This is a genomic window from Streptomyces sp. IMTB 2501, from assembly GCF_001953885.1.
Taxonomy (GTDB): domain Bacteria; phylum Actinomycetota; class Actinomycetes; order Streptomycetales; family Streptomycetaceae; genus Streptomyces.
In genome coordinates this window covers 1-226,908 of sequence record NZ_MQUS01000007.1, presented here as the reverse complement: position 1 = coordinate 226,908, position 226,908 = coordinate 1, and the positions used below count along the sequence as shown (strand labels likewise).

201 protein-coding genes, 3 tRNA genes, 8 pseudogenes and 1 riboswitch (1 of these 213 only partly in view) are annotated in these 226,908 nt (G+C 71.6%); of the genes and pseudogenes, 117 read left to right on the top strand and 95 right to left on the bottom strand.

Features of this window, described 5'->3' with window-relative positions; translation table 11 throughout:
* From AV521_RS14915 to AV521_RS14895, 5 genes and pseudogenes are all read right to left on the bottom strand, one after another.
* A protein-coding gene (locus AV521_RS14915) for a glycoside hydrolase family 16 protein (RefSeq protein WP_076088410.1) crosses the window boundary here: on the bottom strand, positions 1–457 show its 5' end (the start). 956 nt of this gene lie to the left of the window's left edge; only the first 457 of its 1,413 coding nucleotides appear in the window; its start codon is at positions 455–457; the stop codon falls past the left edge of the window.
* A 178-nt stretch (positions 458–635) separates the two neighbouring features.
* Positions 636–1,879: pseudogene (locus tag AV521_RS14910) on the bottom strand (Ig-like domain-containing protein).
* 213 nt (positions 1,880–2,092) lie between these two features.
* Positions 2,093–2,857: an IclR family transcriptional regulator gene (locus AV521_RS14905; RefSeq protein WP_079249258.1), complete on the bottom strand. Its 765-nt coding sequence runs from the start codon at positions 2,855–2,857 to the stop codon at positions 2,093–2,095.
* A 387-nt stretch (positions 2,858–3,244) separates the two neighbouring features.
* Positions 3,245–5,086: a LamG-like jellyroll fold domain-containing protein gene (locus tag AV521_RS14900; protein ID WP_076088406.1), complete on the bottom strand. Its 1,842-nt coding sequence runs from the start codon at positions 5,084–5,086 to the stop codon at positions 3,245–3,247.
* 219 nt (positions 5,087–5,305) lie between these two features.
* Positions 5,306–5,815: pseudogene (locus AV521_RS14895) on the bottom strand (DUF4981 domain-containing protein); the annotation flags it as partial.
* A gap of 130 nt (positions 5,816–5,945) precedes the next feature.
* Between AV521_RS14895 and AV521_RS14890 the strand changes: the two are divergent.
* Positions 5,946–7,283 (top strand): 6-phospho-beta-glucosidase, encoded by a 1,338-nt coding sequence (locus tag AV521_RS14890; RefSeq protein ID WP_076088402.1) that lies wholly within the window; start codon positions 5,946–5,948, stop codon positions 7,281–7,283.
* Between the two features lie 57 nt (positions 7,284–7,340).
* Positions 7,341–10,385 (top strand): glycoside hydrolase family 38 C-terminal domain-containing protein, encoded by a 3,045-nt coding sequence (locus tag AV521_RS14885; RefSeq protein WP_076088400.1) that lies wholly within the window; start codon positions 7,341–7,343, stop codon positions 10,383–10,385.
* 584 nt (positions 10,386–10,969) lie between these two features.
* Here AV521_RS14885 and AV521_RS14875 read toward each other — a convergent pair.
* Positions 10,970–12,085, bottom strand: coding sequence for an ATP-grasp domain-containing protein (locus tag AV521_RS14875; RefSeq protein ID WP_076088396.1), 1,116 nt, complete (start codon positions 12,083–12,085; stop codon positions 10,970–10,972).
* Between the two features lie 308 nt (positions 12,086–12,393).
* Between AV521_RS14875 and AV521_RS14870 the strand changes: the two genes are divergently transcribed.
* Both AV521_RS14870 and AV521_RS14865 read left to right on the top strand, forming a co-directional pair.
* Positions 12,394–13,299 carry a metallophosphoesterase gene (locus AV521_RS14870; protein WP_076088658.1) on the top strand — a complete coding sequence of 302 codons (906 nt, stop codon included), beginning with the start codon at positions 12,394–12,396 and terminating at the stop codon, positions 13,297–13,299.
* Positions 13,247–13,921, top strand: coding sequence for a 4'-phosphopantetheinyl transferase (locus tag AV521_RS14865; RefSeq protein WP_076088394.1), 675 nt, complete (start codon positions 13,247–13,249; stop codon positions 13,919–13,921). Before AV521_RS14870 ends, AV521_RS14865 begins: the two co-directional genes overlap by 53 nt.
* Positions 13,922–13,962: 41 nt before the next feature.
* On the opposite strand, the gene AV521_RS14860 is transcribed toward AV521_RS14865, so the two are convergent.
* From AV521_RS14860 to AV521_RS14850, 3 genes are all read right to left on the bottom strand, one after another.
* Positions 13,963–14,190 (bottom strand): hypothetical protein, encoded by a 228-nt coding sequence (locus AV521_RS14860; protein WP_076088392.1) that lies wholly within the window; start codon positions 14,188–14,190, stop codon positions 13,963–13,965.
* A 195-nt stretch (positions 14,191–14,385) separates the two neighbouring features.
* Positions 14,386–14,925, bottom strand: a complete 540-nt coding sequence (locus tag AV521_RS14855) for a toxin-antitoxin system, toxin component (protein WP_076088656.1) — start codon at positions 14,923–14,925, stop codon at positions 14,386–14,388.
* 32 nt (positions 14,926–14,957) lie between these two features.
* On the bottom strand, positions 14,958–15,614 hold the full coding sequence (locus tag AV521_RS14850; protein WP_076088390.1) for a helix-turn-helix transcriptional regulator: 657 nt from the start codon (positions 15,612–15,614) through the stop codon (positions 14,958–14,960).
* 246 nt (positions 15,615–15,860) lie between these two features.
* On the opposite strand from AV521_RS14850, the gene AV521_RS14845 reads away from it, so the two are divergent.
* The 7 genes from AV521_RS14845 (at position 15,861) to AV521_RS14815 (ending at position 24,883) form a co-directional block, all read left to right on the top strand.
* Positions 15,861–16,541, top strand: a complete 681-nt coding sequence (locus tag AV521_RS14845) for a hypothetical protein (RefSeq protein WP_076088388.1) — start codon at positions 15,861–15,863, stop codon at positions 16,539–16,541.
* Positions 16,542–16,672: 131 nt separating this feature from the next.
* Positions 16,673–17,695 carry a LacI family DNA-binding transcriptional regulator gene (locus tag AV521_RS14840; protein WP_179023102.1) on the top strand — a complete coding sequence of 341 codons (1,023 nt, stop codon included), beginning with the start codon at positions 16,673–16,675 and terminating at the stop codon, positions 17,693–17,695.
* A gap of 129 nt (positions 17,696–17,824) precedes the next feature.
* Positions 17,825–19,177, top strand: coding sequence for an ABC transporter substrate-binding protein (locus AV521_RS14835; RefSeq protein WP_076088384.1), 1,353 nt, complete (start codon positions 17,825–17,827; stop codon positions 19,175–19,177).
* A gap of 5 nt (positions 19,178–19,182) precedes the next feature.
* Positions 19,183–20,139, top strand: a complete 957-nt coding sequence (locus AV521_RS14830) for a carbohydrate ABC transporter permease (protein WP_076088382.1) — start codon at positions 19,183–19,185, stop codon at positions 20,137–20,139.
* Positions 20,136–21,011 (top strand): carbohydrate ABC transporter permease, encoded by an 876-nt coding sequence (locus AV521_RS14825; RefSeq protein WP_076088380.1) that lies wholly within the window; start codon positions 20,136–20,138, stop codon positions 21,009–21,011. Before AV521_RS14830 ends, AV521_RS14825 begins: the two co-directional genes overlap by 4 nt.
* Before the next feature lie 34 nt (positions 21,012–21,045).
* The gene (locus AV521_RS14820) at positions 21,046–22,653 is read left to right on the top strand and encodes a glycoside hydrolase family 13 protein (RefSeq protein ID WP_076088378.1); all 1,608 of its coding nucleotides are present in this window, start codon (positions 21,046–21,048) and stop codon (positions 22,651–22,653) included.
* 52 nt (positions 22,654–22,705) lie between these two features.
* Complete coding sequence (locus AV521_RS14815; RefSeq protein WP_076088376.1) at positions 22,706–24,883, top strand: discoidin domain-containing protein; 2,178 nt, start codon at positions 22,706–22,708, stop codon at positions 24,881–24,883.
* Positions 24,884–24,895: 12 nt separating this feature from the next.
* On the opposite strand, the gene AV521_RS14810 is transcribed toward AV521_RS14815, so the two are convergent.
* From AV521_RS14810 to AV521_RS14805, 3 genes are read right to left on the bottom strand one after another with little or no spacing between them, the layout of a single operon-like run.
* Positions 24,896–25,852, bottom strand: coding sequence for a PDR/VanB family oxidoreductase (locus AV521_RS14810; protein ID WP_179023099.1), 957 nt, complete (start codon positions 25,850–25,852; stop codon positions 24,896–24,898).
* Positions 25,849–26,019, bottom strand: a complete 171-nt coding sequence (locus AV521_RS47660; RefSeq protein ID WP_107480917.1) for a hypothetical protein — start codon at positions 26,017–26,019, stop codon at positions 25,849–25,851. The genes AV521_RS14810 and AV521_RS47660 overlap by 4 nt, the downstream gene beginning before the upstream one ends.
* Complete coding sequence (locus AV521_RS14805; RefSeq protein WP_076088372.1) at positions 26,016–27,080, bottom strand: aromatic ring-hydroxylating dioxygenase subunit alpha; 1,065 nt, start codon at positions 27,078–27,080, stop codon at positions 26,016–26,018. The genes AV521_RS47660 and AV521_RS14805 overlap by 4 nt, the downstream gene beginning before the upstream one ends.
* A 256-nt stretch (positions 27,081–27,336) precedes the next feature.
* Here AV521_RS14805 and AV521_RS14800 point away from each other — a divergent pair, with 256 nt between their 5' ends.
* Both AV521_RS14800 and AV521_RS14795 read left to right on the top strand, forming a co-directional pair.
* Positions 27,337–29,385 carry a phosphocholine-specific phospholipase C gene (locus tag AV521_RS14800; RefSeq protein WP_076088370.1) on the top strand — a complete coding sequence of 683 codons (2,049 nt, stop codon included), beginning with the start codon at positions 27,337–27,339 and terminating at the stop codon, positions 29,383–29,385.
* Between the two features lie 66 nt (positions 29,386–29,451).
* Positions 29,452–30,300 (top strand): phospholipid scramblase-related protein, encoded by an 849-nt coding sequence (locus AV521_RS14795; RefSeq protein WP_076088368.1) that lies wholly within the window; start codon positions 29,452–29,454, stop codon positions 30,298–30,300.
* 87 nt (positions 30,301–30,387) lie between these two features.
* On the opposite strand, the gene AV521_RS14790 is transcribed toward AV521_RS14795, so the two are convergent.
* Together AV521_RS14790 and AV521_RS14785 are read right to left on the bottom strand one after the other, a co-directional pair.
* Positions 30,388–31,401, bottom strand: coding sequence for a hypothetical protein (locus AV521_RS14790; protein WP_076088366.1), 1,014 nt, complete (start codon positions 31,399–31,401; stop codon positions 30,388–30,390).
* Complete coding sequence (locus AV521_RS14785) at positions 31,398–32,201, bottom strand: phosphatase PAP2 family protein (RefSeq protein WP_076088364.1); 804 nt, start codon at positions 32,199–32,201, stop codon at positions 31,398–31,400. Before AV521_RS14785 ends, AV521_RS14790 begins: the two co-directional genes overlap by 4 nt.
* A gap of 242 nt (positions 32,202–32,443) precedes the next feature.
* Here AV521_RS14785 and AV521_RS14780 point away from each other — a divergent pair, with 242 nt between their 5' ends.
* Positions 32,444–33,067 (top strand): TetR/AcrR family transcriptional regulator, encoded by a 624-nt coding sequence (locus AV521_RS14780; protein WP_076088362.1) that lies wholly within the window; start codon positions 32,444–32,446, stop codon positions 33,065–33,067.
* A 155-nt stretch (positions 33,068–33,222) separates the two neighbouring features.
* On the opposite strand, the gene AV521_RS14775 is transcribed toward AV521_RS14780, so the two are convergent.
* Together AV521_RS14775 and AV521_RS52250 are read right to left on the bottom strand one after the other, a co-directional pair.
* Positions 33,223–34,329 (bottom strand): DUF2510 domain-containing protein, encoded by a 1,107-nt coding sequence (locus AV521_RS14775; protein WP_076088654.1) that lies wholly within the window; start codon positions 34,327–34,329, stop codon positions 33,223–33,225.
* A 171-nt stretch (positions 34,330–34,500) separates the two neighbouring features.
* Positions 34,501–35,551: pseudogene (locus tag AV521_RS52250) on the bottom strand (anhydro-N-acetylmuramic acid kinase); the annotation flags it as partial.
* Positions 35,552–36,221: 670 nt separating this feature from the next.
* Here AV521_RS52250 and AV521_RS14760 point away from each other — a divergent pair.
* Positions 36,222–38,906 (top strand): AAA family ATPase, encoded by a 2,685-nt coding sequence (locus AV521_RS14760; protein WP_076088360.1) that lies wholly within the window; start codon positions 36,222–36,224, stop codon positions 38,904–38,906.
* Between the two features lie 71 nt (positions 38,907–38,977).
* Here the strand turns inward: AV521_RS14760 and pcaD are convergent, their stop codons facing one another.
* The 7 genes from pcaD to AV521_RS14725 are packed head-to-tail and all read right to left on the bottom strand — an operon-like array spanning position 38,978 to position 45,046.
* On the bottom strand, positions 38,978–40,123 hold the full coding sequence (gene pcaD / locus AV521_RS14755; RefSeq protein ID WP_076088358.1) for a 3-oxoadipate enol-lactonase: 1,146 nt from the start codon (positions 40,121–40,123) through the stop codon (positions 38,978–38,980).
* A complete protein-coding gene (gene pcaB / locus AV521_RS14750) occupies positions 40,120–41,469 on the bottom strand; it encodes a 3-carboxy-cis,cis-muconate cycloisomerase (RefSeq protein ID WP_076088356.1) in 1,350 nt (449 codons plus the stop codon). Before pcaB ends, pcaD begins: the two co-directional genes overlap by 4 nt.
* Entirely contained in the window at positions 41,466–42,068 is a 603-nt protein-coding gene (gene pcaG / locus AV521_RS14745; protein ID WP_076088354.1) for a protocatechuate 3,4-dioxygenase subunit alpha, read from the bottom strand. Before pcaG ends, pcaB begins: the two co-directional genes overlap by 4 nt.
* Positions 42,069–42,073: 5 nt before the next feature.
* Positions 42,074–42,847, bottom strand: a complete 774-nt coding sequence (gene pcaH, locus AV521_RS14740) for a protocatechuate 3,4-dioxygenase subunit beta (protein WP_076088352.1) — start codon at positions 42,845–42,847, stop codon at positions 42,074–42,076.
* Positions 42,844–43,650 (bottom strand): hypothetical protein, encoded by an 807-nt coding sequence (locus AV521_RS14735; protein ID WP_076088350.1) that lies wholly within the window; start codon positions 43,648–43,650, stop codon positions 42,844–42,846. The genes pcaH and AV521_RS14735 overlap by 4 nt, the downstream gene beginning before the upstream one ends.
* Positions 43,647–44,291 (bottom strand): CoA transferase subunit B, encoded by a 645-nt coding sequence (locus tag AV521_RS14730; RefSeq protein ID WP_076088348.1) that lies wholly within the window; start codon positions 44,289–44,291, stop codon positions 43,647–43,649. The genes AV521_RS14735 and AV521_RS14730 overlap by 4 nt, the downstream gene beginning before the upstream one ends.
* Positions 44,291–45,046, bottom strand: a complete 756-nt coding sequence (locus AV521_RS14725) for a CoA transferase subunit A (protein ID WP_076088346.1) — start codon at positions 45,044–45,046, stop codon at positions 44,291–44,293. The genes AV521_RS14730 and AV521_RS14725 overlap by 1 nt, the downstream gene beginning before the upstream one ends.
* Positions 45,047–45,242: 196 nt before the next feature.
* Here AV521_RS14725 and AV521_RS14720 point away from each other — a divergent pair, with 196 nt between their 5' ends.
* Entirely contained in the window at positions 45,243–45,707 is a 465-nt protein-coding gene (locus AV521_RS14720; protein ID WP_023545349.1) for a MarR family winged helix-turn-helix transcriptional regulator, read from the top strand.
* Between the two features lie 9 nt (positions 45,708–45,716).
* Here AV521_RS14720 and AV521_RS14715 read toward each other — a convergent pair whose 3' ends face one another.
* Positions 45,717–46,706 (bottom strand): DUF3048 domain-containing protein, encoded by a 990-nt coding sequence (locus tag AV521_RS14715; protein ID WP_076088652.1) that lies wholly within the window; start codon positions 46,704–46,706, stop codon positions 45,717–45,719.
* Positions 46,707–47,108: 402 nt separating this feature from the next.
* A complete protein-coding gene (locus AV521_RS14710; RefSeq protein WP_076088344.1) occupies positions 47,109–48,185 on the bottom strand; it encodes an ATP-dependent DNA ligase in 1,077 nt (358 codons plus the stop codon).
* A gap of 93 nt (positions 48,186–48,278) precedes the next feature.
* On the opposite strand from AV521_RS14710, the gene ligD reads away from it, so the two are divergent.
* The gene (gene ligD, locus AV521_RS14705; protein WP_179023095.1) at positions 48,279–49,298 is read left to right on the top strand and encodes a non-homologous end-joining DNA ligase; all 1,020 of its coding nucleotides are present in this window, start codon (positions 48,279–48,281) and stop codon (positions 49,296–49,298) included.
* 303 nt (positions 49,299–49,601) lie between these two features.
* Positions 49,602–50,696: a LacI family DNA-binding transcriptional regulator gene (locus tag AV521_RS14700; RefSeq protein ID WP_076088342.1), complete on the top strand. Its 1,095-nt coding sequence runs from the start codon at positions 49,602–49,604 to the stop codon at positions 50,694–50,696.
* Between the two features lie 149 nt (positions 50,697–50,845).
* On the opposite strand, the gene AV521_RS14695 is transcribed toward AV521_RS14700, so the two are convergent.
* On the bottom strand, positions 50,846–51,640 hold the full coding sequence (locus AV521_RS14695) for a VOC family protein (protein WP_076088340.1): 795 nt from the start codon (positions 51,638–51,640) through the stop codon (positions 50,846–50,848).
* Between the two features lie 272 nt (positions 51,641–51,912).
* Between AV521_RS14695 and AV521_RS14690 the strand changes: the two genes are divergently transcribed.
* Complete coding sequence (locus AV521_RS14690) at positions 51,913–52,158, top strand: WhiB family transcriptional regulator (RefSeq protein ID WP_076088648.1); 246 nt, start codon at positions 51,913–51,915, stop codon at positions 52,156–52,158.
* 76 nt (positions 52,159–52,234) lie between these two features.
* Here the strand turns inward: AV521_RS14690 and AV521_RS14685 are convergent, their stop codons facing one another.
* The 4 genes from AV521_RS14685 to AV521_RS14670 all read right to left on the bottom strand — a co-directional run bounded on the left by AV521_RS14685 (position 52,235) and on the right by AV521_RS14670 (position 56,896).
* Entirely contained in the window at positions 52,235–53,209 is a 975-nt protein-coding gene (locus tag AV521_RS14685) for an acyl-ACP desaturase (protein ID WP_076088338.1), read from the bottom strand.
* Between the two features lie 249 nt (positions 53,210–53,458).
* Positions 53,459–54,235, bottom strand: coding sequence for a dimethylargininase (gene ddaH, locus AV521_RS14680; protein WP_076088336.1), 777 nt, complete (start codon positions 54,233–54,235; stop codon positions 53,459–53,461).
* Positions 54,236–54,515: 280 nt separating this feature from the next.
* Positions 54,516–56,132: an ABC-F family ATP-binding cassette domain-containing protein gene (locus tag AV521_RS14675; protein WP_076088334.1), complete on the bottom strand. Its 1,617-nt coding sequence runs from the start codon at positions 56,130–56,132 to the stop codon at positions 54,516–54,518.
* Positions 56,133–56,479: 347 nt separating this feature from the next.
* The gene (locus tag AV521_RS14670) at positions 56,480–56,896 is read right to left on the bottom strand and encodes an SsgA family sporulation/cell division regulator (RefSeq protein ID WP_076088332.1); all 417 of its coding nucleotides are present in this window, start codon (positions 56,894–56,896) and stop codon (positions 56,480–56,482) included.
* Positions 56,897–57,141: 245 nt separating this feature from the next.
* On the opposite strand from AV521_RS14670, the gene AV521_RS14665 reads away from it, so the two are divergent.
* Together AV521_RS14665 and AV521_RS14660 are read left to right on the top strand one after the other, a co-directional pair.
* Positions 57,142–58,209: an oxidoreductase gene (locus AV521_RS14665; RefSeq protein WP_179023093.1), complete on the top strand. Its 1,068-nt coding sequence runs from the start codon at positions 57,142–57,144 to the stop codon at positions 58,207–58,209.
* 60 nt (positions 58,210–58,269) lie between these two features.
* A complete protein-coding gene (locus tag AV521_RS14660) occupies positions 58,270–58,602 on the top strand; it encodes a plasmid stabilization protein (protein WP_076088330.1) in 333 nt (110 codons plus the stop codon).
* A 10-nt stretch (positions 58,603–58,612) separates the two neighbouring features.
* Here AV521_RS14660 and AV521_RS14655 read toward each other — a convergent pair whose 3' ends face one another.
* Positions 58,613–58,909, bottom strand: a complete 297-nt coding sequence (locus tag AV521_RS14655; protein ID WP_076088328.1) for a YciI family protein — start codon at positions 58,907–58,909, stop codon at positions 58,613–58,615.
* Positions 58,910–58,970: 61 nt separating this feature from the next.
* On the opposite strand from AV521_RS14655, the gene AV521_RS14650 reads away from it, so the two are divergent.
* Positions 58,971–59,747 (top strand): endonuclease V, encoded by a 777-nt coding sequence (locus AV521_RS14650; protein WP_076088644.1) that lies wholly within the window; start codon positions 58,971–58,973, stop codon positions 59,745–59,747.
* Here AV521_RS14650 and AV521_RS14645 read toward each other — a convergent pair.
* Complete coding sequence (locus tag AV521_RS14645; protein WP_076088326.1) at positions 59,696–59,884, bottom strand: hypothetical protein; 189 nt, start codon at positions 59,882–59,884, stop codon at positions 59,696–59,698. The two genes, AV521_RS14650 and AV521_RS14645, sit on opposite strands and share 52 nt — an antisense overlap.
* Before the next feature lie 122 nt (positions 59,885–60,006).
* Positions 60,007–61,206, bottom strand: a complete 1,200-nt coding sequence (locus tag AV521_RS14640; RefSeq protein WP_076088324.1) for a trans-acting enoyl reductase family protein — start codon at positions 61,204–61,206, stop codon at positions 60,007–60,009.
* 304 nt (positions 61,207–61,510) lie between these two features.
* Here AV521_RS14640 and AV521_RS14635 point away from each other — a divergent pair, with 304 nt between their 5' ends.
* The 3 genes from AV521_RS14635 to AV521_RS14625 are packed head-to-tail and all read left to right on the top strand — an operon-like array spanning position 61,511 to position 66,157.
* Positions 61,511–62,668, top strand: a complete 1,158-nt coding sequence (locus tag AV521_RS14635; RefSeq protein WP_076088322.1) for a CaiB/BaiF CoA-transferase family protein — start codon at positions 61,511–61,513, stop codon at positions 62,666–62,668.
* A 43-nt stretch (positions 62,669–62,711) separates the two neighbouring features.
* Positions 62,712–63,926: an acetyl-CoA C-acetyltransferase gene (locus AV521_RS14630; RefSeq protein ID WP_076088320.1), complete on the top strand. Its 1,215-nt coding sequence runs from the start codon at positions 62,712–62,714 to the stop codon at positions 63,924–63,926.
* A 41-nt stretch (positions 63,927–63,967) separates the two neighbouring features.
* Positions 63,968–66,157 carry a 3-hydroxyacyl-CoA dehydrogenase NAD-binding domain-containing protein gene (locus AV521_RS14625; RefSeq protein ID WP_076088317.1) on the top strand — a complete coding sequence of 730 codons (2,190 nt, stop codon included), beginning with the start codon at positions 63,968–63,970 and terminating at the stop codon, positions 66,155–66,157.
* Here the strand turns inward: AV521_RS14625 and AV521_RS14620 are convergent.
* Positions 66,147–66,896: a MerR family transcriptional regulator gene (locus AV521_RS14620; RefSeq protein ID WP_076088315.1), complete on the bottom strand. Its 750-nt coding sequence runs from the start codon at positions 66,894–66,896 to the stop codon at positions 66,147–66,149. The two genes, AV521_RS14625 and AV521_RS14620, sit on opposite strands and share 11 nt — an antisense overlap.
* A 234-nt stretch (positions 66,897–67,130) precedes the next feature.
* On the opposite strand from AV521_RS14620, the gene AV521_RS14610 reads away from it, so the two are divergent.
* From AV521_RS14610 to AV521_RS14605, 3 genes are read left to right on the top strand one after another with little or no spacing between them, the layout of a single operon-like run.
* Complete coding sequence (locus tag AV521_RS14610; RefSeq protein ID WP_076088313.1) at positions 67,131–68,594, top strand: amino acid permease; 1,464 nt, start codon at positions 67,131–67,133, stop codon at positions 68,592–68,594.
* A gap of 52 nt (positions 68,595–68,646) precedes the next feature.
* Positions 68,647–68,781: a hypothetical protein gene (locus tag AV521_RS50765; RefSeq protein WP_256725553.1), complete on the top strand. Its 135-nt coding sequence runs from the start codon at positions 68,647–68,649 to the stop codon at positions 68,779–68,781.
* Between the two features lie 28 nt (positions 68,782–68,809).
* Complete coding sequence (locus AV521_RS14605) at positions 68,810–69,727, top strand: PfkB family carbohydrate kinase (RefSeq protein WP_076088311.1); 918 nt, start codon at positions 68,810–68,812, stop codon at positions 69,725–69,727.
* A gap of 40 nt (positions 69,728–69,767) precedes the next feature.
* Here AV521_RS14605 and AV521_RS14600 read toward each other — a convergent pair whose 3' ends face one another.
* Complete coding sequence (locus AV521_RS14600; protein ID WP_076088309.1) at positions 69,768–71,282, bottom strand: M1 family metallopeptidase; 1,515 nt, start codon at positions 71,280–71,282, stop codon at positions 69,768–69,770.
* A 186-nt stretch (positions 71,283–71,468) separates the two neighbouring features.
* On the opposite strand from AV521_RS14600, the gene AV521_RS14595 reads away from it, so the two are divergent.
* Positions 71,469–73,445, top strand: a complete 1,977-nt coding sequence (locus tag AV521_RS14595) for a Xaa-Pro dipeptidyl-peptidase (RefSeq protein ID WP_076088307.1) — start codon at positions 71,469–71,471, stop codon at positions 73,443–73,445.
* A gap of 83 nt (positions 73,446–73,528) precedes the next feature.
* On the opposite strand, the gene AV521_RS14590 is transcribed toward AV521_RS14595, so the two are convergent.
* Positions 73,529–74,443: an FAD-dependent oxidoreductase gene (locus AV521_RS14590; RefSeq protein WP_076088642.1), complete on the bottom strand. Its 915-nt coding sequence runs from the start codon at positions 74,441–74,443 to the stop codon at positions 73,529–73,531.
* Between the two features lie 101 nt (positions 74,444–74,544).
* Between AV521_RS14590 and AV521_RS14585 the strand changes: the two genes are divergently transcribed.
* Positions 74,545–75,570, top strand: coding sequence for an oxidoreductase (locus tag AV521_RS14585; protein WP_076088305.1), 1,026 nt, complete (start codon positions 74,545–74,547; stop codon positions 75,568–75,570).
* A gap of 72 nt (positions 75,571–75,642) precedes the next feature.
* Complete coding sequence (locus tag AV521_RS14580) at positions 75,643–77,283, top strand: ABC-F family ATP-binding cassette domain-containing protein (RefSeq protein WP_076088303.1); 1,641 nt, start codon at positions 75,643–75,645, stop codon at positions 77,281–77,283.
* A gap of 97 nt (positions 77,284–77,380) precedes the next feature.
* On the opposite strand, the gene AV521_RS14575 is transcribed toward AV521_RS14580, so the two are convergent.
* Both AV521_RS14575 and AV521_RS14565 read right to left on the bottom strand, forming a co-directional pair.
* A complete protein-coding gene (locus AV521_RS14575) occupies positions 77,381–77,953 on the bottom strand; it encodes a DinB family protein (RefSeq protein ID WP_076088301.1) in 573 nt (190 codons plus the stop codon).
* A gap of 283 nt (positions 77,954–78,236) precedes the next feature.
* Positions 78,237–80,639 carry a Tex family protein gene (locus tag AV521_RS14565; protein ID WP_076088297.1) on the bottom strand — a complete coding sequence of 801 codons (2,403 nt, stop codon included), beginning with the start codon at positions 80,637–80,639 and terminating at the stop codon, positions 78,237–78,239.
* A 222-nt stretch (positions 80,640–80,861) separates the two neighbouring features.
* Between AV521_RS14565 and AV521_RS14560 the strand changes: the two genes are divergently transcribed.
* Together AV521_RS14560 and AV521_RS14555 are read left to right on the top strand one after the other, a co-directional pair.
* Positions 80,862–81,821 carry a GlxA family transcriptional regulator gene (locus AV521_RS14560; protein ID WP_076088295.1) on the top strand — a complete coding sequence of 320 codons (960 nt, stop codon included), beginning with the start codon at positions 80,862–80,864 and terminating at the stop codon, positions 81,819–81,821.
* Between the two features lie 38 nt (positions 81,822–81,859).
* A complete protein-coding gene (locus tag AV521_RS14555; protein ID WP_076088640.1) occupies positions 81,860–82,495 on the top strand; it encodes a DJ-1/PfpI family protein in 636 nt (211 codons plus the stop codon).
* Here AV521_RS14555 and AV521_RS14550 read toward each other — a convergent pair.
* Positions 82,482–83,255, bottom strand: coding sequence for an enoyl-CoA hydratase/isomerase family protein (locus tag AV521_RS14550; RefSeq protein WP_076088293.1), 774 nt, complete (start codon positions 83,253–83,255; stop codon positions 82,482–82,484). The two genes, AV521_RS14555 and AV521_RS14550, sit on opposite strands and share 14 nt — an antisense overlap.
* A 155-nt stretch (positions 83,256–83,410) precedes the next feature.
* On the opposite strand from AV521_RS14550, the gene AV521_RS14545 reads away from it, so the two are divergent.
* Entirely contained in the window at positions 83,411–84,010 is a 600-nt protein-coding gene (locus AV521_RS14545; protein WP_076088291.1) for an HdeD family acid-resistance protein, read from the top strand.
* A 176-nt stretch (positions 84,011–84,186) separates the two neighbouring features.
* Positions 84,187–84,681: an ATP-binding protein gene (locus tag AV521_RS14540; RefSeq protein WP_076088638.1), complete on the top strand. Its 495-nt coding sequence runs from the start codon at positions 84,187–84,189 to the stop codon at positions 84,679–84,681.
* Between the two features lie 93 nt (positions 84,682–84,774).
* On the opposite strand, the gene idi is transcribed toward AV521_RS14540, so the two are convergent.
* The 3 genes from idi to galE all read right to left on the bottom strand — a co-directional run bounded on the left by idi (position 84,775) and on the right by galE (position 87,643).
* Entirely contained in the window at positions 84,775–85,368 is a 594-nt protein-coding gene (gene idi / locus AV521_RS14535; protein WP_076088289.1) for an isopentenyl-diphosphate Delta-isomerase, read from the bottom strand.
* 175 nt (positions 85,369–85,543) lie between these two features.
* Positions 85,544–86,485 (bottom strand): cation diffusion facilitator family transporter, encoded by a 942-nt coding sequence (locus tag AV521_RS14530; protein ID WP_076088287.1) that lies wholly within the window; start codon positions 86,483–86,485, stop codon positions 85,544–85,546.
* Positions 86,486–86,671: 186 nt separating this feature from the next.
* Positions 86,672–87,643 (bottom strand): UDP-glucose 4-epimerase GalE, encoded by a 972-nt coding sequence (gene galE / locus AV521_RS14525; RefSeq protein WP_076088285.1) that lies wholly within the window; start codon positions 87,641–87,643, stop codon positions 86,672–86,674.
* 262 nt (positions 87,644–87,905) lie between these two features.
* Here galE and AV521_RS14520 point away from each other — a divergent pair, with 262 nt between their 5' ends.
* From AV521_RS14520 to AV521_RS14440, 18 genes are all read left to right on the top strand, one after another.
* Complete coding sequence (locus AV521_RS14520) at positions 87,906–89,705, top strand: DUF5941 domain-containing protein (protein ID WP_076088283.1); 1,800 nt, start codon at positions 87,906–87,908, stop codon at positions 89,703–89,705.
* Positions 89,702–90,454 (top strand): sugar phosphate nucleotidyltransferase, encoded by a 753-nt coding sequence (locus tag AV521_RS14515; protein ID WP_076088281.1) that lies wholly within the window; start codon positions 89,702–89,704, stop codon positions 90,452–90,454. The genes AV521_RS14520 and AV521_RS14515 overlap by 4 nt, the downstream gene beginning before the upstream one ends.
* Positions 90,442–91,503, top strand: a complete 1,062-nt coding sequence (locus AV521_RS14510) for an iron-containing alcohol dehydrogenase family protein (protein WP_076088279.1) — start codon at positions 90,442–90,444, stop codon at positions 91,501–91,503. The genes AV521_RS14515 and AV521_RS14510 overlap by 13 nt, the downstream gene beginning before the upstream one ends.
* Positions 91,481–92,260, top strand: a complete 780-nt coding sequence (locus AV521_RS14505) for a CDP-alcohol phosphatidyltransferase family protein (protein WP_076088277.1) — start codon at positions 91,481–91,483, stop codon at positions 92,258–92,260. Before AV521_RS14510 ends, AV521_RS14505 begins: the two co-directional genes overlap by 23 nt.
* Positions 92,261–92,265: 5 nt before the next feature.
* On the top strand, positions 92,266–93,138 hold the full coding sequence (locus AV521_RS14500) for a glycosyltransferase family 2 protein (protein ID WP_076088275.1): 873 nt from the start codon (positions 92,266–92,268) through the stop codon (positions 93,136–93,138).
* 59 nt (positions 93,139–93,197) lie between these two features.
* Complete coding sequence (locus tag AV521_RS14495) at positions 93,198–94,127, top strand: ABC transporter permease (protein WP_076088273.1); 930 nt, start codon at positions 93,198–93,200, stop codon at positions 94,125–94,127.
* Positions 94,120–94,929: an ABC transporter ATP-binding protein gene (locus AV521_RS14490; RefSeq protein WP_076088271.1), complete on the top strand. Its 810-nt coding sequence runs from the start codon at positions 94,120–94,122 to the stop codon at positions 94,927–94,929. Before AV521_RS14495 ends, AV521_RS14490 begins: the two co-directional genes overlap by 8 nt.
* 360 nt (positions 94,930–95,289) lie before the next feature.
* The gene (gene hpnC, locus AV521_RS14485) at positions 95,290–96,186 is read left to right on the top strand and encodes a squalene synthase HpnC (RefSeq protein ID WP_076088269.1); all 897 of its coding nucleotides are present in this window, start codon (positions 95,290–95,292) and stop codon (positions 96,184–96,186) included.
* Positions 96,183–97,145 carry a presqualene diphosphate synthase HpnD gene (hpnD, locus tag AV521_RS14480; RefSeq protein WP_076088267.1) on the top strand — a complete coding sequence of 321 codons (963 nt, stop codon included), beginning with the start codon at positions 96,183–96,185 and terminating at the stop codon, positions 97,143–97,145. Before hpnC ends, hpnD begins: the two co-directional genes overlap by 4 nt.
* The gene (locus tag AV521_RS52675; protein WP_371917038.1) at positions 97,145–97,273 is read left to right on the top strand and encodes a DUF6380 family protein; all 129 of its coding nucleotides are present in this window, start codon (positions 97,145–97,147) and stop codon (positions 97,271–97,273) included. The genes hpnD and AV521_RS52675 overlap by 1 nt, the downstream gene beginning before the upstream one ends.
* Entirely contained in the window at positions 97,270–98,703 is a 1,434-nt protein-coding gene (gene hpnE / locus AV521_RS14475) for a hydroxysqualene dehydroxylase HpnE (RefSeq protein ID WP_076088265.1), read from the top strand. Before AV521_RS52675 ends, hpnE begins: the two co-directional genes overlap by 4 nt.
* Positions 98,703–99,836, top strand: a complete 1,134-nt coding sequence (locus AV521_RS14470; RefSeq protein WP_076088263.1) for a polyprenyl synthetase family protein — start codon at positions 98,703–98,705, stop codon at positions 99,834–99,836. The genes hpnE and AV521_RS14470 overlap by 1 nt, the downstream gene beginning before the upstream one ends.
* A gap of 114 nt (positions 99,837–99,950) precedes the next feature.
* A complete protein-coding gene (shc, locus tag AV521_RS14465; RefSeq protein ID WP_076088261.1) occupies positions 99,951–101,975 on the top strand; it encodes a squalene--hopene cyclase in 2,025 nt (674 codons plus the stop codon).
* A 1-nt stretch (position 101,976) separates the two neighbouring features.
* On the top strand, positions 101,977–102,618 hold the full coding sequence (locus AV521_RS14460) for a 1-hydroxy-2-methyl-2-butenyl 4-diphosphate reductase (protein ID WP_076088259.1): 642 nt from the start codon (positions 101,977–101,979) through the stop codon (positions 102,616–102,618).
* 5 nt (positions 102,619–102,623) lie between these two features.
* Entirely contained in the window at positions 102,624–103,646 is a 1,023-nt protein-coding gene (gene hpnH / locus AV521_RS14455) for an adenosyl-hopene transferase HpnH (RefSeq protein WP_076088257.1), read from the top strand.
* Between the two features lie 4 nt (positions 103,647–103,650).
* Positions 103,651–104,778, top strand: coding sequence for a flavodoxin-dependent (E)-4-hydroxy-3-methylbut-2-enyl-diphosphate synthase (gene ispG, locus AV521_RS14450; protein WP_076088255.1), 1,128 nt, complete (start codon positions 103,651–103,653; stop codon positions 104,776–104,778).
* Positions 104,779–104,812: 34 nt separating this feature from the next.
* Positions 104,813–106,711, top strand: coding sequence for a 1-deoxy-D-xylulose-5-phosphate synthase (gene dxs / locus AV521_RS14445; RefSeq protein ID WP_076088253.1), 1,899 nt, complete (start codon positions 104,813–104,815; stop codon positions 106,709–106,711).
* Positions 106,708–108,093: an aspartate aminotransferase family protein gene (locus AV521_RS14440; protein ID WP_076088251.1), complete on the top strand. Its 1,386-nt coding sequence runs from the start codon at positions 106,708–106,710 to the stop codon at positions 108,091–108,093. Before dxs ends, AV521_RS14440 begins: the two co-directional genes overlap by 4 nt.
* Positions 108,094–108,102: 9 nt before the next feature.
* Here AV521_RS14440 and AV521_RS14435 read toward each other — a convergent pair whose 3' ends face one another.
* The gene (locus tag AV521_RS14435) at positions 108,103–108,330 is read right to left on the bottom strand and encodes a hypothetical protein (RefSeq protein WP_107480916.1); all 228 of its coding nucleotides are present in this window, start codon (positions 108,328–108,330) and stop codon (positions 108,103–108,105) included.
* A 141-nt stretch (positions 108,331–108,471) separates the two neighbouring features.
* Here AV521_RS14435 and AV521_RS14430 point away from each other — a divergent pair, with 141 nt between their 5' ends.
* Together AV521_RS14430 and AV521_RS14425 are read left to right on the top strand one after the other, a co-directional pair.
* Positions 108,472–109,095 (top strand): helix-turn-helix domain-containing protein, encoded by a 624-nt coding sequence (locus AV521_RS14430; protein ID WP_076088249.1) that lies wholly within the window; start codon positions 108,472–108,474, stop codon positions 109,093–109,095.
* Positions 109,092–109,214: a DUF6126 family protein gene (locus AV521_RS14425; RefSeq protein WP_023545289.1), complete on the top strand. Its 123-nt coding sequence runs from the start codon at positions 109,092–109,094 to the stop codon at positions 109,212–109,214. The genes AV521_RS14430 and AV521_RS14425 overlap by 4 nt, the downstream gene beginning before the upstream one ends.
* Positions 109,215–109,305: 91 nt before the next feature.
* Here AV521_RS14425 and AV521_RS14420 read toward each other — a convergent pair whose 3' ends face one another.
* Positions 109,306–110,103 carry a tyrosine-protein phosphatase gene (locus AV521_RS14420; RefSeq protein ID WP_076088247.1) on the bottom strand — a complete coding sequence of 266 codons (798 nt, stop codon included), beginning with the start codon at positions 110,101–110,103 and terminating at the stop codon, positions 109,306–109,308.
* Between the two features lie 172 nt (positions 110,104–110,275).
* Between AV521_RS14420 and AV521_RS14415 the strand changes: the two genes are divergently transcribed.
* Together AV521_RS14415 and AV521_RS14410 are read left to right on the top strand one after the other, a co-directional pair.
* Positions 110,276–112,351 (top strand): alpha-galactosidase, encoded by a 2,076-nt coding sequence (locus tag AV521_RS14415; protein WP_076088245.1) that lies wholly within the window; start codon positions 110,276–110,278, stop codon positions 112,349–112,351.
* A 163-nt stretch (positions 112,352–112,514) separates the two neighbouring features.
* The gene (locus AV521_RS14410; protein WP_076088243.1) at positions 112,515–113,300 is read left to right on the top strand and encodes an SGNH/GDSL hydrolase family protein; all 786 of its coding nucleotides are present in this window, start codon (positions 112,515–112,517) and stop codon (positions 113,298–113,300) included.
* Positions 113,301–113,520: 220 nt separating this feature from the next.
* Here the strand turns inward: AV521_RS14410 and AV521_RS14405 are convergent, their stop codons facing one another.
* The 3 genes from AV521_RS14405 to AV521_RS52670 all read right to left on the bottom strand — a co-directional run bounded on the left by AV521_RS14405 (position 113,521) and on the right by AV521_RS52670 (position 115,752).
* Positions 113,521–114,135 (bottom strand): TetR/AcrR family transcriptional regulator, encoded by a 615-nt coding sequence (locus AV521_RS14405; protein WP_256725551.1) that lies wholly within the window; start codon positions 114,133–114,135, stop codon positions 113,521–113,523.
* Positions 114,136–114,316: 181 nt separating this feature from the next.
* Positions 114,317–115,501, bottom strand: a complete 1,185-nt coding sequence (locus AV521_RS14400) for a glutamate dehydrogenase (protein ID WP_076088239.1) — start codon at positions 115,499–115,501, stop codon at positions 114,317–114,319.
* The gene (locus AV521_RS52670) at positions 115,498–115,752 is read right to left on the bottom strand and encodes a thiamine pyrophosphate-dependent enzyme (protein WP_371917037.1); all 255 of its coding nucleotides are present in this window, start codon (positions 115,750–115,752) and stop codon (positions 115,498–115,500) included. Before AV521_RS52670 ends, AV521_RS14400 begins: the two co-directional genes overlap by 4 nt.
* 541 nt (positions 115,753–116,293) lie before the next feature.
* Between AV521_RS52670 and AV521_RS14390 the strand changes: the two genes are divergently transcribed.
* The 13 genes and pseudogenes from AV521_RS14390 to AV521_RS52665 form a co-directional block, all read left to right on the top strand.
* Positions 116,294–117,451, top strand: a complete 1,158-nt coding sequence (locus AV521_RS14390; RefSeq protein ID WP_371917036.1) for an MBL fold metallo-hydrolase — start codon at positions 116,294–116,296, stop codon at positions 117,449–117,451.
* Between the two features lie 834 nt (positions 117,452–118,285).
* The gene (locus AV521_RS14380) at positions 118,286–120,745 is read left to right on the top strand and encodes an ATP-binding protein (protein ID WP_079249250.1); all 2,460 of its coding nucleotides are present in this window, start codon (positions 118,286–118,288) and stop codon (positions 120,743–120,745) included.
* A gap of 84 nt (positions 120,746–120,829) precedes the next feature.
* Positions 120,830–121,264, top strand: a complete 435-nt coding sequence (locus AV521_RS14375) for a roadblock/LC7 domain-containing protein (RefSeq protein WP_076088235.1) — start codon at positions 120,830–120,832, stop codon at positions 121,262–121,264.
* Between the two features lie 2 nt (positions 121,265–121,266).
* On the top strand, positions 121,267–121,638 hold the full coding sequence (locus AV521_RS14370) for a DUF742 domain-containing protein (protein ID WP_076088233.1): 372 nt from the start codon (positions 121,267–121,269) through the stop codon (positions 121,636–121,638).
* The gene (locus tag AV521_RS14365) at positions 121,616–122,215 is read left to right on the top strand and encodes an ATP/GTP-binding protein (protein WP_023545279.1); all 600 of its coding nucleotides are present in this window, start codon (positions 121,616–121,618) and stop codon (positions 122,213–122,215) included. The genes AV521_RS14370 and AV521_RS14365 overlap by 23 nt, the downstream gene beginning before the upstream one ends.
* 61 nt (positions 122,216–122,276) lie before the next feature.
* The gene (locus AV521_RS14360) at positions 122,277–122,849 is read left to right on the top strand and encodes a GAF domain-containing protein (protein WP_076088231.1); all 573 of its coding nucleotides are present in this window, start codon (positions 122,277–122,279) and stop codon (positions 122,847–122,849) included.
* Positions 122,850–123,038: 189 nt separating this feature from the next.
* Complete coding sequence (gene tdh, locus AV521_RS14355; protein WP_076088229.1) at positions 123,039–124,067, top strand: L-threonine 3-dehydrogenase; 1,029 nt, start codon at positions 123,039–123,041, stop codon at positions 124,065–124,067.
* Between the two features lie 55 nt (positions 124,068–124,122).
* Complete coding sequence (locus tag AV521_RS14350; RefSeq protein WP_076088227.1) at positions 124,123–125,322, top strand: glycine C-acetyltransferase; 1,200 nt, start codon at positions 124,123–124,125, stop codon at positions 125,320–125,322.
* Positions 125,323–125,353: 31 nt separating this feature from the next.
* Positions 125,354–126,259, top strand: coding sequence for a LysR family transcriptional regulator (locus tag AV521_RS14345; RefSeq protein ID WP_076088225.1), 906 nt, complete (start codon positions 125,354–125,356; stop codon positions 126,257–126,259).
* Positions 126,260–126,305: 46 nt separating this feature from the next.
* Positions 126,306–126,875 (top strand): helix-turn-helix domain-containing protein, encoded by a 570-nt coding sequence (locus AV521_RS14340; protein WP_076088223.1) that lies wholly within the window; start codon positions 126,306–126,308, stop codon positions 126,873–126,875.
* Positions 126,872–127,438 carry an N-acetyltransferase gene (locus tag AV521_RS14335; RefSeq protein ID WP_076088221.1) on the top strand — a complete coding sequence of 189 codons (567 nt, stop codon included), beginning with the start codon at positions 126,872–126,874 and terminating at the stop codon, positions 127,436–127,438. The genes AV521_RS14340 and AV521_RS14335 overlap by 4 nt, the downstream gene beginning before the upstream one ends.
* A gap of 30 nt (positions 127,439–127,468) precedes the next feature.
* Positions 127,469–127,828: an MmcQ/YjbR family DNA-binding protein gene (locus AV521_RS14330; protein WP_076088219.1), complete on the top strand. Its 360-nt coding sequence runs from the start codon at positions 127,469–127,471 to the stop codon at positions 127,826–127,828.
* A gap of 165 nt (positions 127,829–127,993) precedes the next feature.
* Positions 127,994–128,590 (top strand): annotated as a pseudogene (locus tag AV521_RS52665) (MFS transporter); the annotation flags it as partial.
* 24 nt (positions 128,591–128,614) lie between these two features.
* Here the strand turns inward: AV521_RS52665 and AV521_RS46545 are convergent.
* Both AV521_RS46545 and AV521_RS50745 read right to left on the bottom strand, forming a co-directional pair.
* Positions 128,615–129,143 (bottom strand): annotated as a pseudogene (locus AV521_RS46545) (transketolase); the annotation flags it as partial.
* Positions 129,089–129,445, bottom strand: a pseudogene (locus AV521_RS50745) (transketolase); the annotation flags it as partial. The pseudogenes AV521_RS50745 and AV521_RS46545, both read right to left, overlap by 55 nt.
* Positions 129,446–129,561: 116 nt before the next feature.
* Here AV521_RS50745 and AV521_RS14310 point away from each other — a divergent pair.
* The 4 genes from AV521_RS14310 (at position 129,562) to AV521_RS14300 (ending at position 132,606) form a co-directional block, all read left to right on the top strand.
* A tRNA-Pro gene (locus tag AV521_RS14310) sits at positions 129,562–129,635 on the top strand.
* A gap of 161 nt (positions 129,636–129,796) precedes the next feature.
* Positions 129,797–130,876: a caspase family protein gene (locus AV521_RS48655; RefSeq protein ID WP_143658608.1), complete on the top strand. Its 1,080-nt coding sequence runs from the start codon at positions 129,797–129,799 to the stop codon at positions 130,874–130,876.
* Between the two features lie 439 nt (positions 130,877–131,315).
* The gene (locus tag AV521_RS48650; protein ID WP_143658607.1) at positions 131,316–131,684 is read left to right on the top strand and encodes a hypothetical protein; all 369 of its coding nucleotides are present in this window, start codon (positions 131,316–131,318) and stop codon (positions 131,682–131,684) included.
* Positions 131,685–131,832: 148 nt separating this feature from the next.
* Positions 131,833–132,606, top strand: a complete 774-nt coding sequence (locus tag AV521_RS14300) for a hypothetical protein (RefSeq protein ID WP_143658606.1) — start codon at positions 131,833–131,835, stop codon at positions 132,604–132,606.
* 202 nt (positions 132,607–132,808) lie between these two features.
* On the opposite strand, the gene AV521_RS14295 is transcribed toward AV521_RS14300, so the two are convergent.
* Together AV521_RS14295 and AV521_RS14290 are read right to left on the bottom strand one after the other, a co-directional pair.
* Positions 132,809–134,929 (bottom strand): CHAT domain-containing protein, encoded by a 2,121-nt coding sequence (locus AV521_RS14295; protein WP_076088210.1) that lies wholly within the window; start codon positions 134,927–134,929, stop codon positions 132,809–132,811.
* A 29-nt stretch (positions 134,930–134,958) separates the two neighbouring features.
* Complete coding sequence (locus AV521_RS14290) at positions 134,959–135,471, bottom strand: hypothetical protein (RefSeq protein ID WP_076088209.1); 513 nt, start codon at positions 135,469–135,471, stop codon at positions 134,959–134,961.
* A 104-nt stretch (positions 135,472–135,575) separates the two neighbouring features.
* On the opposite strand from AV521_RS14290, the gene AV521_RS14285 reads away from it, so the two are divergent.
* Positions 135,576–135,953 carry a CU044_2847 family protein gene (locus AV521_RS14285; RefSeq protein ID WP_143658605.1) on the top strand — a complete coding sequence of 126 codons (378 nt, stop codon included), beginning with the start codon at positions 135,576–135,578 and terminating at the stop codon, positions 135,951–135,953.
* 435 nt (positions 135,954–136,388) lie between these two features.
* Here AV521_RS14285 and AV521_RS14280 read toward each other — a convergent pair whose 3' ends face one another.
* On the bottom strand, positions 136,389–136,796 hold the full coding sequence (locus tag AV521_RS14280) for a hypothetical protein (protein ID WP_076088206.1): 408 nt from the start codon (positions 136,794–136,796) through the stop codon (positions 136,389–136,391).
* 139 nt (positions 136,797–136,935) lie between these two features.
* Here AV521_RS14280 and AV521_RS14275 point away from each other — a divergent pair, with 139 nt between their 5' ends.
* Positions 136,936–139,029, top strand: coding sequence for a tetratricopeptide repeat protein (locus AV521_RS14275; RefSeq protein ID WP_079249248.1), 2,094 nt, complete (start codon positions 136,936–136,938; stop codon positions 139,027–139,029).
* Here the strand turns inward: AV521_RS14275 and AV521_RS14270 are convergent.
* The 6 genes from AV521_RS14270 to AV521_RS14245 all read right to left on the bottom strand — a co-directional run bounded on the left by AV521_RS14270 (position 139,017) and on the right by AV521_RS14245 (position 145,786).
* Positions 139,017–140,675, bottom strand: a complete 1,659-nt coding sequence (locus AV521_RS14270; protein ID WP_256725548.1) for a translation initiation factor 2 — start codon at positions 140,673–140,675, stop codon at positions 139,017–139,019. The genes AV521_RS14275 and AV521_RS14270 overlap by 13 nt on opposite strands.
* Positions 140,676–140,816: 141 nt before the next feature.
* Positions 140,817–141,614, bottom strand: a complete 798-nt coding sequence (locus AV521_RS14265; protein ID WP_076088628.1) for a hypothetical protein — start codon at positions 141,612–141,614, stop codon at positions 140,817–140,819.
* A 183-nt stretch (positions 141,615–141,797) separates the two neighbouring features.
* Positions 141,798–142,325, bottom strand: coding sequence for an NUDIX hydrolase family protein (locus tag AV521_RS14260; protein WP_076088202.1), 528 nt, complete (start codon positions 142,323–142,325; stop codon positions 141,798–141,800).
* A gap of 16 nt (positions 142,326–142,341) precedes the next feature.
* Positions 142,342–143,517 (bottom strand): amidohydrolase family protein, encoded by a 1,176-nt coding sequence (locus AV521_RS14255; protein WP_076088200.1) that lies wholly within the window; start codon positions 143,515–143,517, stop codon positions 142,342–142,344.
* A gap of 2 nt (positions 143,518–143,519) precedes the next feature.
* Positions 143,520–144,923, bottom strand: coding sequence for a glutamine synthetase family protein (locus tag AV521_RS14250; protein ID WP_076088198.1), 1,404 nt, complete (start codon positions 144,921–144,923; stop codon positions 143,520–143,522).
* Between the two features lie 50 nt (positions 144,924–144,973).
* Complete coding sequence (locus AV521_RS14245) at positions 144,974–145,786, bottom strand: SAM-dependent methyltransferase (RefSeq protein WP_076088196.1); 813 nt, start codon at positions 145,784–145,786, stop codon at positions 144,974–144,976.
* 162 nt (positions 145,787–145,948) lie between these two features.
* Here AV521_RS14245 and AV521_RS14240 point away from each other — a divergent pair, with 162 nt between their 5' ends.
* On the top strand, positions 145,949–146,803 hold the full coding sequence (locus AV521_RS14240; protein ID WP_076088194.1) for a Cof-type HAD-IIB family hydrolase: 855 nt from the start codon (positions 145,949–145,951) through the stop codon (positions 146,801–146,803).
* Positions 146,804–146,886: 83 nt separating this feature from the next.
* Here AV521_RS14240 and AV521_RS14235 read toward each other — a convergent pair whose 3' ends face one another.
* The gene (locus AV521_RS14235) at positions 146,887–147,684 is read right to left on the bottom strand and encodes an SAM-dependent methyltransferase (RefSeq protein WP_076088626.1); all 798 of its coding nucleotides are present in this window, start codon (positions 147,682–147,684) and stop codon (positions 146,887–146,889) included.
* A 140-nt stretch (positions 147,685–147,824) separates the two neighbouring features.
* Entirely contained in the window at positions 147,825–148,634 is an 810-nt protein-coding gene (locus AV521_RS14230) for an alpha/beta hydrolase (protein ID WP_076088192.1), read from the bottom strand.
* 161 nt (positions 148,635–148,795) lie between these two features.
* On the opposite strand from AV521_RS14230, the gene AV521_RS14225 reads away from it, so the two are divergent.
* From AV521_RS14225 to AV521_RS14215, 3 genes are all read left to right on the top strand, one after another.
* Complete coding sequence (locus AV521_RS14225) at positions 148,796–149,983, top strand: thiolase family protein (RefSeq protein WP_076088190.1); 1,188 nt, start codon at positions 148,796–148,798, stop codon at positions 149,981–149,983.
* Between the two features lie 67 nt (positions 149,984–150,050).
* Positions 150,051–151,562: a long-chain fatty acid--CoA ligase gene (locus AV521_RS14220; RefSeq protein ID WP_076088188.1), complete on the top strand. Its 1,512-nt coding sequence runs from the start codon at positions 150,051–150,053 to the stop codon at positions 151,560–151,562.
* Positions 151,563–151,649: 87 nt separating this feature from the next.
* The gene (locus AV521_RS14215) at positions 151,650–152,420 is read left to right on the top strand and encodes a sulfite exporter TauE/SafE family protein (RefSeq protein ID WP_076088186.1); all 771 of its coding nucleotides are present in this window, start codon (positions 151,650–151,652) and stop codon (positions 152,418–152,420) included.
* 62 nt (positions 152,421–152,482) lie between these two features.
* On the opposite strand, the gene AV521_RS14210 is transcribed toward AV521_RS14215, so the two are convergent.
* A complete protein-coding gene (locus AV521_RS14210; protein ID WP_179023088.1) occupies positions 152,483–153,268 on the bottom strand; it encodes an HAD-IIA family hydrolase in 786 nt (261 codons plus the stop codon).
* A gap of 61 nt (positions 153,269–153,329) precedes the next feature.
* Between AV521_RS14210 and AV521_RS14205 the strand changes: the two genes are divergently transcribed.
* Positions 153,330–154,076: a cobalt-precorrin-6A reductase gene (locus AV521_RS14205; protein ID WP_076088184.1), complete on the top strand. Its 747-nt coding sequence runs from the start codon at positions 153,330–153,332 to the stop codon at positions 154,074–154,076.
* A 70-nt stretch (positions 154,077–154,146) separates the two neighbouring features.
* Here the strand turns inward: AV521_RS14205 and AV521_RS50740 are convergent, their stop codons facing one another.
* From AV521_RS50740 to AV521_RS14185, 4 genes and pseudogenes are all read right to left on the bottom strand, one after another.
* Complete coding sequence (locus tag AV521_RS50740; protein WP_256725547.1) at positions 154,147–154,290, bottom strand: hypothetical protein; 144 nt, start codon at positions 154,288–154,290, stop codon at positions 154,147–154,149.
* 239 nt (positions 154,291–154,529) lie between these two features.
* Positions 154,530–154,775 (bottom strand): annotated as a pseudogene (locus AV521_RS14195) (MFS transporter); the annotation flags it as partial.
* Positions 154,776–154,967: 192 nt separating this feature from the next.
* Positions 154,968–155,741, bottom strand: a complete 774-nt coding sequence (gene cobF, locus AV521_RS14190; protein ID WP_107480912.1) for a precorrin-6A synthase (deacetylating) — start codon at positions 155,739–155,741, stop codon at positions 154,968–154,970.
* Between the two features lie 68 nt (positions 155,742–155,809).
* Complete coding sequence (locus tag AV521_RS14185) at positions 155,810–156,325, bottom strand: DUF309 domain-containing protein (RefSeq protein WP_076088180.1); 516 nt, start codon at positions 156,323–156,325, stop codon at positions 155,810–155,812.
* Positions 156,326–156,430: 105 nt separating this feature from the next.
* Between AV521_RS14185 and AV521_RS14180 the strand changes: the two genes are divergently transcribed.
* Positions 156,431–156,504, top strand: a tRNA-Pro gene (locus tag AV521_RS14180).
* A gap of 153 nt (positions 156,505–156,657) precedes the next feature.
* Positions 156,658–157,662, top strand: coding sequence for a zinc-binding dehydrogenase (locus tag AV521_RS14175; RefSeq protein WP_076088179.1), 1,005 nt, complete (start codon positions 156,658–156,660; stop codon positions 157,660–157,662).
* A 16-nt stretch (positions 157,663–157,678) separates the two neighbouring features.
* Here the strand turns inward: AV521_RS14175 and AV521_RS14170 are convergent, their stop codons facing one another.
* The 4 genes from AV521_RS14170 to AV521_RS14155 all read right to left on the bottom strand — a co-directional run bounded on the left by AV521_RS14170 (position 157,679) and on the right by AV521_RS14155 (position 161,989).
* Complete coding sequence (locus tag AV521_RS14170; protein WP_076088177.1) at positions 157,679–158,566, bottom strand: carbohydrate ABC transporter permease; 888 nt, start codon at positions 158,564–158,566, stop codon at positions 157,679–157,681.
* Positions 158,563–159,543, bottom strand: a complete 981-nt coding sequence (locus tag AV521_RS14165; protein WP_076088175.1) for a carbohydrate ABC transporter permease — start codon at positions 159,541–159,543, stop codon at positions 158,563–158,565. The genes AV521_RS14170 and AV521_RS14165 overlap by 4 nt, the downstream gene beginning before the upstream one ends.
* 8 nt (positions 159,544–159,551) lie before the next feature.
* Complete coding sequence (locus tag AV521_RS14160) at positions 159,552–160,865, bottom strand: ABC transporter substrate-binding protein (protein WP_076088174.1); 1,314 nt, start codon at positions 160,863–160,865, stop codon at positions 159,552–159,554.
* Between the two features lie 332 nt (positions 160,866–161,197).
* On the bottom strand, positions 161,198–161,989 hold the full coding sequence (locus AV521_RS14155; protein WP_076088173.1) for a GntR family transcriptional regulator: 792 nt from the start codon (positions 161,987–161,989) through the stop codon (positions 161,198–161,200).
* 179 nt (positions 161,990–162,168) lie between these two features.
* Between AV521_RS14155 and AV521_RS14150 the strand changes: the two genes are divergently transcribed.
* The 5 genes from AV521_RS14150 to AV521_RS14130 all read left to right on the top strand — a co-directional run bounded on the left by AV521_RS14150 (position 162,169) and on the right by AV521_RS14130 (position 166,466).
* Complete coding sequence (locus AV521_RS14150; protein ID WP_076088171.1) at positions 162,169–163,188, top strand: sugar ABC transporter substrate-binding protein; 1,020 nt, start codon at positions 162,169–162,171, stop codon at positions 163,186–163,188.
* Positions 163,188–164,264, top strand: coding sequence for an ABC transporter permease (locus tag AV521_RS14145; RefSeq protein WP_076088169.1), 1,077 nt, complete (start codon positions 163,188–163,190; stop codon positions 164,262–164,264). The genes AV521_RS14150 and AV521_RS14145 overlap by 1 nt, the downstream gene beginning before the upstream one ends.
* Positions 164,265–164,268: 4 nt before the next feature.
* The gene (locus AV521_RS14140) at positions 164,269–165,180 is read left to right on the top strand and encodes an ATP-binding cassette domain-containing protein (RefSeq protein ID WP_076088168.1); all 912 of its coding nucleotides are present in this window, start codon (positions 164,269–164,271) and stop codon (positions 165,178–165,180) included.
* A gap of 2 nt (positions 165,181–165,182) precedes the next feature.
* Positions 165,183–166,091, top strand: coding sequence for a sugar phosphate isomerase/epimerase (locus AV521_RS14135; protein ID WP_076088166.1), 909 nt, complete (start codon positions 165,183–165,185; stop codon positions 166,089–166,091).
* A 180-nt stretch (positions 166,092–166,271) separates the two neighbouring features.
* On the top strand, positions 166,272–166,466 hold the full coding sequence (locus tag AV521_RS14130; protein ID WP_076088165.1) for a hypothetical protein: 195 nt from the start codon (positions 166,272–166,274) through the stop codon (positions 166,464–166,466).
* 100 nt (positions 166,467–166,566) lie between these two features.
* Here AV521_RS14130 and AV521_RS14125 read toward each other — a convergent pair whose 3' ends face one another.
* The 3 genes and pseudogenes from AV521_RS14125 to AV521_RS14115 all read right to left on the bottom strand — a co-directional run bounded on the left by AV521_RS14125 (position 166,567) and on the right by AV521_RS14115 (position 169,623).
* On the bottom strand, positions 166,567–167,571 hold the full coding sequence (locus tag AV521_RS14125) for a Gfo/Idh/MocA family oxidoreductase (RefSeq protein ID WP_076088163.1): 1,005 nt from the start codon (positions 167,569–167,571) through the stop codon (positions 166,567–166,569).
* 77 nt (positions 167,572–167,648) lie between these two features.
* Positions 167,649–168,437 carry an SDR family oxidoreductase gene (locus tag AV521_RS14120; RefSeq protein WP_076088162.1) on the bottom strand — a complete coding sequence of 263 codons (789 nt, stop codon included), beginning with the start codon at positions 168,435–168,437 and terminating at the stop codon, positions 167,649–167,651.
* An 18-nt stretch (positions 168,438–168,455) separates the two neighbouring features.
* Positions 168,456–169,623: pseudogene (locus tag AV521_RS14115) on the bottom strand (phytanoyl-CoA dioxygenase family protein).
* A 183-nt stretch (positions 169,624–169,806) separates the two neighbouring features.
* Here AV521_RS14115 and AV521_RS14110 point away from each other — a divergent pair.
* Positions 169,807–170,838, top strand: coding sequence for a LacI family DNA-binding transcriptional regulator (locus AV521_RS14110; RefSeq protein WP_076088160.1), 1,032 nt, complete (start codon positions 169,807–169,809; stop codon positions 170,836–170,838).
* Positions 170,839–170,847: 9 nt separating this feature from the next.
* Complete coding sequence (locus AV521_RS14105) at positions 170,848–171,435, top strand: poly-gamma-glutamate hydrolase family protein (protein WP_076088158.1); 588 nt, start codon at positions 170,848–170,850, stop codon at positions 171,433–171,435.
* Positions 171,436–171,585: 150 nt separating this feature from the next.
* On the opposite strand, the gene AV521_RS14100 is transcribed toward AV521_RS14105, so the two are convergent.
* Positions 171,586–172,746 carry a Gfo/Idh/MocA family protein gene (locus AV521_RS14100; RefSeq protein WP_076088156.1) on the bottom strand — a complete coding sequence of 387 codons (1,161 nt, stop codon included), beginning with the start codon at positions 172,744–172,746 and terminating at the stop codon, positions 171,586–171,588.
* Positions 172,747–172,865: 119 nt separating this feature from the next.
* Here AV521_RS14100 and AV521_RS14095 point away from each other — a divergent pair, with 119 nt between their 5' ends.
* Positions 172,866–173,864 carry a LacI family DNA-binding transcriptional regulator gene (locus AV521_RS14095; RefSeq protein ID WP_076088153.1) on the top strand — a complete coding sequence of 333 codons (999 nt, stop codon included), beginning with the start codon at positions 172,866–172,868 and terminating at the stop codon, positions 173,862–173,864.
* Positions 173,865–173,877: 13 nt separating this feature from the next.
* Here the strand turns inward: AV521_RS14095 and AV521_RS14090 are convergent, their stop codons facing one another.
* Entirely contained in the window at positions 173,878–174,222 is a 345-nt protein-coding gene (locus AV521_RS14090) for a cupin domain-containing protein (RefSeq protein ID WP_076088151.1), read from the bottom strand.
* Between the two features lie 130 nt (positions 174,223–174,352).
* Between AV521_RS14090 and AV521_RS14085 the strand changes: the two genes are divergently transcribed.
* Positions 174,353–174,868 (top strand): hypothetical protein, encoded by a 516-nt coding sequence (locus AV521_RS14085; RefSeq protein ID WP_076088149.1) that lies wholly within the window; start codon positions 174,353–174,355, stop codon positions 174,866–174,868.
* Positions 174,869–174,916: 48 nt separating this feature from the next.
* Here AV521_RS14085 and AV521_RS14080 read toward each other — a convergent pair whose 3' ends face one another.
* A complete protein-coding gene (locus tag AV521_RS14080) occupies positions 174,917–175,495 on the bottom strand; it encodes a TetR/AcrR family transcriptional regulator (RefSeq protein ID WP_076088147.1) in 579 nt (192 codons plus the stop codon).
* Between the two features lie 135 nt (positions 175,496–175,630).
* Between AV521_RS14080 and AV521_RS14075 the strand changes: the two genes are divergently transcribed.
* Entirely contained in the window at positions 175,631–177,058 is a 1,428-nt protein-coding gene (locus AV521_RS14075; protein WP_076088145.1) for an MFS transporter, read from the top strand.
* Positions 177,059–177,103: 45 nt separating this feature from the next.
* Positions 177,104–177,177 (top strand) — tRNA-Pro (locus AV521_RS14070).
* Between the two features lie 104 nt (positions 177,178–177,281).
* Here the strand turns inward: AV521_RS14070 and AV521_RS14065 are convergent.
* Positions 177,282–178,076, bottom strand: coding sequence for an MBL fold metallo-hydrolase (locus tag AV521_RS14065; protein ID WP_076088144.1), 795 nt, complete (start codon positions 178,074–178,076; stop codon positions 177,282–177,284).
* Positions 178,077–178,162: 86 nt separating this feature from the next.
* Here AV521_RS14065 and AV521_RS14060 point away from each other — a divergent pair, with 86 nt between their 5' ends.
* The 3 genes from AV521_RS14060 (at position 178,163) to AV521_RS14055 (ending at position 180,602) form a co-directional block, all read left to right on the top strand.
* A complete protein-coding gene (locus tag AV521_RS14060) occupies positions 178,163–178,756 on the top strand; it encodes an ABATE domain-containing protein (RefSeq protein ID WP_076088142.1) in 594 nt (197 codons plus the stop codon).
* On the top strand, positions 178,753–178,914 hold the full coding sequence (locus AV521_RS49275) for a hypothetical protein (protein WP_179023086.1): 162 nt from the start codon (positions 178,753–178,755) through the stop codon (positions 178,912–178,914). The genes AV521_RS14060 and AV521_RS49275 overlap by 4 nt, the downstream gene beginning before the upstream one ends.
* A 248-nt stretch (positions 178,915–179,162) precedes the next feature.
* Complete coding sequence (locus AV521_RS14055) at positions 179,163–180,602, top strand: polysaccharide deacetylase family protein (RefSeq protein WP_143658604.1); 1,440 nt, start codon at positions 179,163–179,165, stop codon at positions 180,600–180,602.
* 54 nt (positions 180,603–180,656) lie between these two features.
* Here the strand turns inward: AV521_RS14055 and AV521_RS14050 are convergent, their stop codons facing one another.
* From AV521_RS14050 to AV521_RS14010, 9 genes are all read right to left on the bottom strand, one after another.
* Positions 180,657–181,754, bottom strand: coding sequence for an MASE1 domain-containing protein (locus AV521_RS14050; protein WP_079249247.1), 1,098 nt, complete (start codon positions 181,752–181,754; stop codon positions 180,657–180,659).
* Positions 181,755–181,844: 90 nt separating this feature from the next.
* The gene (locus AV521_RS14045) at positions 181,845–183,179 is read right to left on the bottom strand and encodes a PP2C family protein-serine/threonine phosphatase (protein WP_079249246.1); all 1,335 of its coding nucleotides are present in this window, start codon (positions 183,177–183,179) and stop codon (positions 181,845–181,847) included.
* A 194-nt stretch (positions 183,180–183,373) separates the two neighbouring features.
* The gene (locus tag AV521_RS14040; protein WP_076088137.1) at positions 183,374–184,801 is read right to left on the bottom strand and encodes an amino acid permease; all 1,428 of its coding nucleotides are present in this window, start codon (positions 184,799–184,801) and stop codon (positions 183,374–183,376) included.
* Between the two features lie 159 nt (positions 184,802–184,960).
* Positions 184,961–185,662 (bottom strand): GntR family transcriptional regulator, encoded by a 702-nt coding sequence (locus AV521_RS14035; RefSeq protein WP_076088622.1) that lies wholly within the window; start codon positions 185,660–185,662, stop codon positions 184,961–184,963.
* A gap of 22 nt (positions 185,663–185,684) precedes the next feature.
* Complete coding sequence (locus AV521_RS14030) at positions 185,685–186,686, bottom strand: proline racemase family protein (RefSeq protein ID WP_076088135.1); 1,002 nt, start codon at positions 186,684–186,686, stop codon at positions 185,685–185,687.
* Positions 186,687–186,708: 22 nt separating this feature from the next.
* Positions 186,709–187,605 (bottom strand): dihydrodipicolinate synthase family protein, encoded by an 897-nt coding sequence (locus tag AV521_RS14025; RefSeq protein WP_076088133.1) that lies wholly within the window; start codon positions 187,603–187,605, stop codon positions 186,709–186,711.
* A gap of 100 nt (positions 187,606–187,705) precedes the next feature.
* Entirely contained in the window at positions 187,706–189,103 is a 1,398-nt protein-coding gene (locus AV521_RS14020) for an NAD(P)/FAD-dependent oxidoreductase (RefSeq protein WP_076088131.1), read from the bottom strand.
* Positions 189,096–189,398 carry a (2Fe-2S)-binding protein gene (locus AV521_RS14015; RefSeq protein WP_076088129.1) on the bottom strand — a complete coding sequence of 101 codons (303 nt, stop codon included), beginning with the start codon at positions 189,396–189,398 and terminating at the stop codon, positions 189,096–189,098. Before AV521_RS14015 ends, AV521_RS14020 begins: the two co-directional genes overlap by 8 nt.
* Positions 189,395–190,555, bottom strand: a complete 1,161-nt coding sequence (locus tag AV521_RS14010; RefSeq protein WP_076088127.1) for an FAD-binding oxidoreductase — start codon at positions 190,553–190,555, stop codon at positions 189,395–189,397. Before AV521_RS14010 ends, AV521_RS14015 begins: the two co-directional genes overlap by 4 nt.
* A gap of 200 nt (positions 190,556–190,755) precedes the next feature.
* On the opposite strand from AV521_RS14010, the gene AV521_RS50735 reads away from it, so the two are divergent.
* From AV521_RS50735 to AV521_RS13975, 10 genes are all read left to right on the top strand, one after another.
* Positions 190,756–190,878 (top strand): putative leader peptide, encoded by a 123-nt coding sequence (locus AV521_RS50735; protein WP_256725546.1) that lies wholly within the window; start codon positions 190,756–190,758, stop codon positions 190,876–190,878.
* A 76-nt stretch (positions 190,879–190,954) separates the two neighbouring features.
* Positions 190,955–191,842, top strand: a complete 888-nt coding sequence (locus tag AV521_RS14005) for a glutathione S-transferase C-terminal domain-containing protein (protein WP_076088125.1) — start codon at positions 190,955–190,957, stop codon at positions 191,840–191,842.
* A 77-nt stretch (positions 191,843–191,919) separates the two neighbouring features.
* A riboswitch (SAM riboswitch) is annotated at positions 191,920–192,031 on the top strand.
* 33 nt (positions 192,032–192,064) lie between these two features.
* Positions 192,065–192,211 (top strand): hypothetical protein, encoded by a 147-nt coding sequence (locus AV521_RS49270; RefSeq protein ID WP_179023084.1) that lies wholly within the window; start codon positions 192,065–192,067, stop codon positions 192,209–192,211.
* 171 nt (positions 192,212–192,382) lie between these two features.
* Positions 192,383–193,363 (top strand): amino acid ABC transporter permease, encoded by a 981-nt coding sequence (locus AV521_RS14000; protein ID WP_076088123.1) that lies wholly within the window; start codon positions 192,383–192,385, stop codon positions 193,361–193,363.
* Complete coding sequence (locus tag AV521_RS13995) at positions 193,360–194,145, top strand: amino acid ABC transporter ATP-binding protein (RefSeq protein ID WP_076088121.1); 786 nt, start codon at positions 193,360–193,362, stop codon at positions 194,143–194,145. Before AV521_RS14000 ends, AV521_RS13995 begins: the two co-directional genes overlap by 4 nt.
* 47 nt (positions 194,146–194,192) lie before the next feature.
* On the top strand, positions 194,193–195,218 hold the full coding sequence (locus AV521_RS13990) for a transporter substrate-binding domain-containing protein (RefSeq protein ID WP_076088120.1): 1,026 nt from the start codon (positions 194,193–194,195) through the stop codon (positions 195,216–195,218).
* Between the two features lie 74 nt (positions 195,219–195,292).
* The gene (locus AV521_RS13985; RefSeq protein WP_076088118.1) at positions 195,293–196,111 is read left to right on the top strand and encodes a GNAT family N-acetyltransferase; all 819 of its coding nucleotides are present in this window, start codon (positions 195,293–195,295) and stop codon (positions 196,109–196,111) included.
* Between the two features lie 15 nt (positions 196,112–196,126).
* On the top strand, positions 196,127–196,303 hold the full coding sequence (locus tag AV521_RS52660; RefSeq protein WP_371917035.1) for a putative leader peptide: 177 nt from the start codon (positions 196,127–196,129) through the stop codon (positions 196,301–196,303).
* Positions 196,304–196,411: 108 nt separating this feature from the next.
* On the top strand, positions 196,412–197,620 hold the full coding sequence (locus AV521_RS13980) for an LLM class flavin-dependent oxidoreductase (protein ID WP_076088117.1): 1,209 nt from the start codon (positions 196,412–196,414) through the stop codon (positions 197,618–197,620).
* 26 nt (positions 197,621–197,646) lie between these two features.
* Positions 197,647–199,029, top strand: coding sequence for an NtaA/DmoA family FMN-dependent monooxygenase (locus tag AV521_RS13975; protein ID WP_076088115.1), 1,383 nt, complete (start codon positions 197,647–197,649; stop codon positions 199,027–199,029).
* 121 nt (positions 199,030–199,150) lie between these two features.
* Here AV521_RS13975 and AV521_RS13970 read toward each other — a convergent pair whose 3' ends face one another.
* Positions 199,151–200,245: a M12 family metallopeptidase gene (locus tag AV521_RS13970; protein ID WP_076088113.1), complete on the bottom strand. Its 1,095-nt coding sequence runs from the start codon at positions 200,243–200,245 to the stop codon at positions 199,151–199,153.
* A 94-nt stretch (positions 200,246–200,339) separates the two neighbouring features.
* On the opposite strand from AV521_RS13970, the gene AV521_RS13965 reads away from it, so the two are divergent.
* Complete coding sequence (locus tag AV521_RS13965) at positions 200,340–202,067, top strand: helix-turn-helix transcriptional regulator (RefSeq protein WP_076088111.1); 1,728 nt, start codon at positions 200,340–200,342, stop codon at positions 202,065–202,067.
* A gap of 2 nt (positions 202,068–202,069) precedes the next feature.
* On the opposite strand, the gene AV521_RS13960 is transcribed toward AV521_RS13965, so the two are convergent.
* On the bottom strand, positions 202,070–204,682 hold the full coding sequence (locus tag AV521_RS13960) for a CHAT domain-containing protein (protein ID WP_107480911.1): 2,613 nt from the start codon (positions 204,680–204,682) through the stop codon (positions 202,070–202,072).
* Between the two features lie 77 nt (positions 204,683–204,759).
* Here AV521_RS13960 and AV521_RS13955 point away from each other — a divergent pair, with 77 nt between their 5' ends.
* The 3 genes from AV521_RS13955 to AV521_RS13945 are packed head-to-tail and all read left to right on the top strand — an operon-like array spanning position 204,760 to position 207,301.
* A complete protein-coding gene (locus AV521_RS13955; protein WP_076088108.1) occupies positions 204,760–206,190 on the top strand; it encodes a S8/S53 family peptidase in 1,431 nt (476 codons plus the stop codon).
* Complete coding sequence (locus AV521_RS13950) at positions 206,187–206,825, top strand: RNA polymerase sigma factor (protein ID WP_179023082.1); 639 nt, start codon at positions 206,187–206,189, stop codon at positions 206,823–206,825. Before AV521_RS13955 ends, AV521_RS13950 begins: the two co-directional genes overlap by 4 nt.
* Entirely contained in the window at positions 206,822–207,301 is a 480-nt protein-coding gene (locus AV521_RS13945) for a hypothetical protein (RefSeq protein ID WP_076088106.1), read from the top strand. The genes AV521_RS13950 and AV521_RS13945 overlap by 4 nt, the downstream gene beginning before the upstream one ends.
* Before the next feature lie 31 nt (positions 207,302–207,332).
* Here AV521_RS13945 and AV521_RS13940 read toward each other — a convergent pair whose 3' ends face one another.
* The 3 genes from AV521_RS13940 to AV521_RS13930 all read right to left on the bottom strand — a co-directional run bounded on the left by AV521_RS13940 (position 207,333) and on the right by AV521_RS13930 (position 211,965).
* Positions 207,333–208,568 (bottom strand): cytochrome P450, encoded by a 1,236-nt coding sequence (locus AV521_RS13940; protein ID WP_076088105.1) that lies wholly within the window; start codon positions 208,566–208,568, stop codon positions 207,333–207,335.
* 210 nt (positions 208,569–208,778) lie between these two features.
* Positions 208,779–209,600 carry an N-formylglutamate amidohydrolase gene (locus AV521_RS13935; protein ID WP_256725545.1) on the bottom strand — a complete coding sequence of 274 codons (822 nt, stop codon included), beginning with the start codon at positions 209,598–209,600 and terminating at the stop codon, positions 208,779–208,781.
* Between the two features lie 145 nt (positions 209,601–209,745).
* Complete coding sequence (locus tag AV521_RS13930) at positions 209,746–211,965, bottom strand: NADP-dependent isocitrate dehydrogenase (RefSeq protein ID WP_076088103.1); 2,220 nt, start codon at positions 211,963–211,965, stop codon at positions 209,746–209,748.
* Between the two features lie 216 nt (positions 211,966–212,181).
* Between AV521_RS13930 and AV521_RS13925 the strand changes: the two genes are divergently transcribed.
* Positions 212,182–213,729, top strand: coding sequence for a M1 family metallopeptidase (locus AV521_RS13925; protein ID WP_076088101.1), 1,548 nt, complete (start codon positions 212,182–212,184; stop codon positions 213,727–213,729).
* Positions 213,730–213,787: 58 nt separating this feature from the next.
* Here AV521_RS13925 and AV521_RS13920 read toward each other — a convergent pair whose 3' ends face one another.
* The 3 genes from AV521_RS13920 to AV521_RS13910 all read right to left on the bottom strand — a co-directional run bounded on the left by AV521_RS13920 (position 213,788) and on the right by AV521_RS13910 (position 217,662).
* On the bottom strand, positions 213,788–214,873 hold the full coding sequence (locus tag AV521_RS13920; protein WP_076088099.1) for a mechanosensitive ion channel family protein: 1,086 nt from the start codon (positions 214,871–214,873) through the stop codon (positions 213,788–213,790).
* 181 nt (positions 214,874–215,054) lie between these two features.
* Entirely contained in the window at positions 215,055–216,587 is a 1,533-nt protein-coding gene (locus AV521_RS13915; RefSeq protein WP_076088097.1) for an amino acid permease, read from the bottom strand.
* Between the two features lie 88 nt (positions 216,588–216,675).
* Complete coding sequence (locus tag AV521_RS13910) at positions 216,676–217,662, bottom strand: hypothetical protein (RefSeq protein ID WP_179023080.1); 987 nt, start codon at positions 217,660–217,662, stop codon at positions 216,676–216,678.
* 321 nt (positions 217,663–217,983) lie between these two features.
* Between AV521_RS13910 and AV521_RS13905 the strand changes: the two genes are divergently transcribed.
* The 4 genes from AV521_RS13905 (at position 217,984) to AV521_RS49265 (ending at position 222,687) form a co-directional block, all read left to right on the top strand.
* Positions 217,984–219,414: an FGGY family carbohydrate kinase gene (locus AV521_RS13905; protein WP_076088093.1), complete on the top strand. Its 1,431-nt coding sequence runs from the start codon at positions 217,984–217,986 to the stop codon at positions 219,412–219,414.
* A complete protein-coding gene (locus AV521_RS13900; protein WP_076088091.1) occupies positions 219,411–220,820 on the top strand; it encodes an FAD-dependent oxidoreductase in 1,410 nt (469 codons plus the stop codon). Before AV521_RS13905 ends, AV521_RS13900 begins: the two co-directional genes overlap by 4 nt.
* 47 nt (positions 220,821–220,867) lie before the next feature.
* Positions 220,868–222,121, top strand: a complete 1,254-nt coding sequence (locus AV521_RS13895) for an NAD(P)/FAD-dependent oxidoreductase (protein ID WP_076088089.1) — start codon at positions 220,868–220,870, stop codon at positions 222,119–222,121.
* 389 nt (positions 222,122–222,510) lie between these two features.
* Positions 222,511–222,687 carry a hypothetical protein gene (locus AV521_RS49265; protein WP_179023078.1) on the top strand — a complete coding sequence of 59 codons (177 nt, stop codon included), beginning with the start codon at positions 222,511–222,513 and terminating at the stop codon, positions 222,685–222,687.
* A 42-nt stretch (positions 222,688–222,729) separates the two neighbouring features.
* Here AV521_RS49265 and AV521_RS13890 read toward each other — a convergent pair whose 3' ends face one another.
* Both AV521_RS13890 and AV521_RS13885 read right to left on the bottom strand, forming a co-directional pair.
* Positions 222,730–223,494 carry a crotonase/enoyl-CoA hydratase family protein gene (locus tag AV521_RS13890; protein WP_076088087.1) on the bottom strand — a complete coding sequence of 255 codons (765 nt, stop codon included), beginning with the start codon at positions 223,492–223,494 and terminating at the stop codon, positions 222,730–222,732.
* Positions 223,495–223,542: 48 nt separating this feature from the next.
* Positions 223,543–224,517 carry a lysylphosphatidylglycerol synthase domain-containing protein gene (locus AV521_RS13885; protein ID WP_076088085.1) on the bottom strand — a complete coding sequence of 325 codons (975 nt, stop codon included), beginning with the start codon at positions 224,515–224,517 and terminating at the stop codon, positions 223,543–223,545.
* 207 nt (positions 224,518–224,724) lie between these two features.
* On the opposite strand from AV521_RS13885, the gene AV521_RS13880 reads away from it, so the two are divergent.
* Positions 224,725–226,635, top strand: coding sequence for an ABC transporter ATP-binding protein (locus tag AV521_RS13880; RefSeq protein WP_076088083.1), 1,911 nt, complete (start codon positions 224,725–224,727; stop codon positions 226,633–226,635).
* Positions 226,636–226,908: the final 273 nt, after the last annotated feature.

The window sequence follows — 226,908 nt, the reverse complement described above, 5'->3', positions numbered from 1 at the left end:
TCTGGATCCGGGCCTCCACGCGCAGCTTGCCGCCCGCCGGGGGCTGGAAGTCGGTGCGGGTGGTCTCGATCCGCCCGGACGTCCAGTTGCCGGAGGCGTCGCGACGGGGGGTGATGAGCAGGTTGCCGTTGCCGTCGAGTGCGACGTTGTTCGTGCTGGACGTCATCGACTCGACCTCGCCGGTGCCCCAGTTCGCGGCCCCGCCAGGATACGAAGTCCCGGTGTCGTACTGCCAGTTGGAGGTGTTGACGCCGGACCCCGCAGCGCCGTTGAAGTCGTCCAGGAAGACCTGGGTCCAGCCGGACGGCGCGCCGGGTGCGGAGGCGCTGGCGGGGAGGGTGGCGGTCGTGGCGGCCGCGGCCGCCAGGCCGAGGGTGGCGAGTACGGCGACGAGAGCGCGACGGAATGAGCGCCGCCGTCTGTGATCCGCAGGGGGTATGCCGGAGGTTTCGCTCATGGGGGTGCCTCTCGGGTACGGAGTGGGGTGCGCGGGTGGGCGTTCGAGAGCGCCAGGACTGTCTGAGAGCGCTCTCAAAGTGGGCCCAATGTGCTCTCCGTGCCTGCGGCCGTCAAGAGTCAAAGCAAAGAATCTCCTTGTTTCCCAAGGGAGTTCACTCCGTGAAGCCGGCCGAGTACTAGATCGCGCTGCCCGCCTTCCAGTCGGTCCACGAGAGGTTCCATCCGTTCAGCCCGTTGGCCGGGTCGACGGTCTTCTCGCCCGAGTTCTTCACGATCACCACGTCGCCGAGCATCGAGCTGTCGTAGAAACTGGAGCCGGCCACCGGACTGCCGCTCGCGCCCTTGGTGTCGTGCAGGCCGGCACAGCCGTGGCTGGTGTTCTCGTGCCCGAACACCGCGGTGGATGCCCAGTAGTTGCCGTGCACGAAGGTGTCGGAGGTGGTCAGTCGCTGAGCGTGGGGCACGTCCGGGATGTCGTACTCGTCACCCAGGCCGACCGTGGTGGACTCCATCCGGGTCTGCTCGAACCGCTCGCTGATCACCATGATCCCGGACCAGGTGGCGTGGGAGGAGTCGCCGCCGGTGACGGGGTAGGTGGCGACGGTCTTGCCGGAGCGCCGTACCGTCATTGTCTTCGTCGCGAGGTCGACCGTGCCAGTCTGCTCGCGGCCGATGTGCAAACTGACATCCTTGCGCTGAACACCGAATACGCCGTCCGCGCCCTCGACGTCCTTCAGCCGCGGACTGAGGGTGATCTTCGTGCCGGGCGCCCAGTACGTCTGCGGCCGGAAGTCCAGCCGGGTGTCGCCGAACCAGTGCCCGACCACCTCCACGGCCGCTCCGCCGTCACCGTGATCGCCTTCTGCGCCGCGGCCCGGTCGGTGACGGCGTGGGTGAGGTTGATCGACACCGGCATGCCGACGCCGGAGGTCGAGTCGGCCTCCGGAGTGTAATGGCCGACGAAGGTGGCGCCGGGCGCCTTGGTGGTGAAGGACGTGACGTGTGCGGCGACCGCCCCCCGCGCCTTGGCGGTGACCGTGTACTTCGTACCGGAATACGGGTTGCGGGAGGAAGTCCACTTCGTGCGGGCCGCGTTGAAGGTGCCCGCGAGCGTCGTGCCGTCGTTCCCCGTCACCTGCACCGACGCGAGCGTGCCGGAGCTGACGGTGACCTCGACCGGGCTGGTGAAGCCGGCCTTCCGCGTGCCGTCCGCGGGCGTGACGGTGATGGTCACCGGCTTCCCGGTGGCCGTGGACGCCGTCGCCCCCTTGCCGTCGGCGGTGGTGGAGGCGCCCGCCGTGGAACTGCACCCTGCCAGGGCCGCGGCGGCGGGTGCCGCGCCGAGAGCGGCGAGCAGGCCGCGCCGGGACCATCCGCGCGGCTGCCGTCCGGACCGGTTCGACATGTGCGCCACTCCCACGACACGCCTTTCTGAGTCATCCGTCGCTGTTCGGGCATCCTGCGCCAGTTGTCTGGGCCGGTCCTTTGAATCCGGCGGGCGCTTCCTGAGATTCCCGTGGGGACGTACACCGGACTCCTGCGAGGACGTCCGGGCGGCGTCGTCCGGCGGAGACCGCTGCCGCACCATGGACGCGATCACCGTTCGCGACGGTCTCGTCCGGGAGGCGCGGGTCTACTTCGGCGGCGAGGTGTGCACCGGGCGCCAGCCCAGGGCCCGGGAGATGCCCCGGGCCGCCAGCCGTATCGCCGGGGTCAGCGCCGGTACCTGGGCGGTCTCCTGGGGCACCACCACCGACACCGCCGCGACCACGTCTCCGTCCGGTCCGCGCACCGGTGCCGCCACCGACAGGGCGTCCAGCGTCACCTGACGTTCACTCACCGCGACGCCCGAGCGGCGTACTTCGGCGAGCGCCCGCCGCAGCCGCGCCGGGTCGCTGATCGTGTACGGGGTGAAGGCAGGCAGCGGTCCGGCGCAGTACTCCTCCTGCGCGACCGGGGTGTCGTGGGCGAGCAGGGCGAGGCCGACGCCGGTGGCGTGCAGCGGCCAGCGCCCGCCGACCCGGATATGCACACCCACCGCCGAACGGCCCGACAGCCACTCGATGTAGACGACCTCCGCCCCGTCACGCACCGCCAACTGCACGTTCTCGTGCGTAGCTTCGTACAGGTCCTCCAGATACGGCAGCGCCAGCTGCCTCAGGCCCAGGCCGCGCGGGGCGAGCGCGGCGACCTCCCACAGCCGCAGCCCCACGTGGTACACCCCGGACGCGTCGCGTTCCAGCGCGCCCCACGCGGTCAGGGCGGCCGCCAGCCGGTGCGCGGTGGTCAGGCTGAGCCCGGCCCGGCGGCTGATGTCCGTCAGCGACAGGGCCGGGTGCTCGTGGTCGAACGCGGCGAGCACGGCCAGCAGCCGGTCGGCCGCGGACCGCTCGCTCACACGCACCTCGCCCTGTCGCCGTACGTCCCGGCCCGGATCGTAGCCGACCACCGCCGAGGACGAAGGGGGCGCTTCACCGGCCTCCGGACACCGGCCCCGAGACAGCCCCTGCCGTGCCAGGTGACCGGGAGGTACCGCTCCATGCTCTGGAATGTCAGCCGGTGCGGGTTCTCGACGCACCCTGCGGGTCGAGGCCGGCCGGGGACACGGACGGGTCGGCCCAGGTGGGCAGCTGCTGCTCGGCATGGTGTTTCGAGTGCCCTGGGGCCTGTCCGGCGGATCAGGTCGCAGGACATCGCCGGCGCCTCATCGGCGCTGGTGAGCGGGGGGTGCGTGCGGGCCCCGTGTCTGCGACACGATCCGCCGGACGGGCCCCGGGGGAGGGCGTCAGCGGGTCATGAAGGAGGAGACGGGCAGGGCCCGGGCGACGATCCGGACGTCACCGAGCCGGCCGTGCAGGACCTGGTCGATCTTGTCCGCGTACTCGTAGCCGCCCAGCAGCCAGGGCCGCCCGGACGAGGCGATGCCGATCGCGGCGGCGTGTGGGTTGCGGGCCACGGGGCAGCCCTGGACGTACATCGTCGTGTGCCGTCCGTCGTTGACCACGGCCAGGTGCCACCAGGTCTCGCGGGCGGTCTCGTCGCCCCAGTTGGTGGCGAGCTGCCGCTGGTTGAGCGGGTGGACCGCCCACTGCGGGCCCGGGCCGTCGGAGAGGGACAGGGTGGCGAGCGGCTCGTCCGGGTCGTCGGTGACCGTGCCGACGGAGCCGTTGCGGCCGGTGCGGCCGATCAGGCCGGACCAGGCGTTGTGCGTGGCGTCCCAGTCAGCGGGCAGCCAGTAGAACACCTCGATGGTGTAACCACCCTTGAAGGACGCCGAGTTGAGCGGCGCACCATCGACCGTCTTCAGGTACGCGCCCTTCAGCGGGGACTTGTGGCCTTGAAACTCCAGGCTGCCGTGGCCCGGTTGGTCGGGGTGGTGGTCCGCCGACCAGCCGAGTTCACCGCCGCCCACCGAGACCATGGTGAGGTCGTTGCCGTGGCCGGACAGGTCGCGGACCGTGCCGGATACGGGCGCCTCGAAGCGCCAGTAGGCGACCGTGCCCGGGATCAGCATCCGCGTCGCCGGCCGCGCCGGGCGAGCCGGCACCGGGTCGAAGCCGGAGAAGCGGGCGGCGAAGTCGATGCCGACCGAGAAGCGGTCGGCGTCCCCGCTCAGCTCGATCTCCTGCCGCTCCAGCTCGTTGAGCCCCTTCCCCGCCCGGCCGAGGATCCACGGCGAGACCGTCTCCACGTCGATGACGTCCCGGTCCAGGTCGAAGTGGTAGAGGCGGATCATGGCCGCACCGCCGAAGTAGCGGTTCTGGTAGTTCGTCAGATGCAGATGGACGTCGTGGCCCGCCGCGTTCTTGCGGACCGCCCGGCCGGCGGGCCAGAAGTGGCCGTTGAGGGTGAGGAAGATCTGGTCGTGGTCGGCGATCAGCCGGTCCCACAGCTGCTGCCCGTAGTCCGACAACGCGTCGTCCCCGGCGACCAGTTCGTGCGTGGTGAGGACGACCGGCGTCTTCGGGTGCCGGGCCAGGACGTCCTTCGCCCAGGCGTACCCCTGCGCCGACAGCCGCCAGTCCAGCGCGAGCACCATCCACTCCCGGCCGGCGGCCCTGAACAGGTGGCACGTGTTGTAGCCGTCGGCGGAGGCGCCGCCGAACGTCGGCTTGTCCCGGAAGCGCTGCGGCCCGAAGGTGTCCAGGTACGGCGTCGAGCCGCGCTGGTCGTCCGTCGACGACTTGATGTCGTGATTGCCGGCCAGCACGCTGTAGCCCACACCGCGCCGGTCGAGGATCCCGAACGCCTCGCCGATCGCCGCGCATTCCTCCTCGGCGCCGTTCTGGGTGAGGTCGCCCAGGTGGCTCAGAAAGACGATGTTGTCGTCCTCGCCGTGCTCCAGGAGATAGCGCAACGACGCCTCCAGCGGCGCCGGGTAGATGCTCGGGCCGTCGAACAGGTACTGGGTGTCGGGCATCACCGCGAGCGTGAACCGTCGGCTGTCCGCGTCCGGCCGCCGGCCGCTCCGCCCGGTGCCCTCCCCGACGGCCGCCTCCGCGACCGACGGCAGCGCGACACCGGCTGTGGCGGCGGCGCCCAGCAGCGCGGTGGCCCTGAGGAAACCGCGTCTTCCGGCACCGGCCTGCGCGGCCTCGGCCTGGGGGTGCTCATGCGACGTACACACGTGTGCTCCGTGAAGGTGAGGTGAGGGGAAAGACGGACGCTGAGGAGGGCTTACGGGGCTACGGGGTCACAGAACGCGCAGGGTCCGGCTCCGGCGGTGGACATCCGGCGCCCTGCGGTATTCGGGGAAGGCATCGGGGTCGTACGACTGCGCGCCCGGCGCTCCCTGTGTCGCTTCGGCGCGACGACGAAGGACCGGGACCTGCTGCCGGGGCCCGTCGGGCTCGACCACGGGCCGGGCCGGGACGTCCCTCCGCAGCCGGATCCGCGGCGCGCACACCTCCGTACCGCGCGGTGTCCACGGCTCGTCCCAGGCCGTCACCAGCCGCAGGGTCAGCCACATGGCACCGCCGTCCGCCGGCAGCGCGAACGGCAGGGGTGCGGCCGCCGTCTCGCCCGGCCGCAGATCGGGCAGCACGGCCGTAGCGGTCAGGGTACGGCCGTGGGCCGGGGCCAGCTCCCAGGCCGCCGTCAGCCAGGCGAGGCCCCGGGCGGGCTGCCGGTTGGTGACGACGATGCCCTCGTGCCGGTGGCACCGGATCCGGACCACGTCCTCACCGCCGCATGCCCAGCGGCAGCCGGCCGCGCTGACACCGTTGTCGTACAGCCCGGCACTCGCTCGCCCGGCCGGTCTCCCGTCGCTCACGCGCTGCAGCATCGCGCCACCCCAGAACTCCCGGATGAAGCCGCCCTGAAGGCCCGGGGTGGACTCGATGTCCGCCCAGTGGTCCGGCGAGCGTGGGGACGGCGGCCGGCCGCTCCGGCACCATGAAGACCAACGAAGATCAACGGCGGTCGAAGAACCCCGCGAAAGCCGGTGCCGAGGTGGTCGCGGTGGGAGTTCCGGGAAGGGTGCAGACGTGAAGCTGACGATTCTGGGCGGCGGCGGATTCCGGGTGCCGCTCGTGTACGGTGCGCTGCTGGCCGACCATGCCGAAGGGCGGGTCACGGAGGTCGTCCTCCATGACCTGGACGACCGTCGGCTGTATGCGGTAGGCCGTGTACTGGGCGAACAGGCCGCCGGCATCCCCGACGCGCCCCGGGTGACCGCCACCACCGACCTCGACGAGGCCCTCGCCGGCGCCGACTTCGTCTTCTCCGCGATCCGCGTCGGCGGCCTGGAAGGCCGGGCGGACGACGAACGGGTGGCGCTCGCCGAGGGCGTGCTCGGCCAGGAGACCGTCGGCGCGGGTGGCATCGCCTACGGTCTGCGTACCGTCCCCGTCGCCGTCGACATCGCCCGGCGCGTCGCCCGCCTCGCCCCCGACGCCTGGGTCATCAACTTCACCAACCCGGCCGGCCTGGTCACCGAGGCGATGTCCCGGCACCTCGGCGACCGCGTCATCGGCATCTGCGACTCGCCCGTCGGCCTCGGCCGCCGTCTCGCCCGTGTCCTCGGCGCCGACCCGAAGCAGGCCTTCGTCGACTACGTCGGTCTCAACCACCTCGGCTGGGTGCGCGGCCTGCGGGTCGCCGGACGCGACGAACTCCCGCGCCTGCTGGCCGACCCCGCCCTGCTGGGCTCCTTCGAGGAGGGAAGGCTGTTCGGCGTCGACTGGCTGCAGTCGCTCGGCGCGATCCCCAACGAGTACCTGCACTACTACTACTTCAACCGGGAAGCCGTCCACACCTACCAGGAGGCCGAACAGACCCGGGGTGTCTTCCTGCGCGACCAGCAGGCCCGGTTCTACGCCGAGGCGCTGCGCACGGACCGGTCCGCACTCCGGGCGTGGGACCGCACCCGCGCCGAACGCGAGGCCACCTACATGGCCGAGAACCGGGAGAGCGCCGGCGCGGGCGAGCGCGAAGCCGACGATCTGTCCGGCGGCTACGAGAAGGTCGCGCTCGCGCTGATGCGGGCCATCGCCCGCGACGAGCGGACCACGCTGATCCTCAACGTGCGCAACGGCAACACGCTGTCCGCGCTCGACGGCGACGCGGTGATCGAGGTCCCCTGCCTGGTCGACGCGGGCGGCGCGCACCCGCTGGCCGTCGCCCCCTTGCCCGGTCATGCCACCGGGCTGGTCTGCTCGGTCAAGGCCGTCGAGCGGGAGGTGCTCGCCGCCGCCGAGTCCGGCTCCCGGCACACGGCCGTGAAGGCCTTCGCCCTGCACCCGTTGGTCGACTCGGTCACTGTGGCCCGCAGGCTGGTCGAGGGCTACACCCAGGTCCATCCTGGCCTGGCGTACCTTGAGTGAGCAGTATCAGCAAGCGCTTTCCGCCCCTTTGCTCGCCTCTCCCTCCTGGAGACCGCCATGCACGACGAACGCCGCCGGATCGAGGAGCGTGTCGCACGCCTCCACACCCAGCGCATCAAGCCCGCGACCTACGCGTCCGGCGTCCCCATGGAGGTGGCGGCCTGGCAGGCCCCTGGGGAACCGGTGTCTTTCGAGGAGGCCGCGGCCGCCCCGTACGCACCGTTCGCCATGGACACCCTGTGGGGCCCGCCCTGGGGGACGACCTGGTTCCGGATGTCCGGCAGGGTGCCCGCCGAGTGGGCGGGCAGGCGGGTGGAGGCGGTCATCGACCTCGGCTTCGCCGGCGACTGGCCCGGCAACCAGGCCGAGGCTCTCGTCCACCGCACCGACGGCACCCCGCTGAAGGCGGTCAATCCGCTCAACCAGTACGTGCCGGTCGCCCACCCGGCGGTGGGCGGTGAAGAGGTCGAGTATCTGGTGGAGGCGGCCTCCAACCCGGACGTCCTCGCGAACGGCTTCGCCGGACCGACCCCGCTCGGTGATGTACGGACGGCGGGCGACCGTCGTCTGTACACGTTCCGCAGGGCTGATCTCGCCGTCCTCGACGAGCAGGTCTGGCACCTCGACCTCGACCTCCAGGTGCTGCGCGAACTCATGGCGGAACTCGGCGAGCACGAGCCGCGCCGGCACGAGATCGCGCACGCCCTCGACCGGGCCATGGACCTGCTCGACCTGGACGACATCTCCGCCTCGGCCCCCGCTGTGCGCGACGCCCTGCGCCCGGTACTCGCCAAGCCCGCCCACGCCAGCGCACACCTCGTCTCCGGCGTCGGCCACGCGCACATCGACACGGCCTGGCTCTGGCCGATCCGCGAGACCAAGCGCAAGACGTCCCGGACCTTCTCCAACGTCACCGCGCTCGCGGACGAGTACGAGGAGTTCGTCTTCGCCTGCTCCCAGGCCCAGCAGTACGAGTGGGTGCGCGACAACCACCCCCACGTCTGGGAGCGGATCAAGAAGTCGGTGGTGAAGGGCCAGTGGGCGCCGGTCGGCGGCATGTGGGTGGAGGCCGACGGCAATCTGCCCGGCGGCGAGGCCCTCGCCCGCCAACTGGTGCACGGCAAACGGTTCTTCATGGAGCACTTCGGAATCGAGACCCGGGGTGTCTGGCTGCCGGACTCCTTCGGCTACACCGCGGCCTACCCACAGCTGGCGAAGCTCGCCGGCAACGAGTGGTTCCTCACCCAGAAGATCTCCTGGAACCAGACCAACGCCTTCCCCCACCACACCTTCTGGTGGGAGGGCATCGACGGCACCCGCATCTTCACCCACTTCCCGCCCATCGACACCTACAACGCCCGCTTCAGCGGCGAGGAGATGGCCGGCGCGGTCCGCAACTACGCCGAGAAGGGCGGCGCCACCCGCTCCCTCGCCCCCTTCGGCTGGGGCGACGGCGGAGGCGGCCCCACCCGCGAGATCATGGAACGCGCCCGCCGGCTGCGGAACCTGGAGGGCTCGGCGAAGGTCGAGATCGAACACCCCGACGCGTTCTTCGCCAAGGCCCGCGCCGAGTACCCGGACGCCCCGGTCTGGGCCGGCGAGCTGTACCTGGAGCTGCACCGCGCCACCTACACCACCCAGGCCCGCACCAAGCAGGGCAACCGGCGTTCCGAACACCTGCTGCGCGAGGCCGAGTTGTGGGCCACCACGGCCGCCCTCCACGCGCCGGGCTACAGCTACCCGTACGAGAGGCTGGACCGGCTGTGGAAGACGGTCCTGCTGCACCAGTTCCACGACATCCTTCCCGGCTCCTCCATCGCCTGGGTGCACCGCGAGGCCGAGGCCGAATACGCACGCGTGGCAGGGGAGTTGCGTGACCTCACCGGCGAGGCGATCGCCGCGCTGGGCAGCGGCGGGCCCCGGGTGTTCAACACCAGCCCCCGGGACCGCGCCGAGGTGGTCCGCACCCCTGAGGGCGCACCGGTGTACGTGCAGGTGCCCGCGAACGGCTCCGCGCCCCTCACACCCGCCGCAGCCCCGCACCCGGTCACGGTCAGCGGACGCACCCTGGAGAACGGAATCGTCCGTGTGCAGGTGGCGGACGACGGAACACTGTCGTCTGTATACGATCTGCGATCCGATCGCGAAGTCCTCGCCGGCCAGGGCAATCTGCTTCGCCTCCACACGGACCTGCCCAACTGCTGGGACGCCTGGGACATCGACAAGCACTACCGGAACCGCTACACCGACCTGCTGGAACCCGGCTCGGTCACCGTGGCCGAGGAGCACCCGCTCGTCGGCGCGATCCAGGTGATCCGCTCCTTCGGCAAGGGCTCCCGGATCACCCAGACGATCACCGTCCGCGCCGGCAGCGCGCGGATCGACGTCGAGACGGACATCGACTGGCACGAGACGGAGAAGATCCTCAAGGCGGGATTCCCCGTCGACCTGCGCGCCCCGCACTCCAGTGCCGAGATCCAGTTCGGCCACGTCCAGCGGCCCACCCACACCAACACCACCTGGGAGGCGGCCCGTTTCGAGGTCTCCGGCCACCGCTGGGTGCACATCGCCGAACCCGGCTACGGAGTCGCCGTCATCAACGACTCCACCTACGGCCACGACATCACCCGCACCGTCCGCGACGACGGGGGTACGACCACCACGGTCCGCCTCAGCCTGGTCCGCGCCCCTCGCGTCCCCGACCCCGAGGCCGACCAGGGCCGGCACCGCTTCACCTACGCCCTGCTGCCCGGCGCGAGCATCGACGACGCGGTCGCCGAGGGCTATGCCCTCAACCTCCCGCTCCGCGTGGCCGATTCGGCGGGCGAGCCCGAGCCGGTCGTCTCCGTCGAGGGGGAGGGCGTGACCGTGGAGGCCGTCAAGCTGGCCGACGACGGTTCCGAGGACGTGGTGGTACGGCTCTACGAGTCCCGGGGCGGCCGGGCCCATGGCGTGCTGCGCACCGGCTTCCCTTCGACCGGCGCCCAGGTCACCGACCTGCTGGAGCGGCCGCTGGGCGAGGTGCGGGCGGACGCGAGCGGCGGCGTCCCGCTCACGCTGCGGCCCTTCCAGATCCTGACCCTGCGCCTGCGGCGGGCCTAGGCGACAAGGCCACCTGGAGTTCGCCCGCCATTCCTGGGATGCCGAGGGCGCACCGCGAGAGGGGTGTCACCGCGCGAGACCCACGAACACCGTCCCGCCCGCTCCCCGCCTGGTGGAATCGCCCCGTGGCCCGGCGAGACACGCCGGGTCGGCCGGTCGCCCCCCGTGACCGCGACCGACCGACCCGTTCCCCCGTGGCATCCCCCGTGGATTCCCCCGTTCGGTCCCCCGTTGGCCCCCCGTGGGTTCTCCGGTGCCGTTATGGAGAGCACCGGAGCCGCGCTCTGATACACCCCGGATCCACCCCGACGAAAAAAATCTCTCCCGGAACGCGCACGGTGAGGATCGCCGCTCTGCCCAGGGGCGCGGGGAACTGCGCGAGCAACCACAGACGGACCAGCGCCCGCCGCACGACCTGGTGCCCCGACAGGCGGCGTTCGCCCCGTCGCGGCGCTCGGCACGCCCTCTCGCCGAACCGGCGAAAGCCCACGTACGCCCAGCCCATGGGGTACGGCCTCCGGCCGGCACACCGAGAGCACGCACCGGACGCCGTTCTTTGACGGGCAGACGTTGCCTGCCGGGCACTAGAGCGGCAGGACCTCCACCGCCGAAGCCGCCTGCACAGGCGCCGTCGGAACGCTGATCTCCGCCTCCCGCTGCCGGGGAACCCCCGCGGGCACGGGCAACAGGGACCGCGGCCCCGACACCACCGTGTAGTCCTGCCCCAGGAACGGCGGCTCGATCACCCCCGGATCCTCACCCAGCGCCAACTGCACGGCCGCCCACGGCACGTTCACCCCGCACAGTGACAGCTGGTGCAAGCCCCCGGAGGGCCTCGTGTTGACGTCGAGCAGCACCGGCCGGTCCCCGAGCATCCGGAACTGGATGTTGGACAGGTGATGCAGCCCGAAGCCCTCCGCGATCAGCCGGGCCGGCTCCAGCCACCGCTCGTCCAGGGTGAAGCCGCGCCGCCGGCCGTTCTTGGTGCGGCCCACCGCGAGCCGCACATGGTTGTCCGGGCCGGTCAGGCAGTCGACCGACACCTCGGGCTGCTCCAGGCGCGGCATCACCAGCCAGTCCACCGGCTCCCCGGCTCGCCGCAGCGCCTCGACGACCAGATCCAGCTGGACGTACGGGCTCGGGAACCCGTCGAGGCCGGCCAGCGAGAACGGGGAACGGGTGATCACCCGGAAGCCGACCCCGCCGGCACCGGCGGCCGGCTTGAAGCACGCCTTGTGCCCAGCCGCCTCCAACTCCTCAACAGCGGCGAGGAGTTCGTCCGTCGTGCGCACCCGCCACCACGGCGGCACCGGGACACCGACCGAGCGGACCGCCTCGTACGCGGTCGCCTTGTCCTCGAACACGGCCACCGCCTCGGCGGTCGGAGCCAGCAGCGCCGTACCGGCCGCCGCGAACTCCGCGCGGTGCGCCACGAGCGACGCCTGGTGCAGCCGGGGCACGAACACGTCGATGCCGCGCCGGGCGCACTGGTCCAGGGCGTACTCGACGTACGCGGCCGGGGACAGATCCTCCGGCTCCAGATCGGCGGTGTCGGCGGCGGCCAGCACGGGGGAGTCGGGGTCCCCGTGCGTGGCATGGATCTCCACGGCGCGATCGCTGGGATTTCTGCGCAGCTGATCCATGAAGAACACGTTCTCCGCGTACGTGCGGTTGAGCCAGACGCGTACGCGAGAGAGCATGCAGGCCGCCTTTCACGGTTTTCGGGCAGGGCTCGGCGGCCCGTGCCCGGGCAGGAGGAAGGAAGGGACACCAAACAACCCCTGCGAAAGGGAGGTTGGGGTGTCGGTGTCGGGGCGATCATACGGCTTTCAAGAGCCCGCGCGTGCAACGCGGATGTTACGGATTCCGGGCGGCTGTCCAGACGGCTCCTGAAGCCTTCGGACGGCTGTGCCCGGCCGGAACGTGACGCGCCGCCAGTCGCCACTTGTCGGGTGTCCGGGAATGTGTTCTTGTGGTCCCGGCGGAGGATCATCGGAAGGGGCGCGGGGTGGAGTCTGGGGCCGGGGCCGGGCAGCTGCTGGCCATCAGCGACCTGCACATCAGCTATCCGGAGAACCGTGCCCTGGTCGAGGAGATGCGGCCCACGAGCGACGAGGACTGGCTGCTCGTGGCCGGTGACATCGCCGAGACGGTCGCCGACATCCGCTGGGCCCTCGAAAAGCTCGCGGCCCGATTCCGCAAGGTCGTGTGGGCCCCGGGCAACCACGAGCTGTGGACCCATCCGAAGGATCCCGTCACCCTGCGTGGCGTCGCCCGCTACGACCACCTGGTCGAGCTCTGCCGCGAGCTGGGCGTCGTCACCCCCGAGGACCCCTACCCGGTGTGGCAGGGCCCGGGCGGCCCGGTCGCCGTCGCCCCGCTGTTCCTGCTGTACGACTACTCGTACCTGCCGCCCGGCTGTGCCACCAAGGCCGAGGGCCTGGCCTACGCGGAGAGCACGGGCATCGTCTGCAACGACGAGTACCTGCTGCACCCCGACCCCTACCCGAGCCGCGACGCCTGGTGCCGGGCACGGGTCGCCGAGACCCAGCGCAGGCTCGCCGAACTGCCCGCGGACCTGCCCGTCGTACCCGTCAACCACTATCCGCTGCACCGGCATCCCACCGAGGTGCTGTGGTACCCCGAGTTCGCCATGTGGTGCGGCACCCTGCTGACCGCCGACTGGCACCGGCGCTTCCCGGTCGCCACGATGGTCTACGGCCATCTGCACATCCCGCGCACCACCTGGCACGACGGAGTCCGCTTCGAAGAGGTCTCCGTAGGCTATCCCCGAGAATGGCGCAAGCGTCCGGACCCGCCGGGCAGGCTGCGCCGCATCCTGCCGATGGAGGTCGAACCCGGTGATCGAGGAGCTGCTCCCGGAGTCGGTCGTGGTCGTGGAGACACACGGTGACGACCCGCTGTGGGACGCGCCGCTCTACCCCGAGGAGGCGGCGATCGTCGAGCGGGCGGTGGACAAGCGCCGCCGTGAGTTCGCCGCCGTGCGTGGCTGCGCCCGGCGCGCCATGGAGAAGCTCGGCGTGCCGGCGCAGCCGGTGGTCACCGGCGAGCGGGGCGCACCGAGCTGGCCGGACGGCCTGATCGGCAGCATGACCCACTGCGACGACTTCTGCGCCGCCGCCCTGGCCCGCGCCGGCGATCCGGTCTCCCTCGGCATCGACGCCGAACCGCACGGCCCTCTCCCGGAAGGAGTCGGTCCCTCCGTCTTCCTGCCCGCCGAGGCCGAGCGGCTCGCCCGGCTCTCCCGTGAGCGGCCGGCCGTGCACTGGGACCGGATCCTGTTCAGCGCCAAGGAGTCCGTCTACAAGGCGTGGTTCCCCCTCACCCGTGCGTGGCTGGACTTCTCCGAGGCCGACATCACCCTCCACCCGAGCCCCGGTGACGAGCCGCACGGCACCCTGCGCGCCGAACTCCTCGTCCCCGGGCCGCGGGTCGGCGACCGCCGGCTCCAGGCCTTCGACGGCCGGTGGATCGTACGCGACGGACTGGTCGCCACCGCCGTGGTCGTCCCGTAGCCCTGACGTCCCGGCCGGGGCGGCTCGCGGCTCCGGCCCGGTCAGGCCGGCGGGCACCAGTCGCGCAGCAGACGGAAGAACTCCGCCTCGTTGCCCGCGAGACCCGCCTGCGCCAGAGCCTGCTCCGCCTCGGCCAGTACGGCGGGTGGCACCATGAAGGGCCGGCCGCCGTCCGGTGGGCCGTCGAAGGCGGCGCGGACGGTGTGCAGGAGCCGCAGATAGGCCTGTACGGCGGTGCGCTCACGGTCGGTCAGTACGGCGGTGGGCATCGGTCGGCTCTCCCCGAGTAGGCGTCACGGTCACGCGCGCTGCGGCGCACCCTCCAGCTTGCCGCCCACCACTGACAACGCCCTTCGGGTCCGCACCGGATCGCCCGCTCAGCGGAGGCGAAACCTCCTGATGAGGGCCTTGGGAGCGGCCGGGACGAAGGCAGATCCGCCGCGCGCGTGCGCGCCCCCCTCGGGTCAGCCCTGTGCCCCCGGATACCCCAGGGACGCCTCGATCCGGCCGGCCACGTCGTCGCGGAGCACCGGGCCCCGCAGGGCCGAACCGGCCAGCCAGGTGCGGCACTTGCTGGCCAGCAGCAGGCCGAACGTCTCGGCCGCGCGCTCCTCGGCGAGGTCGAAGCGGGTCCGGGCCGCGACCCGCTGCACCGTGGCCTGCAGCGCGTCCTGGTCGGTGTCGTCGTGCAACAGCCGCGTGGCGACCCCGATGCCGTCGACATGGTGTCCGCGGTGGTCGGCCTGCATGTGCCACAGCTCGTGACCGAGGATCACCAACTGATGGTCGGGCGCGGTGCGTTCCTCCACCACGACGAGGTCGCGGTCGCTCAGGTCCAGCCACAGCCCGCTCGCCGTACCCGGTGGGAAGGCGGCCGCGCGGAAGTGCACCGGGCGGCCGCGGCGGCGGCCCATCGTGTCGCACAGCGCGCGGTACAGCTCCCGCGGTGGTGCCGGTGCGGACAGCCTCAGCCCGCCCACCAGCTCGTTGCACAGCCGGCGCATGTCCCTGCCGATGCCCACAGTCCTCCCCCGGCTCACGACTCGGGCCGCTTGACGCTCTCCAGGAGCATGTCGAGCCATTCGGCGACCTTGTCCCGGTGCTGGTCGGTGGGCAACTGCGCGGCCCGCCACGCTATACCGCGCACCCCGTGGTCCTGCAGCAGCCGTTCCAGCGGATCCTGGTCGGCCCCGGCGGCGGCCCGCTCCCGGTCGGCGAGCTTCTGCAGCAGCTCCTGCTCGGTGCGCTGCAGCGCGCCCGCCAGCGCCTCGGGGTCCTCCGCGGTCAGGAACCCGGCGTGCACCCGGAAGAAGCGCTGCAGCGCGTCGCAGTGCTCCATGGTGGGCCGCCGGTCGCCGTTGATGAGCGCGCCGGCCTGCTGCCGGGACATCCCCGCGCCGTCGGCGATCTCCTGCTGGGTGTACTTGCGGCCGTTGGGTTTCAGCCGGGTACGCCGCAGCAGACCCAGGCGCTGCAGAAAGCGCGCCTGGACGTCCGGTTCGCCCGCCGGCCGGCCGGCGAGCAGGGCCTTTGCCACCGCCTCCGGGACACCACAGGCCACGGAGAGCCGCCCCACGTCGAAGACCTCGGCCTGCGCCACGCCGAGCCGGTCGGCGAGCGCGGCGACGCGGGCGACGACGGCCGGCAGCTGGGCGGTCGCCGTGGCGCCCGGATCCTCGTAGCCATCCGTCACCGACAGAACTCCTACGTCTCTCAAGGGCTTCAGATGCGTCCGTGCTTCACATTCTCACGGGCGATCGCCGTGAACTTCCCGGAGAGTAGCGGGTGCCTCGAACTCACATCCAGGTGTCGCCACAACTGTGGCGAATTTCAGCCGTCAACGGGCATGAAATGCCACGATAGTTGACACGGACTCGTCGTGAGCCGCAGGATCGCAGGGCCGCGTGAAGGCCGCAGAGGCAAGAGGGGTGACCTCCCGATGGCACATCAGGCAGGAGGGCAGCGGCCGGCACCGCGGCCCGTCCCCGAGACCTGCGAGAGCCAGGCGTACCTCCAGGACTACGCCGTCCTGCTGGACGCCCTCGCCTGTCCGTCGCTGGTCGTCGACCACCGCTGGGACGTGGTCATGGCCAACGGCGCGTTCGAGACACTTTTCCGCGGGGTGCGCCCGCAGGCGACGGCCATGCCCGGGGACAACTTCCTGCGGTTCGTCCTGTTCCACCCGGACGCGGGCGACGTCCTCGGCGAGTACGAGCAGGGCTGGTGCCTGCCGATGCTCGCCCACCTCAGGTCCGCCCTGGAGACGTACGGTCACGACCACGAACTCCAGGCGATCCGCCGCGACATCGCCCAGGACCCGCTCATGGAGGCCGCCTACCGGCAGGGCCTGCCGCACTGGATCCGGGCCGTCGGCGAGAGGGCGACCCGGCTCGACGGCGCCGTCCGGCTGCTGTTCCACCCCGACCCGCGCCGTGGTCCCACCGAGTGCCGCATCGTCGAGGAGACGCCCGAGATCCTGCTGGAACTGGGCTACCGGCGCCTGTCGCTGGTCCTGCGCGAGAACCGCCGCCCCGCCGCGCCCGTAGGCCGCCGGCGCCGGCCTCGGGTGCCGCGGGGCACATCGGGGCACCTCACGGTCGTCCGGGCCCCCCAGGACTGACCCGGCACCGCCGGCGTTCAGGTCGCCGGCGGCGCCGGGTCGGAGAAGCACCCCGCTCACTCCGAAGCCACAGGCTCACGCGCGCACCGCTTGCGTAAGTTACTTGCATAATTTGCGCTACGCTTGCGTGCATGACGCGACGACTTGCGGAAGTGGCGAAGAAGGTCGGGGTCAGCGAGGCCACGGTCAGCCGGGTCCTCAACGGCAAGCCCGGGGTCTCCGACGCCACCCGGCAGGCGGTGCTGACGGCCCTCGACGTCCTTGGCTACGAGCGCCCCACCCAGCTGCGCGGGGAACGCGCCCGGCTCGTCGGCCTGGTCCTGCCGGAGCTGCAGAACCCCATCTTCCCGGCGTTCGCCGAGGTCATCGGCGGCGCGCTCGCCCAGCTCGGGCTCACCCCGGTGCTGTGCACACAGACCAGGGGCGGCGTCTCGGAGGCGGACTACGTCGAGCTGCTGCTGCAACAGCAGGTCTCCGGCGTGGTGTTCGCCGGCGGCCTGTACGCGCAGGCGGACGCCCCGCACGAGCACTACCGGCTGCTCGCCGAGCGCAACATCCCCGTCGTGCTGGTCAACGCGGCCATCGAGGACCTCGGCTTCCCGGGTGTGTCCTGCGACGACGCCGTCGCCGTCGAGCAGGCGTGGCGGCATCTGGCCTCCCTCGGCCATGAGCGCATCGGGCTCGTCCTCGGCCCCGGCGACCATGTGCCCTCGGCGCGCAAGCTGGCCGCCGCGCAGGCGATCGCCGGCGACCTGCCGGAGGAGTTCGTCGCCCGGGCGATCTTCTCCATCGAGGGCGGTCACGCGGCCGCGTCCCGGCTGATCGACCGGGGTGTCACCGGCATCATCTGCGCCAGCGACCCCCTGGCGCTCGGCGCGATCAGGGCCGCGCGCCGCAAGGGATACGACGTCCCGGGCCGGATCTCCGTCGTCGGCTACGACGACTCGGCGTTCATGAACTGCACCGAACCCCCGCTGACCACCGTCCGCCAGCCCATCGAGGCCATGGGCCGCGCGGCCGTCGAGCTGCTGAACGCGCAGATCGGCGGCACCGCCGTACCCACCGAGGAGCTTCTCTTCGAGCCCGAGCTGGTGGTGCGCGGATCCACCGCGCAAGCCCCGCGCGACGGAGGGCGAGAGGGGCAGCGCGGCTGAGAGCGGGAAGATCCGGCTGTCTGTCGAACAATTGCAGATTCTGCGCGACATCTTGCGTCCTGATGTCGGTGGTGCTTGAGTGTGCGGCGCCCACCGCTCCTGCCATGAGTGCCATCAGGGGGTCCACCGATGAGAAGCACCGGGTTCCGCCGTACCTTCGCCGCGATCGGCGTCTGTTCCTCGCTCGCTCTGGCCGCCACCGCGTGCGGCTCGGGCGGCGACGGCCCGGCGAGCGGCAAGACGCGCATCACCGTCAACTGCGAGCCGCCCAGGAGCGCCAAGGTCGACCGCACGTTCTTCGAGGAGGACACCGCCTCCTTCGCGAAGCAGAACCCGGACATCGACGTCGTCGCGCACGACGCCTTCCCCTGTCAGGACCCGAAGACCTTCGACGCCAAGCTCGCCGGAGGTCAGATGGAAGACGTCTTCTACACGTACTTCACCGACGCCAGGCACGTCGTGGACATCAGCCAGGCGGCCGATCTCACGCCGTACCTGAAGGAGCTGAAGTCCTACGACTCCGTTCAGAAGCAGCTGCGGGACATCTACACCGTGGACGGAAAGGTCTACGGTGTACCGCGTACCGGATACAGCATGGGGCTGATCTACAACCGCAAGCTGTTCCAGAAGGCCGGACTCGACCCCGACAAGCCACCCGGCACCTGGGACGAGGTCCGCGCCGACGCGAAGAAGATCGCCGCCCTCGGCAACGGCACCGTCGGCTACGCCGACTACAGCGCCCAGAACCAGGGCGGCTGGCACTTCACCGCCGAGCTCTACTCCCAGGGCGGCGACGTCGTCGGCGCGGACGGCAAGAAGGCCGCCATCGACACCCCCGAGGGCCACGCCGTCCTGCGGAACCTGCACGACATGCGGTGGACCGACAACTCCATGGGCAGCAAGCAGCTCCTCGTCATCAACGACGCGCAGCAGATGATGGGTTCGGGCAGGCTGGGCATGTATCTCGCCGCTCCTGACAACATCCCGATCCTGGTCAAGGAGAAGGGCGCGAACTACGACGACATCGCCATCGGCCCCATGCCCGGTGGCAGGGCCACCCTCATCGGCGGCGACGGCTACATGTTCAACAAGCACGACACGCCCGCCCAGATCCGGGCCGGCCTGAAGTGGCTCGGCCACATGTTCCTCACCCCCGGATCGGGCTTCCTCGGCGACTACGCACGCGCCAAGAAGAACGACGCCCCCGTGGGCCTGCCCGAGCCGCGCCTGTTCACCGGCGCCGCCGACGCCAAGGACCAGCAGGCCAAGAAGGCCAACGCCAATGTCCCGGTGGAGAACTACCAGGCCTTCCTCGACGGCAACCAGCGGCTGACGATGAAGATCGAGCCGCCGGACGCCCAGCAGATCTACTCGGTCCTCGACAGCGTCGTCTCCGCCGTTCTCACCCAGAAGGACGCCGACCCGGACCAGCTCCTCAAGGACGCGTCCGGCAAGATCGACAGCATCCTGGCGCGGAGCTGACCGCGATGACGAAGACGGCCGAGCGGCAGCCCGTGACGAAGGCCGCCGCCCACCCGGTCCCGGCGCCGCCCCCGGTAGGGAGCCGGAGGCGGCGCCGCCTGATCGACCAGGCCCGCGCCTACGCCTTCCTCCTCGGCGGCCTCGTCTGCTTCGCCCTGTTCTCCTGGTACCCGGCGATCCGCGCGGTCGTCATCGCCTTCCAGAAGTACACGCCCGGCTCGGATCCCCAGTGGGTCGGCACCGCCAACTTCACCCGCGTCCTGCACGACCCCGAGTTCGGCGCGGCCTGGCGCAACACCCTCACCTTCACCCTGCTGGCCCTGCTCTTCGGCTTCGCGATCCCCTTCCTGCTCGCCCTCGTCCTGGGCGAACTCCGGCACGCCAAGGCGTTCTTCCGGGTCGTGGTCTACCTGCCGGTGATGATCCCGCCGGTGGTCAGCGCCCTGCTGTGGAAGTGGTTCTACGACCCCGGAAACGGCCTCGCCAACGAGACGTTGCGCTTACTGCACCTGCCGACGTCCAACTGGTCCAACGGCACCGACACCGCGCTCATCTCCCTGGTGATCGTGGCCACCTGGGCCAACATGGGCGGCACCGTCCTGATCTACCTCGCCGCCCTGCAGTCCGTCCCCGGCGAGCTGTACGAGGCCGCCGAACTGGACGGCGCGAACCTGCTCCAGCGCATCAGGCACGTCACGGTCCCGCAGACCCGGTTCGTGATCCTGATGCTGATGCTCCTGCAGATCATCGCCACCATGCAGGTGTTCACCGAGCCGTTCGTCATCACCGGCGGCGGTCCGGAGAACGCCACGGTGACCGTCCTCTACCTCATCTACAAGTACGCCTTCCTCTACAACGACTTCGGCGGCGCCTGCGCCCTCAGCGTCATGCTCCTGGTCCTGCTCGGCGCGTTCTCCGCCCTCTATCTGCGGCTCACCCGCACCGAGGGGGACACCGCATGAGCACCCGCACCCTGATCTCACCGGCCACTCTCGCCCGCCCGCGCGGCAGGGCGATCTACTGGACGGTGTTCACGGCCGTCGTCGTCCTCTTCGCGCTCGCCTTCCTCTTCCCGGTCTACTGGATGGTGACCGGTGCGATGAAGTCCCCCGACGAGGTGGCCCGGACCCCGCCCACTCTCCTCCCGCACCACTGGCACCTCGGCGGTTACACCGGCGCCTGGGACCTGATGCAGCTCCCGCAGCACCTGTGGAACACCGTCGTACAGGCCGCCGGAGCCTGGGCGTTCCAGCTGGTGTTCTGCACGGCCGCCGCCTACGCCCTGTCCAAGCTGCGGCCGGCGTTCGACAAGGTGATCCTCGGCGGCATCCTGGCCACCCTGATGGTCCCTGCACAGGCCCTGGTCGTACCGAAGTACCTGACGGCCGCCGACCTCCCGCTGATCCACACCAGCCTGCTCAACGACCCCCTCGGCATCTGGCTGCCCGCGGTCGCCAACGCCTTCAACCTGTACCTGCTGAAGCGGTTCTTCGACCAGCTGCCGCGCGATGTGCTGGAGGCAGCCGAGATCGACGGCGCCGGCAAGCTGCGCATCCTGTGGTCGGTGGTGCTGCCCATGTCCCGGCCGGTCCTCGGCGTGGTGTCGATCTTCGCGCTGGTCGCCGTCTGGCAGGACTTCCTGTGGCCGCTGATGGTCTTCTCCGACACCGACAAGCAGCCGATCAGCGTGGCCCTGGTCCAGCTGTCGCAGAACATCCAGCTCACCGTGCTCATCGCCGCGATGGTGATCGCCAGCATCCCGATGGTGGCGCTGTTCCTCGTCTTCCAGCGGCACATCATCGCCGGCATCAGCGCGGGCAGCACCAAGGGCTGACGCCACCGCACCGCCTCACAGAAAGGGAAGCTCCGTGGGACAGTCCATCCCTGCCCCGAAGGACCGTGACTGGTGGCGCACCGCCGTCATCTACCAGGTCTACGTCCGCAGCTTCGCGGACGGCGACGGCGACGGCACCGGCGATCTCGCGGGCGTCCGTGCCCGGCTGCCGTATCTCGCCGAACTCGGCGTGGACGCCCTGTGGTTCAGCCCCTGGTACCTGTCACCGATGAAGGACGGCGGCTACGACGTCGCCGACTACCGTGCCATCGACCCGGCCTTCGGCACCCTCGCCGAGGCCGAGAAACTCATCGCCGAGGCGCGCGAGCTGGGCATCCGGACCATCGTCGACATCGTGCCCAACCATGTCTCCGACCAGCATCCGTGGTTCCGGGCCGCGCTCGCCGCCGGGCCCGGCAGCCCCGAGCGCGCGCTGTTCCACTTCCGGCCCGGGCGCGGCGCGTGCGGCGAACTCCCGCCCAACGACTGGCCGTCCCAGTTCGTCGGCTCCACCGAACCGGTCTGGACGCGCCTCGCCGACGGCGACTGGTACCTCCACCTGTTCACACCCGAGCAGCCGGACCTCGACTGGGCCCACCCGGCGGTGCGCCAGGAGCACGAGGAGATCCTGCGCTTCTGGTTCGAACGCGGTGTCGCCGGCGTGCGCATCGACTCCGCGGCCCTGCTGGCCAAGGACCCGGACCTGCCCGACCTCGCCGCGCACCCCGAGCCGCACCCGTTCGTCGACCGCGACGAACTCCACGACATCTACCGCTCCTGGCGCACCCTCGCCGATGCCTACGACGGTGTCTTCGTCGGCGAGGTCTGGCTCCCCGACACCGAACGCTTCGCCCGTTATCTGCGCCCCGACGAACTCCACACCGCCTTCAACTTCTCCTTCCTGTCCTGCCCCTGGGACGCCGCCCGGCTGCGTGCCGCTGTCGACACCACCCTCGCCGAGCACGCCCCCGTCGGTGCCCCGGCCACCTGGGTGCTCTGCAACCACGACGTCACCCGCACGGTCACCCGCTACGGCCGCGCGGACACCGGCTTCGACTTCGCCGCCAAGGCCTTCGGCACCCCGACCGACCTGGCACTCGGCACCCGGCGGGCACGGGCCGCCGCCCTGCTGTCGCTGGCGCTGCCCGGCGCGGTGTACCTGTACCAGGGGGAGGAGCTGGGGGTGCCGGAGGCCGAGATCCCGGTCGACCGCATACAGGATCCGATGTACTTCCGGTCGCATGGAGTCGACCCCGGCCGGGACGGATGCCGGGTACCGCTGCCGTGGGCCGCCGATATGCCGTATGCGGGATTCGGTTCACAACGGGAGCCGTGGCTGCCGCAGCCGGCCGACTGGACGTCGTACGCAGTCGACCGGCAACAGAATGACCCGGACTCCATGCTCACCCTCTACCGCCAGGCCATCGCCGCCCGCCCCCTCTTCGGCGGCGGCCCGCTGACCTGGCTGCCTGCCCACGAAGGCGTCCTCGCCTTCACCCGCGCCGAGGGCATGACCTGCATGGTCAACCTCGCGCCCACCCCCGCCGAGCTTCCCGGACACTCCCAACTCCTCCTCGTGAGCGGCTCGTTGGACGACAAGGGCCGGCTGCCGCAGGACACGGCGGTCTGGCTGCGGAGCTGAGCCGCCGACGCGCCGCGTCATCCCCGCACCCCCACCCCGAAGGGACCAGCACATGCAGAGCACCACGGTGAGATCTGTCAGGAGCATGCCATCCATGGGGGTCGCGGTGGCCCTCGCCGCCGGCATGCTCGTCGCCGTCGCGCCCACCGCCCACGCGGCCGCCGGCGCCGGCCTCCCCTTCACCTCGGTGGAGGCGGAGTCGGCGACCACCACCGGCACCAGGATCGGCCCTGACTACACCCAGGGCACGCTCGCCTCCGAGGCCTCCGGACGGCAGGCCGTGCGCCTCACCTCCGGCCAGCGCGTCGAGTTCACGGCGCCCCAGGCCGCCAACGCGGTGAACGTCTCCTACAGTGTCCCCGACGGTCAGTCCGGCACGCTCGACGTGTACGTCAACGGGGTCAAGCTCGCGAAAACGCTGACCGTCACCTCCAAGTACTCCTACATCGACACCGGCTGGATCCCCGGAGCCAAGCAGCATCACTTCTTCGACGACGCGCGCCTGATGCTCGGCCAGAACATCCAGGCGGGCGACAAGGTCGCCTTCGAGTCGACCGGCACCGAGGTCACCGTCGACGTGGCCGACTTCGAGCAGGTCGCGGCCGCCGTCTCCCAGCCGGCCGGCTCGGTGTCCGTCCTGTCCAAGGGCGCCGACCCCACCGGGGCCGGCGACTCCACCCAGGCCTTCCGTGACGCCATCGCCGCCGCCCAGGGCGGTACGGTGTGGATCCCGCCCGGCGACTACCGCATCACCTCCTCCCTGAACGGCGTGCAGAACGTCACCCTCCAGGGCGCCGGCAGCTGGTACTCGGTCGTGCACACCTCCCGCTTCATCGACCAGTCCAGCTCCTCGGGGAACGTCCACATCAAGGACTTCGCCGTCATGGGCGAGGTCACCGAGCGCGTCGACTCCAACCCTGACAACTTCGTCAACGGCTCGCTCGGCCCCAACTCGTCCGTCTCCGGCATGTGGATCCAGCACATGAAGTGCGGCATGTGGCTGATGGGCAACGACGACAACCTGGTCGTGGAGAACAACCGCATCCTCGACACCACCGCCGACGGCATCAACCTCAACGGCACCGCCAAGGGCGTCGTGGTCCGCAACAACTTCCTGCGCAACCAGGGCGACGACGCCCTCGCCATGTGGTCGCTGTACTCCCCGGACACGGACTCCAGCTTCGAGAACAACACGATCTCGCAGCCCAACCTGGCCAACGGCATCGCGATCTACGGTGGCACCGACCTCTCGGTGAAGAACAACCTGATCTCCGACACCAACGCCCTCGGCAGCGGTATCGCGATCTCCAACCAGAAGTTCCTCGACCCCTTCTCCCCGCTCTCCGGCACCATCACGGTCGACGGCAACACCCTGGTGCGCACCGGCGCGATGAACCCCAACTGGAACCACCCGATGGGCGCGCTGCGGGTCGACTCCTACGACAGCGCGATCAACGCGACCGTCAACATCACCAACACGACGATCACCGACAGTCCGTACAGCGCCTTCGAGTTCGTCTCCGGCGGCGGGCGCGGATACGCGGTGCAGAACGTCGACGTGACAGGCGCGACCGTGCGGAACACCGGTACGGTCGTCGTCCAGGCCGAGGCGCCGGGCGCGGCCACCTTCAAGAACGTCACCGCCACCCAGGTCGGGGCCGCCGGCATCTACAACTGCCCCTACCCGGCGAACTCCGGTTCCTTCGCGATCAGCGACGGCGGCGGCAACTCCGGCTGGAACAGCACCTGGTCGGACTGCTCCACCTGGCCTCAGCCCGGCCAGGGAAACCCCGACCCCGACCCGAACCGCAACCTCGCCAAGGGCCGGCCGGCCAGTGCGACGGGCTCCCAGGACGTCTACACCCCCGGCAAGGCGGTCGACGGTGACGCCAACTCCTACTGGGAGTCGACCAACAACGCCTTCCCGCAGTCCTGGACGGTCGACCTGGGCTCGTCCTACGCCGTGCGCCGGCTGGTGCTGAAGCTGCCGCCCTCCTCGGCCTGGGGTGCCCGCACCCAGACCATCACCGTGCTCGGCAGCAGCGACGGCTCGAACTACTCCACGGTCGTCGGCACCCAGGGGTACCGCTTCGACCCGGCCACCGGCAACACCGCCACCGTCCCGCTGCCGAGCGGCACCGGCCTGCGCTACCTCCGCCTCGCCGTCAGCGCCAACACGGGCTGGCCGGCGGGGCAGTTCAGTGAGGTGGAGGCGTATCTGACGTCCTGAGCGGGTCGCGCCTCACAGGTCCAGCACGATACGGGCGCCCCGGCACCGGGACACACAGATCATCATCGTGTCGCCTGCGGCCCGCTCCTCCTCGGTGAGGACCGAGTCCCGGTGCTCCGGGGCGCCCTCCAGCACGTCCGTCTCACAGGTGCCGCACGTCCCCTCCGTGCAGGAGTACAGCACCTCGACCCCGGCGGCGCGCACCGCGTCCAGCACGGACATGTCCGGCGGGACGGGGACGGTACGACCGCTGCGGGCGAGCACGACCTCGAACTCCCTGTCCATGGACGCCCGTTGTTCCTTCGGCCGGAAGCGCTCGATCCGCAGTGCTCCGGCCGGGCAGCGCTCCTCGACGGCGTCCAGCAGGGGGCCGGGACCGCAGCAGTACACCAGGGTGCCGGCGGGCAGGCCGTCCAGCACCGGGGCCAGGTCGAGCAGGCCGGCCTCGTCCTGCGGGGCGAGGGTGACCCGGTCGCCGTAGCACGCCAGTTCCGCGGTGAACGCCATGGACGAGCGGGTGCGTCCGCCGTAGAGGAGGGTCCACTCGGCGCCGGACCGCTCGGCCGCCGCCAGCATCGGCAGGATCGGGGTGATGCCGATGCCGCCCGCGAGGAACCGGTAGCGGGGCGCGGGCTCCAGCCGGAAGTGGTTGCGCGGCCCGCGCACCCGTACCTTCCCGCCCTCGCCCAGCTGCTCGTGGACGTAGGCCGATCCTTCCCCCGCCCTCGGCCGGGGGGACCCCCTGCGCCCGGCCGGTTCGCGCAGTACCGCGATCCGCCACGCCGACCGGTCCGCCGGATCGCCGCACAGCGAGTACTGCCGCTCCAGGTCCGGCCCGAGCAGCAGATCCACATGGGCGCCGGGCTCCCAGGCGGGCAGCGCACGGCCCAGCGGATCGCCCAGCGTCAGCGCCAGTACCCCCTCGGCGACAAACTCACGTGCTTTCACTACGAGTTCGAGTTCGGTCACCGTACGACCTCTGCGTTGTCGTGTCCTTCGGGATGGGCCAGCATCCACTCCCACATCCCCACCGGGTCCTCGGCGGTGTGCTCCGCACCGCAGTGGCAGACGCCGTGCAGCACATCGGTGCCCGGCAGCCAGTCGATCCGGTAGACCTCGCCGGTGCCGGGGCTCACCGGACCCCCTCGACCGGCTTGTCGCCCTCCTCGGCCAGCCGGGCAAGGATGCGCCGGGCGGCCAGGCCGCCGGTGTCGATGTTGATGCTCAGCTCCTGGTAGCCGGTGCGTTCGGTGCCGAGGGTGCGCTGCAGCAGGTTGAGCGCGTCCACGTCCTGCATCACCACCGTGTGGTTGTTGGCCCGCAGGAACTCGGTCACCTCGGTGTCATGCGCCGCCCAGTCCCGGGACACCGCCCAGAAGTCGTACACCGTGCCGTCCGTCGACGGGGTGATGGCGTAGGTGATCTCGGTGTGGAAGCCGTGCGGGTCGCCGCCGTCCGGCTCCGGTACGGCGCCCACCGGCGCGATCCGGCTGTGCAGCAGATACAGACAGGGCGCGTGGTACTCGATGTCCTGCCATCGGGTGATCCGGCCCTCGATACCGGTCGAGCGGGCGTAGAACGGCGGGCACTCGGCGTCGTCCATGTGCCGGCTGACCCGGACCACACCCGCGCCTTCGTCCACCTCGGTGGTGATGGGCGTCTCGGCGACCTCGGGGGTGCCGATGTGGCCGCCGTGCAGATAGGTCTCGTGGGACAGGTCGAGGAGGTTGTCGACGAGCAGGCCGTAGTCGGCGTCGATCGGCTCCATGCCGCGTACGGTGGTCCAGCCGGGGGAGTCGAGGTGCCGGGCCCGAGGGATCGTGTCCGAGTCGGCGAGCGCCGGGTCGCCGATCCACACCCAGACCAGCGAGTCCTGTTCCACGACCGGGTAGGCGGCGACGCGCGCGGTGCGGGGGACACGTTTCTGGCCCGGCACGTACACACAGGTGCCGGTGCGGTCGTAGGTGAAACCGTGGTAGCCGCAGACGATGCGGTCGCCGTCCAGGCCGCTCTCGGAGAGCGGGTAGCGGCGGTGGACGCACCGGTCGTGCAGGGCGACCGGGGTGCCGTCCTCCTCGGCGCGGTAGAGGACGAGCGGTTCCCCGAGGATCGTCCGGCCGAGCAACTCGCGCCCGACCTCCTCGCTGTAGGCGGCGACGTACCACTGATTCCTGGCAAATGCGGTCATATGCGGCATGGCTGCGGCTCCCGTCCGTGGGTGGTGGCCACATCGTCGGGAGGCGCCGTACGGTGTGCAACGCCAACTTCCGTCAGGCGGAAGCGTTCGTGCAAGCGGTTGCTCGCACCGCACGGACCGTTGAGTTTCACACAGATGCCACCAGGCCCTTCCCTGACGTTTGTTGCTCTTGGAACACTCGCTCCGCGCAGATTCCGTCATTTGCACGGCATCACGACGGCATCACGTACGTCAGGACGAGAGGACCCTCAGACCCATGGCCGAAGTCAACCGGCGCCGTTTCCTCCAACTCGCGGGCGCCACCACGGCGTTCACCGCGCTGAACAGCAGCATCCAGCGCGCCGCCGCCCTGCCCGCACACCATCGCACCGGGACGGTCCAGGATGTCGAGCACATCGTCGTCCTCATGCAGGAGAACCGATCCTTCGACCACTACTTCGGCACGCTCCGCGGCGTCCGCGGCTTCGGTGACCCCCGCTCGGTCTCGCAGAACGGCAAGTCCGTCTGGAAGCAGTCCGACGGCACGAAGGACATCCTGCCCTTCCACCCCGACGCCGACGACCTGGGTCTCGCCTTCATCCAGGACCTGCCGCACGGCTGGAACGACACACACGCGGCGTTCAACGGCGGCAAGTACGACAAGTGGGTGCCCGCCAAGGGCACCACGACCATGGCGTACCTGACCCGCAAGGACATACCGTTCCACTACGCGCTCGCCGACGCCTTCACCCTCTGCGACGCCTACCACTGCTCGTTCATGGGCTCGACCGACCCCAACCGCTACTACATGTGGACGGGGTACGTCGGCAACGACGGCCAGGGCGGCGGCCCGGTCCTCGGCAACGACGAGAAGGGCTACGGCTGGACGACATACCCCGAGCGCCTGGAGAAGGCCGGGGTCTCCTGGAAGATCTACCAGGACATCGGCGACGGCCTCGACGCGAACGGCTCCTGGGGCTGGATCCAGGACGCCTACCGCGGCAACTACGGCGACAACTCGCTCCTCTACTTCAACCAGTACCGCGACGCCAAGCCCGGCGACCCGCTGTACGACAAGGCCCGCACCGGCACCGACGCAAAGAAGGGCGAGGGCTTCTTCGACCAGCTGAAGGCCGACGTCAAGGCCGGCAAGCTGCCGCAGGTCTCCTGGGTCGTCGCCCCCGAGGCCTTCACCGAGCACCCGAACTGGCCCGCCAACTACGGCGCCTGGTACGTCTCCCAGGTCCTGGACGCGCTCACCGCCGACCCGGACGTCTGGGCCAAGACGGCGCTGTTCATCACCTACGACGAGAACGACGGCTTCTTCGACCACGTCGTCCCGCCCTTCCCGCCGGCCTCCGGCGCCCAGGGCAAGTCGACCCTGGACGCCTCGCTCGATCTGTTCAAGGGTGACATCGGCCATGTCGCCGGCGCCTACGGCCTCGGCCAGCGGGTGCCGATGCTCGTCGTCTCCCCGTGGAGCAAGGGCGGCTACCTCTGCTCCGAGACCCTCGACCACACCTCGATCATCCGGTTCATAGAGCGCCGCTTCGGTGTGCACGAGCCGAACGTCTCGCCCTGGCGCCGCGCCATCACCGGCGACCTGACCAGCGCCTTCGACTTCTCCCGCAAGGACACCAAGCCGGTCGCGCTGCCGTCCACGGCCGGCTACCAGCCGCCGGACCACAACCGGCACCCCGACTACGTGCCGAAGCCGCCCGCCAACCCCTCGCTGCCCAAGCAGGAGCGAGGCCACCGGCCCACCCGTCCGCTGAAGTACGCCCCGGTGGTGGACGCTTCCGCGGACACCTCGACCGGCAAGCTCGCACTCACGTTCGCCTCGGGCGCACACGCGGGCGCCGCCTTCCTCGTGACCTCCGGCAACCGCACCGACGGCCCCTGGACCTACACCACCGAGGCCGGAAAGTCCCTCTCCGACGCCTGGAACTCGGTCTACTCCGGCGGCACCCACGACCTCGCCGTGCACGGCCCCAACGGCTTCCTGCGCCTCTTCAAGGGCAAGGGCAGCACCGCCGGACCGGAGGCGACCGCCCGGCACGTCCGCGACCACCTGGAACTCACCTTCACCAACAAGGGTTCCGGCACCGTGAAGTTGAAGGTGGTGAGCGGCTACGGCGGCCGCCCGGCCACCGTGAGCGTACGGCCCGGCGCGACCGTCAAGCACACCGTCGACCTCACCGCGAGCAAGCGCTGGTACGACGTGACGGTCACCTGCGACGCCGACCCGGCCTTCCTGCGCGGCTTCGCCGGCCACGTCGAGAACGGGCTGCCCGGCGTCAGCGACCCGGCGATCGCCACGGTGTGAACGAGCGATGAACAGCGCTCCGTGCGGACTGGTCAGGTACCGGTCACATCAAGGTAGTGTGCCCCGGTGACCACGCAATCGAACACTCCTGCAGGCTGGTACCCGGATCCGCACGGAGCGCCGCAGACGCTCCGCTACTGGGACGGCGCGCAGTGGACCCAGCACACCAACCCGGAGCAGCCGCCCGCCGGTCAGGTGCCGCAGCAGCCGGTCGCTCCCCAGCAGTACGGCGCGCCGCAGGCGCAGACCGCCGACCCCAGGGTGCAGCGCCAGGTGCAGCAGCAGGCCGGGGTCGCGGCCGGCGGCCCCGGCGGCGGCACCCTCTTCACCGAGCCCGTTCTGGTCGTGAACCAGAAGGCCAAGCTGATCGAGCTGACCAACGAGTACAAGGTCATGGATCAGAACGGCCGGGACATCGGCTCGGTCACCGAGATCGGGCAGGGCGCGCTGAAGAAGATCTTCCGCTTCGTCTCCAGCCTCGACCAGTTCATGACCCACAAGCTGGAGATCCGCGACGCCTACGGCCAGCCGCAGCTGCTGCTGACCCGGCCCGCGAAGTTCTTCAAGTCCCGCGTCGTCGTGACCCGTCCGGACGGCTCGCCCGTCGGTGAGATCGTCCAGCAGAACATGATCGGGAAGATCAACTTCGCGATGAACGCGAACGGCCAGCAGGTCGGCGCGATCAAGGCGGAGAACTGGCGTGCGTGGAACTTCGCGATCGTCGACCACGCGGACAACGAGGTCGCCCGGATCACCAAGACCTGGGAGGGCCTCGCCAAGACGCTCTTCACGACCGCGGACAACTACGTCCTGCAGATCCACTACCAGCTGCCCGAGCCGCTGCTGAGCCTCGTGGTGGCGACGGCCCTGACCGTCGACACCGCTCTCAAGCAGGACTCGCGGGGCTGGAACTGAGCAGGCTCCCACGGGGGAAACGGAGCCGGGGGAGTACGGCAACGGCGGCCGGTGCGCGAAGGGATGCGCACCGGCCGCCGTGTGTTCTCACAGCGAGGTGAGGTGCCCTGGCTGTTCCGGCTGCCTCGGGACCCGCGGCTGTTGCGGCTGCCGTGGCACCAGCGGCTGTTCCGGCCGGCGTGGCACCAGGGCCGGTTCGGTGGTCGCCGTGCCCGGCTCCAGGGCCAGGACCGCGGCCACGGGGTGGTCCTCGTCCTCGTCCACCGGCTCCGATACGGCCTCCGGGGTGACCCGCGTGAGCAGGACCACACCCCAGGAGGCGAGGCCCGCTCCGGCGAGGGCCAGCAGCACACCGGCGGGGCCGCCCCGCAGACCCTGGCCGAGCAGGGTGAGGCCGATCAGCGCCGCGGCCACCGGGTTGGCGAGGGTGACCACGGCCAGCGGTGCGCCGAGGCCGCCCCGGTAGGCGGTCTGCGACAGCAGCAGCCCGCCGACGGCGAACGCGGCGACCAGCACGGCGACCACGATCACCTCGGTGCTCAGCAGCGGGCCCTTGCGGTCCGTCGCCGCCACGGTGACCGTCTGGGTCAGTGCCGAGGCGACACCGGAGGCGAAACCGGACGCCGTCGCGTGCCTGAGGCCCGGCCGGGCGCCGGGCCGGGAGAGCGTGCCGATCGCGGCCGCGGTCGTACCGGCCACCGCCAGCGCCTCGGTCAGCGACAGCACCCGCTCGGGCGCCGGACCTGAGGCGGTGACGAGCAGTGCGGCGAGCCCGAGCAGCGTCAGCGCCGTACCGCGCCACTCCACCGCGCTGACCCGGCGCCCGGCCGCCCGCGCGCCGAGCGGCACGGCGGCGACCAGGGTGAGCGCGCCCAGCGGCTGGACGAGGGTGAGCGGGCCGTACTTGAGGGCGACGACGTGCAGCAGGGCCGCGCCCGCGTTCAGGCCTACCGCCGACCACCAGGCTCCGGTGCCGAGCAGTCGCGGCAGGCCGGCGCCGGTGGTGCGGGAGGCGAGGCGTTCCTGGGCGACGGCGGCCAGGGCGTAGGCGATCGCCGAGACGAGCGAGAGCAGCACGGCGATCACGGCGGCGGCGCTCATCGGCCCGCTCCCGCGAGGACGCTCTCGCGCGGCGCGAGCCGGCCGGCGCCGCGTCCCACCGTGCCGGCCGTCCGGTGCGGCGGACGGATCGCGGCGAGGGCGATGCCGAGCATGGCCGTCGCGACGATCGCGTCGAGCCAGTAGTGGTTCGCCGTGCCGACGATCACCAGCAGGGTGATCAGCGGGTGCAGCAGCCACAGCCGGCGCCAGCGGGACCGGGTGGCCACGATCAGGCCGATCGCCACCATCAGCGCCCAGCCGAAGTGCAGCGACGGCATCGCCGCGAACTGGTTGGACAGGTGGTCGCTGGACGGCGGGCCGTACACCGACGGGCCGTATGTACGGGCGGTGTCCACCAGTCCGGTGCCGGTCAGCATCCGCGGCGGCGCCAGCGGGAACGTGAACGGCAGCACCAGCGCGGCCGTGGTGACGACCGCGAGGACGCGGCGGGCCCACACATAGTGCGCGGGCCGCCTGAGGTACAGCCAGACCAGGAAGGCGAGCGTCGCCGGGAAGTGGACGGTGGCGTAGTAGGTGTTCGCGAGCTGGACGAGGGTGTCGCCGTGCAGCAGTGCGGACTGCACGGCGTTCTCGCGGGGGAGACGCAGCGCCCGTTCCAGGTCCCATACGCGGTGGGCGTTGCGGAACGCGTTCCCGGTGTGGCCCGTGGCCAGCTGCCGGCCGAGCTTGTAGACGAGGAAGAGCCCCGCGACCAGCAGAAGCTCACGTATGAGCGCCGGGCGCGCTGTCGCGTCCGGCGGCTCCGCTGCTGCCTCTGCAGGCTCGGTTCGGGCATTCATCCCCCGGCCCCCTCGCTGACGGTGGTGCGTGTGGTGGTGCGTGCGAGCCCCGATCCGGGACGAGACTCATCGATACGCCTTCGTACCGATACGCCAGTGTACCGATACGAGTGAGTACCGGTACACTGGCGTATCGATTGATGTGCGACACACTGGAGACAGGGTCGGGCGTCCCGCTACAGCGCCGCTCCAGCGGGGCCAGCGGGAATGGTCCACAGGACACGAGTGAGGGGAAGCACCACATGACGTCGCAGGCCGCGGACGGACCGGAGACGGTCGTCGCCTCGCGCCGCTCCAAGATCACGCCCGAGCGTGAGCGGGAGTTCTTCGACGCCGTGCTGGAACAGATCCGTGAGTGCGGCTACGAGTCCGTCACCATGGAGGGCGTCGCCGCCAGCACCCGGTGCAGCAAATCCACGCTCTACCGCCAGTGGAAGACCAAGCCGCAGTTCGTCGCGGCCGCGCTGCGCGCCAACCGCAAGGTGCGCTTCGCCGGCATCGACACCGGATCACTCGCCGAGGACCTGCGCCAGGCCGCGCGGGCCGCGGGCGACTGGTCCGGCAAGGACACCAAGCTGCTGCAGGCACTGGGGCACGCGTGGACGGCCGACAAGGAGCTGGCCGAAGCGCTGCGCGAGGCACTGGTGCATCCGGAGATCGCCGCGCTGCAGGAGATGCTGGCGCGCGGGGTGGCCCGGGGCGAGGTCCGGGCGGACCATCCGGCGCTGGAGTACATCCCCGCGATGATGTTCGGCGTGCTGCGCGTCCGGCCGGTGCTCAGCGGCCAGTACGCCGACGCCGACTATCTCACCCGGTTCGTGGAGGCCACCGTGCTGCCCGCGCTCGGGCTGACACAGGACCCGTAGACCCGGGCCGCCGTTCACGCGATGACCGAACGGTGACCTGACCGCGCCGCACCGTGGGGACGGGGGCGGCGCGCACCCCCGGCCGGGTGGGGTCCCTCTTGAGCGGAGGGGACCCCACCCGGCCGCATCATGTCCCCGGGCACCGGTCGTACGACTCAGACGTCCTGGCCGCTGCCGCCGCCGGACGAGATCTTGATCCCCTTCAAGATGTCGTCGATGACCGACGTCTGCTGCCCGATGTCGATGCCGAAGCGCACCACCACGATCTGCTTGGCGTTGTCGGGCGAGGGGAAGGCGACCGACTCGACATAGCCGTCGGCGCCCTTGCTGGTGACCGCCTTCCAGCGCACCATGTACCCCTTCTGCCCGGCCACCGTCACCGCCCCGGAACCCAGCTCCTGGTGCGAGGTGACGCTGCCGTACGTGGTGCCGCCGTAGGACTCCTTGGCGTTGGCCGCGATGTCCGCCTTGGCGACCGCCTCGGGGGTGTCGCCCTTGATGCCCAGCGCCTCGGCCGGAGCCGTGTAGGCGCCGCCCGAGGTGCAGGTCTGGGCGGAGTTGCCCGGGCACTTGTAGGAGTCGTCGGAGGTGACCTGCGCGCCGACGCTGATCGTCTGCCCGGTCCAGCTCTTCGGCACCGTCAGGCTGATGCCGTTGACCGTGTCCGGTACCGTGCCGCCGCCCTTGACCTTGGGCGCCTCGGACGGATCCGGCGACGGCGAGGCCCCGCCGGGCCCACCCTGACCGCCGGAACCGCCCGGCCCTCCGGAACCGCCCGGGCCCCCGCTCCCGCCCGGGCCCCCGCTCCCGCCCGGGCCGGAGCCGCCGTCCGGCCCGCCGTTCTGCCCGCCGTTCTGCCCGCCGGCGGCGCCCTGCCCCGCCCCGGCCCGGTCGGCGTTGCCGCCGCCGTCGCCCTTGGCGAGGAGGTAGACGCCGACCCCGATGCACGCCAGCACCGCGGTGGCCACCGTGACGGCGATACCCGTGCGCAGACCCCGCCGGGACCCGGCCTGCGCCGGGGCCGGGTATCCCGGATACGCCGGATACCCGGGCTGCGCGCCGTACGCGGTGGGCGCCGTGGGGTGCGGCTGCTGCGGGGCGCCGGACGGCGGCGGCTGCGTCGGGGGACCCCACGGGGCGCCCGTCCCGGAGGGGCGGGTCCGGTCCGTCCACGCCTTGCCGTCCCACCAGCGCTCGGTGGGCGGACCGTCGTTCGTCTGCCCGGGGTCGGGGTACCACCCGGGGGGAGTCACCTGCGTCATGTCCCCACCGTATGAGGCGACCGTGAAAGCGGGATGAGAGGATCCGTCACTCAACGACCGGACCGGACATTTCACCGCCGTGAGTTTTCCCTCGTCGCAGGACGGCGACCGGGCATCTCCACCCGGCGCTGGACCCGGACCCGTCCCCTGCGTTCCCTGCATCCCCCACCCCTCCACCACCAGCCGCACCGGCGCGCGCACCGCCGCGGGCGGCAGCCGGAACCCGTCCCTGCCCGGGGTCAGCGCCCCCAGCACGCTCGGCCGGCGGGCTCCCGTGCCGCGTGGATGGGTGCCGGGCAGGCCGTGGACGGTCAGGAAGCCGAGGACCGCGAAGGCGTACGCCTCCTCCGCGGCGGCGGGCAGCCCCGGTTCGTCCGAGGCGCGCAGCGGGACCGGTGCACGCTGCTCCCGGAGCATCCCCGTCACCACCGGGTTGCGGATACCCCCCGCCGGACGCGATCACCTCGGTGGCCCGCACGGACCGCACCGCGTCCGCGACCGTCCTGGCCGTCAGCAGCGTGAGCGTGGCCATCGCGTCCTCGGCCCGTACACCGTCGAACAGTCCTGCCGAGCGCAGACACCCGGCGTGGAACACCTCCTTGCCGGTCGTCTTCGGCGGCGCCGGCGCGTAGTACGGCTCCGCGAGCAGCCTCTCCCGCAGCCGCCGCTCCGGCCGCCCTCGCCCGGCCGGCGCTCCGTCCGCGTCGTCCGCCGCACGTCCGCCGCTGAACTCCCGTACGGCCGCGTCCAGTAGCGCACAGCCCGGCCCGGTGCCGAAGGCTGTTCCGTCCGGCGCGGTCAGATTGGCGATGCCACCGATGTTCAGGGCCACCGCCCGCCCCGGCCTGCCGCGCAGCCACAACAGGTCGACCAGGCCGACCAACGGCGCGCCCTGGCCGCCCACCGCGACGTCCCGGGCCCGGAAGCCGGCGACCACCGGCAGCCCGGTCGCCTCCGCGATCCACGCCGGCTGACCCAGCTGGAGCGTGCCGTGCGCCCGGCCGGCCTCGGCCCAGTGGTAGACGGTCTGCCCGTGCGAGGCCACCAACTCCGCCCGCTCACCGCACAGTTCACGGACGGCCCGGACGGCCGCCGCCGCGACCGCCCGACCGATGCCGGTGTCCAGCCGGCACACCTCGGCGAGAGGAACGGCGGCCAGTTGGGGGCCGGTGAGCAGCGTCGCCGTCAGCGCCGCAACGCCCGCGCCGTAGAACAGCCCCAGCGCCACCGTGAACGGCTGCCACGCCCCGTACAGCCCTCGCCGCCCCAGCGGCGCGAACTCCGTCAGCACCGCCACCGCACCACCGAACTCGCCCCGGACGGAAAGTCCCTGAAGCACCCTCAGAATGGTCGGCAGTCACGGCGTGAGTGCCCCCGCCGTGGCGTACGTCGGCAGCGCGCCGCTCCGCGTCGTCGCACCCGTCATCAGGGTGACCACCCCGATCAGCACCGGCCGTCGCCCCCACCGGTCGCCCANNCCGCGCCGAGCGGCCGGAAGAAGAACGCCAGCGCGAACGCGGCGCACGTGCGCCCCAGCGCCCCGGCACTGTCGCCGCCCGCCGGGGCGAAGAACCGGTCCGCCGGCACCGTGGCCAGAAAGCCGTAGACACCGAACTCGTACCACTCGACGAGATTGCCCACCGACCCCGCCGCCACCGCGCGCACCGCCCGCCCGCGCCCGAGCGCGCGGGCACCGGTAACCGACCGCGTGCCAGCCATGGTTGACGCTCCGTCCGCTGTTGACCGGCTGCTCCGGGCGGGTGAGCGTCGCCCGGCCGCACCTACTTTCACCCGCCAGGGCAACAGCTGCCCCGACCGGCCACCACACATCCCACCGGACGGCTAGGCTCATGGTCTGTACGTCATTCGGGCGACCTTGGGGAGGTAACGGGATGACGGAGGGAAGGCCGCCGGCGGCCGCCTCGGCTTCCCTGTGGGAGCGGGACGCGGAGATCGCCACCGTCGGGCAGGCACTCGACCTCCTGTGCGCCGACCAGTCGTCGGCAGGTGGTCTGCTGGTCCTCCGCGGTGAGGCGGGAATCGGCAAGACCGCACTGCTGGCCGAGACACGCCGCGTCGCCGAACGCCGCGGCTGTGTCGTGTGGGCCGCGCGCGGAGCGGAGACGCTGAGGTCCGTCCCGTTCAACGTGGTACGGCAGCTGCTCCAGCCCGCCCTGCTGTCGTTACTGCCGGAGGAGGCCCGCGAGTACCTCGGCGACTGGTACGACATCGCGGGCCCGGCCCTCGGCATAGTCGACCCGCAGGAGGGCAGTGCCGACCCGCAGTACGTGTGCGACGGACTCGTCGCGGCCGTACGCCGGCTGGCCCGCCGCGAGTGGCCGCTCGTGCTGCTGATCGACGACGCGCACTGGGCCGACCAGGAGACCCTGCGCTGGCTCGCCGCGTTCGCCGAACGCCTGGATGATGTGTCCGTTCTCGTCGTGGTCGCCCGCAGGCCCGGCGAGGTCAGCGGCGACAGCGCCCGCCACCTCGACGCGGTGGCCGCCGCCGCGGGCCGGCCCGTCAGCAACCTCCGCGCCCTCACCCCCGAAGCCGCCGCGGGACTCACCCGCGCCACCCTCGGCCGGCACGCCGACGACGCGTTCTGCCGCGAGGTATGGGCCGTCACCGCCGGCAACCCCTACGAGACCGTCGAACTCCTCGCCAAGGTGCAGGACAGCGAACTCCCGCCGGTCGAGGCCCGCGCCGGGGAACTGCGCGCCCTCAACCGCGCGGCCCGCGGTGGCGGACTCGTCGACCGGCTCAAGGGACTCGGCCTGGAAGCCACCCAGTTTGCCTGGGCGGCCGCCATCCTCGGCACCGGCATCACCGTCGACATGGTCGCCCGCCTCGCCACGATGGACGAGGCCATCGCCGGGCACTGCGCCGACCTGCTCTGCAGTGCCCGCATCCTCACCGAACCCGAGTCCGCGGCCGGCAGCGAACGCGAGGAGGGCGAGCTGGAGTTCGTCCACCCGCTCATCGCCACCGCCGTCTACAACTCCATCCCGTCCGGCGTGTGCACCGCCATGCACGGCGTGGCCGCCCAGATCATCACCGAACTGGGCCGTGGCGCGGCCCAGGCCGCCCGGCACCTGCTCAAGGTGCATCCGGACGGTGACGAGGAGCTCGTCGACCAGCTGCGCGAGGCGGCCCGCGAACACCTCGCCGTCGGTGCGCCCGACGCGGCCCGCACCTGTCTCGAACGCGCCCTGCAGGAACCCCCGCTCCCCGAGGTGCACGCCCACGTCCTGTACGAACTGGGCTGCGCCACCCTGCTCACCGCACCCGCCGTCACCATCGAACACCTCCAGCACGCCCTCGGCATGCCCGGCCTGGAGGGCGAGCGGCGGGTCGACGCGGTGGTCCGGCTCTCCCAGGCGCTGCTCCACAACGACCAGCTGGAGGAGGCCGTACGCACGGTCGAGGTCGAGGCCGCCCGGCACGAACCGGGTCCCGTCAGGCTGCGGCTGCAGGCCGTGCAGTTCATGTGGGAGGGCATCCACGGCGAGACCGTCTCCGCGGCCCGCTCGGGGCGCCTGGCCGAGCTCGCGAGCACCTGCACCGGCCGCGACAACGCCGAACGCGCCCTGCTCATCCTGCGCGGCTTCGACGCCATGACCCACGGCGAGAGCGCCGAAGAGGTCCTCGAACTGTGCGACCGCGCGCTGGTCAACGGCCGTCTGGCGCCCGGCCTCGGCTGGACCGACCAGGAGTGGGGCATCGAGCTGCTGATGATGCTCGGCAGCGCGTACGCCTATGCCGACCGGCTCGACCGCGCCGAGAGTCTCTTCGCCGAAGCCCTGCGCGCCTACACCACCGTCGGCTGGCGCGGCGGCCACCTCTCCCTCGCCAACGCCTTCCTCGGGCTCGCCTACCGCAGACAGGGCCGGCTGCGCGACGCCGAGTCCACCCTGCGCGAGGCCCTGGTCCTCGCCGAACGCGTCGGCCGCCGCCTGCCGCTGTACTGGTCGGCGACCTGCGGACTGGTCGACACGCTGCTGGCTCGCGGCCGGGTCGACGAGGCCTGGTCGATCGCCGAGCAGTACGGCTTCGCACCGCCCTACCCGTCCACGATCGTGCTGCCCGACATCCGCTGCGTCCGCGGCCGGCTGCTGCTCGCCGTGGGCCGCACCGAGGACGGCATCAACGAACTGGAGGCCGCCGAGAAGACGGCCGCCTCGCGCGGCGGCCACAACCCGGTCCTGTCCCCGTGGTCCATCGACCTCGCCAAGGCCCTCGCGGTCCACGACCCGACCCGTGCCGCGCAGCTCGCCGCCGACGCCCGCCGGCAGGCCGAACGCTTCGGCACGGACACCGCCATCGGCGAGGCCCTGCGCTGCGCCGCCGCGCTGGAGACCGGCGGCCGCGCGGTCCAGCTCGCCGCCCAGGCCGTCACCTACCTCGAAGCCTCACCCTGCCAGTACGAACACGCGGCGGCCCGCGTCGAGTACGGCATCGCCGCCCGCTCCGCCACGGAACTGGGCCGGGGCCTGGACCTCGCCCGGTCCTGTGGCGCGGAGGGCCTGGTGGCCCAGGCGAGGGAGGTGCTGGAGACGGGGCGGGGGTTGCGTTAGGCGGTCGACCGTATGCGGTCGCCGGTGTGCGGTGCGGGCGACTGCATACAGAGACGCTACGACCAGCAGGGTCACCCTCGGTCCTGGGCCTCGCCCTCCTCCTCGGCGAGTTGGTCCAGGACCCGCTGGGCCGTCGCGAACGCGGAGTTGGCGGCCGGCACCCCGCAGTAGACGGCGGTCTGCAGCAGCACCGCGCCGATCTCCTCCGGTGTCAGCCCGTTGCGCCGCGCCGCGCGGACGTGCATCGCCAGTTCGTCGTGGTGGCCGTGGGCGACCAGCGCGGTCAGGGTGATCATGCTGCGCTCACGGCGGGACAGCGTCGGGTCGGTCCAGATCTCCCCCCAGGCGTAGCGGGAGATGAAGTCCTGGAAGCGGGCCGTGAACGGGGTCTGCCGGGCCTGCGCCCGGTCCACGTGCGCGTCGCCCAGCACCTCCCGGCGCACCGCCATCCCGCTCGCCGGCGGCCCGTCGAGATGGGTGCGCAGCGCGGTCAGTACGGCCCGCGGGCATTGCGCGGGCGCCAGATGTGAGGCCCCGGGCAGCTCCACCAGCGTCGAGCCGGGCACCGCGTCGGCGATCTCCCGCAGATGCCCGGGAGGCGTCGCGGGATCCTCCTTGCCCGCCACGAGGAGCGTCGGTACGGCGATGTCGCCGAGCCGGTCCCGCAGGTCGAACGCGGCGAGCGCGTCGCAGCAGGCGGCGTACGCCTCCGGATCGGCCTCCCGGTGGTCCCGCACCAGCCTCGGCACGGTGAACCCGGGCGTGAACCAGCGCGCGTCGGCGCTCTCCACCAGCCACTCCATGCCCTCGCGGCGCACCCGCTCCGCCCGCTCCCGCCAGGGCGCCTCGCCGCCGAAGTGGGCGGAGGAGCACACGACGGCCAGCGAGGTCAGCCGCTCGGGGTGGTGCACGGCCAGATGGAGACCGACGGCGCCGCCGAGGGACACGCCCGCATAGCCGAAGCGGTCGATGCCGAGCGTGTCGGCGAGAGCCAGCACGAGGGCGGCCAGATCGCCGACGGTCGCGCCCGGCCCGATCAGGTCCGGCGCCGATCCAGCGTGCCCGGGCAGGTCCCAGCGCACCACGCGGTGGCTGGTGGAGAGTTCCGGCGCGACCGCGTCCCACAGGGCGTACGAGGTGCCGAGCGAGGGCCCGAGCAGCAGCGGGGGAGCGGAATCCGGGCCTTCTGCACGGTGGTTGAGGAGTTTCACGGTCAACGTCGCTCCAGGGCACGGTCGGTGAGGTCACCGGCGAAACCGGTGTAGCGGGCGGGGTCGGTGGGACTGGCCAGGTCCATGTCCTTCAACTCCGTTACGTCGCTGAGGAGTTCACTGAGCGAGTGTCCCTCGGTGTGGGTGCGACGGGCGAGGTCGGTCAGCAACTCCTTGGCCCGGGCGCGCCCGAGGCGGGGTGCCAGGGCGGCGGACAGTCGCTCGGAGACGATCAGCCCACGGGTGAGGTCCAGATTCCGGCGCATGGCTTCGGCGTTCACGCTCAGCCCCTCGGTGAGGTCGGCCGCGTCGCGTGCCGCACCTCCGGTCAGCCGGAGCAGCTCGCGCAGCGGTTCCCACTCGGCGTGCCAGGCCCCGGCCGGCCGTTCGTCCCCGGCGGCGACACAGCCGTACAGCGTGGCCGCGAGCTGCGGTGCCCGCCGGGCCGCGGCCACGAGCAGGGTGGAGCGCACGGGGTTGGCCTTGTGTGGCATGGCGGACGAACCGCCGCCGCTGCCCTCGGTCACCTCACCGATCTCGGTGCGCGACAGCGTCAGCACGTCCTCGCCGATCTTGCCAAGGGCGCCCGCTGCGAAGGCCAGAGCGCCGGCCAGGTCGGCGATCGGGGTGCGCAGGGTGTGCCAGGGCAACGACGGTGCGGCGAGGCCGACTTCGCGGGCGTACGCCTCCGTCAGCGCGGTCGCGTTCCGGGCACCGTACGCCTGGAAGGCCGCCAACGTCCCGGCGGCGCCACCGAGTTGGGCCGGCAATGCCACGCGCACCCGTGTGACGCGGTCCCGCGCGTCGAGGACCAGTGACCGCCAGCCCGCCGCCTTCAGGCCGAACGTCGTCGGTACCGCGTGCTGGGTGAGCGTGCGGCCCGGCATCGGGGTGTCCCGGTGCCGGGCGGCCAGCCCGGCGAGCGCGCATTCGGTACGGGCGAGGTCGGCGAGGACCGGCTCCAGGGCACGTGAGGCGACCAGCATGGCCGCGGTGTCCAGGATGTCCTGACTGGTCGCGCCCCGATGGACATACGGACCGTACGGTTCGCCCACCGTGGCGGTGAGGTCGGCGACGAGCGGGATCACCGGGTTGCCGCCGGTGCGGGCGCGTTCGGCGAGTGAGCGGACGTCGAAACGGGCGGGGTCGGCCGCCCGGGTCACCGCGTCGGCGGCCTCGGCCGGGGCGAGGCCCAGCGCGGCCTGGGCGCGGGTCAGCGCGGCCTCGGCGTCCAGCAGGGCCCGCAGATACGCGCCGTCGCCGGTCGCGTGAGCGGCGGGGGAGCCGGCCCGTCCCGGGGCGAGCAGACCGGTGTCGCTGTCGCGGTCGTCGGGTGTCGCTGGTGGTGTCACTGGTACTCCAGGAAGACCGTCTCGCCTTCGCCCTGAAGGCGGATGTCGAAACGGTAGGTGCCCCGGCCCTCGTCGCCGGCGATCAGCGTGTCGCGCCGGTCGCCCACGCGGGTGAGCAGTGGGTCGGCGGCGAGCGCGGTCTCGTCGCCCGGGAGGTGGATACGGGTGAACAGGTGATGGAGGAGGCCGCGCGCGAAGACGCACACGCTGAGGTACGGCGCGTTCCGCCCCCGGGCGCCGGGCCGCAGCGTACGGGCATACCAGTGACCGTCGGCGTCCGTCTGGATCCGGCCCCAGCCGGTGAACTCCACGCCGTTGCGGACCAGATACCCGCCGGTGGCCGGATCGCGGCGGATGGAGCCGTCCACCTGCGGGACTGTGCCGTCGGGGCGCGGACCCCACAGCTCCACCAGGGCGTCCGGCAGCGGCTTGCCCTCACCGTCGAGCACGTACCCGTGCACGGTGATCGTGTCCGGGTGGCCGAGCGGCGCGATGTCCTCGCCGCCGGGGAAGGGCAGCGCATGGCCGTAGAAGGGGCCGATCGTGTGGGACGGGGTGGGCGGCACCGGCTCCGGGCTGCTCGGGTCGATCTTCGTCATGGCGGTCAGCGTCCTTCTTCGATCCAGGTGGCGGCCGGGCCGTCCAGCACGATGTCCCAGTGGTACCCGAGCGAGAACTCCGGCACCGACAGGCCGTGGTCATAGGTCGCCACCAGCCGCTGCCGGGCCGAGTCGTCCGTCACCGACTGCAGGATCGGGTCGTACGGGAACAGCGGGTCGTTCGGGAAGTACATCTGCGTCACCAGCCGCTGGGTGAACGCCGCGCCGAACACCGAGAAGTGGATGTGCGCGGGCCGCCAGGCGTTGACGTGGTTCCGCCACGGGTACGGGCCCGGCTGGATGGTGGTGAAGTGATAGCGGCCCTCGGTGTCGGTGAGGGTGCGGCCGGCACCGGTGAAGTTCGGGTCGAGCGGCGCGTCGTGCTGTTCGCGGTGGTGGGCGTACCGTCCGGCCGAGTTGGCCTGCCAGATCTCGATCAGCTGGCCGCGTACCGGGCGTCCGGCGCGGTCCAGCAGCCGCCCGGAGACGGTGATCCGCTCGCCGACCGGCTCGCCCCGGTGATGCCGGGTGAGATCGTTGTCGATCTCGGTGATGTCGCGTTCCCCGAAGGCGGGGGAGCGCAGCTCGACGAGTTCGGGGTCCTGGGAGGTGTCGATGGCCACCAGGGGCTGCTGGGGATGGCGGAGTACGGAGGACCGGTAGGGCGTGTAGTCGCGGCGCGGGTGGTGCTCGACGGGGGCGCCGTCGGCGACGCGCTTCTCGTACGCGGCGTGCCGGGCGGCGATCTCCTGGTCGATGTCCTGCTGGGTGAGAGTCATGGGGTACCTGACGCTTTCTTGGCGGCGCTTTGGCGTTCGAGCACGGCGGCGCTTCGGCGATCGAGGGCGGCGTTCTCCGACTCAGGGCGGACAGGGTCGTCAAATTCCTTCCCTGCCCTGGCCGGAGCCCGGTTGACGGCTTTGGCCAGGGCGAGTCGGAAGTAGTGCGCGTAGGTGGCAGACACGCCGGTCGCGCGGGTCCGGGCGAGTGGTTCGCGGCCGGTGGCCTTCAGGTCTTCCTCGTCGGCGAGGAGGAGGGCGGCGGTGCCGTCGTGGAGGGGCGAGGCGTCGCCCGCGGTCACCGTGCCGTTCGTGCCGCGGAAGGACGGTTTGAGCCCGGCCGTCGATTCCGGTGAGACGTCCGGGCGTACGCACTCGTCGGCGGCGAAGGCGACCGGTTCGCCCTTCGGCCGCGGGACGGGCACGGACATCAACTCGGCCTCGAACAGGCCCTGTTCCCGCGCAGCGTGCCTGGCCGGGAACGCCCGGTGGGGCCTCGGCAGAACGTACGGCGCCCGGGGCGTCGACTCCACGCCACCCGCTGCGGCGATGTGGACGTCGCCGAGCGCGATGGCGCGGGCCGCCTGGATCACGGCCTCCAGGCGGCGGGCGCACAGCCCGTTGACGGTCACTCCGGGCACGGGGGCGGGCAGGTCGGCCGGCAGCGCGGCCATGCGGGCGGGGCGTTCGAGGATGGCGTGGGCGGCGAGGTCGTCCGGGCGGACGGAGGCCAGGGCGCCGTCGTGGCGGCGGACCGGGGTGCGGACCGCGTCGACGAGGTACACCGTGTCGACCGTGTTCACGGAAGGTTCTCCGCGAGGGTCAGTTCAGCGTCGGTCTTGGTGACGACCTCGTCCACACTCACCCCGGGCGCGGTCTCCACGAGTACGAGCCCGTCCTCGGTGACATCCAGTACGGCGAGGTCGGTGATGACCCGGTTCACACATGCCTTGCCGGTGAGCGGCAGCGTGCACTCCTTGAGGATCTTCGCCGAGCCGTCCTTGGCGGTGTGGGTCATCACCGCGATCACCTGCCGGGCGCCGTGCACCAGGTCCATCGCACCACCGATCCCGGTGACCAGCTTGCCCGGCACCGCCCAGTTCGCCAGGTCACCGCCGGCGGAGACCTGCATCGCACCGAGCACCGCCACATCGATGTGCCCGCCGCGGATCATCGCGAACGACAGCGCCGAATCGAAGAACGACGCCCCCGGCAGAACCGTGACGGTCTCCTTGCCCGCGTTGATCAGGTCGGGATCGACCCCGTCCTCGGCCGGGTACGGGCCCGTGCCCAGGATCCCGTTCTCCGACTCCAGAACCACCTCGACACCTTCGGGAAGATGGTTCGGGATCAGCGTGGGCAGGCCGATACCGAGATTGACGTACTGGCCGTCGCGCAGTTCGCGTGCCGCGCGGGCGGCGATCTCCTCACGTGTCCAGGCCATCAGCTGCTCACCGTCCGCTGCTCGATCCGCTTGTCCGCCGCCTGCTCCGGCGTCAGCGCCACCACCCGCTGCACGAACACACCCGGCACATGCACCGCGTCCGGATCGATCGCCCCGGGCTCGACCAGCTCCTCCACCTCGGCAATCGTCACCCGCCCGGCCATCGCCGCGAGCGGGTTGAAGTTCCGGGCAGACTTGTTGAACACCAGATTCCCGTGCCGGTCGCCCTTCGCCGCCCGCACCAGCGCGAAGTCGGTACGGATGCCGCGCTCCAGCACGTACTCGGTGCCGTCGAACTCCCGTACCTCCTTCGCCGGCGAGGCCACCGTCACTCCCCCCTGCCCGTCGTAACGCCACGGCAGCCCGCCCTCGGCGACCTGCGTGCCGACCCCGGCCGGGGTGTAGAAGGCGGGAATGCCGGCCCCGCCCGCCCGCAGCCGTTCGGCCAGCGTGCCCTGCGGAATCAACTCCACCTCCAGCTCACCGGCCAGATACTGCCGTGCGAACTCCTTGTTCGCCCCGATATAGGACCCCGTCACACGGGCGATCCGCGCGGCCGTCAACAGCACCGCGAGCCCCGACTCCATCGCCCCGCAGTTGTTCGACACGACCGACAGACCCGCGACGCCACGCTCGTACAACGCCTCGATCAGCACGTTCGGCACACCGCTCAACCCGAACCCGCCGACCGCCAATGACGCGCCGTCCGGCACATCCGCCACCGCCGCCAGGGCTGTGGCCACCACCTTGTCCATCGGGAAGCCCCATCTCGTCAATTAATCAGGGCACTGAGTATTTCAGCGAGGTGCTCCTCACGCTGCCACCGGAGCGGAAGGTCGTCAAGGCCTCTGTGTACCTGCGACTAGGTGGGCAGACAGTCCGGCTCATGGCCGGGTATCGTTCAGTACACCAACTACTTCTGGCACCGGCTGATCGATCAGGGGAGCGCGCATGGCCGCCGTGGATCTCGGCACGCATCCCGGGCATCTGGCCCGGCGGCTCCAGCAGGCGCATTACCTGCTGTGGAACACCATGGTCTCCGAGGAGATCACCTCACCGCAGTTCGCCGTCATGAACGCGCTCGTCGCCGAGCCGGGTCTGGATCAGCGGACCGTGGGGGAGCGGGTGGGCCTGGACCGGTCGACCATCGCCGAGGTCATCAGCAGGCTCGGCCGCCGGGGGCTGCTGACCAAGGTTCGCGACCCGGAGGACGGGCGGCGCTTCCTGCTCCGCCTCACCGACGACGGTCTGCGCACCCACCGCAAGCTGACCGTGCGCACGGCCCGGATGAACCAGGTCTTCCTCGCGCCGCTGTCGCCCGAGGAGCAGACCGTCTTCCTCGATCTGATCCGACGGGTGGCGGACGCGGCGGAAGGGCTGCGGAACCCGGCGGAGCCGGTGGCGGCGCAGCGCTGATCGAGAGCGTCACTTTGCCGGGGCGAACACCACCCACACCTGGCCGTCGGCGAAGTTCATCCGGCCGCCGTTCGTCGCTCTGAACGTCGTTCCGTCCGTCGCCGTCGGCCGTGACCAGGAGGCGGCGAAGGACCGGCCGTCGCGCAGCACCTCCGCCTTCCCCGAGCCGACCGTCTCGGTGTACGGGGTGGGGTTGCCCAGCACGTCGTGATAGCGGGAGTCATGGATCCGCACGTGCTGCACGACGACCGTTGCCGGTGCGACCCGCGCGCCGCCGTCCGTCGTCATGGGCGTGCCGTCCATGTCGACCAGCCAGCGGTGCTGCCCGGCGGACCAGGTGAAGGTGAAGCGCGCGGCCGGGTAGCGGACGGTGCGTGAGGCCGTGGGGGTTCCACCGGACGGGGCAGGGCCGTAGCTGAAACCGGTGGTCAGCGCCGATTTGCCGGGGGCGGACGGCAGCAGCTTGGCCGGGTGCAGGTAGAGGTTGTGCGGGGCCGCCTTGCCGGCGGCCCGGAAGTAGGCGCTCGGGTCCTCCGCCGCGGGCTCCGGTCGCAGGGGCGCGTTGTCGATCAGTGGCAGCAGTTTGCGCTGGGCTCCGGAGAAGGCGAGCATCGGCCGGTGGAACTGGCCCAGCAGCTCCAGGTCGGACTCGCGGGCGCTGCGCACCGGTCCGACGGTCTGCGGAAGTCTGGTCCCGTAGACGGCCATCAGCCGGCTCAGACCGCCCTCAACCTGCTCGGCGTACACCACGTCCGCCGTCCCGAGACCGGACTGCGGACGGGCCGCCGGTACGTTGTCGATCTTCACGGCGAGCGGTGAGCCGACCGCCGCGACCGACGGGGCGGGAGCGGGTGGCGCGGCCGGTGTGGCGGAGTGCTGCGGGGCGCGGTTGTCGTCCTGGTCGGGGTGGCCGCAGCCGGCCGTGAGGGAGACGGCCAGCGAGGCGGCCAGCACGGCCACCGTCGGTGCCGCGTGTCTCGTGCGTGCCGTGGGCCTCATGACCACTGCGGTCACCCCGTTCGTGTTGTCAGATTGTGCGTTCATAGGTTCATCGCTGGCCCTACCCGAACGCCTACGGTCATGTGCACTGGGTGGGCCGAACGGGCCCGAGACATGACCCGTGCGGGCGGGGGTGCGTATGGCGAGTCTGAGAGGTGCCCCGTGCGGGTGGGGGGTGTGCGTGGCGGGTCCGGGGCGTGGATCGTGTGGGCGGGGGTGCGTGTGGCAGGCCTCAGGCGTGACCATGCGTGCTGCGGGTGCGCGTGGCGCCCGCGTGCGGCGCGCACGCCTACGAGATGCGCCGGCGCATGCCGAACGGCGCCATCAGAACCTCATGCGCCCCGGCGCACCTCGCGCAGCCCCGGTTCGCGCAGCTCGGTCCCGGTTCGGCCTCCGTCCGGCTCAGCCCCCATCGCTTTCGCCGAGGATCTCCGCGAGGTCGTAGCGCACCGGCTCCTCCAGCTGGGCGTAGGTGCAGCTCTCCGCTGTGCGGTCCGGGCGCCAGCGGCGGAAGCGGGCGGTGTGCCGGAAGCGCTGTCCATTCTCCATGTGGTCGTAGGCCACCTCGGCGACCCGCTCCGGCCGGAGCGGCACCCAGGACAGGTCCTTCTTGCCCGACCAGCGGCTCGGCGCGCCCGGCAGCCGGGCCGTCTCATGGGCGGCCTCGTCCGACCAGGCCGCCCACGGGTGCCCGGCCACGTCGTCCATGCGCAGCGGGGCCAGTTCCTCGACCAGTTCGGCCCGCTTCTTCATGGCGAAGGCGGCCGACACGCCCACATGCTGGAGCCTGCCGTGGTCGTCGTACAGCCCGAGCAGCAGCGAACCGACCACCGGACCGCTCTTGTGGAAGCGGTACCCCGCCACCACCACGTCCGCCGTCCGCTCGTGCTTGATCTTGAACATGGCCCGCTCGTCCTGCAGATAGTGCAGGGTGAGCGGCTTGGCGACGACCCCGTCGAGACCGGCGCCCTCGTACTGTTCGAACCAGTGCTGCGCCATGTCGAGATCCGTCGTCGCGGGCGCCAGATGCACCGGTGGCGTCGCGTCGGCGAGCGCCCGTTCCAACAGTGCCCGGCGGTCGGTCAGCGGAGTGCCGAGCAGCGAGTGGTCGTCCAGGGCGAGCAGGTCGAAGGCGACGAACGAGGCCGGGGTCTTCTCGGCCAGCATCCGCACCCGGGAGTCGGCGGGGTGGATCCGCTCGGTCAGCGCGTCGAAGTCCAGATGGCCGTCCCGCGCGATCACGATCTCCCCGTCCAGCACGCACCGCCCGGGCACCCGCTCCCTCAGCGCCGCCACCAGCTCGGGAAAGTACCTGGTCAGTGGCTTCCCGGTACGGCTGCCCAGCTCGACCTCGGTCCCGTCCCGGAACACGATCGCCCGGAACCCGTCCCACTTCGCCTCGTAGTGCATGCCCGGCGGGATCTTCGCCACGGACTTGGCGAGCATGGGCTTCACGGGTGGCATCACCGGCAGATCCATGCCTTCGATTCTGCTCGCATACGACCTCTGTCGCCCGGTATGCGGGAAGTCGCCCGGTATGCGCGCTATGCGGGGTCCGCCTAACGTGGCCGCATGGGTGACGCGGTGGAACTGGAGGCGGGCGGCCGGACCGTACGGCTGTCCAGCCCGGACAAGGTCTTCTTCCCGGAGCGGGGCTTCACCAAGCTGGACCTCGCGCGGTACTACGTCGCCGTCGGCCCCGGCATCCTGCGCGCGCTGCGCAACCGCCCCACCACCCTTGAGCGCTACCCCGACGGCGTGGGCGGCGAGTGGTTCTACCAGAAGCGGGCCCCGAAGGGCATGCCCGACTGGATCCCTACCGCCCACATCACCTTCCCCAGCGGCCGCAGCGCCGACGAGATGTGCCCCACCGAGCAGGCCGCCGTGGTGTGGGCCGCCCAGTACGGCACCCTCACCTTCCACCCCTGGCCGGTGCGCGCCACGGACGTCGACCGCCCCGACGAACTCCGCATCGACCTCGACCCGCAGCCCGGCACCGACTACGACGACGCCGTCCGCGCCGCCCATGAACTGCGCGCCGTCCTCGACGAGTTCGGCGGACTGCGCGGCTGGCCCAAGACCTCCGGCGGCCGGGGCCTGCACGTCTTCGTCCCCATCGAACCCCGCTGGACCTTCACCCAGGTGCGCCGCGCCGCGATCGCCGTCGGCCGGGAGCTGGAACGCCGTATGCCCGACCAGGTGACGATCAAGTGGTGGAAGGAGGAGCGGGGCCGCCGTATCTTCGTGGACTACAACCAGACGGCCCGCGACCGCACCATCGCTTCCGCCTACTCCGTACGCCCTCGCCCGAACGCCCCCGTCTCGGCTCCCCTGCGCTGGGAGGAGGTCGGAGTGGCCCACCCCGCCGACTTCGACCTCGCCACCATGCCGGCCCGCTTCGCCGAACTCGGCGACGTACACGCCGACATGGACGACCACGCCTACTGCCTGGACGCCCTGCTGGAACTGGCCCGCCGCGACGAACACGACCACGGCCTGGGCGATCTGCCCTACCCGCCGGAGTACCCGAAGATGCCCGGCGAACCCAAACGCGTCCAGCCGAGCCGGGCGCGGCGGGAGGAGACGTCCTGAGAGCCCCGGGCCGCTGCCGGGCAGCCGCCGAGTCCGCAACCGGCCGGAGCGCTCGGGGCTACCGCTCGCCGCACGCCGACAGAACGCGCCGGCAGTCGCTGAGCAGCGCCTTGTCCGAGGCGACGTCGTAGCGGATGTTGCCCTGCGGGGGCGGTCGTTGGAGTGGCGGCGGGGTGACGGTTCCGCCCGGTTCGCCGCCGGCGCCAGTGATTCATCCTGCCCCGGGCAGGCGTGCGCCGCGGTACCGGCGGCCTCGTCGCGCGCGGTTATCCTGACCGGCAGCCCCCGATGAGGAGTCCCGAAGTGACCGAGGCAGTGTCGCGTCCCACGCTGGAGGCCGTGGCCGAGCGGGCCGGTGTGTCCCGGGCCACCGTGTCCCGGGTGGTCAACGGCGGCGACGGGGTGCGCGCGCCCTTGGCCGAGCGGGTGCGGCAGGCCGTGGCCGAGCTGGGTTACGTCCCCAACCAGGCGGCGCGCAGCCTCGTCACCAGACGGCACGACGCCGTCGCGGTCGTCATCGCCGAGCCGGAAACCCGGGTCTTCGCCGATCCATTCTTCGCCCTCCAACTGCGCGGGATCAGCAAGGAGCTGACCGCCCACGACAACCAGCTGGTGCTGCTCCTCACGGAGGGCCGTGACGATCACGCGCGCGTGGCCCGCTATCTCGCCGGTGGCCACGTCGACGGCGCACTCGTCTTCTCCCTGCACCTCGACGACCCGTTGCCCGGCCTCATCCACGACGCCGGTGTGCCCACCGTGTTCGGCGGCCGGCCCGGCTGGGGCGACGACGGCCGTACGGCCGGCCCCACGCGTTCCCCGGGGGAGGAGCCGGGCGTGGTGTACGTCGACTGCGACAACCGGGGCGGGGCGCGCGCGGCCGTACGGCATCTCGTGGACCTCGGCCGCACCCGCATCGCGCACCTCACCGGCGCGCTGGACCAGACGTCGGCGGTGGACCGGCTCGACGGCTACCGCGACGTCATGAACGAGATGCCGGGCGCGAGCGATCCCCGGCTCGTCGTGGAGAGCGACTTCACTCCCGGCGGCGGCGAACGCGCCATGCGTGAACTCCTCGACCGGTGCCCGGACGTGGACGCCGTGTTCGCCGCCAACGACCTCACCGCGCTCGGTGCCCTGCGCGTGCTGCGTGCGAGCGGCCGGCGGGTGCCCGAGGATGTGGCCGTGATCGGCTTCGACGACATGCTGCCTGTCGCCATGGAGGCCGACCCGCCGCTGACGACGGTCCGTCAGGACATCGAGGAGATGGGCCGCCTGATGGCCCGCCTGCTGCTGCACGGCCTGGCCGACGGCCGCGACCGGACCGGACCCACGCCGGACTCACCACCCGCCGGCGGCGTGATCCTCCCGACCACACTCATACGGCGGGCCTCGGCCTAGGGACCGTCCGGCGCAACCTGTCGCAGACGCGGGGACCGGCACGCCCCCTCGCCTGCGCCCATACGATGCCACCGATTTTCTGCGACCTGATCCGCCGGACAGGCCCCAGCCACTGCGCCCGGCAGCACCGGTCCGGTCGGGCGCGCGGCTCAGCCCTGCTGCGACTCGCTTCTGATCACCGCGAAGCGGGCGCCGTACGGGTCGGTGAACTTGGCCATGCGGCCGACGCCCTCCACGGTCGTCGCCGGCATGCGCACCTTGCCGCCGAGCTGCTGCACCTTGTCGACCACCGCGTCGGTGTCCTCGACCTCGAAGTACGGCAGCCAGTACGGGCCGCCGCCCCCGGCCTCGGACGGGTCGTCGGCCAGTGGCACGATCCCGCCGAACATCGCGTCGTCCCCGCCATCGGCCGGATTGACGCAGGTGTACGTCCCGCCCGGGAAGGGCACAGCGGAGGTCTCCAGGCCGAGCACCTGGTGGTAAAAGGCGGCGGCCGCCGCGATGTCCGGGGTGTACAGCTCGACCCAGCACAGCGTGCCCGGTTCGCTCGCCACGTCGACGCCCTTGGTCTGCCCGGGCTGCCAGATCCCGAACGGCACGCCCGCCTGGTCGGCGAGGACCGCCATGTGGCCCTGGCCCATCACGTCCATCGGCTGGAACAGCACTCTGCCGTGCGCCTGTTCGGCGGCCTTCGCGGTCGCCTGCGCGTCCTCGCTCTGGAAGTACACCGTCCAGGCCGGCGGGGCCTGATCGGGGGTGGTCGGCGCGCCGCCCGCCACGGTCCTGCCGTCCAGCTGGAAGAAGCCGTAGCCACCGGAGTCCGGCCCCGCCGACTGGAACTGCCAGCCGAAGAGACCGCCGTAGAAGGATCGGGTGCCGTCGATGTCGGACGTGGTCACGTCGATCCAGTTCGGGGCGCCGTTGGCGAAACGGGTGGTGAGCATCTTGGCCCTCCTCGAAAGGGGTCCCGTCCTGTGCACTGCCGAGTCTGGCACCGACCACTGACAATCGCCGCCGGAACGCCGCGACCCGCCGAACCGGCCCTCGCCCTCACCCTGGGTGACCCGGCGCGTCCCGCGGGTTTTCCCGCCATACCCGCGCGCCGCCGTGCGCGCGGCTGGCCCGAGGGAGCATCATCGGGGCGGCCGGAGGCCCTGTCGGCGGCGTTGACCCGGCGTTGATCGAACGTTTTTCGCCGCGCGGCACGATCCTCGTCATGCACTTCGAGACGATCACCCCGGCCGACGACACCTGGCGGGCGCAGGCCCTGTGTGCGCAGACCGGCCCGGACTTCTTCTTCCCCGAGCCCGGCAGCTCGGTACGCGAGGCGAAGCGCATCTGCGCCATGTGCGAGCTGCGCCCGGCCTGCCTGGACTACGCGCTGGCCAACGACGAGCGCTTCGGCGTCTGGGGCGGCCTGTCCGAGAAGGAGCGCCTCGCCCTACGCCGTACCTCCAACTGAGCCCCGCACCGGCCGCCCGCCCAGAGTCCGGACGGGCCACCCGTCCGCGAGGCCGGCGGTTGTCGCCCCGCGTGCGTCAGCCCTCGTTGCGGGCCGCCATGCGGGCCCTGCGGGCGGCCAGCTTCTCGTCGAACTTGGTGGCCTCCGCGTTCAGGCCCCCCATGAACAGACCGAGTTCCTCCTGTGCCTGGCGTCCCTCGGGGCCGAGGCCGTCGATCTCCATGATCTTCAGGAAGCGCAGCACGGGCTGCAGCACGTCGTCGTGGTGGATGCGCAGGTTGTAGACCTCGCCGATGGCCATCTGCGCGGCGGCCCGCTCGAAGCCGGGCATGCCGTGGCCGGGCATGCGGAAGTTGACCACGACGTCCCGAACGGCCTGCATCGTCAGGTCGGGCGCCAGCTCGAACGCGGCCTTCAGCAGGTTGCGGTAGAAGACCATGTGCAGGTTCTCGTCGGTGGCGATGCGCGCCAGCATGCGGTCGCACACCGGGTCACCGGACTGGTGGCCGGTGTTGCGGTGCGAGATCCGGGTGGCCAGCTCCTGGAAGGCGACGTAGGCGACGGAGTGCAGCATCGAGTGGCTGTTGTCGGACTCGAAGCCCTCGCTCATGTGAGCCATACGGAATTGTTCCAGCTTGTCCGGGTCCACCGCGCGTGAGGCGAGCAGATAGTCACGCATCACGATGCCGTGCCGGCCCTCCTCGGCCGTCCAGCGGTGCACCCACGTGCCCCAGGCGCCGTCGCGGCCGAAGAGCGTGGCGATCTCGTGGTGGTAGCTCGGCAGGTTGTCCTCGGTGAGCAGGTTGACCACGAGGGCGATGCGACCGATCTCGGTCACCGGGGACTGGCCCTTCTCCCAGGCCTCCCCGTCCTCGAACAGGCCCGGGAAGTTACGGGCGTCGCTCCACGGCACGTACTCGTGCGGCATCCAGTCCTTGGTGACCTGCAGATGCCGGTTCAGTTCCTTCTCGACCACTTCCTCCAGCGCGAACAGCAGCCGCGCGTCGGTCCAGGCGGACGGGCTGCCGAGGTGAGGGGAGGTGATCGTCACAGGAACTCCAGGGGACGCCGAACAACGGGGGAAGGGAGGGGACGGTCCGGCGAGCGGTGCCGGGAAACCTACGTGATCGTAGGCTACGAATCCGTAGGTTACGAACCCGTAGGTTAAGTTCGCTGTAAAGACAGCTGATCAGCACCCCTGGCACGGGTGTTCGGGCCGCCTGGAACGCCTTGTGAGGGCCTATGAAATGACCCCGGGACACGCCGGTCCCGGGGCCGTCGGAGTGACGGGACCACCCGTTCAGGCGTACAGCTCCCGCATCCGCACCGAGAGGCACGTCACACAGCCCTCCAGCTTCTCGAACTCGCTGATGTCCACCGTCACGACCTCGTGGCCGAGGTCGGTGAGCAGTTCCGCGGTCTTCGGGGCGCTCGCCGCCATCAGCAGCTTGTGGCCGCCGAGCAGCACCACGTGCGCGCCGGACTCCTCCGGCACCGACAGGAAACGCGGGAACAGCGACGGCCGGTCCACCTTCGGTATGTGCCCGATCACCGTGCCGTCGGGCAACGCGGTCACCGCCGACTTCAGGTGCAGCACCTTGCTCACCGGGACGGCGACCACGCGCGCGCCCAGCGGTTCGAACGCGGCCCGAACCTGCTGCACACCGGCCGCGTTGGTACGCCCGCCGCGGCCGACGTACACGGTGTCGCCGACCTTCAGGACGTCACCGCCGTCCAGCGTGCCCGGCTCCCATATCCAGTTCACCGAGCAGCCGAGGCGGGCCACCGCCTCCTCCACGCCCACGGTCTCCTCGCGCCGCGACTGAGCGCCGGGCCGGGTGATCAACGCCACGTTCTTGTACATGACGACGGTGTCCTCGACGAACACCGAGTCCGGGCAGTCGTCCTCCGGGTCGACCTCGATGGTCTCCCAGTCGTGTGTGCGCAGCGCCTCGACGTACGCCTCCCACTGCTCGACCGCGCGCCCCACGTCGGCCTTCTCCCGCTCGATGTGCGTCACCAGGCCTTCTGCGAGGCGGGGGCTGGGACGGCGGACGAGGGCCTTCTTGCTGGGCACGAGGGGCCTTTCGAATCGGTGGTGCGACGGCCGGCGCCGGTGAAAGCGGCGCCGATGGGTCATCATGCAGTCCGCTCCGGCCAGTACAAAACCCTCGTTGTCAGGCTGTGCCCCACCTGAGACGTCCCCCCGGGCCTGTCCGGCGGATCCTGTCGAAGACGCGGGGCCGGCAACCCTCTCCCGATGCCTCAAGTGCGTGGGGGCACCCCAGCGGCGTTGTCGTCGCCTCCCTCCTCCGCCTTGCACCTGGGCGTACCGGCCCCCGCTCACCCGGCCTGGGTCACCCGATCTCTTCCGGTGCGATCTCCTTCAGTTCTCCCTCCTCCATCAACAGCCAGCGGGTGATGCCGATCGACTCCAGGAACGGCAGGTCGTGGCTGGCCACGAGCAGTGCGCCCTCGTACGACTCCAGGGCCGAGGTCAGCTGTCGCACGCTCGCCATGTCGAGGTTGTTGGTCGGCTCGTCGAGCAGCAGCAGCTGCGGCGCCGGTTCGGCGAGCATCAGCGCGGCGAGAGCCGCCCGGAACCGCTCGCCGCCCGACAGGGTGGCCGCCTTCTGGTCGGCCCGCGCGCCCCGGAACAGGAAGCGAGCCAGGCGCGCCCGGATCCGGTTGTTGGTGGCGCCCGGCGCGAACCGGGCCACGTTCTCCGCGACCGTCCGCGCGTCGTCCAGCACGTCCAGCCGCTGGGGTAGGAAGCGCAGCGGGACGTGCGCCCGTGCCTCGCCGGCCACCGGTGCCAGCTCCCCGGCGACGGTCCGCAGCAGCGTCGTCTTGCCGGCGCCGTTGCGGCCGACCAGCGCGATCCGCTCCGGGCCGCGCAGATCCAGGATGCCCTTGATGCGCGCTCCATAGGCCATCGAGAGGTTCTCCAGGGTGAGGACCTGCCGGCCGGGTGGTACAGCCGTGTACGGCAGGTCGACGCGGATCTCGTCGTCGTCCCGTACCGCCTCCGCCGCCTCGTCCAGGCGCTCCCGGGCCTCGGCGAGCCGCTCCTCGTGCATGATGCGGTGCTTGCCCGCGGACTCCTGGGCGGCGCGTTTGCGGGCGCCCATGACGATCTTCGGTTCGCGCTTGGAGTCCCACATCTTCTGGCCGTACCGCTTGCGGCGGGCCAGTTTGACCTGGGCGTCGGCCAGTTCGCGCTTCTGCTTGCGCACATCGGCCTCGGCGACGCGCACCATCCGCTCGGCCGCCTCCTGCTCGACGGCCAGGGCCTCCTCGTAGGCCGAGAAGCCGCCGCCGTACCAGGTGACCTCCCCGGAGCGCAGCTCCGCGATCTGGTCGACCAGGTCGAGCAGTTCCCGGTCGTGGCTGACCACGACCAGGACACCCGGCCACGCGGCGACGGCCTGGTAGAGCCGGCGGCGCGCGTACAGGTCGAGGTTGTTGGTGGGCTCGTCCAGCAGCAGCACGTCGGGGCGCCGTAGCAGCAGCGCGGCCAGCCGCAGCAGCACCGACTCGCCGCCGGAGACCTCGCCGACGGTGCGGTCCAGGCCGATGTGGCCGAGGCCCAGCTCGCCGAGGGTGACGAGGGCGCGTTCCTCGACGTCCCAGTCGTCGCCGACCGTCTCGAAGTGCGCCTCGGCGACGTCGCCGGCCTCGATGGCGTGCAGTGCGGCCCGCCGTTCGGCGATGCCGAGGGCCTGGTCGACGCGCAGCGCGGTGTCGAGGGTGACGTTCTGCGGGAGGTAACCGACCTCGCCGGATACCTTGACGGTGCCGTCGGCCGGGGCGAGTTCCCCGGCGAGCAGCTTCAACAGGGTTGACTTCCCCGAGCCGTTGACACCGATGAGCCCGGTCCGGCCGGGCCCGAAGGCGATGTCCAGGCCGTCGAAGACGGCGGTGCCGTCGGGCCAGGCGAAGGACAGGGACGTGCAGGTGAGGGAAGATGACATAAGGGCCTCGCGAGGGGTGTCGTGCGGTCGGGTGAGCGCATGTCGAGACACCGCGAGGCGGGAACCGAAGGTCGTGGGGCACGAAGAGGCCATGAAAAGGGCCTGTGCCGGAGGACGGCTCGGACGCCGAGGTCGTACGCCGCGCACACATCAAACGGTGCGACGCGGTGTCTCAGGACCTCAGACGAGCAACGTCCTTCTCCAATCGGCGGCAACAGGACCGATGTAGACCGTACGAGGGGGCCCGGGGGCTGTCAACGGGATTAAATCCTCCCGCGGGGAGTGGCCGGGCCTTCGGGCTTCACGCGCGCGTGGCCACGCATTCGGGCGGCACGCGCGCGTAGCGCTCAGCAGGCGTCTCGCATCAGCTCGGCCAGGTCGTGGTCCAGGTCGAGCTGAAGGTGTTCCAGGCCGACGGGCACGAGTTCGTCGGCCGCCGCCAGGAAGCGCCGGATCTCACCCGAGCGCACATGCACGATCGCGGTGCCCTCGGGAGCGTGGAACTCCAGCACGGTCCGGTCGTAGCCGTACGGCCGTACACGGACGTCGCCGTGGCCCTCGGACCCCTGCAGCCCGGCCGACAGCAGCTCGCGCGAGAAGGTCCAGCACACCTCGACCCCTTCGAGGGTGGCCGGGGCCGGGAAGGTCATGACGACGGCGAACGGATCGCGTCGGTCGTAGCGCAGCGTCGCGGGAATGCTAGGCATGCGCGGTGCGGCGGCGACGAGACGGGCCTCTACGGGCTGCTCGATGACGGTGGACAACGCCTTGCTCCCTCGTGACAGCTGGACTACGCCCGGGTGTGCGGCACCCGGCACTGGAAAAGACGACGGATCGGGCCGATGCGTGCACACGGAGAACGAGTGACCTCGGTCACCGCGTTCATGCGCGGCGACGGACCGGTCATGTGGCCCGAGAGGACGGGCCGTCGGCCTCTGGACGGGGCCGGGCCGGTGGGCTAGCTTCGCCCGCCATGAGGCGCTTGGGGAGCACGCGACACGGCAGACGCATGGGCAAGCTGGTGGCGGCGGGGGTGGCGTGCGGGGCGGCGCTGGCCGCGCTGACCGTCCCGGTGGCCGAGGCGGGACCCCTCGGGCAGGGCAGTCCGCACTGGGCGCCGAAGGACCCGGGCACCCCGAAGGTCCGCTTCCGGGGCCTGGCGGCCGTCGACCGGCGCACCGCCTGGCTGGCCGGCACCGGCGGCACGGTGCTGCGCACCACGGACGGCGGAGCGAGCTGGCGGAACGTCTCTCCGCCGGGTGCGGCGGACCAGGAGTTCCGGGACGTAGAGGCCTTCGACGCGCGGCGCGCCGTGGTGCTGGCCATCGGCGAGGGCGAGGCGTCCCGCGTGTACCGCACCGACGACGGCGGGGCGACCTGGACGGAGTCCTTCCGCAACACCGACCCGAAGGCGTTCTACGACTGCCTGGCCTTCTTCGACCGCCGGCACGGTCTCGCGATGAGCGACCCCGTGGACGGACGGTTCCGCATCCTGTCCACGAGCGACGGCGGCCGCTCCTGGCGGGTGCTGCCCGCGGGCGGCATGCCGCCCGCCCTGGACGGCGAGGCGGGTTTCGCCGCGAGCGGCCAGTGCCTGGTCACCTCGGGCCCGAAGGACGTCTGGCTGGCCACCGGCGGCGGCGCCCACGCGCGCGTGCTGCACTCCGCCGACCGGGGACTGACCTGGACGGCGACCGACACGCCGGTCCCGGCCGGCGATCCCGCCAAGGGCGTCTTCGCGCTCGCCTTCCGCGACCGCGGCCACGGCCTCGCCGTAGGGGGCGACTACCGGCCCGGTCAGCCCTCGCCGGACTCCGCCGCCGTCACGGTGGACGGCGGCCGCACCTGGACGCCGGCCACCACGCCCCCGCCCGCCTATCGCTCCGGGGCGGCCTGGCTGCCGCACAGCCGCACCGCCGCGCTCGCCGTCGGCCCCACCGGCACAGACCTGACCACGGACGCCGGCCGCACCTGGCGGACGATCGACACCGGCTCGTACGACACCGTGGCCTGCACACCCGACCTCAGCTGCTGGGCGGCCGGCGAGAAGGGGCGGGTGGCGCGGCTGGAACGCTGAGGTGAGCGTCCGGAACCCGGGTACTCGTCTCACACGGGAAGCGCGAGGAAGGGAGCGACCATGCCCGCCGGTTCCAGCTCCAAGCGCGAGCGTCAGTACGAGCGCATCAAGAAGAGCGCGCAGGACCGGGGCGAGAGCACCAGGCGCGCCGAGGAGATCGCCGCACGGACCGTGAACAAGGAACGTGCCCGTTCCGGCGAGTCCAGGACCGCGAGCCGCACCTCGACCGAGGACATGTCGTCCGGCGAGCGCGGCGGCAAGCGGTCGGGCCACGGGTCCCAGGGCCCGACCTACGACCAGCTGTACAACGAGGCGAAGCAGCGCGGCATCGAGGGCCGTTCGCACATGAACAAGGGCCAGCTGCGGCGTGCGCTGAACGCCAGGAAGGGCTGACGCTCGCTGCTCAGGCCGGCGTCTGCCGGTGGCGCTCCAGCTCCGGAGCCGTCTTCGTGGCGACGAACTCCGTGATGCGGTACGTGCACACGCCGCCGACGGTGAACGGGTCGCCGGCGACGATCTCCTCGATCCGGGCGCGGTCCTCGGCGACGGCGATGATCACCCCGCCGTCCCGGGGGTTCTTGCGCCCGGAGGCCAGGACGAAGCCCTTCTCGTACTGCTCCTCCAGCCAAGCCACGTGGTCGGGCAGGAGCGCGTCGACGGCGTCGAGGGGCGCGGTGTAGGTCAACTCCAGTACGAACATGATCGCGAGCCTACCCCCGGGCTCCGACAGCCGGGCACCGGCCCGTACAGTCGACGTCACGATGACGACCGTAGGCGTACCCGCGGGCTGGCCCGCGACCGAGGAAGAGGCCCGCGCGGTACAGGACGAGCTGCGGGGCCGGGTGGTGCTCGACGAGCCCGGACCCGAGCCGGGGACGGGCCGTGTCACGGGTGTCGACGTCGCCTACGACGACGATCTCGACCTGGTCGCAGCGGCGGCCGTGGTGCTGGACGCCGCCACTCTGGACGTGGTCGCCGAGGCGACGGCCGTCGGCCGGGTCTCCTTCCCCTATGTGCCCGGCCTCCTCGCCTTCCGCGAGATCCCCACCGTCCGGGCCGCCCTGGACCGCCTGCCCTGTCCGCCCGGCCTGGTCGTCTGCGACGGCTACGGTCTGGCCCATCCGCGCCGCTTCGGCCTCGCGAGCCACCTCGGCGTGCTCACCGGCCTGCCGGTCATCGGCGTCGCCAAGAACCCGTTCACCTTCACGTACGACGACCCCGGGGCGGAGCGGGGCGCCTCCGCTCCGCTGCTCGCGGGCACCGAGGAGGTCGGCCGCGCGCTGCGCACCCGGGACGGTGTCAAACCGGTCTTCGTCTCCGTCGGCCACCGGGTGAGCCTGGACAACGCCCTGGCCCACACCCTGGCCCTGACCCCGCGCTACCGGCTGCCGGAGACCACGCGCCGCGCGGACGCCCTGTGCCGCCGGGCCCTCAAGGAAGCGGCGCAAAACGCTGCCGGGGCGGCACACAGTGCCGCGGGCGGCGCTCAGGAGGCGACGACGCGCCAGGCGCCGACCTCCCGATACTCCGAGTCGTAGACCGCCGAGCCGTCGCCCGGTTCGAGGGCGTAGTGGCGAAGGTTGCCTCCCCAGTAGCGCAGGATCCGTCCCAGCTCACCGGCGCGGTCCTGCGCCGACGCGCCCTCGTCCACGGTCACTTCGAGCACGAACTTCATGCCTCACCCGTCTCCTTCGGCTTCGCCTCTTCGGTCTGGGCTTCCATCGTTTCATTGAAGAACCTTGTGAGACTTTCGAGGCGATGGACGCAGGACCAGTGGCGGAGTCGGGTGTGCAAGTCTCAAACGGATGAGGAGGCACCCAGGTCGGTGGCCGCCACCCGGAAGGTGATCCCCGCGGCGCGCAGCCGTTCGGTCAGGGCGTCGCCCATGGCCTGTGCCGTGGTGGCCTGCCCGGCCGTCGGCGGGAGGTCGTCGAAGGCCAGGCACAGGGCCGCTTCGGCGAACATCTTCGCTGTCTCGTCGTAGCCGGGGTCGCCGCCCGCGACCTCCGTGAACACGCGCCGCCCGCCGCCCTCGCCGACGAACCGCACCGCGAACCGGCTCCTCGCCCGCTTCTCCGCGCTCGGCCCGTCCCCCGGCCGCAGCCGTTCCGACAACCAGCGCCGCGCGGGCGGCAGTTGGGCGGCCGCGAGCACCGCGCCGACGGCGGCGACCCCGCCGAGGGCGACCGGCAGGTGCCGCACCGCCGCGTAGTGCCGGTAGCGGAAGTCGGGGCCGTACCGGTCGAGGGCCTTGGCCGAGCGGCCCACGATCTGCGGGTCGACGGTCGGCAGCGGCAGCGCCCATGCGCCGACCTCCTGGGCGAACCGGGGCGCGCCCGTGGGCGCCGCGACCCGGCGTCCCATCAGCCGTGGCTCGTGCCGGCCCCGTTCGCGTGCCGCTGCCAGCAGGTGCCGGCCGCGCGCGAACTGGTTCAGCGCCGAGGCCAGGGTGCCGCCGGAGAAGGCGGCGTCGACGCTCACATAGCCGTCCACGGTCAGCGGCACCCCCTCCGGCAGCTGCCGGACCGTGAAGTACACGCCCAGGTCGTGGGGTACGGAGTCGAAGCCACAGGCGTGCACCAGCCGGGCACCCGTCTCCCGCGCGCGGGCGTCGTGCCGGACGTACATCAGGTCCACGAACTCCGGCTCGCCGGTCAGGTCCAGATAGTCGGTGCCGGAATCCGCGCAGGCGGCGACCAGTTCCTCGCCGTACAGCACGTACGGTCCGACGGTCGTGGCCACCACGCGCGCGTGCTCGGCGAGGGCGCGCAGGCTCGCGGGTTCGGACACGTCGGCCCGCAGGACGCCGACCTCCGCGCCGCCGGGCAGACGCTCGCGCAGCCGCTCCAGCTTCCGTTCGTCCCGGCCCGCCACCGCCCAGCGCAGTTCCTTCGGCGCGTGTGCGGCGAGATACTCCGCCGTGAGGGTGCCGACGAAGCCGGTGGCTCCGAAGAGCACGAGGTCGTAGGGACGATTCGTCCTGTTCAGCCTGCTCATGACACCCCTTGGTCCCGCAGCTCGCGCCGCTGTCGGTGGCTGAGGCTAGCGTGAGGAGTACGCGTGAAGACGACCAGCCCAAAGGCAGCGGTGGCCGCAGCCGAGAACGCCCTGAGGAAGCGGGAGAGAGTACGTACACCCCACGCCCGTCGCGGCACACCCGCCTCTCACCCTCCCGGGTGATCCGCACAGAGCCGGGCACTTGGCTAAGCGCTTGCTCGTTGGGTCTTGTGTCCGGTGGAACGTGTTCTTAGCATCACCGGTGTTACATCAGTTGTGTCACACAGGACAGGGGGCTGGACGCATGACGACGGCAGGGACGCCGGCGGCGCCGGGCGGCGGTCCGCTCTCCGGTGTGCGCGTGGTCGAGCTGGCCGGTATCGGTCCCGGCCCGTTCGCCGCCATGCTCCTCGCGGACCTGGGCGCCGACGTCGTCCGGGTGGACCGCCCGGGCGGCCCCGGCCTCGCCATCGACCCCGCGCACGACGTCACCAACCGCAACAAACGCTCGATCGTGGTCGACCTGAAGGCACCGGACGGCCCCGCGCGCGTGCTGGACCTCGCCGAGCGCGCCGACATCCTCATCGAGGGCTACCGCCCGGGCGTCGCCGAGCGGCTCGGCGTCGGCCCCGAGGACTGCCGTGCCCGCAACCCCCGCCTGGTCTACGGCCGTATGACCGGCTGGGGCCAGGACGGCCCGCTCGCCGACCGCGCGGGCCACGACGTGGCCTACATCGCGCTCACCGGCACCCTCGGCATGATCGGCCGCCCGGACGAGCCCCCGCCCGTCCCCGCGAACCTGCTCGGCGACTACGCGGGCGGCTCGCTCTACCTGGTGGTGGGCGTCCTCGCCGCCCTGCACCACGCCCGCGCGACCGGCATCGGACAGGTCGTCGACGCCGCCATCGTCGACGGCACGGCCCATCTGTCGGCAATGATCCACGGCATGCTGGCGGCCGGCGGCTGGCAGGACCGGCGCGCTGCCAACCTCCTCGACGGCGGCTGCCCCTACTACGGCACATACGAGACGGCCGACGGCAAATACATGGCGGTCGGCGCCCTGGAGGGGCAGTTCTACGCCGAGTTCCTGCGCCTGCTCGGCCTGGACGACCTGGCACCGGCCCACAAGGACTGGACCCGCTGGGGCGAGCTGCGCGAGCGCGTCGCCACCCGCTTCAAGTCCCGTACCCGAGACGAGTGGACGGCCGTCTTCGAGGGAACCGACGCCTGTGTGGCCCCCGTGCTGTCCCTGCGCGAGGCCCCGCAGCACCCGCATCTCGCCGCCCGCGGCACCTTCACCGAACACGCGGGCATCACCCAGCCGGCCCCCGCCCCCCGGTTCTCCGCGACCCCCACCGCCGTCCGCACCGGCCCGGCCCTGCCCGGCGCGGACACGGAGACGGTGGCGCGGGACTGGGGGATACCCGCATCCGTGAACGACGCGGTCACCGACGCCGACTGACCCCGCCCACCCCGCTCGGCCCACCCTCCCGAAAGGCACACCAGTGAGCACCGAAGCGTACGTGTACGACGCGATCCGCACCCCGCGCGGCCGCGGCAAGGCGAACGGCGCCCTGCACGGCACGAAGCCCATCGACCTGGTCGTCGGTCTCATCCACGAGATCCGCGACCGCTTCCCCGGCCTCGACCCGGCCGCCGTCGACGACATCGTGCTCGGTGTCGTCGGACCGGTCGGCGACCAGGGCTCCGACATCGCCCGGATCGCCGCGATCGCCGCCGGACTGCCGGACACGGTCGCGGGCGTGCAGGAGAACCGCTTCTGTGCCTCGGGCCTGGAGGCCGTGAACCTGGCCGCGGCCAAGGTCCGTTCCGGCTGGGAGGACCTGGTCCTCGCGGGCGGCGTGGAGTCCATGTCCCGGGTCCCGATGGCCTCCGACGGCGGCGCCTGGTTCAACGACCCGATGACCAACCTCGCCGTGAACTTCGTGCCGCAGGGCATCGGCGCCGACCTGATCGCCACGATCGAGGGCTTCTCCCGGCGGGACGTCGACGAGTTCGCGGCCCTGTCCCAGGAGCGCGCGGCCACGGCCTGGAAGGAGGGCCGCTTCGACCGCTCGGTCGTCCCCGTGAAGGACCGCAGCGGCCTGGTCGTCCTCGACCACGACGAGCACCTGCGCCCCGGCACCACCGCCGACTCCCTCGCGAAGCTCAAGCCGTCGTTCGCCGACATCGGCGAGCTGGGCGGCTTCGACGCCGTCGCCCTGCAGAAGTACCACTGGGTGGAGAAGATCGACCACGTCCACCACGCGGGCAACTCCTCCGGCATCGTGGACGGCGCCTCGCTCGTCGCGATCGGATCCAAGGAGGTCGGCGAGCGCTACGGCATCACCCCCCGCGCGCGGATCGTCTCGGCGGCCGTCTCCGGCTCCGAGCCGACCATCATGCTCACCGGGCCCGCCCCCGCCACCCGCAAGGCCCTGGCGAAGGCCGGCCTCACCATCGACGACATCGACCTGGTCGAGATCAACGAGGCGTTCGCCGCGGTCGTCCTGCGCTTCGTCAAGGACATGGGCCTCAGCCTCGACAAGGTCAACGTCAACGGCGGCGCCATCGCCCTCGGCCACCCGCTCGGCGCGACCGGCGCGATGATCCTCGGCTCGCTCATCGACGAACTCGAGCGCCAGGACAAGCGTTACGGCCTGGCCACCCTCTGCGTCGGCGGCGGCATGGGCATCGCCACCGTCGTCGAGCGCATCTGAACTCCCAGCGGAATCACCAGACCTCAACGGAGACGACTGTCATGACCGAGAGCACCACCATCCGCTGGGAGCAGGACGACACCGGTGTCGTCACCCTCGTCCTGGACGACCCGAACCAGTCCGCGAACACCATGAACCAGGCGTTCCGCGACTCCCTCGCCGCGATCACCGACCGGCTGGAGGCCGAGCGGGACTCTATCCGCGGCATCGTCTTCACCTCCGCCAAGAAGACCTTCTTCGCGGGCGGCGACCTGCGCGACCTGATCCGGGTCACCCCGGAGACCGCCCAGGACCTCTTCGACGGCGGCCTCGCCATCAAGCGGAACCTGCGCCGCATCGAGACCCTCGGCAAGCCGGTCGTCGCCGCGATCAACGGCGCCGCCCTGGGCGGCGGCTTCGAACTGGCCCTCGCCTGCCACCACCGGGTCGCCCTCGACATCTCCGGCACCAAGATCGGCTGCCCCGAGGTCACCCTCGGCCTGCTCCCCGGAGGCGGCGGAGTCGTCCGCACCGTACGGCTGCTCGGCATCGCCGACGCCCTGCTGAAGGTGCTCCTCCAGGGCCAGCAGTACAACGCGCGGCGCGCCCAGGAGAACGGCCTCGTCCACGAGGTCGCCGCCACGCCCGAGGAACTGCTCGCCAAGGCCCGCGCGTTCATCGACGCGAACCCCGAGTCGCAGCAGCCCTGGGACAAGCCCGGCTACAGGATCCCGGGCGGTACGCCCGCCAACCCGAAGTTCGCCGCCAACCTGCCGGCTTTCCCGGCCAACCTGCGCAAGCAGACGAACGGCGCGCCCTACCCGGCCCCGCGCAACATCCTCGCCGCGGCCGTCGAGGGCTCTCAGGTCGACTTCGAGACCGCCCAGGTCATCGAGGCCCGCTACTTCGTGGAGCTGGCCGCCGGGCAGACCTCGAAGAACATGATCCAGGCGTTCTTCTTCGACCTCCAGGCCGTCAACTCCGGCGCCAACCGCCCGAAGGGCATCGATCCCCACCAGGTCCGCAAGGTCGCCGTCCTCGGCGCCGGCATGATGGGCGCCGGCATCGCCTACTCATGCGCCCGCGCCGGTATCGACGTCGTCCTGAAGGACGTCTCCGAGGAAGCGGCCGCCAAGGGCAAGGGCTACTCCGAGAAGCTGTGCGCCAAGGCCGTCGCCAAGGGCCGTACCAGCCAGGAGAAGGCGGACGCACTGCTCGCCCGGATCACGCCCACCGCCGAGGTCTCCGACCTCGCGGGCTGCGACGCGGTGATCGAGGCCGTCTTCGAGGACACCACGCTCAAGCACAAGGTGTTCCAGGAGATCGAGTCCGTCGTCGCCCCGGACGCGCTGCTGTGCTCCAACACCTCCACCCTGCCCATCACCACGCTCGCCGAGGGCGTGGAGCGCCAGACCGACTTCATCGGGCTGCACTTCTTCTCACCGGTCGACAAGATGCCGCTGGTCGAGATCATCAGGGGCGAGCGCACCGGCGACGAGGCCCTGGCCCGGGCCTTCGACCTGGTCCGGCAGATCAACAAGACGCCGATCGTCGTGAACGACTCGCGCGGCTTCTTCACCTCCCGGGTGATCGGCCACTTCATCAACGAGGGCGTCGCCATGGTCGGCGAGGGCATCGAGCCCGCCTCCGTGGAGCAGGCCGCCGCCCAGGCCGGCTACCCCGCCAAGGTCCTCTCCCTCATGGACGAGCTGACCCTCACCCTCCCGCGCAAGATCCGGGGCGAGACCAAGAGGGCCGTGGAGGAGGCCGGCGGCACCTGGACGGCGCACCCGGCGGAGGCGGTCATCGACCGCATGGTCGACGAGTTCGGCCGCCCCGGCCGCAGCGGCGGCGCCGGGTTCTACGACTACACCGAGGACGGCAAGCGGGCCGGACTCTGGCCGGGCCTGCGCGAGCACTTCACCGAGCCCGGGTACGAGATCCCGTTCCGGGACATGCAGGAGCGGATGCTCTTCTCCGAGGCGCTCGACACCGTGCGGCTCCTGGAGGAGGGCGTCCTGACCTCGGTCGCCGACGCCAACATCGGCTCGATCCTCGGCATCGGCTTCCCGGGCTGGACCGGCGGTGTGCTCCAGTACATCAACGGCTACGACGGCGGCGCCGGGGGAGGCGTCGGCCTGCCGGGGTTCGTGGCCCGCGCGCGGGAACTCGCCGAGGCCTACGGCGAGCGGTTCACTCCGCCCGCGCTGCTCGTGGAGAAGGCGCAGAAGGGGGAGTGTTTCAGCGACTGACGTCCGGATCCGGATCCGAGAGGTCCGGGTCCGATCCGCTGACCCACCCGCTCAGCTCCTCCCGCAGCGACCGCTGGAACGTCGTCAGCAACGCCTGCACCACCAAGGGGTGCATGTGCGCCGACAGGGACCTCACGTCCTGGGCGTCCCGCTCCGCCACCTCGCCGCGGAAGAGCTGGGAGAGTTCGTGAGCCGCGGCGCGCGAGTGCTCGATGAGCACCTTGCGCGCCGCGAGGATCACCTCCTGCGACAGCGGTACGTCGAGGAGCTGCACCCCGAGCCGGAGGAGCCCCGAGTCGACACGGAAGGTGTCACCGTCCGCCTCCGTGATCACGTTCATCGCCGTCAGCCGCTCGACGTCCTCGGCGGACAGCGGCCGCCCGGCCCGCCGCTCCAGTTCCCGCCGCGACACCGTGTCGACCGCGTCCGGCGCCCAGGACGCCACCACAGCACGGTGAATGGCCAGGTCGTGCGGCGTGAGATCGGGCGGCAGCTGCCGCAGGTACCGCTCGATCGCCGCCAGCGTCATGCCCTGCTGCTGCAACTCCTCGATGAGGGCCAGCCGCGCCACATGCCCGGGGCCGTAACGGCCCACCCGGCGCGGACCGATCTCCGGCGGCGGGAGCAGCCCCTTGCTGCCGTAGAAGCGGACGGTACGGACCGTGACGCCCGCCCGGGCGGCCAGCTCGTCGATGGTGAGGGCCTGCTCCTCGGCGTCGCTCCTCGCGTGGGTCGTCATGTGGAGCAGTATCGCTGTCTCACCACAAGTGTGAAACCCATGGTGAACATCGCGTGACGCCCGAGTGGATCGTGTGAGAAGCAACGCTCTGTGACATGGGCCACCGCGTACCTGCGGATCTTTCTGGGAAGCTGCTGCCTTGGTCTGTGCCGCAACTCGACAGGGTGGTGCGGGCCGATCCCTGCACGACCCCCGGGCCCACAAGGCCCGGGCGCACCAGGAATGGAACCACCCGTGAGCAAGGAAGCCGTGCAATCGGCACAGGCCGTCGCCCCTCAGGCGGCCCAGGCGCCCGCGGACGCGGGCGACGCCGGTTACAGCAAGGACCTCAAGGCCCGCCACATCAACATGATCGCCATCGGCGGCGCCATCGGCACCGGCCTCCTCCTGGGCGCCGGCGGCCGCCTGCACAACGCAGGGCCGGCGCTCGCCCTGGCCTACCTGGTCTGCGGCGTCTTCGCCTTCTTCGTCGTCCGGGCCCTGGGCGAGCTGGTCCTGTACCGGCCGTCCTCCGGCTCCTTCGTGTCGTACGCGCGCGAATTCCTCGGCGAGAAGGGCGCCTATGTCGCCGGCTGGATGTACTTCCTGAACTGGTCGACCACCGGTATCGCCGACATCACCGCGATCGCGCTCTACACGCACTACTGGAGCTTCTTCACCTCGATCCCGCAGTGGGTGCTCGCCCTGATCGCCCTCGCGGTGGTCCTGGCCGTGAACCTGATCTCGGTGAAGATCTTCGGCGAGATGGAGTTCTGGTTCGCGATCATCAAGGTCGCCACCATCGTCGGCTTCATGCTGATCAGCATTTTCCTGCTCGCCACCCAGCACAAGGTCGGCGGCCACACCCCGGGCCTGAGCGTGATCACCGACCACGGTGGCATCTTCCCGCACGGCCTGATGCCGGTCGTCCTGGTCATGCAGGGTGTGATCTTCGCCTACGCAGCCCTGGAGCTGGTCGGCGTGGCCGCCGGCGAGACCGCCGAGCCGGAGAAGGTCGTCCCGCGCGCGGTGAACTCGATCATGTGGCGCGTGGGCCTGTTCTACGTCGGCTCGGTCGTGCTGCTCGCCCTGCTGCTGCCGGGCTCCGTGTACTCCGCCGACCAGAGCCCGTTCGTCACGGTCCTGTCCAAGATCGGCGTCCCGGCGGCCGGTGACGTGATGAACCTGGTGGTGCTGACCGCCGCGATGTCCTCGCTGAACTCCGGGCTGTACTCCACCGGCCGCATTCTGCGCTCGATGGCCATGGCGGGCTCCGCCCCGAAGTTCACCGCCAAGATGAGCCGCAGCCAGGTGCCCTACGGCGGCATCCTGCTGACCTGCGCCGTCTGCGTGCTCGGCGTCGGCCTGAATTACCTGGTGCCCAGCCAGGCCTTCGAGATCGTGCTGAACGTCGCCTCCCTCGGGATCATCAGCACCTGGGTCATCATCATGATCTGCCACATGGTCTTCGTCCGCCGCGCCCGCGCAGGCCTGGTGGACCGGCCGCACTTCCAGCTGAAGTTCAGCCCGGTCATCGAGATCGTCACCATCGCCTTCCTGCTGATCTGCCTCGGCATGATGTGGAACGACCCCGACGTCGGCCGGAAGACCATCCTGCTGATCCCGGTGATCGCCGTCATGCTCGTCGCCGGCTGGTTCGGCGTGCGCCGCCGGGTGTCCGCGAACGCCGACAAGGAACTGTCGCAGCTGACGAAGTAGCGGCACGGGAAACCCAACAGCCACTGTCAGTGGCATCGCCTACGGTGGCGTCATGTCGGAGATCACAGATGTCCGGGGTGACGCCACCGTGCCGTCGGTCAAGGGCACCGAGGTGATCGCCCATGTCGGTCCTCCGGCCGGTTCGCGCCTGGCGCGGCACGCCTGGCAGAACGCGGGATCACGGTGAAGGTGTACGACCACGGGGAGGGCGGGGGATGACCTCACAGAGCGTAGCGGCGGACGTGCTGGTGCTGGGTGGCGCGGGGGTGGACACGATCATCCAGGTCCCCGCACTGCCCCTCCCGTATGCCGACAGCTACATGATCGACACCGGGATCCGCACCCGGGCCGGGCAGACCGGCGACTTCGTCGCGCTGGGTCTCGCCGCCCTAGGTCTGGGCACCCACCACCTCGACCTGCTCGGGGACGACCCCGAGGGCGACCTGGTGCGGGCCCTGCACCGCGAGCACGGCATCGGACTGACCGCGCTCCCGCAGCCCGCCGGGACCAAGCGGGCGGTCAACCTCGTCGGCCCCGACGGCCGCCGCCTGTCCCTGTACGACACCAGCCGCGCCCGCCCCGGCGACCGCTTCCCGCCGGAGACGCTGCGGATGCTGGCCGGGTCGAGCCGGCACGTGCACGTGACGATCACCCAGCCCTGTGCCGAGGCGCTCACGGTGCTGACCGCGATGGGCGTCCCGCTGTCCACCGATCTGCACGACTGGGACGGGGAGAACCCGTACCACGAGCCGTTCGCCCACGCGGCGGACGTGGTCTTCCTGTCGGCCGCCGCGCTGACCGACCCCGAGCGGACCCTGCGCCGCATCGCCGAGCGGGGCCGGGCCCGGACGGTCGTCGCCACCGCGGGAGCCGAGGGCGCGTATCTGCTGGCCGACGGCGAGCTGACCCGCGTGCCCGCGGTGCCGCCACCCGCACCGGTGGTGGATTCCAACGGCGCGGGCGACGCCTTCGCCGCCGCGTTCCTCTACGGCCGCCTCAACGGCGAGCCGCCCGAGAGCTGCGCCCGCTACGGCGCCATCGCGGGCGCGTACGCCTGCACGGTCCCGGCCTCCCGAACGGAGTCGATAGGCCGGGACGAGCTTCTCAAGCGGGCGGCCGAGCCGAGACCTTAGCGAGCCGGGGGGGCCGGTGCCCGTGCCCTGCCGCCCGGGGTCAGTGCCCCCGCGCCTCCCGTCCCGCCTCCTGGCCGTCGCGGGCCGCCTCGATCTTCTTCCACGACTTCGGCTGGGCCACCTTCGTGGTCGCCTTCGCCAGGGACGCGGCGCCGCCCGCGGACACGGCCGGCTTCGACGGCTGGAACAGCCAGGTGTCGAACAGCGAGGCGAGCGGCTTGCCGGAGACCTGCTCGGCGTACCGCTCGAAGTCGGCCACCGAGGCGTTTCCGTACGCGTGCTCCTGCGGCCAGCCCTTCAGGATGGCGAAGAACGCGTCGTCACCGACCGCCTTGCGCAGCGCCTGGATGGCCACGGCACCCCGGTCGTAGATCGCGTCGTCGAACTGCTTGTCCGGGCCGGGATCGCCGGGCTTGACCGTCCAGAACGGGTCGTCGGCCGGATGCGAGGCGTACACGTAGTCGGCCAGCTCCTGCGTGGTGCCCTCGCCCTCGTGCTCGGACCACAGCCACTGCGCGTACGTCGCGAAGCCCTCGTTGATCCAGATGTCCTTCCAGCCCTTCAGCGACACGTCGTCGCCGTACCACTGGTGGGCCAGTTCGTGCACGACCACCGAGGCGTTGGCACCCTTCGCGAACTGCTTCGGGCTGTAGTAGACGCGGGACTGGGTCTCCAGCGCGTACCCAGTGGTGGTGTTCGGCACATACCCGCCGGCCGAGCTGAACGGATACGGCCCGAAATAGTTGCTCAGCCAGTCGACGATCTCCCCGGTGCGCTCCACACTCGCCCGTGCGGCCCCGTCGTTGTCGCCGAGGTCCTTGCTGTAGGCGTTGACGACGGGCACCCCGCCGTCGGAGGTGCCCGTGGTGATGTCGAACTTGCCGATGGCAAGGGTGGCCAGATAGGTCGCCTGCGGCTTGTTCTGCCGCCAGCTGTAGCGGGTCCACCCCAGTTTCGAACTGGTCGCCTGCAGCGTGCCGTTGGAGATGGCCTGGGTGCCGTCCGGCACGGCCACCGACACGTCGTAGGTGGCCTTGTCGCTCGGGTGGTCATTGCTCGGGAACCACCACCAGGCGGCCTCGGGCTCGTCGGCGGCCACCGCGCCGTCGGGTGTGCGGTGCCAGGTGTTGAACCCGTAGGCGGTCTTCGTCGACGGCACCCCGCTGTAGCGGACGACGACCGTGATCGGCGTGCCCTTGGCCAGCGGTGTCTTCGGCGTGATCACCAGCTCGTGCTGCTGGGAGTGCGTGAAGGCGGCCTTGGCGCCGTTGACCCGCACCTCACTCACGTCCAGCAGGAAGTCCAGGTCGAAGCTGGACAGGTCCTGCGTGGTCTTCGCCAGGATCGTCGCCGTGCCCCGCAGCTCGTCCGTCTTCGGCTGGTATTGGAGCCTCAGGTCGTAGTGCGAGACGTCGTAGCCGCCGTTGCCGTAGTACGGGTAGTAGGGGTCGCCGATGCCTGGCGCGCCGGGGGAGTAGCTCGCGGCCGATGCCGGGATCGCCAGCAGGAGGGAGGCCGCCGCGAGCGCGCCCGGCGCGATGATTCTGCGGTGCACGTAAGCTCCAAGTCGTCTGGACTGCGGGTCCGTTCGGAGAACTCTGTACGGAGCCTATTCAGTCCCTGCGGCCCCTGACCTGTCCATGGCCCCTGCTGTCACACGATCGCCATTCAGCCGTCATGAGCGCGCGTGCCCCCGTAAAGTCCTCTTCTGTACGGGAGTTCACCGGGGTACCGTCCGCGCATGCCGATTCGCACCCTCATCCGCAGGCGCCTCACGATCCGGAGAGCGCTCGCGACAGCGGTCGTCGCCATCCTGACGGCCGCCTTCCTCACCCCAGCCGCCGCGCAGGCCACCACCCACCAGAGCCGGCCGGCCCGCGAGAGCCGGCCCGTCTACTCCTACGCCCACGCCATCCGCGAGTCCGTCTGGGTCGACACCGGCCTGGACAAGGACGGCGACGGCAAGGCCGACCGCGTCGCAGCCGACATCGTCCGGCCCGCCGAACCCGCCTCCCAGGGCCGCAAGGTGCCCGTCATCATGGACGCGAGCCCCTACTACTCCTGCTGCGGACGCGGCAACGAGAGCCAGGTCAAGACATACGACGCGCAGGGCCGCGTCGTCCAGATGCCGCTGTTCTACGACAACTACTTCGTGCCCCGCGGCTACGCCTTCGTCGGCGTCGACCTCGCCGGCACCAACCGCTCGGACGGCTGCGTCGACGTCGGCGGCCGCTCCGACATCCAGTCCGCGAAAGCCGTCATCGACTGGCTGAACGGCCGTGCCACGGCGTACACGAGCCGGACCGGGGCGAAGACCGTCAAAGCCACCTGGACCAACGGCAGAACCGGCATGATCGGCAAGAGCTGGGACGCCACGATCGCCAACGGCGTCGCCGCCACCGGTGTCAAGGGCCTGAAGACCATCGTCCCGATCAGCGGCATCTCCTCCTGGTACGACTACTACTTCGCGCAGGGCGCCCCGCTGTACGACGGCGGCCCCGCCGGCCTCGCCGGCCAGGTCGAGAGCGACGCGGCCCACACCCACTGCGCGGCCGTGCAGAAGACCCTCACCGACGGCAGCCCGCGCAGCGGCGACTGGACCCCGCTGTGGACCGAGCGGAACTACGTCCAGGACGCGGCGAAGGTGCGAGCAAGCGTCTTCCTGGTGCACGGCATGCAGGACCTCAACGTCCGCACCAAGCACTTCGGCCAGTGGTGGGACGCCCTTGCCAGGCACGGTGTGCAGCGGAAGATCTGGCTGTCCCAGACCGGGCACGTCGACCCCTTCGACTACCGGCGCGGTGCCTGGGTCGACACCCTGCACCGCTGGTTCGACCATGAACTTCTCGGCTACGACAACGGCGTCGACCGCGAGCCGATGGCCGACATCGAGCGCCACCCCGACCAGTGGGTCACCTCCCGCGTCTGGCCGCCGCAGGCCACCAGCAGCACCGTCCTGCACCCGGCTCCCGGCACGAAGTCCGGCGTCGGCACGCTCGGGCTGCGCCCCGCGACCGGCACCGAGACCTTCACGGACGACCCGAAGCTGAGCGAGACCGACTGGTCCGCGCATCTGACCACACCCAGTCCCGAGAAGTCCGGTTTCCTGACCGCACCCCTCACCCATGACCTGCGGCTGTCCGGCTCGTCCACGGTGACGGTGAGCGCGACCCCGACCACCACGTCGGCCCATCTGTCCGCCGTCCTGGTCGACCTCGGCCCCGACACCATCCGCGACTACGCCGACAGCGCCGAGGGCATCACCACCCTCACCCACCGCACCTGCTGGGGCGAGAGCACGGCCGGGGACAGCGCCTGCTTCAAGGAGACCAAGGCCAAGACGGCCAAGGTCGACTACACCGTGTTCAGCCGCGGCTGGGCCGACCTCGGCCACTACGCCTCCCTCGCCAAGGGCGTCCCGCTCACCCCGGGCAAGGCGTACACGATCACCCTCGACCTGGCGGCGACGGACCACGTCGTCCCCAAGGGCCACCGCCTGGCCCTGATCATCGCGGGCACGGACAAGGACCTCATCGACCCGCCCGCGACCAAGCCGACGCTCACGGTGTCCTTGTCGGGTACGACGGCCAGGCTCCCGCTGGTCGGCGGTGCGGGGGCGTTCGCAGGCGCCACGTCCGGCGCAGTCGCCTCGGCCCCCGCGCCCGGCACCCTCGAAGGGCTCCGCGTGCCCAGCGCGGTGCGGCGTATCCCGATGTAGTCGCTGCGCGGCTCGGGACAGGGAGCGGCACCCCGCCGGCGCGGTGAGCGACCCACCCCGCCCGGCCGCGGCACAGGACGCTCTCAGGCGGCCGGGAACGCCAACCCGGCCGCCTCCCGCGCGCACCCCCACGCCACCGTGATCCCGGCCCCGCCGTGCCCGTAGTTGTGCACCAGCACGCGGCCGCCGGGGAGGGCCCGGCGTTCCAGCCGTACGGCATCCCGCGCCGGGCGCAGGCCCACACGGTGGGCGAGCACGCGCGCGCCGGTGATCTCCGGGCGGATCTCCGCGCAGCGGGCGACGATCGCCGTCGCGGTGGCCGGGTCCGGCTCAAGGGACCAGGCGTCCTCCTCCGCCGTACCGCCGAGCAGCAGGCCGCCCGGCTGTGGGATGAAGTACGTGGAGGCGGCAGAGGTGTGCGCGACGGAGGTGAACCAGGTCGCGATGCCCGGGTTCGCCACGACCACCAGCTGTCCGCGCACCGGACGCACCGCCGGGTCCGGCACCAGCGAACGCGCGCCCAGCCCCGTGCAGTTGACCACGACCGGCGCCGGCACGGCGGCGAGGTCGGTCACCTCGCGGGTCTCCACCGTCCCGCCCGCCTTGGCGAGCCGCTCCCGCAGCCACGCCAGATGCACCGGCATGTCGATCACCGGCAGCCGCGCCGCCACCCCGCCGGCCACCGCCCGCAGTCCCGCCACCCGGCCCGCCCACGCGCCCAGTTCGTCCAGCCGGGTCCCCTGGTGTACACCGTCGACCAGGCGTACGCCCGTCTCCTCGGCCCGGTCCGCCAACTCCTCGTACACGGCGAGGGACTCCAGCGCCCACGCGCCGACCAGCGGCTCGGGTTCGATGCGGTACGGCCACCACAGGCCTCCGGCGACCGCCGAGGTCGTACCCTCGGCGGGCTCCCGCGCCCAGACCCGTACCCGCCGCCCGGAATCGGCCAGCACCACGGCCGTCGTCAGGCCGGCGACCCCGCTTCCGACCACGATCACTTCGTCACTCGGCTCGCTGTCCACGCCAGGACGATAGGCCCTGTCCGGACGAGTCTCTCCTGGCGCGCTCACATTCGTACCGGCGTGGGGATACTCACAACATGTCTGCCGCATACGCGACCTTCGGCCTGGCTCCGGCGATCCGTGCCGGTGGTGTGCTCGCCGACGGCGGCTACCAGATCCATCGCGACTTCGTGGACTTCGTCGTGGACGGCCGTCCGCTGCTCTTCCAGCTCTCCGACCTGGACGCCGTCTCCCCGCTCGCCTCGGACGTCCCGCCCGCCATCTTCATGGAACAGGTGCGCGCGCTGCTGCTGGAGGCCGACCCACCGCTCCCGGACGGCCGGTTCGTCATCTACGGCTGCCCCGAGTGCGCCGACCTGGGCTGCGGGGCGGTCACCGCCGTCATCGAGCGCGACGGCGAGGACTACATCTGGCGGGATTTCGCCTGGCAGACGGACGAGCACGCCGACCTGGAACTCAACGGCTACCGGGGCGTCGGGCCGTTCCGCTTCCACGGCGCCGAATACCGCGCCGCCCTGACCTCCCTGAGCGAGGGCCCGCCCCGCCGCCGCGTGCTGCTGATCGGCGCCCGCGTCGCGGTCCTGGCCAAGCTGGCCGCCGCGCTGCGCACCATCGGCATCGGCGCCGACATCACCCAGGACGCCCACGCCGTCCCCGCCGAGGAACTGCGCGGCTACGGCGCGGTCGCCTTCGGGCGCGCGGTCGGCGAGGCCGAACGGGCCGCCGTACTGCGGGCCTTCGAGCACGCCGGGGTCGAGGTCGCCCGGGTCGACGGCCTGGCCCCGATCGTGCCGCTGCTCGTCGCCCAGATCGAGCACGCCCTGGACCACAGCCCGCACGCGCAGCGCCGGCTCACCACGCTGGCCGCCGCCGACAGTGCCGCGGAGGTCGAGGTGACCTCGGCGTGCCGGGTGCGGATCACCGCCTACCGCCTCGACCGGCTCTACCGCACCCACATCCGCGAGGTCTTCGACGGCGTCCTGGAGCCCGGCCGGCACCGCGTCCCGCTGGATCCGCGGGCGGTCAAGGGGGAGGCGTACGTCGTCGCCCGTACGACGGGAGGGGTGCTCGCGGCACCGGTCACCGGCGCAAGACGCGGCTGAGGCGCGGGTACGGGGCCCACCGGGAGACGCGGCTGAGGTGCGGGTGCCGGGCCCATTAGGATCGGCGTCCTGATGACTGCCACCCTCGTCGCCAAGAACCTCGCCGCCGGGCACGGCGACCGTTCCCTGTTCTCCGGGCTCGACCTCGTCGTCGCGCCCGGCGACGTGATCGGTCTCGTCGGTGCCAACGGCGCGGGCAAGTCCACCCTGCTGCGGCTGCTCGCCGGACTGACCCCGCCCGAACAGGGCGAGCTGCGGCTGTCCCCGCCGGCCGCCAGCGTCGGCCATCTGCCGCAGGAGCCGGAGCGCAGGGCGGGGGAGACCGTCCGGGAGTTCCTGGCCCGCCGCACCGGCGTCGCCGAGGCACAGCGCGTCATGGACGAGGCCACCCAGGCCCTGGTCGAGGGCGCGCCCGGCGCCGACGACGCCTACGCGACCGCCCTGGAGCGCTGGCTCGGCCTCGGCGGCGCCGATCTGGACGAGCGCGCGGAGGACGTCGCCGACTCCCTCGGCCTCGCCGTCGGCCTGGACCTGCCGATGACCGCCCTCTCCGGCGGCCAGGCCGCCCGCGCCGGCCTGGCCTCCCTCCTCCTCTCCCGCTACGACGTCTTCCTCCTGGACGAGCCGACCAACGACCTCGACCTCGACGGCCTGGAGCGCCTGGAACGCTTCGTCACCGGCCTGCGCGCCGGCACGGTCGTCGTCAGTCACGACCGTGAGTTCCTGACCCGGACGGTCACCAAGGTCCTCGAACTGGACCTCGCCCAGCGGCAGATCAACCTCTTCGGCGGCGGCTACGAGGCCTACCTCGAGGAACGCGAGGTCGCCCGCCGGCATGCCCGCGAGGACTACGAGGAGTACGCCGACAAGAGGGCTGCCCTCCAGGACCGCGCGCAGACGCAGCGGGCCTGGATGGACAAGGGGGTGAAGAACGCCCGGCGCAAGGCCGGCAACGACAACGACAAGATCGGCCGCAAGTTCCGCAGCGAGGCCAGCGAGAAGCAGGCCGCCAAGGCCCGGCAGACCCAGCGCATGATCGAGCGCCTGGAGGTGGTCGAGGAGCCGCGCAAGGAGTGGGAACTGCGCATGGAGATCGCCGCCGCCGCGCGCTCCGGCGCGGTCGTGGCGACCCTGCGCGACGCCGAGGTCCGGCGCGGTGACTTCAGCTTCGGCCCGGCGTCCCTGCAGATCGACTGGGCGGACCGGGTCGCGATCACCGGGGCCAACGGTGCCGGCAAGTCGACCCTGCTCGGCGCGCTGCTCGGCCGGGTCCCGCTGGACTCGGGACATGCGGCGCTCGGCTCCGGAGTCCTGGTCGGCGAGGTCGACCAGGCCCGCAAGCTGTTCCACGGCACCGAGACCCTGCTGGACGCGTTCTGCGCGGCCGTCCCCGACACCGAGCCGGTCGACGTCCGCACCCTGCTCGCCAAGTTCGGCCTGAAGTCCGAGCACGTCCTGCGCCCGGCCGCGACGCTCTCCCCGGGCGAGCGCACCCGCGCAGCGATGGCCCTCCTCCAGGGCCGGGGCGTCAACCTCCTGGTCCTGGACGAGCCCACCAACCACCTCGACCTGCCCGCCATCGAACAGCTGGAGTCCGCCCTCGACTCCTACGAGGGCACGCTGCTCCTGGTCACCCACGACCGCCGCATGCTGGACGCGGTCCGGGTGACCCGCCGCCTGGAGGTGGCGGACGGGAAGGTGACCGAGCGGTAGCGCTCCGCCGGCCGTGCCGTCATTCGGCTGCGGCGCCGTCGTGGCTGGCCGCTCCCCCAATGCGGCGGAGCCGCATACCGAGACAGCCCCGCGTCCCTCAGGGTGTTGCTGCCGCCGCCTCCTTCGCCGCTCGCTCTACGCGGCCGACGTGCTCGGGGTCGTACGGCGCGAGGTTGAGTCCGTCCGGACGCCGGCCCGCCGACCCATCGATCAACTCCCGTACGACATCGGCGTGTCCGGCGTGCCGGTGGGTCTCGGCGATCATGTGGGTGAGGATCCGGTGCAGGGTCATGTCCTTGCCCGGCCCGCCCGGTATCCGGCCCACCGCGTCCAGCGGCAGCGCGGCGATGGTCTCGTCGGAGTGCGCCCACGCCGTCCGGTACCCGGCGACGATGTCCTCGCGTGCCTCGTCGGCCCGCGCCCACAGGCCGGCGTCCGGCTCCGCGTCCCCGGTGACCCACAGCGGCGTCCCGGCGAACGGCCGGCCGAAGGTCGCCCCGAAGTACAGCGCCTCGGCGCCGGTCAGATGCTTCACCAGGCCCAGCAGACTGGTCCTGGTCGGGGTCAGCGGGCGGCGCACGTCGTACTCCGACAAGCCCTCCAGCTTCCACAGCAGTACGTCGCGTGCGTCCTGGAGATACACCCGCAGGTCGTCCTTGGGATCGGTCATGAGGCCAGTCCGCTGGCAGGACGATCTTCAGGCCATGGATTACGGGCGAGACGGGGCTACGTCCGATGGGACGGCCGAACCGTGAGATCCGGGACCGACACCCGGGCCGTCAGGAACTCCCGCTCGCCCGGCCCCCGGTGGAGCCCGTGCCGCAGCACCGGCGTCGTGTTGCCGTCCCGTACCCCCGGCTCTCGCCGACGTCCAAGGTGATGACGCGTGCTGTCGGCATACCCGGCACCGTACGGCACGGGGCCGGAGCCGCAATGGCCCCGGCCCCGTCCGGTCAGCGCTTCTTCGGGTCGAGGAGACCCGCGCGGCGCAGCGCGTCGGCCATCGCGCTGTTGGCCGGGGCCGGCGCCTGCCGCCCGCCCCGGTCGCCGCCGCCACGGCCCTGCCGCTGCCCCTGACCCTGGCCGCCCTGCCGCTGCTGGGGCGGCCGTCCGCCGCCGCGCTGCTGCCGTCCGCCGCCCTGGCCGCCCTGCGGGGCTGCCTCGTCGTCGAGGCGCAGGGTCAGCGCGATCCGCTTGCGCGGGATGTCCACGTCCAGGACCTTGACCTTGACGATGTCACCCGGCTTGGCGACATCGCGCGGGTCCTTGACGAACGTCCTGGACATCGCCGACACATGGACCAGGCCGTCCTGGTGGACGCCGACGTCCACGAACGCGCCGAAGGCGGCCACGTTCGTCACCACGCCCTCCAGGACCATCCCTGCGGACAGGTCGGAGATCTTCTCCACGCCCTCCTTGAAGGTGGCCGTCTTGAAGGCCGGACGCGGGTCGCGCCCCGGCTTCTCCAACTCCTTGAGGATGTCCGTCACCGTCGGCAGACCGAAGGTGTCGTCCACGAACTGGGCCGGCTTCAGCGAGCGCAGCACACCCGTGTTGCCGATGAGGGAGGCCACCTCCTGGCCCGTGGTCTTCACCATGCGGCGGACCACCGGGTAGGCCTCGGGGTGCACGCTGGAGAAGTCCAGCGGGTCGTCGCCGCCGCGGATGCGCAGGAAGCCCGCGCACTGCTCGAACGCCTTCGGACCGAGCCGCGCCACCTTCTTCAGCTCCGAGCGGGACGTGAACGGGCCGTTCGTGTCCCGGTGCGCCACGATGTTCTCGGCGAGGCCCGAGGAGATGCCGGACACCCGCGAAAGCAGCGGCACGGACGCGGTGTTGACGTCCACGCCGACGCCGTTCACACAGTCCTCGACGACCGCGTCCAGCGAACGGGACAGCTTCACCTCGGACAGGTCGTGCTGGTACTGGCCGACGCCGATGGACTTCGGGTCGATCTTGACCAGCTCGGCCAGCGGGTCCTGCAGCCGCCGCGCGATGGACACCGCGCCGCGCAGCGACACGTCCATGTCGGGCAGCTCCTGCGAGGCGTACTGCGACGCCGAGTACACCGACGCGCCCGCCTCGGACACCATCACCTTGGTGAGCTTCAACTCCGGGTGCCTGGTGATCAGTTCACCGGCGAGCTTGTCGGTCTCGCGGGACGCCGTGCCGTTGCCGATCGCGATCAGCTCGACCGTGTGCTCCTTCGCGAGCCGCGCCAGCTTGGCGATCGCCTCGTCCCACTTGTTGGCCGGGACGTGCGGGTAGATCACGTCCGTGGCGACGACCTTGCCGGTCGCGTCGACCACGGCGACCTTCACGCCCGTACGGAAACCCGGGTCCAGGCCCAGTGTCGCGCGCGTGCCGGCCGGGGCGGCCAGCAGCAGGTCGCGCAGGTTCGCCGCGAAGACGTTCACCGCCTCGTCCTCGGCGGCCGTGCGCAGCCTCAGGCGCAGGTCGATGCCGAGGTGGACGAGGATGCGGGTGCGCCAGGCCCAGCGGACCGTGTCCGTCAGCCACTTGTCGGCCGGCCGGCCCCGGTCGGCGATCGCGAACCGGTGCGCGACGATGCCCTCGTACGACGACGGACCCGATGGGGACTCAGCGGCCTCCTCCGGCTCCAGGACGAGGTCGAGGACCTCCTCCTTCTCGCCGCGCAGCATCGCGAGGATGCGATGCGAGGGCAGCTCGGTGAACGGCTCGGCGAAGTCGAAGTAGTCGGCGAACTTGGCGCCCGCCTCCTCCTTGCCCTCGCGCACCTTCGCGGCCAGCCGCCCGCGCACCCACATGCGCTCACGCAGCTCGCCGATCAGGTCCGCGTCCTCCGAGAACCGCTCGGTGAGGATCGCCCGCGCGCCGTCCAGGGCGGCCTGCGGATCGGCGACGCCCTTGTCGGCGTCCACGAACGCGGCGGCGGCCGCCAGCGGCTCCACCGTCGGATCGCCCAGCAGGCCCTCCGCCAGCGGCTCCAGACCGGCCTCGCGCGCGATCTGCGCCTTGGTGCGCCGCTTGGGCTTGTACGGGAGGTAGATGTCCTCCAGTCGCGCCTTGGTCTCGGCGCCGCGGATCCGTGCCTCCAGCTCGTCGGTGAGCTTGCCCTGCTCGCGCACCGACTCCAGGATCGCGGTCCGCCGCTCCTCCAGCTCCCGCAGATAGCGCAGCCGTTCCTCGAGTGTGCGCAGCTGCGCGTCGTCGAGCATCTCGGTCGCTTCCTTGCGGTAGCGGGCGATGAAGGGCACGGTCGAACCGCCGTCGAGCAGTTCCACCGCGGCCTTCACCTGCCGCTCCCGTACGCCGAGTTCCTCGGCGATCCTGCCTTCGATGGATCCTGCTTCGATGGATCCGGGTGTCGTCACGATCCCGTACCGCCTTCTCCACTGAGGTTGCGCGGCAATTGTGGCAGGTGACACCGACAACCGGGGATCAGGGCGGTTTCCCGGCGGGCCGCCGCGCCGGTCGGCGCGCCCGGTGCGGCGCCGGACCCGCCGCTGACCGGCGTGCCCTCCACGACGCCGATGGCAGAAAAGGTGGGAAACACGTCATTGCGGCCATGCCTCCGGCGGCGAAGAATCGAGGGCATGGCGCAGCGAACTGTTCTCTTCGTCCTCTTCGACGGCGTCCAGAGCCTCGACGTCACCGGCCCGCTGGAGGTGTTCGCCGGCGCGGAGAAGCACACACCGGGCACCTACCGGGTCCGTACGGCTTCCCTGGATGGCGGCCCGGTGCGCACCTCCGGCGGCCTGACCCTCGTACCGGACGAGGCGCTCACCACGGCCCCCGACCCGCACACCCTGCTGGTGCCCGGCGGCGAGGGCACGCGTCTGCCCGACCCGCGGCTGATCGCCTGGCTACGCGTCCGCGGACCGCGTGTCCCGCGGCTGGTCTCGGTGTGCACGGGCGCCATCCTGGTCGCCGCCGCGGGACTCCTCGACGGCCGCCGGGCGACCACCCACTGGGCCTACTGCGACAAGCTCGCCCGCGACCACCCGGCCGTCGCCGTGGATCCGGAGCCCATCTACGTCCGGGACGGGCACGTCGCCACCTCGGCCGGGGTGACCTCCGGTATCGACCTGGCCCTCGCCCTGGTCGAGGAGGACCTGGACCGGGACGTCGCCCTCGCCGTCGCCCGGCACCTGGTGGTCTTCCTGCGCCGGCCCGGCAACCAGGCGCAGTTCAGCGCCCAGCTCGCGGCTCAGACCGCGCAGCGCGCACCTCTCCGGGAGGTCCAGCGCTGGATCACCGAGCACCCGGCCGGCGACCTCACGGTCGAGTCGCTCGCCGCCCGGGCCGGCCTGTCACCCCGCCACTTCGCCCGCGCCTTCCGCGAGGAGACCGGCATGACACCCGGCCGCTACGTCGACCGGGTCCGTCTGGAACACGCCCGCCGCCTGCTGGAGGACACCGCCGACGGCATCGAGGAGATCGCCCGCACCAGCGGCTACGGCACCCCCGAGGCCATGCGCCGCGCCTTCGTCAAGACCCTGGGCACGGCCCCGGCCGAGTATCGCCGCCGTTTCCGCCCCGCCACCGCCCGCTGAACCCCGACCCTCGCCACCGTCCGATGAAGGAGAACATCATGCAGATCGCCATCGTCGTGTACGACCGCTTCACCGCCCTGGACGCCGTCGGCCCGTACGAGATCCTCTCCCGCCTCCCCGATGCCGAGACCGTGTTCGTCGCCGAACGCACCGGGTCCGTCCGCACCGACACCGGTGCGCTCGCGGTCGTCGCGGACCGGTCGCTCGCCGAGGTCACGCGTCCGGACGTCGTGGTGGTGCCGGGCGGCCCGGGCCAGCAGGCCCTGATGGAGCACCGGCCCCTGCTCGACTGGCTGTGCGCCGTCGACGCGACGAGCACCTGGACGACCTCGGTGTGCACGGGCTCGCTGCTGCTCGCCGCCGCCGGACTCCTGGACGGCCGCCGCGCGACCTCGCACTGGCTGGCACTGGACCAGCTGAAGCGGTTCGGCGCCGAGCCGACGGAGGAGCGGGTGGTGGCGGACGGGAAGTACGTCACCGCCGCCGGTGTCTCCGCAGGCATCGACATGGCCCTCACCCTGTCCGGCCGCATCGCCGGTGACGAGTACGCGCAGGCCGTCCAGCTGGCCACGGAGTACGACCCGCAGCCGCCCTACGCCGCCGGATCCCCGCGCAAGGCCCCCGCCCGGGTCGTCGAGGAACTGCGCGCCCGGAGCCGTTTCATCCTGATGTAGACGCTGACCCTGGCCCGGACACGCTCCAGGCGAAGCGCGGCTGCCGGCGCTCCAGGAACGCGGCGACGCCTTCCGCGGTGTCGGGGTTGCCCCTGGCCTGCTCGGCCCAGTGGGCGTCCCGGTCGGTCCGGCCGCCCGCGAACTCCTTCGCGGCGGCCTGGGTGAGCTGCGAGCGGGAGACCAGGATCCGGGTCAACTCCGCCACCCGCTTGTCCAGTTCGCCCTCCGGCAGCACCTCGTCCACCAGCCCGGTGCCGAGCGCCCGCCGGGCGTCGATCAACTCCGCGGTGAACAACAGGTACTTGGCGGTGGCCGGGCCCACCAGCGACACCAGCCGACGGGTCGAGGAGGCCGGATAGACGATCCCGAGCCGCGCCGGCGTCACCCCGAACAGCGTGCCCTCCTCCGCCAGCCGCAGATCGCAAGCCGCGGCGAGCTGCGCCCCGCCGCCCACGCAGTGCCCGCGTACGGCGGCCAGGGTGGGCTTGGGAAACGCGGCGAGTGCCTCCTCGGCCGCCACCGCGAGCGCCTGGGCCTCGGCCGGTGAGCCCTGGAGCGTGCTGATGTCGGCGCCCGCACAGAAGGTCCCGCCCTCCCCGGTCAGCACCAGCGCCCGCACGCCCGGGTCGCGCGCGAACGTGTCCAGCAGCGGGGGCAGCGCACGCCACATCGCCGCGGTCATGGCGTTGCGCTTGGCCGGGTGGCGGATGACGACGGTGGCGACGGCGCCTTCGATGTGATGCGACAGCTGGGGCTCCATGCGCGGATCGTATCGGGGGGTCCGGCGCGGCCGGGAAGAGCGGGCGGGTTCGAGAAGACCCGGCGAGTTACGGAATCCGGCTCAGCGGGGACAACAGGGAAAGAGGGATAAAAGGGAAAGACGGGCATTAAATCCGCGCGATCAAGGAGCTGGCGATGGCCAAGGCCGGCAAGCGCACAGACAGGGCGACGAGGCTGCACCGGGGATTCGGCCTGCTCGCCGCGCTCGGCGTGATCCTCGTACTCGCCGGGCTCGTCGGACTCTTCTACACCGCGGTCGCCACGCTCACCTCGATGCTGCTGTTCGGCTGGCTGCTGCTGATCGGCGGGATCGTCGGCCTGCTGCACTCGATCCAGGCCCGCGGCACCAGCTTCTTCTGGCTCGGCGTCGTCGTCGCCGCCCTCAACATCGCGGCCGGCGTCGTCGTCATCCGGCTGCCGCACGCGGCGGCCGCCGCGCTCACCATGTTCGCCGCGCTGCTGTTCCTCTCCGCGGGCCTGTTCCGGCTGGTCGGCAGCATGGTCGTGCGCGGACCGCAGTTCGGCTGGACGCTGCTGCTCGGCGCCTTCGACCTGCTGCTCGGGATTCTGGTCCTCGGCCACTGGCCGAGCAGCAGCCAGTACGTCATCGGGGCCTTCTTCTCGCTCGCCCTGCTCTTCGACGGCCTCGGCCTCGTGGCCACCGGCTACGGCGGACGCCGTATCGTCGGGCTCGTCTCCGAACAGGGGCCGTCCGGGGCCATACCACCCGACTAGTTCGCGAACCGGCGTCCTTCGGAGACAGGAACAGTCCTACACGTGACCGTGTCATACGCACTCGGTCAGAAACCGCCCGATACTCGCTGACTTGTGTTCAGGTGCGTGGACCGGCGCGGATCGTTACCAACACTCGACGTGTGGTGACAATCGAGCGCGAGGGTGGCGACCGGACGATGGACAACCACGGGCGCGGGGACGACCCGCGCCCAGCGGGGGGCGCCGAGCGGCCCCCCGATCCTCTGCCGTACGAGGGCATCTGGCGCTTCACCGCCGCCGCGGTGGACGCCTCGGTCCCGCAGGCCCGGCATGCCGTACGGGACCTGCTGCTGCGCCAGGGCGTGCCGCTCTCCGACGAGCTGGAGTACGGCCTGCTGCTGATCGTCTCCGAGCTGGTCACCAACGCGGTCCGGCACGCGGCGCTGCTGTCGCCGACGCTGGCGGTGGAGGTCGCCGTCGGAGCCGAGTGGGTGCGGGTGTCCGTGGAGGACAACCATCCCTACCGCCCGACCGCTCTGGAGGCCGACCACGGCCAGACCGGCGGCCGGGGCCTGCTCCTGGTTCGCGAGGTGGCGCAAGAGGCGGGCGGAACCGTCGATGTGGAGCACACCGCGAGCGGCGGCAAGGTGATCTGGGCCGCCCTGCCGCTCAAGCCCGGGACACCGCTGTAGCGCCGCGTCTCTCCGTGAGGCTGCCGTAGGGTGTGGCCTCCGTGACGCTGCCGTAGTTGCCCGCAGCCCCCGTTACGGCTGCCGCAGCGCCCCTCACCAGCCCGCGGACGGGCCCGTCAGTTCCCTGATGGCCGGGCGGGCCGCGTCCAGGACGGTCATGAACCACGCCGAGAACGGGTCGCGCTCGTGCCGCTCCGTCAGCTCGGCCGCCGTCACGAAGGCGGTCCCGCCGACCTCCCCCGGATCCGGGGCGAGCGGCGCCTGCACCAGGCCGACGAAGAGGTGGTTGTACTCCTGCTCGACCAGGCCCGAGGACGGGTCCGGATGGTTGTAGCGGACCCGGCCCGCCTCCGCGAGCAGCGAGGGGGACACACCCAGCTCCTCGAACGTGCGCCGGGCCGCGGCGGCGAACGGCGCCTCACCGGGGAAGGGGTGGCCGCAGCAGGTGTTGGACCAGACACCGGGGGAGTGGTACTTGCCGAGCGCCCGCTGCTGGAGGAGCAGTCGGCCCTGTTCGTCGAAGAGGAACACCGAGAACGCGCGGTGCAGCTGTCCGGGCGGCTGGTGGGCGGCGAGCTTCTCCGCCGTACCGATCGTGACACCCTTCTCGTCGACCAGTTCCAGCAGAATCGCCTCTTCGGTGCCATTCGACGAGCTGTGCGTCGCGGTGGCAGGTGTGATCGGCATACCCATCCTTCGCCTCGGTCTTCGCACCTCAAGTCTGCCGTACGAATCCGGCACTCCCGGCACTTTCCGCCATGTCGACGCGCGGCGCCGTGCCGAAAGCCGGACCCGGTAGATCATCGTGCCCGGCCGGATAAGCACGGAATCGTCCCGGGGTGTCGAACACCTGAGCGGACCTTCAGTGGCACAGGCGGGCTTCGTGCTCCGCGTGCCCGCCCGGCTCCAGCTGGAAGGTGCAGTGCTCCACGTCGAAGTGATCGCCGAGGCAGCCCTGCAGTTCGTGCAGCAGCTTCTCGTGCCCGATGGCGCTGAGCGCGTCCGAGCTGACCACCACGTGCGCCGACAGCACCGGCATGCCCGAAGTGATCGTCCAGGCATGCAGGTCGTGTACGTCCTCCACGCCGTCCAGCGCCAGGATGTGCGCCCGCACCTCGGTCATGTCGACGTTCTTCGGAGCCGCCTCCAGCAGCACGTCCAGCGTCTCGCGCAGCAGCTTCAGCGTCCTCGGCACGATCATCAGGCCGATGACGATCGAGGCGACCGGGTCGGCGGTCTGCCAGCCGGTGGTCAGGATCACCGCCCCCGAGACCAGCACCGCCCCCGAGCCCAGCGCGTCCGCGGCCACCTCCAGAAAGGCGCCGCGCACGTTCAGGCTCTCCTTCTGCCCGCGCATCAGCAGGGTCAGCGAGACCGAGTTCGCGACGAGGCCGATCAGACCGAACACGACCATCAGGCCGCCACGGGTGTCCGCGGGCGTCACGAACCGCTCGACCGCCTCGTACAGGACGTATCCGCCGACCCCGAGCAGCAGCAGACAGTTGGCCAGGGCGGCGAGGATCTCGGCGCGGGCGTAGCCGAAGGTGCGGTTGGTGCTCGGCGGGCGGTTGGCGAAGTGGATCGCGAGCAGGGCCATGCCGAGGCCCACCCCGTCGGTCGCCATGTGCGCCGCGTCCGCGATCAGCGCGAGCGAGTCCGCGAGCAGGCCGCCGACGATCTCCACGACCATGATCGTGAGCGTGATGCCCAGCGCGATCCGCAGCCGGCCCCGGTACGCCGCCGCAGCCGTACCCGTGGCCGGCGCATGGCTGTGCGCATGCCCGTGGTCGTGCCCTGCCCCCATGACAACCGCCCTTTCCCGTTCCGTCCGGCAGGGCCCAGTGAACTACGGGTGGGGGGTATGGGGCAACGCGGCACTGAACACCGTTGTCATGTGTCCTGACCTGCGGAAACGTTCCGCAGGTCAGGATGGGGTGGCCTGAGGCGGTGGGTCCGCCGGCGGCCTGGTGCCGCGCTGCACCCGCCCGGCTCACCGACCGCGGTGCAGCTGCCACCCCCGCCAGGCCGACTCCGCCATCTCGGGCACCCCGCGCCCGGCCCGCCAGCCCAGTTCCTTGGCGGCCCGCTCGGCAGAGGCGACCGCACGCGGCGCGTCCCCCGGCCGGCGTCCCTCCACCACCGGCTCCCGGCGGTCCCCGGTGACCTCCCCGATGACCGTGATCAGCTCGCGCACCGAGACACCCTCGCCCCGCCCGATGTTCAGCGTCAGATCGCCGGACAGGTCCCCGCCGGCGAGCCGCCGTGCCGCCGCGAGATGAGCCTCGGCGAGGTCGGCCACATGGATGTAGTCCCGGACACAGGTGCCGTCCGGCGTCGGATAGTCGTCGCCGAAGATCCGCGGGGCCTCGTCGCGGGTGAGCCGGTCGAAGACCATCGGCACGATGTTGAACACGCCCGTGTCCGCCAGCTCCGGCGCCGCCGTGCCCGCCACGTTGAAATACCGCAGGCACACCGTGGAGATGCCGTGCGCCCGCCCGGCGGCCCGCACCAGCCACTCCCCGGCCAGCTTGGTCTCGCCGTAGGGGTTCACCGGCGCGCACGGGGTGTCCTCGGTGATCAGGTCCACGTCGGGATTGCCGTACACCGCCGCCGACGAGGAGAACAGCAGCTGCCGGATCCCGGCCCCGGCCATCGCGTCCAGCAGCGTGGCGAGGCCGCCCACGTTCTCCCGGTAGTAACGGGTGGGCTCGGCCACCGACTCGGCGACCTGTTTGCGCGCCGCGAGATGGACGACTCCCGTGACGCCGTACTCCTTGAAGACCCGGGCGAGCAGTTCGCCGTCCAGCGTCGAGCCCGGGACGAGCGGGACGTCTGCCGGGAGCCGCTCGGGCACCCCCGCCGACAGGTCGTCCAGCGCCACGACGCTCTCCCCGGCGCCGTCCATGGCCCGTGCCACATGCGCCCCGATGTATCCGGCTCCGCCGGTGATCAGCCAAGTCATGGTCGTCCACCCTAAGGGCCCGTCCGCCTGTCCCGGTTGCCCGGTTCTGCGCCGACGGTTTGTGGGGTGGGCCCCGGATCCCCGATGATGATCGCGGCAAAGGACCGGGCAGCACTCGTGGGCCGGACCGTGAACGGCCGGTGAACAGGGGTTCCCGCCCATCGGATAGCCTCTGCCGACATGCCGCCCGGGTGCCGCGGACAGGGCGCCCCATCATGTGAGAGACCGGCGCCACGCGTCGGCACCCAGGGAGTGAGTTCGGTTGTCGACCGCCATCGTCACGGGTCAGCCCGTGCCCGGATCGTCCCTCGAGAACGATCTGCGGGCGCTCGGCTTCGACGTCCGGGTGGCAGCGGACGCAGCCGAGGCCGAGACCCTGCTCGCCGCCGCTCCGGCCGGCGAGCGCGTGGCCCTGGTCGACGCCCGCTTCGTCGGCCACCCGCACGCGCTGCGCCTCGGCCTGACCGACCCGCGCTTCCCGCTCTCCGCCGTCCCCGGCGCCGTCACCGCCCAGCCGGCCGCCCGGCAGGAGCTGACCCGGGCGGTGGCCCGCGAGACCTCGGCCGGCGGCGGTACGGCGCTCGCCGTGGACAGCCTCGCCGACCGCATCGTCACCGCCCTGGACGCCGACGGCTGCGCGGTGCACCGGCCGGAGCTGGGCAGCCTGGTCGCCGCCGTCCCCGCCGACCCGCAGGCCCGCAACGAGGCCCGCCAGGCCGTCGCCGCCGTCGACGACGAGGCCGTACGCCTGAAGTCGGCCGTGAAGTCCCGCGACGGCTTCTTCACCACGTTCTTCATCAGTCCCTACTCGCGCTACCTCGCCCGCTGGTGCGCCCGCCGAGGCCTGACCCCGAACCAGGTCACCACGGCCTCCCTGCTCACCGCCCTGATCGCGGCGGGCTGCGCGGCGACGGGCACGCGCGCGGGGTTCATCGCGGCCGGCGTCCTGCTCATCGCCTCCTTCGTCCTGGACTGCGCCGACGGCCAGCTCGCCCGCTACGCGCTGAAGTACTCCACGCTCGGCGCCTGGCTCGACGCCACCTTCGACCGGGCCAAGGAGTACGCCTACTACGCGGGCCTCGCCCTCGGTGCGGCCCGCGGCGGCGACGACGTGTGGGCTCTCGCCCTCGGCGCGATGGTCCTGCAGACCTGCCGGCACACAGTGGACTTCGCCTTCAACGAGGCCAACCACGACGCCACCGCCAACACCAGCCCGACCGCCGCCCTCTCCGACAAGCTCGACAGCGTCGGCTGGACGATATGGCTGCGGCGGATGATCGTGCTGCCCATCGGTGAGCGCTGGGCGATGATCGCGATCCTGACCGCGGCCACCACGCCCCGGATCACCTTCTACGTCCTGCTCATCGGCTGCGCCCTCGCGGCGACGTACACCACGGCGGGCCGGGTGCTGCGGTCCCTGACCCGCAAGGCGCGCCGCACCGACCGGGCCGCCCGGGCGCTCGCGGACCTCGCCGACTCCGGCCCGCTCGCCGAGGCCGTACAGCGCATGCTCAAGCGCGGCCTGCCGGGCCTCGCCGTACCCGCCGTCGCCTTCCTCGGCGGCGCCGCGGTCGTCGCCTGCTCCGCCCTCACCGACCACGGCTCGGTGCTGCCGGTGATCGGCGCCCTGGTCTACGTCCTGACCTCGGCCTTCGTCGTCGCCCGCCCTCTCAAGGGCGCCCTCGACTGGCTGGTCCCGCCCCTCTTCCGGGCCGCCGAGTACGGCACCGTCCTGGCCCTCGCCGGTAAGGCGGGGGTAAACGGGGCCCTTCCTGCGGCTTTCGGGCTGGTGGCCGCCGTCGCCTACCATCACTACGACACGGTGTACCGCATCCGCGGCGACGCCGGGGCGCCCCCGGCCTGGCTGGTGCGCGTCATCGGGGGGCACGAAGGGCGGACGCTGCTGGTCACCGTTCTGGCCGCGTTGCTCATCGCCCCGCAGTTCACGGTCGCGCTCACGGCCCTCGCCGTGGCCGTCGCCCTCGTGGTGCTCGTCGAGAGCATCCGCTTCTGGGTCTCCGCAGGGGCCCCAGCCGTACACGACGAAGGAGAACCCGCATGATCGGCCTCGTGCTGGCGGCCGGCGCCGGACGGCGTCTGCGCCCCTACACCGACACCCTGCCCAAGGCACTGGTGCCGGTGGGCCCGGACGGCATAGAGGACTCGATCACCGTGCTCGACCTGACCCTCGGCAACTTCGCCGAGATCGGGCTGACCGAGGTCGCGATCATCGTCGGCTACCGCAAGGAGGCCGTCTACGAGCGCAAGGCGGCCCTGGAGCAGAAGTACGGCCTCAAGCTCACCCTCATCGACAACGACAAGGCCGAGGAGTGGAACAACGCCTACTCCCTGTGGTGCGGCCGTGACGCCCTCAAGGACGGTGTGATCCTTGCCAACGGCGACACCGTCCACCCGGTCTCCGTCGAGAAGACGCTACTCGCGGCGCGTGGCGAAGGTAAGAAGATCATTCTTGCCCTCGACACCGTGAAGTCCCTCGCGGACGAGGAGATGAAGGTCGTCGTCGACGCCGGCAAGGGCATGACGAAGATCACCAAGCTGATGGATCCCGCCGAGGCCACCGGCGAGTACATCGGCGTCACTCTGATCGAGGGCGACGCCGCCCCCGATCTGGCCGACGCGCTGAAGACGGTCTGGGAGACCGACCCGCAGCAGTTCTACGAGCACGGCTACCAGGAGCTGGTCAACCGCGGCTTCCGGATCGACGTGGCGCCGATCGGCGACGTCCAGTGGGTCGAGATCGACAACCACGACGACCTCGCCAAGGGACGGGAGATCGCGTGCCGCTACTGACCCGGCTCATTCCCTCGCCGGTCGTCGTCGACATCCGCCCGGGTGCCCTGGACGACCTGGCCTGTGTCCTCGCCGACGAGCGCATCGCGCAGTCCGGCCGGCTCGCCGTCGCCGTCAGCGGCGGCTCCGGCGCCAAGCTGCGCGAGCGCATCGCCCCCTCCCTGCCCGGCGCCACCTGGTACGAGGTCGGCGGAGGCACCCTCGACGACGCGATCCGGCTGGCCGGCGAGATGAAGTCCGGCCACTACGACGCAGTGGTCGGGCTCGGCGGCGGCAAGATCATCGACTGCGCCAAGTTCGCCGCGGCCCGCGTCGGCCTGCCCCTGGTCGCCGTACCCACGAACCTCGCGCACGACGGTCTGTGCTCGCCGGTCGCCACGCTCGACAACGACGCCGGACGCGGCTCCTACGGCGTGCCGAACCCGATCGCGGTCGTCATCGACCTGGACGTGATCCGCGAGGCTCCCGCCCGGTTCGTGCGGGCCGGCATCGGCGACGCGATCTCCAACATCAACGCGGTCGCGGACTGGGAGCTGTCCAACCGGGTCACCGGCGAGAAGATCGACGGTCTCGCCGCGGCCATGGCCCGCCAGGCCGGCGAGGCGGTGCTGCGCCACCCCGGAGGCATCGGCGACAACGGCTTCCTCCAGGTGCTCGCCGAGGCGCTGGTCCTCACCGGTATCTCGATGTCGATCTCCGGAGACTCCCGGCCCGCCTCCGGCTCCTGTCACGAGATCAACCACGCCTTCGACCTGCTGTTCCCCAAGCGGGCGGCCGCCCACGGCGAACAGTGCGGGCTCGGCGCGGCCTTCGCGATGTATCTGCGCGGGGCCCACGAGGAGGCGGTGCACACCGCCGTCGTGCTGCGCCGGCACGGGCTCCCGGTGCTGCCGGAGGAGATCGGCTTCACCCTGGACGAGTTCGTCCGCGCGGTGGAGTTCGCCCCCGAGACCCGGCCCGGCCGCTACACGATCCTCGAGCACCTCGACCTCAAGACGAACCAGATCAAGGACATCTACGCCGACTATGTCAAGGCCATCGGTAGCTGAACTCCGTCCGGTCGTCCACCCCGCGGGGGTGAAGGACCGGCGCAGCGGTGAGCACTGGGCGGGACGCCTCTACATGCGCGAGGTGTCCCTGCGCATCGACCGCTACCTGGTCACCACCAGCGTCACGCCCAACCAGCTCACGTACCTGATGACCGTCTGCGGCGTGCTCGCGGCCCCGGCCCTGCTGGTGCCGGGGATCTGGGGCGCCGTGCTCGGCGTGGTCGCCACCCAGCTGTATCTGCTGCTGGACTGCGTCGACGGCGAGATCGCCCGCTGGAAGAAGCAGTACTCCCTGAACGGTGTCTACCTGGACCGCGTCGGCGCCTATCTGACCGACGCGGCCGTCCTGGTGGGCCTCGGCCTGCGCGCCGCCGACCTGTGGGGCAGCGGCCGGATCGACTGGCTCTGGGCCTTCCTCGGCACCCTCGCCGCGCTCGGCGCCATCCTGATCAAGGCCGAGACCGACCTGGTCGGCGTCGCCCGGCACCAGGCCGGCAAGCCGCCCGTGCAGGAGGCCGCCGCCGAGCTGCGCTCCTCCGGCATGGCGCTGGCCCGGCGGGCCGCCGCGGCGCTCAAGTTCCACCGCCTCATCCTCGGCATCGAGGCCTCGCTGCTGATCCTGGTCCTCGCGATCGTCGACCAGGTCCGCGGCGACCTGTTCTTCACCCGGCTCGGCACGGCCGTCCTCGCCGGCATCGCCCTGCTGCAGACCCTGCTGCACCTGGTGTCCATCCTCGCCTCCAGCAGGCTGAAGTGAGCGCCGTGAAGGTCGGCGCCGTCATCATCACGATGGGCAACCGGCCCGAGGAGCTGCGGGCCCTCATCGACTCGGTCGCCAAGCAGGACGGCGACCCGGTCGAGGTGGTCGTCGTCGGCAACGGCTCGCCCGTCCCGGACGTCCCCGACGGCGTACGGACGGTGGAGCTGCCCGAGAACCTCGGCATCCCAGGCGGCCGCAACGTCGGCACGGAGGCCTTCGGGCCCAGCGGTCGCGAGGTGGACATACTGCTCTTCCTCGACGACGACGGCCTGCTCGCCCGTCACGACACCGCCGAGCTGTGCCGCGAGGCCTTCGCCGCGGACCCCGAGCTGGGCATCGTCAGCTTCCGCATCGCCGACCCCGACACCGGTGAGACCCAGCGCCGGCACGTGCCCCGGCTGCGGGCCTCCGACCCGATGCGCTCCTCACGCGTCACCACCTTCCTCGGCGGCGCCAACGCCGTACGCACCCGGGTCTTCGCCGAGGTCGGCGGCCTGCCGGACGAGTTCTTCTACGCCCATGAGGAGACCGACCTGGCCTGGCGGGCCCTTGACGCCGGCTGGATGATCGACTACCGGTCCGACATGGTGCTGTACCACCCGACCACCGCGCCCTCGCGGCACGCGGTCTACCACCGCATGGTCGCCCGCAACCGGGTCTGGCTGGCCCGCCGCAACCTCCCCGCCCCCCTGGTCCCGGTCTATCTCGGGGTCTGGATGCTGCTCACGCTGCTGCGCCGTCCGTCCCGGCCGGCCCTGCGGGCCTGGTTCGCCGGATTCCGCGAGGGCTGGACGACGCCGTGCGGCCCGCGCCGTCCCATGCGCTGGCGCACGGTGTGGCGGCTGACCCGACTCGGCCGGCCTCCGGTGATCTGAGAAGCTTCTCTTACCGAAGAGAGCAAGCTTCTTACCGAGAGAGTTCCGGATTTCCACTCGTGAGTCACATAAGCCATGACGACGGTGTCGCGGTGAACGCGATACCGTCGCCCGACGAGGGACTGACGGCCGCGCAGCTCGCCGCCAAGTACGGGCTCGCCGTCAGCGGCGCCCGTCCCTCACTCGCCGAGTACGTCCGCCAGCTGTGGGGGCGACGCCACTTCATCCTCGCCTTCTCCCAGGCGAAGCTGACCGCGCAGTACAGCGAGGCCAAGCTGGGCCAGCTGTGGCAGGTCGCGACACCGCTGCTCAACGCGGGCGTGTACTACTTCATCTTCGGCGTGATCCTGCACGCGAGCCGCGGCCTGTCCCAGGACGTGTACATCCCGTTCCTGGTCACGGGTGTGTTCGTCTTCACGTTCACGCAGAGCTCCGTCATGTCGGGCGTCCGCGCGATCTCCGGGAACCTGGGCCTGGTGCGCGCCCTGCACTTCCCGCGCGCCTCGCTGCCCATCTCCTTCTCGCTGCAGCAGCTCCAGCAGCTGCTCTTCTCGATGATCGTGATGTTCGTCGTGGCGATCGGCTTCGGCAGCTATCCGAGTTTGGCCTGGCTGCTGATCGTGCCCGTCCTGCTGCTGCAGTTCCTGTTCAACACCGGGCTCGCGCTGATCGTGGCCCGTATGGGCGCCAAGACCCCGGACCTCGCCCAGCTGATGCCGTTCATCCTGCGCACCTGGATGTACACCTCGGGCGTCATGTTCTCCATCAGCAAGATCATGGAGGGCCGCTCCGAGATCGCCGTCCGGCTGCTCCAGGTCAACCCGGCCGCGGTCTACATGGACCTGATGCGCTACGCGCTGATCGACGGCTACGGCGCCGCGAATCTGCCGCCGCATGTATGGGCCATCGCGCTGCTCTGGGCCGTGGTCGTCTTCGCCGGCGGTTTCGTGTACTTCTGGCAGGCGGAGGAGAGGTACGGCCGTGGCTGAGCAGCACGCCGAGCAGGCCACCGAAGCTCCGGAGGAACGCCGCCCGACGGTCATCGCGGACGACCTGCACATCGTCTACCGCGTCAACGGCGCCAAGTCCGGCAAGGGCAGCGCGACGGCCGCGCTCAGCAGGATCCTGAAGCGAGGCTCCGACGACGCGGCGAGGGGCGTGCGCAAGGTGCACGCCGTGCGCGGGGTGTCCTTCGTCGCCTACCGCGGCGAGGCCATCGGCCTGATCGGCTCCAACGGTTCCGGCAAGTCCACGCTGCTGCGCGCCATCGCCGGTCTGCTGCCCGCCGAGAAGGGCAAGGTCCACACCGACGGCCAGCCCTCGCTGCTCGGCGTGAACGCGGCTCTGATGAACGACCTGACCGGCGAGCGGAACGTGATCCTCGGGGGTCTCGCCATGGGCATGTCCCGGGAGCAGGTCAAGGAGCGCTACCAGGGCATCGTCGACTTCTCGGGCATCGACGAGAAGGGCGACTTCATCACCCTGCCGATGCGGACGTACTCCTCCGGCATGGCGGCCCGGTTGCGGTTCTCCATCGCCGCCGCCAAGGACCACGACGTCCTCATGATCGACGAGGCGCTCGCCACCGGTGACCGCAAGTTCCAGAAGCGATCCGAGGAACGCATCCGGGAACTGCGCAAGGAGGCCGGCACGGTGTTTCTGGTCAGCCACAACAACAAGTCCATCCGTGACACCTGCGACCGCGTCCTGTGGCTGGAACGCGGCGAGCTGCGCATGGACGGACCGACCGAAGAGGTATTGCGGGAGTACGAGAACTTCACGGCCAAGTAGCCCGTTTCGGCCAGAGCCTCGCCGGTAGCCGTCCGGCGGGCCCCCGCGTCCGTAACGGAAGCGTCAACTCCGGCCTGTGGCAGGAATCTTGGAACCAATCGGTGTGTTGTTGTGATGTGCAGGACACCCCGGCGGACCTTACTGCGTTGTACAACGTAAGCTGTACTGGTGCCGGAAAGCGGCAAGTGGGGCGATAATGCGCGACATCGTGCGCCAGGGCGACCCCGCGAATTGCTGGGCGGCGTGTCCGAAATAGTGTGTATTGGGTCGGCAGTGTAGAACGGGAGATGTGACGGCAATGGCTACGGAAACTCCCCAGCTCAACGCAGCATGTGCCGTCCCCGCCCCGGGCAGCGCCCGATGATGGCCACCGAGGCGGCGCCTCAGCTGGAACGCGCCACTCTGGACAAAGCCACGAGCGAGAACTTTCCCGTGGCCCCTTTCTTCCTGCCCCGGGCGTGGCGCGACGACCTCATGGCCGTCTACGGCTTCGCCCGCCTGGTCGACGACATCGGTGACGGTGACCTCGCCCCCGGCGGCGCCGACGCCCGGGCGCTCGGCGTGTCGCCCGCCGAGGCCGAGGACCGTCTGCTCCTCCTCGACGCCTTCGAGGCCGACCTGCGCCGCGTCTTCGACGGCACCCCCGGCCATCCGCTGCTGCGCCGCCTGCAGTCCACCGTCCGCCGCCGCTCCCTCACCCCCGAACCCTTCCTCGGCCTGATCGCCGCCAACCGCCAGGACCAGCTCGTCACCCGGTACGAGACCTACGGCGACCTCCTCGCCTACTGCGAACTGTCCGCCAACCCCGTCGGCCGCCTCGTCCTCGACGTCACCGGCACCTCGACCCCCGAGCGGATCCGCCTCTCCGACGCGATCTGCACCGCCCTGCAGATCGTGGAGCACCTCCAGGACGTCGCCGAGGACCTCGGCCGGGACCGGATCTACCTCCCGGCCGAGGACATGAAGCGCTTTCAGATCCAGGAAACGGATCTTGGCGCAAAAACCGCAGGCGCATCGGTGCGCGCCCTGGTTGCATACGAAGCACAACGCGCCCGCGATCTGCTGAATGAAGGCGCCCCCCTGGTGGGTAGCGTCCACGGCAGATTGAAGCTGCTGCTCGCGGGGTTCGTGGCGGGGGGAAGGGCGGCGATCCGGGCGATCGCCGCCGCCGAATACGACGTACTTCCCGGCCCGCCCAGACCCGGCAAGGTCCAGTTGCTGCGTGAGGCGGGCGTGATCCTGCGAGGAAAGGGGTGATCCGGACCGTGGATTCTCCGTCGCACGTGTCCGCACCGGTACTCGCCGCCTACAGCTACTGCGAGACCGTCACCGGGCAGCAGGCCCGTAACTTCGCCTACGGCATCCGGCTGCTGCCCACGCCCAAGCGCCGCGCCATGTCGGCGCTGTACGCCTTTTCCCGGCGCGTGGACGACATCGGCGACGGCGACCTGGCCGGCGAGGTGAAGCTGAAGCGGCTTGAGGACACCAGGGCACTGCTCGCCCGGGTACGGGACGGCGAGGTCGAGGAGGACGACACCGACCCGGTCGCGGTCGCCCTCGCCCATGCCGCACGCGCTTTCCCCATCCCGCTCGGCGGCCTCGACGAGCTGATCGACGGCGTCCAGATGGACGTGCGCGGCGAGACCTACGAGACCTGGGACGACCTGAAGGTCTACTGCCGGTGTGTCGCCGGTGCCATCGGCCGGCTCTCGCTCGGTGTGTTCGGCACCGAACCGGGAGCGCGCGGCGCCGAGCGCGCGTCCGAGTACGCCGACACCCTCGGTCTCGCGCTGCAGCTGACCAACATCCTCAGAGACGTCCGCGAGGACGCCGAGGGCGGCCGTACCTATCTGCCCGCCGACGACCTGGCCAAGTTCGGCTGCTCGGCCGGGTTCGACGGGCCGACTCCACCCGAGGGCTCCGACTTCGCGGGCCTCGTGCACTTCGAAGTGCGGCGGGCCCGCGCCCTTTTCGCCGAGGGCTACCGGCTGCTGCCCATGCTCGACCGGCGCAGCGGCGCGTGCGTCGCCGCCATGGCCGGTATCTACCGCCGGCTGCTGGACCGCATCGAGCGCGACCCGGAGGCCGTGCTGCGCGGCAGGGTCTCGCTGCCCGGACGGGAGAAGGCCTACGTCGCCGTACGCGGCCTGTCCGGTCTGGACACCCGGCATGTGACCCGCCATGTCTCGCCCCGGTCCGTCAGGAGGCGCGCCTGATGGTCCTTCCCGAACCAGGAGACGAGCGGCAGGCAACCCTGCGCTGCGGCGTGGCGTCCCTGACTGCGACGGCCGACCGTGCACCGTTCAACCTGCACGCTCGGCACGCAGGGAAGGACGCACGATGAGCGACGGCTCGCGCCCCGCACAGGCACACGGCACCGCGGTACCCGAAGGCGCGGCGCGCCGCAGCGCCGTCGTGGTCGGCGGCGGGCTCGCCGGGATCACCGCGGCGCTCGCGCTCGCCGACGCGGGCGTGCGTGTCACCCTGTTCGAAGGCAGGCCCAGGCTGGGCGGCCTCGCCTTCTCCTTCCAGCGCGGCGAGCTGACCGTCGACAACGGCCAGCATGTGTACCTGCGCTGCTGCACCGCCTACCGCTGGTTCCTCGACCGGATCGAGGGCGCGGCGCTGGCACCGCTGCAGGACCGCCTGGACGTGCCCGTCGTCGACGTCGCCAAGCCCGAGGGCAGACGGCTCGGCAGGCTGCGGCGCGACGCGCTGCCCGTCCCCCTCCACCTGGGGCGCAGCCTGGCCGCCTATCCGCACCTCTCGCTCGCCGAGCGTGCCGCGGTCGGGCGTGCCGCGCTCGCGCTGAAGGGGCTCGACCTCGCCGATCCGGCCCTGGACACCCAGGACTTCGGCAGCTGGCTGGCCGCGCACGGCCAGTCGGCACGCGCTGTCGAGGCCCTGTGGGACCTGGTCGGGGTCGCCACCCTCAACGCGGTCGCGGGCGACGCCTCGCTGGGGCTCGCCGCGATGGTGTTCAAGACCGGTCTGCTGTCCGACCCGGGCGCGGCCGACATCGGCTGGGCCCGCGTCCCGCTGGGCGAACTGCACGACCGGCTGGCCCGCAAGGCGCTCGACTCCGCGGGCGTCCGTACCGAGGTCCGTACACGCGTCACCTCCGTCTCTACCAACGAAAACGGCACCTGGAGCGTTCAGGTTCCCGGCGAGCGCCTCGAAACCGACGCCGTCGTCCTCGCCGTACCGCAGCGCGAGGCCCACGACCTGCTGCCGTCCGGCGCCCTCGACGCACCCGAGCGGCTGCTGGGGATCGGCACCGCGCCGATCCTCAACGTCCATGTCGTCTACGACCGCAAGGTCCTCGCACGCCCCTTCTTCGCGGCCCTCGGCACCCCGGTGCAGTGGGTCTTCGACCGTACCGACGCCTCCGGTCTCGGCGCGGGCCAGTACCTCGCGCTGTCCCAGTCGGCCGCACAGGACGAGATCGACCTGCCGGTCGCCGACCTGCGCGAGCGCTATCTGCCCGAGCTGGAGCGGCTGATCCCGGGTACCCGGGGCGCCGAGGTGCAGGACTTCTTCGTGACCCGGGAGCGCACGGCCACGTTCGCCCCCACCCCCGGCGTCGGGCGGCTGCGGCCCGGCGCCCGCACCAATGCCCCCGGCCTGTACCTGGCCGGAGCGTGGACCGCCACCGGGTGGCCCGCGACCATGGAGAGTGCGGTCCGCAGCGGCGTGAGCGCGGCCGACGCCGCCCTCAGCGCCCTGGGCCGGCCCCGCCCCCGCCATCTCTTCGAGTTCGAGGAGGCGGCCTGATGCCGTTCAGGCATGCGGCAGGCCCCCGCACCCCCGGTACCGCAACAAGAGGAGAGACTGTGCCCACTGTGCCCCCGGCCTCGACGCCCGTCCCACGGGCCGCGGTGGATGTGACCGCGCTGCTGGAGCGCGGCCGGACGCTGGCCACTCCGGTCCTGCGTGCGGCCGTCGACCGGCTGGCGTCTCCCATGGACACCGTCGCCGCCTACCACTTCGGCTGGATCGACGCCGCCGGCAATCCGGCCGACGGCGACGGCGGCAAGGCCGTGCGCCCCGCGCTCGCCGTGCTCTCCGCCGAGGTCACCGGTGCCGCGCCCGAGGTGGGCATCCCCGGCGCCGTCGCCGTCGAACTGGTCCACAACTTCTCGCTGCTGCACGACGACCTGATGGACGGCGACGAGCAGCGCCGGCATCGCGACACGGTCTGGAAGGTGCACGGCCCCGCCCAGGCGATCCTGGTCGGCGACGCCCTGTTCGCCCTCGCCAACGAGGTGCTGCTGGAGCTCGGCACGGTCGAGGCCGGCCGCGCCACCCGCCGTCTGACCACCGCCACCCGGGCCCTGATCGACGGTCAGGCACAGGACATCTCCTACGAGCACCGCGACCGGGTCAGCGTCGAGGAGTGCCTGGAGATGGAGGGCAACAAGACCGGCGCGCTGCTCGCGGCCTCCAGCTCCATCGGCGCGGTCCTCGGCGGCTCGGACGACGCCACCGCCGACGCGCTGGAGAAGTACGGCTACCACCTCGGCCTCGCCTTCCAGGCCGTCGACGACCTGCTCGGCATCTGGGGCGACCCGGAGGCCACCGGCAAGCAGACCTGGAGCGACCTGCGCCAGCGCAAGAAGTCCCTGCCGGTCGTCGCCGCACTCGCGGCCGGTGGCCCCGCGTCCGAGCAACTCGGCGAGATCCTCGCCGCGGACGCCAAGAGCAGCGACTTCGAGAACTTCTCCGAGGAGGAGTTCGCGGCCCGCGCGGCCCTCATCGAGCAGGCCGGCGGCCGCGACTGGACGGCCGGGGAAGCGCGCCGTCAGCACATCATCGCCATCGAAGCCCTCGACGCCGTCGACATGCCCGACCGGGTACGGGACTCCTTCACGGCGCTCGCCGACTTCGTCGTCGTACGAAAGAGATGATCACTATCGGTCGAACACTCGCGTAGTCGCCGGCCGGTGCCGCAGCACCTGCGGACACCGGCCGACGGCGGACCCACAGCAGCACGACTCGCACGACTGCACGAAGGGGAAGCCATGACAGCGACGACCGACGGAAGCACCGGGGCGACTGTGCCGACCCGCGCTGCCGCGGCCAGCGACACCATCGACGCCACCCCCGAGGCGGCCGGGGTACCAGAAGCCGCCGCTCGCGCCGCACGGCGCGCCACCGACTTCCTGCTCGCGCGGCAGGACGGCCAGGGCTGGTGGAAGGGCGACCTGGAGACCAACGTCACCATGGACGCCGAGGACCTGCTGCTCCGTCAGTTCCTGGGAATCCGCGACGAGAAGACCACGCAGGCCGCCGCGATGTTCATCCGCGGCGAGCAGCGCGAGGACGGCACCTGGGCGACCTTCTACGGCGGGCCCGGCGAACTGTCCACCACCATCGAGGCCTACGTCGCTCTGCGCCTGGCCGGCGACATGCCCGACGCCCCGCACCTGGCGAAAGCTTCCGCCTGGATCCGCGAGCGCGGCGGAATCGCCGCCTCCCGGGTGTTCACCCGGATCTGGCTCGCCCTGTTCGGCTGGTGGAAGTGGGAGGACCTGCCCGAACTCCCGCCGGAGCTCATCTACTTCCCGGCCTGGATGCCGCTCAACATCTACGACTTCGGCTGCTGGGCCCGGCAGACCATCGTGCCGCTGACCGTCGTCTCGGCCAAGCGGCCGGTGCGCCCGGCGCCCTTCCCGCTGGACGAACTGCACACCGACCCGGCCGACCCCAACCCGGCCAAGCCGCTTGCCCCGGTGGCCAGTTGGGACGGCGCCTTCCAGCGGCTGGACAAGGCGCTGCACCAGTTCCGCAAGGTCGCCCCGCGCCGGCTCCGCAGGGCCGCGATGAACTCCGCCGCCCGCTGGATCATCGAGCGACAGGAGAACGACGGCTGCTGGGGCGGCATCCAGCCCCCGGCCGTGTACTCGGTCATCGCCCTGCACCTGCTCGGCTACGACCTTGAGCACCCGGTGATGCGCGAGGGCCTCGCCTCGCTGGACCGTTTCGCCGTATGGCGCGAGGACGGCGCCCGGATGATCGAGGCCTGCCAGTCGCCGGTGTGGGACACCTGTCTCGCCACCATCGCGCTCATCGACGCCGGGCTGCCCGCCGATCATCCGCAACTGGTCAGGGCGGCCGACTGGATGCTCGGCGAGGAGATCGTGCGGCCCGGCGACTGGGCCGTGAAGCGCCCCGGACTGCCGCCGGGTGGCTGGGCGTTCGAGTTCCACAACGACAACTACCCCGACATCGACGACACCGCCGAGGTCGCCCTCGCACTGCGCCGGGTCCGGCACCACGACCCCGAGCGCGTGGACCGGGCCATCGGGCGCGCCGTACGCTGGAACCTCGGGATGCAGTCGAAGAACGGCGCATGGGGCGCCTTCGACGTCGACAACACCAGCCCGTTCCCGAACCGGCTGCCGTTCTGCGACTTCGGCGAGGTCATCGACCCGCCGTCGGCGGACGTCACCGCGCACGTCGTGGAGATGCTCGCCGCCGAGGGCCTCGCCCACGATCCGCGCACCCGGCGCGGCATCGAGTGGCTGCTCGCCGAACAGGAGCCGGACGGCTCGTGGTTCGGCCGCTGGGGCGTCAACTACGTCTACGGCACGGGGTCGGTCCTCCCCGCGCTGACCGCCGCCGGGCTGCCCGGCACGCACCCGGCGATCCGGCGGGCCGTGGCCTGGCTGGAGGGCGTGCAGAACGACGACGGCGGCTGGGGCGAGGACCTGCGCTCCTACAAGTACGTCAAGGAGTGGAGCGGCCGGGGCGCCTCGACCGCCTCGCAGACCGCGTGGGCGCTGATGGCGCTGCTCGCGGCCGGCGAGCAGGACTCCAAGGCCGTCGAGCGCGGCATCCGCTGGCTGGCCGACACCCAGCAGGAGGACGGCACCTGGGACGAGCCGCACTTCACCGGTACCGGCTTCCCCTGGGACTTCTCCATCAACTACCACCTGTACCGGCAGGTCTTCCCGCTCACCGCGCTCGGCCGGTATCTGCACGGCGACCCCTTCGAGCGCGATCTGCTCGCGAGGAAACCCCAGGCCGAGGCCAAGGTGAGCTGAATTGACCAACCAGCCCGCACCTGCCCCGCTGCTGATCGCCTGCGCGCTCGGCATCGAGCATCTGGCCCTGCGCACGGGGGACAGGGGCGGGGCGGACGGGCCGGTTTCCTTCCTCCGTACGGGCATGGGGCCCCGTGCGGCGGAACGCTCCGTCACCCGGCAGCTCTCCGGCCCGGCGCTGGCCGACGCGGCCGTACTGGCCACCGGCTTCTGTGCCGGGCTCGCGCCCGGTATGCATCCAGGCGATCTGGTCGTCGCCGAGGAGACCCGGGACCCGCGCGGCACCGTCGCCTGCGTGGGCACCGAGCTGCTGGTCAAGGAACTCGTGCGCCTGCTGCCCGGACGCACGGTCCACACCGGGCCGCTCACCGGCTCCGACCACGTGGTACGCGGCCCCGAACGGTCCCAGCTGCGCGCGACCGGCGCGCTCGCGGTCGACATGGAGTCGGCGGCCACGCTGCTCGCCGCCGTCCGCGGCGGCGAGCGCCCGGTTGCGGCCGTACGGGTGGTCGTGGACGCCCCAGAACATGAACTCGTCCGGATCGGAACGGTGCGCGGTGGAATATCTGCTTTCCGCGTTCTTCGTTCCGTTCTTCCCGCATTTTATGAATGGCACCGTTCTTTGTTGCTCCCCCGGAGGTGAGCCAGATGGCCATGCCGTTGCGTCAGACCGTCAAGGTCGCTACGTATCTGTTTGAACAGAAGCTCAGGAAGCGCGACAAGTTCGCTCTGCTGGTCGAGCTGGAGCCGCTGTTCGCGTGCAACCTCAAGTGCGAGGGCTGCGGCAAGATCCAGCACCCGGCGGGCGTGCTCAAGCAGCGCATGCCGGTGGCGCAGGCCGTGGGCGCGGTCCTGGAGTCGGGCGCGCCGATGGTCTCGATCGCCGGCGGTGAGCCTCTGATGCATCCGCAGATCGACGAGATCGTGCGGCAGCTGGTGGCGAAGAAGAAGTTCGTCTTCCTGTGCACCAACGCGCTGCTGATGCGCAAGAAGATGGACAAGTTCAAGCCCTCGCCCTACTTCGCCTGGGCCGTGCACATCGACGGGCTGCGGGAGCGGCACGACGCCTCGGTGGCGAAGGAGGGGACCTTCGACGAGGCAGTGGAGGCGATCAGGGAGGCCAAGCGGCGCGGCTTCCGGGTGACCACCAACTCCACCTTCTTCAACACGGACACCCCGCAGACCGTCGTCGAGGTGCTCAACTTCCTCAACGACGACCTGCAGGTCGACGAGATGATGCTCTCGCCCGCCTACGCCTACGAGAAGGCCCCCGACCAGGAGCACTTCCTCGGCGTCCAGCAGACCCGGGAACTGTTCAAGAAGGCGTTCTCGGGCGGCAACCGCGCTAAGTGGCGGCTCAACCAGAGCCCGCTCTTCCTGGACTTCCTGGAGGGCAAGGTCGACTTCCCGTGCACCGCGTGGGCGATCCCGAGCTACTCGCTGTTCGGCTGGCAGAAGCCCTGCTACCTGATGAGCGACGGCTACGTGCCCACATACCGGCAGCTGCTGGAGGAGACCGACTGGGACAAGTACGGCCGCGGCAAGGACCCGCGCTGCGACAACTGCATGGCGCACTGCGGCTACGAACCCACGGCCGTCCTCGCCACCATGGGCTCCCTGAAGGAGTCGCTGCGCGCCATGCGCGAGACGGTCTCCGGAAACCGGGAGTGACGCGATGACCGCCGTTCCCTTGGGTGTTCCCGAGGTACCGGCCCGGCCGGTCGCACCGCGGCGGCAGTCGCGGCAGATCCACGTCGGGCCGGTGGCGGTCGGGGGCGGAGCCCCGGTGTCGGTGCAGTCGATGACGACGACCCGTACGTCCGACATCGGCGCCACCCTGCAGCAGATCGCGGAACTCACCGCGTCCGGCTGCCAGATCGTCCGCGTCGCCTGCCCCACGCAGGACGACGCGGACGCCCTCGCCACCATCGCCCGCAAGTCGCAGATCCCGGTGATCGCGGACATCCACTTCCAGCCCAGGTACGTCTTCGCCGCCATCGAGGCCGGCTGCGCGGCGGTCCGGGTCAATCCGGGCAACATCAAGCAGTTCGACGACCAGGTGAAGGAGATCGCGTGCGCCGCCAGGGACCACGGCACACCGGTCCGCATCGGCGTCAACGCCGGCTCCCTGGACCGGCGGTTGCTGCGGAAGTACGGCAAGGCCACCCCGGAGGCACTGGTCGAGAGCGCGCTGTGGGAGGCATCGCTCTTCGAGGAGCACGACTTCCGGGACATCAAGATCTCCGTCAAGCACAACGACCCGGTCGTGATGATCGAGGCGTACCGCCAGCTCGCCGAGAGCTGCGACTACCCGCTGCATCTGGGGGTCACCGAGGCAGGCCCCGCCTTCCAGGGCACGATCAAGTCGGCCGTGGCCTTCGGGGCGTTGCTGTCCCGGGGCGTCGGCGACACGATCCGCGTCTCACTGAGCGCACCGCCGGCCGAGGAGGTCAAGGTCGGTATCCAGATCCTGGAGTCGCTTGGCCTCAGGCAACGGCGGCTGGAGATCGTCTCCTGCCCGTCCTGCGGCCGGGCCCAGGTCGACGTCTACAAACTCGCCGAGGAGGTCACGGCGGGCCTGGACGGCATGGAAGTGCCGCTCAGGGTCGCGGTGATGGGGTGTGTGGTGAACGGTCCGGGCGAGGCTCGCGAGGCCGACCTGGGAGTTGCCTCGGGCAACGGGAAGGGGCAGATTTTCGTCAAGGGCGAGGTCATCAAGACTGTACCCGAATCGAAGATCGTGGAGACGCTCATCGAGGAGGCGCTGAAGCTCGCCGAGCGAACAAGCCCCGAAGACAAGTGAGTTGAGGTAGAGCACGGACCGAGAGGGGGCCCACGTGACCATTCTGGAGAACGTCCGGGGACCACGCGACCTGAAGGCGCTGTCCGAGGCGGAACTCGGCGAGCTGTCGGAGGAAATACGCGAGTTCCTGGTGCACGCGGTGTCGCGGACCGGCGGCCATCTCGGGCCCAATCTGGGGGTGGTGGAACTGTCCATCGCGCTCCACCGGGTCTTCGAGTCGCCCGTCGACCGCATCCTGTGGGACACCGGCCACCAGTCCTATGTCCACAAGTTGCTGACCGGACGTCAGGACTTCTCCAAGCTGCGCGGCAAGGGGGGACTGTCCGGCTATCCCTCGCGCGAGGAGTCCGAGCACGACATCATCGAGAACAGCCATGCCTCCACCGCGCTCGGCTGGGCCGACGGCCTCGCCAAGGCCCACCGGGTGCAGGGGGAGAAGGGCCATGTGGTCGCCGTCATCGGCGACGGCGCGCTGACCGGCGGCATGGCCTGGGAGGCGCTGAACAACATCGCGGCCGCCAAGGACCGCCCGTTGATCATCGTCGTCAACGACAACGAACGCTCCTACGCTCCGACCATCGGCGGCCTCGCCAACCACCTGGCCACCCTGCGCACCACCGACAGCTACGAGAAGGTCCTCGCCTGGGGCAAGGACGTACTGCTGCGCACCCCCGTCGTCGGCAACACCCTCTACGAGTCCCTGCACGGGGCGAAGAAGGGCTTCAAGGACGCCTTCGCCCCGCAGGGCATGTTCGAGGACCTGGGCCTGAAGTACGTCGGCCCGATCGACGGGCACGACATCAAGGCCGTCGAGTCGGCGCTGCGCCGCGCGAAACGCTTCCACGGCCCGGTCCTGGTCCACTGCCTCACCGAGAAGGGCCGCGGCTACGAGCCCGCCCTCCTGCACGAGGAGGACCACTTCCACACCGTCGGCGTGATGGACCCGCTGACCTGCGAACCGCTCGCGCCGTCCGGCGGTCCGTCCTGGACCTCCGTGTTCGGCGACGAGATCGTCCGGATCGGCGAGGAACGCGACGACATCGTCGCCATCACGGCGGCCATGCTGCACCCGGTCGGGCTCGGCAAGTTCGCCGAACGCTTCCCCGACCGCGTGTGGGACGTGGGCATCGCCGAGCAGCACGCGACCGTCTCGGCGGCCGGCCTCGCCACCGGCGGGCTGCATCCGGTCGTCGCCCTCTACGCCACCTTCCTCAACCGCGCCTTCGACCAGCTGCTGATGGACGTCGCCCTGCACCGCTGCGGGGTCACCTTCGTCCTCGACCGGGCCGGCGTCACCGGCGCCGACGGAGCCTCCCACAACGGCATGTGGGACATGTCCGTCCTCCAGGTCGTCCCCGGCCTCAGGATCGCCGCGCCGCGCGACGCCGGCCAGCTGCGCGCTCAGCTGCGCGAGGCCGTCGCCGTGGACGACGCGCCCACCCTGGTCCGCTTCCCGAAGGAGTCCGTCGGCCCGGACATCGAGGCGATCGGCCATGTCGGCGGCATGGACGTGCTGCACCGCGGCGACCATCCCGAGGTGCTGCTGGTGGCCGTCGGTGTCATGGCCCCGGTGTGCCTGCAGGCCGCCGAACTGCTTGAGGCGCGCGGTGTCGACTGCACGGTGGTGGACCCCCGATGGGTCAAGCCCGTCGATCCCGCGCTGCCGGGCCTCGCCGCCGGACACCGGCTGGTGGCCGTCGTGGAGGACAACAGCCGCTCCGCGGGCGTCGGTTCCGCCGTGGCGCTGGCCCTCGGCGACGCCGACGTGGACGTGCCGGTACGGCGGTTCGGCATCCCGGAACAGTTCCTCGCGCACGCCAAGCGCGGCGAGGTGCTGGCCGACATCGGTCTCACACCCGTCGAGATCGCCGGGCGGATCAGCGCGAGCCTGGCCGTCAGGGACGTGGACGGCACAGCCAAGGAGAAGGAATGAGCACGGAGTTCGACCTCGGCGCCCTGCTCGCCGAGCGCGGAGCCGAACGCTACGAGCTGCACGCGAAGTACCTCAACCCGCAGCTCCCGCGCATGCTGCACACCATCGGCTTCGACAAGGTCTACGAGCGGGCCGAGGGCGCCCACTTCTACGACGCGGACGGCAACGACTACCTGGACATGCTCGCCGGGTTCGGGGTGATGGGCCTCGGCCGTCATCACCCGGTCGTCCGCAAGGCGCTGCACGACGTGCTCGACCTGAACCTCGCCGATCTGACCCGGTTCGACTGCCAGCCGCTGCCCGGCCTGCTCGCCGAGCGGCTGCTCAGCCACAGCCCGCACCTGGACCGGGTGTTCTTCGGCAACAGCGGCACGGAGGCCGTCGAGACGGCCCTCAAGTTCGCCCGGTACGCCACCGGCAAGCCCCGTGTCCTCTACTGCGACCACGCCTTCCACGGCCTGACCACCGGCTCCCTGTCGGTCAACGGAGAGGGCGGCTTCCGCGACGGCTTCGCCCCGCTGCTGCCCGACACCGCCGTACCCCTCGGGGATCTGGGCGCCCTGGAACGGGAGTTGAAGAAGGGCGACGTGGCCGCCCTGATCGTGGAGCCCATCCAGGGCAAGGGGGTGCACGAGGCTCCGCCCGGCTATCTGCGCGCCGCCCAGGAGCTGCTGCACCGGCACAAGGCGCTGCTCATCGCCGACGAGGTGCAGACCGGCCTAGGCCGCACCGGCGACTTCTACGCCTACCAGCACGAGGACGGCGTCGAACCCGACCTGGTGTGCGTGGCCAAGGCGCTGTCCGGCGGGTACGTCCCGGTCGGCGCCACGCTCGGCAAGGACTGGATCTTCAAGAAGGTCTACTCGTCCATGGACCGCGTCCTGGTCCACTCGGCCAGCTTCGGTTCCAACGCCCCGGCGATGGCGTGCGGCCTCGCCGTGCTGTCGGCCATGGAGAACGAGCAGATCGTCGCTGGCGTACGCAGCACCGGCGAACTGCTGAAGTCCCGCCTGACCGCACTGATCGACAAGTACGAACTCCTCGCCGACATCCGCGGCCGGGGGCTGATGATCGGCATCGAGTTCGGCAAGCCGTCCTCGCTGAAGCTGCGCAGCCGCTGGACCATGCTGCAGGCGGCGCGCAAGGGCCTGTTCGCGCAGATGGTCGTCGTACCGCTGCTGCAGCGGCACCGGATTCTCACGCAGGTCTCCGGGGACCATCTGGAGGTGATCAAGCTGATCCCGCCGCTGATCATCGGCGAGGCGGACGTCGACCGGTTCGTGGACGCCTTCACCGCCGTGATGGACGACGCGCACAGCGGGGGCGGCCTGATGTGGGACTTCGGCAAGACCTTGATCAAGCAGGCCGTGGCGGGCCGCTGACCCGGACTTTCAGAAGACGAACGGCAGGACGGGGAAGAGGACGAAAGGGTAGGCGGACCCGATTGCGCCCAGGACGGTGCCGGTGACGGCCATCCACAGGTGGCCGATGCCGCGCAGGGCGTGGTGAATGCCCACGAGGCCGAAGCCGAAGGCCGGCGCCCCGGCGATGAGCATCACCGGAAGCATGACGAACGTCAGCGTCGGCCACAGACCCGACACGGCCGCGATGCCCAGCACGAGCGCGGTGAAGCCGACGGCGTGGGCAGGCGTGCCGGATCCGGCCGGCGGGGTGGGCTCAGTGTGCTCGGTTCACCCCCGGGCGTTTGCCTCAGAGGCAAGAAAATTGCCCTTTGGGCAAAACCGGTGCTGAATGAAGGCATGAACGCCTCAGGCGCCGGCCCACCGGCGGGCACGGGCGACGAGCTGACGGCCGTCGCACCGCAGTTGCGGGCACTGCGCCGGCGCACCGGCCTCACTCTGGAGGCCGCGGCCCGTGCCGCGGGGCTCTCGCCGGCCCATCTGTCCCGGCTGGAGACAGGTCAGCGGCAGCCGTCGCTGCCGATGCTGCTGGCTCTCGCCCGTATCTACGGTACGACCGTCTCCGAGCTGCTGGGCGAGACGGTCGCCGACCGGGACGCGATCGTGCGCGCCGGTGACATGGAGCCGACCCGGGCGGGTGGCTGGACGTACTTCCAGGCCGGGGCGCCCGGCCGCGCCATGCAGGCCCTGCGCGTACGGGTCCCGTACGGCTCGCAGGGCGACATCGTGCGGGTCCATCCCGGCGAGGAGTGGGTCTACGTCCTGCGGGGCCGGCTGCGGCTGCGCCTCGGTGACACCGCGCATCTGCTCGGGCCCGGCGACAGCGCGCACTTCGACTCGCTCACCCCGCACCGCCTCGCCGCCGAGGACCACGACGGCGTCGAGCTGCTGTTCGTCCACACGCTGCTGCAGAGCCCCACGGCCACACTGTGCCTGGGGCCGCTGACCGGAGAACTGCCATGAGCGACTTCGAGACGAAGTTCCCCCGTTCCCTGTGGATCCGCCTGATCATCTACATCGCCCTCGGCCATGTCCTGGCCGGGTTCCTGTACCTGCTGTTCGCGGTGGGAGCGAAGGGCTGAGGCGGCCGGGCCGGTGAAATCACGGGCGGACACGGGCCGGTGGATCCACGGGCGCATGTCCGGCGCGCCCCGCCGGTGCTGCCGTGTCCGCTCAGTCCAGCAGGCGCTCGCGCAGGTGGTCCCGGGCGGCCGGGGTGAGGCCCAGGCCGTGCTGCAGATAGGTGTCCACGCCGCCCCAGGTCTGCTCGATGGTCTCGAACGCCGCGTGGAGGTACTCGGCGCGGGCGTCGAAGAGCGGGCTGAGCAGCTCCATGACCTCGGGGGTGTAGGCGGTCTCCGTGCTGCCGCTGCGGCGGACCTTGTAGCGCCGGTGCTTGGCGTTCGACTCCAGATAGTCGGCGATGATCGCCCCGCGCTCCACGCCCAGCGCGAGGAGCGTCACGGCCATGGAGATGCCCGCGCGGTCCTTGCCCGCCGCGCAGTGCATCAGGGCGGGCACGCTGTCCTCGGTGAGCTCGCGCAGCACCTGGGAGTGCTCGGCGGTGCGCTCCTTGACGATCGACCGGTACGAGGCGATCATCCGGGCCGACCCCTTGTCGTCGGCGAGGATCCCGCGCAGCTGGTCGAGGTCGCCGTCGCGGACCATCTTCCAGAACTCGGCGCCGTCCGCCGGGTCGCTCAGCGGCAGGTTCACATTCCGCACGCCGGGCAGCTCGACGTCCGGGCCCTCCAGCTTCTGGTCGGCCGCGTTGCGGAAGTCGAAGATCGTGTGCAGGCCCAGCGAGGTGAGGAATGCCGCGTCGTCCTCGGTCGCGTGCGCCAGGTGTCCGCTGCGGAACAGCACTCCCTGCCGCACCCGCCGTCCGTCCACGGTCGGCAGTCCGCCCACGTCGCGGAAATTGCGCACTCCGGCCAGCTCCGGCTCGGTCGACGGGACCTGCTGCGTCACGGGGGCTCCTCCCGGTCGGACCCCGCCGTCGCGTTTCGTCGGCGGGCGCTCTGTCGACCATACGACATCGGTTTCCTCGGGCAAGGAGTTGTCCACAGGCATTGCACCTGGGGCGGTGCGGCCTAATGATGTTGGCACTTGAGCGGATCTGTTGGCACCTGTGAGGTCTTACGTGGTGGACATCGCCGAAGACGGTCGTACCTGGCTCCTCTCGGGGCCCACCAGCAGTTATGCCCTGCATCTCACCGACGCGGACGAGCTGCTCCACCTGCACTGGGGGCCACGTGTGGCCCTCGCGGACGCGCAGGCCCTGGCCAGGGATCCGCTGCCCGGCTACTGGCCCTTCGAGTCCCCGCTCGACGGCCGCGAGGAGTACCCCGTCGAGGGCGGCCCCCGCTTCGTCCGCCCCGCGCTGTCCGTGCGCACCGACAAGCGCCGCGGCACGGAGTGGAGCTTCCGGGCGTACGAGACGGAGGGCGACGAGCTGCGGCTGCGCTTCGACGACGACGGCGTCGCCGTCACCCTGCACTACCGGATGCGCGGCGACGTCGTCGAGCGCTGGGTCACCGTGGCGAACGGCTCCCACGCGCGCGTGGAACTGCTGCGCGCCGACGCGGCCACCTGGACCCTGCCCGACCGCGACGGCTGGCGGCTGTCCCAGCTGCACGGCCGCTGGGCCGCCGAGTCCCGCCTGGCCACCGCCCCGCTCACCTACGGCGAGAAGGTCATCGGCAGCCGCCGCGGCCACACCGGCCACCAGCACCTGCCCTGGGTGGCGCTGGACACCGACGCCACCGAGGAGCATGGCGAGGTCTACGGCTGTGCGCTCGGCTGGTCCGGCTCCTGGCGCATCGCGGTCGCCCAACTCCCGGACGCGCGCGTGCAGATCACCGGCGGCGCAGGCTACGACGACTCGGGCCTGCTGCTGCTTCAGCCGGGGGAGTCGTACACCACCCCCGTCTTCGCGGGCCTGTGGAGCGACGGCGGTTTCGGCGGCGCGAGCCGCACCTGGCACGCCTACCAGCGCGCGCACGTCATCCCGGACGCCGACCGGGACCGGCCGGTGCTCTTCAACTCCTGGGAGGCGACGAACTTCGACATCTCCGGGGACCAGCAGCTCGCGCTCGCCCGCCGGGCCGCCGACATCGGCGTGGAGCTGTTCGTGGTGGACGACGGCTGGTTCGGCGCCCGCACCAGCGACCGCGCCGGGCTCGGCGACTGGAGCCCCAACCCCGACCGCTTCCCGCAGGGGCTGAAGCCCCTGGCCGACCAGGTGCACGGCCTCGGCATGCAGTTCGGCATCTGGGTCGAGCCCGAGATGGTCAACCCGGACAGCGACCTGTACCGCGCGCACCCCGACTGGGCGCAGTACCAGCCGGGACGCAAGCGGACGGAACTGCGCAACCAACTCGTCCTCAACCTCGCCCGCGAGGACGTCCAGGAGTACCTGTGGGAACAGCTGGACACCCTGCTCTCCAGTGCGCCGATCGACTATGTGAAGTGGGACTTCAACCGCTGCTTCACCGACGCCGGCTGGCCCGGTGAGCCGTATCCGCAGCGCCTGTGGGTGGACCACGTCCGCGCCCTGTACACCCTGCTGGACCGGCTCCGAGCAGCCCACCCCTCGGTCGCCTTCGAGTCCTGTTCGGGAGGCGGCGGCCGCATCGACCTCGGGGTGCTGAGCCGTACCGACCAGGTGTGGACCTCCGACAACACCGACCCGCTCGACCGGCTCGCCATCCAGCACGGCTTCAGCCAGATCCATCCCGCGCGCGTGATGGCCGCCTGGGTCACCGACAGCCCGAACACCCAGCTCAACGGCCGGGTCAGCACGCTGCGGTTCCGCTTCGTCAGCGCCATGGCGGGCGTACTCGGCGTCGGCGGCGACCTCACCGAGTGGACCGCGGAGGAGCTGACCGAGGCCCGGCAGTGGGTCCGGCTCTACAAAGACATCCGCCCGGTCGTCCAGCACGGTGAGTTGTACCGGTTGCGGCCTCCGTCCGGCGGCTTGAGTGCTGTGCAGTACGTCCGGGGTGAGGAGACGGTGGTCCTCGCCTGGCTCCAGGCGCAGAGCTACGGCGAGCCGGTGCCGGCGCTGCGGCTGCGCGGACTCGACCCGACGGCGTCGTACGAATGCCATGAAACGGGCGAAGTTCACCGGGGGGCGGTCCTGCTGCACCACGGGCTGCGCACCGGACTCACGGGCGACCTGGATGCGACGGTGCTCCGACTGCGCCGCATGGACTGAAGGCATTCAACCCGCCTGAGGTCAGCCCTATTCCTGATGCGCAAACTATTTAAGAGTGTCTCTTCTCACCGTTCGTCAACCCCTCCTTACGGTCGCGTAGGTCACACCCGAAGGTGAATCATGGTGCTTCGTGGTAGACGATTCGAAGAATGACAACAGATCAGTGATCGGGTCGTACGTGGCGGTGGGGGACAGCTTCACCGAGGGCGTCGGCGATCCCGGGCCCGACGGGGCGTTTGTGGGCTGGGCGGACCGGTTTGCGGTACTGCTCGCCGACCGGCGGCCCGAGGGGGACTTCAAATACACGAATCTCGCGGTCCGCGGGAAGCTGCTCGACCAGATCGTGCAGGACCAGCTCCCGCAGGCCGTCGAACTCGCCCCGGACCTCGTGTCCTTCTGTGCGGGCGGCAACGACATCATCCGCCCCGGCACCGACCCGGACGAGGTGGCCGAGCGCTTCGAGCGGGCCGTGGCCCAGCTGACCGAGGTCGCGGGTACGGTCATGGTGACGACCGGTTTCGACACGCGTGGCGTTCTCGTGCTCAAGCATCTGCGTGGCAAGATCGCCACGTACAACGGGCACGTCCGCGCCATCGCGGACCGGTACGGCTGCCCCGTGCTCGACCTGTGGTCCCTCAAGTCCGTGCAGGACCGCCGGGCCTGGGACAGCGACCGGCTCCACCTCTCGCCCGAGGGCCACACGCGCGTGGCGCTGCGCGCCGGCCAGGCCCTCGGCCTTCAGATCCCGGCCGACCCCGAGCAGCCGTGGCCGCCGCTGCCGCCCCGGGGCACCCTGGACATCCGCCGCGACGACGTGCACTGGGCCCGTGAGTTCCTCGTCCCGTGGATCGGCCGCCGCCTGCGCGGCGAGTCATCCGGCGACCACGTCACGGCCAAGGGCACCCTGTCCCCCGACGACATCAAGCACCGCATCGCCTCGGTGGCCTGAGCCCCCGTGCCCCCCCCCCCCGGCATGCGGTGGGGGCACGGGGGTGTCCGGGGCCGGGCGCGGCCTGGGGCCCGTCCGACGGATCCGGCTGCAGACGAGGGGGTGGCACACCTGTCTGCGGCCTTGTCGTCGGTTGCAGACTCCCCCCGGCTGCCCGAGGCGGTCACCAGCGCCGATGAGGCGCCGTCGATGTCCTGCGACCTGGTCCGCCGGACAGGCCCTAGCGTTCGGTCAACGCCTTGCGGTCCAGGCCCAGTTCCCGCGCGAGCGCGTCGTCGACCCAGTCCTGCGCGCGCGTCCGCGGGACCGCGCCGGGGTACGACGTCAGCTGTACGGCCAGCCCGTCCAGCAGCGCCGTCAGCCGCAGTGCGGTACCGGCGGGGTCGGCGCAGGCGAACTCGCCCGCCGCCGCGCCCTCGGTGATGACGTCGGTGATCGCCGCCTTCCACCGCTGGTCCAGGTCCCGGGTGACCTCCCGCAGGGCGGGCTCGCGCAGGGCCACGGCCCAGCCCTCGATCCACAGCCGCCAGCCCTTGGCCTGCCCGGTCGGCGCGTACCAGCGCACCGCGGCCCGCAGCCGGCGCAGCGCGGACGTCCGCCGGCCCAGCAGCTTGCGCAGGTGCGCGAGATCGTCCTCGGCCGCATAGGTGAACGCGGCCGCGACCAGCTTCTCCTTCGTCGAGAAGTGGTACAGGACCAGCGCGTTGCTCACCCCGAGGGTCGCGGCCACGTCGGCGATCCTGACCGCCGCCACGCCCCGCGCCTCGATCTGCCCGATGGCGGCCCGCAGCAGTTCCTCCCGCCGCTCGGCCACGCTCAACCGCACTCTCGCCACGCGGTCACCCTAATCCGTAGTGCAGGGCGACGCGGACGGGACCCGGTTCCTTCGGGCCGTTCGAGCATGGGGCTGCTACACCTTCGGTCACCCGGGCCGTGGGATGCCCGCGGACGATGTGTCCGACTCGGACGTCATCACCTCCGTCGCCCCGCCCCGCCGGCGGGCTGGACCGGGCCCGTCACCGGTACCACCCGAAGCGGGCCGCGATCGCCGGGAGCCGGTCGGTCACCAGGGCGTGAGCGGCCGCGCGTGGGGTCGTACCGTCGGCTTCCGCGCGGTCGAGCATCAGGCCGACCAGGACGCGCATGGTGCGCCGGATGTGGGCGAACGCCTCCTCGGCGTCGGCGCCGATGTCGCCGAACAGGGTCCACCACCACCAGGCGTTCGTCGCGGAGTTGACCACCACGTCGGGCAGCACCGTCACCCCGCGCCCGGCCAGCAGTTCCTCCGCCTCCGGCAGTACGGGCATGTTGGCGGCCTCGACGATCCAGCGGGCGCGTACCCGGTGCTGGTCGGCGGTGTCGATCGCGTACGACACGGCCGCCGGCACGAGCACCTCCGCCTCGGCGGACAGCCAGGCGTCGGCGGGCAGTTCGTGGTCGCCGGGGCGCAGTACACGGCGGTCGACCGTGCCGTAGCCGTCCCGCGCCGCCAGCAGGGCCTCGACGTCGAGCCCCGCCGGATTGGCGATCGTGCCCTTGATGTCGGCGGCCGCCACGACGGTCAGCCCCGCGCGTGCCAGGAACCGCGCGGTGGCCCCGCCCATCGTGCCGAGCCCCTGCACGGCGACCCGGGTGCCCGGGTACGGCACGCCGGCCCGGTCCAGCGCGGCGAGCACCGACTCGGCGACCCCGCAGCCGCCGGCCAGTTCGTCCAGGCCGATGCCGTCCACCTCGACCGCGAAGGCGTCCGAGAGCCGTTTGCGGGCCGTCGCCTCGTCGTCCAGCAGCGGGTACACCGCCTGGATCGAGGAGACCAGGCCGGCCTCGGCCGCCGCGCGGTCGATCAGGTCCTGGGTGAGGCCGAGGTCCTCGCCGGTGGTCCAGAGGCTCTCGATGTACGGTCGCATGGCACGCAGATAGCGCAGCAAGAGGCCGTACGCCTCCGGGTCCCGGGGATCGCAGTCGATGCCGCCCTTGGCGCCGCCGAGCGGGACGTAGCGGGCCTCGGGGTCGTAGTGCAGGGCCTCTTTCATCGTCATGCCGCGGGCGAGCCCCCTCACCTCCTCCAGCGTGCAGCCGGGGCGCATCCGCAGCCCGCCGCTGGCCACGCCGCGCACCAGCCGGTCCACGACCAGGAAGCCCTGGCGGCCGGTGACATGGTCGGTCCAGACGAGCGACATCAGGGGAGCGCGGGCGGTCATGGGGTCTCCTCGGGGACGGTGATCAGGGTGGGGCCGGGACGGTCCAGGGCCTCGCTGAGGGCACGGGCCGGCGCGGCGGGATCGCACGCGCGCGTGCCGTGTCCTCCGTGCGCTCGGGCCAGGGCGGGCAGGTCGGCCGGCGGGAGGTCCACCGCGGCAGGGACGTTGCCGCGCGCCCGCATCCCGTCGCGGATCTCGCCGTGGCCGCCGTTGCCGAACACCACTATGGGCAACGGGAGTTGCCGCTGCACTGCGCTGACCGGTTCCTGCACCGTGACCTTGCAGCCTGCCGTCCCCGCTGAGCGCGTGCCTGTGCGGCCGTAAGCAGGTCCAGCGGCCCTTCGCGGTGCGTGGGGAGCGGCCGCCGCGTCCGGAACAGCGTGAACGCGCGCGCCACGACCGTGTCGAACTCCATGGCGTGTCTTCACGTCCGCCTGGTCCACGGCACGCGCGCGTGCCCGTGTCTCGTCACGGGCGAAGGCACGGGCGAGACCGACGACGTCGCGCTGTTCGGGGCGGAGCGGGACCAACTCGGTGGGGAGGTCGGTCATGGTGCCTCCGGGGCGGGCGCGGACGATGGTGGGCGAGGGGAGCCCGACAGATCTGCTCCTGTGCCGAATTACTGAACCGTGAGTCAGTATCAGAAGCGGGTCCGAGCCCTGTCAACGTGCTGAACGAAGGTTCAGTAAAGCGGGCCGGTCCCGCGATGGCACCCCGGCGGTCCCGGGCTGTCGGAGGGGCCGACCATAATGGGGAGCCTCACCCACTCCACCGGGAGGTACCGTGACCGGAATGCGTTCCTCGAGCTCCGGGCTCCGCGCCCTGCGGCCGGCGGCGTTCGGCGCGGACCCGGGCGGTGAGCGCCTGGCACGCATCCGTCGCTCCCCCCACTTCAAGGACGGCGTCTTCCAGAACCCGGGCGGTGCGGCCCGCACCCGGCCCTCCGGTTCCACGCTGGATCTCGCCAAGGTGTTCCTCGACAAGGACAGTCGGCCGCTGCGCTCCCCGAAGGGCACCGTCCCGGTGCACGCCACGACCTTCGCCGACCTGGCCAAGCCGCCAGCCACGGGGCTGCGGCTGACCTGGATGGGCCACTCCAGCGTCCTCGCGGAGATCGACGGCCACCGGGTGCTGTTCGACCCGGTCTGGGGCGAGCGCTGCTCCCCGTTCCCCTTCGCCGGGCCCAAGCGGCTGCACCCCGTGCCGCTGCCACTGGCCGCGCTCGGCGAGGTCGACGTGGTCGTCATCTCGCACGACCACTACGACCATCTGGACCTGCCCACGATCAAGGCACTGGCCGGCACGGACACCGTGTTCGCCGTGCCGCTCGGCGTCGGCGCCCACCTCGAACACTGGGGTGTCTCCCCGGACCGGCTGCGCGAGCTGGACTGGCACGAGTCCACCAGGATCGGCGGGCTCACCCTCACCGCCACCCCGGCCCGCCACTTCTGCGGCCGCGGTCTGCGCAACACCCAGCACACCCTCTGGGCGTCCTGGGCCGTCGCCGGCGAGGAGCACCGGATCTACCACAGCGGTGACACCGGCTACTTCGAGGGCTTCAAGGACATCGGCGCGGTCCATGGCCCGTTCGACGCCACGATGATCCAGATCGGGGCGTACAGCGAGTTCTGGCCCGACATCCACATGACCCCCGAGGAGGGCCTGCGCGCCCACCTCGATCTGCAGGGCGGCGCCTCGCACGGCGCGCTGCTGCCGATCCACTGGGGCACCTTCAACCTGGCCCCGCATCCCTGGGCCGAGCCGGGGGAGTGGACGAAGGAGGCGGCCGAGGAGGCCGGCCAGGCGGTGGCCCTGCCCCGTCCCGGCGAGCCCTTCGAGCCCGCCGGCAAGCTCCCGGCGGAGGCGTGGTGGCGCGGCGTGTCGGGAGAGCTCCGGCGCAGCTGGCGCTCGGTGGGGGCGTTCGTCGCGGAGCCGCCCAAGCGGGGCTGAGCGACGCGGCGGACGCTGAGGGAGCAGTAAGGATCTGTTCCGGGTCCCCGCCGGGGGGCTTCCGGGCTTCCGTCTGGGGGAGATCCCCCAGTCGAAGAGGGAAGTCGGCCGCGTTCCGGGCGCCGGGTGGCGTGCATGGCTTCGACGTCCGCCCCGGTGCCTTCACGGGCATCCTGGGCCCCAACGGATCCGAAAAGTCCACCTCCATCTCTATGCGCATGATCATGGGCCTGCGCCGCCCCGATCTGGACAACGCGACGATCCATGGCAAGGCCTGCCGCGACTTGCGCCTTGCGTCGGCCGCTGCCGGGGGGCGCTGCTCGCGGCTCCGTACGCACCACCCTGGTCGCAACGTGCTCGCCAAGCCCGGCCCGGAGGGAGTCCTCCGCCGCCCTCAAGGTCAGGCCAAGGCAAACACTCTCCGTGATGTATGGCTGGTCGGTGTCGCCGGTCCAGGTATGTGGAGCTGGCGAGGGCGGACCGGCGACTTTCGGAAATCGGGCACAAGGTGAGGGCTGGGGCGGACGTCGGCCCATCGCCCGCCGGCGTCCTCTCGTGACCGCTTTTGACCGGGTCGTATCGAACTCTTTCGGCCCGATCGCGCCGTTCCCGGCCCGGTTATCGGTCTGTCGTACGACGCTTCATACCAGAGCGGGACGCTCCTCAGGGGAGTTTGTCAACTGCCCGCCGCACATGATGCGCAAGCAACTACTGTGAGTGTCCGTCGCGTCGCGCGGCCGGGTTCTCCGGTCTCGTCGGCCGACACCGCGATGACGCATGCCACCTCGCGCACCGCTTGAGAAACAAGCCCGACGGACCAGTACGAGGACGCAGATGTCTCACCTCCGAGCACCGGCCACCCGTGCCGACCGCCGCGAGGGCGGCAGGCACGGGCGACCGGTCGCCCGACCCGCTCCCGCACTGCCCGAACTGCGCATACGGCCCCAGCTCATGCGGCTCGCCGTGCTGCCGCCCCTCGCGGTCGCGCTCAGCGCCACCGCCGCCGTCCTGTTCAGCATCCGCTCCACCGGCGCCCGCACCGGACCCATGCTCTGGGCCGTGCTCGCCGGAGCGGTCACCGTGACCGCGGCCGGCATCCTCATCGCCGCCGTGGCCGCCGACCGTGCCACCCGCGCGGTCTCCGACCGTGTCGACGCGCTGCGCAGTATCGCCGCGCGCGGCGAGGCCGACCTGCACGCCCTGGTCGACGCGCTGCGCCAGGGGGAGACCCCGCCGCAGCACACATCGCGCCGCCGGCCACCCGCGGACTCCGACGACTTCGAGCTGCTCGCCGCTGATCTGGCCCGCGCGTACGACGGCGCCGTCACCGCCGTCGTGCGCGCCGCCCAGCTCTCCAGCCAGGCGGGCAGCGAGCAGAAACTGGAGGTCTTCGTCAATCTCGCGCGCCGGCTTCAGTCGCTGGTGCACCGGGAGATCTCGATCCTCGACGAGCTGGAGAACGAGATCGAGGACCCCGACCTGCTCAAGGGTCTGTTCCACGTGGACCACCTGGCCACCCGTATCCGGCGGCACGCCGAGAACCTCGCCGTGCTCGGCGGCGCCGTCTCCCGGCGACAGTGGAGCAACCCGGTGAGCATGACCGAGGTACTGCGCTCCGCCATCGCCGAGGTCGAGCAGTACTCCCGGGTCAAGCTGGTGCCCCCGATCGACGGTGAACTGCGCGGCCACGCGGTCGCCGACGTCATCCATCTGCTCGCCGAACTCATCGAGAACGCCTCGGTGTTCTCCGCCCCGCAGACCCAGGTGCTGCTGCGCGCCAACCTCGTCACGTCCGGGCTCGCCGTGGAGGTCGAGGACCGCGGGCTCGGCATGCCCGTCGGCGAGCAGAACCGGATGAACGCCCTGCTCGCGGACCCCGACCAGGTCAACGTCGCCAGCCTGCTGGCCGACGGCCGCATCGGCCTCTACGTCGTCTCCCAGCTCGCCCGCCGGCACGGCATCCATGTGCGGCTGCAGTCCAACATCTACGGCGGTGTGCAGGCCGTACTCGTCGTCCCGCAGGCATTGTTGGGAGCGGCGCCCGCGGTGCCCGGCACGACCACGGGGGCCGGGGCGGGCGTACCACAGCCGCAGAATCCGGCGGACAGCGGAGCGTCACCGCAGGCACGGCACCAGGGCCAGGCCGCTGGCCATGTCCAGGGGCCCGGGCAGGGGTACGGGGCGGGGCAGACGGGGCAGATGCGGGGGCCTGTGCCGACCCCCGCCCCCGCCCCCGCGTCCGTGCCTGGAGCGCGGTTCGGCGACACGAGAGCCGTGCATGACGGTACCCGGCCGGGAGCCGGTGCCCCGTCCGCCTCGGAGACCGACGCCGTCGCCGCTTTCGGGAGAGACGCCGGCACCGATGCCGGGCAGGCACCGGCGACCGGTCGCCGACGGCACGCCCAGCGCGGGAACGTGGAGCATGGTGCCGAGGGCGGGAGCGGGCGGCCCGGTGCCGAGAGTGATGGCGGACCGCGTGGTGCGGAGAGCGGTGACGGCGGGCGCGGCGCGGATGCCCCGGCGCCGCTTCCCGTGCGGGGCGCCCGGCAGGAACGGCCCACCCCCGCCGAGGCCCTGCCCGGCATCAGCGCCGCGGACCGGGCAGCGGTCGAGGCGCACGCGGGCGTCCTGCCCACGCCACGTGTCGACACCGTGCGCGGCACCATGGGCAAGCCCCAACTGCCCCGGCGCCGCGCCCAGCAGCACATCGTCCCCCAGTTGCGCGGCGGCCCCGCACCCCGTCAGGACGACGACACGGTCCCGGGCCACGACCCTGGGCTGGTGGCGGCCTTCCAGCGTGGGATCGGACTCGCCGAGGCGCAGCAGCACCTGGAGAGCCAGGAACCCAGCCCCCTGGACTCCGGCCACCTGGAGTCCGGCCACCTGGAGTCCAGCCACCTGGAGTCCAGCCACCTGAGCTCCAATCTCCTTGGCCCCAGCCCGCTGGACTCCGCGCACATGGGCTCGGCCCACATGGGCTCGGCCCACACGGACTCAGCCCACACGGACGCCGCCCACTTGGCGTCCGCACGCATGGATGCCACGCACCTGGATGCCGCATACATGACGGTTCATCACATGCGGCCCGTCGCACCGGAGTTCACCGACCAGCTCCACAGGCAGCCGGACGACATGGGCGCTGACCACACAGGTTCAGCCCATACGACAACCGCAGACCACCTGGGCCCGGACCACACGGACCCGCCCCCCATATCTCAGGGGCGCGCCCACGCGCCCGCATCCGACGGTGTCCGTGGCGCCGGCCGGCCCGACGGGAGCGCCCCGGCCGGCTGACCGCCCGCACCGTGTCCACCCCCACCACCGACCACTCACCCCCAACCCCGCGCTCCCGCAGACACCCCAAGGAGTCGATCCACCATGGCGAGCGATGCGCCGACCGCCCACGCATCCGACCTCGACTGGCTGCTGAGCGGCCTCGTGCAGCGCGTACCACACACCAGCAGCGCGGTGCTGCTGTCGTGCGACGGGCTGGTGAAGTCCCTACACGGCCTCGACGTCGACAGTGCCGACCACATGGCGGCCCTGGCCTCCGGCCTGTACTCCCTCGGCCGCAGCGCGGGCGTGCGATTCGGTGACGGCGGGGACGTCCGCCAGGTCGTCGTCGAGCTCGACTCGACCTTGCTGTTCGTCACCACCGCAGGGTCCGGCACCTGTCTCGCCGTGCTGGCGGGGCGTGAGGCCGACGCAGCCGTCCTGGGCTACGAGATGGCGATGCTCGTCAAGAGCGTCCGCCCCTATCTGGTGACCGCGCCCCGGCAGCATGCCGTCGAACCCACGGCGACGAGGCCTTGAGCGTGACCACAGCCGGCGACGGGCCCTGGCTGGACGACGCGGCCGGACGGCTGGTGCGCCCGTTCACGGTCAGCAACGGACGCACCAAGCCCAGCATCGCCCTGGACCTGATGTCGCAGGTGATGGCCACCGGCGTCACCCCGCTCGGCTACCTCGGCCCCGAGCACGCCCAGGCGCTCGACCTGTGCCGGGCGCCCGTCTCGGTCGCCGAGGTCGCCGCGCATCTGAAACTGCCCGCGGTGGTCACCAAGGTGCTGCTCTCGGACCTCGTCGACTGCGGGGCGCTGACCACCAAGCCCCCCGTCTTCCACCACACACCCACTGACCGGTCTCTGCTGGAGGCAGTGCTCGATGGACTACGACGACAGCTCTGACCCGTTCCCCACCGCGCTGAAGATCCTGGTGGCGGGCGGATTCGGGGTCGGCAAGACGACCTTCGTGGGCGCGGTCAGCGAGATCGCGCCGCTCAGTACGGAGGAGCTGCTCACGACGGTCAGCGTCGGCACGGACAGTCTCGACGGCGTCGAGAACAAGATGGAGACGACGGTCGCCATGGACTTCGGCCGGATCACCCTCGATCCGGACCATGTGCTGTATCTGTTCGGCACACCAGGGCAGGAGCGGTTCTGGTTCATGTGGGACGAGCTGTCCGAGGGCGCGCTCGGCGCGGTGATCCTCGCCGACACCCGCCGGCTGCAGGACTGTTTCGCCGCCGTGGACTTCTTCGAGGAACGCGGACTCGGCTTCATCATCGCCGTCAACGAGTTCGACGGCTCCTACCGCTACGACCCCGACGAGGTCCGCGCCGCCATCGACCTCGACCCCGAGGTCCCCGTCGTCCGCTGCGACGCCCGGATCTCCAGCTCCGGTGTGCAGACCCTGCTCACCCTCGTACGCCACCTCCTCGCCCACGCCCCGGCGCCCGCGCCGAGCCATGGCGCCCACATGTGATCCCGCCCTACCTCCCACGGAGCCGCCCTATGAGGTACGCCCACATCGCTGGAGCCCGGCCATGACGTACGAGCCGCCCCGGCCGGTCCGGGGTCTGCTGCTCACCCCCGAGGACAAGGAGGCACCCGCCCGCGTCCACCGGTTGCGGCTGCTCGGCCTGGTGGACCGTCCCGACCCCGCGCTGGACGTCTTCGCCGACCATCTCGCCCGGTTCACCGGCGCGCCCTACGCGATGGTCAACTTCATCGGTGAGGACCATCAGTTCTTCGCGGGACTGCGGGTCCCCGCCGCGCCGGTTCTGCGGGAGGACGGCAGCCGACCGGAGTTCGGCCGGGTCCTGCCGCGCGACCATGGGTTCTGCCCCCATGTGGTGGTCCGCCGTAAGGCACTGGTGCTCGAGGACGTCCGCGACTATCCGCGGTTCGCCGGGAACCCGGTCGTGGACGAGTACGGCATCCACTCCTATCTCGGCGCCCCGCTCATCGACAGTTCCGGCATGGCGCTCGGCACCGTGTGCGCGGCCGACACAGCGCCCCGGGCCTGGGGCAGGTCCGGTCTGGAGACCATCAAGGCGCTGGCCGCCGACCTTGTCGTACGCCTCGAACGAAGCGCCGAGGACGGCCTTCCCCTGTGACGGACGACGGCACGGCGCCCCGCGGGAGACCAGGGGCGTGAAGGAAAGCTGAGGCGGCGGTTAAGAAAAGCTCGATGGACCCGTGGCCCGCGCATACGGCAGATTGCAGGGTGATTCCACCCCTCTGACCCGGTGCGGGCTTCTTCGGCATGCCCGCGGGCCGGGACCTCACCCACAGGAGCCGTAAGCGTGAAGGCGCTGGTCAAGGAGAAGGCGGAGCCGGGGCTCTGGCTGACGGACGTCCCGGAGCCCGAGATCGGCCCCGGTGACGTACTGATCAAGGTCATGCGGACCGGTATCTGCGGCACCGACCTGCACATCCGGGCCTGGGACGGCTGGGCGCAGCAGGCGATCCGTACCCCGCTCGTGCTCGGGCACGAGTTCGTCGGGCAGGTCGTTGAGACCGGCCGGGACGTGACCGACATCCGCATCGGCGACCGGGTCAGCGGCGAGGGCCATCTGGTCTGCGGCAGGTGCCGCAACTGCCTGGCCGGCCGCCGCCATCTGTGCCGGGCCACCGTGGGCCTCGGCGTCGGCCGCGACGGCGCGTTCGCCGAGTACGTCGCCCTGCCCGCGACCAACGTCTGGGTGCACCGCGTCCCCGTCGACCTCGACGTCGCCGCGATCTTCGATCCGTTCGGCAACGCCGTGCACACCGCGCTGTCCTTCCCGCTGGTCGGCGAGGACGTCCTGATCACCGGCGCGGGCCCGATCGGCCTGATGGCCGCCGCCGTGGCCCGGCACGCCGGGGCCCGCAACGTCGTCGTCACCGACGTCAGCGAGGAGCGCCTGGAGCTGGCCCGCAAGATCGGCGTGAGCCTCGCCCTGAACGTCGCGCAGTCCACCATCGCCGACGGCCAGCGCGAGCTGGGCCTGCGCGAGGGTTTCGACATCGGCCTGGAGATGTCCGGCCGACCCGAGGCGATGCGGGACATGATCGCCAACATGACGCACGGCGGCCGCATCGCCATGCTCGGCCTGCCCGCCGAGGAGTTCCCGGTCGACTGGGCCCGGATCGTCACCTCGATGATCACCATCAAGGGCATCTACGGCCGCGAGATGTTCGAGACCTGGTACGCGATGTCGGTCCTGCTGGAGGGCGGCCTGGACCTCGCCCCCGTGATCACCGGCCGGTACGGCTACCGCGACTTCGAGGCCGCGTTCGCGGATGCCGCGAGCGGCAAGGGCGGCAAGATCATTCTGGACTGGACCGCGTAAAGCCGTAGCACGCGCAACTCCCTTCGCCTGCAAGCACCTTCAGGAGAGCCCCCTCATGTTCGACACCATCCGCGACGACCTGCGCGCCACCCTCGACGAGATCCGCGCCGCCGGACTGCACAAGCCCGAGCGGGTCATCGGCACGCCGCAGTCCGCGACCGTCGACGTCACCGCCGGCGGCCGCCCCGGCGAGGTCCTCAACTTCTGCGCCAACAACTACCTGGGCCTCGCCGACCACCCCGAGGTGATCGCCGCGGCCCACGAGGCCCTGGACCGCTGGGGCTACGGCATGGCCTCCGTCCGCTTCATCTGCGGCACCCAGGAGGTGCACAAGGAGCTGGAGGCCCGGCTGTCGTCCTTCCTCGGCCAGGAGGACACGATCCTGTACTCCTCCTGCTTCGACGCCAACGGCGGTGTCTTCGAGACGCTGCTCGGCGAGGAGGACGCGGTCATCTCCGACGCCCTCAACCACGCCTCCATCATCGACGGCATCCGCCTGTCCAAGGCCCGCCGCTACCGCTACGCCAACCGCGACCTCGCGGACCTGGAGGCCAAGCTCAAGGAGGCGGCCGAAGGCGGCGCGCGGCGCAAGCTGGTCGTCACCGACGGCGTCTTCTCCATGGACGGCTATGTGGCCCCGCTCGGCGAGATCTGCGACCTCGCCGACCGCTATGACGCGATGGTCATGGTCGACGACTCGCACGCCGTCGGCTTCGTCGGCCCGACCGGCCGCGGCACCCCCGAGCTGCACGGCGTCATGGACCGCGTCGACATCATCACCGGCACCCTCGGCAAGGCCCTCGGCGGCGCCTCCGGCGGCTATGTCGCCGCCCGCGCCGAGATCGTCGCCCTGCTGCGCCAGCGCTCCCGGCCGTACCTGTTCTCCAACACCCTCGCCCCGGTGATCGCCGCCGCCTCGCTGAAGGTCCTCGACCTGCTGGAGTCCGCCGACGACCTGCGCGTCCGGCTGAACGAGAACACCGCGCTCTTCCGCCGCCGGATGACCGAGGAGGGCTTCGACATCCTCCCCGGCGACCACGCCATCGCCCCCGTGATGATCGGCGACGCGGCCGAGGCGGCCCGCATGGCCGAGCTGCTGCTGGAGCGGGGCGTGTACGTGATCGGCTTCTCCTACCCGGTCGTCCCGCAGGGCCAGGCCCGCATCCGCGTCCAGCTGTCCGCCGCGCACTCCACCGAGGACGTCGACCGGGCGGTCGACGCGTTCGTCGCGGCCCGCGCCGAGCTGGGGGCCTGACCAGGGACTGGGCCCTGGGATAATTGAGCCCATGATCGAGGCACGGCGGCTCCACATCCTCCGTGCGGTGGCCGACCACCGCACGGTCACCGCGGCGGCCGCCGCGCTCTATCTCACCCCCTCCGCGGTCTCCCAGCAGCTGACGGCCCTGGAGCAGGAGACCGGCCACCGGCTGGTCGAGCGCAGCGCCAAGGGCGTACGGCTCACCCCGGCCGGCGAGATCCTGCTCAGCCACACCAACGTCGTCCTCGCCCAGCTGGAGCGGGCCGAGGCAGAGCTGGCGGCCTACGGCTCGGGCGAGGCGGGCACGGTCACCGTGGCGGCCTTCGCCACCGGCATCGCCCAGGTCGTGGCACCGGCCGTGGCCCGGCTCGCGGACACCGCGCCCGGCATACGCATCCGCGTCCAGGACGCCGAGGGCGACGCGAGCCTGCCCATGGTGCTGGACCGGCAGGTCGATGTGGCGGTCGCCGTCGAGTACCGCGGCGCCCCGCCCGCCGACGACCCCCGGCTCACCCATGTCCCGCTGTATGCCGAGCCGTTCGACGCGGTCGTACCGGTGGACCACCGTCTCGCGGACGCGGCGGAGGTCCCTCTCGCCGAGCTGGCCAAGGACCCCTGGATCGGCCCGTACCCCGGCAATCCGTGCCATGACGTGGTCGTCCTCGCCTGCGAGAGCGCCGGCTTCCAGCCCCGTCTGGAACACTCCTCCGACGACTTCCGGGCCGTCGTGGCCCTCGCTTCGGCGGGCGCGGGTGTGGCCCTCGTACCCCGCTCGGCCCTGAACGGTATGGACCTGACCCATGTGGTCGTCCGCCCCGTCGACGGTGTGGCCCCGACCCGCCGCGTCTTCGCCGCCGTACGACGCGGAGCCGAGGGGCACCCGCTGATCCGCCCGGTGCTGGAGGCGCTGGGGAGGGCGGCGCAGGACGCGTGAGGCTTCCGTAACGTATCCGTCTCATATCCGGGATAGCGTCCCGGATATGAGACGTCCGGAGGATTCGCTCGACACCCGCATCGGCGCCCGGCTGGCCGAACTGCGCACTCAACACGGCTTGTCGCTGGGGGAGTTGGCCGAGCGCAGCGGGGTCAGCCGGTCGACCCTGTCGCGCGCCGAACGCGCGGAGATCAGTCCCACCGCCACCCTGCTGAACCGGCTCTGCCATGTCTTCGGCCGCACCATGTCCCAGCTGCTCAGCGAGGTCGAGGCAGCACCCGCGCCGCTGGTCCGCGCCGCCGACCAGCAGATCTGGCAGGACCACGGCTCCGGATTCGTCCGGCGGTCCGTGTCCCCGCCGCACACCGGACTCCGCGGCGAACTGGTCGAGGGCCGCCTCGCGCCGGGTGCCGACATCGCCTACGACCGCCCGCCCGTGACCGGCCTGGAACAGCACCTGTGGGTCCTCGACGGAGCCCTGGAGGTGACCGACGGGGAACAGGTCCATCACCTGGACACCGGCGACTGTCTGCGGATGCGGGTCTTCGGCCCGACCCGGTTCCGCTGCGCCGGCCCCGTCGAGACGCGGTATGTGCTGGCGGTGGTGCGGCCGTGAGGGCGGAGCGCTGGAACGCAGCTCAAGTACGGGAGCGGGCCGGGCAGTTGGCGGAGCTGCTGACGGACACCGTCGCCGGCGGGGCCTCGGTCGGCTTCCTCGCCCCGCTCGCCCACGAGGAGGCTGCCGCCTGGTGGCGGGAGCGGGCGGCGGCGACGGCGGCGGGCCGGCTAGCCGTCTGGGCGGCCCTCGACGGCACCGGGCGGCCGGCCGGCACCGTGAGCCTGGCCTACCCCGACAAACCGAACAGCCGCCACCGCGCGGAACTGGTGAAGCTGATGGTGCACCGCTGTGCGCGCGGGCAGGGACTCGGCCGCCTCCTCCTCGCCACCGCCGAGGAAGCGGCAGCCGCCGCCGGCATCACCCTGCTCCACCTCGACACCGAGACCGGCAGCCGCGCCGAGCACCTCTACCGCTCGGCCGGCTGGACGGAGGCCGGCACCATCCCCGACTACGCGGCGAGTCCCGCGGGCGAGCTGCGGCCGACGACGCTGTACTTCAAGCGCCTCGACTCCGAGCGCCACGATCTCAAGCGGCCTGAGTTCCGGCGGCTCGGAGGGTGACTGTCAGTGGCAGGAGCTACGGTGCGTTGCATGCCGGATGCTGAAGACGTACGTCGTATCGCCCTGTCCCTGCCGGACACCACGGAGAAGATCGCCTGGAGCATGCCCACGTTCCGGGTGGCCGGGAAGATGTTCGCGACCCTGCCCGAGGACGAGACGTCCATCGCCGTGCGCTGCCCCAAGGAGGAACGCGACGAACTGGTGATGGCCGAGCCGGGGAAGTTCTGGATCGCCGATCACGAGGCCCAGTTCGCGTGGGTGAGAGCGAGACTCGCCGCGCTGGAGGACGAGGACGAGCTGCGCGACATCCTCGCCGACTCCTGGCGGCAGGCCGCCCCGCCCCGACTCCTCGACGCCCACCCCGAGTTGGGGCTGCTGCCCGGGGAATGAAATTCCCCCGTGCGGGCGAGCCGGGCGTGGCATGATCCCGCGCGGCACAGACGGGGCGGGGCGCGGACGGGCCGGGAGACCGTGCGGCGGAGGCGGGCCGGGACACCGCGCCGGCGCTGATGGGGCGGGGCACCGTGAGGGGCGGCGGGGAGGGGAGTATCCGCGATGACGGGGACGGACGCACGGCGCGACATCACCACACGTGGGGTGCGCGGGGCCGAGGCCGGCGGGCGAGCCGTCTGGTCACGGGACTTCGCGCTGTTCTTCGTGGCCCGGGCCGTCGCCCGCCTCGGCGACACCATGCTGCCCGTGGCCCTCGCCGCCGGTCTGCTGGAACACGGGTACGGCGCGGGCGCGGTCGGCCTAGCCATGGCCTCGACGGCCGCGGCGTTCGCCGGGCTCGTCGTCCTCGGCGGGGTCATCGCCGACCGGTTCAGCATCCGCAGGCTGATGATCGGCGCCGACCTGGTCCGGCTCGTCACCCAGTCCCTTGCCGCGGGCCTGTTCTTCACCGGCCATGTGGTGCTCTGGCAGATCTGCGCCATCGGTTTCGTCAACGGGGTGGCGGGAGCGGTCTTCCAGCCGGGCGTGGCCAGTACGGTGCCCCGGCTGGCCGCCGACATCCAGGGCGCGAACGGCGCGATCCGCATAGCCGAGTCCGCCGCCCAGCTCGCCGGCCCGGCCGTCGCCGGCCTCCTGGTCGGCTTCGCCTCGCCCGGCGCGGTGTTCGCCACGCACGCCGCCACCTACGCGACGAGCGCCCTGTGTCTGCTAGTCCCCGGTCATGCCGAAGCGGCGCAGCTCCCGGCGCGCCACGCCCAGGCCCGGCACCCGGTGCGATACGTCGGCCAGGGCGTCGCTCACCGCGGTCGTCGAGGTGCCCGCGAGGTACGGCTCGTCCAGTACCGCATCGGTGCCCGCCGCATCCGCGGCCCGGCGCAGGCCCGCCGCGTCGAGGGGCCGTTCGGTCGTCGAGTACAGCACGCTCACGTCCAGGCCCTCCGGGGCGGCGAACACCGAGGCCAGGCCAAGGAGGCGGCCGCGCTGACCAGCACCGCTCCGGCGTCCTGGTGCCCGAGATCCAGCCTGACCTGCTCGAACGGCCGCTCCACGAGAAAGCCGGCAAACGTGTGTACGACGGGCCGCAGCCCGCTGGCCGCCTTGACGAGCAGCTGCTCCCGGATGCCGACGTTGACGACCCGCACGGGATGCCGGGCCTGGCCTCGCGGAAGGCGTCCTCGCCGATCTCGGCCACGTGCGGCGCCTGGGATGCGGTGCGGTGAACGGGGCGTACAGGGCCTTGCGATCGCGCCAGTCGACGGTCACCGACGAGCACCCCGCGCTTCGTGGTTGCTGCCCTCGTCCGACTCGGCGTCCCCGATCAGCACCCAGCCCGCCGGGGCGTGCAGCCTCTGCGCGCGCAGGCCAGGCGCGCTGCCCGCCGCCATGGGCAACCCGTCCCAGCGACTCGCTGCCGATCTCGGCCCCCGGCAGCAGGAACAGTTCCCGGGCCGGACCCGCCCGCCGCCCCCGAGTGACCCGCAGCAGCAGGTCGTAGAGCACCCACAACACGTCCAGGCTGGAGGTGGCCACCGGTCCGTGCTTCTCGTCGCCGATCGTGCAACCTCAACCAGGCTCGAAGCCGACCGGGAAAGCGATGCGCGACCACCGAGCGGAGTGCGGTATTGTTTCCTTGCGCGTTTCGACCGGGGAAACCCCAGGTCAAACGGCACCGGGACGTGGCGCAGCTTGGTAGCGCACTTGACTGGGGGTCAAGGGGTCGCAGGTTCAAATCCTGTCGTCCCGACGGAAGCAACGCTTCGTAGTCGCAGGTCAAAGGGCCCTGCCTCACATTAGTGAGGTGGGGCCCTTGATCATGTTCTGGGCTCTCGTGTCACATTTGGTCACAAGCCCTGGCGGTGATCGGCCATCACCGTAAGACATCAGCCAAAGTGTCCGATTGCGAAGGTGGTCTGCTCCGCCCAGAGGGCAGGATGCCGCTTTGTCAGGTTCATCGCGACCGCGCTGACGGATGCGACGGAGGAAGAGGTCCGTCGGCTGGTGGACGCATTGGAGCAGGCGGACGAGACCTCTTCCCCCGTCATGAGCGCAGTGCCCGACCCAGCTCTCTCGCGGGCCGTTCTTGCAGGCGTCAGCTGCTACTCGAAGCTTGAGTCTCTACCGGCCGTGGCGAACAATCTCAAGGATCTTGCGGCTGTCCTGATGAGTCCGCTCTCGTGGGAGTTGCTCTCCGAGTACTGCACAGTCGTGGCCGAATTCCTCATGGACTCTCGTGCCCAACGGCATGTGATCATCCTTGACTGCTGCATGAGCGGACGAGCCCTCGGAATGATGAGCGGGCAGGATCTCCTGGCCGACCAAGCGGAGGTTGACGGGAGCTATCTGCTGGCAGCCTCGCCGGAGACTGGCCTGGCCCTGGCCCCACCGGGCGAAACCCACACAGCCTTCACTGGAGAACTCCTGCGTCTCGTCCGTGAAGGCATCCCTGGTCCGGCCCGTGAGTTGGACCTGGATGTCATTTATCAGCGCCTCAGACGCGAACTAGCCGAGCGTGGAGGACCCGTTCCGCAAAGACGCGCGCGCAGCACCGCGGGGCGGATCATCTTTGCGGACAACATTGCCTTCGATCCTGCCGCTGCCGCCCGGGCACAGCGGGCCACCGAGGCACTATGGCCCGAGCCGGCTGACTGCCATACACCCCGAGCCTTCATCGGAGCACTGGCCGTCGTCAGGGCAGTGAGCGGTCACACGATCCAGGAAGTGAGTCAGCGAGCCACGCCGCCCGTGTCACCCGGAACCATCAGTGCGCTGCTCAACCGGACAACCATGCCCAGGTCATGGAAGGCGACGGGTATCTACCTGGAGGCCTGTGGTCTTCCTCGAGAGGAAGCCGACGCATGGCAAGCAGCCTGGCAACGGCTGCTTCTGTCCGAACAAGCTCGCCCCACTCCCAGCCAAGCACCCGTGCCGTCCGCGCGCCGAAGCCGGCGGACGAGATTGATCAGGAAGAAGCCAGGCAGCCGGTGAGATGACCTGAATCAGCGGCTCGGAGAAGGCGAGACCGTCGACGAATGTCGAGGCGTCGTCCCCTGGGCATTCGAACCCTGAGAGAAGAGTCCCAGCCAAGCACCCACTATGAGAAGTCCGACCACGATGATGCCTGTGGCTGGCTTCTTCGCCGACTTCCCCTTGCCCGTGGACCGGTTCACCCAGTGACCAGCACGGTAGTACTGACCAGGACGCCCTGCCACCCCGTACACCCCCGAGACCGACTGTGCGACGGACTGCCCACCACAGCCACAGAGTGTCGCAGTTCAGAGCGTGGTGCGGTACGAGATGGGCCAAGACTGGCAGGTCAACAGGCGTCCTTGCCTGTCCTGCGCTTTGCTGAGACCAGCACATCGTGCATCACTCGCGTGAAGTAGCGGAAGAAGCATGCTCCCCGCCTGGGTGTTGGACTGGTTGCATGGCAACAACGACGCCGGCCGAGGGCATCTGGGACCGCATAACGCGCTACACATTGGTTGCGGTCTATGCGGCAATAATGTTCCTACTCGGGTTTTTAGCGGTAGACACCCGTGTGAACGGACCTGATCTTAGCGGTGGGGTAACCCCACTTGGGGGCGTATTGCTCGGGCTGGTGCTCAACCCAAAACACGTCCCCCTCGTACCGTTCATCGCACTTGCGGTCGGCCCGATCGGAATCGGCAGTGTGGCTGCATGGAAGCTCTTTACGGTCCATCCCCACCATCCCTCAGCGGGACTCGTTGTCGCAACCTGCGTTGCCATCTTCGCCGGGCTCTTCGTCGACACCAGCAAGATCACACAACCCTAGCCGGTGAACTGCATCCGTGCTGGGAGGGAAGAGTTCACCCATTCAGGTCAAGCCCCATGGGCCGCCAGTAGCGTGAAGTGGGCGTCGGGCATATGACAGAGGAAATGCCTATCGCCTACATGGGTAGGCAGGACGCAGAAGGAGAACCATGGCACCTCGTAACAGCCAGCCCATGATGGGCAAGCTCGGCAAGGCGCCCGCCAGGGTGGACAGACGCACGCTCAACTTCGCACAGTACCTCCATCCCACGCTGCCGCCGGCTCCTACGGCGAAAAACTGGACCGACAAGGTCACTGACTGGCAGATGCTGGGAAATGACAAATACGGTGACTGTGTGGAGGCCGCTGCGCTCCACATGGAGCAGAGCTGGTCAGCCTACGAAGGGCCACAAGAATTTGAGCCCACCGACAAAGAAGCCCTGGACGCCTACACCGCTCTCACAGGATTTCAGGTGGGCGACCCCTCAACGGACCGGGGCACCAACATGCTCGACGCGCTGAACTTTTGGCGCACGGCGGGCATCGGAGGAAACACAGTCTTCGCCTTCGCTGCCTGCGAGCCGGGGAACCTCGAACACGTACGAGCCACCGTCGATCTTTTCGGTGCTGCGTACATCGGGCTGCAATTGCCCTACAGCGCCCAAGGACAGACCGTTTGGATGGTCCCTCCGGGAGGGCCGGTGGGACCGGGGCAGCCCAACAGTTGGGGTGGCCACTGCGTGCCCGTCATCGGGTACACCCCGACGCAGCTGATCTGCGTCACCTGGGGGAAGCTCCAGCCCATGACCTGGCAGTTCTTCCAGACCTACTGCGACGAGGCCTACGCAGTCCTCAGCGGTCAGTGGGCCGACACCAACCGCGCTGACCCTGACGGCTTCACTCTCTCGCAGCTGAGAGAGGACCTCGCGGCAATCCCCGGCTGATGGCCTGAACCGGTGGCCTGCGCCGCGCTGAGAGCCAGGTCGGCCCCAGGCTCAGGACAAAGTCCGAACACGGTCGACCTGGCGTAGGGCCCCAGAGGTGCCTCAGCCTTCAGCTGGCCCCTCTGACTCAGTGCGCTTTCCGGGTTCGAGATTGGCGCTGGAGATCACAGCGATCGCGGCACCGACTGTTGTGGTCTGGTCATCATCGACAACGATCTTGACGCGCTTGCCAGTAGCGGGGGAGGAGGACACTGCGCACCGCCTTGTCCTCGCCCGCGCTGGCGAGGAAACGGCCATCCGGATAGAACACCACGGCGTTCACCGAGCGGGGGTACTTGAGGGCGAGCAGTGACCGCCCCGTGTCGGCCCGCCACACACAGACGGCGCCGTCCTCGCTGCCCGTCGCGATCGTATCGCCGTCGGGACTGAACGCTACCGCCCGCACACCGGCGTCGTGTTCCATCTGGAAGAGCGGATTCCAGGTCTCCGTCTCCGTGATCTGAGCGATGCGGTCTTGGCTGCAGGTGGCGATCTTCCGCCCGTCCGGAGAAAAGTCGACGCCGAGGACAGAATCGTGGTGCGCGATCCGCGCCTGCTGCCGGCCGGTTTCCGTGTCCCAGACGTACGCGTTCTTGTCCTCGGACGCGGTGAGCAGCAGACGCCCGTCCGGGCTGAACCGCACGGCCTTGACCGCACGGGCATGACGCAGGGTCAGGACGCGGCTCCCGGTACTGAGATCCCACACGCAGGCCGTGGCGTCCGCGCTGCCGGTGGCCAAGTACCGCCCACTGCCGTCGAAATCGACCGCGTTGACGAAATGGCGGTGGACCAGTTTGGTGACCCCGTAGCCGGTCGCCAGCTCCCAGATGCGCACAAGGTTGTCCGTGCTACCGGTTGCCAGCCGGCCACCATCGGGGCTGAAGGCTATCGCGTTCACTATCGTGTTCTCCCCGCCGGGCCGGTGCTCCCACCGCGGTCGGCCGGTGACGACGTCCCAGACCCGCATCAGCCTGTGGGAGCCGGTGGCGAGCAGCCGCCCCTGCGGATGGACGGCCAGACTGACCACCCCGTGGCCGGCGTCGATCTCAGCCAGTGGCGTGATACCGGGCGGGGGCCTCCTCGGAGGAGGCGGAGGCGTGCGATGAGTTAGTGGCGGGGGCTGGGGGAACGACGGCTCGGCATGCTTGGTGAGCCGCGCCTCTTTCTCAAGCTCGTTGATCTCGTGGACCACGGTTTGCGGGGGAGTGGGCCGTCGCGGTGAGGTGAGGTCGAAGAGCCGGGCGTCGCCGCTGCGCTGATACAGGACCGGCGTGAAGCACTCGAGGCTGTCGTCCTTGTCGGCCCGCAGCGCGATACGGCCCGTGCGCACCGCCTCGTCGACCGGCCGGTTGGCCGTGAGGGCCTGGTAGAAGGCCCGGGAGAAGAGCACGGCCGCCTTGTCCGTCACCGCGAACTGCATGGCCACCACGGCCGGCACCGTGTACTCCAGCATCGCCGCCGTGCTGGAGAACAGATCCCGCGCGTGGGAGGTTCCCGTCTCGCAGCTGTTGAGCACGACGAGACGCGGTGCGGGGTCGGCGATGCTGACGAGCGAGCCGAGCGCCTCGGCATGCAGCGGATCCTCCCGGCCCTGTTCATCGGCGAAGACGATCATTCCCTGGCACCGTTGATCGTCGAACTTTCCGTGACCGATGAAGTGGAGGATGTGGCAGCCTTGGAGCAGCGCGTCGAAGAGATGCTGCTTGGTCTGCCCGTGCACCCAGTCGAGCCGCACCATCCCCTCGTCCATGAGCGGCTTGAGCGCGGTGCTCAGACTGTCCCGCTCGGTCTCCGCGTCCAGCGTGCCCAGCGAGCCGGGCAGGGCCACCATGCCGAGGATGCGCAGCGGCGGCTCCACGCGCAGCGGCGAGACCGGCTCCAGCATCTCCACGTAGCGGATGATCGGGTGGAGCAGACACAGGTAGCCGCCGAGCTTCGCGTCGTACAGCAGCTCCCAGGGCAGGGCCGCCAGTTCCGGGGAGCGGATCCGGAGGATCATGCGCAGTCGCTGCCCGCGTTCCTGCGCCTTCTGCCTGCTGGACAGGTAGAGCGCCTTGATCGCGCTCTGGAACACGGCTTCGCACAACGCGCCGCCGACCTGCCGGGCGGGCGCCTCCAGCCCCGTCCCCACGCTTCGTGAGCGAGCGGCGGACCCCAGAACGGCCGCCTCCAGCGAGGGCAGCCGGTCCAGCAGTTCCTGTGCGTCGATGGCGGTGACGGCGGTGTCTTCACCGCAGGGCGACGACACCTCGACGCAGTAGCCGCCGCCGGACGCCTCGCTCATTTCGAGCACGAAATCAAACTCCGCCGTCATCAAGACCCCGCTGGTTTTTGCGAAGGCGTCGCGGGGGTGACGTCGGAGTAGCGCTGGATCGGATCCCGGGCCCAGACGATCATGTTGAATCGCCGGTCCGTAGAGCTGGCCGCCGCAAGGCTGCCGTCCATCAAGCAGGCCTGATCGCCGACAGTGACGGATGGGTCACCGGGGTAATTCGGGGCGCTACTGCTGCCCTTGCTGTCGCACTCCACTTCCACCGCTCCCTTTGGGGACTCGGTGGCTTGCTTGCAATTCAGTGCCGAACTGATGTCGTTCGGAATGTGTTTCTGGAGATCGGCCCGCGAGGGTCCGTGCTGCGCCTTCTCGGTCACCAGCCCCCACATTCCGCCCGCCACCAGCACCGCGCCCGGAACGGCGAGCACGACGCGCGGAGTCCGGTGCGTCTCCGGAACGGTCGGCAGACGCCGGGAGGTACCGCTGTCGCTCCTGGCGGCCGCCAGGAGCAGGATGCCGAGGACAATGGCAACGATCTCGACGGCGAGTGGCATCGCTCAGCTCCTTCGTGGGTGAAGCCGCATCCGCGGCCGAAGCCCACCGACCCTGCCCTCGCCTCTGGCGCACACATCGGGAATTTAGCGAACCATCAACTACCTTGCAGTACCCGGAATTTCGTGTTATTGCATATCTTATGACCGTTATGGAGTTTCCGCTAGACGACGGCAGCGCCGTGCTCGTCAGGATCTCCGACGGGCAGGCGCTGGGTCAGCTGCGCACCCGGGGTGCGTCGACGTCCGCGGTGATCGAGAAGGCCGAGGGCACGTTCGACTCCGTCATGCAGGCCGTACGAGTGGTGACGCGTGGCGTGGCCGCGCAAGTGGAGGACCTGGTGCAGCGGCCGGACGTCCTCGTCGTGCAGTTCGGTGTCGAGCTGACCGCCCAAGCAGGGGCGATCATTACGGCGGCCGGCGCCTCGGCTCAGTTGACCGTCAGCCTGACCTGGAACAAACAAGCCGTGACTGACAGTCACTGAGGAATAACCGTCACTTACCCGCCGGTGGGCAGTTCCAAGGGTCACGCTGACGATCGAACGTCAATGATGATCCCCCAGCCCCACAGGCGGCCGTGTAGATCCACTAAGCGGGCGCTCCGCGCCCTATTGATCAGATCATCGACTGCGGGCAACGCCCGCTTCTGGGGCCCTCTGGTGACGTGCGGGAAGCCCTCCCTGTCACACGGGCCGTGTCGCCGACGTGTCACACACCAAATCACGCACCTCGGAGCGCGGCGCCCTGACCTGGACGTTTTCGGGACTGTGCGGACTGGATGGACGAGAAGGACTGGGCGTCAGTCTCTGGGGGTCAAGGGGTCGCAGGTTCAAATCCTGTCGTCCCGACTTGCGTGGACGCAGGTCAGGGGTCGTGTCAGAAGAGTCTGATACGACCCCTTCGTATGTTCGGCCCAGATCTCACTTCTGGCCGAAATGGAACGTCATGTGGGAGAAGTCCCGGCCCTGAATCACCGGACCGTTCTGCGTCCCGTTGACGGTGTTGTTCACGTTGCCGCCCGTGGTGGCCTCCGCTGCGCCCCGCCACCACTGCTCCAGCAGCGTCCCGAACTCGGCGTCGAGGGCCGCGCGCACGCCGAGCGCGGTGGCCAGAGCCTGGGCGTGGGCGGTGTTGCCCGGGTCGTCCCTTAGCGCGGCCAGCTCCAGCTCACCCGTGCTGATCCCGCTGGTCTCGCCGGACTCCTCGCCCGCCGCCCGCCGGAAGGGGCGGCGCACCAGCGCGGCCAGTCCCTGCCAGGCGTTACGCCCGGCTTCGCCGCCGAGGCTGCCGGCCAGCGAGGTGAGCGCCGCCGCGGTGATCGGGTCCATCGAGGTACTCCCTGCTCGGTGTGTGCTGCACACGATACGGCGCCAAGTGCCGCGCCCGTCTGTCCTGAAGCAATTTGTCGGCTTCTTGTCGCCGCCTGGCGCACCGTCAGGAAGGCGGCGAAAACCGTAGGGTTGGCGCATGGCCGAGGAGACGCGCAACACGATGGACGGGCAGGCGGACGCGGTGGTCCAGGCCAGACACATCGGTGAGCTGCACCAGCACTGGCACGGTACGGCGCGCGAGGCGCGCCCCGTCCCCTTCCAACTGCCGCCCGCGCTCGTGACGTTCGAGAACCGCGTGAAGGAACAGGAGCGCATCACCGGGGCCGTCGAGGGACATACCGGCCAAGCCGGGCCGCTGGTCGTGGCGTTGACCGGAGTCGGCGGGGTGGGCAAGACCGCGCTGGGCTTCCACATGGCTCGCCGGCTCACCGACCGCTACCCGGACGGCGTGCTCTACGTCGACCTGGACGATCTGCGCCGCGACGGCGCGGTGGAGGTGGCGGACGCGCTGGGTGAGCTGCTGAGCGGTCTGGACGTCTCCGCCGAGTGGTGGCAGCGGTCGTTCGCGGGCCGCTCGAAGCAGTACTGGAACCGCACCCGGGACAAGCGGCTCATCGTGGTCGTCGACAACGCCCGGTACGGCAGCGAGGTCGTACCGCTGCTGCCGTCCTCGCCGCACAGCCTCGTGATCGTCACGAGCCACGGTGTGCTGTACGACCTCGACGTCACCTCGGCGGTCGAGGTGGCCGTCGATCCGCTGTCGGTGGACGACGCGGTGCGGCTGCTCGGGAAGATCGTCGACGATCCGCGGTTCCGGGCCGAGCCGGAGACCGTGGCGGAACTCGCCCAGGGCTGCGGCGGACTTCCCGCCGCGCTCCAGGTGGCCGGCCACTGGGTCCGCCGCTACCGCAGGCGAGGCCTGTCCCGACTGGTCGCCGATCTGACCACGGAGCTGCACGAGAAGGGCATCCCCATGGTGGAGGCGGTGTGGGACGCCGCGTACGGTGGGCTCGGAGCGCAGGCCGCGCGCATGTACTGCCTGCTGCCCCAGCATCCGGCTCCCGTCGTCACGGCACCGGCCGCCGCCGTGCTGCTCGGCGACGGGCCGCAGCGGGCGGCGGACGCGCTGGAGGAACTGGAGTCGGCGGGACTGCTGGAGGAACGCCCCGAGGGATACCGGATGCATGCCCTCCTGCGCGGCCACGCAGAGCGCCGGGCGCGGGAGGCCGACCCGGAGGGGACACAGCGCGCCGCGGCACGGCACCGGCTGATCGGCTGGTACCGACGGCAGGCGGCCCGCGCGGACCTGCTGGCCGCCGGGCCCCGGATGACCTTCGCCGACCTGCCCGGCGGTAACGGTCCGGCAGCCGACGACGTCGCGTTCGCCGGCAAGACGGAGGCGCGCGGCTGGCTCCGGTCCGAGCGGCTGGCGCTCTACGGCGCTGTCCGCCTGGCCCACGAGGACGGCCTCCACTCGGACGCCTGGGCGCTGTGCGAGCCGCTGTGGACGCACTTCCTCGACCACCCCCACTACGCGGACATCACCGACGCCTTCCGCACCGGTGTGGCGGCGGCCGACCGTATGGAACACCTGCCGGCGATGATCCGCATGCGCTGCCAGCTGGCCAGGCCGCTCTGGGAACAGGAGAGGTACGACGAGGCCGGCGAGCTGCTAGGGCAGGCGCTGCACGCAGCCGCATCCCTGGGGGACTCCGACGACGAACGCAAGCTGAAGGCGTCGACGGTGGAGTTCCGGGGGCTGCTGAAGTCGGCGCGGGGCGACCTGGCGGGCGCGGCGGCCGACTTCGAGACGTCACGCGCCGCCCATGCGGAGATCCCCAATCCTTACGGCGTGCTGCTCCAGACCTACCTGCTCGGCCGTACCGTGCTGAGCATGGGCGACGCCGAGCGCGCCGTACAACTGCTGACCGAGGCGCACATGGCGGCCAGGGAGCAGCAGCGGGAACGCCTGACCGCGCGCACGGGCTTCGCACTGGGCCGCGCCCTGCGCCGTACCGGCCGGACGGCGCGGGCGGAGGAATTGGTCCGCGCGGCCCTGCACAGTGCCCGCGAGCGCGGCTCCGGCACCGACGAGGCACGGATCCTGGAGGAACTGGCGCTGCTCGCCGAAGAACGGGGCGACGCCGCAGAGGCCGAGCGGCACCGCACGGCGGCACGGCAGCTGGCCCATGCGGCCGGTGCGCTGCCGGACGGCCCTCACAGCTCGTAGTCGAGGTCGGCCGGTGCCGCGTCCTCCAGCCGCACCCGGACCGCCATCGGGCCGACGTCGCACAGCAGGGACACGGGCGTCACCGGCTGTTCGACGGCGCCCAGCCAGGCATGGACGGCCGAGACGGCGGCGGCTGGATCGGCACGCAGGACTTTCCCGCCGGAACGGACCGGTTCGACGCGGACCGTGAACGTCCCGGCGGTGCGGTGCCGGACGAGGCAGCGCTCCGCCCCGAGGATCGCGGCGGCGGTACGGCAGCCAGGGGTGTCGGCCAGGATCCGGGCGGTCCAGCCCCCGGCGGTCCACGTGCTGCTGGGCGGCATGACGGCGCCGCCGCCCGAGGCTCGGCGCCACAGCACGGCGGCACTCTGCGTCCGACGCGGCCCGGCCTCGGGATGCTCGGCCGCCAGGTGGTGTACGGCCGAGGTGGTGCCCGGGGCGAGTCGCTCGACGCGGATCCGGTGCCCCGACACCTCGGCCCGCACGGCGAAGGCGGCGGGCCGGCGAGGCGTGCTCGTGGGGCGCAGAAGCGGGGACGCGGCGACCGGGACGGCGCGCGGCGCGAGGCCGAGCAGCCGGTACAAGGCGTCGCGCAACCTGCCCAGCGACTCGCCCTGCCGGGCGAACGCGGCGCCGGCGAGCTCGGCCGTGTCCACGGACGCGGCGGCCGCCAGGGCGCGCTCCAGCTCGGGGGGCGCGGACAGCGCGGGCACCCGGTCCAGCAGCCGGGCCATCGCGCTGTCCGGGATCAGTTCCGCCCCTCCGTCGTAGGCACCGATGACGGGGCGGCCCAGGGCGGCGGCGTACAGGGCGGTGGATCCGTGGTCGGTGACGACGGCGTCCGCCGCGACCAGCACGGCGGCCCACTCCTCGTACGGGCCGGCCAGGACCAGACCGGCGGACAGGGCGGGCGCCAGTTGCCGGGACAGATCGTGGGAGCCGACCCGGCTGAACTCGTTCGGGTGGAGGACCAGAGCGAACTGATAGGTGTCGTAAGGGAGTTGACCAACCAGATCGGCGGGCAGCCCCGGCCGGCGGGCGAGGAGGGACTCCGGCCCCCAGGTTGCGGTCAGGACGACCAGCCGGCGCCCGCCGGTGCCGAGGGCCAGCCGGTACTGCTCCCGATGGCCGGTGGAGGCGAGAAGCCGGTCCAGAGTGGGGTCCCCCACCACGGCCGCCCGGGCGGCGGCCGCGGGGCAGTGCCGGGACAGACCGGCGAGTTGGGAGCCGTGGGCGAGGGCGTGCAGATCGGCCCAGGGCTCGCCGTCCGCGAGCAGATAGTGGGGATCGAGCCCGGAGGGCAGATACGGCGAACCCTCGCCGGGGATCGTCTTGTTGAAGCCCGCACCGTGCGGCAGCAGGACCCGGCGGCCGGACAGGACCCGCAACGGACCCTTGGGACTCGCGCCGAGGATCAGGTCGTGCTTGCCGTCACAGGCTTCGTCCCAGGTGACCGTGCGGGCCCCGGAACGCTCCAGGGCCGCCAGGGCGTCCACGTCGAAGTCCGAGCCGGGCACCAGGGTGAAGCGGACGCCGATCCGCTCGTCCCCCTCGAAGACGGGCAGCACATCGAGAATCCGGTGCAGCGCACCGGCCGACCGCACGGCCACGAGCACCGCTCGCTGCTCGCTGCTCGCTGCTCGCAAACCGGTCATTGTATCAAGAGTGCCGTCTCTGCTGTCGGTTCCGCCCTTCCGGAAGGATCCTACCGGGGGACGGAAACGGCCCCGCGGCCCGATACGACGACGTGGCCGTCACCGGCACGTGGCCGTCACCGGCCGCCGGAGTCAGACGGCGGGCTCGGTGTCCCGCCGCGACAGCGCGAGGAACGCCACGAATCCGACGATCGCCACGGTCCAGGACAGGGTCACCGGGCCCAGACCCCACGCCAGGCCGCCGCGCTTGGCCGGCAGGGCCATCCAGTCGGCGAGGGACGCGCCGAGGGGGCGTGTGATGACGTACGCCGTCCAGAACGCGGTCACCGCGCCCAGCAGGCCCATGCGGTGGGTGAGGGCGGGTACGCAGATCGCGACGGCGAAAAGGACGACCGAGCCCAGGTAGCCGAGGCCGATGGTCGCGGTGAGGTCGCCCGCGGCGGTGCCGAGGGCGAACGTGGCGAGGACGGCCGCCCAGTAGAAGAGCTCGCGGCGGCGGGTGCGGATGGAGTGGATGGACAGGGTGCGCTCACTCGCGTACCAGAGGGCGAAGACAGCCGCGAGGGCGATGAGGAACAGCGGGGTGGACAGGGTGTACGGGACATCGAGGCCCACGTGCAGGACGTCGGCGGCCATCGTGCCGAACACGCTGACCATGACGATCGCCGTCCAGTAGATCCAGGCCACGTACCGGCGGACGGCGAACTGGAGCACCAGCGACGCGACGAAGGCGAGACCGCCGAGGCCGACCGCGGGGATGTTGCCCAGCGTGTGGGCCAGGAAGTCGGAGGCGGTCTCGCCCATGCCGGTGGTGAGGACCTTGATGATCCAGAAGTAGACGGTCACCTCCGGCACCTTGTTCGCGCTCTCGCGTATGCGCGCGCGAGCGCTCGCGCGGGGCCGGTCGTCCAGGACGTGCTCTGTGCTCATGATCCGCACCCTCGCACGCGCAACTGCCCTTTCCCCAGCCCTCTTTGCCGTTGTTTTGGGGCTTCTGGTGCAGCTGTTGCCACGGCGCGCCGTGAGCCTGAACGCAACCTGAACGCCCCGGTGGAAACCCTGGCCGGTGGCCTGACCGGGCTGATAGACAGATCGGTCAGGCCACTGTCGGCGTCAGAACCCGAGACCCACGTGCGCCAGCGCCTGCTTCAGCAGTACCCCGTGGCCGCCCGGCATCTCGCTCTCGACGGCCGGGGAGGCCGCCTCCTGCGGGCTGAACCAGACGAGGTCGAGTGCGTCCTGGCGGGGGCGGCAGTCGCCGGTGACCGGGACGACGTAGGCGAGGGAGACCGCGTGCTGGCGCGGGTCGTGGTACGGCGTGACGCCCGCCGTCGGGAAGTACTCCGCGACGGTGAAGGGCTGCAGCGAGGCGGGGATGCGGGGGAGCGCCACCGGGCCCAGGTCCTTCTCCAGGTGGCGCAGCAGGGCGTCACGGACCCGTTCGTGGTGCAGGACGCGGCCGGAGACCAGGGTCCGGCTGACCGTCCCGTCCGGGCCGATCCGCAGCAGCAGTCCGATGCTGGTGACTTCGCCGCTGTCGTCCACGCGCACGGGGACGGCCTCGACGTACAGGATCGGCATCCGGGCCCTGGCCATTTCCAGCTCGTCCGTGGACAGCCAGCCGGGCGTCGTCTCGGTCATGTCAGACATTGCTTGATCATACTTTCCGGGTGGGGCGCCCGCCGGGATCGCGGGCCGGGGCGGATACGAGGGGTCCGTACAGGCGTCGGGCGTTGTCGCGGCCGGTCCAGGCCGCGATCCGCAGGGCGTCGGGCAGGCTCAACTCATCGGCGTCGACGCGGTCTTGGAGCAGATCGGCGAGCCCCTGCCGGAAGCACAGAGCACCGAGGTGATGGAATTCGGCCACCCCGTAGGCGTCGGAGCTGTACAGCATCTTGCGGAACGGGGTGATCTCCAGTGCCTCCTCCAGCACGGCCCGGCAGCGGGCCGGGCCCGTGTGGTGCAGGGCGAGGCCCACGTCCAGGTACACCTGCTCGAACACCGCGGCCAGCTGCGCGGCCTGGCGCTGGTACGGCCAGCAGTGCAGCAGCAGGACCGGGACCGAGCCGCAGGTCAGCCGCAGCCAGTCGGTCAGCAGTGCCGGGTCGGCGAGGTGCAGCCGCAGGTCGGCGTCCCCGAAACCGGTGTGCAGCTGCAGGGGCAGGCCGAGGTCCACGGCGGTCCACAGCAGGTGCCGTGTCAGGACCGGGTCGGCCAGGCGGCCGCCGGCCGCGAGCCAGTGCCGGGCGGCCGCGGTCACCTCTGTGTCCGCCGGGCGTGTCGGGTCCAGGGCGAAGCCGGTGCGATAGGCGGCCACCGACTTCACCGCCACCACACCCGGGCGGCGTACGGCCCCTTCGGCGGCCGTCCGGAACGCCGCAGCGTACGCGTCCGGCTCGACGCCCCGCGCGGCCACCGCCTCCGCCACCTGCTCCAGGCGTACGACCTCACAGGCCACAGCCCCGGAAGCCGCCGCCAGTTCGGCGGGGGAGGTGAGCGGGTGGGTGGTGTAGCCGGTGTCGACGAAGAACGCCTCGGCCCCGGCGGCGGTCAGGAAGCGGCGGTTGACGTCCTGCCAACCCAGTTCCGCCCTGCGCGCCAGGTACTCGTCCGGCGGCGCGTGCCGGGGGAGGTCCAGCAGGGGTGCGCAGTGGCGGCGTACGGCCACGCCGACCGGGCTGTCGAAGGGCGACACGCCGGGCCAGGCCTCGCCCTCGGTGAGCAGCGAGGCGAACTCGTCGGGCGCGAGGTCGGCCGTCACCGCGCCGTGGCAGTGGTGGTCCACCAACTGCAGCCCGGCGAGGGCCTCGTGGACCGGTCCCGGCGTGGCCATGGTCAGTACACCCAGCGGTAGGCCGCCGCCACCCGCGTGTCGTCCAGCCCCTCGACGGCCGCCGCCTCGCCGAGCCGTACGGCGGTCACCGCGTCCGCGAGGACCGGGCCCAGCGCGGCCCGCAGCACCTCGTCCGCCCGGAACTCCTCGACGGCCTCCGGCAGCGACCGCGGCAGCCGCCGTACGCCGCGGGCTTCCGCCTCGTCCTCGCCGTACCGGGCGGGGTCGCCGGTGATCTCCTCCGGGAGGGTGCGGGAGGAGGCGAGGCCGTCGAGGCCGGCGGCGATGACACAGCCGAGGGCGAGATACGGGTTGGCGGCCAGGTCGACCGGCTTCACCTCCAGGTTGGCGTCCTGCGCCTGGCGGCCCGCCGGGCCGGTGACCAGCCGCAGCCCGGCCTCGCGGGTCTCCCGGCCCCAGCCGGTGAACACCCCGGCCCACTGGGAGGGTTTGAGCCGCAGATAGCTGGCGGGGCTCGGCGCGGTCACCGCCGTCAGCGCGGGCAGCCGGGCCAGGATCCCGGCCGCGAAGGACTCCGCCTCGGGCGTCATGCCGTACCGGCGCTCACCGCCCGCGTGCAGATTCGTATCGCCACGCCAGCAGGACAGGTGCAGATGGCCGCCGTTGCCGACGCCCTCGGCGAACACCGCGGGCGCGAACGACACCCGCAGGCCGTGCCGCTGCGCGACCGCCCGGATCGTCTGCCGGACCAGCACGCTGCGGTCGGCCGCCGCCACCGGGTCCAGCGCGCCCACCGAGACCTCGAACTGCCCGGCCGCGTACTCCGGATGGAGCTGGTCGACGGGCACATTCTGCGCGGCGAACGCGGCCAGCAGATCGGCGGCGTAGTCGCTCAGCTCGACCTGCCGGGTCGCGCCGTACGCCGGTCCGGACACCGCCGGTACGAACTCCCCGGCCGGCGCCGAGCCGAGCCCGACCGCCCACTCGACCTCGATCGCCGCCTTGAAGGCGAGGCCGTGGCGTTCCGCCGCCTCGGTGACTGTCCGGCGCAGAAAGGTTCTGGCACAGCCGGGGTGCCGGGCGCCCTCCTGGGTGATCCTGTCCACCGGCGCCCACGCCCAGCCGGGCTGCCCGGCCAGCGCCACCAGCTGGTCCAGATCCGGATAGAGCCGCAGGTCACCGTCGGGGGAGCCGAGGACGTCGGTGGTGACGATCGAGTCGTCGGCCAGGAAGGTGTCGAACACCGGGGACATGCCGACGCCCCAGGACACGGCCGCCTCCAGCCGGGCCGTCGGGATCGTCTTCACCCGGCAGACACCCGCGGTGTCCACATAGGCCAGCACGATCCCGCGCACGTCCCGAGCGGCCAGGTCGGCGGTGAGCCCGGCGACCCGGCGCAGATCCTCCGGACGCCCGCCGGGCACGGGGTCGGCAAGGGTGGCCATACGTCCTCCTCGGCTTGACTCCTCCTCGGCGGGTGCGCGGTGTCGGCGCCTCAGGGTTTCACGGCCACCGCGCCGTACTGCGGCACCGCGGCGGTGGACGCCGAGCCGGCGCGCCACCGCGAGCACGGCACCAGACCCGGCTCGACCAGCTCCAGACCCTCGACGAAGCCGGCGATCTCCGTGCGGCTGCGGGCGGTGATCGGCGGGGTGGCGTTGGCGTTCCAGAACTCCATCGCGGCCACGTTGCCCTCGCCGCCCACGTCGGCGTCGTAGGTCGGGTGCGTGAGGACGAGGTGGCTGCCCGAGGGCAGCGCCGCCATGAGCCGCCGCACGATGTCCCGGGCCTCGGCGGTGTCCAGGACGAAGTTCAGGATGCCCAGCATCATCAGCGCCACCGGCCGGGTCAGGTCCAGCGTCTCGGCGGCGCTCTGCAGGATGCCGTCCGGGTCGTGCACATCGGCGTCGACGTAGTCCGTGACACCCTCCGGGGAGCTCGTGAGCAGCGAACGGGCGTGCACCAGCACGATCGGGTCGTTGTCCACGTACACGATCCGGGACTCGGGGGCGATCCGCTGCGCGATCTCGTGGGTGTTCTCCACGGTCGGCAGGCCGGTGCCGATGTCCAGGAACTGCCGTATCCCGCGCTCGGCGGCCAGGAACCGCACCGCCCGGGCCAGGAACTCCCGGTCCGCGCGGGCCACCGCCCGGATCACCGGGAACATCCCCGCGACGTGCTCACCGACCCGCTGGTCGACCTCGTAGTTGTCCTTGCCGCCGATCCAGTAGTTCCACACCCGGGCGTTGTGCGCCACGGAGGTGTTCAGCTTCGCCGGTCCGGCCGCCGGGGAGTCGCCCTCGGTCACGTCGCCACCCTTCTCCGGTTGCGGTCCTCCGCCGTCATTGTGCCGCCCGTTGATCGCGCTGTCCCGGGAAACGCGCACCGTGGGCGGTTCGGGGCGGCTCCGGGACGTTCCGGCGCGTGAGGAACACTGGACCGGTACGCCGCCCCCGACCGGAAGCAGGACATGCCCGCCACGCCCACGCCCCTCCTGGCCCTCCCCGGCCTGCCCACCGGCCCCGCCGACATCCGGCTGATCGTCACCGACATGGACGGCACGCTGCTGGACGACACCAAGCGGATCCCGAACGGGCTGTGGCCGATGCTCGCCGAACTGCGCCGGCGCGGGGTGCTGTTCAGCCCGGCGAGCGGCCGCCAGTACGCCACGCTGGCCCGGCAGTTCGCGGACGTGGCCGAGGGCATGGTGTTCATCGCGGAGAACGGCACGTACGTGGTCCGCGACGGCGTGGAGCTGAGCTCCGACATCCTCGAACCGTCCGTGGCCGGCGGGATAGCCCGTACGGTACGACGGCTGGTCGCGGACGGCGTGGACGTCGGCGCGGTGGTGTGCGGCAAGCGGTCGGCGTACGTCGAGCGGACCGACGAGGCGTTCCTGGCGGAGGTGCGCAAGTACTACGTCGAGCACCGGGTCGTCGAGGACGTCACCGCCGTCGACGATGACGTGATCAAGGTCGCGCTGTTCGACTTCGGGCCCGCCGAGCAGTCCACCGCCCCGGCCCTCGCACCCTTCGCCGGCACCCACCAGGTCGTCGTCTCCGGCGAGCACTGGGTGGACGTCATGAACCGCACCGCCAACAAGGGCACCGCCCTGCGCGGCCTGCAGCGGGCGCTCGGCATCACCCCGGCGCAGACCATGGTCTTCGGCGACTACCTCAACGACCTGGAGATGCTCGACGCCGCCGAGTGGTCCTTCGCCATGGCCAACGCGCATCCCGAGGTCGTCAGCCGCGCCCGCCACCTCGCCCCGTCCAACAACGAGAACGGCGTGCTGCGGACCATTTCCCGCGTTCTCGGTCTGTGACTCGGCGGTGGGGGATCCAGCGGGGGAGGGATGGCGGCCGGCGTACGTCAGGGCTTGCGGCGAGGCGCTACGCCCGGCCCGGCTCAGGCCTTGCGGCCCACCGCGCCGTACAGCGAGACGGGGCCCCTGCCGTCCGGAGCCTCGGCGGGCCGCCAGTCGGCGACCGGTACGACGCCCGGCTCCAGCAGGTCGAGTCCCGTGAAGAAGGCGGCCACCTCGTCCCGGGAACGGGCGACCAGGGTCACGCCGCCCGCCGCGTACGCGGCGATGCCCTTCTCGACGTTCTCCGGCTCGAAGTCGGCCGTCATCGTCGACAGCACGAGGCAGCTGCCCGGTGCCAGCGCGTCGAGCAGCGTCGACACCACCGAGTGGGCGCCGTCCTCGTCGGCGACGAAGTGCAGCAGCGCGATCAGCGACAGGGCCACCGGACGGCCGAGGTCCAGGACATGGGCGGCCTGTTCGAGGATGGCGCGCGGATCGCGGGCGTCGGCCTGGACGTACTCCGTCGCGCCCTCCGGGGTGCCGCGCAGCAGCGCGCTCGCGTGGGCCAGCACGATCGGGTCGTTGTCGACGTACACCACCCGGGCGTCCGGGGCCACCGACTGCGCGATCTGGTGCAGGTTCGGCTCGGTCGGTATGCCGGTGCCGATGTCGAGGAACTGGCGGACGCCGTCCTCGGCCAGGGTGCGGGTGGCCCGCCGCATGAACGCCCGGTTGGTGCGCGCGGCCCGGGCGGCGCCCTCGTCGATCGCCATGATCCGGCGGCCCAGCTCCTCGTCGACCGGGTAGTTGTCCTTGCCGCCGAGGAACCAGTCGTACACCCGGGCCGGATGCGGCCGGGTGGTGTCGATGGGCGCTGCGGCCGGCTCGGTCCCCGTCACGTGCTGCTCCTCCGCTCGGCTGGTCCCGGCGTCGTCCGCCGGGTCGTGCGGGCAGCAGTCTGACACGATCATGCCGCGGGGCGCAGGCGCGTGCTCCACACCTCAACACGGCCGCCGGGAACGCCGGTTGGCGATGCCGGTCAGCGGGGCAGCGTACGGTCCAGGAAGCGGACCACCTCCGCGAAGACCTCCTTCTTGTCCGTCTCGTGGAACACCTCGTGCCGCGCCCCGGCGAAGATCCGCTCGGTCAGCCGGCCGCCGCCCAGCCGTTCCACGCCGATCCGGCTGCCGGGCAGCGGCACCAGCCGGTCGTCGTCCCCGTGCAGCCACAGCAACGGCAGCGATCCGACGTCACCGCCTTGGGCGACGGTCTCCAGGGTCCGTGCGAACGCCTCCACCGTCGGCCGCTTCATCGGTCCGTGCCACACCAGCGGATCGGCGGCGTAGGCGGCGCCGACGGCCGGGTCCCGGGAGAGCGCGGCCGGGCTGACCGGCGTGTCCGGGATCTCCGGAAGGGCCAGCAGCCGCCCCGGCAGCTCCCAGGCGCCGATCACCGGCCCGGACAGGATCAGCGCGCTCAGCTCGTCGCCGTACCGCTGGGCGTAGCGGGCCGAGATCAGTCCGCCCATGGAGTGGCCGAGCAGGACCAGGGGCAGGCCGGGGTGGGCGGACCGGGCCAGCTCCGCCACGCCGTGCACGTCGGTGACCACGTCCTCGAAGTCCTCGATCACCGCCCGCTCCCCGGCCGACCGGCCGTGCCCGACGTGGTCCGGCCCGTACACGGTCGCCCCGTGCCCGGTGAGGACGGCGGCCAGCTCGCCGTAGCGGCCCGCGTGCTCGCCGTAGCCGTGCACCACCAGCGCCAGGTATCTCGGTGCCGGATGTGGCCACTCGCGTACGGCGATCGGGCCGTGGGTGCCGTCGAGGGTGTGCTCGCGGACGTGGGGCATGTCTCCTCCGGCTGACTCGGCGTGGCTCCGGGGGGATCTTCCCAGGGGGCAGGTCCGGGGTCTATAGTCCAAAACTAGCAGTGCTAATTAAGTGTCCAGTGTCCCGTGTGGTCCGCTGATCGACAACGTCGTGGATCAGTCGTAGGTCAGGAGTCGAAGCCGTGCGTCCCGTCCACTTCGCGGCCGCCCGCCGCACCCCCATCGGCAAGCTGCGCGGAGCCCTGTCCTCCGTCCGTCCCGACGACCTGGCCGCCGGCGTGATCCGCCGGCTGGTGGCCGAGGTGCCCGGCCTCGACCCGGCCCGGATCGACGACGTCTACTGGGGCGCGGCCAACCAGGCCGGCGAGGACAACCGCAACGTCGCCCGCATGGCCGCCCTGCTCGCCGGTCTGCCCGACTCCGTGCCCGGTGCCACCGTCAACCGGCTGTGCGCCTCCGGCCTCGAAGCGGTCACCACCGCCGCCCGCACCATCGCCGCCGGTGAGGCCGACATCGTGATCGCGGGCGGCTCCGAGTCCATGAGTCGCGCCCCCTTCGTGCTGCCCCGCCCCGACGAGGCCCTGCCGCAGCGCATCGAGACCCACGACACCCGCCTCGGCTGGCGCCTGGTCAACCCGGCGATGAAGGAGCTGCACGGCCTGCTGTCCATGGGCGAGACCGCCGAGGAGGTCGCGGAGCGGTACGGCATCTCCCGGGAGCGACAGGACGAGTTCGCCCTGCGCAGCCACCGGCTGGCCGCCGCCGCGCGCAAGAACGGGCACTTCGACGACGAACTCCTGCCCGTGGAGCGCCCGGACGGCATCACGGTCGAGCAGGACGAGTGCGTCCGCGAGGACACCTCGCTGGAGAAGCTGTCACGGCTGAAGCCGGTCTTCCGGCAGGGCGGTACGGTCACGGCGGGCAACGCCTCGCCGATGAACGACGGCGCGGCCGGACTGCTGCTGGTCAGCGAGGAGGCCCTGAACGAGCTGGGCCTGGAGTCCCTGGGCCGCTATGTCGCGGGCGCCTCCGCCGGGGTCCACCCCGACGTGATGGGCATCGGACCGGTCCCCGCCACCCGCAAGGCGCTGGCCCGGGCCGGCTGGGACGTCGCCGATCTGCAGGAGGCCGAGTTCAACGAGGCCTTCGCCGCACAGGCACTCGCCTGCGTCGACGCACTCGGCATCGACCCCGGCCTGGTGAACCCGACCGGCGGCGCCATCGCCCTCGGCCATCCCCTCGGCTGCTCGGGCGCCCGCATCCTGACGACCCTGCTGCACCGGATGCGGCGCACGGGTGCGGAGCGGGGGCTGGCGACCATGTGCGTGGGGGTGGGGCAGGGCAGCGCGGTACTGGTGGAGAGGCACTGACGCAACACCGACGGGGGCTTCCCGCAAGGGAGTTCGACACACGAGCCGCAGCAAGGAGTACTGGTCCATGGCAACCCTGTCCGTAGCCGCCATCCTCGCCGAGAACGCCCGGCGCCGCCCCGACAAGACCGCGCTGGTCGAGGGCGAGCTGCGGCTGACCTTCGGCGAGGTCTGGCGGCGGGCCCTGGCCCGGGCGGGCGCGCTCACCGGCCTCGGCGTACGGCCGGGCGACCGGGTCGCCCTCATGGCCCCCAACACCGCCGAGTTCCCCGTCGCGTACTTCGCCGTCGCCGCGGCCGGCGGAGTCGTCGTCCCCGTGCATCTGCTGCTGTCGGCCGGCGAGGTCGAGCATGTGCTTGAGGACAGCGGGGCGACACTGCTGCTCGTGCACCCCGCCCAGGCCGAGACCGGGCGGGCGGCCGCCGAGGCCCTCGGGATCCAAGTGGTCACCCTGGGCGAGGAGTTCGACAAGCTCGCGGCGGGCGCCGAGCCGTTGCCGTCGTACGTCACCCGTACCGCCGACGACCCGGCGGTGATCTTCTACACGAGCGGCACCACCGGCGTCCCGAAGGGCGCCGTCCTCAGCCACTTCAACATCGTGATGAACGCGACGGTCAACGCCTTCGACGCCAACGACATCCGCGCCGACGACATCGCTCTCGGCGCGCTGCCGCTCTTCCACGCCTTCGGTCAGACGGTGTCGCTCAACTCCACCTGGCGGGCGGGCGCCACGCTCGTGCTGCTGCCCCGCTTCGACGCGGCCCGCGCCATCGAGCTGATGGTCAAGGAGGGTGTGAACACCTTCCACGGCGTGCCGACCATGTACGTCGCCCTCGCGGCCGCGGCCCCGCAGGCCGCCACGCTGCCCGACCTGCGCGTGTGCGTCTCGGGCGGGGCCTCGCTTCCGGTGGCCGTACTGGAGCGGTTCGAGGAGGCGTTCGGCGCGAAGGTCTACGAGGGCTACGGGCTGTCGGAGACCTCGCCGACCGCCACCGTCAACCAGCCGTTGTTCGGCACGAAGGCAGGCACCATCGGCCACCCGCTGTGGGGTGTCGACGTGGAGATCGCCCGCGCCGAGGTCGAGGACCGCATCCAGCTGCTGCCGCCCGGCGAGCTGGGCGAGGTCGTCATCCGCGGCCACAACGTCTTCTCCGGCTACCTCGGCCGCCCCGAGGCCACGGCCGAGGCACTCGTCGACGGCTGGTTCCGCACCGGCGACCTCGGCACCAAGGACGACGACGGGTTCCTCAGGATCGTCGACCGCAAGAAGGACGTCATCATCCGCGGCGGCTACAACGTGTACCCGAGGGAGGTCGAGGAGGTCCTGATGCGTCACCCCTCGATCGCCCAGGTCGCGGTCATCGGCCTGCCCGACGAACTGCACGGCGAGGAGGTCTGCGCCGTCGTCGTACCGGCATCCGGCGCCGCCCCCGACGCCGCCGCGATCACCGAGTGGTCCAAGGAACACCTGGGCCGGCACAAGTACCCGCGGCGCGTGGAGTTCGCGGACGCGCTGCCGCTGGGGCCGAGTATGAAGGTGCTGAAGCGGGAACTCCGGGCGAAGTACGTGGAAAAGTGAGCGGATCCGTCGTAGCGGGCGGCAGGGGTCACCTGGCGAGACGGTCCTTACGCCGGAGGGTTGTCAGGACATAGCATCGGTCCCCGCATGAACACGATGACGCTCTGGCACATATCCGGCTGGGAGTTCGCCGCGCTCGCCTTCGCGGCCCTGCTGGTCGGCTTCTCCAAGACCGCGGTCAGCGGGGCCAACACGGTGAGCCTCGCGATCTTCGCGGCCGTCCTTCCGGCCCGCGCCTCCACCGGCGTGCTGCTGCCCGTCCTGATCGCCGGCGACGTGCTCGCCGTCCTCACCTACCGGCGGCACGCCCACTGGCCCACTCTGTGGCGGCTGTTCCCGGCCGTCGCGGCGGGTGTCGTGGTGGGCACGCTCTTCCTGATGTGGGCCGACGACGGGGTCGTACGGACCTCGATCGGCGCGATTCTGCTGCTGATGGCCGGGGTCACGGTGTGGCGGCGGCGCGGAGCCGGCACCGAGGAAGCGCCGGACTCGGTCACCACCCGGGCGGGCCGCGTCAAGGCCCGCTCGTACGGCGTGCTCGGCGGGTTCACCACGATGGTCGCCAACGCTGGCGGCCCGGTGATGTCGATGTACCTGCTCTCGGCCGGCTTCCGGAAGCTGGGCTTCCTTGGCACCTCCGCCTTCTTCTTCCTGATCGTGAACCTGTCCAAGGTGCCGTTCAGCGCGGGCCTCGGCCTGATCGACGGACGCTCGCTGCTCCTTGACGCCGCGCTCGCGGTGTTCGTCGTCCCCGGAGCGTTGTTCGGCAAATGGGCCGTGCACAGGATCAACCAGCGGCTCTTCGAACAGCTCGTGATCGCGGCGACGATCGTGGGCGGAGCGCAGCTGCTGCGCTAGGCCCTGTCGTCCAAACCCCCTTCCCCACTGCCCCAAGGGCGTGGGAGGTGCCCCCACCCGGGTTACGACAGCCCCAGCAGTGTCGGGAGGTCCGCGAAGGAGTCCAGTACGTGGTCGGGGGTGCCGCTCGCCCCGTCCAGTGTCTCCTGCTGGAACTTCCCCGTCCGCACCAGCACCCCGGTCAGCCCGGCCCGTTGTGCCGCCAGCACGTCCGACTCCACGTCGTCGCCCACCATCAGCGCCTGCTGCGCGCCCACCCCCAGCTGGGCCAGCGCCGCCGCGAAGAACGCCCGGGACGGCTTGCCCGTGACCTCGGCCTCGACCCGCGCCGCCTGCTCCAGCCCGAGCAGAAAGGCGCCTGCGTCCAGACGCAGCCCGGCGTCGGTGCGCCAGTACAGATTGCGGTGCATGGCGATCAGCCGCGCACCCCGCTGGAGCCAGCCGAACGCCCGGTCGAGCGCCGCGTAGTCGAACTCCGGCCCGGCGCCGCCGAACACGACCACCTCCGGATCGTCCTCGACCAGGGTGACCCCGCCGAGATCCGCCGCGATGTCCCCGCTGTTGAGCAGCGCGCAACGGGCGCCCGGAAAGTGCTCGGCCAGATGGGCGGCGGTGGCGGAGGGCGCGGTGAGGACGTCCTCGGCGCCCACCTCGAAACCTGCGGCGCCCAGCGTCTCGGCGATCGACGCCCGGGTCCGGGACGTCGTGTTGGTCACCAGTACCACACCGAGCCCGGCCGCGCGGATCCGGCGCAGTGCCGCCACGGCGCCCGGCAGGGGCTTCCAGGAGACGGTGAGGACACCGTCGATGTCGATCAGGACGGCACGCACGGATTCCGAGACCACCATGACATCGACCGTAGCGACCCGGACACCGGACCGCCCCGCACGACCTCGTACGCTCACCCCCATGCCCGCGCATGTCCTGATCCTCGGCGGCACCACCGAGGCCCGCCGCCTCGCCGCCGGCCTGGCCTCCCGGCCCGGCCTCCGGGTCACCACGTCCTTGGCCGGCCGGGTCGCACGGCCGGGAGCGGTGGCGGGTGAGGTGCGGATCGGCGGCTTCGGCGGCGCGGAGGGGCTGGCCGACTGGCTGCGCACCCACCAGGTGGACGCGCTGGTCGACGCCACCCACCCCTTCGCCGAGTCGATCACGGCCCATGCCGCCCACGCGGCGGCGGCCACCGGGGTGCCGGCGGTGGTACTGCGCCGCCCCGGCTGGCGGCCGGGCCCCGGCGACCGGTGGCACGACGCCCCGTCGCTGGCCGAGGCCGCCGAGACCCTGCCCGCTCTCGGCCGCCGGGTGTTCCTGAGCACCGGACGCCTGGGCCTGGCCACCTTCGCCCATCTGACCGACCTGCACTTCGTGGTCCGCTCGGTGGAACCGCCCGAGCCGCCGATGCCGCCGGACACCGAACTGATCCTGGCGCGAGGCCCGTTCACCGTCGCCGCCGAGACGGAGCTGCTGCGCACACACCGCATCGAGGTGCTGGTGACCAAGGACAGCGGCGGCGAGGCCACGGCCGCGAAGCTGACCGCCGCGCGGGAACTCGTGCTGCCCGTCGTGGTCGTACGCCGCCCTCCGCTGCCCCCGGGTGTGACGGCGGTGCCCGATGTGGCGGGGGTGCTGGAACGGCTCGGCCTCAGCCCGGCGTGAGGACGGACGGCGGAGGCGGACGTGGCCCTGAGCATGGGCGGTGCCCCGCGCCCGGCTCACCCGGGCTTTCCTACGCGGCGCTCGGCTCCGGCTCCGCTGAAGTGGCCCGTTGGGCCAAGCCGTTGCTGAGGTCCTCCACCAGCAGCCGCTTGGCGATCGAGTCGACGGCCGCGCGGAGGTCGGCGCCCGCCGGATGGCCGAAGTCCTGCTGCACCCGGTCCTTCAGCCAGGCGCCCCATGCCGTTGCCCCATGCCGTGCCGATCAGCTCGGCCTCGCGGCTGCCGGCCTGGGTGTGGGAGAGCAGGAAGCCGTCCCGGGTCGGATAGCCCTCGTCGACCACGCGGTCGAAGACCGGCAGCAGCACCTCCGGCCGAAGATGGCGCCGGCCCGCGATCAGGCCGAGGCTCGCGTGCCCGACCAGCCGGATCAGCAGCCCCACCTGCATCACCGCCCAGCAGCGTCATGTTCGTGGCGAGGCCGCACAGGAACGAGCCGGTGATGAACACGATCGCCGAGACCTGGAAGACCATTTTGCGGCCGAACAGGTCGCCGAACTTGCCGACCAGCACGGTCGCGACGGTCTCGGCGAGCAGATACGAGGTGACCACCCAGGACATGTGCGCCGCGCCGCCCAGATCCGACACGATCGTCGGCAGCGCCGTGCCCGCGATCGTCTGGTCCAGGGCCGCGAGCAGCATGCCCAGCACGATCGTCACGAAGACGACGTTGCGGCGGCGGGCCGTACGGGTTCCTCGGCGACAGTCACGCGGTCACGATCACACGGGTGGCCCAGTGCCGCATGCGGGGCGGTCCGCCCGAGTGCCGTCGGGAGTGCTCGGAGGTTTCCGTGCGGCAGACCGTCATGCGTCACGGATTTCCGCGCGGGGCCCTCAAGCGTCCCCGGGATTTCTGCGCAGCAGATACGTGTCCATGATCCAGCCCTTGCGCTCGCGGGCCTCGGCCCGCACCCGCTCGATGCGCGGACCGGCCTCGGCGATCGGGCCGGATACCAGGATCTCGTCCGGCGTGCCGAGGTACGCGCCCCAGTAGATGTCGATGTCGTCCTCGGCGTACTGCCGGAACGTCTGGTGCGCGTCCAGCATCACGACCACGTCGTCCACGCCCTCGGGGAAGCCCTCGGCCAGCCGCCGCCCGGTGGTGATCTGCACCGGCCGGGCCACCCGGTTCAGGCCCGTGCGGTGCCGGGCGACCAGTGTGGAGACGCTGCTGACACCGGGTATGACGTCGTACTCGAACGCCACCGCACCGCGCGCCAGCACCTCCTCCAGGATCCCGAGCGTGCTGTCGTACAACGCGGGATCGCCCCACACCAGGAAGGCGCCGGTGCCGTCCTCGCCCAGCTCCTCGGCGATCAGCCGCTCGTAGATCCCGGCACGGGCGCTGCGCCAGTCCTCCACGGCCGGCGAGTACGCCGACCCGCCCGCCCTACGGTCCCGCTCCGGATCACGGGCCTGCACCACTCGGTACGACCCCTCGGGCAGATGCGCGTCCAATATGTCCCGGCGGAGCTGCGTGAGATCGCTCTTCACCTCGCCCTTGTCGAGCAGGAAGAACACGTCCGTGCTCCGCAGCGCCCGGACAGCCTGCAGGGTCAGCTGCTCGGGGTCGCCCGCGCCGATACCGATGACATGAATCTTTCGCACACCCCGAGTCTGCCGCATGCCACTGACACCCCGTTCATCGCCTCTACAGGCTGCACGGAGCCGCCGGTTCAGGCCCCGCGCCCGCCGAGCCGAGGCGCCTCGGCACGTGCGTCCACCGGGCCGGAGCCGTCCGCCACCCGCTGCGCCAGTTCCCGCGCCCACTGGGCGAGCCCCGCCAGATCCATCCCGTAGGGGTGGTCCGAGTCCCGCGCCGCCGCCCACTCTTCGACCGCGGCCGCGCCCCGCCGCAGCAGCCGCGCCCCGCCGACCGCGTTGCCGCGGGCCGAGTGGGTGAGCCCGACCGCCAGCTGGGCCAGGCCGCGCCACAGCGCGCGCTCGTCCTGCGGACCCGACTTCCAGGCGTCCTCGAACACCTCGTGCGCGTGGAACGGCTTACCCGCGTCCAGCAGCCCCTGCGCCTCGGCGACCGTCTCGTCGGGCGTCCGTACGACCCCTTCCGGCTGCCGGGCGACGCCCTCCGCGTCGTACGGCAGCGGCCGCCCGAGTCCGTCCCGGGGGCGCGCGTTGCGGGCCCGACCGTCCGCGTCGCGGTCCCTGGCATCCGATGCGTCCGTGTTGGTCATACCGCCGATTGTCCCCCGCGCACCCCGAGCCCACTTCGGCCCACCCCCGTGCGTGGGGTAAAGTGCTGTTCGCGCGATCACGCGGGTCACCGCGAGTGAGCGCATCGGGACGTGGCGCAGCTTGGTAGCGCACTTGACTGGGGGTCAAGGGGTCGCAGGTTCAAATCCTGTCGTCCCGACTGGGTAACACGACGTGGCCGAGGGGCCGTACCGGAAACTTCCGGTACGGCCCCTCGGCCGTGTGGTACCTCTACGTCGACGTCGGCTGGTCATGGACAGCACACACCCGCCGACCGTGGCTCTGTGGGGGAGAAGACAGGGAGGCCAGATCCATGGCGGAGCGGACGATGCGGGCGGTGGTGGCCGAGCGCCCGGGCGGTCCGGAGGTGCTGCGCCTGCGGGAGGTGCCGCGGCCGTCGGTGCGGCCGGGCTGGATCCTGGTGCGGATCACGGCCTTCGGGCTCAACCGTTCGGAGCTGTTCACCCGGCGCGGCTGGTCGCCTGGTGTGGAACTGCCCCGCATTCTCGGCATCGAGGGTGTCGGCGTGGTGGCCGAATCCCTCGATCCCCGGCTGCCGGAGGGCACCGCCGTCGCCGCCGCCATGGGCGGAATGGGCCGCCACTTCGACGGCGCCTACGCGGAGTACGCCCTGATACCGGGCGCGCAGCTGATGCCGATCCGCACCGACCTGCCCTGGCCGCTGGTGGCCGCCCTGCCCGAGGCCTACCTCACCGCCTACGGTTCGCTGGAGGCCCTTGAGATGCGCCCCGGACAGCGCCTGCTGGTCCGCGCGGCCACCTCGGGCGTCGGCATGGCCGCCCTCGACCTCGCGCGTGACCGGGGGCTGGAGGTGGCCGGCACGACCCGCGACCCTGCCAAGGCGGCGGCCGTACGCGCCGCCGGCGCCCAGCACGTCGTACTGGACGAAGGGGGCGCGCTGCCCGACCGGGTGAAGGAGGTGTGGCCCGACGGCGCCGACCGGGTCCTGGACCTCGTCGGCGGCCCCGCCCTGCTCGACTCGCTGCGGTCCCTCGCGCCGCGCGGACGGGTGTGCTGCACCGGCTGCCTGTCGGACGAATGGATCATCCCGTCCTTCGAACCACTGGAGGACATCCCGTCCGGCGCCGCCCTGACCACCTTCTCCAGCAGCACCGTCAACACCGGCGACTGGGCCTCGCGAGCGCTTCAGGAGATCCTCGACCGGGTCGCGGACGGTTCGGTGCGTCCAGTCCTCGACCGGGTCTTTCCGCTGGCCGAACTCCCCGACGCCCACCGGTACATGGAGGAGAACCGCGCGGCCGGCAAGGTGGTGGTGAGCAACGTGCCGGCCGCGTGAACCGGTGTCCTGGCGGTCAGCCCTTGTTGGAGCCGAGGGTCAGGCCGCTGACGAACTGGCGCTGGAGCGCGAAGTAGACGACCAGCGTGGGAATGGCCGTCAGGAGGGAGCCTGCCGCCACCAGGTTGGGGTCGGTGAAGTACTGGCCGGAGAGGTTGTTCAGGGCCGAGGTGATCGGCATGTTCTGACCGGTCGAGATCAGGACGAGCGCCCAGAAGAAGTCGTTGTAGATCCAGATCGACAGCAGGGTCGCCAGGGCCGCCATCGCGGGCTTGCACAGCGGCAGTGTGATCTGCCAGTACAGCCGCCACACCGAGGCGCCGTCGACCAGCGCGGCCTCCGTCAGCTCGTGCGGCAGCGAGCGCATGTAGTTGCTCAGCACGAACGCGCAGAACCCGGACTGGAACGCCACATGGATGAGGACCAGGCCGAGCGCGGAGTCGTACAGCTTGCCGCTGGCCGTGATGCCCGGCAGGTTCGTCAGCAGGTACAGCCGGTACAGCGGGGTGATGATGACCTGCTGCGGCAGGAGGTTGCCGGCCGTGAAGACCAGCAGCAGGGCCAGGTTGAGGCGGAAGTCGAAGCGGCTGACGTAGAACGCCACGCAGGAGGACAGGAACAGGGTCAGCAGCACGGCCGGCACCGCGATGATCAGCGTGTTGCCGAAGTAGTGCAGCATGTCCGACTGCTTGAACGCGTTCGTGAAGTTCTCGAACGTCAGCTTGTCCGGCCAGGAGACATAGCCCTTGGCGCTGGTCTCGCTGTACGGCCGCAGCGCCGAGAAGATCGCCCACAGCAGCGGGGCCAGCCACGCGAGCGCCGTACCGGCGAGGAAGACGTGCAGCACGATCCGGGCGGGGCGGATCGGGGCGCGCCGCTTCAGCGGCAGGGTGGTGCTGCTCATGCGCGTCGCTCCTTCCGGAAGGTGGCGATCAGATAGGGGATGATCACCGCTAGGGAGATCACCAGCAGGACCACGGCGATCGCGGAGCCGTAACCGATGCGGCTGGACTCGCCGATGATGTTGTTGGTGACCAGGATCGACAGCAACTCCGTGCCCTGGGCGCCCTTGTTGAAGACGAAGACCAGGTCGAAGGCGCGCAGTGCCTCGATGATGGTGACGACCAGGACGACCGTGTTGGTCGGGCGCAGGGTGGGGAAGATGACGTTCTTGAACGTCTGCCACTCTCCCGCGCCGTCCAGCGCGGCGGCCTCGCGCAGCGACGGGTCGACGCTCTTCAGGCCGGCCAGGTAGAGGATCATCATGTAGCCGGTGTGCCGCCAGGACGCGGCGATCAGGACCGCCCACAGGTTCAGATGCGGGTCGCCGATCCAGTCGATGTAGTGGCCTGGCTTGTTGGCGCCGATGACGCTGTTGATCAGGCCGGTGTCCGGGTTGTAGACCAGCTGCCAGACGAAGCCGATGCAGGCCATCGAGATGACCACCGGCAGGAAGAACGCGGTCTGGTACACCCGGCTGAAGCGGATCCGCTTGTCCAGCTGCACGGCCAGGAACAGGCCGAACGGCGTCGGGATCAGGATCAGCACCACGAACCAGATCACGTTGTGCTGGACGGCCGGCCAGAACTGCGGGTTGTCGTTGAAGAGTTGTTTGAAATTGTCCAGGCCCACCCACTTGATCGAGTCGAACCCGATGCCGTCCCAGGTGGTGAAGGCGAGGAAGATCGAGGCGATGGCGGTGACCCAGACGAGGGCCACGTGCAGGATCGTCGGCACGCCCGCCATCAGGGCGAGCGTGATCCGGTCGCGGCGGGTCAGCAGGCGGCGGTGGCTGTGCGTGGCCCGCGTTCGCGCGGGCGAGGCGCCCGGAGGCGGCACCGCGGCCGTCTCCGGGGTCTGCGTCGTCGTATCGGTCGTCATCGGGTCGCTCACTCGGACGCGAAGATCGTCTTCTTCTGGCGTTCGATGGACGACAGCAGGTTGTCCACGTCCTTGGGGTTCTGCAGGAACTTCTGCAGTCCCGGCTGCATGACCGTGGAGGTGAAGTCGGGCCGGGAGTCGCGGTCCATGAACTGGGTGAGGTTCTTCGCGCTGCCGATCATCTCGAACGCCTTCTTCTGCAGCGCCGAGTACGCCGAGGTGCTGGCCTTGTCGGAGGCGGCGACCACGCTCGGGTCGGTCTTCAGGTACATCTCCTCGGCCGCCGGGCTGCCCAGGTATTCCAGCAGCTTGACGACACCGGCGTGGTTCTTCGGGGCCTTGCTGACCATGAAACCGTCGGTCGGCGCCTCGACCGTCTCCTGGCCGTACGCGGAATTGATCTCCGGGAAGGGGAAGAAGTCGAGGTCGTCCAGGTCGGCCTTGTTGGTGAACTGCTGGGCCACGAAGGAGCCGAGGAGGTACATGCCGGCCTTCTTCGACACCAGTGTCTGCGCGGCGTCCTCCCAGGTACGGCCCATGAAGCCGTCCTGGTGGTAGGGGAGCAGCTCGGCCCAGTGGTCGAAGACGGCCTTCACCTTGGCGTCGGTCCAGGAGGCCTTGCCCGCCATCAACTGCACATGGAAGTCATAGCCGTTGAGGCGGAAGTTGATCTGGTCGAAGGTGCCCATCGCCGGCCAGGCGTCCTTGTCGCCGAAGGCGATCGGGACCAGGCCGTCCTTCTTCATCTGCTTGCACAGGGCGACCAGTTCGTCCCAGGTGGCGGGGGCCTTGTAGCCGTGCTGCTGGAAGACGCTCTTGCGGTAGAAGATCGCCCAGGGGTACGTCGTCACCGGCACGAAGTAGTACTTGCCGTCCTCGCCCTTGCTGAGCTTCTTCATCGCGTCCGGGAAATTGTCCCCGATCTTCTGCCACACGTCGTCGACCGGTGTGGCCAGCTTCTTCGCCGCGAAGAACTGCATGCGGTATCCGGCGAACCAGTTGAACACGTCGTCCGGCGTGCCCTGCAGATACGAGTTGATCTGCTCCTGGAAGGTGTTGTGGTCCTTCGTGTTCACATCGACGGTGATGCCGGACTGCTTCTTGAAGTCCGCGTACACGGCCGCGAAGGCCTTCTTCGGCACGGCGTCCGAGGCGTTGGAGCCGAGCGTGACGGTCTTCGGGTCGGAGGAGGAACCGCTGCCTCCGCAGGCGGACAGCAAGGGGATACCGGCACCGGCGAGCAGGGCGGCACCGCCCGCTCCGCGCAGCAGCGAGCGACGGCTGGGACCGGGGACGGAAACACCGGAGGGGGAGAGGCGCATGGCGGCTCCTGAGGAAAACAGGGCTCGGTCAAGGGGATGAGTTGATCACCGAAAGGTCGTCGAAACCGCTCAGAAACCAACTCGACCGAACATCGTGGGCGTAATAACAGCCCCAAGTCCGCTCATGCGTCAATAGGTCGGCCTCCACTGGGCTGTCTCTTGCCCGAAACGTAATCGTCATCGTTACCTGCGAGTTCGCCGGAGCGCGGAGCCGACGGCCCCCACGGCGCGGGCGGCCGTGGGGGCTGTGTGAACACGGGTGATTCCGTTTTCGGTGCTGACCAGCGGTTCGGGTCCGGCCCCGGAGGTTTCAGGTGCTGCTGATCGGCGGTTCAGGCCCTGACGAGCAGCTGGAAGTCGAAGGCGTACCGCGAGGCCCGGTACACATGGCTGCCGTACTCCACCGGCCGGCCCGTGACGTCGTACGCGGTGCGCCGCATGGTGAGCAGGGCCGCGCCCTCCTTTTCCTCCAGCAGGGCGCCCTCCTCGGCCGTCGCGCTGCGGGCGCCGATGGACTGGCGGGCGCTGTGCAGGACGATCCCGGCGGACCGCATCATGTGGTAGAGGCCTGTCGACTCCAGCCGCTCCGTGGGGAGTTCGAGGAGGTCGGCCGGCAGATAGTTGCACAGGAACGCCACCGGGCGGCCGTGGGTGCAGCGCAGCCGCTCCAGCACGGTGACCTCGGCGCCCTCCGCGAGGGTGAGGGCCGCGGCCACCTCCGGGGGTGCCGGGATCCGTTCGTTGCGCAGCACCCGGGTGGTCGGGCCCTGTCCGGCCGACTCCAGGTCGTCGTAGAGGCTGCTGAGCTCCAGCGGCCGTCTGACCTTGCTGTGCACGACCTGGGTGCCCACCCCGCGGCGGCGCACCAGCAGTCCCTTGTCGACGAGGGACTGGATCGCCTGGCGCACGGTGGGCCGGGACAGGCCGAGCCGTACGGAGAGGTCGACCTCGTTGCCCAGCAGGTTGCCCGGGGCCAGCGTGCCGTGTTCGATGGCCGCCTCCAACTGCTGGGCGAGCTGGTAGTACAGCGGCACCGGACTCGTGCGGTCCAGGGCGAAGGTGAGCGAGTCGAGCGCGCGATCACCCGGTGCCGTTCGCTGCTCGGTGCGGTGTACTGGGCTCATGCCTCTCAGGTGTAGGTCCGGGGAGGTGAAGGTGTCAATGGTTTGTACTTACATTCGGACCTGCTTGTGAAATGATGTCTTAACAAAGTATTGACAGCGGGCTCGCCAAGGACTTGTATCCCGTCCCAACGCAACAGCGTCCCTTCCCCCCGTCGCACGCACAGTGAGGTGCTGGAAAGATGGACCGCTCTTCTCCCTCCCGCTCCCGGAGACTGGCCCCGATGGTGGCCGTCGCCGCCGCGGTCGCCCTGACACTGGCTGGCTGCGCCAGCGCCCATGGCGGCAAGAAGGCCGAGGAGGCGGCACAGAACGCCTCGGCGGGCAAGGCCAACACCCCGCGCATGACCGTCGCGCTGGTCACGCACCAGGCACCCGGTGACACCTTCTGGGACACCGTCCGCAAGGGCGCCGAGGCCGCTGCGGCCAAGGACAACATCAAGCTCGTCTACTCCGCCGACCCGAACGCCGGCAACCAGGCGAACCTGGTGCAGAACGCGATCGACCAGAAGGTCGACGGCATCGCGGTCACCCTGGCCAAGCCGGACGCGATGAAGGGCGTCATCGGCAAGGCGGAACAGGCCGGCATCCCCGTGGTGGGCCTGAACTCGGGACTGAGCGACTGGAAGAAGCTCGGCATGCTGGAGTTCTTCGGGCAGGACGAGAGCGTGGCGGGCGAGGCCTTCGGCGACAAGCTGAACACCACCGGCGCCAAGAAGATCGTCTGTGTCATCCAGGAGCAGGGCAACGTGGGCCTCACCCAGCGCTGCGACGGTGTGCAGAAGACGTTCAAGGGCACGACCGAGACGCTGTATGTGAACGGCACGGACATGCCGTCCGTGCGGTCGACGATCACGGCGAAGCTGAAGCAGGACTCGTCCATCGACACGGTCGTCACCCTCGGTGCGCCGTTCGCGCTGACCGCCGTGCAGTCGGTGGGCGACGCGGGCAGCAAGGCGAAGGTGGCCACCTTCGACCTGAACAAAGACCTCGTGAAGGCGGTCCAGAACGGCTCCATCCAGTTCGCCGTCGACCAGCAGCCCTATCTGCAGGGCTACCTGGCCGTCGACTCCCTGTGGCTCTACAAGTACAACGGCAACTACAGCGGTGGCGGGGTGCAGCCGGTACTGACCGGCCCGGCCTTCGTCGACAAGTCCAACGTCGACAAGGTGGCCGAGTTCGCCGCGAAGGGGACCCGGTGATGAGCATGGCGCAGCAGGCTGAGCCGGCCCTCGGCAGGCCGCCGGGATCCGGTCCGAAGGAGAGCGACGGCCGTACCACGCGGCGTCCGCTGGCGCTACGGCTGCTGGCTCGCCCCGAGGTGGGTGTCTTCCTCGGTGCGGCGGCCGTAGTGGTCTTCTTCCTGATCGCCGCGCCGGCGGTGCGTCAGGGCAGTTCGATGGCGACGATCCTGTACCAGTCGTCGACGATCGGGATCATGGCGTTGCCGGTGGCGCTGCTGATGATCGGCGGCGAGTTCGACCTGTCCTCCGGTGTCGCGGTGATCTCCTCGGCGCTGACCGCGAGCATGCTCAGCTACCAGTTGACGATGAACGTGTGGACCGGCGTGATCGTCGCTCTGGCCGTCTCGCTCGCCATCGGGTTCTTCAACGGCTGGCTGGTGGTGAGGACCGGGCTGCCCAGCTTCCTGATCACGCTGGGCACGTTCCTGATCCTGCAGGGTGTGAACCTCGCCGTGACCAAGCTGGTCACCGGCAATGTCGCCACCGACGACATCAGCGACATGGACGGCTTCGCCCAGGCGAGGAAGGTCTTCGCGTCGTCGTTCGACGTGGGCGGGGTCCAGGTGAAGATCACGGTCGTGTGGTGGCTGGTCTTCGCCGCGCTGGCGACCTGGGTGCTGCTGCGCACCAAGTACGGCAACTGGATCTTCGCAGTCGGCGGGAACAAGGAGAGCGCGCGGGCCGTCGGTGTCCCGGTGACGTTCGCCAAGATCTCGCTGTTCATGCTGGTCGGTCTCGGGGCCTGGTTCGTCGGCATGCACAACCTGTTCTCCTTCAACACGGTGCAGTCCGGAGAGGGTGTGAGCAACGAGCTGATCTACATCGCGGCGGCGGTGATCGGTGGCTGTCTGCTCACCGGCGGGGCCGGCTCGGCGATCGGCTCGGTCTTCGGGGCGTTCATGTTCGGCATGGTCAACCAGGGCATCGTCTACGCCGGCTGGAACCCCGACTGGTTCAAGGCCTTCCTCGGCGTGATGCTCCTGGGCGCCGTCCTGATCAATCAGTGGGTCCAGCGCACCGCGACCCGGAGGTAACGCCATGACTGACAACGGAACCGGAACCCACGGCGCCGTCCTCCAGGACGCCGCACCCCAGCAGGACGGCCCGCTGGTCGAACTGCGCGGTGCGGGCAAGTCGTACGGCAACATCCGCGCCCTGCACGGCGTCGACCTGACGGTCCTTCCCGGCCAGGTCACCTGCGTCCTCGGCGACAACGGCGCCGGCAAGTCCACCCTGATCAAAATCGTCTCCGGGCTGCACCAGCACACCGAGGGCGAGTTCCTCGTCGACGACCGGCCGGTACGCTTCAGCACCCCGCGTGAGGCCCTGGACCGGGGCATCGCCACCGTCTACCAGGACCTGGCGACGGTGCCGTTGATGCCGGTGTGGCGCAACTTCTTCCTCGGCTCGGAGATGACCAGGGGGCCCTGGCCGGTCCGCCGCCTGGACATCGCCCGCATGAAGCAGACCGCGGACCAGGAACTGCGCAACATGGGGATCGTCCTGGACGACCTCGACCAGCCCATCGGCACCCTCTCCGGCGGCCAGCGCCAGTGTGTCGCGATCGCCCGCGCCGTCTACTTCGGCGCCCGCGTCCTGATCCTGGACGAGCCCACCGCCGCCCTCGGCGTCAAACAGTCCGGCGTCGTCCTCAAGTACATCGCCGCCGCCCGCGACCGCGGCCTGGGCGTCATCTTCATCACCCACAACCCCCACCACGCCTACATGGTCGGCGACCACTTCAGCGTCCTGCGCCTGGGCACCCTCGAACTGTCCGCCTCCCGCGCCGAGGTCAGCCTGGAGGAACTGACCAACCACATGGCCGGCGGCGCCGAACTCGCCGCCCTCAAACACGAACTGGCCCAGGTACGCGGCGTCGACACCGACGAACTCCCCGAAGAGAGCGACCTCACCGCACCCGTCGCACCCTCCCCGGAAGGAACCCCCTGACCATGGTCACCCCCACCCCGCTGGACCGTATCCGGGTCGGCTCGGCCCCCGACTCCTGGGGCGTCTGGTTCCCCGACGACCCGCGGCAGGTGCCCTGGGAACGCTTCCTCGACGAGGTCTCCGAAGCGGGCTACGAGTGGATCGAACTCGGCCCCTACGGCTACCTCCCCACCGACCCCGCCCGCCTCAGGGACGAGGTGGCCCGGCGGAACCTGAAGGTCTCGGCGGGCACGATCTTCACCGGCATGCACCGCGGCCCGTCCGTGTGGGAGGAGACCTGGGCCCACGTCAGCCAGGTCGCCGCGCTCACCCACGCGATGGGGGCGCGGCACCTGGTGGTCATCCCCTCCTTCTGGCGTGACGACAAGACCGCCGAGATCCTGGAGCCGCCGGAGCTGACCGCCGAGCAGTGGGCGCACCTGACCAAGGGCATGGAGCGGCTCGGTCACGAGGTCAAGGAGACGTACGGCCTGGACATCGTCGTCCACCCGCACGCCGACACGCACATCGACACCGAGGACCACGTCGAACGCTTCCTGGACTCGACCGACACGGATCTGGTCAACCTCTGCCTGGACACCGGGCACTACACCTACTGCGGCGGCGACAGCGTCAAGCTCATCGAGACCTATGGCGAGCGCATCGGGTATCTCCATCTCAAGCAGGTGGACCCGGGGATCCTCGCCGAGGTGCGGGCCGAGGGAACTCCGTTCGGGCCCGCCGTGGCCCGCGGTGTGATGTGCGAACCGCCGTCAGGGGTACCGGAGTTGGGGCCGGTGATGGAGGCGGCGCAGCGGCTCGGCGTGGACCTGTTCGCCATCGTGGAGCAGGACATGTATCCCTGCGAGCCGGACAAGCCCCTGCCGATCGCGGTCCGCACCCGACGGTTCCTGCGCTCCTGCGGGGCTTGAGGATTCGGTGCGCCGTGTGGGCCGGTTCCCGTGTCTGCGGGAACCGGCCCTCGGCGTGCCCGGCCGGTCGGTTCCTGCGGTACGGCAACGGATTCGGGCAGGGGGTGGCCGGGAACCAAACGGGGGCACGTGGGCGTTGAGCAGGACGACGGGGGACGCCCGCGCGGACGGGAGGACGAGATGACGCGGCGTACGGAATCCGGGAAGACGCCCCAGGAGGCCACCGACGAAGCGGTCCTGCGCCGCACCCGCTTCGGCGCGCTGCCCGAGCGGATACGCCCCGAGGACACGGTCGAGACCAAGCCGGCGACGTTGCCGGACCCGGCGCGGGACGCCTACAACCCGGACGAGTGGCTGGTGCGCTACTGCCTCTGAGCCGCACCGAGCTGAACGGCCCCTTGAGCCGCACGAGCGGGACGGCGCCGTGACCGATGAGGCTCACGGCGCCGTCCCGCCCGTCGAAGGAGGCGCGGGGTCAGGCCTGGCGGACCTCCGCCAGCGTCACCGGTCGGTGCTCGTGCAGGGACAGGGTGCAGGCTTCGGCGATCCAGCCTGCCTCCAGGGCGTCCTCGATCGTGCAGGGGGAGGGGCGAGTCCCGGCCACGACCTCGGTGAACGCGGTGAGTTCGGCGCGGTAGGCGTCGGTGAAGCGGTCCATGAAGAAGTCGTGCGGGGTGCCGGCCGGGAAGGTCACCCCGGGCTCGACCGAGCGCAGCGGCAGCTTGTCGTCCAGGCCGACCGCGATCGAGTCCGTGAAGCCGTGCAACTCCATGCGGACGTCGTAACCACGCGCGTTGTGGCGGGAGTTGGAGACCACCGCGATGGTGCCGTCGTCCAGGGTGAGGATCGCTCCGGTGGTGTCGGCGTCACCCGCCTCCTTGATGTAGTCGGCACCCCGGTTGCCGCCGACCGCGTACACCTCGGTGACTTCACGGCCGGTCACCCAGCGGATGATGTCGAAGTCGTGCACGGAGCAGTCGCGGAAGATGCCACCGGACGCGGCGACGTAAGCGGCCGGCGGCGGCGCCGGGTCCAGGGTCGTGGAGCGGACCGTGTGCAGCTTGCCCAGCTCGCCCGCCCGGACGGCGGCGCGCGCGGCGGTGAAGCCCGCGTCGAACCGGCGGTTGTAGCCGACCTGGATCGGCACGTCGCTGCCCTGCACGGCCTTGAGTACCTCGACGCCCTCGCTCATCGTCTTCGCGACGGGCTTCTCGCAGAAGACCGGGACGCCGGCCTCGACGCCGGCCAGGATCAGGGCGGGGTGGGCGTCGGTCGCGGCGGCCACCACGATGCCGTCCACACCGGCGGCCAGCAGCGCCTCCGGCGAGTCAACGACCTCGGCCCCGAACCGCTCGGCGGCGGCCTTGGCCGCGTCCGCGAACGGGTCGGTGACGACGAGCGACCCGACGGCGTCGAGACCGGAGAGGGTCTCGGCATGGAAGGCGCCGATGCGGCCGAGGCCGAGGATTCCGATACGCATGATGATGAGGCTCCTTGCAGGTCTTACGGGGACGAGGCAGTTGTCACGGGGACACAGGGACCAGTGGGGAGGGAGGTTCAGTCGAGGCCGCCGAGCACGTTCTGGTCCCAGTCGATCACCGACCCGGTCACCACACCGGAGCGATCGGACAGCAGGAACACCACGAAGTCGGCGATCTCGTCCGGTTGGCCCAGCTTGCCCATCGGCAGCCGCGCCGAGGCCTGCTCCCGCCAGTCGTCGCCGGCGCCGTGGAAGGCACGCTGCGTGGCGTCCTCTCCCTCCGTCGCGGTCCAGCCGATGTTCAGGCCGTTGATCCGGATCCGGTCCCAGCGGTGGGCGTGCGCGGCGTTGCGGGTCAGGCCCACGAGGCCCGCCTTGGCGGCGACGTACGGGGCCAGGAACGGCTGGCCGCCGTGCGCCGAGGAGGTGATGATGTTGACGATCGTGCCGGGCGCCCTGCGCGCCACCATGTCGGCGACCGCCGCCTGCATCGCGAAGAACGGTCCCTTGAGATTGATCGCGACATGGGCGTCGAAAAGCTCCGGCGTCGTGTCCAGCAGAGTGCCCCGCGAGGTCAGCCCCGCCGAGTTCACCAGACAGTCGATCCGGCCGTAGGCGTCCACCACCTCACACACCGCAGCCTTGGCCTGCTCGGCGTCCGCCAGATCGGCGCGCACGAACATCGCCTTGCCCCCGGCCGCCGACAGCTCGGCCACCAGCGCCTCACCCGGTTCGGTACGGCGGCCGGTGACCGCCACGACGGCGCCCTCCCGGACGGCGGCCCGCGCGATCGCGGCGCCGACCCCCTGACTGCCGCCGTTGACCAGGACGATCTTGTCCCGGAGAAGTCCGTCGAGAAGTCCCATGGCCTGCCCTGACCTTCCTCAGCTCTCTCGCCGTTCCGTACCCGCCCGCAGCTCCGCGCGGAGCCGCTCCGGCGTCCATTCCTCGCGCACCGCCCCGCCGCACAACGTCCGCCTGCGCGGGCGGGGCGAGACCGTCGACCGGCGGGTCGCTGTCGAGGTTGGTCGGGAAGGGGTAGCCCTCGGCGCTCGCCGCGATCACGTTCTCCAGCCACTCCTCGCCTGCGCCCTCGGCCGCGCGGCGCAACAGCACCGGGAACACCGCGTTCGCCACGGCCTCCCGGTCCACCGTCTCCATCGCACGCCCGAAGGCGGAGGACACCTGGAGCAGATTGGCCGTGCGCCGCACGTCCGCCGTGCGGTTGGTGCCTGCGGCGTGGAAGAGCGCCGGGTTGAAGAAGGCCGCGTCACCCTTGGCGAGCGGCAGTTGTACATGGCCCGCCTCGAAGTACGCCTGGAACTCCGGCAGTCGCCAGGCCAGATAGCCCGGCTCGTACCGCTGCGAGTACGGCAGATACAGCGTCGGGCCCGACGCCACCGGCATGTCGCAGTGGGCGACCGCGCCCTGCAGTGTGAGCACCGGGGAGAGGCGGTGCACATGGGCGGGGTAGGCGGCCGCGGCCCTGTCGCTCAGGAAGCCGAGGTGGTAGTCCCGGTGCGCGGTCTGGCCGGCGCCGCCCGGGTTGACCACGTTGACCTGCGAGGTCACCTGGTAGCCGGGGCCCAGCCAGGCGCCCGGGACCAGGGCCAGGACGTCGTTCGCGTAGTAGTCGGCGAACGCCTCCGGGTCGTACAGGGCCGTCTTCTCCAGTGCGGTCCACACCCGGTCGTTGGCGCCCGGCTTCGCGAAGTGGTCGCCCGCGGCCGCCCCCGCGGACCGCTGCTCGGCGAGCAGGGCCTCGAACACCGCGGTGACCCGGTCGACGACGGACGGGTCGGCAAAGGCGCCCTGCACCACGACGATCCCCGGGCCGTCGGCGAACGCCCGCACCAGCTCGGCCCGCAGCGCATCCCGGTCCTCCGCGGTACGCAGCCGCTCGCCCTCGTACACCAGGACGTTCTCCGCCACCGAGGCGGCGTGCGGGTAGTCCGCCAGATGTGTCGTCCGGTCGATCAGGGCGCGGAAGGCGCCGAGGTCGCAGTCCTGCTCGGACAGCCACGTACGACCTGGCACGGAAGCGACGGACATCGGTGTCCTTTCGGTCAGGGCCTGGCGGCCTCGGGCCTTCGAGCCCGGCCTCCTGCCGATCCCGAGCCTCCGGCCGATTGCGGCTTTCGGCCACGGGAACGACGCGGCCCTGTCATTCTTGTCAGTACAAACCCCTCGAACAACCAGCAGCCGGCCATCAAAAACCCCTCAAGGAGCCGGGCCATGGGCCACCCGTTCCCGATCCGGGAGATCGCACGTCAGGCGGGTCTCAGCGAGGCCACCGTGGACCGAGTGCTGAACGGCAGGGGAGGGGTGCGCGAGAGCACCGCGCAGGAGGTGCGCCGGGCCATCGCCGACCTCGACCGGCAGCGCACACAGGTCCGGCTGGTCGGCCGTACGTTCATGGTCGACATCGTGGTGCAGGCGCCCGAGCGGTTCTCGACCGCCGTGCGCGCCGCCCTGGAGGCCGAACTGCCGTCCCTGCACCCGGCGGTGGTCCGCTCCCGCTTCCACTTCCGCGAGACCGGCCCGGCCGCGGAGCAGGTCGGGACGCTGGACCGGATCGCCCGGCGCGGCTCCCAGGGCGTGATCCTCAAGGCGCCGGACGTTCCCGAGGTCACCGCGGCCGTGGGCCGGCTCACGGCGGCCGGCATCCCGGTCGTCACCCTGGTCACCGACCTGCCCGCCAGCGGCCGGGTCGGCTACGTCGGCAGCGACAACCGCGCCGCCGGCGCCACCGCCGCCTATCTGATGGGCCAGTGGCTCGGCGACCGGCCCGGCAACGTCCTCACCAGCCTCAGCAGCGGCTTCTTCCGCAACGAGGAGGAGCGCGAGATGGGCTTCCGCGGCGTGATGCGGGCCCGGCATCCCGAGCGGACCCTGGTGGAGATCGCCGAGGGGCAGGGCCTGGACGCCACGCAGTACGACCTGGTCCGCGCCGCCCTGGCACGGGATCCGGAGATCCGGGCCGTGTACTCCATCGGCGGCGGCAACAACGCCACCCTGCGCGCCTTCGCCGACCTCGGCCGCACCTGCGCGGTGTTCATCGCCCACGACCTCGACCACGACAACACCCGGCTGCTGCGCGAACACCGGCTGTCCGCCGTGCTCCACCACGATCTGCGTCAGGACATGCGGGAGGCCTGCCATCTCGTCATGCGGGCGCACGGCGCACTGCCTCCGGCCGGCCCGCCGCTGCCGTCCGCGATCCAGGTCGTCACGCCGTACAACATGCCCGCACCGACGGACGGCTGAGGGGAAGCGATGACACGCACCGAACACATCGAGATCGAGGGCGTCCCGCTCCTCGCGACCCTCGTACCCGGCGACGGCATCGGGCTCCTGGCGCTGCACGGCAGCAACGAGGGCGGCACCGCCGAACTCGCCGGCCTCGTCGCCCGCCGCTGCGGCGCCACCAGCCTCGTCTTCACCCAGCCTGGCGCCCGGGAGCCCGTCCACATCCCGTCCCCACGCATGGCGGCCGACCACTGCGCACTGCTCCGGGAGTTCCTGCGGCGGGTTTCCCTCACGGTCTCCCTGCACGGCCATATGCGCCCCGAGGCCCCGCACACGATCTTCCTCGGCGGCGCCAACCGGCCCGCGGCCCGTGTCCTGGCCGAGGCCTTCGCCGCCGGGGCCCCACAGTTCCCGACCGTCACCGACCTGGCGGCGATCCCGCCCGCCCTGCGCGGCGTACACCCCCAGAACCCCGTCAACCTGACCCGCCTCGCCGGAGTCCAGGTCGAACTGCCACTCCAGGCCCGCACGAGCGGCGGCGCCGACATCCCGCCGGACTCGGTGACCGACGCGCTGACGGCGGGCGTGGAAGAGCTGAGCAGATCAACGCCGTGAGCGGCAGCACCGCCGAGGGGCGCGGGGCCATGTCTGATATGCGGCTACCGCCGCGTGGGCGCGACAGGCCACGACGGACCCGCAGACGCCAGCAGGCACATCGCGGCACTCTCTACGGCGTCTCGCGGTGCTTCCAGCAGAGAGCTCGGATCAACCTGCCTCCACGTCCACCCACGTCTTGCGCTGAGCGGCCAGCGTCATCGCGTCCAAGGCGGCAGCGCTCCGCACCGCATCCGTGAGCGTCGTGCCGTACGGCACCCCCTCGGCCACGGACCGTACGAAGCGGTACGCCTCGATCACCTTCAGATCGTCGTACCCCATCGCATTCGCCGCCCCCGGCTGAAACGCCGCGAACTCACCGGTGCCCGGACCGACGAACACCGTGCTCACCGGCTGGTCCTGGTACGCCGCACCCCGGCTCACCGCCAGCTCGTTCAGCCGCCGGAAGTCCCAGCAGACAGCCCCCTTCGTGCCGTGCACCTCGAAGCCGTAGTTGTTCTGTTCGCCGACCGAGACCCGGCAGGCTTCGAGGACCCCGCGGGCGCCGGAGGCGAAGCGCAGCAGGCAGTTGACGTAGTCCTCGTTCTCGACGGGTCCCCGCTCGCCGCCGGCGGCGAGTGTGTGGCCGGCGGTGGCGCCGGTCGGCCGGGCGCGCTCCGGGAGGAAGATCGCGGTGTCGGCGGTGAGCGAGGCGATCTCGCCGAGCAGGAAGCGGGCCAGGTCCGCGCCGTGCGAGGCAAGATCGCCGAGCACCCCGCTGCCGCCGCGCGCCCGCTCGTACCGCCAGGTCAGGGCGCCGTCCGGGTGGGCCGCGTAGTCGCTGAACAGGCGGATGCGGACGTGGGTCACCCTGCCGATCTCACCGGAGGCGATCAGCTCGCGGGCGGCCTCGACGGCGGGCGCGTTGCGGTAGTTGAAGCCGACCGCGCCCTGCACGCCGGCCTTCGCGACCGCGTCGGCGACCGCGCGGGCGTCCCCGGCGGTCAGCCCGACCGGCTTCTCGATCCAGATGTGCTTGCCGGCCTCGGCCATCGCCACACCGATCTCCCGGTGCAGGAAGTTCGGGGCGGTGATGCTGACGGCCCGCACGCGCGGGTCGGCGGCCACCTCCCGCCAGTCGCGGGTCGCGGAGACGAACCCGAACTGCGCGGCGGCCTCCTCGGCCCACCCGGGCACCTCCTCGGCGACGGTGATCAGCCGGGGCCGCAGCGGGAGGTGCGGATAGTGGTGCGGCAGCCGCGCGTACGCCTGGGTGTGCACCCGGCCCATCCAGCCGAACCCGACGACGGCGACACCCAGCTCATCCACCATGACAGCCCTCCCGGGGCTACTTGGACCGGTCCATGCTGTGTCCAGGCCACCTTTGTGCTGACATGGCGAGCGTGTCAACCCTTTGACAGAGCGGCACGTCGCATGGAACGGTCCATGTCATGAGACCGCCGACCATCCGTGACGTGGCCGACCGGGCCGGAGTGTCCAAGTCGCTGGTCTCGCTGGTGCTGCGCGGCTCGGGACCGGTCAGCCCCGAGAAGCGCGAGGCCGTGCTGCGGGCCGTGCGCGAGCTGGGCTACCGGCCCAACGCGGCCGCCCGCAGCCTCAGCGAACAGCGCACCCGCACGGTCGGCGTCCTCCTGGACGACCTGCGCAACCCGTGGTTCGTCGACCTCCTCGACGGCCTCAACTCCCTGCTGCACACCGCCGGTCTGCACATGCTGCTCGCCGACGCCCGGCTGAACCGGCGGATGGGGCACGACCTCGCCGAACCGTTTCTGGACCTGGGGGTCGACGGCCTGGTGGTGGTCGGCACGGTTCCGGACCCCGGCGAACTCGGGGCGCTGGCACGGCGGATGCCGGTCGTGGTGGCGGGCGCCCGCGAGCCGCAGCCGGCGGGCGTGGACGTCGTCGCCGGGGACGACGAGCACGGGGCCCGGCTCGCCACCGAACACCTGCTCGGCCTCGGCCACCGCAGGATCGCCCACCTCGCGGGCCACGGCGCGGTCGGCGCACTGCGCCGACACGGCTTCGAGGCGGCGATGCGGGCCCACGGCGCCGAACCGGTCGTGGAGCCCGGCGATCTGACCGAGGAGGGCGGCTACCGGGGGACCGTACGCCTGCTCAGCCGCCCCGAGCGGCCCACGGCGCTCTTCGCCGTCAACGACATGGCCTCGGTGGGCGCCCTCTCGGCGGCCGAGGAACTCGGCCTGCGCGTGCCGCGGGACCTCTCGGTGGCCGGCTACGACAACACCAGCATCTCCCGGCTGCGGCACGTCTGGATGACCACGGTCGACACGGCGCCGTACGAGATCGGCCGGCGCGCCGCCCGCTGTCTGCTCGACCGGTTCGAGCGGCGGTACGACGAGGGCGCGGGGCGTGTCCACCTCGCCGTGCCGACGCTGGAGATCCGGGGGACGACGGCGCCGCCTTCGTGAAGAGCGGGCGGCCTCACAGGTTGATCGCGTACGCCTTGCGGAGCGTCTCGTGCACCGTCCACGTCGTACGGTCGCCCGCGCGCAGCACCGCCATGTCGCCCGGCCCGACCGTCAGTGTCGGCCCGTCCGCGATCTCGATCGTCGCCGAACCGCTGATCACCACGAACAGTTCGTCCGCCTCCGTGTCGGTGACCACGCCCGGCGTGATCTGCCAGATCCCGCGGATCTGCCGGCCGTCCGGCGACTCCCAGACCACCTTCCCGGTGACCTCCGGGTTCCCGGAGACGATCTGCTCCGGGTCGAGGGGCTCGGGTTCGAGGCCGGTGTCGGGGATGTGGAGTGCGAAGCTGTGGGTCATGCGGCGAGCCTAGCCAGCGCCCCGCGCACGCCGCCGTCGACAGAGTGTGGGGCATCGGGGCTGGTGGGAGGACACTTCGTCGGTCCGTGCGGACTGGCGCGGCGGCGCGCCCCGGGTGATCGTGGGGAGCATGGCTGACTCCCCGGCGGCCGGCACGGCACCGCCCCGGCAGCACGACACACGTGAGGCCGTCCTGTTCGGCGGGGTGTACGGCGCCGTCCTCGCGAGCTCGATGGTGGCGGCGCTCACCCAGTACGGCCGGGTGACCCCGGCGGGCCGCCGCTACGACGCCGCCTGGCTGCTGGTGACCGCGTTCGCCTCCGCCCTGGCCCATGGCTACGCCCACTACATCGCCGAACGCGGTCCGCACCGCCGCTGGGACGTGCTGCGCACCCTGTGCGACGAGTGGCCGCTGGTCACGGCCGTGCTGCCCACGGTCCTCGTGCTGGCGGGCGCAGGCTGGCAATGGTGGCCCGCGAAGGGCCTCGAGTACCCGGCCTTCGCCCTCAACATCGTCATCCTCTTCGGCCTCGGCCTGGTCACCGCACGCTGGTCGGCACGGCGATGGCCGATCGCGGTGCTCATCGGGATGGTGGACGCTCTGCTCGGGGTGATCGTGGTGGTGGCGAACGCGGTGATCAAGTAGGCGGCGGGACGGAACCGCACCCGCTCGCCCTTCGCCGCGCCACCGGTGTCAGCGGGCGCTGCGAACCCCGTCCAGCGCGATCGCCAGCACCCGGTCGCGCTGGGCGTCGTCGTCGAAGACCGTGGCCGTGATGCCGGCGACCAGCCGCAGCAGGTCGGTGAAGTCCATGTCCGGCCGCGCCACCCCCGCCTTCTGCGCGCGTTCCAGCAGCGGGCCCCCGGCGGCGTACATCGAGGTGCGGCAGGTCTGGAAGATCTCCGACTCGTCGTTCAGCGCCTCGCGCACGGCGCGCTTGGTGACCATGTAGCCGGCGAAATGGTGCAGCCAGGCCGTCAGCGCCTCCCACGGCTCCAGGTCCGCGACCTCCTGGGCGGCCTGGCACAGGATGTTGACCTCGTCGGCGTAGACGCTCTCGAAGAGATCACGGCGGGTGGGGAAGTTGCGGTACAGGGTGCCGATGCCGACGCCCGCGCGACGGGCGACGTCCTCCAGCGAGGCGTCGGAGCCATGCTCGGCGAACGCCTCGCGGGCGGCGGCGATCAGGGCGTCGTAGTTGCGGGCGGCGTCCTTGCGGTGCGGCCGGCGGGCCGCCACGATCTCGCCGACGGGGTACGGCGTGGCCGTCACTGCTGCCTCCCGGAAGAGCTCGGTGAATCGGAGGGTGACCTCCGCATCTTGAACCGGAGGTGCCCCTCCGTTACAGTGGAGGGGTACCTCCACTTTACCAGCGCACCGTTCTCTGGCTTTCGGAGAGGCTCCTTCATGCCCCGCAAGTCCAAGCGCCTCACCTTCGCGGTCCTCGCGACCGGTGCGGGCGTGTTCTCCATGCTGCAGTCGCTGATCGCGCCGGCCCTGCCGACCGTCCAGCACGCCCTGCACACCTCCCAGTCGACCGCGACCTGGGTGATGACGGCCTATCTGCTGTCCGCCTCGGTCTTCACCCCGATCCTCGGCCGGGTCGGCGACCTCGTCGGCAAGAAACGCACGCTCGTCGCCGTCCTGCTCGCCGTCCTCGCCGGCTGTCTCGTCGCCGCGCTCGCCCCGGACATCGGCGTCCTCATCGTCGCCCGGGTCGTCCAGGGCGTCGGCGGCGCCCTCTTCCCGCTGTCCTTCGGCATCATCCGGGACGAGTTCGCGCCCGCCGAGGTCAGCGGCAGCATCAGCAACCTGTCCGCGGTGATCGCCGCAGGCGGCGGGGTCGGCATGGTGGCCGCCGGTCCGATCGTCTCGGCGCTCGACTACCGCTGGCTGTTCTGGATCCCCGTGGCGATCGTCGCCGCCACGGTCCTGATCGCCGTGGCCTACGTCCCCGAGTCGCCCAAGCGGGCCCAGGGGAAGGTCAGTTGGTACGGCGCCGGGCTGCTCTCCGCCTGGCTGGTGGCCCTGCTGCTGCCGCTGAGCCAGGCCGCGCACTGGGGCTGGGGCTCGCCGAAGGTGCTCGGCCTGTTCGCCGCCGCCGTCGTGCTGTTCGCCCTGTGGCTGACGGTCGAGGCGCGCTCCCGCACCCCGCTGATCGATCTGCGTGTGATGCGGCTGCCCGCGGTGTGGACGACCAACGCGGCCGCCCTGCTCTTCGGCGCGGGCATGTACGCGATCTGGTCCTTCCTGCCCGGCTTCGTCCAGACGCCGTCCGCGGCCGGTTACGGCTTCGGCGCGAGCGTCACCGCCTCCGGCCTCCTCATGCTGCCGATGCTGCTGGCGATGTTCCTCTCCGGTGTCCTCTCCGGCCGCCTGGAGCCCCGCGTCGGCGCCAAGGCGCTCCTCACCACCGGTGCCGCACTCGGCGCGCTGGCCTGCGGATTCCTCACCTTCTGGCATGACGCCCAGTGGCAGATAGCGGTGGTCGCCGGGCTGTTCGGGCTGGGCATCGGGCTGGCCTTCGCCTCGATGGCCAACCTCGTCGTCGGCAGCGTCCCGCCCGAGCAGACCGGCGCCGCGACCGGTATGAACGCCAACATCCGCACCATCGGCGGCTCCATCGGCGCCGCGCTCACCAGCGTCCTGGTCACCGGCCGCCTCCAGCCCTCCGGCCTGCCGTACGCCTCCGGCTACACCCACGGCTGGGCCCTGCTGGCCCTGCTGTGCCTGGCCGCGGCCGGCGCCGCCCTCCTGGTCCCGGCCCGCCGCCACGGCCGTACGACCGCCCCCGCCACCAGCGGAGTGACACGGGCACCCGCACAGGTGCGGTAGGGTTGACCTGCGTGATCACGCGGGGCAACCCGGGTGGGACCGCATCGGGACGTGGCGCAGCTTGGTAGCGCACTTGACTGGGGGTCAAGGGGTCGCAGGTTCAAATCCTGTCGTCCCGACTTTGCGGAGTCGTAGGTCAAGGGCCGTTTCAGAGTGATCTGAAACGGCCCTTTGGTCATTCTTGGGGCCGGTTGGGTGCCGTTGCCGCCGAGGGCCGGGGCGGTCAGTCCAGCTCCAGGCGGTCTGCCAGGCCGGCGGCGGTGAAGGCGGCCACGAGGTCGTGCCGGCCTTCGGTGAAGTGGGCCCAGCTGTCGTAGTGGACGGGGACCACCCGACGGGCGGCGAGGAGCTGGGCGGCCTCGGCGGCCTGGGCGCTGTCCAGGACGATCAGCTGGTTGTCGAAGAGGGCGGGGAAGCGGGGAGCGCCGGCGAAGAGGATGGCGGTGTCGATGGGGGCGAAGCGGTCGGCGGTCTCCCGTACCGCGTCGAGAGAGGCGTTGTCACCGCTGACGTAGACGGTGGGCAGGCCTTCGCCGGTCAGGACGAAGCCGACGACCTGGCCGGTGGACGGCTCGACCTCCTCCCGGGGGCCGGGGCCGTGGATGGCGGGGACACCCGTCACGGTGATCGTGCCGCCGCCGGGGCGGTCCAGTTCGACGGACTCCCAGTCGGCCAGGCCCCTGGCCTTCTCGCCCAGATGCGCGCCCAGACGCTCGCCGCCGCTGGGTGTCGTCAAGGTGAGGGGCACGTCGGCGAGCAGGGCCCTGCCGGAGATGTCGAGGTTGTCGGGGTGCTCGTCGTGCGAGAGCAGGACCACGTCGATGCGGCCGAGGTCGGCGGGGGTGGTGGCGGAGGGGGCGGTCTTGGTCAGGACCGGACGGCCGGGCCGGCCGTAATCACCGGGGCCGTCGAAGGTCGGATCGGTCAGGAATCGCAGGCCGCCGTATTCGAAGAGGGCGGTCGGGCCGCCGAAGACGCGGACGGGGAACTGGGCAGTCGCTGCGGGGAGAGTGAACATGACATGCCTCACGGATAGATGTAATTGAACCGTGAGTTGACCCTAGCGGCTTCTCACGGATGAGTGCAAGCCGTACCATGAGGAATATGAAGGAGCCCGTGACCGAACAGCCCGGCCCGCCACCCGCACAGGGCGAGGAGGAGCACCTGTCTCTCGCCCTCGCCAACAGCGCGATCGCGCTGCCCGGCGGCCTCACCGTCGATCTCCTGGGTACTCCCGCGCAGGCGAACCACTGGCTGACGGAACGTGGTCTCGCCCCGGTCGACGCCGGCATGCGGGAGATGTGCGCGACACAACTGCGCTCGCTGCGTGAACAGATCAGATCGCTGTTCGCGTCCCGCGCCGAGGGTCTGCCCGCCCTTCCCGCCGCGGTCGCGGCCATCAACGACGCGATGACCCGCGTCCCGACGGCCCCGCTGTTGCAGTGGGACGACAGGACCGGCCCTTACCGCGCCGTCCCCCACCCCACCACCGCGGTCCTCGACCACGCCCTGGCCACCCTCGCCGCCGACGCCGCCGACCTGCTCACCGGCCCCGGCGCGGAACGCCTCACCGCTTGCGGCTCCACGCCCTGCAACCGCTACCTGCTTCGCTACGGCCGCCGCCACTGGTGCTCCACCCGCTGCGGTGACCGCGCCCGCGCCGCACGCGCCTACGCCCGGCGCGGCACCGCCTCGTGACGGGAGCGCTCGCAAGGGCCGGGATCTTCTCCGAAGGCGGGGGCGCCGTCTGCGTCACCGGCCCGAACGTGGAACTCCAGCGCCGTCCCGTCGCCCCGGACGCGGCCGTCCGCGCCATCTGCGAACGCGTCGGCGGCGGATTCACCCGAGCGCAGTGACGGGCGCACGTTCCCGACGCGCCGTACCAGCGGGGTCTGCCCGTTAATGCACCGAATCAGAGCAAAATGGGACACAGTTCCGCCGGAATCGGTCACAGGATTGTTCATGGTGACTCCGGGCCGCGATGGACAAGGCCCACGACCAGAACGATCAGGGACCAGAACGGCCGCGGCGTCCCTCGTGGGCGGCGGTCGGCCGGCGTCCGATCCCGGACGCGCGGCAGGCTCCTCTCCCCAGGTTCTGGTTCATGCGCTCTCACACCCTGTTTCCCACGCTCCTGCTGCTCGGCTCGCTCGCTCTCACCGCGGGCTGCTCGTCCGGGGTGCCCGAGTCCTCGGGCACGGCGTCCGCCGACGCGCGGCCCGACTCCACGTCCTCCGCGGCCGAGACGGTCGACCCGTCGACGATCAAGGGCCTGAACATCGTCAACGACAACAGCGAGCACAAGTCCTGCCCCTTCGCGACCAGCTACCCGGACGTGCCCGGCGCGCGGGCGATGACGGCCGCGATGAAGAAGGACGTGCAGGAGCGCCTCGCCTCCTTCCGTTCAGGGGCCTGCACGGCCGGCGCGGGCGGCGCGGAGGGGCGCGACCTCAATATCAGCCACCAGTTCCTGGTCGCGTCCGGTGACGTCCTCGGCGTCCGGCTCACCACGCAGGACCACGAGGCGGCCGGGTCCGGTCTGTCGACCAGGACGTACTGGTACGACGGCAAGGCCGGCGCGTACCGCACGGCTCTCGGACTCGTGGCCGACGGCTCGCGGGACGACTTCGTCGCCGCCCTGAAGGACCGGCTCCAGGGCCGGGAGGGCGTGGACGCCACCGCCCTGCACGACGCCTTCGCCGGCCCCCGAGAGCGCACGACCGTCCTGGACGACATGGCCTTCACCGCGGACGGCGGACTGCGTGTGGAGTTCGACAGCGGCGAGGTGGGCACCCCCGCCGCCGGCTCCTACGTGGTGACCCTGTCCAGGGAGATGATCACCCCGTGGCTGTCCGCGTTCGGGCAGCGCGCCCAGCGGCAGACCGTGAGCCCCGGCCGTCCGCTCGACCTGGGCGCGGCCCACGTCCCCGTCCCGGTCGTCCCCACCCACACCGCCTCCGGCGACGACGACACCGACTGCAGGAAGGTCAAGTGCATCGCCTTGACCTTCGATGACGGGCCCGTCGTCCCCGAGACCGCGAACCTGCTGACCGGCCTCGCCCGGTACAAGGCACGCGTCACCTTCTTCACCGTCGGCCAGAACGTCTCCGCCCATCCCGATCTCGTCCGCGCCGAGGCGAAGGCCGGCCACGAGATCGGCAACCACTCCTGGAACCACCCCGACCTCACGCGGCTCTCCCCGGAGCAGGTCGCCAGTCAGCTCGACCGGACCAATGCCGCCATCAAGGCCGCCACCGGCGAGCTCCCCGCCGTCTTCCGTCCGCCCTACGGTGCCGTCAACCAGACCGTCAGAAGCGCAACGACCATGTCACCGGTGCTGTGGAACGTGGACAGCGAGGACTGGAGGTGCCGGGACGCCGCCAAGGTCGCCCAGACGGTCATCGGCAAGGTCCGTCCCAACGCCGTCGTCCTCATGCACGACATCCACGCCACTTCGGTCGAGGCCGTCCCCGGGATCCTGCGCACCCTCACCGCGAGGGGCTACCACTTCGTCACCGTCAGCCACCTGCGTGCCACACTGTGACGCCGACACGTACTGCGGCTGCGCTTCGGCGAGGCCGTGGGGCACGCAGGGTGCTCACGGACGAGGAGACGGCCGTTGCCGTTGTCTTCGGGGCTCTGTCTTCTCGTCCTCACCGTCCAGGAGCTTCTCGTCTTCACCATCGGGGAGCTTCTCGACTGCATCGTCGGGGAGCTTCTCGGCCTCCCTGTTGGGCGATTTCGGGCTGTGGCTGCTCGTGGCGATCTTGGCTGCCATCCCGGCGAGTTGCCCGCAGGCTCGTACGATCTCCCGCTGGGTCTGGTTCCGCTCGCTGATGACGGCGGCGAGCATCAGCGCCGTCAGCGCGGCGGAGCCGTTGAACGCCTGCAGGGTGATCATGTTGGTGAGCAGGTCGCGACCGGCGAACGGGCCCGCTCGCCGGGTGGCGGAGATGATCGCATAGGTCGACACGGCAAGGGCGCAGGGCGCGGCACCGGCCAGCTGGAAGCGGAAGGCGGCCCAGATCAGCAACGGGTAGCCGAGGAACAGGAGCGGCGTGCTGCCGGCCTCGACGAGGCCTACGCCGACCGTGGCTGCCACGAGCAGCAGCCCCTCCGCCCACCGCCACGGCGGCACGTCCTTCGGCCGGCGCACCGAGTGGAGGACGAGCAGGACCGGCGTGACCACCAGAACCCCCATCGCGTCACCGGTCCACCAGACCCACCACGTCGGCCAGAAGCCGCCGGGGTGCAGCACACCGGCGAACATCAGGGTCCCGCTGCCCGTCGTCGCGCTGACCAGCATCCCGGTGAACGCCCCGAGAAAGATCAGCGCGAGCGCGTCCCACAGACGGTTCAGCTCGTTGTGGAAGCCCGCACGGCGGAGCAGGGCGTACGAGCAGAGCGGCGCGAGGGTGTTTCCCGCCGTGATCGCGAGCACGGCCGGCAGCGACGGGCCCAGCGTGACGTTGGTCAGAAAGGCGCCGAGTGCGATACCGGGCCAGACCCGCCGACCGCGCAGCAGCAGGCTCGCCACCGCGATACCGCTCGGCGGCCACAGCGGGGTGACCTGGCCGCGCACCAGCTGCTGGAGCAGTCCCGCCTTGGCCGAGCCGACGTACAGCGCGGCGATGACACAGATCTCCAGGGCGGCCGCGCCACTGCGCCGAAGCCGTTCCTGCCGCGCGCGATCCATCGGGCGACCTCCGTGTCGATATCGGTCGATATCGCCCCGAGGCCCATCATCCGTCCGATCCCGCGGATCCTCCACGGCACCGCCGAGCGGTCAGGCCCGCGGGGTGCGCAGGGCGAGAATGGCCATGTCGTCGTGACCGTCGCTGGGGTGGTGATCGGCCAGTGCCTGCACGAACTCCGGCAGGGGCAGAGCGGCATTTTCCACGGCGAGTCCGGCGAGCTGGCTCAGGCTCTCGTCGATGGAGCGGTCAGGATGCTCGACCAGCCCGTCGGTGAAGAACACCACGGTCGCGCCCGGCGGCAGGAAACGGGAGTGGTCGGGCCGGGCCTGCTCGGGATCGACGCCGAGCGGCAGCCCGGGCTCGGCGAGCAGATAGCGCACCCGGCGATCGAGGGTGACGACCAGGGGCGGGACGTGGCCCGCGGTGCTCCAGCGCAGCCGCCAGCCGGATCCCTCCGGTTCGATGCGGGCCAGAGTGGTGGTCGTGACGGGATTGCTCGTGATGGCTTCCAGGGCATGGTCGAGCTGGGCGAGGATCGCGCCGGGCGGACCGGTGTGGTCGAACAGCAGGGCGCGCAGCATGTTGCGGGTGGAGGCCATGGCGGCCGCGGCCTGCAGATCGTGGCCGACCACGTCGCCGATGACGACCGCCACGGCGTTGTCGGGCAGCAGGATGGCGTCGTACCAGTCCCCGCCGAGCTGACTCGGCTCGGCCGCGGGCCGGTAGATGGCGGCGGCGGTGAAGGGCCGCAGGTCGGGCAGGGTGGGCAGCAGCAGCCGCTGGAACTGCTCGGCTCCCACCCGGATCCGTTCGAACAGGCGGACGTTCTCGATCGCGATGCCCGCGGCGCCGGCCAGGGCGACGACGACGTTCTCGTCGTGGACGTCGAAGGGCTGGCCGTCGCGCCGTTCGGCCAGATAGAGGTCGCCGTAGATCTCGCCCCGCACGCTGATGGCGACGCCGAGCAGGGTGCGCATGTGCGGGTGACCGGGCGGGAACCCGGCGGAGGACGGATGGGCCGTGATGTCGTCGATCCGCAGGGGTTCGGGGTAGCGGATCAGATGGCTGAGGACGCCCAGACCACGGGGCAGGCCGGCCTCGGCGAGACCGGCGCGTTCCTGCTCCGACAGACCGGCCGGGATGAACTGTTCCAAGCGCTCTCCGGACGCGTCGAGCACGCCCAGTGCCCCGTAGCGGGCGCCCACCAGGTCCATGGCGGTGGTGACGATACGGCGCAGCACCGCGGGCAACTCCACCTCACGGCTGATGGCCACCACCGCGTCCAGCAGGCCCTGCAGCCGGTCCATGGCGGACAGCAGGGAACGCAGCTGGTCGTCGATCCGGCCCAGCTCGGACCGCAGCCGCACATGCAGGTCGGGGGCGTGTGCCCGCCTCGGCTGTCGCCCCATCCTCTCCGCGGTCATCAGGCGCGCCTGGTGGCCGGCCGTTCGGTCTCGGCACGTGAGCGGTACATGCCGACCTCCTGACACGCCGGGGTGCCGTCTCGGCAGCCGCGCCGGTGGTCCGGTCTCCGGGGCCGCCTTGCCTTCGATTGTGACATCGGAGGAGGAGACCGACGCGTCAGAGCGTGGCCCGCGGTACCGCGCCCTCGGAGGCCCTAGGCCTCGCGTCGCTGTCGGCGCGCTGCCAGTACCGCGTAGACGATGACCCCGGCGAAGAGGAACAGCACGCCCTGGTACACCGCCGCATAGCCGGCGCCGGCCATCAGCCAGAGGGAGAAGGCGGCCGCGATCGCGGTGATCACCGAGTCCCGCACCAGTCGGGCGCGGTCCACCGACTCGCGTCGGCCGGAGACCAGGTGGAAGATCTGGGCGGCCGCCGCCAGCAGATACGGCACGGTCGCGGTGAACGTGGTGACGAGGACCAGGACCTCGAAGACCTTCCCCGAGCCCGACAGGTAGTTGTACGCGGTCAGGAGGGAGGAGAGGACCACCGTGACGGCGACGCCGACCGTCGGCACACCCCGGCGCCGGCGCCCGAACGCGGCAGGGAACAGGCCGTCCTTGGCCGCCGCGTACGGGGTCTGGGCGCTCAGCAGCGTCCAGCCGTTGAGGCACCCGGTCATCGACACCAGCGCCGCCAGCGCCACCGCCGTACCGCCCCAACTGCCGCCGAACATCGCGTTCACGGCGTCGGAGAAGGGGGCCGTGGAGGTCACCAGCCGGTCGTGCGCGACCGTCCCGAACACCGAGAGCGTGCCCAGCAGATAGACCAGCGCGGCACCCGAGGTGCCGATGACGGTGGCGCGCCCCACGTTGCGGCGGGCGTTCCTGACCTCGCCGGCGCTCACGGCGGCGGACTCCACCCCGAGGTAGGAGAAGAGCAGCAGCGCGGCGGCGGCGGACACCGCACCGACGGCGCTGTGCCCACTGGCGTTGAACGGCCCGAGCCGGGACGGATCGAAGAAGAACAGCCCGCCCACCGCGACAAGCAGCAGCGGCACGAACTTCAGCACCGTCGACACCAGCTGGACGGCGCCCACGTACCGGGTGCCGGCGAAGTTGGCGAGAGCGGGCAGCCACTGCAGGGCCAGGGCGGCCAGGCACGCGGTCCACTTGTGGTCGTTGACCGGGATCAGCACGTCCAGATAGCCGACGGCGGCGACGGCGAGCGCCGCGTTCGACACCCAGGTGGTGATCCAGTACGCCCATGCGGCGAGGAACCCGGCGAAGTCGCCGAAGGCCTCGCGGGCGTAGACGTACGGGCCGCCGGTACGGGGGTCGCGCGCGGCGAGCCGGCCGAAGACCAGGGCGAGCGCGACGGCGCCGACGGTCAGGACACCGAAGGCGACCAGGCTGACCGTGCCGTAGGGGGCGATGGAGGCGGGCAGCAGGAAGATGCCGCCACCGATGATGTTGCCCATGACCAGCGCGGTCGCGACCGGCAGCCCGAAGCGACGGGCGTGTTTGCTGCCGGAGCCGTGGGTGTCCTCGACGCCCGTGGCGTCGCGAGGGTCTCCGAGGGCGACGGTGCGGTCCTCGGAGGGGGCCGGAGCCGGCTGGGGGGCGGTTCCGGTGACGTGCATGGGGGTGCCTCTCATCGAACAGACGTCCCAGGATCGCCGGGACCCCGTCATGTTCAGGTAAGCCCCTGCCCGCCGCAAAATCGCCGGTTCTTGTGTCGTCCAGCCCGGCTGATCGTGAAAAAAGTTCACTGAAACGACGTCCACACCGCGAGATGTTCGTCAGCCGCGTTCCGTTCCCTCCGCCCACAGGCTGCGTACATGTCCCAGATGCCGGGTCATGATCGCGTGCACGGCCTTCTCGTCCTGTTCCAGAAGGGCGTCGAGGAGCTCCAGGTGCTCCTCGGCCGAGGCGAGCAGGCGGCCGGCCTGCACCAGGGCTGTCAGGCCGTAGAGGCGGGAGCGGCCGCGCAGGTCGGCCACCACCTCGACCAGGTGGGCGTTGCCCGCCAGGGCGAGCAGTCCGAGGTGGAAGCGGGTGTCGGCCTCGACGTAGGCGATCAGGTCGCCCGCGGCCGCCGCGCTGACGATCTCGCGGGCCGCCGGGCGCAGCGCCTCCAGCGAGACGCGGTCGGCGGTACGGGCCAGGGCGGCCACGGTGGGGATCTCGATGAGCGCGCGGATGTGCGTGTACTCGTCCAGCTGCTGGTCGGAGACCGCGGTGACCCGGAAGCCCTTGTTCGGCACGGTGTCGACCAGGCCCTCCTTGGCCAGATCCAGCATCGCCTCCCGCACCGGCGTCGCCGAGACGCCGAAGCGGGAGGCGAGCGAGGGCGCCGAGTAGACCTCGCCCGGCCGCAGTTCGCCCGCGATCAGCGCGGCGCGCAGCGCGTCCGCGACCCGCTCGCGGTAGCTGCTGCGCCGTCCGCCCAGCCGGGGGAGTGCGGGCAGGTCCGAGTCCGGCCTGTTCTGTTCCTGTGCCATGTCACGCATCACCGGCGCGAGTCTAGAGGACGAATCCTTCCGGGAAGGGATCGGTGGGGTCGAGGAGGTACTGCGCGGTGCCGGTGATCCACGCGCGCCCGGTGAAACTGGGCAGCACCGCGGGGACACCCGCGACCTCCGTCGTATCGAGCAGGCGTCCGGTGAACCGGGTCCCGATGAAGGACTCGTTCACGAACTCGGTGTGCAACGGCAGTTCGCCCCGCGCGTGCAGTTGTGCCATGCGCGCGCTCGTGCCCGTGCCGCACGGGGAGCGGTCGAACCAGCCCGGGTGGATGGCCATGGCGTGCCGCGAGTGGCGTGCCGTGGCGCCGGGCGCGTAGAGGTGGACGTGATGGCAGCCGCGGATGGACGGGTCCTCGGGGTGCACCGGTTCCGCCTCGGCGTTGATCGCCGCCATCAGGGACAGGCCGGCCGCCAGGATGTCGTCCTTGCGGGCGCGGTCGAAGGGCAGCCCGAAGGCGTCGAGCGGCAGGATCGCGTAGAAGTTGCCGCCGTAGGCGAGGTCGTAGGTGACCGTACGGCCGTCGGGCAGGGCGATCTTGCGGTCCAGGGCGACGGCGAACGACGGCACGTTCCTCAGGGTCACATTCCGCGCGGCCCCGTTCTCCACCGCCACCTCGGCCACCACCAGCCCCGCCGGGGTGTCGAGCCGGATCGTGGTCACGGGCTCCACGACCTCCACCATTCCCGTCTCCACCAGCACGGTGGCGACCCCGATGGTGCCGTGCCCGCACATCGGCAGATAGCCGGAGACCTCGATGTAGAGAACGCCCCAGTCGCAGTCGGGGCGGCTCGGCGGCTGGAGGATCGCGCCGCTCATCGCGGAGTGGCCGCGCGGCTCGTTCATCAGCAACTGCCTGATGCTGTCGCGGTGTTCACGGAAGTACAGCCGCCGTTCGTTCATCGTCGCACCCGGTACGGTGCCGATCCCGCCGGTGATCACCCGGGTCGGCATGCCCTCGGTGTGCGAGTCGACGGCGTGCAGGACGAGCTTGCTGCGCATGATCCGACTCCCTTGTGCCGGCCTAGGCGAGGCCCGCGGCGGCGGCCTTCTCGGTGGCGGCCCGGACCTGGGCCTCCTGTTCGGGCAGCAGTGGCACGCGGGGTGGGCGCACCGGGCCGCCGTACCGGCCGACGATGTCCATGGACACCTTGATGGCCTGCACGAACTCCACCTTCGAGTCCCAGCGCAGCAGCGGGTGCAGCTGCCGGTACAGGGGGAGTGCGGTGGTGAGGTCGCCGGTCGCCGCGGCACGGTACAGCTCCACCGAGGCCCGCGGCAGCGCGTTCGGGTAACCGGCCACCCAGCCCTTGGCGCCCGCCACCGCCAGCTCCAGCAGGACGTCGTCGGCGCCGATCAACAGATCCAGTTCCGGGGCGAGTTCGGCGATGCGATAGGCGCGGCGGACGTCGCCGGAGAACTCCTTGACGCCATGGATGTGCCCCTCGCCGTGCAGCCGGGCGAGGAGTTCGGGCACCAGGTCGACCTTGGTGTCGATCGGGTTGTTGTACGCCACCACCGGCAGCCCCGCGCGGGCGACCTCGGCGTAGTGGGCGAGGACGGAACGCTCGTCGGCGCGGTAGGCGTTGGGCGGCAGCAGCATCACCGACGCGCAGCCCGCCTCGCCCGCCTGCTCGGCCCAGCGCCGGGCCTCCGCCGAGCCGTACGCGGCGACGCCCGGCATCACCCGCTCGCCGCCGATCGCCGCGACGGCCGTCTGCACCACCCGGGCGCGCTCCTCGGGCGTGAGCACCTGGTACTCGCCGAGCGAGCCGTTGGGTACGACGCCGTCACAGCCGTTGGCCACCAGCCAGGAGCAGTGCTCGGCGTAGCGGTCGTAGTCGATCGACAGGTCGTCGCGGAGCGGGAGCGCGGTGGCGACGAGGACACCGCGCCAGGGACGGTTCTGCGGATGGGTCATCTGTGGTCCCCAATCGAATGACGTGTGACATGGTACTGAGTTGGCGAGTTACTGAGTGCTCGAATGCAGTGGCTTGTGCCGGTCGTCTCGGTCCGGGCAGTCAGTCGTCCGGCAGACCGGCCAGAACGCCGAGCGGTACCGGCCGGGCGAACGGGCGGCGTCCCGCGGTGAGCGGGCATCCGGTCAGACCGGCCACCGCCGGTGCGCACATCCGGCCCTGGCACCAGCCCATCCCGGCCCGAGTGAGCAGCTTCACGGTGCGCAGATCGCCCGCGCCGAGCGAGCCCGTGGCGGTACGGACCGCGCCGGCCGTGACCTCCTCGCACCGGCACACCACCGTGTCGTCCGTGAGCCGTTCCGCCCAGCCCGCGGGCGGCGCGTACGCCGCTTCGAGCGCCGTGAAGAACGTCCGCAGCCGGGTCCTGGCCCGGGCGGCCGCCGCCCAGGAGCGCGGGTCGGGGGCGGTGCCGTACAGGCGGGTGGCGATCGAGCGGCCCGCGATGTGTCCCTCGGCGAGGGCGAGGGCCGCGCCGCCGATGCCGGTGGTCTCGCCGGCCGCCCAGACCCCGGGCACGTCGGTGCGCTGCTCGTCGTCGACCCGTACGGCCGTGCCGTCCGCCTCGGACAGTGCGCAGCCGAGCGTCTCGGCGAGGTCGGTGTGCGGCAGCATGCCGTGTCCGACGGCGAGGGTGTCACAGGGGATACGGCGTGCGCTGCCGGGCCTGATCCGCCCGGTCCTGTCCACGGCGGCGAGGGTGACCGCCTCCAGCCGCTCGGTGCCGTGCGCCTCCACGACGATGTGCCGGGGCAGCGTGCGGACCTTGTGGCGCACCAACTGCCCCGCGTACCAGGCCCCTTCGGCGAGTTTGCCGGGTTGTGCGGCGAGGGCCGGGGCGCGGCGCAGCAGGGCCCTGGGGTCGGCGGACTCGGCCAGCGCGACCACCCGCGCCCCGGCCGCGGCGAGCCCCGTGGCCACCGGCAGCAGCAGCGGTCCGGTGCCGGCCACCACGACCCTACGGCCGGGCAGCACCAGGCCGCCCTTGAGCATGGCCTGCGCGCCGCCCGCGGTGACGACACCGGGGAGCGTCCAGCCCGGAAAGGGCAGCACACGTTCGTAGCCGCCGGTGGCCAGCAGTACGGCGTCGGCGCGGACGGTGACCCCCTGCTCCTGTGCGGGGCCCCGCAGGGCGTGCACCGCGAAGGAGGTGGATCCCGGTCGCACGCACCACACGTGATGGTCCGTCAGGTGAGTGACGCGCCCGGCGCTGATGTGCCGGTCGAGGCCGTGCCGCAGCCGCTCCCAGGTGCGCCACTGGTGGTGCAGGGCCTCGGGGCGACGGGCGCCGAGGGCTCGGGCGGGCTGCCGGTAGAACTGGCCGCCCGCCTGGTCCGCCGCGTCGACGAGGGTGACCCGGACCCCCCGGGCGGCCGCCGCCAGTGCGCCGGCGAGTCCCGCCGGGCCCGCTCCGACGACAGCCAGATGCGCTCGCTCAGTCATCGTCCCGGCCCGTCCCCTCCTGTGTGCGGATCACATCGCCCGGATGGAGCGGCACCAGGCAAGCCCGTTGGTTCGCCCGCCCGTTGACGGTCACCAGGCAGTCGAAGCACACCCCGATCCCGCAGAACACCCCGCGGGGCCTGCCGTCGCCCCGGGTGCTCCGCCAGGCCGTCACGCCCGCCGCCCACAGCGCCGCCGCGACGGTCTGCCCGGACAGGGCCGTGAGGGGCCGGCCGTCGAAGGTGACGGTGAAGGCCTCGCCCGGCCCTGCTTGGGTCAACTCCAGGGGATTCATGGCGTGTCGCCTCCGTCGGTGTCGAACCGCTCCGGCCGGAACGGGGTGAGTTCCAGCTCCGGTGACTTCCCGGTGAGCGTCTGCGCGATCAACTGCCCGGTACCGGTGGCCAGTCCGATGCCGGCGCCCTCGTGGCCACAGGCGTGGAACAGCCCCGGCGCGCGCGGGTCCGGGCCGATCGCCGGCAGATGGTCGGGCAGGTACGGCCGGAAACCCGCGTAGGTCCGCAGCGCCCGCACTCGCTCCAGGAAGGGGAACAGCCCGATCGCCCCGGCCGCGAGCGCCCGTACCGCCGGGAGCGAGAGCGAGCGGTCGAAGCCGACCCGCTCCCGGCTCGCGCCGATCAGTACCGGCCCGGCGGCCGTGCCCTCCACCACCGGCGAAGTGCGCAGGGCGGCCGAGTCGCTCGCGACATCGGCCACATAGTCAGCGGCGTACACCTTGTGCCGGACCATACGCGGCAGTGGCTCGGTGACCAGGACGAAGCCGCGTCGCGGGAGTACCGGCAGCCGGACGCCGGCGAGCGCCGCGAGGTCGCCGCCCCAGGTGCCGGCCGCGTTCACCACCGCCGGTGCGTGCAGGTCGCCCCGGTCGGTGCGGACACCGGCGACCGCGCCGTCCGCCGTGCGCAGTACGCCGGTCACGGTCCAGCCGGTGTGCAGGCGGGCCTCGCAGGCGCGGAGCAGGTGGGCGGCGGCGAGGGCGGGCATGACCTGGGCGTCCTGCGGATAGTGCACTCCGCCGGCCATGCCGGTGGACAAGTGGGGCTCCAGGGCGGGCAGTTGGTCCGCCGCCACCGGTTCGGCCTCGACTCCGGCGGTCCGCTGGGCGGCGGCGAAGGTGTGCAGTGCGGTGAGGCTCTCGGGGGTGGAGGCGACCACCAGGCCGCCCTTGGGCTCGAACTCGACGGCCGTACCCAACTCGTCGCCCAGGCGCGACCACAACCGGGCCGACAGCAGGGCGAGGTCGAGTTCGGGGCCCGGTTCCTTGTCGGACACGAGCAGGTTGCCCTCGCCCGCACCGGTGGTACCGCCGGCCACCGGGCCGCGGTCCACCACCCGCACATCGAGCCCGGCCCGTGCGGCGTACAAAGCGCAGGCCGCGCCCACCATTCCGGCTCCTACGACCACGACGTCGCAGGTCATTCGCTTCGCCACAGCAGTAATATGTCACATGGCGCAGATTTTGAGGAGGCCTCGGCGGCTTCGTTTCGATACAGCGGCTTCATTTCGATGCGGCTCCGCACCCCTCGGGCCGGCTGTGCCCCCGGAGTCCTGAGCGTGGACGCCCTCTTGACGTCGCAAGGAGCCCCGACCGACACTCCGGAGTGGGAATCCTAGTGAACAGGTAGGGAATGATGACGCGCCTCGAAACGGTCGGCGGCCGAGGGAGCCGTATGCCGTTCCGCGCGCCCCTGCTCACCTCCCGCCGGCACATCGATCTGCTGCGCGTCTGCAGCGCGATCAGCCTTCACCACTGAGCCGGGCGCCCGGCGCCCGTCGGCCGACGCCGCCCGTCGGCGCATACCTCCGCACGCCCACCACCCGGGGAGACGCATGTCCATCACTCCGCTCGCCGCCGTTCCGTCCGTCCACCGGGCCGCCCCCGTCTTCCGGGGCCGGATCGGCCAGGACGCGCGCAGCGGCCACTACGCCGTGGCGCACCGCTACCGGCTCCATCTGTCGACCGCCTGTCCCGACGGGCTGCGCCTCGCCGTCGGGCACGGCCTCCTCGGCCTGGACGCGGCCTGTCCGGTCACGTTCCTGCCCGCCGTCCCGGACTGTCCCGGCGGCGGACACTCCGCGCTGCGCCCGCTGTACGAGGCGAGCGCCCACCACTTCACCGGCCCGGCCCTCGCGCCCGTGCTCAGCGACGACTGGTCCGGCCGTATCGTCAGCGCCCACGCCCCCGACATCCTGCGCGACCTCGACCGCTTCCCGCGCGAGGGCCATGTCTCGCTGTACCCGTGCGGCCTGGAGTCCGTGATCGAGGCTGTCGAGCGGATGTGTGCCGAGGGGATCGAGGAGGCCGCGCAGCGCGCCGGACAGGCCGGCGCCGGCCCGGCCGAGCGGGCTGCCGCCCTCGACGTGCTCCTCGACACCCTGGGCCGGCTGGAGAGCCGGCTGGCCGGAGAGGAGTACCTGGCCGACGACCGGCTCACCGCCGCCGACGTCGAACTGTGGGTAACGCTGGTGCAGTTGGACACCGTCCACCGCCACCACCTCGACGCCTCCGCCGTGCACCGCATCGCCGGTCACCGCGCCCTGTGGGCCTACGCCCGCCGGCTGGCCGCGCACCCCGCGTTCGGCCGCCCTCTCGACCTCGACGGCATCTCCCGCCGTCACCACGGCCGTTGCCAGGGCCTGGAAGCCGCCGGAGCCGCCGTCCAGATCCTGGACTGGGCGGGTCTCGCCGCGGATGCCGAGGACGCTTCCCGCAGGTGAGGGCGGGCGCGTGACGTCCGCTGCGTGGACGGCCGTTGACATTCGAACGGACGACTGCCTTACTTGCGGCTCAGAACGGTCATGAGCGTCAGCGACAAGCCCTGGCTCGCTGACCGGCAACCCTCGCATCGCGGTGGGGTGCCCCAGGTGACGACCGGACCGGAATGACGTTTTCGGTAAGCGCGAGGGCCCCGCTGGGCCGGAACAGTGACAGGTGACGCCATGTACGCAGCTTCGAGGACGGCCGCGAGCCGCCCGCACGGCTGCGTACGGCCGTACGCCGGGCTCCTCGTCGCCGACCGCGCCGTCGATCTGCTCCGCGTCAACAGCGCACTGTGTACCGCGCCGGGCCGTGCCCGCCGGGGCTGACGTCCCTTTCCAGCCCGCGCGTTCCTGAGGCACACCGCCCCCGCGGTGTGCCGTCGCCCGCCCCGCCCCCGGTCCCCGTGCGCCGTCGTGCGCCGCCTCGTGCCGTAGTGCCGTCGCGGCTCCACGTGTTCGCCGCGCGTCCCGGGGTGTCCGACTCCGCCGGAGCCCGTCATGAGTGAACCCCCAGGCGCCGCCGTATCCCTCGCCGAGGCGCCCCCCACCGACTCACCGTCAAAACCTCTCAAAGCCCAGCGCGTTCAGCCACTGCGCCGCCCCGGCCGGTGGATCGCCACCGCCGTCGTCCTCGTGCTCGTCGCGCAGATCCTGCACGGACTGGCCACGAACCCGTTCTACCAATGGGACCGCTTCCGCTACTGGTTCCTGCGGCCCACCGTCCTCGACGGGCTCCTCGTCACCCTCGAAGTCGCCGCGCTCAGCGCCGTGCTGGGCCTGCTCGGCGGCATCCTGCTGGCCCTCGGCCGCCAGTCGGGCAGCCCGGTCCTGCGCGCCGTGAGCTGGACCTACACCTGGCTGTTCCGCTCGGTGCCGCTGATCGTCGTCCTGATCTTCCTCTACAACTTCTCGGCCCTGTACAAGACTCTGAGCCTCGGCATTCCCTTCGGGCCGGCCTTCGTCACCTTCGACGAGTCGCGCCTCGCCACCGACATGACGGTCGCCGTGGTCGGGCTCAGCCTCAACGAGGCGGCGTACGCGGCGGAGGTCGTACGCGGCGGCATCCTCTCCGTCGACCAGGGCCAGCACGAGGCGGCGGCCGCTCTCGGCCTGCCCAGGCGCTACCAGTTCACCCGGATCGTCCTCCCGCAGGCTCTGCGGTCCATCACTCCGAACTATGTCAACCAGCTCATCGGCCTGATCAAGAGCACCTCGCTGGTGTTCTACGTCTCGCTGCTGGACCTGTTCGGCTCCGTGCAGACCATGGGCAGCACCTACCCCGGCGACATCGTGCCGCTGCTGCTGGTCGCCACCGTCTGGTACCTGATCCTCACCAGCGCCGTGTCCGTCGTCCAGTACTACGTCGAGCGGTACTTCGCGCGGGGCGCCACCCGCACCCTGCCGCCGACCCCGCTGCAGAAGGCACGCGCGGGCCTTGCCGAGTTCCGGGCCCGGCTGCGCAGGGAGGCCGCCGTATGACCGCCACCGGCACACCGGCCCCGGCCGCGCTGGAGGTCCACGACGTCCACAAGTGGTACGGCACCCATCGTGTGCTGGACGGCATCGACCTGACCGTGCGCCCCGGCGAGGTCACCGTCGTCATCGGCCCCTCCGGCTCCGGCAAGTCCACCCTGCTGCGGGTCGTCAACCACCTGGAGAAACCCGACGCCGGCCACGTCAGCGTCGGCGGCGAGCCGATCGGCGTCAAACGCGGCAGCGGCGGCCGGCTGAAGGAGCTGAGCGAGCGTGCCATCCTCGTCCAGCGCAGCCGTATCGGCTTCGTCTTCCAGAACTTCAACCTCTTCCCGCACCTGACAGTCCTCGACAACGTCGCCGCCGCGCCCGTCGCGACCGGGAAGCTGAGCAGGCCCGAGGCGCTGGAGCTGGCCCGCGAACTGCTCACCCGGGTCGGCCTGGGTGACCGTACCGACGCCTATCCGCGCCAGCTGTCCGGCGGACAGCAGCAGCGCGTTGCCATCGCCCGCGCCCTCGCACTGCGCCCCGGCATCATCCTCTTCGACGAGCCGACCTCCGCGCTCGACCCGGAACTGGTCGGTGAGGTGCTGGCCGTCATCCAGGACCTCACCACCAGCGGCACCACCCTGGTCATCGTCACCCACGAGATCGGCTTCGCCCGCGAGGTCGCCGACCGGATCGTCTTCCTCGACGGCGGCCGGATCGTCGAACAGGGCCCGCCCCAGGAGGTCCTGGACCGGCCCCGGCACGAGCGCACCCGGGACTTCCTGGCCAAGGTCCTCTGACATCCCTCCCCGGCCACCATCACCCTCACCGAACGACAAGGACAGCCATGCGCAGCCAGCTCTCCCGACGCAGCCTGATACGCGGCATCACCGCGGCGACCGCCGTCGCCACCCTGGCCACCGGGCTCGCCGCCTGCGGTGGCGACAGCGATGCGGCCACCACCACCGACGGAGCCAAGTCCGGCGAGGTCGTCATCGGGCAGGTCTCCAACGGGGCCGCCCGGCAGACCACCATCAAGGTGTCCGAGGTGAAGTCCATCAGCGCCGAACTGCCCGCCTCCCTCCGCAGAAGCGGCAAGCTGGTCATCGGCGAGGGTGCCCTGCCGGCCGGGTTCCCGCCGCTGGCGTACGTGGGCGGCGACCAGAAGACCCTCACCGGCTCCGAACCCGACCTCGGGCGCCTGGTCGCCGCCGTCTTCGGCCTCAAGCCCGAGCTGAGGAACTTCACCTGGGAGAACCTCTTCGTCGGCATCGACAGCGGCAAGGTCGACGTGGCCTTCTCCAACGTCACCGACACCGAGGAGCGCAAGAAGAAGTACGCGTTCGCCTCCTACCGTCAGGACAACCTCGCCTTCGAGGTGCCGAAGAAGAGCACCTGGAACTTCGGCGGAGACTACGAGAACCTCGCGGGCAGGACCGTCTCCGTCGGCTCCGGCACCAACCAGGAGAAGATCCTCCTGAAGTGGAAGGCCAAGCTGGCCGAGCAGGGCAAGAAGGTCACCATCAAGTACTACCCGGACCACAACAGCACCTATCTCGCGCTGGCCAGCGGCAAGATCGACGCCTACTTCGGCCCCAACCCCGGCATCGCCTACCACGTCACCCAGGTCGCGAACACGGCCGACGCGACACGGAACGCGGGCAAGGTATCCGGCGCGGGCGTGACCCTCCAGGGCCTGATCGCGGCGACCGCGAAGAAGGACAGCGGTCTCGCCAAGCCGCTCGCCGACGCCGTCAACTACCTGATCGAGCACGGTCAGTACGCCGAGCTGCTGACGGCATACAACCTCTCCAACGAGGCCGTCGCCAAGTCCGAGGTCAACCCGCCCGGCCTGCCCCTGGACAACTCCTGACCCACCCTCCACCCCAACCGAACCGAACCGAACCGAACTGAACCGAACCGAGCCGAGAGGGAGGCTCCGCCTCCGTGTCCCTCCAGACCGACCTCCGCAAAGACGGAGCCGAATCCGGCACCCGTGCGCTCGACAACGCCGTCTGGGCCGCCCTGACCGGCCCGCAGGTCCACCTGGCCGAGCGCCTGGGCCGCGCCGCCCGCTACCAGGAAGGCGTCTACGCCTTCGCCGCGCTCGCCGACCCGGCGGACCCGGCCGCCTGGCACGACCTGCGGGCCCTCGTCGGCCCCGGAACCACCGTACGGATCAAGCCCGTCGACCGGGTGCCCGACGGCTGGCGGCTCGAAGGCGGCGGAGAAGGCGTGCAGTTGGTGGATGTCGCGCTGCGCGCGCAACCGGCTCCGGAAACGGTGCGGCTCGGGCCCGCCGACGTCCCCGAGATCCTCGGCCTCGTCGCCCGCACCCGGCCCGGACCGTTCCTGGAACGGACCGTCGAGATGGGCACCTACCTCGGCATCCGGCACCAGGGGCGGCTGATCGCCATGGCCGGGGAGCGTCTGCGGCTGCCCGGCTGGACCGAGATCAGCGCGGTCTGCACCGACCCCGACCACCGGGGCCGGGGGCTGGCCACCCGGCTGGTGCGCGCGGTCGCGTGGGGCATCCGGGAGCGCGGGGACACCCCGTTCCTGCACGCGGCTGCCGACAACACGCGCGCGATCCGGCTCTACGAGTCGATCGGGTTCACCCTGCGTCGCCGCAACCGGATCGTGCGGGTCCGCAGCGCGGGAGCGGACGGGTCCGCCGGAACGGGCGCCTGCGCGGGAACGAACAAGTCCGCGGAACAGGCGCATGGTCGGGAACAACCGACGCCGGCCGTGCGTTGTGACTCATGACGGGATCCGGTTGCGATGTATGACGAGATCCGCCAGGCGGCCGAGACGGACCGCCCAGGCCGACGGACGGAGGTGACGGTCGTGATACGAGTGCTCCCGCTGTGCGCCCCGCACCCCTACCGCTCCGTCCGCCTGCACTCCCGGCCGCACATAGATCTCCAGCGCGTGTCCGCCGCGCTCTGTCGCCACTGACGTATCTCCCGGGCCGAAGGCCCGGGCCTCCTCCTGCCGCGCTCGCCCTCGCCGACGCCCGCCGCGGCGAGCCGGTGTTCTCGTACGGACATCAAGGAAGGCACGGACGTGTCCTCAACTCCCGCTTCTCTTCTGCACCTTGCCGTCGCACTGGACGGCACCGGCTGGCACCCCGCCTCCTGGCGCGAGCCGGTCGCCCGCCCCCGGGACCTGTTCACCGCCGGCTACTGGGCCGACCTGGTCGCCGAGGCCGAGCGCGGCCTCATCGACTTCGTCACCCTCGAAGACGGCCTCGGCCCGCAGTCCTCCCACTTCCTCGACCCGGACGAGCGCACCGACCAGGTACGCGGCCGGCTCGACGCGGTCCTCATCGCCTCCCGTGTCGCCCCCCTCACCCGGCACATCGGCCTGGTGCCGACCGTGGTGTCCACACACACCGAGCCGTTCCACATCTCCAAGGCGATCGCCACCCTCGACTACGTCAGCACCGGCCGCGCCGGCCTGCGCGTGCAGGTCAGCGGCCGCCCGAACGAGGCCGCCCACTTCGGCCGCCATACCATCCCCCGGATCGAGGCCTACGACAGCCCGGCCGCCCAGGACGTGATCACCGAACTGTTCGACGAGGCCGCCGACTACGCGGAAGTGGTGCGCCGGCTCTGGGACAGCTGGGAGGACGACACCGAGATCCGGGATACCGCGACGGGCCGCTTCATCGACCGGGACAAGCTGCACTACATCGACTTCGAGGGCCGCCACTTCAGCGTCAAGGGCCCCTCGATCACGCCCCGGCCGCCCCAGGGCCAGCCGCTGGTCACCGCCCTCGCCCACCAGTCGGCCGGGTACCGGCTCGTGGCCCACAAGGCCGACATCGGCTACGTCACCCCGCACGACGGGGACCAGGCCCGCGCGATCGTCGCCGAGATCCGCGCCGGGCAGCGGTCGGCAGGCCGGGCCGGGGACACCCTGCATGTCTTCGGTGACCTCGTCGTCTTCCTCGACGACAGTCCGGCGCAGGCGGAGGCGCGCCGCGACCGCCTGGACACACTCGCCGGTGAGCCGTACACCAGCGACGCCCGGATCTTCACCGGCACGGCAGCCCAACTCGCCGATCTGCTGGAGGAGTTGCTGGAGAGCGGGCTGACCGGATTCCGGCTGCGGCCCGCCGTCGCCGGTCACGACCTGCCCCGCATCAGCCGCGACCTGGTGCCCGAACTCCAGCGCCGAGGCCGCTTCCGCGACGCCTACGAGGCCGACACCCTGCGCGGCCTGCTCGGCCTCGCCCGCCCCGCCAACCGCTACGCCGCATCCGTCGCCTGAGCAGCCGGAGAGGACGACCGCACCCCATGAGCAAGCCGCTGAAGCAGATCCACCTGGCCGCGCACTTCCCCGGCGTCAACAACACCACCGTGTGGAGTGACCCGGCCGCCGGCAGCCACATCGAGTTCAGCTCCTTCGCGCACTTCGCACGGACCGCCGAACGCGCCAAGTTCGACTTCCTGTTCCTCGCCGAGGGGCTCAGGCTGCGCGAACAGGGCGGCAAGATCTACGACCTGGACGTCGTCGGCCGCCCCGACACCTTCACCGTGCTCGCCGCGCTGGCTGCCGTCACCGACCGGCTCGGCCTGACCGGCACCATCAACTCCACGTTCAACGAGCCGTACGAGGTGGCCCGCCAGTTCGCGAGCCTCGACCACCTCTCCGGCGGCCGCTCCGCGTGGAACGTCGTCACCTCCTGGGACGCCTTCACCGGCGAGAACTTCCGGCGCGGCGGCTTCCTGCCGCAGGAGGAGCGCTACTCCCGCGCCAAGGAGTTCCTCGCCACCGCGCATGAACTCTTCGACTCCTGGCGCGGCGACGAGATCCTGGCCGACCAGGCCGGCGGCACCTTCCTTCGGGACGCCCAGGCAGGCGCCTTCGTCCATCACGGACAGCACTTCGACATCCACGGCCGGTTCAACGTCCCGCGCTCCCCGCAGGGCCGTCCGGTGATCTTCCAGGCGGGCGACTCCGACGAGGGCCGCGAGTTCGCAGCCTCCGGCGCCGACGCGATCTTCAGCCGGTACTCGACGCTGAAGGAGGGCCAGGCCTTCTACACGGACGTCAAGGGCCGGCTCGCCAAGTACGGCCGCCGCCATGACCAGTTGCTCATCCTGCCCGCCGCGACGTTCGTCCTCGGCGACACCGACCAGGAGGCCGCCGAACTCGCCCGCGAGGTCCGCCGCCAGCAGGTCAGCGGTGCCACCGCCATCAAGCACCTGGAGTTCGTCTGGAACCGGGACCTGTCGGCGTACGACCCGGAGGGCCCGCTGCCCGACGTCGACCCGGTGGTCGGCGAGGACCACATCTCCCGGGGCCGCGCCCAGGTGCGCATGTACCGGGACCCGATCGCCATCGCCCGTGAGTGGCGACAGCTCGCCGAGGCCAACAAGTGGTCCATCCGAGATCTGGTCATCAACACCGGCAACCGGCAGACCTTCGTCGGCGCCCCGGCAACGGTCGCGCAGACCATCAACGACTTCGTGCAGGCGGACGCCTCCGACGGCTTCATCCTCGTCCCGCACATCACGCCCGGCGGCCTCGACCCCTTCGCCGACAAGGTCGTACCCCTGCTCCAGGAACAGGGCGTGTTCCGCACCGACTACGAGGGCACGACCCTGCGCGACCACCTCGGCCTCGCCCACCCGGACACGGCCTCCACCGGCTCGCCCGAACGGGCGGCGTCGTGAAGCGGCCGGTGCTTCGACGCCCTGGGACGTAAGTGTGGCCGCGGACGTCACCTCCCCCGCAGGTGACGTCCGCGGCCGCTTCCCCCGGTGCCGGACTGTGGCCGGTGTCGTCCGTGTGCCGTCACCAGCACATGACGGCTGTCTCTCCCGATCCCCACGTCGAGTACAGCCGGACGCGGACGACATAGCGCCGGCCCTTGACGAGCCGGACGCGGACGGCGGCGTTGTCCGGGGCGCCGCCGTCGTCGTGGCCCGCGAGGAAGCGCGGCACCCCGTCGCGCTCCTCGAAGACCACGAGCACGGTGTCGGCGTCACCGAAGGTGCCCACGGTGTAGTCGCGGGTCTCCGGCGGCTCGACGGTGAAGTCGGCCTGTTCGCCCGGCCCGAGGCCGAGCGGCGCCGACCGGAACGGCACCAGCGCGGCCGGCCCGGAGGGGTCGGCGGGCGGATACCAGCGCAGCACGAACTCCTTGTCGGCCGGCGACGGCCCGTCCGACGGATCCAGCCCCCCGCGGTACTGCTCCGGCTCCAGCACCAGTCCCGGCCCGAACGGGAACGTCATCACCGACTGCGGGTCCCACACCGAGCCGCTCGCCTCGCCTGCGTCCAGCGTGCGCAGGACGTTCGTGTACGTCGTCTCCCGGCTCCAGAAGTTCGGCGGGCCCGCCAGCTCGGCGTACACGGCCTCGTCGTCCCAGTGCAGCCCGGCATGAGGGCTCTGGTGCTCGTGCACCATGCCGAGCGCGTGCCCGATCTGATGCAGGACCGCTCCGCGCTCCCCGGGCCCGGTCATATCCCAGCCCAGATTCATGGTGCGCTCGCTCCGGCCGACCGACAGCGCCTCCCGGCCCACCGCCGACCAGGAACCGCCGCCGGCCTGGAACCCGATCCGCAGCTCCGCCTCGCGCCGGTCGCCGACCTCGGCGAACGTGACACCGATGCCGAGCCCCTGCCATTCGCGAAAGGCGTCGCGCACCACGGCCCGCTGCTCCTGGCCGCCCGCCCACGGCATCCGGCGCAGCTCCCCGGTCCCGGGAACCGGGATCACCGAGGCGGCGGAGCCGTCGTGGACGTCGTCGAAGAAGGCGTAGTGCAACACCGTGCCGTTGACCCACATCCGCCGCCCGGCGAGCAGCGCGCCCAGCCGCTCGGCGGTCAGCCCCGGTGCGAAGCACGGGGCCGGCTGCCGCGGGAGCGAACAGAGGCGTCGGGTCATGCGGCCAGCCTGCCCGCACTCCGCTGCCGGCGCCTGAGTCGGGGGCTACTCAAGTCGCCCTGTATCAAACCTGAGTACAAGCCCTCTGCATCATGTGAGCACTGACGAACAGGACGCGAAGACGCTGGAGCTGCCCTGGCCGTTCACCGGCCGGGACGCCGAACTGGAGCTGGTGCGCGGGGCGTCGGCCGTCGGCCGTCCCGGCATCGTGGTGACCGCACCGGCCGGCCACGGCAAGACCCGGTTGATCACCGAGGCGGTCCGGGACACGGAGCACACCCTGGTGACCGGCACGCCCGAGGCCCGGAACCTGCCCCTCGCGGCCTTCGCCCACCTGCTGCCCGACTCCGTCTCGCCGCACCGCGCGGTGCGGATCCTGTCCGGCGTCCGGCTCCTCGTCGTGGACGACGCCCATCTGCTGGACGAGGCATCGGCCGCCGTCGTCCACCAGCTCGCCGTACACGGCCGTACCCGGCTCGTCGTCGCCGCCGTGGACGGCGCGCCCGCGCCCGCCGCCGTGTCCCGGCTGTGGACCGGGGAGCTGCTGCCCCGGCTGGCCCTCGAACCCCTGCCCTGCGAGGACACCGCCCTGTTGCTCGCCGCCGCCGGGCTGGAACCGCTCACCGTGCGCCGACTGCACCGGATGTGCCAGGGCGATCTGCGGCTGCTGCGTGACCTGGTCGCCGCGCTCGGCCAGGCCGGACGGCTGACTTCCGTTCCCGGCACGAGGGAGCGGGCCTGGCGGGGAGCACTGCCGGTCACCGCGGCCGTACGGGAGCGGGTTGCGCCCGTGCTGGAACGCGCCCACCCCGGTGAGCGGGACATTCTCGAGCGCCTCGCGTTCGCCGAGCCGCTGCCCCTGCCCGTGGATCACTTCGACTTGGCCGTTCTGGAGCGCCTGGAGACGGACGGTCTGATCCGTGTCGACGACCAGGGTGACGCCGTCACTCTCGCCGTTCCCCTGCACGGGGCGGCCCTGCGGGCCACGGCCGGGCGGCTGCGGGCCCGTCGGCTGGCGTCCGGTGCTCCTGCCGCGTACGGCCCGGCTCTGGAGGCCGAAGAGCGGCTGCTGGTACGGAGGATCGAGCACCTCGATGTCCGGGCGCTGCCGACGCCCGTGGGGGAGTGGCTGGTCGCGGAGAGCGCCCTGCTGCCTGCCGGGTACGCGGCCGTACGCGCCCGGTTCGCGCGGCTGCGGGGTGAGGTACGGGACGCTGCCGCTTGGGCTCGGGAGGGGTTGCGGGGTGCGCCGGGGGACGCGGCATGCCTTACCGAACTCCGTTCGGCTGACGGCGAGTTGGGGGAGGCGGGCGGTGGCGATGCGTACGACCCGTACAACGCCGTACGCCTCGGTGAACCCGAACGGGCCGCCGGGCGGCTGCCTGCCGGCAGTGTCCTCGCGCGGCACGCGGACGCGCTGGCGCGGGGAGACGGGGCCGGACTGGACCGGGTGGCCGAGGATCTGGAGGAGCGCGGGTTCTCGCTGTTCGCGGCGGAGGCGCGGGCGCAGGCTGTGCGGGTGCATCGGGACCCGCGGGCGGCGAGGGTCTCGCGTACCCGGGCGGTTGCGCTCGCCCGTCGGTGCCAGGGCGCGCGCACACCGGCGTTGGCGGGGCTTGTGCTCGGTGAACTGACGGCGCGGCAGCGGCAGATCGTGACGCTCGCTGCGGCGGGGCTCAGCAACCGGGAGATCGCCGAGCGGTTGACCTTGTCCGTGCGGACGGTGGGGAATCATCTGTACAGCGCGTACAGCCGGTTGGGGACAGGGGACCGGGGAGCGTTGCCCTGGCTGGTGGAGTTGCCGGAGTGCGAGTCGGCCTAGCGTCACGCCGCCCCGAACGCCGCGAACGCCCACCCCGTTGCCTGGTGGACCGGGTCCTCGGGCAGGGTGGCGCGGGCGTCGCGGAGGGACTCGGCCAGGGAGAGGCCCGTGTCGAGGCCCTTGTGGAGGGCGAGCATCAGGGGGACCACGGCCGCGTCGTTGACCGGGGCGCTGCTCGCCACCACTCCCGCCGTGCCGAGCGGCAGCAACGCGGTGACCAGGCCGAGGAGTTCGTCGGCGCCGACGGAGGCGAGGCGGGCCGTGTCGCAGCTGGAGAGGATGATCCGGTACGGGCTGCGGGTGAGCCGTTCGAAGTCGTGGACGATCAGTGGGCCGTCGGCCATGCGCAGGGCCGAGAAGAGGGGGCTGTCCGCACGGAACGTGCCGTGGGCCGCGAGGTGGGCGAGGGCCGCGCCGTCGAGGTGTTCCAGGACGCGCGGGACCTGCGCCTCGTCGCCCTCCAGGACCGTCGCCGTGCCGTAGCGGTCAGCCAGTTCGGGTACTTCCGCGCCGCCGGTGGCGAGGCCGGGGCCGCGGACCAGCAGTTGCCGCCCGCCCGGCGGCGGCTCGGTCTCGCGGGCGCGCAGCCAGCTGCCCGCCGACGGCGACACGCTGAGCACCCGGTCCCGCAGCGCGGGCAGCAGCGCCCACGGCACCCGGTGCAGCGCCCCCGGCGGCACGATCACCACCGGGCCGGAGCCCAGGTGGGCCGCCGCGCCGCCCAGGAGCAGCTCCTGCAGCCGCAGGCCCGCTGCCTCCACCAGCGGCAGCCGGGCCTCGGCGCCGGGGTGGGCGAGCCGGCGCAGCCCGGCCTGCACGTACTCGGCCTCGGCGACCGCCTCGGCCAGCGGGCCGCCGGTGAAACGCCGCACCCGGCCCTGGCCGCACAGCAGGACGTGCACGCGTCCGTCGACGACCGCGAGTTCGACCAGACGTGCCTCACCGAGGCGGTCCAGCAGCCGGGCCGCGTCGAAGCGGTCGCCCTCGTACGGGGCGGCCCCGCGGATGTGGTGGGTGCGGGAGCGGATCTCCCGCTCCAGCCGCCGCTGTTCGCGATCCAGCGCGGGCACCGGGCGGCCCTCCATCCGCGCCTCCTCGGCGCGGGCCGCGATCTCCCGGTAGGCGGTCAGGCCGCTCAGCAGCGCCGGGTCGGCGGGCGGCCGGGTGGGCGGCGCGGACAGCACGGTCGCCCGCCAGCGCTCGCTCCACTCCAGCAGCCGCCGCGGGGTGCCGTGGGCGAGGCTCACCTCCTGGGCCAGCGCGGCCAGTTCGGCGCCCTGTGCGGTGGTGTGGGCCCGCAGTTCCGAGGCGCCGAGCGTCATCCGGTGGTCGTCCAGCACGTCCAGTCCGCACCGGCAGGCCTCCAGCACGCCCCGCCGGGACCCGGCCGCCCGCGCCCGGAGCGCCTGCGCCGCCCAGCCGGTCACCCGGGCCGGCGGCGGCCCGCCGTGCCGGCTGCGCGCGGCCACCGCCAGGTGCCGTTCCGCGTCGGCCGTCCAGCCCAGCGACAGCGCGATGCGTCCCGCGAGCAGCGAGGCCTCCGGTGCGGCGGGCGAGCCGAAGGAGGCCAGCTTCCCGGCGACCGCCGCCGCGTCCGCGACCAGCCGTCCCGAGCGGCGCCCGGCCGTCACCCGCGCCTCGATCAGCACCAGCCGGGCGTGCGTCTCCCACCACGTCCGCCGCTGTGCGGCGAACAGCCGTACGGCGACGGCGGCGCGGGCTATCGCGGTGTGCGCGTCCCCGGCCGAGCGGGCGGCTCGCGCGGCCGCCAGCAGCAGCTCGGCCTTGCGGGTCGACTGCCCGCCGATCCGGTCCAGCAGCGCGATCGTCGCGTCCGCCTCGGCGAGTGCCTCCGGGGCCAGCCCGGCCGCCATCAGCACCTCGCAGCGGCGGATCGACAGCATGTAGGTGGGCGTGCCGAGTTTGCCGTACCGCTCCTCGGCCTCGTCCAGCAGCCGTAGCGCCGCCGGGATGTCCCCGGAGCGGAACGCGGCGAGGCCCCGGCTCTCCACCGCGTCCGCCTTGTCGTGCTCCTGGCCCGTGGTGTCCCACAGCCGCTCCGCCGCCGTGAAGTCCGCCACCGCCCGGTCCACCGCGCCCAGCGCCAGATGGACGGTGGCCCGCAGGGTCAGCGCCCGCGCGGTCCAGATGTCGTCCCCGACCTGCCGCAGCACGGGCAGCGCCCGACGTACGTCCTCCAGCGCCTCCCGGTGCCGGCCCAGCACCCACCACACGTACGCCCGCCGGTACAGCACCCGGGCCCGGGTGTGTCCGGTACCGCGCGCGACTCCCCGCTCGAACGAGGTGAGCCCCTGCCGCGTGCGCCCCGCGTGCACCAGTGCGACCCCGAGCGTCGCGAGCACATCCGCCTCGCGGTCGGCCGACTCGGCGCGCGCGGCCAGGTCCCGTGCGCGGCGCAGATGCCGCAGCGCGATCCGCAGGTCGCCGAAGTCCCGCTGCCAGATGCCCAGTACCTGGTGGGCGACGCTGGCGGGCAGCGGCTGCGGCCCGGTCCGCAGCACCTGTTCCGCGCGCGACCGGGCCGCGCCCGGGTCGGCGAACACCAGGGGCAGCAGTTCGAGAACCGACTCGCCTTCCGCTGTCACGCATCGCATGGTAGTGGCCTGCTGTATCAGACGGTGGCCCCACGGCTCTCACTGTCGAACACCGTCTTGTCGGGGGAGGAGACACCATGGCACCACAGCGTTTCCACGAGCAGTTCGATCACATCCAGCGGGCGATGCCCGATGTCGCCCTGGCGCTGGGCCCGTACGACGACGACACCGCGCACTTCCTGTACGAGAAGGGCGTGGTGCTCGCCCGGGACGGCGAGGATGCCCGGGTCGTCGAGGACACCGTGCGCGCCCACTTCACCGCGACGGCGGGACTCGTCCCCGACCATGTGCGCCGGGACGGCCCGCACACCAACCGCACCGGAGTGACCCGCATCCGGATCGGCGACCCCGCCGAGGGCATCGACACCGTCCCGCACGCCCTGCGGGCCCTGCGCGAGGCCGAGGACCGCCAGGGCCGCCGCCTGGTCAGCCGTAACCACGTCGTACACATCGCGGTCAACGCATGCCCGAGCGACGAGCCGGTGCCCGTGCCGCGCACCCAGCCGCCCAACCCGGCCGCCGCCGAGGGCCGTTACGACGCGGACAGCGCCGCCCGGGTCCTGGTGCTCGACACCGGCCTGGTGCACGACCACCGCGACTACCCGCTGCTCGCGCACACCACGGGCGACACCGAGCCGGCCGAGACCGGCGCCGACGGGGTGCTGCGCCAGTACTCCGGGCACGGCACGTTCATCGCCGGGATCCTCGCGGCCGTCGCGCCCAACACCGACGTGACCGTACGGAACACCCTGAGCGACGCGGGCGCGATCCTGGAGTCCGAGTTCGGCGCCCGGCTCTTCGAGGCGGTCGACGAGGACGGCTGGCCCGACATCATCAGCCTCTCGGCCGGCACCACCACCGAGGGCGTCGACGGGCTCATCGGCCTGGACGCGTTCATGCGGGAACTGCGCGAGCGGCGCACCCTGCTGGTGGCCGCCGCCGGCAACAACTCCAGCAACGCGCGGTTCTGGCCCGCCGCCTACGCCGGCCTGCCCGAGTACGCGGACAGCGTGGTGTCGGTCGGCGCGCTGAGCGCGGACGGCGAGAGCGAGGCCTGCTTCAGCAACCACGGCCCCTGGGTGCGGGTCTTCGCCCCGGGCGAGCGTCTCACCAGCGCACTCACCGGCTTCGCCGCGCCCGTGCCGTACGTCTACCAGCACTCCACCTACGACGCCTGCCGGTTCGGCTTCGACTACTCCTGCACCTGCCAGTTCCCGCGCCACACCGGTGTGTTGAGCGAGGGCAGGGAGAGCACCGGCGCCAAGCCGCACCAGGTGATGTTCGACGGGCTCGCGCAATGGAGCGGTACCTCCTTCGCCACACCGGTCGTCGCGGGGCTCGTCGCCGCGCGGATGACGGCGTACCAGGACCGCGACCCGCGCGCCGCCGGCGAGCGGCTGCTGGCGTCGGCCACGCACAGCGCCGAGGTGCGCGGGGCACACGTCACGGTGCTCCGGCCGCCCACCTGGCGCCCGGCGCCGGTCGTCGACCCGGCCGTGCCCGTATGAGGTCCGGGACGCTCCGCTCCACGGCGTACGATGACGTGCCGTACACGAAGGGTGGAGCCGTGGACCGCACAGAGGTCGGCGCGCTGGTCCAGTCCGCCGTCGACGGAGACGCCGCGGCCTGGAAGGCGTTGGTGGAGGGGATGAGTCCGCTGGTGTGGTCGGTGGTGCGTGCGCACCGGCTCTCCGACGCCGACGGACACGAGGTCTACCAGACCGTGTGGTTCCGCTTCGCCCAGCACCTGGGCCGTATCCGCGAGCCCGACAAGGCCGGTGCGTGGCTGGCCAGCACGGCCCGCAACGAGTGTCTGAAGGTGCTCAAGGCGGTGGCCCGGCTGACGCTGACGGACGACCCGCGGGTGCTGGACCGGGCGAGCGAGGAGCAGACTCCGGAGGAGTCGCTGATCGCTTCGGAGGAGGCGGCGGACCGTGCCGAGCGGGTGCGCCGCCTGTGGCAGGAGCTGGACGGGCTGGGGGAGCGCTGCCGGCAGCTGCTGCGCGTGCTGGTGGCCTCCCCGCCGCCCAGCTATGTGGAGGTCTCGGCCGCGCTCGGCATAGCGGTCGGCAGTATCGGACCCCTGCGGCAGCGCTGTCTGCGCCGGCTGCGGGCCCGGATGAACGCACGGGGTGCGGCATGAGCGGTTACGACGAAGTGCCCGAGGAGGGCCCGGCGGACGACGAGGCGGCGGACGGACTGCTGGAGGAGGAGCTGCGCCAGGCCGCCGCGGTCCTGGACCCGGTGCCGGACGTCCTGCGCCAACTGGCCCTGGACGCCTATGCCTTGCACGACCTCGACGCGAAGATCGCCGAGCTGACCTTCGACTCCCTCGTGGACGCGCTGCCGGTGCGGGGGGTCACGGACGCACCGCGGATGCTGACGTTCCGCGCGGGCGAGGTCACCGTGGACGTCGAGGTCACCGAGGACGGGCTGATCGGGCAGGTGCTGCCGCCGCGGTCAGCGCGTATCGAGGTGCTCGGCGGACCGCAGACCGTCCGCCCGGTCGCGGTCGACACCCTCGGGCGGTTCACCAGTGACACGACGCCGGCCGGTCCGTTCGCCCTCAGGCTGCGGACCGGCGCGGAGGTGATCGTCACCGAGTGGCTGCGGACCTGAGTCCGGTCCGGCGGACCGGGGCACCATCCGGTCAGGCGGACCAGGTCACGGGCAGCGTCTGCGGGCCGCGGATCATCGTCCGGTGCCGCCATCGCACCTGGTCGGCCGGTACCGCGAGCCGCAGCCCGGGCAGCCGGTCCAGCAGCGTGTCGACCAGCAGCTCGGTCTGCAGCCGGGCCAGCACGGTGCCGGTGCAGAAGTGCGGGCCGTTGCCGAACGCCACGTGCGGGTTCGGATCGCGGTCGGGGTCGATGCGGTCCGGGTCCGGGAAGACGGCGGGGTCGCGGTTGGCGGCGAGGTAGGAGACGTAGACCGGCTCGCCCGCGGCGATCCGGTGGCCGGCGATCTCCACGTCCTCCAGCGCGATCCGGGCCAGCCCGACGGAGCTGCGGTGCGGGATCCACCGGTACAGCTCGTCCAGCACCGGGCCGCGCGCCTCGGGACGTGCCCGCATCCGCTCCATCAACTCCGGCCGCGTCAGCATCAGATACAGCATCTGCCCGCAGTTGTGCGTCACGGCCTCGCCGCCGATCTGCAGCGGGCCGGCCAGCCCGACGGCCTCCGCCTCGCTGATCTCGCCGCGCGCCACGGCCCCGCCGAGCATCGAGTAGACGTCCTCGCCCGGGCTCGCGGCACGGGCCCGGACGGTCGCGGTGATCCACCCGTACAGGCCGTCCTTGGCCCGGCCGGCCGCCTCGACGCCGTTGGTGGAGATGATCTCCCGGGTCCAGGTGTGCACCTGCTCCCGGTCCTCGGCGGGCACGCCCATCACCTCGCTGACGACGGTGAGCGGGAACGGTTCCAGCACCCGCTCGATCAGATCGGCCGGCGGCCCGTCCCGTACGACGCCTTCCACCAGCTCGTCCAGGACGGCCTGCGCGCGGGGCCGCAGCCGTTTCATCGCGCTCACCGTGAAGGCACCGGCGACCGGCTTGCGCAGCCGGTTGTGGTCGGGCTGGTCGGCCCAGGCGAGCGAGCCCGGACGGGGCGCGAAGTTCGGTGCCATCCGGGTCACCTGACGGCTCGTCACCTCGGTACGGCTGAAGCGCGGATCGTTGGTGATCAGCTTCACGTCGTCGTAGCGTGTCGCCAGCCACGCCCAGCCCTCACCGAACGGCAGCCGGATCCGGGTCAGCGGCCCCTCGCGCATGAGGCCGGCGAGGGCCGGGTCGAAGTCGGTCCCGTCCAGGTCGGGTGTGATCCAGTCCCGTACGGGCGGCGGGGCATGCGGTGGGGCCTGCCCGGTGAGCGTGCTCTCCTCGGTCATGCGCACCACACTGGTATGGGCAGCGGCGGCTGTCCTGTGGGAGTGCGCCAGGTGGGGGGCGGGGCGCCTGGGACCTGTCCGGCGGATCAGGTCGCAGGACATCGGCGGCATCTCTGCCGGACAGGCCCTGGTGGGGTGCCGCGTGTGCCGTTCGGCGGCCGCGGCGGCGTGGTGGTTGACCGCGCCGTTCCCCGCGCCCTGACGGGCGCTTCAGACCACGTCGATGAGTTCGGCCAGCGCGTGCGCCAGCCGCTCCAGCCCCGGCCCCGCCGCCCCGCCCGGCTCGGTCATGTACGTGTCCCTGCGGATCTCCAGCATCAGGGCCCCGACCCGGGCGTCGGTGCCGTAGAACCCCAGCGGTACGTACGTCCCCGCGAAGGGGCTGTCGAGCCCCGTCTCCCCGCAGACCGCGAACGCCTCGCGGGCCGCCTCGGCCAGCTCCGGCGGAGTGTGGAAGGCGTCCGTGCCCAGGCATACCGCGGGCCGCGGCCCGTCGCCGTGCAGCTCGTAGGGGAGCGGACCGGTCGGATAGGAGTGCACGTCGATCACCACGGCCCGCCCGGTCGCGGCCAGCCGGTCCGCGACCGCCTCGGTCATGGCTCGCGCGTACGGCCGGAAGTACCGGGCCAGCAGCGGTTCCGGATCGGTGTCCGTGGGCCGCAGCTCGGCCCGGTGCGTGGTCCGTGTGTACACGGCGCCCATGCCGACGGCCGTCATCTCCTCCCGCTCGTCCGGGAACCGCTCCGGGTCCACGACCAGCCGGGACAGCCGGTTCACGAACCGCCAGGGCCGGACGGCGGCCAAGGCGGCGGCCCGCTCGGCCAGGTCGGCGGTGTGCGCGTCCGTGATGTGGTCCAGCTCCCGCTCCAGCGCACCGTCGTCCAGCACGATCCCCCGGCGCACTTCCTCCGGAATCCCCCGCGCCGAGTGCGGCACATGCAGCAGCACGGGCGACTCGGGGGCGCCGGGCAGGAGTGCGTACGAGGGGGACGGCGGGGTGGGCACGGCTGCTCCCAGGAGGTCGGTGGACAAGACGGCACATCGAGAGCCCCGAGTGGATCAGCTGTTCAACTCCCGTGCAAACAGGCCCACTTGGCGCGCAAACGGCTCCGCCCCGGCCGGGGGTGCCGACCGGGGCGGAGCTTCACTCACGTGAGCGGCCCGGGGGCCGCAGGCACTAGCTCAGGGACGCCAGCGCGTCGTTCCAGGTGGCCGACGGGCGCATGACCGCGTCCGCCTTGGCCTTGTCGACCTGGTAGTAGCCGCCGATGTCGGCCGGGGAGCCCTGGACCGCGAGCAGTTCGTCCACGATCTTCTGCTCGTTCGCGGCGAGGGTCTCGGCGAGCGGCGCGAAGGCCTTGGCCAGGTCGGCGTCGTCGGTCTGCCTGGCCAGCTCCTGCGCCCAGTACAGGGACAGGTAGAAGTGGCTGCCGCGGTTGTCGATGCCGCCGACGCGGCGGGTCGGGGACTTGTCCTCGTTGAGGAAGGTCGCCGTGGCGCGGTCGAGGGTGTCGGCGAGGACCTTGGCGCGGGCGTTGCCGGTGGCCTCGGCGTACTGCTCGAAGGACGGCACCAGGGCGAAGAACTCGCCGAGGGAGTCCCAGCGCAGGTAGTTCTCCTTGACCAGCTGCTGGACGTGCTTCGGCGCGGAGCCGCCGGCGCCCGTCTCGAACAGGCCGCCGCCCGCCATCAGCGGGACGACCGACAGCATCTTGGCGCTGGTGCCCAGCTCCAGGATCGGGAACAGGTCGGTCAGGTAGTCACGCAGCACGTTGCCGGTGACGGAGATGGTGTTCTCGCCGCGGCGGATGCGCTCGACGGAGAACTTGGTGGCCTCGACCGGGGACAGGATCTTGATGTCCAGGCCCTCGGTGTCGTGCTCCGGCAGGTACGCCTTGACCTTCTCGATCAGCACCGCGTCGTGGCCGCGGTTCTCGTCCAGCCAGAACACCGCCGGGTCGCCGGTGGCGCGGGCGCGGGTGACGGCCAGCTTGACCCAGTCGCGGATCGGGGCGTCCTTGGTCTGGCAGGCGCGGAAGATGTCGCCCTTGGCGACGGCCTGCTCCAGGACGACGTTGCCGGCGGTGTCGACGAGGCGGACCGTGCCGTCGGCCGGGATCTCGAAGGTCTTGTCGTGGGAGCCGTACTCCTCGGCCTTCTGTGCCATGAGGCCGACGTTCGGCACCGTGCCCATGGTGGCCGGGTCGAAGGCGCCGTTGGCGCGGCAGTCCTCGATGACGGCCTGGTAGACGCCGGAGTAGCTGTGGTCCGGCAGGACCGCGAGGGTGTCGGCCTCCTGGCCGTCCGGGCCCCACATGTGGCCGGACGTGCGGATCATCGCGGGCATGGAGGCGTCCACGATGACGTCCGACGGGACGTGCAGGTTGGTGATGCCCTTGTCGGAGTCGACCATGGCCAGGGCCGGGCCCTCGGCCAGCTCGGCGTCGAAGGAGGCCTTGATCGCGTCGCCCTCGGGCAGGTTGCCCAGGCCGCCCAGGATGGCGCCGAGGCCGTCGTTCGGGGACAGGCCGGCCGCGGCGAGCGTCTCGCCGTACTGCTCGAACGTCTTCGGGAAGAAGGCGCGCACCACGTGGCCGAAGATGATCGGGTCGGAGACCTTCATCATCGTGGCCTTCAGGTGCACGGAGAACAGGACGCCCTCCTGCTTGGCGCGGGCGACCTGAGCGGCGAGGAACGCCTCCAGCTCGGCGACGCGCATGACGGAGGCGTCGACGACCTCGCCGGCGATGACCGGCAGGGCGCCCCGCAGCTCGGTGGTGGAGCCGTCCGCGCCGACCAGTTCGAAGCGGAGCGTGTCGTTCTCGGCGATGACCACGGACTTCTCGGTGGAGGCGAAGTCGTTCTCGCCCATCGTCGCCACATTGGTCTTGGACTCGGAGGTCCAGGCGCCCATGCGGTGCGGGTGGGTCTTGGCGTAGTTCTTCACCGACGCCGGGGCGCGGCGGTCGGAGTTGCCCTCACGCAGCACCGGGTTGACGGCGGAGCCCTTGACCTTGTCGTAGCGGGCGCGGATCTCGCGCTCCTCGTCGGTCTTCGGGTCGTCCGGGTAGTCCGGCAGGGCGTAGCCCTTGCCCTGCAGCTCGGCGACGGCGGCGCGCAGCTGCGGGATGGACGCCGAGATGTTGGGCAGCTTGACGATGTTGGCCTCGGGAGTCTTGGCCAGGTCACCCAGCTCGGCCAGCGCGTCCGGGATGCGCTGGTCCTCGTTCAGGTACTCGGGGAAGTGGGCGATGATGCGTCCGGCCAGCGAGATGTCCCGGGTCGTCACGGGCACACCGGCCTGCGAGGCGTACGCCTGGATCACCGGCAGGAACGAATGCGTCGCCAGGGCCGGGGCCTCGTCTGTGTAGGTGTAGATGATGGTCGAGTCAGTCACCGGGTGCTCCGCTCCACGTCTGCAACATTGCTCGACATCAAGATATCTCGTGATCGGGGTCGGCTCGACAGGGGTCCCGGCCGGAAAAGGTGCCGCGTCGGCGCAACCTGAAACCGCCTCCAGTGGTCATGACAAGCGATCACCCGCCGACCACGGGTGATCGCCCACCGACCGGCGGCCGGACCGACCAGCCGGCCGCCCCAGCGAAGGCGGACCATGAGATATCGCAGCAGAGTGACGGCCCCGGCGGCGGCCCTCCTCGGTACGGCCACGGCGCTGACCGTCGGCTCCCCGGCCCGGGCGGCCGGCACCGGCGGACGGACCGGGGAGCCCGGCCCGGAGACCCTCGGCGACCCGGTCTTCCCGGCCCTCGGCAACGACGGCTACTGCGTGTCGTCGTACCTCCTCGACCTCGCCTACGACCCCACGACCAAGCTGGTGGAGTCCACCGCCACCCTGAGAATCCGCACCACCGCGGCCCTGACCCGTTTCTCCCTCGACGCGCTCGGCCTGGACGTACGCTCCGTGTCCGTCTGCGACAGCCCGGCCGGCTGGGAGCAGGCGGACGAGAAGCTGCGGATCACCCCCGCCCGGCCGCTCCCGGAGAACGCGGCGGCGACCGTCCGTGTCACCTACTCCGCCGACCCGCGCCGCACCCTCCCGCACACGGCCTGGGTGCCCACCCCGGACGGCTTCGCGATCTGCCCGCAGCCGAACTCCGCGCACACCGTCTTCCCGTGCAACGACCACCCGTCGGACAAGGCGGCCTTCAGCTTCCGCCTCACGGTCCCGGCCGGGCTGAGCGCGGTGGCGAACGGCCTGCTCACCGGCACCGAGACTCTTGACGACGGCCGTACGGCGTACACGTACCGCTCGCTCTCGCCGATCGCCACCGAACTCGTCCAGATCACCGTCGGCGACTATGTGATCAAGGACCGGCAGGGCCCGCACGGCCTGCCGCTGCGCGATGTCGTGCCCTCCGCCCGCGCCGCGGCCCTGGAGCCGGCCCTCGCCCTCACCCCCGGCCTGGTGACCTGGCTGGAGGACCGCCTCGGCGCCTTCCCCTTCGAGACGTACGGCCTGCTGCCGTGCAACTCCGACGACCCGAAGGCCTTCGACTTCACCGGCCTGGAGACCCAGACCCTCACCCTCTACAAGCCGAACTTCCTGCTCCAGGAGGAGAAGAAGATCGGCTCGCACATGATGCACGAGCTGGTCCACTCCTGGTTCGGCAACCTGGTCAGCCCCGCCACCTGGGCCGACCTGTGGCTGAACGAGGGCCACGCCGACTTCTACGGGCTGCTCTACCGCTACGAGCGCGGCTGGACCGACTCCCTCGGCTACAGCACGTTCGAGGACCGCATGAAGTACACCTACGGCCTCGGCGACCAGTGGCGGCACGACTCGGGCCCGGTCGCCGCCCCGAACGCGGTGAACCTCTTCGACAGCCAGCGCTACACGGGTGGCGTCCTGGTCCTGTACGCGCTGCGCCAGGTCGTCGGCGAGGACGTCTTCCACACGATCGAGCGCGCCTTCCTGGACCGGTACCGCAACTCCTCAGCGACCACGGAGGACTACATCGCCATCGCCTCGGAGATCTCCGGCCAGGACCTGTCCGGCTTCCTGCGCGACTGGCTCTACGGCACGAAGACCCCGCGGATGCCGGGCCACCCCGACTGGACGGTGACCCCGGTCACCTCGTCTCTCATGGCTCCGCACAGCAGGCGAGGGGGCCACTGGCACGAGAACTCCGCGACGCTCTGACCGGCCGGGGCGGGCGGGGCAGCGCCCGGCCCTGCCCGCCCTCTCGCGTTCGGACGCGCTACTCGACGACCCCCGAGACCATGTCCTCCCCGCTGCGCTGCTGCGGAATCACCACCGTCCCCTGCCGCAGGGACACCGTGCGGGTGGGGGCCGGGACCGAGATGCCCTCCGCGCGGTAGCGGCGGTGCAGGCGCTTGATGAACTCGTGCTTGATGCGGTACTGGTCGCTGAACTCGCCGACGCCGAGGATCACCGTGAAGCCGATCCGGGAGTCGCCGAAGGTGTGGAAGCGGATGGCGGGCTCGTGCTCCGGGACGGCGCCCTCGACGTCCCGCATGACCTCCGTGACGACCTCGGCCGTCACCCGCTCCACGTGCTCCAGATCGGCGTCGTAGCCCACCCCGACCTGCACCGGGATCGTCAACCGCTGCTCGGGATGGGTGTAGTTGGTCATGTTGGCCTTGGCCAGCTGGCCGTTGGGGATGACCACCAGGTTGTTGGAGAGCTGGCGGACCGTCGTCTGACGCCAGTTGATGTCGACGACATAGCCCTCCTCGCCGCTGCTGAGCCGGATGTAGTCGCCGGGCTGGACCGTCTTGGAGGCCAGGATGTGGATGCCCGCGAAGAGGTTGGCGAGGGTGTCCTGGAGGGCGAGGGCCACAGCCAGGCCGCCGACGCCGAGGGCGGTCAGCAAGGGCGCGATGGAGATTCCGAGCGTCTGGAGGACGACCAGGAAGCCGATCGCCAGGACCAGGACGCGGGTGATGTTGACAAAGATGGTCGCCGAGCCCGCCACGCCCGAGCGGGACTGGGTGACCGTGTGGACGAGACCGGCGATCACCCGGGCCGCGGACAGCGTCGCCACGAGGATCAGCCACACCTCCAGGAACTGGTAGGTGTGGTGCTGCACGGCGCGCGTCAGGGGCAGTGCGGCCGCTGCCGCCGCCCCGCCGCCCGCGATGGCCGCCCACGGGACGACCGAGCGCAGCGCGTCCACGATGACGTCGTCGCCGCTCCACTTCGTCCGCTTGGCGTGCTTGGCCAGCCAGCGCAGCAGGGTGCGGGACAGGAAGGCGAGCAGCAGGCCCGCCGCGATCGAGATACCGGCCAGGACGAGGTCGTCCAGGGTCAGCGCACGGTTCACCGGTCGCCTCCGGGGCGTGGGCCGCTTGCGGAGTTGTGAAGTGTCGTCACGGGGTCACCTGTCGATGTGCGGGATGTTCGAACGCGCCGGCCGCGGAACTCCCGTGACCGGCGCGATCGTTCATCCTGCCGTACCAGGAACACCAGTTCGTAACCGGACCGGCGCTCGTCGGACAGCCGGCTCAGATGATGCCCTCCGCGAGTTCGGCCTGGTCGCGGTCGCTGCCGTACGCGGCGGCGGTGGGGGTGCCGTACGCGCGGCGGGCGACGTACCACCAGATGCTCGCGAGGACCAGGACGACGGCAAGGGCCACCGAGGCGTAGTTCATCGAGTCGACGGTGACCGGCGAGGCCTGCGGCAGACAGAACAGCACCGTCACACAGGCCACCCAGATCACCGCGATCCAGCCGATCGGCCTGCTCCAGCGGCCCAGATGCCAGGGCCCCGGCTGGAAACGGTCGCCCGCGCGCAGCCGCAGCAGCACCGGGATGGCGTAGGCGGGGGTGATGCCGATGACGTTGATGGCGGTCACCGCGTTGTACGCCGTCGCCGAGTACAGGGACGGCAGGGCGAGGAGGCCCGCCACGACGACGGCCAGCCAGACGGCGGCGACCGGGGTCTGGGTACTGCTGCTGACCTTGCGCCACAGGTGCGAGCCCGGCAGCGCGCCGTCCCGGCTGAACGCGAACACCATCCGGCTGGCCGCGGCGACCTCGGCGTTGCCGCAGAACAGCTGGGCGGTGATCACCACCAGGAGCAGCGCGCTCGCGCCGTCGGTGCCGAGGCCGTCGAGCAGGATCTGCGCGGGCGGCACACCCGTTGTGGTGTTGCGCGTGGCGTCGTAGTTCTGGATGGCGAAGGTCAGTCCGGCGAGCAGGACGAACCCGGCGATCCAGGACGCCCAGATGGACCGTACGATGCCGCGCGCCGCGGACACCGAGGCCTGCGAGGTCTCCTCCGACAGGTGGGCGGAGGCGTCGTAGCCGGAGAAGGTGTACTGCGCGAGGAGCAGGCCGATGGCCGCCACGTAGACCGGGTTGTGCCAGCCGGTCTCGTTGACGAACTTCGTGAACACGAAGGACGCCGACTGGTGGTGGTCGGGGACGATCGCGAGCGCGCCGACGATGAGCGCGACGCCCGCCAGGTGCCACCACACGCTGACCGAGTTGAGCAGACTGACCAGGCGGACGCCGAACAGGTTCAGCACCGCGTGCAGCAGGAGGATGGCGCAGAAGATCAGCATGGTCTTGCCGGGCGTCGGCGTGAAGCCCCACTGCAGGTTCGCGAACGCGCCCGTGAACAGCGCGGCGCCGTAGTCGATGCCGGCGATCGCGCCGAGCAGACCGAGCAGATTCAGCCAGCCGGTGTACCAGCCCCAGCGCCGGCCGCCGAGCCGGTCGGCCATGTAGTACAGCGCGCCGGACGTCGGATAGGCGCTGGTGACCTCGGCGAGCGCGAGGCCGACGCACAGCACGAACAGGCCGACGCCCGCCCAGCCCCACAGCATCACGGCCGGGCCGCCGGTGTTCAGACCGAAGCCGTACAGGGTCATGCAGCCGGACAGGATCGAGATGACCGAGAAGCTGATCGCGAAGTTGCCGAAGCCGCCCATACGGCGGGCCAGCACCGGCCGGTAGCCGAGTTCGCGCAGCCGCCGCTCCTCGTCCTGCTGGGGCAGGCCCGGGGCGGGCGAGGGATCGGGGGTGGGGGACATGCGGGGGACCTCCGGGTCAACGGGCTTGAGGACAGGGCACGTTCTAGACCTTCAGTGGCGCTCACAGCATTCAGGGCATTCACGGCATTCAGGGGCGGGGGCCGTCCGGGGCGGCCCGGCAGCGCTCCCGGGCCTGGGTGAAGACCTCCACGGCACGGCCCCGGTCGGGCGTGCGGTACATCCAGGGCGGGGGCGTGAAGTACGGACCGATGGCGTCGAACACCCGCGCCGCGTCGGGGAACTGCAGCGAGCCCCACAGGGCGTGCGCGAGATGGTTGAGGTCCAGCAGGGAGCGTTCGGCACGGTGTGTCTGCTCGAACCAGGAGCGCAGGGCACGCTCCGCCTCGCGCGCCGCGTCCTCCGCCACCCAGTGCAGATCGAGCGCCGCGTCGTGCCCGCTCTCGCGCCGGTAGCGCTCGACGCGGACGTACAGCGGCAGCACATGCAGCGCGGAACCGGCCGGTGCCTGCCCGGCCGCCCACTGCGCATAGCCGGCGGCCTCCGCGAGCCGGCCCGAGCCGCCGCGCGTGTACAGGAACTGGAGCATCCTGTGGTGGGCCTCCCGGTTGTACGGGTCGCGCCGGCCGGCCTCGGCCAGCAGCCCCCAGGGGCCGGACGGGAGCAACGGCTCGGGCGCGGCCTCCCGGTGCTCCTCCCAGCGCTGCTCCGGATCCAGCTGGGCGAGCGCGAGCAGGCACACCCAGGGCACGGGGTCCCGCGGGGCGATCCGGGTGGCGGACTGGGCGGCGTCCCAGGCCTCGATCCACAGCTCATGGGTACGGCGGTGCTTCTCCCGCCGGGCCCGCAGCGCCCGTTCCACACCGACCCGCGCGTGCATCACCGCGGCGTGGACGCTGCCCGGATCCTCCGCGAGCCAGGCGCGCACCACGTCGGTGCCGGCGGCGGCCGCCGCGAGGACCTGGGTGCGCTGGGTCCACTGCCACCCGGGTGCGGTGTCCGCGAGCAGCGCGCGCATGGCCATCCAGCGGCCGGTGCGCAGGTCCTGCAGCGCGGCGCGCAGGGCCCGGTCGGGACCCGCCGGGTCATAGGAGGGACGGGGTCCTTCTCTGGCCATCAGCCTGCGGCCCCCGGCCACGGGCGCACGGGCGGGGCGGGGTGGCGTAGCAACAGCACTCCTGTGGGCGGTGATTGTGGGGTGGCGCGCTGGTCGGCGGTCACTATAGAGGGGTGGGTTCCGCCGTGCCATTGTTGCCAACTCAAGCATTTATGCAGGCAAGTTGGATATCGGGAGGTGCTTGACTCCGGGTGCGGCACGGCGGCAGGCTGACGCGGTGATCTTCGGTGGCTCGGTGGTCTGCGGTGGCGCGGCGGTCTTCGGCGATCGGGTGACGCCCGGTGGCGCTGCGACCTTCGGCGCGGAGGGGGAGAAGGCGCGATGACCGGTCCGGTGCTCGCCGTCGATCAGGGCACGTCCGGGACCAAAGCCCTCGTGGTCTGCCCGGAACGCGGCGTTCTGGGCTCCGGCTTCGCCGAGGTCCGCCCCCGGTATCTGCCCGGCGGACTGGTCGAGGTGGACCCGTCCGAGCTGTACGACTCCGTGGTCGCCGCCGGCCGGCAGGCGCTCGCCGCGGCCGGTGTGAACGTCGTGGCACTGGGCCTGGCCAACCAGGGCGAGACCGTCCTCGCCTGGGACCCGGCCGACGGCCGTCCGCTCACCGACGCCCTGGTGTGGCAGGACCGGCGCGCCGAGGCCGTGTGCGCCGAACTCGCTGCGCACGCCGAGGAGTTGCGGCAGCTGACCGGACTGCCCCTCGATCCGTACTTCGCCGCGCCCAAGATGGCCTGGATCCGCCGCCACCGCACCCGCGAGGGCGTCGTCACCACCTCCGACGCCTGGCTGGTCCACCGCCTCACCGGCGCCTGCGTCACCGACGCCGCGACCGCCGGCCGTACCCAGCTCCTCGACCTGGACCGCGCGCAGTGGTCGCCGCGTGCGCTGGAGGTGTTCGGCCTGTCGGACGAACGGCTTCCGCGGGTGACCGACAACGCCCAGCACATCGGTACGACCACGGCGTTCGGCCATGAGATCCCGCTCACGGGCCTGGCCGTCGACCAGCAGGCCGCCCTGCTCGCCCAGCGCATCACCGCACCCGGCGCCGCCAAGTGCACCTACGGCACCGGCGCGTTCCTGCTCGCGCACACCGGCGAGCGCCCCCGGCGCGGCACCTCCGGCCTGGTCAGCTGCGTGGCCTGGCGGCTCGCCGGAAGCACCGGCTACTGCCTGGACGGCCAGGTCTACACCGCCGCCTCCGCCGTCCGCTGGCTCACCGACCTCGGGATCATCTCCTCCGCCGCCGATCTCGACCCCGTCGGCGGCGCCGTCCCCGACAGCGGCGGCGTCACCTTCGTGCCCGCCCTCGCCGGACTCGCCGCCCCCTGGTGGCGCGGCGAGGTGCGCGGCTCGCTCACCGGACTCGGTCTCGACACCGGCCCCGGCCATCTGGTGCGCGCCCTGTGCGAGGGTATCGCCGCCCAGGTCGCCGAACTCGCCGACGCGGCCGCCGCCGACCTCGGTGCCCCTCTGGGGACGCTCCGCGTCGACGGCGGTCTGACCCGCTCGACGCTGCTCATGCAGACGCAGGCCGACCTGCTGCAACGCCCCGTCGAGGTGTCCGCGCTGCCCGACGCGACCGCACTCGGCGCGGCCGCCCTCGCCCGCCTCGGCGCGGAACGTACCCTGGGCGTCGAACAGGCCCTGCCCGACTGGAAGCCCGCCGCCGTGTACGAACCCCGCATCAGTGCCGGCCAGGCCGCCGAACGCCGTGCCCGGTTCCGCACCGCCGTCGCCGCCCTGCTCGGCCGATGACCGTCACCGTCACCGCGGAAGGCCCGCTGCCCACCCGGACGTACGACGTCGTGATCGTCGGCGCCGGCGTCATCGGCTGTGCCCTCGCCCGTGAACTCTCCCGGCACCCCCGCCTGAGCGTCGCCCTGGTCGAGGCCCAGGACGACGTCGGCCAGGGCACCTCCAAGGCCAACACGGCGATCCTGCACACCGGTTTCGACGCGGCACCCGGCACCCTGGAGGCCCGCCTGGTCCGCGAGGGCTACGACCGGCTCGGTGCCTACGCGGCCGAGTCCGGTATCCCCGTCGAACGCGTCGGCGCCCTGCTGGCCGCCTGGGACGAGGAGCAGCTGGCCGCCCTGCCCCGGCTGGCCGAGAAGGCCGAGCGCAACGGCTGCCACGAGACACGCCTGCTGGGCCCCGGCGAGCTGTACGCCCGTGAACCCCGCCTCGGCCCCGGAGCACTCGGAGCCCTCCACGTGCCCGGCGAGAGCATCATCTGCCCCTGGACGACGACCCTGGCGTACGCCACCCAGGCGGTCCGCGCCGGAGTGGATCTGCACCTCAACACCAGGCTGACTCGGGCGAGTCGGGAGCACGACGGTCACCGGCTGCTCACCTCCCGCGGCCCCCTGCACGCCCGCCGCCTGGTCAACGCGGCCGGACTGCACGCCGACACCGTCGACCGGCTGCTCGGCCACGAGGACTTCACCGTCACCCCGCGCCGCGGCCAGCTCCTCGTGTACGACAAGCTCGCCCGCCCCCTCGTCCGGCACATCCTCCTGCCCGTCCCGACCGCCCTCGGCAAGGGCGTCCTGGTCGCCCCCACCGTCTACGGCAACGTCCTGCTCGGGCCCACCGCCGAGGATCTGGACGACAAACGGGCCACCGGCTCCACCGCCGACGGCCTCGCCGGACTGCGGGACAAGGGCCGCCGTATCCTGCCCGCCCTCGTCGACGAGGAGGTCACCGCCGTCTACGCCGGGCTGCGCGCGGCCACCGGCCAGGAGGACTACCGCATCGCCGCCCACCCCGAGCACGGGTACGTCACCGTCGGCGGCATCCGCTCCACCGGACTGACCGCCTCGATGGCCGTCGCCGCCCATGTCACCGGCCTGCTGGCGGGCACCGGGCTCGACCTCGGCCCGGTCCGCGAGCCGGAGCCGGTGACCATGCCCAACCTCGGCGAGGCCTTCCCGCGCCCCCACCAGCGGCCCGAACTCATCGCCGCCGACCCCGAGTACGGCACCCTCGTCTGCCACTGCGAGCGCGTCTCCCGCGGCGAGATCCGCGACGCCCTCGCCGCCACCATCCCGCCCCGCACCCTGGAGGGCCTACGTCGGCGCGCCCGCGCCCGGGCGGGCCGCTGCCAGGGGTTCTACTGCGGGGCTGCGGTGCGGGAGCTGTTCGAGAGGGGGCGACCATGACGGAACCGAGTGCGACGGGACCGGGCACGACGGGACCGAGACCGGACATGACGACTTCTCGTTCTGTCGATGTCCTCGTCGTCGGCGCCGGCCCGGCCGGACTCTCCGCCGCCGCGCGGCTGGCCGCCTCCGGCGCCGGGCGGGTGGAGGTGCTGGAGCGGGAGCAGCAGGCCGGCGGTGTGCCACGCCACTGCGCGCACGGCGGCTTCGGCACCTGGACCCGCCCGCTGACCGGCCCGCGATACGTCCGTCTGCTGACCGAGGCCGCCGAGCGGGCCGGCGCGGTGATCCGGACCGGGACGTCGGTTCTGGACTGGGCGGGCCCGGATCCGGCCGGCCCCGGTGCCCGTCCGGTGCTCACCGCCGTAGGCCCCGGCGGCCCGGAGACGATCGAGGCGCGGGCCGTCGTCCTGGCCACCGGCGCCCGGGAACGGCCGCGCACCGCCCGGCTGGTGCCCGGCACCCGACCCGCCGGTGTCTACACCACCGGTGAACTCCAGCAGGCGGTCCACCTGTTCGGGCAGGACGTCGGCACCCACGCGGTCGTCGTCGGCGCCGAGGACGTCTCCTACGCGGCGGCCGCGACCGTGCGCGCGGCCGGTGCCGAGGTCGTCGCCCTGGTCACGGAACACCCGCGGGCCCAGAGCGGCCGGGCCCGCGCCCAGTCGGCCCGGCTGTGCCACCGCGTTCCCCTGCTCACGGACACTGCGATCGCCGAACTCCTCGGTTGGGGACGCCTGTCCGGTGTCCGCGTCCGGCACCGCGACGGTCGTACGGCCGTACTGGCCTGTGACACCGTCGTGTTCACCGGCGACTTCGTCCCGGACCACGAACTGGCCCGCCGCGGCGGCCTCGCCCTGGACCCCGGCACCCTCGGCCCGGCCGTCGACGGCGCCCTGCACACCTCACGCCCGGGAGTCTTCGCCGCCGGGAACGTCCTGCACGCCGTCGAGCGCGCCGGTACGGTGGCCGGCGAGGGGGCCGGAGTGGCCGGTGCCGTCCTGGAGTTCCTGGCGGGCACGCCCTGGCCGGAGCCCGGACTCCCGCTCGCCGTCGAGGCCCCGCTGCGCTGGATCGCCCCGAACCGCATCAGCCCCGCCGCCCCGCCCGCCCGGTACGTCCTGCGCACCAGCACCCCGCTGACCCGCCCGGTCCTGCGGATCCACCAGGACGGCCGCCTCCTGCACAGCGAGCGCCCGGGCTTCGGCACCGCGCTGCCGAACCGACCGCTCGCCCTCACCGCCCGCTGGACGGGCCGGGCCGACCCGAAGGGCGGCGAGGTCCGGGTGAGCGTGCGCTGATGATCTGATGCCGTGTCACGCGGCACGTCCAGGACGACGGAGCACGCCAGCCGGCCGACCGCACAGCGGGTCAGGTACGGCTCCGTGTGCGGCCGCAATCGGGCCGGCAACTGGGCGGTGCTCGCCACGGAGTGGGTGAGACCACCGGCGGAATGTGCCGGATCCGCGCTCGTACGCCGTGGGCCCGGAGCACGGCCCGTATCGCCTGGTCCCGGTCGTAGGCACCGGGTCGGCGATGTTGTAGGCGCCCGGCGGTCAGCCGGCGGCGGTGAGGCATGCCCCGGTGAGGTTCTCCACGTCCGCTCTCCGTCCTCGTCCACCGGACGCGGCGGGATCACGGACCGGAGCACCACCCACAGGTCGGTCATGCCTTCTCCCAGAGCATCGTCATGATGCTCACTCCGCCGCCCAGGCCCACGAACAGCACGCGGTCGCCGGGCAGCAGCCGCTCGCACGACCGGCACCGCGGCGCCGCCGGTTCGGTCCAGCTGGGCTGGACCGGATTCTGTGAGTCGGACCGGTTCGAGCCCCTGGTGGTGCGGGACGGCGAGGTGGTGTGGCCTTGACGGCCGTCCCCGGCCCGCAGGACCGGCAGTGGAGGAACCGGGTCACAGGTCCGTGAAGGACCCGTGCCGGCCGGCTCCGGAGGCGAAGCGGGCGGCGCCGTCCGTGCTCCGCTCCAACACGCCCATGCCGTGGCGGAGTTCACCGCGCAGGGCCGTCTCCTCGTCCAGTCCCTGCTGGTCGAGGACCGACGCGCGGTCGCTGCGCAGGCAGCCCTGTGGGAAGCGGGCGAGGTCCGCCGCCAGCGCCTCGGCCTCGGCGCGGGCGTGACCCGTCGGGACCACGCGGTTGGCGAGCCCCATGTCGTACGCCTCGCGGGCCGGGACCGGCCGGCCGGTGAGGATCATGTCCATGGCGCGGCTGGTACCGATCAGCCGGGGCAGCCGTACCGTGCCGCCGTCGATCAGCGGCACGCCCCAGCGGCGGCAGAACACCCCGAACACGGCGTTCTCCTCCGCGACCCGCAGATCGCACCACAGGGCCAGCTCAAGGCCGCCCGCCACCGCGTGCCCGGCGACGGCGGCGATCACCGGCTTCGACAGCCGCATCCGCGTCGGCCCCATCGGCCCGTCACCGTCCTCGGCGACCCGGTTGCCGCGTTCCGTGCCGATCGCCTTCAGGTCGGCCCCCGCGCAGAACGTGCCGCCCTCGCCCCACAGCACCGCCACCCGGGCGGCGTCGTCGGCCTCGAACTCGCTGAAGGCGGCGGCGAGTTCGGCCGCCGTCGGTCCGTCCACCGCGTTGCGGGCCTCCGGCCGGGAGAGGACGACGGTGGTGACGTACTCCTTGCGCTCCACGCGAACCGGCATGGGCCCTCCTCGTTGTGGCCTTCTTCGGGTGCGGAAGCCCACTCTGCCTCAGATGACCTTGAACCGGACCAGCGCCCCCAGCGTCAACGCGCCCGGCACCAGCGGCACCCAGACCGTGATGATGCGGTAGGCCAGCACCACCGCCGTGGCGACCGCGGCCGGGCCACCCGCCGCGACCAGGGCCACGACCAGCGCCGCCTCGACCGAACCCAGGCCACCCGGAGTGGGCACCAGTGCCACCGCGACGGTCGCCGCCAGGTAGGCGAGCACCATGTGTGCCACCGGCACCGGCAGCCGCAGCGCCTGGCCGACCGCGGCGAGACCGGCCGCCTGCAGCGCGGGGAAGGCCAGCGAGCCGCCCCACAGGGCCAGGGCACGGGCCGGCCGGGTGTGCACCGAGCGCGCCTCACCGAGGGCGTCCCGCACGAACGACACCACACGCCTGCGCAGCGGCCGTACCAGCGCCACCACGGCCACCGCCACCGCCAGCAGGCCGCCCGCGCCCAGCAGCAGCGGGAGCGCCGAGCCGTCCGGCAGCAGGGGGCCGAGCCGCAGCGCGTCCGGGAAGGCGAGCAGCAGCGCCGCCAGCAGACCGAGCCGGCCCACGGACTCGGCCAGCAGATACAGGGCGAGCGCCGCCGAGGAGCGGGCCAGCGGCACCCCGCACACGGTCATGAAGCGCAGGTTCACCGCACCAGCACCGAGCCCGGTCGGCAGCAGATGGTTGGCCGAGCCCGCCGCGAACTGGGTGGCCAGCAGCCGCGCCTTCGGCAGCGGCTGGATCACGGCACCCTGGCGGGTGACCGCGGCGGCCACCCAGGTCAGACACGTGGCGCCGGCCGCCGCGAGCAGCCACGGCCAGGAGGCGGTGCGCAGCTGGCCGAAGCCCTCGGCGAGCAGGGCGCGGTTGCGTACGGCGACCACGGCGACGAGCACGAGCGGCACCAGGCACAGCACCTGGCGGACGGGGGCGCGATGGGGGAGTCGTCCCCGGGGCCATGGGGGAAGCGGGACGGCAGTCACATCCGGAGAGGTTTTCCGCGCCACCCCAACGGCGGGTGGCCGATGCGGGGACGGCGGCTTACAGGCTGTGGTCATCGGGGCCTTTCGGGGCTTCGGACAGGGCGGCGCCGGTGCCGGGGCCGGCGGAGCGGCGCACATCGGCGCGGGTGAAAAGAGACGGACATTGACCTCAACGAAGCTTGAGGTTCTACGTTCTCTTCCATGAGCATGGAGACCACCGCATGGACGCAGCTGCACAGCGTCATGAACGCACAGTCCGAGCGCCGTCCGTTCGCCCGCGGCACGCTGCGCCGTATCGCCGCCTTCGCCGGCCCGCATCGCGCGGGCATCGTCCGGTTCGTGCTGCTCGGGGTGGTGACCGCACTGCTCGCCGTGGCCACCCCCGTGCTCGCCGGCCGCGTCGTCGACGCGATCGTGGCCGGGCACGACTCCGGCAGGGTCGTCCGGCTCGCACTGCTCATCGCGCTCGTCGCGCTCGCCGAGGCAGGGCTCGGCGTCCTCGGCCGCCGGCTGTCGTCGACGCTCGGGGAGGGACTCATCCTCGACCTCAGAACGGCTGTGTTCGATCATGTGCAGCGCATGCCCGTCGCGTTCTTCACACGGACTCGTACGGGAGCGCTGGTCAGCCGTCTCAACAACGATGTGATCGGTGCCCAGCGGGCGTTCGCCAACACCCTGTCCGGCGTGGTGAGCAACCTGGTCACCCTGCTGCTCACCCTTGCCGTGATGCTCACGCTGTCCTGGCAGATCACCCTGCTCGCGCTGGTGCTGCTGCCGGTGTTCGTGCTGCCCGCCCGCCGCATGGGCACCCGGATGGCCGGAATGCAGCGGGAGGCGGCGGCGCTGAACGCCGCCATGGGCACCCGGATGACCGAGCGCTTCTCCGCCCCCGGCGCCACCCTGGTCAAGCTGTTCGGCCGCCCCGAGGAGGAGTCCGCGGAGTTCGCGGCCCGCGCCGCCCGCGTCCGGGACATCGGGGTGCGCACGGCGACCGCGCAGTCGGTGTTCATCACCTCCCTCACCCTGGTCTCCGCCCTCGCGCTGGCCCTCGTCTACGGCCTCGGCGGCTGGTTCGCGCTGCACCACACCCTGCAGGCCGGCTCGGTCGTCTCGCTCTCGCTGCTGCTGACCCGGATGTACGCCCCGCTCACCGCGCTCGCCGGCGCCCGGGTCGAGGTGATGAGCGCCCTCGTCAGCTTCGAGCGGGTCTTCGAGGTGCTGGACCTCAAGCCGCTCATCGAGGAGAAGCCGGACGCCCGAGAGGTCCCGGGGGGCCCGGTCGCCGTCGAGTTCGACGACGTCCGCTTCTCCTACCCGTCCGCCGACCAGGTCTCCCTCGCCTCCCTGGAGGAGGTCGCCGCCCTCGACACCCGCGGCGGCTCCGAGGTCCTGCACGGCATCTCCTTCCGCGCCGAACCCGGCCAGACCGTGGCCCTCGTCGGCTCCTCGGGCGCCGGCAAGTCCACCATCGCCCAGCTGCTGCCGCGTCTGTACGACGTGGACGCGGGCGCCGTCCGCATCGGCGGCGTCGACGTGCGCGACCTGACCGCCGGCTCGCTGCGCGGCACCCTCGGCATGGTCACCCAGGACGGCCACCTCTTCCACGACACCGTCCGCGCCAACCTCCTCCTCGCCCGGCCCGACGCCACCGAGGAGGACCTCTGGGCCGCGCTCGGCCGAGCCCGGCTCGCCGAGGTCGTACGGTCCCTGCCCGACGGCCTGGACACGGTCGTCGGCGAGCGCGGCTACCGGCTCTCCGGCGGCGAACGCCAGCGGATGACCATCGCCCGGCTGCTGCTGGCCCGGCAGCGCGTGGTCATCCTCGACGAGGCCACCGCCCACCTGGACAACACCTCCGAGGCGGCCGTCCAGGAGGCGCTCACCGAGGCGCTGGAGGGACGTACGGCCGTGGTGATCGCCCACCGGCTGTCCACGGTCCGGGCCGCCGACCAGATCCTGGTCGTCGAGTCCGGCCGGATCGTCGAACGCGGCACGCACACTTCGCTCTTGGCGGCCGAGGGGCGGTACGCCGAGCTGCACCGGACCCAGTTCGCCCGCCAGACCGCCACGCCGGAAGGGGAGACGTCGACGTCCGCGGGGGAGGCGGCGACGGTCTGAACCGGCTCCTGCGGCGGGGCGGCGCTGCCTTTGTTGCCTGACCTCTTGACTCCACTGGTCCGGACCTTTAGCTTCACGCCTTAAACAAAGCCTGCGGACACCCCAATGCCCCCCTTGTTCACCGGTGTTGGGCCGCCCCCCCACGCGAAAGGCCACCCGCGCATGGCCAAACCCCTCCCCGCGGCAGTCTCCCTGGGCGTCCTCGCGCTCTCGGCCGGACTGCTCACCGCTGCCCCCGCCCAGGCCGCCACCGGTTCCGTCACCGGGCTCGCC

What these genes read in the sequence shown, in the direction of transcription:
- AV521_RS13950 (WP_179023082.1), top strand. Translation starts at nt 206,187, where the DNA reads ATGAGGTCCGGGACGCTCCGCTCCACGGCGTACGATGACGTGCCGTAC.
- AV521_RS14265 (WP_076088628.1), bottom strand. Translation starts at nt 141,614, where the DNA reads ATGAGCACAGAGCACGTCCTGGACGACCGGCCCCGCGCGAGCGCTCGC.
- AV521_RS14185 (WP_076088180.1), bottom strand. Translation starts at nt 156,325, where the DNA reads ATGACCAACACGGACGCATCGGATGCCAGGGACCGCGACGCGGACGGT.
- AV521_RS14160 (WP_076088174.1), bottom strand. Translation starts at nt 160,865, where the DNA reads ATGCGCCTCTCCCCCTCCGGTGTTTCCGTCCCCGGTCCCAGCCGTCGC.
- AV521_RS14730 (WP_076088348.1), bottom strand. Translation starts at nt 44,291, where the DNA reads ATGGCCTGGACACGTGAGGAGATCGCCGCCCGCGCGGCACGCGAACTG.
- AV521_RS52660 (WP_371917035.1), top strand. Translation starts at nt 196,127, where the DNA reads ATGTATGACGAGATCCGCCAGGCGGCCGAGACGGACCGCCCAGGCCGA.
- AV521_RS13940 (WP_076088105.1), bottom strand. Translation starts at nt 208,568, where the DNA reads ATGACCGAGGAGAGCACGCTCACCGGGCAGGCCCCACCGCATGCCCCG.
- AV521_RS14295 (WP_076088210.1), bottom strand. Translation starts at nt 134,929, where the DNA reads ATGAGCGAGGCGTCCGGCGGCGGCTACTGCGTCGAGGTGTCGTCGCCC.
- AV521_RS14400 (WP_076088239.1), bottom strand. Translation starts at nt 115,501, where the DNA reads ATGACCGCCCGCGCTCCCCTGATGTCGCTCGTCTGGACCGACCATGTC.
- AV521_RS49265 (WP_179023078.1), top strand. Translation starts at nt 222,511, where the DNA reads ATGATGCTCACTCCGCCGCCCAGGCCCACGAACAGCACGCGGTCGCCG.
- AV521_RS14665 (WP_179023093.1), top strand. Translation starts at nt 57,142, where the DNA reads ATGGGCAAGCTGGTGGCGGCGGGGGTGGCGTGCGGGGCGGCGCTGGCC.
- AV521_RS14815 (WP_076088376.1), top strand. Translation starts at nt 22,706, where the DNA reads ATGCAGAGCACCACGGTGAGATCTGTCAGGAGCATGCCATCCATGGGG.
- AV521_RS13915 (WP_076088097.1), bottom strand. Translation starts at nt 216,587, where the DNA reads ATGTCCCCCACCCCCGATCCCTCGCCCGCCCCGGGCCTGCCCCAGCAG.
- AV521_RS14530 (WP_076088287.1), bottom strand. Translation starts at nt 86,485, where the DNA reads ATGGGGGCAGGGCACGACCACGGGCATGCGCACAGCCATGCGCCGGCC.
- hpnH (WP_076088257.1), top strand. Translation starts at nt 102,624, where the DNA reads ATGGCCATGCCGTTGCGTCAGACCGTCAAGGTCGCTACGTATCTGTTT.
- AV521_RS14505 (WP_076088277.1), top strand. Translation starts at nt 91,481, where the DNA reads ATGTCAAGGCCATCGGTAGCTGAACTCCGTCCGGTCGTCCACCCCGCG.
- AV521_RS14545 (WP_076088291.1), top strand. Translation starts at nt 83,411, where the DNA reads ATGGCCAAGGCCGGCAAGCGCACAGACAGGGCGACGAGGCTGCACCGG.
- AV521_RS14540 (WP_076088638.1), top strand. Translation starts at nt 84,187, where the DNA reads ATGGACAACCACGGGCGCGGGGACGACCCGCGCCCAGCGGGGGGCGCC.
- AV521_RS14390 (WP_371917036.1), top strand. Translation starts at nt 116,294, where the DNA reads ATGCGTTCCTCGAGCTCCGGGCTCCGCGCCCTGCGGCCGGCGGCGTTC.
- AV521_RS14655 (WP_076088328.1), bottom strand. Translation starts at nt 58,909, where the DNA reads ATGTTCGTACTGGAGTTGACCTACACCGCGCCCCTCGACGCCGTCGAC.
- AV521_RS14110 (WP_076088160.1), top strand. Translation starts at nt 169,807, where the DNA reads ATGGGCCACCCGTTCCCGATCCGGGAGATCGCACGTCAGGCGGGTCTC.
- AV521_RS14205 (WP_076088184.1), top strand. Translation starts at nt 153,330, where the DNA reads ATGCCCGCGCATGTCCTGATCCTCGGCGGCACCACCGAGGCCCGCCGC.
- AV521_RS14440 (WP_076088251.1), top strand. Translation starts at nt 106,708, where the DNA reads ATGAGCACGGAGTTCGACCTCGGCGCCCTGCTCGCCGAGCGCGGAGCC.
- AV521_RS52675 (WP_371917038.1), top strand. Translation starts at nt 97,145, where the DNA reads ATGGTCCTTCCCGAACCAGGAGACGAGCGGCAGGCAACCCTGCGCTGC.
- galE (WP_076088285.1), bottom strand. Translation starts at nt 87,643, where the DNA reads ATGACTTGGCTGATCACCGGCGGAGCCGGATACATCGGGGCGCATGTG.
- AV521_RS14845 (WP_076088388.1), top strand. Translation starts at nt 15,861, where the DNA reads ATGGCACATCAGGCAGGAGGGCAGCGGCCGGCACCGCGGCCCGTCCCC.
- AV521_RS14430 (WP_076088249.1), top strand. Translation starts at nt 108,472, where the DNA reads ATGAACGCCTCAGGCGCCGGCCCACCGGCGGGCACGGGCGACGAGCTG.
- AV521_RS14860 (WP_076088392.1), bottom strand. Translation starts at nt 14,190, where the DNA reads ATGCCCACCGCCGTACTGACCGACCGTGAGCGCACCGCCGTACAGGCC.
- AV521_RS48650 (WP_143658607.1), top strand. Translation starts at nt 131,316, where the DNA reads ATGGCAACAACGACGCCGGCCGAGGGCATCTGGGACCGCATAACGCGC.
- AV521_RS14640 (WP_076088324.1), bottom strand. Translation starts at nt 61,206, where the DNA reads ATGAGCAGGCTGAACAGGACGAATCGTCCCTACGACCTCGTGCTCTTC.
- AV521_RS14040 (WP_076088137.1), bottom strand. Translation starts at nt 184,801, where the DNA reads ATGCACGTCACCGGAACCGCCCCCCAGCCGGCTCCGGCCCCCTCCGAG.
- ispG (WP_076088255.1), top strand. Translation starts at nt 103,651, where the DNA reads ATGACCGCCGTTCCCTTGGGTGTTCCCGAGGTACCGGCCCGGCCGGTC.
- AV521_RS14165 (WP_076088175.1), bottom strand. Translation starts at nt 159,543, where the DNA reads ATGACGACCGATACGACGACGCAGACCCCGGAGACGGCCGCGGTGCCG.
- ligD (WP_179023095.1), top strand. Translation starts at nt 48,279, where the DNA reads ATGGGTGACGCGGTGGAACTGGAGGCGGGCGGCCGGACCGTACGGCTG.
- AV521_RS14695 (WP_076088340.1), bottom strand. Translation starts at nt 51,640, where the DNA reads ATGCTCACCACCCGTTTCGCCAACGGCGCCCCGAACTGGATCGACGTG.
- AV521_RS14275 (WP_079249248.1), top strand. Translation starts at nt 136,936, where the DNA reads ATGGCCGAGGAGACGCGCAACACGATGGACGGGCAGGCGGACGCGGTG.
- AV521_RS14875 (WP_076088396.1), bottom strand. Translation starts at nt 12,085, where the DNA reads ATGCTCTCTCGCGTACGCGTCTGGCTCAACCGCACGTACGCGGAGAAC.
- AV521_RS14140 (WP_076088168.1), top strand. Translation starts at nt 164,269, where the DNA reads ATGACTGACAACGGAACCGGAACCCACGGCGCCGTCCTCCAGGACGCC.
- AV521_RS14580 (WP_076088303.1), top strand. Translation starts at nt 75,643, where the DNA reads ATGACTGCCACCCTCGTCGCCAAGAACCTCGCCGCCGGGCACGGCGAC.
- AV521_RS14470 (WP_076088263.1), top strand. Translation starts at nt 98,703, where the DNA reads ATGCCGTTCAGGCATGCGGCAGGCCCCCGCACCCCCGGTACCGCAACA.
- AV521_RS14425 (WP_023545289.1), top strand. Translation starts at nt 109,092, where the DNA reads ATGAGCGACTTCGAGACGAAGTTCCCCCGTTCCCTGTGGATCCGCCTG.
- AV521_RS14065 (WP_076088144.1), bottom strand. Translation starts at nt 178,076, where the DNA reads ATGTTCACTCTCCCCGCAGCGACTGCCCAGTTCCCCGTCCGCGTCTTC.
- AV521_RS14840 (WP_179023102.1), top strand. Translation starts at nt 16,673, where the DNA reads ATGACGCGACGACTTGCGGAAGTGGCGAAGAAGGTCGGGGTCAGCGAG.
- AV521_RS14825 (WP_076088380.1), top strand. Translation starts at nt 20,136, where the DNA reads ATGAGCACCCGCACCCTGATCTCACCGGCCACTCTCGCCCGCCCGCGC.
- AV521_RS14100 (WP_076088156.1), bottom strand. Translation starts at nt 172,746, where the DNA reads ATGGTGGATGAGCTGGGTGTCGCCGTCGTCGGGTTCGGCTGGATGGGC.
- AV521_RS14605 (WP_076088311.1), top strand. Translation starts at nt 68,810, where the DNA reads ATGACCTCACAGAGCGTAGCGGCGGACGTGCTGGTGCTGGGTGGCGCG.
- AV521_RS14120 (WP_076088162.1), bottom strand. Translation starts at nt 168,437, where the DNA reads ATGGGACTTCTCGACGGACTTCTCCGGGACAAGATCGTCCTGGTCAAC.
- AV521_RS14095 (WP_076088153.1), top strand. Translation starts at nt 172,866, where the DNA reads ATGAGACCGCCGACCATCCGTGACGTGGCCGACCGGGCCGGAGTGTCC.
- AV521_RS14135 (WP_076088166.1), top strand. Translation starts at nt 165,183, where the DNA reads ATGGTCACCCCCACCCCGCTGGACCGTATCCGGGTCGGCTCGGCCCCC.
- AV521_RS14575 (WP_076088301.1), bottom strand. Translation starts at nt 77,953, where the DNA reads ATGACCGATCCCAAGGACGACCTGCGGGTGTATCTCCAGGACGCACGC.
- AV521_RS14250 (WP_076088198.1), bottom strand. Translation starts at nt 144,923, where the DNA reads ATGGCCACCCTTGCCGACCCCGTGCCCGGCGGGCGTCCGGAGGATCTG.
- AV521_RS49270 (WP_179023084.1), top strand. Translation starts at nt 192,065, where the DNA reads ATGTACGCAGCTTCGAGGACGGCCGCGAGCCGCCCGCACGGCTGCGTA.
- AV521_RS13895 (WP_076088089.1), top strand. Translation starts at nt 220,868, where the DNA reads ATGACGACTTCTCGTTCTGTCGATGTCCTCGTCGTCGGCGCCGGCCCG.
- AV521_RS14620 (WP_076088315.1), bottom strand. Translation starts at nt 66,896, where the DNA reads ATGACGACCCACGCGAGGAGCGACGCCGAGGAGCAGGCCCTCACCATC.
- AV521_RS14885 (WP_076088400.1), top strand. Translation starts at nt 7,341, where the DNA reads ATGCACGACGAACGCCGCCGGATCGAGGAGCGTGTCGCACGCCTCCAC.
- AV521_RS13970 (WP_076088113.1), bottom strand. Translation starts at nt 200,245, where the DNA reads ATGACCCGACGCCTCTGTTCGCTCCCGCGGCAGCCGGCCCCGTGCTTC.
- AV521_RS50735 (WP_256725546.1), top strand. Translation starts at nt 190,756, where the DNA reads ATGACGCGCCTCGAAACGGTCGGCGGCCGAGGGAGCCGTATGCCGTTC.
- hpnE (WP_076088265.1), top strand. Translation starts at nt 97,270, where the DNA reads ATGAGCGACGGCTCGCGCCCCGCACAGGCACACGGCACCGCGGTACCC.
- AV521_RS14150 (WP_076088171.1), top strand. Translation starts at nt 162,169, where the DNA reads ATGGACCGCTCTTCTCCCTCCCGCTCCCGGAGACTGGCCCCGATGGTG.
- AV521_RS14255 (WP_076088200.1), bottom strand. Translation starts at nt 143,517, where the DNA reads ATGGCCACGCCGGGACCGGTCCACGAGGCCCTCGCCGGGCTGCAGTTG.
- AV521_RS14340 (WP_076088223.1), top strand. Translation starts at nt 126,306, where the DNA reads ATGAGACGTCCGGAGGATTCGCTCGACACCCGCATCGGCGCCCGGCTG.
- AV521_RS14725 (WP_076088346.1), bottom strand. Translation starts at nt 45,046, where the DNA reads ATGGACAAGGTGGTGGCCACAGCCCTGGCGGCGGTGGCGGATGTGCCG.
- AV521_RS14330 (WP_076088219.1), top strand. Translation starts at nt 127,469, where the DNA reads ATGCCGGATGCTGAAGACGTACGTCGTATCGCCCTGTCCCTGCCGGAC.
- AV521_RS14660 (WP_076088330.1), top strand. Translation starts at nt 58,270, where the DNA reads ATGCCCGCCGGTTCCAGCTCCAAGCGCGAGCGTCAGTACGAGCGCATC.
- AV521_RS13975 (WP_076088115.1), top strand. Translation starts at nt 197,647, where the DNA reads ATGAGCAAGCCGCTGAAGCAGATCCACCTGGCCGCGCACTTCCCCGGC.
- AV521_RS14375 (WP_076088235.1), top strand. Translation starts at nt 120,830, where the DNA reads ATGGCGAGCGATGCGCCGACCGCCCACGCATCCGACCTCGACTGGCTG.
- AV521_RS14175 (WP_076088179.1), top strand. Translation starts at nt 156,658, where the DNA reads ATGGCGGAGCGGACGATGCGGGCGGTGGTGGCCGAGCGCCCGGGCGGT.
- AV521_RS14690 (WP_076088648.1), top strand. Translation starts at nt 51,913, where the DNA reads ATGCACTTCGAGACGATCACCCCGGCCGACGACACCTGGCGGGCGCAG.
- AV521_RS14585 (WP_076088305.1), top strand. Translation starts at nt 74,545, where the DNA reads ATGTCTGCCGCATACGCGACCTTCGGCCTGGCTCCGGCGATCCGTGCC.
- AV521_RS14625 (WP_076088317.1), top strand. Translation starts at nt 63,968, where the DNA reads ATGACCGAGAGCACCACCATCCGCTGGGAGCAGGACGACACCGGTGTC.
- AV521_RS14775 (WP_076088654.1), bottom strand. Translation starts at nt 34,329, where the DNA reads ATGACGCAGGTGACTCCCCCCGGGTGGTACCCCGACCCCGGGCAGACG.
- AV521_RS14855 (WP_076088656.1), bottom strand. Translation starts at nt 14,925, where the DNA reads ATGCGCCGGCTGTGCAACGAGCTGGTGGGCGGGCTGAGGCTGTCCGCA.
- AV521_RS13905 (WP_076088093.1), top strand. Translation starts at nt 217,984, where the DNA reads ATGACCGGTCCGGTGCTCGCCGTCGATCAGGGCACGTCCGGGACCAAA.
- AV521_RS14210 (WP_179023088.1), bottom strand. Translation starts at nt 153,268, where the DNA reads ATGGTGGTCTCGGAATCCGTGCGTGCCGTCCTGATCGACATCGACGGT.
- AV521_RS13995 (WP_076088121.1), top strand. Translation starts at nt 193,360, where the DNA reads ATGACCGCCACCGGCACACCGGCCCCGGCCGCGCTGGAGGTCCACGAC.
- AV521_RS14280 (WP_076088206.1), bottom strand. Translation starts at nt 136,796, where the DNA reads ATGGACCCGATCACCGCGGCGGCGCTCACCTCGCTGGCCGGCAGCCTC.
- idi (WP_076088289.1), bottom strand. Translation starts at nt 85,368, where the DNA reads ATGCCGATCACACCTGCCACCGCGACGCACAGCTCGTCGAATGGCACC.
- AV521_RS13990 (WP_076088120.1), top strand. Translation starts at nt 194,193, where the DNA reads ATGCGCAGCCAGCTCTCCCGACGCAGCCTGATACGCGGCATCACCGCG.
- shc (WP_076088261.1), top strand. Translation starts at nt 99,951, where the DNA reads ATGACAGCGACGACCGACGGAAGCACCGGGGCGACTGTGCCGACCCGC.
- AV521_RS14790 (WP_076088366.1), bottom strand. Translation starts at nt 31,401, where the DNA reads ATGAGCGCCGCCGCCGTGATCGCCGTGCTGCTCTCGCTCGTCTCGGCG.
- hpnC (WP_076088269.1), top strand. Translation starts at nt 95,290, where the DNA reads ATGATGGCCACCGAGGCGGCGCCTCAGCTGGAACGCGCCACTCTGGAC.
- AV521_RS14020 (WP_076088131.1), bottom strand. Translation starts at nt 189,103, where the DNA reads ATGACTGAGCGAGCGCATCTGGCTGTCGTCGGAGCGGGCCCGGCGGGA.
- AV521_RS13880 (WP_076088083.1), top strand. Translation starts at nt 224,725, where the DNA reads ATGGAGACCACCGCATGGACGCAGCTGCACAGCGTCATGAACGCACAG.
- AV521_RS14365 (WP_023545279.1), top strand. Translation starts at nt 121,616, where the DNA reads ATGGACTACGACGACAGCTCTGACCCGTTCCCCACCGCGCTGAAGATC.
- AV521_RS14000 (WP_076088123.1), top strand. Translation starts at nt 192,383, where the DNA reads ATGAGTGAACCCCCAGGCGCCGCCGTATCCCTCGCCGAGGCGCCCCCC.
- AV521_RS50765 (WP_256725553.1), top strand. Translation starts at nt 68,647, where the DNA reads ATGTCGGAGATCACAGATGTCCGGGGTGACGCCACCGTGCCGTCGGTC.
- AV521_RS14220 (WP_076088188.1), top strand. Translation starts at nt 150,051, where the DNA reads ATGGCAACCCTGTCCGTAGCCGCCATCCTCGCCGAGAACGCCCGGCGC.
- AV521_RS14360 (WP_076088231.1), top strand. Translation starts at nt 122,277, where the DNA reads ATGACGTACGAGCCGCCCCGGCCGGTCCGGGGTCTGCTGCTCACCCCC.
- AV521_RS14035 (WP_076088622.1), bottom strand. Translation starts at nt 185,662, where the DNA reads ATGGCACAGGAACAGAACAGGCCGGACTCGGACCTGCCCGCACTCCCC.
- pcaG (WP_076088354.1), bottom strand. Translation starts at nt 42,068, where the DNA reads ATGACGAAGATCGACCCGAGCAGCCCGGAGCCGGTGCCGCCCACCCCG.
- AV521_RS14715 (WP_076088652.1), bottom strand. Translation starts at nt 46,706, where the DNA reads ATGAGGCCCACGGCACGCACGAGACACGCGGCACCGACGGTGGCCGTG.
- AV521_RS14015 (WP_076088129.1), bottom strand. Translation starts at nt 189,398, where the DNA reads ATGAATCCCCTGGAGTTGACCCAAGCAGGGCCGGGCGAGGCCTTCACC.
- AV521_RS14780 (WP_076088362.1), top strand. Translation starts at nt 32,444, where the DNA reads ATGACGTCGCAGGCCGCGGACGGACCGGAGACGGTCGTCGCCTCGCGC.
- AV521_RS14005 (WP_076088125.1), top strand. Translation starts at nt 190,955, where the DNA reads ATGTCCATCACTCCGCTCGCCGCCGTTCCGTCCGTCCACCGGGCCGCC.
- AV521_RS14170 (WP_076088177.1), bottom strand. Translation starts at nt 158,566, where the DNA reads ATGAGCAGCACCACCCTGCCGCTGAAGCGGCGCGCCCCGATCCGCCCC.
- AV521_RS14800 (WP_076088370.1), top strand. Translation starts at nt 27,337, where the DNA reads ATGGCCGAAGTCAACCGGCGCCGTTTCCTCCAACTCGCGGGCGCCACC.
- AV521_RS14260 (WP_076088202.1), bottom strand. Translation starts at nt 142,325, where the DNA reads ATGACCGAGACGACGCCCGGCTGGCTGTCCACGGACGAGCTGGAAATG.
- AV521_RS14350 (WP_076088227.1), top strand. Translation starts at nt 124,123, where the DNA reads ATGTTCGACACCATCCGCGACGACCTGCGCGCCACCCTCGACGAGATC.
- AV521_RS14555 (WP_076088640.1), top strand. Translation starts at nt 81,860, where the DNA reads ATGCAGATCGCCATCGTCGTGTACGACCGCTTCACCGCCCTGGACGCC.
- AV521_RS13890 (WP_076088087.1), bottom strand. Translation starts at nt 223,494, where the DNA reads ATGCCGGTTCGCGTGGAGCGCAAGGAGTACGTCACCACCGTCGTCCTC.
- AV521_RS14345 (WP_076088225.1), top strand. Translation starts at nt 125,354, where the DNA reads ATGATCGAGGCACGGCGGCTCCACATCCTCCGTGCGGTGGCCGACCAC.
- AV521_RS14240 (WP_076088194.1), top strand. Translation starts at nt 145,949, where the DNA reads ATGCCCGCCACGCCCACGCCCCTCCTGGCCCTCCCCGGCCTGCCCACC.
- AV521_RS14155 (WP_076088173.1), bottom strand. Translation starts at nt 161,989, where the DNA reads ATGAGCCCAGTACACCGCACCGAGCAGCGAACGGCACCGGGTGATCGC.
- AV521_RS14230 (WP_076088192.1), bottom strand. Translation starts at nt 148,634, where the DNA reads ATGCCCCACGTCCGCGAGCACACCCTCGACGGCACCCACGGCCCGATC.
- AV521_RS14105 (WP_076088158.1), top strand. Translation starts at nt 170,848, where the DNA reads ATGACACGCACCGAACACATCGAGATCGAGGGCGTCCCGCTCCTCGCG.
- AV521_RS14380 (WP_079249250.1), top strand. Translation starts at nt 118,286, where the DNA reads ATGTCTCACCTCCGAGCACCGGCCACCCGTGCCGACCGCCGCGAGGGC.
- AV521_RS14300 (WP_143658606.1), top strand. Translation starts at nt 131,833, where the DNA reads ATGGCACCTCGTAACAGCCAGCCCATGATGGGCAAGCTCGGCAAGGCG.
- AV521_RS14645 (WP_076088326.1), bottom strand. Translation starts at nt 59,884, where the DNA reads ATGAAGTTCGTGCTCGAAGTGACCGTGGACGAGGGCGCGTCGGCGCAG.
- AV521_RS13960 (WP_107480911.1), bottom strand. Translation starts at nt 204,682, where the DNA reads ATGCGATGCGTGACAGCGGAAGGCGAGTCGGTTCTCGAACTGCTGCCC.
- AV521_RS14045 (WP_079249246.1), bottom strand. Translation starts at nt 183,179, where the DNA reads ATGACCGCGGAGAGGATGGGGCGACAGCCGAGGCGGGCACACGCCCCC.
- AV521_RS14830 (WP_076088382.1), top strand. Translation starts at nt 19,183, where the DNA reads ATGACGAAGACGGCCGAGCGGCAGCCCGTGACGAAGGCCGCCGCCCAC.
- AV521_RS13910 (WP_179023080.1), bottom strand. Translation starts at nt 217,662, where the DNA reads ATGGCCAGAGAAGGACCCCGTCCCTCCTATGACCCGGCGGGTCCCGAC.
- AV521_RS14785 (WP_076088364.1), bottom strand. Translation starts at nt 32,201, where the DNA reads ATGAATGCCCGAACCGAGCCTGCAGAGGCAGCAGCGGAGCCGCCGGAC.
- AV521_RS14515 (WP_076088281.1), top strand. Translation starts at nt 89,702, where the DNA reads ATGATCGGCCTCGTGCTGGCGGCCGGCGCCGGACGGCGTCTGCGCCCC.
- AV521_RS14595 (WP_076088307.1), top strand. Translation starts at nt 71,469, where the DNA reads ATGCCGATTCGCACCCTCATCCGCAGGCGCCTCACGATCCGGAGAGCG.
- AV521_RS14710 (WP_076088344.1), bottom strand. Translation starts at nt 48,185, where the DNA reads ATGGATCTGCCGGTGATGCCACCCGTGAAGCCCATGCTCGCCAAGTCC.
- AV521_RS14055 (WP_143658604.1), top strand. Translation starts at nt 179,163, where the DNA reads ATGCGCTCTCACACCCTGTTTCCCACGCTCCTGCTGCTCGGCTCGCTC.
- AV521_RS14025 (WP_076088133.1), bottom strand. Translation starts at nt 187,605, where the DNA reads ATGACCCATCCGCAGAACCGTCCCTGGCGCGGTGTCCTCGTCGCCACC.
- AV521_RS14130 (WP_076088165.1), top strand. Translation starts at nt 166,272, where the DNA reads ATGACGCGGCGTACGGAATCCGGGAAGACGCCCCAGGAGGCCACCGAC.
- AV521_RS14290 (WP_076088209.1), bottom strand. Translation starts at nt 135,471, where the DNA reads ATGCCACTCGCCGTCGAGATCGTTGCCATTGTCCTCGGCATCCTGCTC.
- AV521_RS14125 (WP_076088163.1), bottom strand. Translation starts at nt 167,571, where the DNA reads ATGCGTATCGGAATCCTCGGCCTCGGCCGCATCGGCGCCTTCCATGCC.
- AV521_RS14835 (WP_076088384.1), top strand. Translation starts at nt 17,825, where the DNA reads ATGAGAAGCACCGGGTTCCGCCGTACCTTCGCCGCGATCGGCGTCTGT.
- AV521_RS14060 (WP_076088142.1), top strand. Translation starts at nt 178,163, where the DNA reads ATGAAGGAGCCCGTGACCGAACAGCCCGGCCCGCCACCCGCACAGGGC.
- AV521_RS14760 (WP_076088360.1), top strand. Translation starts at nt 36,222, where the DNA reads ATGACGGAGGGAAGGCCGCCGGCGGCCGCCTCGGCTTCCCTGTGGGAG.
- AV521_RS14215 (WP_076088186.1), top strand. Translation starts at nt 151,650, where the DNA reads ATGAACACGATGACGCTCTGGCACATATCCGGCTGGGAGTTCGCCGCG.
- AV521_RS14090 (WP_076088151.1), bottom strand. Translation starts at nt 174,222, where the DNA reads ATGACCCACAGCTTCGCACTCCACATCCCCGACACCGGCCTCGAACCC.
- AV521_RS13900 (WP_076088091.1), top strand. Translation starts at nt 219,411, where the DNA reads ATGACCGTCACCGTCACCGCGGAAGGCCCGCTGCCCACCCGGACGTAC.
- AV521_RS14145 (WP_076088169.1), top strand. Translation starts at nt 163,188, where the DNA reads ATGAGCATGGCGCAGCAGGCTGAGCCGGCCCTCGGCAGGCCGCCGGGA.
- AV521_RS14550 (WP_076088293.1), bottom strand. Translation starts at nt 83,255, where the DNA reads ATGGAGCCCCAGCTGTCGCATCACATCGAAGGCGCCGTCGCCACCGTC.
- AV521_RS13945 (WP_076088106.1), top strand. Translation starts at nt 206,822, where the DNA reads ATGAGCGGTTACGACGAAGTGCCCGAGGAGGGCCCGGCGGACGACGAG.
- AV521_RS14720 (WP_023545349.1), top strand. Translation starts at nt 45,243, where the DNA reads ATGGCCGCCGTGGATCTCGGCACGCATCCCGGGCATCTGGCCCGGCGG.
- AV521_RS14050 (WP_079249247.1), bottom strand. Translation starts at nt 181,754, where the DNA reads ATGGATCGCGCGCGGCAGGAACGGCTTCGGCGCAGTGGCGCGGCCGCC.
- AV521_RS14805 (WP_076088372.1), bottom strand. Translation starts at nt 27,080, where the DNA reads ATGCCGCATATGACCGCATTTGCCAGGAATCAGTGGTACGTCGCCGCC.
- AV521_RS14675 (WP_076088334.1), bottom strand. Translation starts at nt 56,132, where the DNA reads ATGTCATCTTCCCTCACCTGCACGTCCCTGTCCTTCGCCTGGCCCGAC.
- AV521_RS14635 (WP_076088322.1), top strand. Translation starts at nt 61,511, where the DNA reads ATGACGACGGCAGGGACGCCGGCGGCGCCGGGCGGCGGTCCGCTCTCC.
- pcaH (WP_076088352.1), bottom strand. Translation starts at nt 42,847, where the DNA reads ATGACTCTCACCCAGCAGGACATCGACCAGGAGATCGCCGCCCGGCAC.
- AV521_RS14085 (WP_076088149.1), top strand. Translation starts at nt 174,353, where the DNA reads ATGGCTGACTCCCCGGCGGCCGGCACGGCACCGCCCCGGCAGCACGAC.
- AV521_RS14560 (WP_076088295.1), top strand. Translation starts at nt 80,862, where the DNA reads ATGGCGCAGCGAACTGTTCTCTTCGTCCTCTTCGACGGCGTCCAGAGC.
- AV521_RS14030 (WP_076088135.1), bottom strand. Translation starts at nt 186,686, where the DNA reads ATGCGCAGCAAGCTCGTCCTGCACGCCGTCGACTCGCACACCGAGGGC.
- AV521_RS14650 (WP_076088644.1), top strand. Translation starts at nt 58,971, where the DNA reads ATGACGACCGTAGGCGTACCCGCGGGCTGGCCCGCGACCGAGGAAGAG.
- AV521_RS14075 (WP_076088145.1), top strand. Translation starts at nt 175,631, where the DNA reads ATGCCCCGCAAGTCCAAGCGCCTCACCTTCGCGGTCCTCGCGACCGGT.
- AV521_RS13925 (WP_076088101.1), top strand. Translation starts at nt 212,182, where the DNA reads ATGAGATATCGCAGCAGAGTGACGGCCCCGGCGGCGGCCCTCCTCGGT.
- AV521_RS13955 (WP_076088108.1), top strand. Translation starts at nt 204,760, where the DNA reads ATGGCACCACAGCGTTTCCACGAGCAGTTCGATCACATCCAGCGGGCG.